The 175,900-nt window shown below is 56.7% G+C and carries 111 protein-coding genes, 3 tRNA genes, 1 other RNA gene and 1 pseudogene (1 of these 116 only partly in view); 63 read left to right on the top strand and 53 right to left on the bottom strand.

Annotated features, from left to right (window positions below; translation table 11 throughout):
* The first annotated feature begins 244 nt into the window (after positions 1–244).
* From M3089_RS05165 to M3089_RS05095, 15 genes are all read left to right on the top strand, one after another.
* Entirely contained in the window at positions 245–2,527 is a 2,283-nt protein-coding gene (locus M3089_RS05165) for a pectate lyase family protein (protein ID WP_249082193.1), read from the top strand.
* A 173-nt stretch (positions 2,528–2,700) separates the two neighbouring features.
* Positions 2,701–6,054, top strand: a complete 3,354-nt coding sequence (locus tag M3089_RS05160) for a pectinesterase family protein (RefSeq protein WP_249082191.1) — start codon at positions 2,701–2,703, stop codon at positions 6,052–6,054.
* A gap of 697 nt (positions 6,055–6,751) precedes the next feature.
* Positions 6,752–9,121: a fasciclin domain-containing protein gene (locus tag M3089_RS05155; protein ID WP_249082188.1), complete on the top strand. Its 2,370-nt coding sequence runs from the start codon at positions 6,752–6,754 to the stop codon at positions 9,119–9,121.
* Between the two features lie 51 nt (positions 9,122–9,172).
* Complete coding sequence (locus M3089_RS05150) at positions 9,173–12,451, top strand: SusC/RagA family TonB-linked outer membrane protein (RefSeq protein ID WP_249082186.1); 3,279 nt, start codon at positions 9,173–9,175, stop codon at positions 12,449–12,451.
* 12 nt (positions 12,452–12,463) lie between these two features.
* Entirely contained in the window at positions 12,464–14,026 is a 1,563-nt protein-coding gene (locus M3089_RS05145) for a RagB/SusD family nutrient uptake outer membrane protein (RefSeq protein WP_249082184.1), read from the top strand.
* 18 nt (positions 14,027–14,044) lie between these two features.
* Entirely contained in the window at positions 14,045–15,847 is a 1,803-nt protein-coding gene (locus M3089_RS05140) for a fasciclin domain-containing protein (protein WP_249082182.1), read from the top strand.
* A 49-nt stretch (positions 15,848–15,896) separates the two neighbouring features.
* Positions 15,897–17,729 carry a hypothetical protein gene (locus M3089_RS05135; protein WP_249082180.1) on the top strand — a complete coding sequence of 611 codons (1,833 nt, stop codon included), beginning with the start codon at positions 15,897–15,899 and terminating at the stop codon, positions 17,727–17,729.
* 11 nt (positions 17,730–17,740) lie between these two features.
* Positions 17,741–20,890, top strand: a complete 3,150-nt coding sequence (locus M3089_RS05130) for a SusC/RagA family TonB-linked outer membrane protein (protein WP_249082179.1) — start codon at positions 17,741–17,743, stop codon at positions 20,888–20,890.
* Between the two features lie 25 nt (positions 20,891–20,915).
* Positions 20,916–22,769 (top strand): hypothetical protein, encoded by a 1,854-nt coding sequence (locus M3089_RS05125; RefSeq protein WP_249082177.1) that lies wholly within the window; start codon positions 20,916–20,918, stop codon positions 22,767–22,769.
* A gap of 104 nt (positions 22,770–22,873) precedes the next feature.
* Positions 22,874–25,120: a hypothetical protein gene (locus M3089_RS05120; RefSeq protein ID WP_249082174.1), complete on the top strand. Its 2,247-nt coding sequence runs from the start codon at positions 22,874–22,876 to the stop codon at positions 25,118–25,120.
* Between the two features lie 308 nt (positions 25,121–25,428).
* Positions 25,429–27,144 (top strand): pectate lyase family protein, encoded by a 1,716-nt coding sequence (locus tag M3089_RS05115; protein WP_249082171.1) that lies wholly within the window; start codon positions 25,429–25,431, stop codon positions 27,142–27,144.
* A gap of 721 nt (positions 27,145–27,865) precedes the next feature.
* Positions 27,866–29,542 (top strand): glycoside hydrolase family 43 protein, encoded by a 1,677-nt coding sequence (locus tag M3089_RS05110; protein ID WP_249082168.1) that lies wholly within the window; start codon positions 27,866–27,868, stop codon positions 29,540–29,542.
* Positions 29,543–29,730: 188 nt separating this feature from the next.
* A complete protein-coding gene (locus M3089_RS05105; protein ID WP_249082166.1) occupies positions 29,731–32,478 on the top strand; it encodes a glycoside hydrolase family 3 C-terminal domain-containing protein in 2,748 nt (915 codons plus the stop codon).
* 34 nt (positions 32,479–32,512) lie between these two features.
* The gene (gene xyl3A / locus M3089_RS05100; protein ID WP_249082163.1) at positions 32,513–35,089 is read left to right on the top strand and encodes a xylan 1,4-beta-xylosidase; all 2,577 of its coding nucleotides are present in this window, start codon (positions 32,513–32,515) and stop codon (positions 35,087–35,089) included.
* Between the two features lie 350 nt (positions 35,090–35,439).
* Positions 35,440–36,984: a glycoside hydrolase family 28 protein gene (locus M3089_RS05095; RefSeq protein ID WP_249082160.1), complete on the top strand. Its 1,545-nt coding sequence runs from the start codon at positions 35,440–35,442 to the stop codon at positions 36,982–36,984.
* Between the two features lie 318 nt (positions 36,985–37,302).
* Here M3089_RS05095 and M3089_RS05090 read toward each other — a convergent pair whose 3' ends face one another.
* The gene (locus tag M3089_RS05090; RefSeq protein ID WP_249082159.1) at positions 37,303–38,301 is read right to left on the bottom strand and encodes an immunoglobulin-like domain-containing protein; all 999 of its coding nucleotides are present in this window, start codon (positions 38,299–38,301) and stop codon (positions 37,303–37,305) included.
* Between the two features lie 69 nt (positions 38,302–38,370).
* On the bottom strand, positions 38,371–42,177 hold the full coding sequence (locus M3089_RS05085; protein WP_249082155.1) for a hybrid sensor histidine kinase/response regulator transcription factor: 3,807 nt from the start codon (positions 42,175–42,177) through the stop codon (positions 38,371–38,373).
* 111 nt (positions 42,178–42,288) lie between these two features.
* On the opposite strand from M3089_RS05085, the gene M3089_RS05080 reads away from it, so the two are divergent.
* The 3 genes from M3089_RS05080 (at position 42,289) to M3089_RS05070 (ending at position 44,135) form a co-directional block, all read left to right on the top strand.
* Positions 42,289–42,498 (top strand): hypothetical protein, encoded by a 210-nt coding sequence (locus M3089_RS05080; protein WP_249082152.1) that lies wholly within the window; start codon positions 42,289–42,291, stop codon positions 42,496–42,498.
* 450 nt (positions 42,499–42,948) lie between these two features.
* Complete coding sequence (locus M3089_RS05075; protein WP_249082149.1) at positions 42,949–43,530, top strand: DUF4274 domain-containing protein; 582 nt, start codon at positions 42,949–42,951, stop codon at positions 43,528–43,530.
* Positions 43,530–44,135, top strand: a complete 606-nt coding sequence (locus M3089_RS05070; RefSeq protein ID WP_249082147.1) for a hypothetical protein — start codon at positions 43,530–43,532, stop codon at positions 44,133–44,135. The genes M3089_RS05075 and M3089_RS05070 overlap by 1 nt, the downstream gene beginning before the upstream one ends.
* Positions 44,136–44,249: 114 nt before the next feature.
* Here the strand turns inward: M3089_RS05070 and M3089_RS05065 are convergent, their stop codons facing one another.
* From M3089_RS05065 to M3089_RS05055, 3 genes are all read right to left on the bottom strand, one after another.
* Positions 44,250–45,656 carry a glycoside hydrolase family 57 protein gene (locus M3089_RS05065; RefSeq protein WP_205110757.1) on the bottom strand — a complete coding sequence of 469 codons (1,407 nt, stop codon included), beginning with the start codon at positions 45,654–45,656 and terminating at the stop codon, positions 44,250–44,252.
* Between the two features lie 90 nt (positions 45,657–45,746).
* Positions 45,747–47,015, bottom strand: coding sequence for a glycosyltransferase family 4 protein (locus M3089_RS05060; RefSeq protein ID WP_205110756.1), 1,269 nt, complete (start codon positions 47,013–47,015; stop codon positions 45,747–45,749).
* An 18-nt stretch (positions 47,016–47,033) separates the two neighbouring features.
* Positions 47,034–48,986 (bottom strand): glycogen debranching enzyme N-terminal domain-containing protein, encoded by a 1,953-nt coding sequence (locus tag M3089_RS05055; RefSeq protein ID WP_205110755.1) that lies wholly within the window; start codon positions 48,984–48,986, stop codon positions 47,034–47,036.
* Positions 48,987–49,230: 244 nt separating this feature from the next.
* On the opposite strand from M3089_RS05055, the gene M3089_RS05050 reads away from it, so the two are divergent.
* The gene (locus M3089_RS05050) at positions 49,231–49,935 is read left to right on the top strand and encodes a Crp/Fnr family transcriptional regulator (protein WP_394802242.1); all 705 of its coding nucleotides are present in this window, start codon (positions 49,231–49,233) and stop codon (positions 49,933–49,935) included.
* A gap of 37 nt (positions 49,936–49,972) precedes the next feature.
* Here the strand turns inward: M3089_RS05050 and M3089_RS05045 are convergent, their stop codons facing one another.
* The 3 genes from M3089_RS05045 to gap form a co-directional block, all read right to left on the bottom strand.
* On the bottom strand, positions 49,973–50,914 hold the full coding sequence (locus M3089_RS05045; RefSeq protein WP_249082143.1) for a diacylglycerol/lipid kinase family protein: 942 nt from the start codon (positions 50,912–50,914) through the stop codon (positions 49,973–49,975).
* Positions 50,915–50,984: 70 nt separating this feature from the next.
* On the bottom strand, positions 50,985–51,905 hold the full coding sequence (gene miaA / locus M3089_RS05040; RefSeq protein WP_249082139.1) for a tRNA (adenosine(37)-N6)-dimethylallyltransferase MiaA: 921 nt from the start codon (positions 51,903–51,905) through the stop codon (positions 50,985–50,987).
* Between the two features lie 79 nt (positions 51,906–51,984).
* The gene (gap, locus tag M3089_RS05035) at positions 51,985–52,995 is read right to left on the bottom strand and encodes a type I glyceraldehyde-3-phosphate dehydrogenase (protein ID WP_205110751.1); all 1,011 of its coding nucleotides are present in this window, start codon (positions 52,993–52,995) and stop codon (positions 51,985–51,987) included.
* 203 nt (positions 52,996–53,198) lie between these two features.
* Here gap and mscL point away from each other — a divergent pair, with 203 nt between their 5' ends.
* The 6 genes from mscL (at position 53,199) to M3089_RS05005 (ending at position 59,342) form a co-directional block, all read left to right on the top strand.
* Entirely contained in the window at positions 53,199–53,627 is a 429-nt protein-coding gene (mscL, locus tag M3089_RS05030) for a large-conductance mechanosensitive channel protein MscL (protein ID WP_249082136.1), read from the top strand.
* An 822-nt stretch (positions 53,628–54,449) separates the two neighbouring features.
* The gene (locus M3089_RS05025; protein ID WP_249082135.1) at positions 54,450–56,648 is read left to right on the top strand and encodes a helix-turn-helix domain-containing protein; all 2,199 of its coding nucleotides are present in this window, start codon (positions 54,450–54,452) and stop codon (positions 56,646–56,648) included.
* Positions 56,649–56,682: 34 nt separating this feature from the next.
* The gene (locus M3089_RS05020) at positions 56,683–57,513 is read left to right on the top strand and encodes a carboxylesterase family protein (RefSeq protein WP_249082133.1); all 831 of its coding nucleotides are present in this window, start codon (positions 56,683–56,685) and stop codon (positions 57,511–57,513) included.
* 215 nt (positions 57,514–57,728) lie between these two features.
* On the top strand, positions 57,729–58,061 hold the full coding sequence (locus M3089_RS05015; protein ID WP_249082130.1) for a TIGR04076 family protein: 333 nt from the start codon (positions 57,729–57,731) through the stop codon (positions 58,059–58,061).
* A 460-nt stretch (positions 58,062–58,521) separates the two neighbouring features.
* Entirely contained in the window at positions 58,522–59,094 is a 573-nt protein-coding gene (locus M3089_RS05010) for a DapH/DapD/GlmU-related protein (RefSeq protein ID WP_249082127.1), read from the top strand.
* 92 nt (positions 59,095–59,186) lie between these two features.
* Entirely contained in the window at positions 59,187–59,342 is a 156-nt protein-coding gene (locus M3089_RS05005) for a hypothetical protein (protein ID WP_249082125.1), read from the top strand.
* Positions 59,343–59,685: 343 nt separating this feature from the next.
* Here the strand turns inward: M3089_RS05005 and M3089_RS05000 are convergent, their stop codons facing one another.
* The 7 genes from M3089_RS05000 to M3089_RS04970 form a co-directional block, all read right to left on the bottom strand.
* Entirely contained in the window at positions 59,686–60,999 is a 1,314-nt protein-coding gene (locus M3089_RS05000) for a glycosyl hydrolase 53 family protein (protein WP_249082123.1), read from the bottom strand.
* Positions 61,000–61,020: 21 nt separating this feature from the next.
* Positions 61,021–63,039, bottom strand: coding sequence for a chitobiase/beta-hexosaminidase C-terminal domain-containing protein (locus M3089_RS04995; protein ID WP_249082120.1), 2,019 nt, complete (start codon positions 63,037–63,039; stop codon positions 61,021–61,023).
* A 99-nt stretch (positions 63,040–63,138) separates the two neighbouring features.
* The gene (locus tag M3089_RS04990) at positions 63,139–64,230 is read right to left on the bottom strand and encodes a glycosyl hydrolase 53 family protein (protein ID WP_249082117.1); all 1,092 of its coding nucleotides are present in this window, start codon (positions 64,228–64,230) and stop codon (positions 63,139–63,141) included.
* A 96-nt stretch (positions 64,231–64,326) separates the two neighbouring features.
* Positions 64,327–65,649 carry an Outer membrane protein SusF domain-containing protein gene (locus M3089_RS04985; RefSeq protein WP_249082115.1) on the bottom strand — a complete coding sequence of 441 codons (1,323 nt, stop codon included), beginning with the start codon at positions 65,647–65,649 and terminating at the stop codon, positions 64,327–64,329.
* A 71-nt stretch (positions 65,650–65,720) separates the two neighbouring features.
* Positions 65,721–66,878, bottom strand: coding sequence for a SusF/SusE family outer membrane protein (locus tag M3089_RS04980; protein WP_205110735.1), 1,158 nt, complete (start codon positions 66,876–66,878; stop codon positions 65,721–65,723).
* 42 nt (positions 66,879–66,920) lie between these two features.
* Positions 66,921–68,543 carry a RagB/SusD family nutrient uptake outer membrane protein gene (locus tag M3089_RS04975; RefSeq protein ID WP_249082113.1) on the bottom strand — a complete coding sequence of 541 codons (1,623 nt, stop codon included), beginning with the start codon at positions 68,541–68,543 and terminating at the stop codon, positions 66,921–66,923.
* 13 nt (positions 68,544–68,556) lie between these two features.
* On the bottom strand, positions 68,557–71,658 hold the full coding sequence (locus M3089_RS04970; protein WP_249082111.1) for a SusC/RagA family TonB-linked outer membrane protein: 3,102 nt from the start codon (positions 71,656–71,658) through the stop codon (positions 68,557–68,559).
* A gap of 262 nt (positions 71,659–71,920) precedes the next feature.
* Here M3089_RS04970 and M3089_RS04965 point away from each other — a divergent pair, with 262 nt between their 5' ends.
* From M3089_RS04965 to M3089_RS04940, 6 genes are all read left to right on the top strand, one after another.
* Positions 71,921–72,949 (top strand): LacI family DNA-binding transcriptional regulator, encoded by a 1,029-nt coding sequence (locus M3089_RS04965; RefSeq protein WP_249082109.1) that lies wholly within the window; start codon positions 71,921–71,923, stop codon positions 72,947–72,949.
* A gap of 147 nt (positions 72,950–73,096) precedes the next feature.
* Positions 73,097–74,401 (top strand): MFS transporter, encoded by a 1,305-nt coding sequence (locus tag M3089_RS04960; RefSeq protein WP_249082107.1) that lies wholly within the window; start codon positions 73,097–73,099, stop codon positions 74,399–74,401.
* A 683-nt stretch (positions 74,402–75,084) separates the two neighbouring features.
* On the top strand, positions 75,085–77,769 hold the full coding sequence (locus M3089_RS04955; RefSeq protein ID WP_249082105.1) for a 4-alpha-glucanotransferase: 2,685 nt from the start codon (positions 75,085–75,087) through the stop codon (positions 77,767–77,769).
* A 290-nt stretch (positions 77,770–78,059) separates the two neighbouring features.
* On the top strand, positions 78,060–80,183 hold the full coding sequence (locus M3089_RS04950) for a glycoside hydrolase family 97 protein (RefSeq protein ID WP_249082103.1): 2,124 nt from the start codon (positions 78,060–78,062) through the stop codon (positions 80,181–80,183).
* 17 nt (positions 80,184–80,200) lie between these two features.
* Complete coding sequence (pulA, locus tag M3089_RS04945) at positions 80,201–82,114, top strand: type I pullulanase (RefSeq protein ID WP_249082099.1); 1,914 nt, start codon at positions 80,201–80,203, stop codon at positions 82,112–82,114.
* Positions 82,115–82,281: 167 nt separating this feature from the next.
* Positions 82,282–84,156 carry a glycoside hydrolase family 13 protein gene (locus M3089_RS04940; protein WP_249082095.1) on the top strand — a complete coding sequence of 625 codons (1,875 nt, stop codon included), beginning with the start codon at positions 82,282–82,284 and terminating at the stop codon, positions 84,154–84,156.
* Positions 84,157–84,467: 311 nt separating this feature from the next.
* Here M3089_RS04940 and M3089_RS04935 read toward each other — a convergent pair whose 3' ends face one another.
* The 11 genes from M3089_RS04935 to M3089_RS04885 all read right to left on the bottom strand — a co-directional run bounded on the left by M3089_RS04935 (position 84,468) and on the right by M3089_RS04885 (position 101,135).
* Complete coding sequence (locus M3089_RS04935) at positions 84,468–85,565, bottom strand: GmrSD restriction endonuclease domain-containing protein (RefSeq protein ID WP_249082091.1); 1,098 nt, start codon at positions 85,563–85,565, stop codon at positions 84,468–84,470.
* Positions 85,566–85,567: 2 nt separating this feature from the next.
* Positions 85,568–86,725: an adenine-specific methyltransferase EcoRI family protein gene (locus M3089_RS04930; protein ID WP_249082087.1), complete on the bottom strand. Its 1,158-nt coding sequence runs from the start codon at positions 86,723–86,725 to the stop codon at positions 85,568–85,570.
* Between the two features lie 727 nt (positions 86,726–87,452).
* Entirely contained in the window at positions 87,453–88,742 is a 1,290-nt protein-coding gene (locus M3089_RS04925) for a DUF1593 domain-containing protein (protein WP_249082084.1), read from the bottom strand.
* A gap of 551 nt (positions 88,743–89,293) precedes the next feature.
* The gene (gene guaA / locus M3089_RS04920; protein WP_205108893.1) at positions 89,294–90,838 is read right to left on the bottom strand and encodes a glutamine-hydrolyzing GMP synthase; all 1,545 of its coding nucleotides are present in this window, start codon (positions 90,836–90,838) and stop codon (positions 89,294–89,296) included.
* 302 nt (positions 90,839–91,140) lie between these two features.
* Positions 91,141–91,899: a sugar phosphate nucleotidyltransferase gene (locus M3089_RS04915; protein WP_205108894.1), complete on the bottom strand. Its 759-nt coding sequence runs from the start codon at positions 91,897–91,899 to the stop codon at positions 91,141–91,143.
* Between the two features lie 14 nt (positions 91,900–91,913).
* The gene (locus M3089_RS04910; protein ID WP_205108896.1) at positions 91,914–93,476 is read right to left on the bottom strand and encodes a RapZ C-terminal domain-containing protein; all 1,563 of its coding nucleotides are present in this window, start codon (positions 93,474–93,476) and stop codon (positions 91,914–91,916) included.
* 483 nt (positions 93,477–93,959) lie between these two features.
* Positions 93,960–94,547: an aminotransferase class IV family protein gene (locus M3089_RS04905; RefSeq protein ID WP_249082083.1), complete on the bottom strand. Its 588-nt coding sequence runs from the start codon at positions 94,545–94,547 to the stop codon at positions 93,960–93,962.
* Positions 94,531–95,517, bottom strand: a complete 987-nt coding sequence (locus M3089_RS04900) for an aminodeoxychorismate synthase component I (protein WP_249082202.1) — start codon at positions 95,515–95,517, stop codon at positions 94,531–94,533. The genes M3089_RS04905 and M3089_RS04900 overlap by 17 nt, the downstream gene beginning before the upstream one ends.
* A gap of 321 nt (positions 95,518–95,838) precedes the next feature.
* Positions 95,839–98,808: a DUF4450 domain-containing protein gene (locus M3089_RS04895; RefSeq protein ID WP_249082080.1), complete on the bottom strand. Its 2,970-nt coding sequence runs from the start codon at positions 98,806–98,808 to the stop codon at positions 95,839–95,841.
* Between the two features lie 386 nt (positions 98,809–99,194).
* Positions 99,195–100,826: a chaperonin GroEL gene (gene groL, locus M3089_RS04890; RefSeq protein WP_205108902.1), complete on the bottom strand. Its 1,632-nt coding sequence runs from the start codon at positions 100,824–100,826 to the stop codon at positions 99,195–99,197.
* A gap of 36 nt (positions 100,827–100,862) precedes the next feature.
* A complete protein-coding gene (locus M3089_RS04885; RefSeq protein WP_249082077.1) occupies positions 100,863–101,135 on the bottom strand; it encodes a co-chaperone GroES in 273 nt (90 codons plus the stop codon).
* Positions 101,136–101,854: 719 nt separating this feature from the next.
* Here M3089_RS04885 and M3089_RS04880 point away from each other — a divergent pair.
* On the top strand, positions 101,855–103,153 hold the full coding sequence (locus M3089_RS04880; RefSeq protein ID WP_205108906.1) for a threonine/serine exporter family protein: 1,299 nt from the start codon (positions 101,855–101,857) through the stop codon (positions 103,151–103,153).
* Positions 103,154–103,483: 330 nt separating this feature from the next.
* The gene (locus M3089_RS04875) at positions 103,484–104,884 is read left to right on the top strand and encodes an undecaprenyl-phosphate glucose phosphotransferase (RefSeq protein WP_249082074.1); all 1,401 of its coding nucleotides are present in this window, start codon (positions 103,484–103,486) and stop codon (positions 104,882–104,884) included.
* Between the two features lie 142 nt (positions 104,885–105,026).
* Here the strand turns inward: M3089_RS04875 and M3089_RS04870 are convergent, their stop codons facing one another.
* The 3 genes from M3089_RS04870 to M3089_RS04860 form a co-directional block, all read right to left on the bottom strand.
* A complete protein-coding gene (locus M3089_RS04870) occupies positions 105,027–107,066 on the bottom strand; it encodes a TonB-dependent receptor (RefSeq protein WP_249082072.1) in 2,040 nt (679 codons plus the stop codon).
* Positions 107,021–107,605 (bottom strand): hypothetical protein, encoded by a 585-nt coding sequence (locus tag M3089_RS04865; protein WP_249082069.1) that lies wholly within the window; start codon positions 107,603–107,605, stop codon positions 107,021–107,023. Before M3089_RS04865 ends, M3089_RS04870 begins: the two co-directional genes overlap by 46 nt.
* A gap of 123 nt (positions 107,606–107,728) precedes the next feature.
* On the bottom strand, positions 107,729–108,595 hold the full coding sequence (locus M3089_RS04860) for a winged helix-turn-helix domain-containing protein (RefSeq protein WP_249082068.1): 867 nt from the start codon (positions 108,593–108,595) through the stop codon (positions 107,729–107,731).
* 532 nt (positions 108,596–109,127) lie between these two features.
* On the opposite strand from M3089_RS04860, the gene araJ reads away from it, so the two are divergent.
* Positions 109,128–110,309 (top strand): MFS transporter AraJ, encoded by a 1,182-nt coding sequence (araJ, locus tag M3089_RS04855; protein ID WP_249082065.1) that lies wholly within the window; start codon positions 109,128–109,130, stop codon positions 110,307–110,309.
* Between the two features lie 25 nt (positions 110,310–110,334).
* Here araJ and M3089_RS04850 read toward each other — a convergent pair.
* The 3 genes and pseudogenes from M3089_RS04850 to M3089_RS04840 form a co-directional block, all read right to left on the bottom strand.
* Positions 110,335–111,018: pseudogene (locus M3089_RS04850) on the bottom strand (DUF6250 domain-containing protein); the annotation flags it as partial.
* A gap of 58 nt (positions 111,019–111,076) precedes the next feature.
* A complete protein-coding gene (locus M3089_RS04845; RefSeq protein WP_249082063.1) occupies positions 111,077–112,927 on the bottom strand; it encodes a rhamnogalacturonan lyase in 1,851 nt (616 codons plus the stop codon).
* Positions 112,928–113,049: 122 nt separating this feature from the next.
* Positions 113,050–114,378, bottom strand: a complete 1,329-nt coding sequence (locus M3089_RS04840) for a rhamnogalacturonidase (RefSeq protein ID WP_249082062.1) — start codon at positions 114,376–114,378, stop codon at positions 113,050–113,052.
* A gap of 940 nt (positions 114,379–115,318) precedes the next feature.
* On the opposite strand from M3089_RS04840, the gene sppA reads away from it, so the two are divergent.
* The 4 genes from sppA to thiL are packed head-to-tail and all read left to right on the top strand — an operon-like array spanning position 115,319 to position 120,044.
* Entirely contained in the window at positions 115,319–117,094 is a 1,776-nt protein-coding gene (gene sppA / locus M3089_RS04835; protein WP_249082060.1) for a signal peptide peptidase SppA, read from the top strand.
* Positions 117,095–118,267 (top strand): tetraacyldisaccharide 4'-kinase, encoded by a 1,173-nt coding sequence (lpxK, locus tag M3089_RS04830; RefSeq protein WP_249082058.1) that lies wholly within the window; start codon positions 117,095–117,097, stop codon positions 118,265–118,267.
* Positions 118,152–118,961 carry a purine-nucleoside phosphorylase gene (locus tag M3089_RS04825; RefSeq protein WP_249082056.1) on the top strand — a complete coding sequence of 270 codons (810 nt, stop codon included), beginning with the start codon at positions 118,152–118,154 and terminating at the stop codon, positions 118,959–118,961. Before lpxK ends, M3089_RS04825 begins: the two co-directional genes overlap by 116 nt.
* Positions 118,962–118,976: 15 nt before the next feature.
* Positions 118,977–120,044: a thiamine-phosphate kinase gene (gene thiL / locus M3089_RS04820; protein ID WP_205108927.1), complete on the top strand. Its 1,068-nt coding sequence runs from the start codon at positions 118,977–118,979 to the stop codon at positions 120,042–120,044.
* Between the two features lie 296 nt (positions 120,045–120,340).
* Here thiL and M3089_RS04815 read toward each other — a convergent pair whose 3' ends face one another.
* On the bottom strand, positions 120,341–120,661 hold the full coding sequence (locus M3089_RS04815) for a DMT family transporter (protein WP_249082054.1): 321 nt from the start codon (positions 120,659–120,661) through the stop codon (positions 120,341–120,343).
* 394 nt (positions 120,662–121,055) lie between these two features.
* On the opposite strand from M3089_RS04815, the gene M3089_RS04810 reads away from it, so the two are divergent.
* Entirely contained in the window at positions 121,056–121,619 is a 564-nt protein-coding gene (locus M3089_RS04810) for a Crp/Fnr family transcriptional regulator (protein WP_249082052.1), read from the top strand.
* Between the two features lie 282 nt (positions 121,620–121,901).
* On the opposite strand, the gene M3089_RS04805 is transcribed toward M3089_RS04810, so the two are convergent.
* On the bottom strand, positions 121,902–122,420 hold the full coding sequence (locus M3089_RS04805; RefSeq protein WP_249082050.1) for a hypothetical protein: 519 nt from the start codon (positions 122,418–122,420) through the stop codon (positions 121,902–121,904).
* Between the two features lie 602 nt (positions 122,421–123,022).
* Complete coding sequence (locus tag M3089_RS04800; RefSeq protein WP_249082046.1) at positions 123,023–124,417, bottom strand: hypothetical protein; 1,395 nt, start codon at positions 124,415–124,417, stop codon at positions 123,023–123,025.
* 769 nt (positions 124,418–125,186) lie between these two features.
* Here M3089_RS04800 and M3089_RS04795 point away from each other — a divergent pair.
* Positions 125,187–125,259 (top strand) — tRNA-Phe (locus M3089_RS04795).
* A 346-nt stretch (positions 125,260–125,605) separates the two neighbouring features.
* Here M3089_RS04795 and M3089_RS04790 read toward each other — a convergent pair.
* Complete coding sequence (locus M3089_RS04790; RefSeq protein WP_249082200.1) at positions 125,606–127,990, bottom strand: TonB-dependent receptor; 2,385 nt, start codon at positions 127,988–127,990, stop codon at positions 125,606–125,608.
* Between the two features lie 342 nt (positions 127,991–128,332).
* Here M3089_RS04790 and M3089_RS04785 point away from each other — a divergent pair, with 342 nt between their 5' ends.
* Positions 128,333–128,836, top strand: a complete 504-nt coding sequence (locus M3089_RS04785; protein WP_249082042.1) for a GNAT family N-acetyltransferase — start codon at positions 128,333–128,335, stop codon at positions 128,834–128,836.
* Positions 128,837–128,913: 77 nt separating this feature from the next.
* Here the strand turns inward: M3089_RS04785 and M3089_RS04780 are convergent, their stop codons facing one another.
* Positions 128,914–129,378 (bottom strand): GNAT family N-acetyltransferase, encoded by a 465-nt coding sequence (locus tag M3089_RS04780; protein WP_249082040.1) that lies wholly within the window; start codon positions 129,376–129,378, stop codon positions 128,914–128,916.
* A 428-nt stretch (positions 129,379–129,806) separates the two neighbouring features.
* Complete coding sequence (locus M3089_RS04775; RefSeq protein WP_249082038.1) at positions 129,807–130,121, bottom strand: hypothetical protein; 315 nt, start codon at positions 130,119–130,121, stop codon at positions 129,807–129,809.
* Positions 130,122–130,328: 207 nt separating this feature from the next.
* On the opposite strand from M3089_RS04775, the gene M3089_RS04770 reads away from it, so the two are divergent.
* Genes M3089_RS04770 through M3089_RS04760 form a run of 3 tightly spaced genes read left to right on the top strand, consistent with a single transcriptional unit; the run spans position 130,329 to position 132,684 of the window.
* Positions 130,329–131,438: a hypothetical protein gene (locus tag M3089_RS04770; RefSeq protein WP_249082036.1), complete on the top strand. Its 1,110-nt coding sequence runs from the start codon at positions 130,329–130,331 to the stop codon at positions 131,436–131,438.
* A gap of 59 nt (positions 131,439–131,497) precedes the next feature.
* Positions 131,498–132,064: a GNAT family N-acetyltransferase gene (locus tag M3089_RS04765; protein ID WP_249082034.1), complete on the top strand. Its 567-nt coding sequence runs from the start codon at positions 131,498–131,500 to the stop codon at positions 132,062–132,064.
* Positions 132,061–132,684 (top strand): CatA-like O-acetyltransferase, family 2, encoded by a 624-nt coding sequence (locus M3089_RS04760; RefSeq protein ID WP_249082032.1) that lies wholly within the window; start codon positions 132,061–132,063, stop codon positions 132,682–132,684. The genes M3089_RS04765 and M3089_RS04760 overlap by 4 nt, the downstream gene beginning before the upstream one ends.
* Positions 132,685–133,549: 865 nt before the next feature.
* Here the strand turns inward: M3089_RS04760 and M3089_RS04755 are convergent.
* The 3 genes from M3089_RS04755 to M3089_RS04745 form a co-directional block, all read right to left on the bottom strand.
* A complete protein-coding gene (locus M3089_RS04755; RefSeq protein ID WP_249082030.1) occupies positions 133,550–134,002 on the bottom strand; it encodes a GNAT family N-acetyltransferase in 453 nt (150 codons plus the stop codon).
* Positions 134,003–134,101: 99 nt separating this feature from the next.
* Positions 134,102–134,186: transfer RNA gene (locus tag M3089_RS04750), tRNA-Ser, on the bottom strand.
* A 123-nt stretch (positions 134,187–134,309) separates the two neighbouring features.
* The gene (locus tag M3089_RS04745; RefSeq protein ID WP_249082027.1) at positions 134,310–134,498 is read right to left on the bottom strand and encodes a hypothetical protein; all 189 of its coding nucleotides are present in this window, start codon (positions 134,496–134,498) and stop codon (positions 134,310–134,312) included.
* Positions 134,499–134,518: 20 nt separating this feature from the next.
* Here M3089_RS04745 and M3089_RS04740 point away from each other — a divergent pair, with 20 nt between their 5' ends.
* The 3 genes from M3089_RS04740 to M3089_RS04730 all read left to right on the top strand — a co-directional run bounded on the left by M3089_RS04740 (position 134,519) and on the right by M3089_RS04730 (position 140,324).
* The gene (locus M3089_RS04740) at positions 134,519–134,896 is read left to right on the top strand and encodes a hypothetical protein (RefSeq protein WP_249082026.1); all 378 of its coding nucleotides are present in this window, start codon (positions 134,519–134,521) and stop codon (positions 134,894–134,896) included.
* Positions 134,897–134,944: 48 nt separating this feature from the next.
* Complete coding sequence (locus tag M3089_RS04735) at positions 134,945–137,485, top strand: leucine-rich repeat domain-containing protein (RefSeq protein ID WP_249082024.1); 2,541 nt, start codon at positions 134,945–134,947, stop codon at positions 137,483–137,485.
* 289 nt (positions 137,486–137,774) lie between these two features.
* A complete protein-coding gene (locus tag M3089_RS04730; RefSeq protein WP_249082022.1) occupies positions 137,775–140,324 on the top strand; it encodes an endonuclease MutS2 in 2,550 nt (849 codons plus the stop codon).
* A gap of 133 nt (positions 140,325–140,457) precedes the next feature.
* Here M3089_RS04730 and M3089_RS04725 read toward each other — a convergent pair whose 3' ends face one another.
* The 4 genes from M3089_RS04725 to ffs form a co-directional block, all read right to left on the bottom strand.
* Complete coding sequence (locus M3089_RS04725) at positions 140,458–141,216, bottom strand: YaaA family protein (protein ID WP_205108632.1); 759 nt, start codon at positions 141,214–141,216, stop codon at positions 140,458–140,460.
* A gap of 10 nt (positions 141,217–141,226) precedes the next feature.
* Positions 141,227–142,489 carry a DUF362 domain-containing protein gene (locus M3089_RS04720; RefSeq protein WP_249082020.1) on the bottom strand — a complete coding sequence of 421 codons (1,263 nt, stop codon included), beginning with the start codon at positions 142,487–142,489 and terminating at the stop codon, positions 141,227–141,229.
* Positions 142,490–142,825: 336 nt separating this feature from the next.
* Positions 142,826–142,899, bottom strand: a tRNA-Thr gene (locus M3089_RS04715).
* 1 nt (position 142,900) lies between these two features.
* An RNA gene (gene ffs / locus M3089_RS04710) (signal recognition particle sRNA small type) lies at positions 142,901–142,999 on the bottom strand.
* Between the two features lie 144 nt (positions 143,000–143,143).
* On the opposite strand from ffs, the gene M3089_RS04705 reads away from it, so the two are divergent.
* From M3089_RS04705 to M3089_RS04660, 10 genes are all read left to right on the top strand, one after another.
* Entirely contained in the window at positions 143,144–143,707 is a 564-nt protein-coding gene (locus M3089_RS04705; protein ID WP_249082019.1) for a DUF4199 domain-containing protein, read from the top strand.
* Positions 143,708–143,719: 12 nt separating this feature from the next.
* Positions 143,720–144,697: a glycosyltransferase family 2 protein gene (locus M3089_RS04700; RefSeq protein WP_205108626.1), complete on the top strand. Its 978-nt coding sequence runs from the start codon at positions 143,720–143,722 to the stop codon at positions 144,695–144,697.
* A gap of 5 nt (positions 144,698–144,702) precedes the next feature.
* Positions 144,703–145,230: a DUF6452 family protein gene (locus M3089_RS04695; protein ID WP_249082018.1), complete on the top strand. Its 528-nt coding sequence runs from the start codon at positions 144,703–144,705 to the stop codon at positions 145,228–145,230.
* A complete protein-coding gene (locus tag M3089_RS04690) occupies positions 145,181–145,870 on the top strand; it encodes a DUF6048 family protein (RefSeq protein WP_205108624.1) in 690 nt (229 codons plus the stop codon). Before M3089_RS04695 ends, M3089_RS04690 begins: the two co-directional genes overlap by 50 nt.
* 8 nt (positions 145,871–145,878) lie before the next feature.
* Positions 145,879–146,925 carry an FAD:protein FMN transferase gene (locus M3089_RS04685; RefSeq protein ID WP_249082017.1) on the top strand — a complete coding sequence of 349 codons (1,047 nt, stop codon included), beginning with the start codon at positions 145,879–145,881 and terminating at the stop codon, positions 146,923–146,925.
* A gap of 4 nt (positions 146,926–146,929) precedes the next feature.
* Complete coding sequence (locus tag M3089_RS04680) at positions 146,930–147,622, top strand: Crp/Fnr family transcriptional regulator (protein WP_249082015.1); 693 nt, start codon at positions 146,930–146,932, stop codon at positions 147,620–147,622.
* A 323-nt stretch (positions 147,623–147,945) separates the two neighbouring features.
* Positions 147,946–150,033, top strand: a complete 2,088-nt coding sequence (locus M3089_RS04675) for a M3 family metallopeptidase (RefSeq protein ID WP_249082013.1) — start codon at positions 147,946–147,948, stop codon at positions 150,031–150,033.
* Positions 150,034–150,035: 2 nt separating this feature from the next.
* Positions 150,036–150,485 (top strand): dCMP deaminase family protein, encoded by a 450-nt coding sequence (locus M3089_RS04670; RefSeq protein ID WP_205108617.1) that lies wholly within the window; start codon positions 150,036–150,038, stop codon positions 150,483–150,485.
* Positions 150,466–152,178, top strand: coding sequence for a S41 family peptidase (locus M3089_RS04665; RefSeq protein WP_249082010.1), 1,713 nt, complete (start codon positions 150,466–150,468; stop codon positions 152,176–152,178). Before M3089_RS04670 ends, M3089_RS04665 begins: the two co-directional genes overlap by 20 nt.
* Positions 152,171–152,701: a 5-formyltetrahydrofolate cyclo-ligase gene (locus M3089_RS04660; RefSeq protein ID WP_249082008.1), complete on the top strand. Its 531-nt coding sequence runs from the start codon at positions 152,171–152,173 to the stop codon at positions 152,699–152,701. Before M3089_RS04665 ends, M3089_RS04660 begins: the two co-directional genes overlap by 8 nt.
* A gap of 255 nt (positions 152,702–152,956) precedes the next feature.
* Here M3089_RS04660 and M3089_RS04655 read toward each other — a convergent pair whose 3' ends face one another.
* Together M3089_RS04655 and recF are read right to left on the bottom strand one after the other, a co-directional pair.
* Positions 152,957–153,247 carry a DciA family protein gene (locus M3089_RS04655; protein ID WP_205108612.1) on the bottom strand — a complete coding sequence of 97 codons (291 nt, stop codon included), beginning with the start codon at positions 153,245–153,247 and terminating at the stop codon, positions 152,957–152,959.
* Positions 153,240–154,349, bottom strand: a complete 1,110-nt coding sequence (gene recF, locus M3089_RS04650; protein WP_249082006.1) for a DNA replication/repair protein RecF — start codon at positions 154,347–154,349, stop codon at positions 153,240–153,242. Before recF ends, M3089_RS04655 begins: the two co-directional genes overlap by 8 nt.
* Positions 154,350–154,490: 141 nt before the next feature.
* Between recF and M3089_RS04645 the strand changes: the two genes are divergently transcribed.
* The 3 genes from M3089_RS04645 to M3089_RS04635 all read left to right on the top strand — a co-directional run bounded on the left by M3089_RS04645 (position 154,491) and on the right by M3089_RS04635 (position 156,573).
* Positions 154,491–155,171: a tetratricopeptide repeat protein gene (locus tag M3089_RS04645; protein ID WP_249082004.1), complete on the top strand. Its 681-nt coding sequence runs from the start codon at positions 154,491–154,493 to the stop codon at positions 155,169–155,171.
* A 2-nt stretch (positions 155,172–155,173) separates the two neighbouring features.
* Complete coding sequence (gene ribH, locus M3089_RS04640; protein ID WP_205108606.1) at positions 155,174–155,650, top strand: 6,7-dimethyl-8-ribityllumazine synthase; 477 nt, start codon at positions 155,174–155,176, stop codon at positions 155,648–155,650.
* A gap of 167 nt (positions 155,651–155,817) precedes the next feature.
* Positions 155,818–156,573, top strand: coding sequence for an exodeoxyribonuclease III (locus M3089_RS04635; protein WP_249082003.1), 756 nt, complete (start codon positions 155,818–155,820; stop codon positions 156,571–156,573).
* A 670-nt stretch (positions 156,574–157,243) separates the two neighbouring features.
* On the opposite strand, the gene M3089_RS04630 is transcribed toward M3089_RS04635, so the two are convergent.
* Positions 157,244–159,706, bottom strand: coding sequence for a glycoside hydrolase family 31 protein (locus M3089_RS04630; protein ID WP_249082001.1), 2,463 nt, complete (start codon positions 159,704–159,706; stop codon positions 157,244–157,246).
* 126 nt (positions 159,707–159,832) lie between these two features.
* On the bottom strand, positions 159,833–161,863 hold the full coding sequence (locus M3089_RS04625; RefSeq protein ID WP_249081999.1) for a helix-turn-helix domain-containing protein: 2,031 nt from the start codon (positions 161,861–161,863) through the stop codon (positions 159,833–159,835).
* Positions 161,864–162,403: 540 nt separating this feature from the next.
* Here M3089_RS04625 and M3089_RS04620 point away from each other — a divergent pair.
* The 3 genes from M3089_RS04620 to aldA all read left to right on the top strand — a co-directional run bounded on the left by M3089_RS04620 (position 162,404) and on the right by aldA (position 167,289).
* Positions 162,404–164,428 carry a protein-disulfide reductase DsbD family protein gene (locus M3089_RS04620; RefSeq protein ID WP_205108598.1) on the top strand — a complete coding sequence of 675 codons (2,025 nt, stop codon included), beginning with the start codon at positions 162,404–162,406 and terminating at the stop codon, positions 164,426–164,428.
* A 6-nt stretch (positions 164,429–164,434) separates the two neighbouring features.
* Positions 164,435–165,721 carry an L-cysteine desulfidase family protein gene (locus M3089_RS04615; protein ID WP_205108596.1) on the top strand — a complete coding sequence of 429 codons (1,287 nt, stop codon included), beginning with the start codon at positions 164,435–164,437 and terminating at the stop codon, positions 165,719–165,721.
* Positions 165,722–165,849: 128 nt separating this feature from the next.
* Entirely contained in the window at positions 165,850–167,289 is a 1,440-nt protein-coding gene (gene aldA / locus M3089_RS04610) for an aldehyde dehydrogenase (protein WP_249081997.1), read from the top strand.
* Between the two features lie 148 nt (positions 167,290–167,437).
* Here the strand turns inward: aldA and M3089_RS04605 are convergent, their stop codons facing one another.
* From M3089_RS04605 to M3089_RS04590, 4 genes are all read right to left on the bottom strand, one after another.
* Positions 167,438–168,088, bottom strand: a complete 651-nt coding sequence (locus M3089_RS04605; RefSeq protein ID WP_249081995.1) for a porin family protein — start codon at positions 168,086–168,088, stop codon at positions 167,438–167,440.
* A gap of 473 nt (positions 168,089–168,561) precedes the next feature.
* Positions 168,562–171,417: a sugar-binding domain-containing protein gene (locus M3089_RS04600; protein WP_249081993.1), complete on the bottom strand. Its 2,856-nt coding sequence runs from the start codon at positions 171,415–171,417 to the stop codon at positions 168,562–168,564.
* 53 nt (positions 171,418–171,470) lie between these two features.
* The gene (locus M3089_RS04595; protein ID WP_249081991.1) at positions 171,471–173,510 is read right to left on the bottom strand and encodes a beta-galactosidase; all 2,040 of its coding nucleotides are present in this window, start codon (positions 173,508–173,510) and stop codon (positions 171,471–171,473) included.
* A 652-nt stretch (positions 173,511–174,162) separates the two neighbouring features.
* On the bottom strand, positions 174,163–175,900 hold the 3' portion of the coding sequence (locus tag M3089_RS04590) for a glycoside hydrolase family 2 protein (RefSeq protein WP_249081989.1). It continues 1,004 nt past the right edge of the window; 1,738 of the gene's 2,742 nt are visible here — the last part of the coding sequence; its start codon lies beyond the right edge, outside the window; the stop codon is at positions 174,163–174,165.

Genomic DNA, 175,900 nt, shown 5'->3' with positions numbered 1-175,900 from the left:
AATGGCGCAAAACCATGCGCAAACGGCGCAAGACGAGAAAAACAGCCCGAAAAAAAGCCATTGTTGCAAAAAAAGCATTATCTTTGCACCAAGACATTTTGTGTGCTTAAAATACACCTGTCTACCAACAATCCACAGGCAAACCTAAGGCCCCGAGCCTAAAGGCGGGCCCCGACAGCCGCAAGCCGCTGCCAAGGGCAGGCCATACGTAAAGTTATCGATAACTAAAACTATCTATAAGGAAATGAAAAAAACAAGACTTGCGCTGACATTGGCCGCTTCGGCCATTGCCGGCATCAGCATGGCGCAGGCACCGGCTTTCCCCGGAGCCGAGGGCCATGGGCGCTACACCACCGGTGGGCGCGGCGGAAAAGTGATACACGTGACCAACCTCAACGACTCCGGCGAGGGCAGCCTGCGCGAGGCGGTCAGCGGAAACGACAAGAAGATTGTGGTGTTCGACGTGGGCGGAGTGATAGAACTGGAACGCAACCTAAACATCGGCGGCAACACGACAATACTCGGTCAGACAGCCCCCGGGCAGGGCATAACCCTGCGCTACTACACCGTTGAATACAACGGCGACAACATCATAGTGCGGTTTGTGCGATTCCGCCGGGGGCAGGAGCGCGACGTCAACGACGGAGCCGACGCCACCTGGACGCGCCACCACCGCAACATAATGCTCGACCACTGCTCGTTCAGCTGGAGCATCGACGAGGTGGCATCGTTCTACGACAACCGCGACTTCACCATGCAGTGGTGCACGGTGGCCGAGGCGCTCAACAACGCCGGCCACAACAAGGGCGCCCACGGCTACGGAGGCATCTGGGGCGGCAAGGGGGCATCGTTTCACCACAACTTCCTGGCCCACCTCAACAACCGCTCGCCGCGCTTCAACGGCGCACGCTACGCATGGGACGGATACGACCAGGACGAATACGACAACACGGTGATGGCCGAGCGCGTAGACTTCCGCAACTGCCTCATCTACAACTGGGGCACGGGCGGATGCTACGGCGGTCCCGGGGGCGGCTTTGTCAACATGGTAAACAACTACTACAAGGCCGGGCCAGGCACGTCGCACAAAGACCGTGTGACCGAATGCTCTACGGCCAGCTCGGGCAACAGCGAAGGGGCGCCCGACGAACTGATAGGCATGAAGTCGAGATATTACATCGACGGCAACTACGTAGACGGCTATGGGGCCAACTACGACTGGCAGGGCGTGACCTATGATGATGGGCGCCAGACATTCACCGACAAGGCAGGCATGTATGGCATGGGTGCCGGTGCCACCGTCAGCGTGCGCCTCGACGCCCCCATAGAGGCCGGCACCGTGACCACCCACAGCGCCGAGACGGCCTACGAGAAGGTGCGCCTCTACGCCGGGGCGTCGCTCAGCCGCGACATGCAGGACGCACGCTATGCCGAAGAGGCCTACGCCGGCACGGCCACCTACAGCGGCTCGGTGACAAAACGCGCCGGCATGCTCGACCTCGTGGCCGACCAGGGAGGCTATTCGCTCGACCGAGCCTCGCGGCCTGAGGCTTTCGACGAAGACAACGACGGAATACCCGACACTTGGGAGCGGGCCAACGGGCTTGACCCGGCCAACCCCGACGACGCCACGGCCACCACTCTCGACCCTGCGAAATACTATACCAACATAGAGGTCTATGCCAACAGCATCGTGCAAGACATAATGCTGGCCGGCAACGCCGACGCCATAGAGGCCGTCGAGGAGTATTACCCGCAATACACCAAGACCGACGGCACTGTGGTAGAGGCCATCAACCTGCCCGATGACCTGCCCGCCAACCCCGACGACCTTGAGGAGCTGGGCTCGGGAACAATAACATGGGCCCTCTCTTCTGGCTCGACGGAAGAGGCTACCGTGTCGGGCGGACTGGCTGAATACATAGAATCGACATCAATGGAGATTGGCTCTAACCTCACGCCCGACGGCACCCGCAACATCAACGGCACGACAATGACCGAGCTGACGTCGGCCGAGAAGCAGTCGACAGCCTCGTCGGCCAACCGCATCAGGTTCTCGGTGACACCGGCCAACGGCATCTACTTCACGCCGACAGCCGTCAGGGTGATGCTGTCGCGCATAGGCACAGACAGCGGAGTGTTCGACCTTGCATGGCAATGCAACGACACCGAGACGGCCATAGTGACCGGAGGCGACATCAACCGCAACAAGCAGGAGTCGGGATGGTATACCGACTTCTCGCAGCCAACCACCGACATGACGGCCGGCACCGGCGAAAGCTCTTTGCTGCTGTATATATATAATGTGAATGCGGGCAAGCAAACGGCCATAGCCAACGTTGTCATCGAGGGCAAGGTGGCACAGTTGAGCAGCGGCATCGACGACATTGCGCTCGGCCAACCGGCATCGGTAAGCTACTACAACCTGCAGGGCGTGCAGACCGCAACCCCTGGCAAGGGCGTTTACATAATGGTAACCAAATATGCCGACGGCAGGCAGAGCGTGCGCAAAGTGACGCGCAGGTGACACCCGGCACTGCCACCGGCTCGACAACGGCAACGGTGGGGGCGGACAAAGACGGCCGCCCCCACCCCGCCCGTCGCCGCCCGCAACGGCTGCCGCATAGCGCCGGCAACAGCCGGCAACAGCAAGCAATGCCACACCAAACCAAAATAACAATAACTAAAAACTAAAGAAACATGAGAAAAAGACTACTAAGGCTCACCGTAGCTGTGCTATGCGTGGCAGGGTTGCTGCCGTCGCAGGCTCAGACCTACGACAAGGAACCGGCCACAGTGGCCTGGGACTTCAACACACAGGCCGACTACGACAAAGTGACAACACTCATCCCGGCCGACGGCTTCTCGCTGGCTACAGTCGACCTTGGCGACATCGAGGTGACAGGCACAAGCACGGGCCAAGCCACCAACGACGCCGGCGAGAAGGTGAACTTCCTGAAGCTGCGCCCATCGGGAACGACGCAGGCCGCCCAATGGAAGGTGACACCAGCGCGCGGACTGTCGTTCACGCCAACGAAAGTGAGCGCATACATACAGCGCTTCGGCACCGACGCCGAGAACGGAGTGACCGTCAGCGCGCTGCTGCCCGACGGAACGAAGGAAGACTTGGGCAACTTCACCGCCCCACGCAACAACAAGTCGCAGGCCGACGACAAGTTTGGGGGCAACGCCAACTACACCAACCGCTTTGAAATAGAGCTCACCGAGGCACAGCAACAGAAGCTCACCACAGCCGAGGGCTTCACCCTGCAGGCCACCGTGGGCGTGGGGGCAGCCAAGGAGGGCGGCTTCAGCGACGTGCGCATCGAGGGCACGCTGAGCGGCACTATAGAGAACGTGGCCAAGTACACCCTTACGGCCACGGCAAACCCGGCCGAGGGCGGCACGGTGACGCTAAACCCGGCCTCCGACGAGTATGACGACGGCACCGAAGTGAAGGTGACCGCCACCCGAAACTTTGGCTACAAGTTTGTAAACTGGACCGACGCTTCGGGCAATGTGGTGTCTACCGAAACCGAATTCAGCCTCACCGTGACAGAAAACACCACGCTCGAAGCCAACTTCGAGCCCGTGAAGACCTACGCGCTGACGTGCAACATCGAGGGAGGCGGCAACGACTACATGGTGACAATGGCACCAGAGCCAACCGTAATAGACGGCAAGAACATGTATGAAGACGGCACCGACGTGATGCTTACAGCCTCGTCAAACAAGATAGTGACCTTCACCAACTGGAGCAACGGCGAGACATCGGCCTCGATAACGCTCACCATGGACCAAGACCGGGAGCTCACGGCCAACTTCTCGGCCACCGACTACATTGCGGCATGGGACTTCATCACCCCGGGCAGCGACAGCCGCAAGGCCGACTTCGCGTCGGCCGACAACGACGCGGCAACGCTCGTGATGCGCAACGCCGCCGGCGAGACCAGCGGATGGCTCGACAAGAGCTGGCAGGCGGCAGGCGGCTACGAGGGCCGCAACGCCGCAGTGAACTGGCGCACCACGGGGCTTGGCGACTACTACTGGCAGACCGTGGTCAACGCCGAGGCCTTCACAGACATCAAGGTGCAGAGCGCCATGGCCTACAACTACAACGCATACACCAAGCAAGACCTGCAATACTCGCTCGACGGCGAGCAATGGACCACCGTGGGCAGCTTCAACATCGAGGGAGCCAAACACTGGCTGGACAAGGAGTTCAGCCTGCCGGCCGATGCAAACAACCAGAAGACGGTATACCTGCGCTGGATTTCAGACAAGAGCTCGGCCATAAGCGGAACGACATCCGACAACGACGGCATTGCACTCTCCGACATATTCATCACCGGGACAGAGAAACTGGTAGACGACGGCACTGCACCAAGGCTGATGTCGACCGTGCCCGAAGAGGGCAACACCAACGCTTCGGCCAACGGCAAGATAATACTCACGTTCGACGAGAAGGTAAAGGTGGCCGACGGGGCCACGGCCACGCTCGGCCTGACGGAACTGCAGCCCAGCGTATCGGGCCGTACTGTGATATTTGAATACAAGGGCCTGGAATACTCTACGCCCTACACGTTCACCCTGCCGGCCGGAAGCGTTGCCGACCTTACGGGCAACGCCGTCGACGAAGCCATCACCATCAACTTCAGCACCAAGACCCGCCCGGCCATATCCAAGGCACTCTACGACTTCATAGTGCCCGACGACGGCACGTTTACCGAGGCCATAGCGGCAGCCGAGAAGCGCGAAGACACCTCGGTGCGCTTCAGGATATTCATCAAACAGGGCCATTACGTGATACCGGCCAGCGAGACAGAGACCATCATGGGTTCCGACGGGGTGGCCTACCCAAGCCCGATAACCCACATAACCACGCCAAACGTGTCGATAATAGGCGAGGACATGGACAACACATCCATCGTAAACACACTGCCCGAAACAGAGGTTGAAGGACAGTACGGCCCGGCGTGCCCCATCGAAGGCCTGCACAAGAACCAGACGATAGACCTCGGCAAGAACGCCACGGCCACCTACATACAGGACCTGACCATAAAGAGCGGGATGAAAGACGACCGCGGGCGCAACGGGGCACTCGAAGACGCATCAGACAAGACGGTTTGCAAAGACGTGAGCCTTGTGGGCTACCAAGACACTTACCTGTCTAACAACGACCGCGGACGCTTCTACTTTGAGGGCGGACGCCTGCGCGGGCGCACTGACTTCCTGTGCGGCAAGGGCGACGTATTCTACAACGAAGTGGAGCTGATGGTTTGCGGCTCGGGCTACATCTGCGCCCCGTCGAACCCCAAGCAGTATGGCTATGTGTTCAACAGCTGCACCATCAAGGGCGAGACCGGCGGCATAGACGGCAACTACACGCTCGGGCGCCCATGGGGCGACGGCACTCCGATAGCCCTCTACATCAACACGCGCATGGAGGCACAGCCGTCGGCCATAGGCTGGAACGAGATGAGCGGCGGCTGGCCGGCACGCTTTGCCGAATACAACTCGACCACGGTCAGCGGAACGGTGATAAACCTCGACAACCGAAAGAAGACTTTCGGCGACGGCCACGCCAACAACCCCGTGCTCACTGCGGCCGAGGCGGCACAGCTGACGATTGAGAACGTGATGGGCGGCGACGACGACTGGGATCCGACATCGGCCACCGAACAGGCATCGGCACCCAAGAACGTAACCATAGACGGCACCACCCTGACATGGGAACCGAGCGACTATGTGCTCTGCTGGGCTGTATGCAAGGACGGAAAGGTGGTTGACTTCACCACACAACCCACATACACCGTCGATGATACCGACGCCACCTACTCTGTGCGCGCGGCCAACGAAATGGGCGGACTGGGCGAAGCTGCCGCAGCCCAAATAGCCGACGGCATAAGCAACGCCACCGGCGAGACGGCCATAGGCGAGACGACGTATTACACCATAGGCGGAATAAAGACCGGAAAGACAGCCAAGGGCGTAAGCATACGCATAGACAGGATGGACAACGGTAAGACAAAAGCCACCAAAGTGGCCAGGTGACGCTTCGGCGGACATGCCGGGCAAGCACAGCCCGCATTGAGGTGAACGCCCCTGATGAACCACAGGGGCTGTCACCATACAAGACGAAAGCCCCCTCCAGGATACTACAGCCATCCCGGAGGGGGCCGTCTTGTCATCACCATCGGCCAAAACCACCGCGCCGCCATGTGCCCGGCACCCTACGGCACTGCCGCCAAACCAACCCGCCGGCTTTCCGGCAGCCACACCTCGCAGCAAGCGGCCCGCAACACGCGCCCGCAGGAAGCAGACGCACGGAGGGCGTGTTTTTCATGGTTTTTATGGCTCAAAAAGAATTATTTACCCCAAACAAACAAAATTTCCACCATAAATTTCACCATAATACATAAATTTGCAGCAAGAAAAATAACTAAAAACAAAAACAAAAATGCGCAAAACATGACTAACAGACCAAATTGCATGCCATAAGCATGCCGTGTTGCCGACTTACGAAAAGCCGTAAGCAAAGGCAAATCGACGAAAGGAAAGTGTTGTTAAGAAAGCATAAATCAAGACCACACCTAACCTTTATATTGAAAATTTAGCTATATTTGCATTAACACAAATGCCAAGCTAACCCATACTTCGACATCTGTCAACCATAAAAACAGAACTAACGGCAGTCTGATCACACTCACTGTGTGCAACTAACCAAATACTAAATAATTAAAAACCGTATATGAAACAACTAAAACTCATCAGAAAGTCAATATGGATATTATTGCTTTCATGCTTGATGTTACCTTCATGCTCGGATTTGGACGAGTACTTCGAGACGCCCGAATGGATAGGAGGCTCGATATACAAGACGCTGCAAGACGAAGGCAACTACAGCATATTCCTCAAAGGTGTGGACATATCCGAGTATCAGCCGATACTCGACGGTAAGTCGATACTAACCGTCATGGCCCCCGACGACGACGCCATGACGCAATACCTGCAGGAAAACTATGGCACAACCGACATCAGCCAGATAGACAAGGATGAAGTGAAGAAGCTCATAGGATTCCACATACTGTACTACTCTTTCGACAAAAACAAACTCGTGAACTTCCGTCCCAACGAGGGCGACGGAGCCACCGACGACGAGCTAAACCTGAACGCCGGACTGTATTACAAGTTCCGCACGCGCAGCCAGGACGCCATCTCGACAGCCTACGACAACACCCGCAAGCGCAACGTTCAGGTATACCACAACGAGCGCTTGCTGCCGGTGTTCTCATACCGCATGTTCCAGACGAAGCAAATCGACGCAAAGGAAAACTACGAATACTTCTACCCTGAGACAGGGTGGACAGGCGACGGCGGCTTCAACGTGGCCAACGCCAACGTGACCGAATATGAGCGCATAGCGCGCAACGGCTACATCTACAAGATAGACCGCGTGCTCAAACCACTCGAAACCATCTACGACGAGCTGCAGAACGCGGGCAAGTACAGCCGCATACTGAGCCTCTACGACAAAAGCGAGGTATATTCGTATGACAGCATACAGACACGCGAGCTCCAGACGTCGGACTCGCTGTTCCACCACTACCACCAAAGCCCTCTGGTAAACATAGACAGCGAGTGGGGAGACGTGATGGACTATACGATGATGAGCGAACTGTCGTCGATGGGCTACACCATCTTCGCCCCTACAGACGAAGCATTCCAGAACTTCTTCAACGAATACTGGGGTGAGGGCGGCTACTCTTCGATAGAGGAAATAGACTCGGTGACAATGCAGGAAATCATGCGCAGCTGCGTCTATCCGCTATCAATCATCTTCCCGGGTGAGATAAAGAACGGTACGGCAGAGAACATCGACGGCGAAGTAATCACCGTCAACACAGACGAAGTGAGGCCCGAAGACCGCGTGGTATGCTCAAACGGACTGCTCTACGGCTGCTCCGTGCTCACCCCGCCGGCCAAGTTCCGCGCCGTGACCGGCCCGGCATTCCAATACAAGAAGTTCAGCAACTTCAACGAAATGCTCAACAACTCCGGCATGTCGTCGACACTTGTGGCCGACGCCGTGAGCTACATCATGCTCTACCCCGACAACGACCAGCTGTACAACAACGCCGGAATACAGCGCACCGGCGGCCGGCTGGTATCAACAGCGCAGCCCGACGGCATGAGCACAAGCGCAATGACGGCATACATCAACGGCCACGTGGCCAGCCCGATAGACGGCAACTCTGTGCTGCCCGAGAGCGGCACGAAGGTGATACCGGCACTCACATCCGACTTCAAGCTCTACTGGTATGTCAAAGACGGCAAGATTACCAATAGCATCATGCACAACAACTGCCTGAAGTATGCCGGCAACACCGTCACCGACGACCAGATATGGACTACATTCGAGCCGCTGGCATACCGCGGCGACGTGAACGGCTGGACCAACGGACACGCCTATTCATACGACAGGCTGCTCATGCCAGGCGACTACTCAAACGAGAACAACAGACAGATGGTGAGGCTCATGATAAACAACCGCACCGACGAAACCACTGAGTTCTACGGATGGATAAACCTGCTCAACAAGGCAGGCCTTGTAAACACGAGCTCCGGCTCGCTGCAAACGACATTCACGCAGGAAGACTGCATGATGCTCATACCTACGACCAACGTGATAGAGCAGGCCATCGTCGACGGGAAACTGCCCGGAGTGAGCGCCGGGGCCGGTGCAACGGTAGGCTCGTCGACATTCTTCGACAACATCGAGATAACCGATGCCAGCTCCCTGACCGAATACCTGAAGCTGTATTTCGTGCCACTGTCAACGGCACCGTTCAGCAATTACCCATACATAGGCTGGGGTGAGAACACCGCCGACTACGGCGGACTGCCTACGCTGCAGCAAGAAGTGGTGTCGGAAGGCGGCTCGACAAGCATCATCTCTACCAACATGAACATCTACGACGACGGCACGGCACTCTATTGCGCCATCATCGACCGCAATACCGGGGCCGACGGCCACAGGGTGAAGGTTTCAGGGGCATACGACTACTTCCCGTTCGTATTCGAAGACGGGCCTGCCCACTTCATTGAAGACGTGTTCTGATGAAGCGGAAACCCAACGAGACACTATAATCACATATCTAATGGAGACAACATGGACAAGATAAGAAACATATTTGCAGTGGTGCTGTTATGCTTGGTCCAGCAGGCACTGGCACAAAAAACGGTTTCGGGAACGGTGACCGAAGACTTCGGGGGAAGTTCAGAACCATGCATAGGCGTTAATGTGACTTTCCAAAATGCACAGAAACGTATAATCACCGGTACGGTTACCGACTTCAACGGAAAATACTCTATAAAGGTGCCCGAGGAAGAGAAGGGGCAGCTGACGCTCGTATTCTCGTACATTGGAATGAAGTCGCAATCGTACAAATACACCGGGCAGACCACGCTCAACGTGAAGATGAGCGGCAACGCCACGGAAATAAAAGAGGTGACCGTGCAGGGCAAGCGCGGCAGCCGCAACGAGATGGGTGTGACGGAGCGCCAGATGGCCTTTGCAACCCAGAAAATCAACATGAGCGACATCACGGCCGTATCGCCGGTGACGTCGATAGAGGAAGCCCTGCAGGGACAGCTCGGAGGCGTTGACATCCTCGCCGCCGGCGACCCCGGTGCAAAGAGCACCATCCGCATACGCGGTACGGCCACACTGAACTCAAACGCCGACCCGCTCATCGTCATCAACGGTGTGCCCTACTCTACCGACATCGACGACTCGTTCGACTTCAACACGGCCAATCAGGAAGACTTCGCACAGATGCTCAGCCTCAACCCGAACGACATTGAGAGCATCGAGGTGCTGAAAGATGCCGCATCCACCGCCGTTTACGGTACGGGTGGTGCCAACGGAGTGTTGCTCATAACTACAAAGAAAGGTGCAATGGGCAAGACGCGCTTCTCGTTCTCAACCAAGAACTCATTCAAGTTTGAACCGGAATCAATGCCGATGCTCAGCGGAAACGACTACGTGGCCTACATCCAGGACGCCATCTGGAACTCGGCAAACGCACAGGGCCTGAGCGGGCAGAGCGGACTTCTGGAATACCTTTACGACACGCCAGAGATAGGCTACAACCCCGACTGGCGCTACTTCGACGAATACAACCAGAACACCGACTGGCTTTCGTACATCACCCAGAACGCATTCACCACCGACAACAGCTTCTCGATGTCGGGAGGAGGCGAGAAAGCCACATACCGCTACTCGCTGTCGTACCTGAGCGAAGGCGGAACGACCAAGGGCACGGGCCTGACCCGACTGAACACCAGCCTCGACATAGGCTACCGATTCTCGGAGAAGATCACAGTGAACGCCGAATACACTTACTCTGACTCAAAGAAGAAGGCGCCCTGGAGCGAAAACCTGCGTGCAGAGGCCATGCGCAAGATGCCTAACAAGAGCCCCTACTATATCGACGACGAGACGGGGGCCATGACCGGAACATACTTCACCCGGCAGAACGACGAGGAGTTCCAAGGTGCATTCAGCAGCAAAGACGACGGCAGCAACGCTAAGAACTTCCACCCGATAATAATGGCCGAGGACAGCTACAGCAACCTGCGCACCCGCGAACAGAAGATAAACGTGAGGGGAAACTACTACCCCATGGAGCACTTGCAGTTCAACGGATATGTGTCTATGAAGTACAAGACACAGCGCACGGAGTCGTTCCTGCCGCAAACAGCCACGGGCGTGACAATAGAGAACACCTTTGCCAACCGCGCCACAAACTCATACACCAACAACTTCTCGCTGCAAACAGAGCTCAAGGGAATGTACAACAACTCGTGGAACGACAACAAGCACCAGTTCACCGCAACAGCTATATGGCGCACATCGCAGAGCCGCAGCTCAACGTCGTCGGCTTCTCGCTACAACGTGGCATCGGCCAGCCTGGCCGATCCGGCCTCGGGCAGCGGCATACTGCTAAGCCAAGGCTCTGGTACCTCGGAGGTGCGCAAGCTCTCTGGAATTGGAAGCGTGGTGTACACACTGCTCGACCGATACACCATCAACGGAACGGTAAACTATGAAGGCAACTCAAGCATAAGCCGCGCACACAGGTGGGGAATATTTCCCGCAGTGGGTGTGTCATGGCAGTTTGCCGACGAACCATTCATGAAGTGGTCGAAAGACGTGCTGACAGAATGGAAGTGGCGCTTGAGCTACGGAGAGAGCGGCAACACGCCGAGCGGCACATCGCCATACGTGGGCACTTATGTCTCGGAAGGAATGTATATGGAAGGCAATGCCGTAACGGCAAGCACAATGCAGCTCAACAACCTGAAATGGGAGCGTTCGGCCGAGTGGAATTTCGGCTTTGACTTCAACCTGTGGAACGGCAAGCTCACCGGCTCGTTCGACTACTACAACAAAAAGACCAATGACCTGCTGCAGAAAGACTATGTTGTGTCGAGCTACCTCGGCTACACAAACCACGAACTGAAATACTACAATGCCGGTTCGCTGCGCAACAAAGGAGTTGAGTTCCGCGCCGACTGGCAGGCACTGGACACCAAAGACTGGAAACTGAAAGTGAACTTCAACATCAGCCACAACGAAAACGAGATACTGAGCATGCCTGGCTACTCAGAAGAGAACTATTCGTTTGAAAACGGTGAATACGCCATGCGCATAGTGAGAGGCACCTCTGTAGGCTCTTTCTTCGGCTACAAATACCTGGGCGTTTACCAGAACACTGAAGACACCTATGCAAAAGATGCCGAGGGCAACGTGATGCACGACCTGCAGGGCAACCCGATAATAATGTCTAACGGCACATACCGCTGCTACCCCGGCGACGCTAAGTATGAAGACCTCAACAAGGATGGCAAGATAGACAAGAACGACATCACATACATCGGCAACAGCAACCCGCAGCTGCAAGGCGGAGGCGGTTTCAACCTGCGCTACAAGAACTGGAGCCTGACGGTGTTCATGCACTACCGACTCGGGCAGAAGATAGTGAACCGCGCAAGGATGAACGCCGAGTCGATGATTGGCAGCGACAACCAGTCGACAGCTGTGCTACGCCGCTGGCGCAACGAAGGTGACGATACTGACATACCACGCGCCCTGTGGGACTACGGCCTCAACTACCTCGGCTCAGACCGATTTGTGGAAGACTGCTCGTTCCTGCGCCTGAAGACCCTGTCGCTGAGCTACAACCTGCCCAAGACATTCTGCCAGAACCTGGGACTGACATCTGCCAACGTGTACATAACAGGCTACGACCTGTTTACCATAACAAACTACACAGGCCAAGACCCTGAAGTAAACCTGCCCTCAAATGTCACCGACCTTGCTGAGGACAATTCGCAGACACCGCGCAGCCGCCGCGTGGCAATGGGCGTTACCATCAACTTCTAAACAGTCACAATCATGAAAGGTTTAAAGACTATAATCATAATAGCTACAGCTGCCATGACATTGACAGCCTGCAACGACTATCTCGACATAATGCCGGAGAACGCTCTTCCGACAGAAAAAATGTGGAAATCGAAAAGCGACGTTGAGTCGGCCCTGTTCGCCGGATACTACAACCTGCGCTCTTCGATACAGACCCACCTCATACCGCTTGGGGAACTGAGGGCCGGATGCGTGAAAAGACGCTCGGCAAACGACCTCGACAAACTGGACATCAAGCCGACAAGCGGCGACTTCACCGACTGGAACATATTCTACAAGGTGATTGCCGACGCCAACGGTGTGATTGCCAACGCAGGAAAGGCACAGAGCAACGACGCCACATATACCACTGAAGAGATGAACTCACACCTGTGCGAAGCCTATTTCCTCAGGGCACTGGGATACTTCTACATTGTGCGCAACTGGCGCGACGCCCCACTGATACTGCAACCGGTGGAAAGCGATGACATGGAACTGTATGTAACGCAAAGCAAAGAGAGCGAAATAATAGCGCAAATAAAGAAAGACCTGCTCACTGCCATCGACTTGGGCGCCGCCAAGGAGACTTTCGACACAACCTGGGAAACCAAGGGCCGAGCCACAATATGGGCCATCTACGCCCTCATGACAGACGTTTGCATGTGGAACCAAGACTTCGACGAGGCCATAACATACGCAGACTTGATACTCGAAAGCAAGTCGCCCTATGCGCCGAGATTCATGTCGACAGCCTCACACTCGAGCTGGTTTACAATATTCAACCCCGGCAACAGCGAGGAGTCGATATTCGAACTGCAGTTCTCGAGCATAATGCCCGACGGCTCAGGGTACCAGACAAACGACCTGCCCACACTGTTCTACAACGACAACACCACCACATACATGCTCTCGCAGACACTCACACAAGAGCTCAACCAGGACGCAAGCCAGATACTGACACGCTTCAACGGGGACATTGACATGTACGGACGCACAAGGTATGGCAGCTATGTTGCACAGGAGAACTCGCTAACCGGCTATGTATGGAAATACCTCGGGGGTACCACCATCACCGAGCCGCGCACAACAGAATATTATGACCCTAATTTCATAATATACCGCGTGGCCGAGATAATGCTCATGAAAGCAGAGGCGCTGGTGATGCGCAACATGGGAGAGAACACCGAAGACAATACCGCGGCAATAGAACTGGTTAACCAGATTCGCCAACGCACCAACCTGCAAGATGCCACGGTAAGCCCGTCGTCAGGCCTGTCGGCTATAATGAACGCCATTATCCACGAGAACATAATGGAGTTCATAGGCGAAGGCAGGACATGGTATGACCTGCTGCGGGTAGGGCGATACAAAGACCCGTCGGGCACAGTGGACTTCACCAGCGAATTCTTCATCAACAACGTTTCCACATACAACGAGACGGCCGGCGGAAGCAAGATACGCTCGGTGCTGCTCGATGAAAACGCGTGGTACCTGCCCGTGAACGACGAAGAAATACTACACAACGACAAGCTAGTGCAGAATCCATATTACGAATAACATTTAGACCATACAGATATGAAAAAGATATTATTCACAATGACTGTCGTCGCATCTCTCATCGTGGGCTGCCAAGACCCCAATGAGGACACGCTGTTTGTTCAGCCGACGAACATTGAAAGTGAAATGTCGACGACAACCATACTGGAAAAGTCGCCCGAGACATACTCACTGTGGATAGAGATGCTGAAGTACACCGACTACTACAACGCTCTAAAGGATGCCAACGCCAGCGCAACGGTATTCTCGCCAAACAACGAGGCCATAAAGAGGTTCCTGGCCGACAGGGGCGTGTCAACAATAGAAGAACTAGACCTTGACTATGCCCGCAAGGTGGTGCAGAACCACATAATAGACTGGGAAGGCGGACAGCCGGAAGTGTCGGACTCATCGCTGGTCAACGACGCCACCGCCGGTGAGTACATACACACGAGAAACCTGTTCAACCAATACATCACGCTGAGCTATGGATACACCATAACCGACGTGGACGACGACCAACGCACAGACATTGTGTACAGCCCAGACAGCATATTCCTCAATAACCAGGCAAAGCTGGGACGTTTCGTAGGACAGTCGGGCTCAAACGGAAACATTTACATGATGGACGATGTAATAGTGCCCAACGCAGAGAACATTGTGGAAAGGCTTGACAACCTGGACGGAGACAACAATACGTTCAGGATATTTACCGACGCAATCATGTCTGACCCCGAAATACTACACATGGCCACAACTGAGCGTGACACAACCACAGGCCAGGGGGGCGTACAGGTTATCAACACGTACAGCTATACATGCTTTGCCGTTCCTGACCATATAATGAACGAATCGGGCATAACAGACGTTGAGTCGCTCAAGCAATGGCTGGTAAACAACAGCGACGGCGAAGAGACCAACCCGGACAGCGCGCTCAACCATTACTTAAAGTACCACTTCATGCCATCACAATATACCATGGACGAGGTGTACAACTTAAACGACTCGAGCGAAACGCTCATATACGACACAAAGTACACCGGACAGGCCTTCACGGTGCAGCTCGTTGACAACAAGCGCACCATAAACACCGGCATACCCATCCTTCGCAGCGACATACAGGCAAGCAACGGACTCATCACAAAGATTGGGGGCATCATGCCCGTATACCATCCTACTCCGGTAAACGTGAGATGGGACTTCCTGAACAGCGCCGACATCATATCGTTTGTCAACAACTGGGGAGCAGCCAACAGAGAAGGCGACTTCTTCTCAAGCGCGCTGACAAACAGCTACCATCAGGTTGACCTCAGCGAAGAAAGATATGACGGCGAGTATGGCGAGATAACATCATTCACAGCCAACCTCACCGAGACATCAACCTCATCGGGCAGCTACAGAAGGATTGCGTTCATGAAGGAAAGAGCTGCAACTGGCCAGCCCAACACACCTGAGCATGGCGCTTACATGAACAATTATCTCATCCTTAACCTGGGATTCGCCGGTTGGATAGAGTTCAACACTCCTACGATAATTGCAGGCAAGTACAAGGTGGTGCTGCACTACATCAAAGACCCATTGCTGGCAACCCTATACACATCGGGCACGCTGACGCAGTTCAACATCGATGATGAAGACTACCAGACTCTGGCTTACCTGTATCGCGGACAAAGCATGACAATGCCATTCTTCGCTTCAATAGAAGAGACATTGTGGAACTCCGTGGAATTCGACGGTTCTTCTCAGCATAAGTTCAGAATAACCATGCGCGACATCAACGCAAAGAACCTGAGCAGTTACCACCAGCGCCTCGACTATGTGGAATTCATTCCTATAGAATAATGTAACGACCAACGAATCATAATTAAAATACCCGGATATGAACATATATATGAAAGCAATCCCACTGGTAATGATAGGTTGCCTCTTCATGGCATCCTGCTCATCTGACTGGGACGACCATTATGACGAATCAAGCATAACACTGGCCAACGGCAGTGAGGTGACCATATTCAACGGAAGTGTCACCGATTACATCAAGTCTGCATCAGACTTGACGAAGGTCAACGAACTGTTCAACCGCAACGACATATTCGCCGAAACGCGCAGCGACGGTCAATACACATTCATTGTATGCGCCGACGACCTGTACGATGAAAGCAAAATAAACGACGAGGCTACCTTCGCAGAGCAAAGCGTGGCCAACATGAGCATCAACCCGTCTAAGCTTGTAGACGGCTGGAACATCAACATGCGCTCCGGAAAAAGCGTATGGGTGTATGACGGAGGCAAGCGTTTGGACGACTGCAACATAATAAAGGCCGTGAAAGCAGACAACGGCTACGTGTATTATGTCGACGGCATGCTGCCGGTAAGGCAGTCGGCTTACGAACTGCTGATGTCGCTCGGCGACGAGTACTCACGTTTCAAGGAGCTGGTCACCAATTACAACTATGAGTATTTCGACCGCGAAAACAGTCTTCCCATAGGCGTTACCGATGACGGACGCGTCATCTACGACTCTGTCAAGGTGACCAAGAACACGCTCATGGATCGCTACGACTCCGACGGCACACCAACATGGAACATGAGAAGCGAAAGCTATACCACTACCATGTTCATACCAAACAACACGCTGATTGACAAAGCCATCAACTCGGCAATGGACAGCATACCGCTGTGGCTTAACCGTCAAGCAACCGACGACGACAGGGCGAAATTTGAAGAGTGGATTGTCAAGGCGTGCTTCTCGGACAAGCGCCTCGAAGTGGCCGACGTAAGCAGCTCGGCTCCCGACTTCAAGTGTGTGGAGGGATACCAGGAAAGCATTGACGAAACGTCAGACCTGACAACCTACAAGAACCTTGAAGGCGCATGGTGGCGCCCGTCGGTGCAGACTGTAGACACAAGCAACCCTGTAACTCTCAGCAATGGCATGGCATACTACTGCACAAACCTGAAGATACCAAACCATGTGGTTATTTATCGCGTAAAGTCAAGGTTCTACGAACTGTGGAACAACATGACGGCCAGCCAACAAAGCCAGTACTTCAGATGGGAGAACTGGGTAGCCCCGATGGTCATCAACGACTGCCAAGGCCAGTTCGACCTCATTGCATCGGGGTCGACCACGACGACCAACGCACAGTGGCCCTCCATATTCTATCATGAGCTCTGCGCCATACCAAGCGAAGAGGCCATGGCCGAAGGCTTGCCTTGCAGCGTTGAATATGACGGACTGACATGGAATGAAGACGAACAGAAAATATACGAATGCCATCTGCCTGCAGGAGAGTATTACCTGCGCATGGGCTTCAAGCACTCGTTGCTCTACTCTCTCAGCATTGCATTCAACGACACTTGGCTCGTGGAAGACATGAACATGCACGCCACTGGCTCCAATTACCACTTCGACCGTGGTGCAGCCAGCGCTGTGCCCCACTATGGCGAAGAGTTTGGCATTGCATACCCGGAGGGATTCGACGTCGACTATTGGCAGAAACAAAACGAAAAAGCCATTGCCTACGACACCGACGGATATACCGTAGGGGTTGTCACCTTGCCTCACTCGGGCAATTTCCGCATCCGCGTCACTTCCAACGACATGGCAAGCATTTACAAAGCTGCATTGGACAGCGGCACCGTACTCAACCGCGACAAGAACAACGTAAACCAGCTGATGATGTATCACTGGTGCCTACGCCCCACTCACAATAACTATTAATACCCACGAACATGAAGAGAATCAATATACTGGTAGCAGCCTGCCTCATGGCGGCAGCGGCAACGGCACAGCAATCAACAGTGCGCTCGCAAATCAAAAGCACTGACGGGCAGCCTGTGAGCGGAGCCATCATCTCGATTGTAGGCGACAGCACCACTGCGCTATCTGACGAGCGAGGGCAGTTCTCAATAGCCACGGCCATCAAAAATGCCATCGTCACGATAAAGGCTGAAGGATATTATCCCAAAGAAATGCCACTTAGCTTTCTCAGGCAACTATCCGCCAAGAAGCATGGCACGATAACACTGGTGCCGGAAAATGAAGTGCTGTACTCTGAGAAAGCCAACTCTTTCTTCGGAAGCCTCAGCAATGACAGCCGTTCGGCAACAATATCATCAATAGAAAGCAAAGACTTCACGGAGAAACAAAACCTCGGGGCGGCGTTGCGTGACGGACTGGCCGGACTGCAGGTGATTGAGAAAAGTGGCATGCCGGACGAGGGCTCATACATGAACATACGCGGCATACACAGTTTCGTTGCCGAGAACAATCCGCTAATTGTAATTAACGGTGTACCCTATTTCGGCAATCAAGACGTGTCGAGCGTTATCAACGGGTACTCACGCGACTTGCTTTTCGGCTACGACCCCAAAGACATACGCAGCGTGACGGTTCTCAAAGGAGCCGACGCTGCCATGTACGGATCGCTGGGAAGCAACGGAGTGATTGTTATCGAGACGCAACAGGCCACATCCAACAACCTTGAGACACGGATGACTTTCTCTGGGTCGTATGGCTTCAACATTCGCCAGTCGAACCTCCCCGTGCTCAACTCGTCGCAATACAAAGAATACCTGAACGACATCGGACTCACGCGATATCCGTCAATGGAGTCTCTCATAGGCGATTACCCTTTCCTGCAGAACGGTACATATCCGCAGGCCTACCTCTTCAACGAGAACACCGACTGGATGAAAGACATACAGCATACAGGGTTTACGACCGAGAATCTGTTCAGGGTTGAGGGAGGAGACGAGATTGCCAAGTATAACATTTCGTTTGGATATACAGGCAACCAGGGCACGTTGCGCAACACAAACACGGATCGTTACCATACGCTGATAAGCGCAGACGTGCTGGCAAGCCGTAAGGTCGACATCTTTACAAACATCGGCCTGGCATACATCACGAGCAACCTGCAGAACATGGGAATGCAGTTGGAGACGAACCCGATGCTGGCGGCCTACAACTCGATGCCCCTCATCAATGCTTACCAGAAACAAACAGACGGTTCTGTTCTCAGCAACCTTGCTCCTTATGACTTCTGGAATACGTCATCCAACCCTATGTACGCCTACGACAATGTGAGCAACCCGCTCGCCATTGTCAACACCGTCGAAGGGAAAGACAAGATATATGATGTAAACACACAGATTGGACTGAACTTCAAATGGAATGACTACCTTACGCTGAGCGCAATAGCCAACCTCTACTATAATTATATTGAGGAAACTCTGTTTGTGCCGGGCATGACCAGTCAGACCATCATGCCTCAGCTTTACGGGGCCGGACGCAACAAGGTGGCCAACGGGGTTTACACCCAAGACGTTACCACCCTAACGCTACAAGGCACTTACGACCGCATCTTCAACCGCGTACACAAGCTCAATGTGTTTGCTTCGGCACGCATGATAATGAAAGACTTTGAGTCTGACATATCCGAAGGCTACAACACAGCGAGCGACGACTACCAGACAATGGACAACACCAATGATGAGCAACTCACCTTTGGCTCGCTCGTTGAATGGAACTATGTGGGCTTCAACATACACGGAGCCTATACATACAACAACATAATACGCGGCTCGCTCGGCCTCGCCGTCGACGGTACCAGCGCCTCTGGCGTCGATGCACCTCGATGGGGTTTCTTCCCTTCGGCCGGAGTGACGATGATGGTGGCAAACCTCGGCGTTCTACCGTCGTGGGTCAACCGCCTCAACGTGTCTGTCGAAGGAAGCCTGACTGGCAACAGCCGGTTCTCGTCAAACTACGGCAAGAACTACTACACTGGCGACAACTTCTTCGACATTGGTTCTATCAACCGCTCAAACGTTCCCAACACCAAGCTGGAATGGGAAAAGAAGACGCAGCTTGACCTCGGGCTCGACATGGCGCTGTTCGCCAACCGCGTCAACATTGGCTTCACCTACTTCACCAACCATGCCTACGACCTGCTGCTCAACAGCAATGTGTCGGCCGTGTACGGTTCGTACGACTATTACGAAAACTGCGGTACAATCAATACCAACGGCATAGAGGCTTCGCTGCGCGTCAATGCATTCCACACCAAAGACTGGGATGTCGTGATAGGAGCCAACATCGCCACTGCCAACAGCACAATCAAGTCGCTTGGCGATGCCAATAGCATGACTATTGAATACACTGGCTACAACAACGACGATGCGGAATTGATAATGGCCGTGGGCTCCGACCCATACGAGTTTTACGGATACCAGACCAACGGCATCTTCTCAACAACAGACCAGGCTCAGCAAGCTGCGCTCAAAAACAGCAATGGCGATGAGTACCAGGCAGGAGATGTGTGGTTTGTAGACCAGAACAACGACGGTGTCATCGACGAGAGCGACAAGGTCAGCCTTGGCAGCAACATGCCCGACTTCTATGGCGGCATCAACCTGTCGGTGCGCTATCGCCGCTTCGTGCTCGACGCAAACTTTGCCTACTCCGTCGGCGCAAAGGTATACAACGCCACACGCCGCGAACTCGAGTCAATGGACAACTTCTACAACCAATCCGCTGCCGTGCTGAACCGCTGGCAGGTAGAAGGGCAGCAAACCAACATGCCACGCGCCAACTATGGCGACCCCATGGGCAACAACCTATTCTCCGACCGCTGGATTGAGGATGGCGACTTCCTGAAACTGCGCAGCCTGAAGCTGTCTTACAACTTCGACATGCTGTTCAACTTCATACGCTCAGGCAATGTCTACGTCGCAGCAGAGAACCTGTTCTCACTGACCAACTATCTCGGCCACGACCCGGAGTTCGCCTACTCTTACGCCGAGCAGCTAAGAGGATTCGACTATTCCAAGATGCCGCTGCCCATAACAGTAAGGCTCGGCTTCAACATCAACTTCTAATTATAGCACACTAAAGAATAAAGACATGAAGATTAGGAACATCATACCGGCAGTAGGACTGTTAGCAATGTCTGTCTGCTTACACTCGTGCGAGGATTTCTTCGATACCGACCCGAAGAACATAATCAACGAGGGAGACTACATTGCAGAAGAGGACGAGATATACAAAGGCTTTCTCGGAATATTCAACCGCATGCAGGAAGCCGGCGACCAGGCCATCTTCCTCACCGACACCCGTGGGGCTTTGCTCGAGACAACCGACAACGCACCGGCCGAGCTGAAAGCCATATACAATTACAACGAGACCAATGGCAACTCATACGCCGACCCAACTTGCTACTATTCCATCATAGTGGCCTGCAACGACTACTTCAACAAGATGGAGGAATATCACAAAGAAGTCGGCGGCATGACCGAGGTAGCCGAAGAAAACTTCCCTGCCCTCATCAGCAGTGCCATGAGGATTAAGGCTTGGGCCTACCTCATGCTTGGCAAGATATACGGCGAAGCCTATTGGTTTGACGACCCTCTTACCGAGAAGAAGGAGCTGAGCGACGCCTCGGTATTCACCCATTGCAACATGAAGGAGCTGGCCGACCGCGCCATCAACCTGCTTGAGAACGGAATGACCATCGACGGCGTACACATCTCTGCCGACCTTGAGGTCAGCTGGTACAAATGGATAGACGAAGAAAACCAAAACGCCACGCTGTACCGCGAATGGGAATACCTTACCCCGCCGGCAATAGTGCTCAACGCCGAATTCCGCTCATGGCGCGCCAGCTACGTTGATGAAGAAGCTGCACAAGCCGACTGGCAGTGGATTCACGACAACTTGCTACAGTACATGTACGACTACCAGATGGGATACAACGAAAAGGCTACGGAGCGCATCACCGGCGACCAGGGAGTGTCTGACATCTTCCAGCTCAACATGAAGTTGCAGAGCGACAGCCAGACGGCCTACTTCCTCATTTTCTACAACAACCGCCAGGGCTTGATGACTCAGTTGCTCAGCAGCATCATGTACGACTATGATAACCATCAGCGCAACAGGCTCGTGCAATATTTCTGCCCGGAATACCCGTCGGACGAGTCATTCTACCTGCAACCGTCCGACTACGGAGTGAGCCTGTACAACGAAAACGACATACGAGGCTACACGCAGGGGTGGATAATGAGAACCCTTTCGGGCAAGCGTTGCGTGTCTAAGTATTATTATGGCTACGACTTCGTGACAAGAACCTACCGCTATCTTGACGACGAGGACATATACAAGATTCAGCCTGCCATACCTACGTTCCGTGCCCACGACCTTCACTTCCTGTTGGCCGAGGCCGAAACTCACCTTGGACATTTCGACCAGGCTTACGTGATACTCAACCACGGTGCCAGCGCCGAATTCCCCGACAAGAAGCTGCCTTGGCAAACCGACCCGGCATGGGATCAGAGATATGACCCGTGGGTGAGCGCTCCTTCCGGCGGATACGGCAACTTGGGAATAGCCGGCTCGGCCAACGGAACCATGCACGACCTGCCACGCCCGGGCGATGACGACTGGGACAACTACACTGAAGACCAGCTCAAAGAAATGTACGACTGGGCGCTGGCCGACGAGCACATGAAGGAATACATTGCCGAAGGCAAGTCGTACAGCTATATGTGCAAGATTGCCGAACGCTATGCAAACAGCGCATACCGCAACGGCAACGAAGAGAAAGCCCGCGACAGCGTGGCCGTCAGAATTGGCCCGAAGTATGCCGTCACCGGCCGCCAGGGCACTGTCGAAGGCCGCATCAGAAGCAACGGCTACTTCATCAACTGGCAACTGCAGGAAATAAACAACCCGCAAGACCAGGACGAGGAAGAGCAGCAGTGAATGCAAGCTAAGGCCCCCTGCCCTGCCAACATGGCGTGGGGGCCCATGTACCGACAAATAAAAGACAATCAACATTATTAACAACCAACTAAAAAATCAAAGCGATGAAAAAACTTACTTTATTAGCTCTGGCTGCCATGACCATGGCACCGGCTACATCGTTTGCCGAAAGCTGGACGAAAGAGGTGACCAACTCCTCTGAATTTAAGGACGCGTTCAATCTCATTGGCTCCGGCATGGAAGGCGACACTTACGAAATCGTCTGCAACTGGGACGCTGGCACTCTTGTCAACGTTGGCAAGCTGAAGCCAACCATGACCAAAGGAAAGCTCGTCATCCGCAGCAACGAGACCGATTTCGACAATATGCCTCAACTGCAGTTGGCATTTGAGTGGTCTGCCGATGCACCATCGGCAGAGGAAGGCAAGCGCATGTCTGTCTTCTTCAGCAATCTCAACCTTGTAGGAACCGGCAGCTACCTCATCGACAACCGACGCGACCTCTTTGCCGACACCATATCGCTGACACGGTGCGACATCCACGGCCAGGCCCGCTCTATACTCCGCTTCGACGGCGACAAGAGCGAGACAGGGCTCACCGGGGCCGACATGGCTATCGCATGCATCGAAGTAAAGGAATGCAAGATACACCAGACAGCCCAGAGCAGCGGCGACAACTGGTCGGTATTCCGTACCTTCATGCCCGTAAAAGCGTTCAACATCACCGACAACATGTTCTACGACATGCCGTATACCAAAGGTCTGTGGGAGACACGAAACAGGACGGAGACAGCCACGACCGTTACATTCGCCAACAACTTTGTATTGTTGGGCGAGAACAAGGTGATGCACCCGCAAGGATTCACGGTGCTGGGCGCAGCCGGAAACATTGGCACAGGCTCTTCGCTTAACATTTACAACAACCTGTTCGTAGGCCCGTCTGAAGGCTACACCCTCCTCAAAGACGAGAACAGCTTCTACACAGACACGAAGATAACCAACATCGAGGACGGTTATGTCATTACAAACAACAACGTCATTGACAATGAGACGTACAGGTCACTGACAGACCTTTCCACCTATCTTCTCAACGAATGCAGAAGTGCAGCCATGCCTTTGGGCGGCGACATGACCCTTGCCGACTTCGCTGACTTCACATGGACAACGGGCGGCACATTCCAGGACGCTTCAAAGAACATGTACTACATCCTGAACAGCAATCCTTGGAAGACGGCCGGCTACGATTACAAAAACAATGGCGGCACTTATTACATAGGCCCGTCTATTGCTTACGTCGACGAGTTCCCGACACCGGCTTCAGTAAATGTCAACATTGACGGCCCGTCGTACATCACTTACTCTATCTCGCCCGAGAAAGATGTATACTATGTAGGCGACGAAATCACCGTTACGGTTGACCCGCAGACCTCTCACTACATCGACAACCTCAACACGTTTGAAGGCTGGGAAGACGGAACGAAAGAGCTCACGCGCACATTCACGCTCGACGGAGACCTCAACCTCACGGCCAAGTTCACCGAGAACAGCGAAGTGCTGTCAGCCTTCACCCTGAAGGACATCACATCAAACGGCAAGCCTGAGTCATACTCTGCCGACGTTTACCTCAACATGGATCCCGCTTACCAGAGCACCGTATATGCCATCGTCAACGATACTACCGAGGCTACAGGCAGCAAGGAAGCTCCATTCACCTATGTAAACGGATTCTTCGAGTCGCGCCCGGGCAAGTTTGGCGAGGACGATGCCGAACTCCAGATGCCTATCCTCTCTCGCCGCACATGGTCTGGTGCAAAGGAGACACAGCGCAACTACGCTCTGTTCGTCATCCCGACAAAGGGCATAAAGGACATCACCTTCTCTTGCTACGTTGGAACAGACAACAACGCTGCCAAGATTCAGAAGCTTGAGTTCTCTACCGACAGCACCACATGGACTGAGGTTGGCAGAATAGAGATTGAGAACCTCGTATGGGGCAACCTCAAGGCCACCCTGCCTGCCGAGGCCAACGACAAGGACAAGGTATACGTACGCGTCATTGGCGACATTGCCGGAGGCCCCGTTGTAACTCCCGACGAGAGCATTGGCATGTGGAATCCTGAGACCGGCGAGGTTATCTGGGATGTTTACATCACCCAAGACGCATTCGAGTACATGGGTAGCATACTCATCACCGGCGACACCAGCTCAGTGAGCGACGGCATCGAGGAAGTGACTGCCGACGAACAGCAGTTCGACGAGAACGCTCCGATGTACAATGTGATGGGCATGAAGGTTGCCAAGGGCACCAAGGGCCTCATCATCCAGAATGGCAAGAAATTCATGGTGAAGTAACAAACCTGCAGGCGGGTTACCCGCCACGCGCCAAACCCAAGGGGCGCACCGCTCGGCCGGTGCGCCCCTTTTCTCGTTTTCTTGCCGCAAGCCGATACCGGCGGCTTCTTTACCGGTTTGGTTTCAACGCCCTGTTGGTGGCGAAGCAACGATGGAAGTACTGTTGGCAAAAGCGCAAAAACTGGCATTAACGCTTACAAAAGAACATTTTCCACCTTTTAAGTGAAAAAATTCCCCCTTCGAACGGATAAAGTAAGTAACTTTGTAGGCAAAAGCAACACATATCAATAACAACTAAAACATCAAATATGAAATTCAGACTACTCACTTTGGGCGCTCTGTCGCTCATGCTCGGCACATCATTCTCGACAGATGCCATGGCCGAAAGCAAAGAGAAGCAGCTGGCTTTTCCCGGCGCCGAGGGCTTCGGCCGCTATACTACAGGTGGGCGCGGCGGCACTGTCTACCATGTCACCACACTCGAGGATACCGGCGAGGAGGGCTCGTTCCGCTGGGCATGCAACCAGAAAGGGCCGCGCACCATCATCTTCGATGTGTCGGGCACCATCTACCTGACATCTCCACTTAGGCTCAACAACGGCGACGTGACCATTGCCGGCCAGACCTCGCCCGGTGGCGGAATATGCATTGCCGACTATCCTTTCTCCATCGGTGCCGACAATGTCATAATACGCTACATGCGCTTCCGCTGCGGCAACCGCCATGTCGACGAGCATGAGGGCGACGGCCTCGGAGGCATGGACCTCAACGATGTCATCATCGACCACTGCTCCGTAAGCTGGAGTGTCGACGAGTGCCTGTCGGTATACGGCAGCCGAAATCTCACCGTACAATGGTGCATTGCCGCCCAGAGCATGGTCAATGCCGGCCACTCCAAGGGTAGCCACGGCTACGGAGGCAACTGGGGAGGCAGCGGGGCGTCTTACCACCACAACCTGATAATACACCACACCTCGCGCACACCGCGTCTCGGCCCGCGCCCGAGCACACAGACCGACGAGCGCATGGACATGCGCAACAACGTGATTTACAACTGGGGTGGCAACGGCTGCTACGGTGGCGAGGGCATGAACGTGAACATAGTCAACAACTACTACAAGCCGGGGCCCGCAACCGAGAACAGAAGCGAAACCATACAGCGCAGGATTGCCGGCATAGGCATCAGGACGTCAGAGTACACCGGCCACAACACCGACAGCCCCAACGAGTGGGACAAGATGTGGCATGTATGGGGAAAGTTCTATGTCGACGGCAACGTCAACTCCAAATATGACGACGTGACCAACGACAACTGGACCTACGGCATGTACAACCAGATAACCAACGGCAGCGGGGTTGACAACACTTACACCCAAGCCACTCGCGACACCATGCGCATCAACGAGCCCATCGACTTTGTTGTCGTGACCACCCACTCTGCCGAGGATGCCTTCGACCGTGTGCTCAAGTATGCGGGATGCAGGCGCACGGAAAGCTCGCGCGACGCCCTCGACATCATTCTCGTCAACGATGCAAGAGAGGGTCTGGCCACGTTTACTGGGCGCAACTGCGACCAGGGGTTCATCAACAGCCAGGATGACTGCGGCGGATGGCCCGTGCTCGCCACGGCCAACGCACCGGCCGACCTCGACAACGACGGCATCAGCGACCAGTGGGAAGACTTCAACGGCCTCGACCCGTCGAACCCTGACGATGGAAACGAGGTCGGTGCCGACGGTTACACCAACCTTGAACGCTACCTCAACAGCCTTGTCAACATTACCACCATCAACCAGAATGCCGGCGGAACGCAGATGGGCTACATCATCTATGAAGACGGCACGACAAGCATCACCGGCATTGAGGACACAAACGCAAGCCAGTATGGGGCAAACGCCACTGCCGACAACAACATCTACTTCCTAAACGGCACCATAGCCAAGCAAAATGCCACAATGGAAGACTATGACGGCCTGGCAAAGGGCATATATATCCACAAAGGCAAGAAGGTTGTGGTGAAATAGTCTGGATGTCGCATTGCCGCAATCACTCTTGGCAATGCCACCGGATGCATGCAAAATAGATTTCGCGGAAGTTTCTGTCTTCCGCGAAATCTTTGTCAACCACAATGTGGCTGCCTTTTCAACAGCCGGTGGCACACATGCCCCCGTCTATTCACGGCAAAGCCATAAAGCCCATGCCTTCACATGACAAACATGGAAAAAGCATCGGCATGCCTATTGCCGATGGCTGTCTGCACTATCGCCTTTCCGGCCAACGGCATCCCTTATGCAGGATCCTGCATCAGCAGGCCAGCCAAGGCATGAGACAAAAAGTGAAATGCAGGCAACTGCACGATGCCCACCATGTGAGGCACCACCACCATCTGGCGAGATGGTGGTAACCAATCGCCAACGGCCTGTCCGTCTCGCCACGCAGACATTCTGCCTACTGTCCGCCCTACCCTGTTGCAAATGCCGGAGCAAACGGCACGGACAACAACTTCTCACCCTATCCGAATGCACCCAAAAACTGTCTACATACGTGAAAGAAACAAATTTAACCCCAAAATAGCCAAATAATCGCCGACAGGTTAACGGCATTTCACTAACTTTGCATCAAGCAATAGTAAACATGGCCGCAAGCCAACGCCATGTTGCATGCGGGCAACCCATGCATCATGTTGTGGCTGAAAATGATATCAGGCATGCCACAGGCCATAAATAATTATTAACGCGAGAATACATGATAAGAAAACTTCTCATAGCCAACATGCTGCTGATGGCAGTCTCTGTCGGTGCCAGCGGAAGCGGCGAAGGGGCAAAAGCCTCGTTCGACTACTTCACTTACACCGGCGACGACGATTATTACCGACAGAATCCGCTGACCGACAAGGCATCGTTCTACAATCCCATAATCCCCGGCTTCCACCCCGACCCTGCCATTTGCCGTGTCGGCGACGACTACTGGCTTGTCAATTCCACGTTCGGCTACTTTCCCGGGGTGCCGCTCTACCACAGCCGCGACCTTGTCAACTGGACGCTCGTGGGCAATGTGCTCAACCGCCCGTCACAACTGCCTGCGCTTGCCGGACAAGACGTGGGCAAGGGGGGCATCTATGCACCCAACATAAGTTTCGACCCGCAGACTGGCACTTACTACATGCTTACCACCGATGTGGGGCGCGGCCACTTCTACGTCACAACCAAAAAACCAATGAACAACGACTGGAGCGACCCCGTATGGCTGCCTGCCATCGACGGCATCGACCCAGCGTTCTTCTTCGACGACGACGGCAAGGCTTATATCATATACAAGGAGTCTACCGAAGGGCAGCCCAAGTGGAGCAACCACCGCTGCCTGCGCATAGCCCGGTTTGACCGCGCTACGGGCCAGACCACGGGTGCACCGGTCAAGTTCCGCGAAGCGGGTGTGGGCCCCGAGGAGCGCCTGGCCCGCAACGAAGGCCCGCACATATATAAAATCGACGGCAAGTACTACATCATCTGCGCCGAAGGAGGCACCGGCATATTCCACTCGGAAGTGGCCTACAGGGCCGACTCTGTGTTTGGCCCTTACACCCGCTGGAGCCGCAACCCGATGCTCACGCAGCGCGAACTGAAAGCGGGGCGCACCAACCCGGTTACCTGCACGGGCCATGCCGACATAGTGCAGACGCCCAACGGCGAATGGTGGGCCGTGTTCCTGGGTTGCCGTCCGGGCCCCGGCGGCGTTGAGCAACTGGGCCGCGAAACGTTCTTGATGCCCGTGAACTGGAGCCTCGACGGCTTCCCTTACATCACCCAAGAGAAAGACACCGTGCCGCTGACGCTGCGCCGCAACGGCACAGAGCGCCGCGAAGGCGCAACGTTCGGCAACTTCACATGGCGCGACGATTTCGACGGCCGGCACACCGGCCCCGAATGGCTCTCGCTGCTGGGCCCTGCCGACGCTTACGCGAGCATGGCCGGGGGAAGGCTGGACATAGTGCCCGACGAAGTGTTGCCTCAAGACAGGCGCACGCCGCCCATGCTCCTTAGGCGCATACAGCACCACAAGTTCACCGCCGAGACCAAGCTCGACTTCCTGCCCTACCCCGGTGCCCAGGCGGGCATGGCTGTATTCAAGAACGAACAGCGCTACTACCGCTTTGGACTGCGCCGCGGCATGATTGTGGTTGAGCGCAGCGACAAGGGACGGAGCACCTCGACCATAGCCTCGGTCAGCGTGGACAGTGAAACGAAAAGCGTCATGCTGCGCACCAAATGCCTGGGCGACAACTATGAGTTCAGTTTCTCGACCGACGGAGGCGCAACGTGGCAGACGGCAGCCAAGGGTGTCGACGCGCCGTTTGTAAGCCAGCGTGCAGGCGGGTTTACAGGCACCATGATAGGCCTCTATGCCTACAGGCAGTATCTCTGAGTCGCCGGCCGGCGTTCATCGCCCGGATGTGGCTGGGCCGCGGCCGGCGTTACAAGCCTCATCACCGTCACTATACCAACCACGGGGCTTGGCTTGGCCAACAGCGAAGGGTCTTGAAGCCACCCCGGCGCTGGCAGCACGACAATCCTGAAAAGAGTGGAATAAAATCCTAAAACAAAATAACGGCAATGAAAAAGAACCATGTCATATTTGCAATCGTCACGGCGGCATCGGCCATGATAGCCGCCCCGGTAGCATCACAAGTATATGAATACCCGTTTCAAAACCCGGAGCTGAGCTTCCACGAGCGTGCCAAGAACCTTGTGTCGCTGCTCACCCTCGACGAGAAAATCAACCAGGTTGGCCACCAGACGCTCGACATCACCCGCCTGGGGGTGAAGGGCTACAACTACTGGAACGAGGCCCTGCACGGCGTGGCGCGCTCGGGCAAAGCCACGTCTTTCCCGTCGTCGAAGGCCATGTCGAGCACATGGGACCTGCCCCTCATCTTCGACTGCGCCTCAGCCACGTCGGACGAGGCACGGATATATTACAACACAAAGCAGAAAGGGCTCATCTACTGGTGCCCAACGATAAACATGAGCCGTGACCCGCGGTGGGGGCGCGACGAAGAGAACTACGGTGAAGACCCCTACCTCACAGGCCGCATCGCAGTGGAATACATACGCGGCATGCAGGGCGACCACCCCAAATACTACAAGACCGTGGCCACGGCAAAGCACTTCGCCGCCAACAACTATGAAAAAGGGCGGCACAGCACCTCGTCGGACGTCGACGCGCGCAACCTGCGCGAATACTACCTGCCGGCATTCGAGACGGCGGTGAAAGAAGGCAACGTGCGCTCGGTGATGAGCGCATACAACGCCCTCAACGGCATACCGTGCGGAGCCAACCACGAACTGCTCATCGACATACTCCGGGGCGAATGGGGATTCGACGGATTCGTGACGAGCGACTGCGGCGCGGTGGAGGATGTGTACAACAAGCACCACTATGTGGCCACCCCGGCCGAAGCCTCCGGCGTGTCGATGCGCAATGGCGAAGACCTCAACTGCGGCACCACGTTCCAGGATTACTGCAAAGAGGCAATAGAAAAAGGCTACATGACCGAGGCCGACCTCGACTCGGCACTCACCCGGGTGTTTGAAGCAAGGTTCTCGGTGGGCGAGTTTGACGATGCCGCGCTGCTGCCGTGGAGCAGCATTTCGGAAAGCGAGCTCGAGTGCCAGGAGCACATCGACCTGGCCCACCGGGCAGCACGCGAGTCGATAGTGCTGCTGAAAAACGACAACTCGTTTCTGCCGCTCGCCAAAGACAAGAACATTGCCGTCATCGGGCCGCTCGGCAACACCGTCAGCCTGGGCGGTTACAGCGGCTCGCCGGTTGAAGTGACAAGCCCGCTGGAGGGCATTGCAGAGAAGATAGGCTACACCATAAGCGACGGAACGATACAGTGTGAAGACTTCACGGGTAGCAGCGTGCCCAGCTCTTCAAAGCGGCTGAGCATAGAGGCCAACGGCAGTTCGGGCAACGTGGGATACATATATGCCGGCGACTGGATTTCGTTTGACGACGTCAACTTCGGCGACGGCTGCTCGAAGGTCGACATTTACTCGGGGGCAGAAAACGACCTTGCCACCACGGTAGAGCTCTACCTCGACCGCATCGATGGCGAACCGGCTGCCACTGTGACGCTTGCCACCACGGGCGACTGGGCGAAATACGCCACAACGACGGCCGATGTCGACCCCGAACTGTTCAACGGAACCCACAAACTGTACCTCGTCTTCGGCGGAGGCGACAAGTATTGCGCCAACATGGACTGGGTTAAGTTCTACAACGAGGGCGACGACAACCCGCTCGAGACCCAAGGCCCGCTATACTTCTACAAAGGCTGCGCCGTCACGGGGAAGGCGGAAACCAACATAGAGCGCGCCGTCGAGATAGCACGCAAAGCCGACGTGGTTGTGTTTGCGGCCGGCACCAACCTCGAAGTGTCCGACGAGAGCAACGACCGCACCTCGCTGTCGCTGCCAGGCGACCAGCAACAGTTGCTCGAAGCCGTCTACGAGGCCAACCCCAACGTGGTGCTCCTGCTGCAGACGTGCTCGTCGGTGACGGTAAACTGGGCGCAAGAGCATGTGCCGGCCATAGTCGAGGCTTGGTACGGTGGCCAGGCGCAGGGCAAGGCCATTGCCGATGTGCTCTTCGGCGACTACAACCCGGGCGGCAAGCTGACATCGACATGGTATGCATCTGAAGCCGACCTGCCTGCGGACATGCTGCAATACGACATCAGGAAAGCCAAGTATACATATATGTACCACGACAAAGAACCTCTCTACCCGTTTGGTTTCGGACTGAGCTACACCACGTTCGGCTACAGCGACATGGCGCTCAGCACCAACAGCCTCGACGCGGGCGACAGCGTGGTCGTCACGGCCAACATCACAAACACGGGCAAAGTGGCCGGCACCGAGATAGTGCAGCTCTACACCCACGCGCAATCGGAGATAGAGAGGCCGCTGAAGGAGCTCAAGGGGTTTGCCCGGGTTGAGCTCGAACCGGGGGAGACCAAGCCTGTGAGGTTTGTGCTGCACCACGACCAGCTGGCCTATTTCAACGACCTCACCAACACGTTTGACGTGGAAGACGGCACTGTCGACGTGCTCATAGGTGCAAGTTCGGCCGACATAAGGCTCAAAGACAAGATCACAACCGAGGGCGCCACGGTGAAGACCACATACAAAAGCACTACCAGCGGCATAGAGAACGCCATGCGCAACCCTTCGCTCAAGGGCGACAGGGTGTACACGCTGCAAGGCACCTGCCTCGGCACAGCCGACAACTTAGGCGCACTTCCGGCCGGTATATATGTGATAAACGGCGAGAAAGTGGCCGTAAACAACAAATAAACGAACCATAGAACAACTCTAAAACTACAACAACATGAAAAGAAGCAATCTGCTCTTATCCATCATCGTGATGTGCTCTGCGGGGGCGGCAGCACAAAACTTGCCTTACCAGAATCCCGACCTGCCGGCCGAGCAGCGCGCCGAAGACCTGCTGGGCAGGCTAACCCTCGACGAGAAGGCCAAGCTGATGATGAACGGCTCGCCTGCCATACCACGCTTGGGCATACCGCAGTTCGACTGGTGGAGCGAGGCTTTGCACGGCGTAGGGCGCAACGGCCTGTCGACAACGTTCCCCTCGTGCATCGGCATGGCAGCATCGTTCGACGACGAACTGCTCGAACGCATCTACTCGGCCATAAGCGACGAGGCCCGGGCAAAGAACACCGCACAGAAGCGCAAAGGCAAGGTGGGCAAATACCAGGGCCTTTCGTTCTGGACCCCGACAATAAACATATTCCGCGACCCGCGCTGGGGGCGCGGCCAAGAGTCGTATGGCGAAGACCCATACATGAACTCAAGGATGGGCCAGGCCGTGGTGCGCGGACTGCAAGGGCCCGAGGGCCACAAATACCGCAAGCTGCTTGCCTGCGCCAAACACTTCGCTGTGCACAGCGGCCCGGAAAAGACCAGGCACAGCCTCGACATTGAGTCGCTATCGCCGCGCGACCTCTGGGAGACCTACCTGCCCGCGTTCAAAGACCTTGTGCAGAAAGCCGGGGTGCAGGAAGTGATGTGCGCCTACCAGAGATTTGAGGGAGAGCCGTGCTGCGGCAGCAACAGGCTGCTGCAACAGATACTGCGCGACCAGTGGGGATTCGACGGACTGGTGGTCAGCGACTGCGGGGCCATAGGCGACTTCTGGCGCCCCGGACGCCACGGTGTGTCGAAAGACGCGGCGGCGGCGTCGGCCAAAGCCGTGATCAGCGGCACCGACGTGGAGTGCGGCAGCAACTACAAGAGCCTGCCCGAGGCCGTCAGGGCCGGCGAGATAAGCGAGGAGCAAATCAACGTGAGCGTGAAGCGGTTGCTGAAGGCGCGCTTTGAGCTCGGCGAACTCGACCCCGACTCGCTCGTGGAGTGGACAAAGATACCCGAAAGCGTGGTGAACTGCGACGCCCACAAGCAACTGGCGCTGCAGATGGCCCGCGAGCAGATGGTGCTGCTGCAAAACCGCGGCAATCTGCTGCCGCTCGACAAAGACGCCGGCCGAATAATGGTGATGGGCCCCAACGCCGCCGACTCGGTGATGATGTGGGGTATTTACTTCGGGCAGCCGGCCCACACTGTGACGGTGATGGAGGGCATCGAGGCCAAGCTCGGCACCAAGGTGAAATATGCCAAGGGATGCGAGATTACCGAGATAACCGACACCCGGAGCCTGTTCGGCGACTTTGTCACACCCGACGGGAAGCCGGGCATGGAGGCGCGATTCTGGAACAACACCCGCATGGAGGGCAAGCCTGTGGTGGAAACACGCTACACAAGCGCGCTGCAATTCGACAACGGGGGCAACACGGCTTTTGCTCCGGGCGTTGAGCTCACCAACTTCACGGCCAGCTTCCGCGGTTCGTTCACGGCAAGGCAAGACGGACGGGTGTTCATCAACTATGTAAACGACGACGGCATACGCCTGATTGTCAACGGCGACACCGTGGCCAACCGATGGATGGCCGAGGAGATGAGGAACAACAAGAGGGAGTTGAAAGTGAAGGCCGGGCAGAAGTATGACATACAACTCGACTACATGCAACTGGCCGACGGCGCCACGCTGCAGTTTAACGTAGAGACCATAGAGCCGACTACGCCGGCAGAGGTGGTGGCAAAGGCCGCCGACGCCGACGTGGTGATATTCGTAGGCGGCATCTCGCCCGACCTGGAACGCGAGGAAGCCAAGGTCAACAAGCCCGGCTTTGACAACGGCGACCGCACGAGCATTGAACTGCCGCAGGCACAACGCGACATACTGAAGGCGCTGCACGAGGCCGGCAAGAAGATTGTGCTGGTGAACTGCAGCGGCAGCGCGGTGGCTCTGACTCCCGAGACCGAGACGTGCGACGCCATACTGCAGGCCTGGTATGCCGGCGAACAGGGCGGACACGCCGTGGCCGACGTGCTCTTTGGCGACTACAACCCGGGCGGGAAGCTGCCTGTGACCTTCTACCGCGACGACAGCCAGCTGCCGCCGTTCGACGACTACTCGATGAAGGGCCGCACATACAGGTATTTCGGCGGCGAGCCGCTATTCCCCTTCGGCTTCGGCATGAGCTACACCGAGTTTGAACTGGGCAAGCCCGAATACGACAAGAAGGCGGGCAAGATAACGGTGAGCGTCACCAACACCGGCCGGCGCGACGGCACCGAAGTGGTGCAGGCTTACATGCGCAACACGGCCGACACCGAAGGGCCGGCCAAGACGCTGCGCGGATTCTGCCGGGTGGAGCTGAAAGCCGGCGAGACCAAGGCCGTGGCCATAGACTTCCCGCGCGAGAGCTTTGAAGGATGGGACGCCGCCACCAACACCATGAGGGTGGTTCCGGGCAACTACGAACTGATGGTTGGCACGTCGAGCGCTGACAAAGACTTGCAGAAGATACAGGTAACCATCGACTGAGACAGACGCTTGGCAACGGGCCCCGGCGCCGGACTGAGGCAAACGGCACAAGGGCCGCAGCCGGCCGGACGCTGCAATATTTACTGACAAAAGTGACATCAGGCCGCGCCAAGGCCCGTACTGCCATGCCAAACGGCCCGAACGGCCACGCCAAACGGGCCATACGGCCGGGCAGTACAGGCCCTTTGGCAGGCCGATATGCCGGCTAGCGCAAACCCGTGGGGCTCAAGACGTTAGTAGAACGTACCCTGATTTGGAAAAAAGCATACATGACCTGTGCACCCGACAGGCCGTTGACATCAATGAATTAACGACTGCTGAAAACATAACAAACAAAAAAACAAAAAACAATGATGAACAGAATAACGAGAATGGTGGCTATGGCCACCGTGGGGCTGGCATCGCTGCTGACCGCCACGGCACAAAAGGCCGACGGCGCAGCCACCGCCTACAACGACTTGCCCTTTGAGATGAGGGCCGTTGCTGAACCGAAAATACCCGACTATGAAGTAAGGCTCACCGACTTCGGAGGAGTGGCCGACGGAACCACAATGAACACCGAGGCTTTCAGGAAGGCCATTGCCGCCCTGGCACAACGCGGCGGCGGACGGCTGACGGTGGCCCGAGGGGTGTGGCTCACCGGGCCCATAGAACTGAAAAGCAACACCGAGCTGCACCTTGAGGAGGGTGCCTTGGTGCTCTTCTCGCCCAACAGGGCCGACTACCCGCTCGTAGACTCTTACTTTGAAGGGGTGAGGATGCGCCGCTGCATGTCGCCGCTGACGGCCGTAAACGCAGAGAACATAGCCATCACCGGCACAGGCGTGTTCAACGGCAACGGACAGAGTTGGCGACCGGTGAAGCGCGGCAAGATGACCGATGGGCAGTGGAAGGCACTGTGCAAAGGCGGGGCACTCAACAAGAAAGGCGACGTGTGGTATCCAACGGAACAAATACGCGACATAGACGCCGACAGGGACAAATACTACCAACGGGCCTACAGCGAGAACACCGACGAGGCATGGCAGGAGCTGCACGACTATCTGAGGCCTGCCCTGCTCTCGTTCATAGGCTGCAAGAGGGTGCTGCTGGAAGACGCAACGTTTGAGAACTCACCGGCATGGAACGTACACCCGCTGATGTGCGAAGACCTGACTGTGCGCAACGTGACCATACGCAACCCGTGGTACTCGCAAAACGGCGACGGGCTCGACATCGAGTCGTGCAGCAACGTGGTGGTGACGGGCTGCTCGTTTGACGTGGGCGACGACGCCATGTGCATAAAGTCGGGACGCGACGAAGAGGGCCGCAAGCGCGCAATGCCAACCCAGAACGTGGTGATACGCGACTGCCGGGTGTACCACGGCCACGGCGGCTTCGTGATAGGCAGCGAGATGTCGGGCGGCGCACGCAACATAATGGTAGACAACTGCCTGTTCATCGGCACCGACACCGGCCTGAGATTCAAGTCGACACGAGGCCGCGGGGGCACCGTCGAGGATATATTCATACGCAACATCGGCATGGCCGACATACCCGGCGACGCCATCACCTTCGACCTGTACTACGGCGGCAAGGCCCCGCTCGAGGTTGCCAGCAAGGGCGGCAACCAGACGGCGGCACCCATACAGGCTGTCGACGAGACCACACCGAGCTTCCGCAACATAAGCGTTGAGGGAGTGACGTGCAACGGGGCCAAGCGAGCCATCTACATGAACGGGCTGCCAGAGATGCCCATCAAGGACATAAAGATAAGCCGCTCTACGTTCAAGGCGCAGGAGGGTGCAATACTCAACTATACCGACGGGCTGACTCTCGACGGCGTGAAGATAACCGCCGCCGACGGCAAGGCCATAAAGAAGTATAACAACGTGACCAACCTGACAGTAAAATAAGCGCCGGCCCGGGCATAAACAACCGCACCGGCATATAAGCAGCTGTTGAAAATCATTTATCTCTGGTATCGGTTAAGTATCAACAGCTACTTGCATAAAGAAAGCTCCTACGCGCAAGATGCCACCATTGTGGTTGCCTTTGCGCGTAGGAGCTTTCTTTATTTGTGCCATCATTTTAACCCGCACCTTACGTTAGAGGCCGAATAGATTTGGCTCGGTTGGCATGAAGAGTTGCTGCCGACAAGGAGGCTGAAGCGCCCTGGAGCATGATTGACAACCGAAAAACAACATACGGCGGCCTGACGGGCGGTTAGGAGTTCATTTGCCAGACAGAAAGAAGTCGCACATAAGCACCACCTTGTGCCCGTCGATGCTTACCTCCTTGAAGAAACGGTAGCGCCCCGGCCGGTTATTGTTGACCGTAGGATATAGTTGCCCGTAAAAAGTGTGGCTGCCGCCCGGGCCTACATTGATGCCAATGCTGTTGACCACACCGGCAGTAGGCAGCCAGTACCACCGCCCGCCGCGCTCGACGGCCATCCTGTAATCCTCGCCCGTGCCAACCGTCAGGCTGCCATGGTTGCGCAATACAAACGCAGCCCTCCGGGCATCTGCCGGGAAGCTGTCGCTCTCCGGCCGTATGCTGACGCCCAGCGTGTCGGCCACGCCGGTCACAGAGCATGGTTCACGCCCCGTGGAACCACTGAAGCGGAGCGCCGGCGAGTCATATACGTGTTTTCTGAACGCCAGTCGCGCCGCTTCGGTGTTGAGCCTCATGTGCACGTCTATGGCATGTAGCCCGACACCCCACATGTAAACATTGTCACTGACTTCGGCCGGAGCCGTTGCCATACGCTTGTTTATCGTGTCAAGCATGACGCCGAGCTCTTTTTCCGAATACACCTTTCCGCCCACCTTCTCAATGGAGAAATGGTTGCTGCCGGCCGCCTGCGAAATCTCGCGGCGCGCCCTGGCCGTGTCGCCACGCACCTGGAACACAAGCCGCTCGCCGCTAAAATGCCACCCCTCAATATAGCCGGGGCAGCGGCTGCTGCCAATGATGGCACCCACGGGTGCCCCCGCTTCGCCATAAACGCGCGTGAGCCTCTCGATGATGAGCATGCCTTCCGACTGGTCGACAGCCCCCGAGGCATTGCCATCGGATGAAGGTGGCGGCGGAACAGTCTCGCCGTAGGCCACAGCGGTGGCAGTGGTGTCGCCACGGTCTGCCGTTGCGGGCCTCACTTTTCCGGGCCTGCCACACGCAGCCACCACGACACCCAAAGCCAGCAAGGGCGATAAAATAAACTTTTTCATACCACAAAACATTTTAGTCAGGGCCATGCAACCCGGGCAGCACAGCGGCCGAGGCATGCAAGCATACCGCTACGTGTTGTCGCCCGACTCGGCCCTGTCGCGATATTCAGACGGAGTCATACCGGTTTCCTTCTTGAAGCATTTGCTGAAATACTTAGGGTCGGAGAATCCCACGGCATAAGCAATCTGCGAGAACGAATAATCGCTCTTTACAATCATCTCTTCGGCACGCAGAATCCTGATGTGCTTCACAAAGTCGACAGGTGCCATGCCTACAATGCTCTTTATCTTTCCATAGAACACCGAGCGGCTCAGATTGACGGAAGAGGCCAGGTCTTCAATCCTTATCTCCGGGTTGCTGATGTTCTCTTCGAGGTAAACCATGAGTTGCTTCATCATCTCCTTGTCGGCATCGACAATCTGCGGCGACTCCAACCTGTATGTGTCCTTGTTCTTAGGATCAAGCTGCTCTACGTATAGTTGCTGCAGCATGCGCCGCTGACTGATGATGTTCTGCACACGCATCTTGAGGTATGTGGCACTGAAAGGCTTGGTTATGTAGTCGTCGATGCCCTCGCGCAATCCCTGCAAGCGGTCGTCGAGCGACGCCTTGGCCGACAGAACAATGATTGGTATGTGGCAAATATCCTTGTTCTGCTTTATCTTGTGCACCATGGTCAGCCCGTCCATGACCGGCATCATGACGTCGGTGACAATGAAGTCGGGCATCTGCGCCTCGGCGGCCTCGAGTCCGCTCTGCCCGTTGTCGGCCTGTATCACGGTATAGTCGCTGCTGAGTATGCCCACGAGGAAAGCCCGTAGGTCGTCGTTGTCCTCGACAACGAGCAGCCTCAACGACTTCTTTGCGCTACCGGCGGCGGCATGGGGCACGGCTGTCTCGCCGCCGCTGCCGGCCATCATCACCCCGGCGTTGGTGTCGCTGATATATACGTGGTGGTCGAGATTGTAACGAAGCATCTTGTTGACCAGCTCCAGCATGCGCGAGGCATTGCGCTGCACCATCTCGAGATGCCGCCGTGCGGTGTCGGTAAGACCGCCGCCGCCCAGCACCTCGGCCACCGGGCCGCCGATAAGCGTGAGCGGCGTGCGCAGCTTATGGCCTATCTCGGTGAAGAACTTGGTCTTCATGTCGTTGAGGTCGCGCTCGAGCACGGCCTTGGCCCGCAACTTATAGATGTAGATGGCGACATATATCACCAGGCATGCCAGCACTATGTAAAGCAGCCAGGCCCACCCGGTCTCCCAGAAGGTGGGGTGAGAGTAGATAACCAGTTCGGCCACATTGTCGCTCCACACCCCATCGGCGTTGGTGCTCTTGACAAGCAGCCGGAACTTGCCTGCGGGCAACCTGTTGAACGAAGCGCTGTTGGCCGGGCCCACAAAGTTCCAGTTCTCGTCGATGCCTTCAATCTTGTAGGCATACCTCACGAGGTATTTGTCGGAGTATTCGAGCGCGGCGAAGTAGATGGTGAGGTTGCGGCTGTCGGCAGGCACGTCGAGAACGTCTTTGTTGAGGATGGAAACCATGCGGTTGGTGCTGTGGTAATGCACCCTGGTAAAGATGATGTTCGGGCAATACGAACTCTTTTTCAGGTCGGCGGAGTTGAAGCTCACGAAGCCCCCGCGGGCCGCAACGGATATGAAGTCGGTCTTTGCGTAGTGGGCGGGCTTGGCCTCTGACAGCTCCACACCGTCGCCGATGTTGCCCGGCCCGTAGCGCAACAGTTCGCCTGTGTCGAGCTTGTATCGGTCGATGCTGCTCTCGCGCATTATCCACAGGTTGCCTTTGTTGTCTTCGGCCACCGACTGCACCACGCCCTCGTCGGGCCTGGCTCCGCTCATGTCGCAGAACTTAAGGCCGTCGGCCAGCAGCTTGGGCGAAGCCACGAGCTGCAAGCCTCCGCCCATGGTGACCACAACCACCCGGCCGGAGCGCGTGATGAGCGTCTGCAGCACGTCGGGGGCCATCAGCGACGTGGTGTCGCCAACCACCTGTGGCGTGGTATAGAAGCGTATGCCCTCGGGGTGGCTGAAGCGGTCGGAGAACGTGACGAGGCCGTTGGTGGTAGAGAGTAGCATCTCGCCGCGGCCGGTGTGGGATATGCGGCGCACGCGGGCAAACTGCTGCATGGGGTATTGGGCCAGACGGTTGCGGTGGTTGATGAAGCGTATGCGGCCCTGGCTCTTGTCTACAAGGTTGATGCCACCCTCATAAGTGGCCACCCATATACGCCCCTTGCTGTCGGCATCGATGTCGTAAACGTCGTTATAGCTTATGGAATACTTGTCGGCGGCATTGGCAGTGAAATGCTCCACGTGGCCAAGGCTGTCAATGACATAGAGCCCGGTGCCCTTGGTGCCAACCCACACGCCACCGTGGCTGTCTTCGAAAAGCGAGTAGATGCGGTTGGCGAAAGCCACCGGCTCGCTGACAAGGCGGCCACCGCGCGACATGTAGCCCACAAGGCGGCGGTCGGCATCGAACAATGCCAGCTGGCCATTGTACGTGCCTGCCCATATACGCCCCTTGCTGTCGTACATCAGCGAGCGCACCTCCTGCCCCGGGAGCACGGGCGTAAGCTTGAAGTGATGATAGCGGAAGTTGACAAGGTTGACGTCGCGCGTGCCCGTGAACCACAGGTTTCCCTCTTTGTCAAACATGAACTTGTTTATCTCCGGCAAGTAGGAGTCGGTGCGGTCGGACGTCTTCAGCATATACGGCACGAGCTCGCCGGCGGCCTCATCGTAATAGCTGAATGTGCCTTCGGCCGGAACCACCCACACCGTGCCGTAGGCATCCTCGTGAACAAAAGGCTTCACGCTGGTAGTGCGGTGCAAGGGGCGGTCGGCGTCGGCCATGAGCCAGCGTGGCGACAAGTTGCGGCCGGGGAGCAACACCACGCCTCGCGATGGTGTGAAAGCCCAGATGCGGTGCTTGCGGTCGACGTAGATGGAGGTGACCTCGGACGACGGTTGCGACGGCGTCTGCACATTGAGCACCCTCATGCCGCCCCGCCTCACGTCGTAGGCCACTATGCCCACGTTGGTGGCCAGCAGCAGGTTGCCGCCGTCGAGCTGCTCGACGGCATTGATGCGCACCACGCCGTGGGGCATGGCCACAGGCTGCATGGCCCTATGCCGCGGGTCGAAGAGGAACAGACGGCCGTCGGTCGAGGCGAAATAGAGGTTGTTGCCGGCCTGTGCCATATACTCTGCCGAGAAGTACGAACGCATCCTGGCACCGGCCATGGCCACGCCGCGGTCGGAAAAAATCCACTCGCGCCCCTGCCCGTCGAGCTCAACCTTGCTCAGGAGGTTGCTCGGCAGGGTGCCGTTGTCGACGCTGAACTGCTCTATGCCGGCCCCGGTTGAGATGAGACTGTCGCTCACACGGTAGCACGCCGAGGCGTCGTTGCTAATAAGCCACGTATGGCCATTGGCCAAAGGATAGATGCTGCGCACGGGCACATCATGGCCGAAACGCTCGCGTATCATGGCCGTCACGTCGATGAAACGGTTGGCCTGGGTGTCGAACAGGTAAACATGGCGGTCGGACGTGCCGCACCATATATCGCCCTTCGCCCCCGGCTTGATGAGCATAATCCTGTTGGTGGACAGCACCATGCCTTGCTCGGCCGAATTACGGAACGTGGCAAAGCGATAGCCATCGTAATAACAAAGCCCGTTCCACGTAGACATCCACATAAGACCGTCGGGAGTCTGCATGAAACCGGATATGATATTGGCAGCAAGCCCGTCGCGGATGGTAAACGTGCGCACATCGCAATACGGCTGTGCAATGGCGCGGATGGAACACAGCACAGCTGCCATAATGATTATGAAACGGTATCTCATCTTTTAAAACAAATTCATAGCAACATTGCAAAATTACGAAAAAAGCATCAGAATACGCAAGCACACGCCGTCAAATTTACCAAAACAACGAAACAACAGACGACACAATGCATGAAGGCAAAAGACCGACGGAGCGGCATGAAACCCATGGACGGCCACGGAAAGCAACAGCCGGGGCTGCAACACAGACGGAGAAAAACACGAGAAACAGACCGGCAAGCAACGGCTAACGGCACCGGCAACGGCACAAGACTGCAAACAGTAGAAAAAAATCCCATGGCAATCGATGAAATAAATGCTCACAATGGCATTGGGAAATGAAAATTAATACGTATCTTTGCCAAATGCAACATTCAAGCAAGACAGACGGCCAAAGGCCGCTGACGACCAAATGCCTGCCGGCAACGGGCACCGGAAAAAAGGAAGCTACGGGCAGCCGGCCTTGGATGAACTGCACATAGGAATGGCCATGGGCTGTGTTGGCCAAAACCGCAATAGGCGGAACAAGTGATGACAATATGCAGACGGCGGCGCGGAAACGCTGACCGCCCCCGGCACCTGCGGTTTTCTGCAGGCCGTGGGCGGGCTGGATGAGACTGCAAGAGCCGCACGGGCAATGGCCGGCACCGCGCTTCGGAGGCCACTGCAAGAAACGACGCAGGATTTAATGATATTGACGGGAAGCCTGACAACAAGGCATGAAACCACAAGCAGCCTGGCCAACGAAAGGGCACAAGGCGCTGCATGAACTAACCAAAGAGAAAGAGACCTATGACTTTATTGAAGAAAATCTTAGACAAAAACTACGTGTGGGGCGACGAGCGCATAGGGGAAGACGCATACGAAGAGCTGCTGGCCGACATCATCATCGACTATCTTAAGCGGCACGGGCCCGAATGCAGGGAGATGCTGGCACGGGGTTGGCGCCTTGACAACCCGCCCAAAGTGATAAAATGGATTGCACAACAGCCAGACACCGACCGCGGAACGATACTGAGGCTGTACTGGATGATGGACCCCGGATACGGAAAGCAATTCGCCACCATAGATGAATGTGCCGAAGGACACAGGTGGTATGTGGAAGAATATGACATAATTAAGACCATTGAACGCAACTATGCTGAAGGGTTCTACCGCAACGAGAGATATGCCTTCGACCCGGGCAACGACGGCTGCAAGCAGGGATACGACTGGACAAAGACGCTCGAAGGATATACGATGAAGGATGACATACCTCAGGAAATGTTCATACCGACCAATGGAACGGTGGCAGACACCAAGGGATGGGCCGACGGAGTGCCGCCTGAACTGAAAGAAACCATATCACGACTTGAAGAACTTATTGACGACTGATGGACAAAGAAAACATTATCAAGCACTATTGCGCCAAGGCCGAAAGGGCAGTGAGGCGCATGAGCCGGAAAGGGATTGGCGACATTTACGCCATTTCGTTCTGGAAAGACAACGTGGATGACGACCCGCGACGCCCTGTGGTGACAATCGGATACAACACGGTTTCGCACGCGGAAGCCCAAAAACAAAACGCAAGCAACGCCATGGAGGCTAAGTGGAACTACGCTTACTGGATGCAAGACGACACGGGCACGCTGGGTGGAAACGACACTATGCTCAGGCTTTACTTTAAAGACGAGGGCTTGTTCTACACCCTGCACGAACTGAACAAGGCCGAAAAGCAGGAAGAAAACGGCAACCCGGAGGGATACAGGATGATTGAAGAGAAAGACAGACGAATGCAGGAGGCATTCATGGACATTGTCATCGAGGTGGCCAACAGGCTGCACCGCAACGAAACGATAACCCGGGCCTTGGGCAGGGACCTGCCGGTAATAATCCACGAACTGGAATACTACGACCAGCCTGTGGGATGGACAGCCAAGGCCAACCCCACCCCGCTGGTGGCAGAGTTCATGGAATGGTACAGAAGCTTTGCCAAATGAGGGCTGAAGGCTTGGCGCAAGCCTATATGAAAGAGAGGCGATGGCATGATGCCCATCGCCTCTCTGCATGTAGATACCGACGCAACGGCCTAAACACAACGGCCAAGCGCCATGTCACTTGGATTCAGTCTTTGCATCGGCAGCCTTTGCCGTGGCCTTGCGCGTTGTGGCTTTCTTGGCGGCGGCAGCCTTCTCTACCTTTGCCTTGAGCTTGTCTTCGGTTGCCTGCATCTTCTCAATCTTGGCCTTGAGACGTATGATTTCCTTGTCTTTCATCTCAATCTCGTCGCCTTGGTTCTTGATGGTGGTGAGCAGACCGTTGAGTTCCTCGTTGTCTATATCCTCGGGATAAAGACTGTTGACACGGTTGAGGAAGTCGCCGAGGATGTTCATGTAATTGGTAAACGCGTCGAACGCGCTGCTGTAAATGCCGCGGTCAAGCCCCACACTGGCCGGTTTCGTGGTCATGAAACGGAAGTTGTTGCTTGCCTGCAGGTAATCCCAGTCTTGGCAGATGCGCGGGTTGTTGGCTATGCGCACACGGTCGGCCACACTGTACAGCTTGTTGAATGCGTCACGCTGCATGGCGTTGCCGAGCCAACAGCTTACGTCGCGCTCCTCGTCAACCCACGAAAGCGTGTCAGGCACGTCAAGGCTGCCCACGCTCTTCACCGACGAGCATATCTCCGACGGCGTTGAGAACGTGATGTCCTTGGCCCGGGCGCAAGCCGGCAGGGCCTTGATGAACTCAAGGATGTTTGACGACAGCGGCTGGGCAATGCCCAGGGCAGACAGCTCCATGAATATGTTGATGATGCGCTCTTCCTCCGGGAAAGCCGCAATGCGGTTGATATAGTTGTCGGCAAACAGCGGATAGCGATCCCACTCACTGTTGTTGAAGCGCAACGAAATGTCGTCGCTCAGCTCTACGTCACGAAGCAATAGCTTGAGGTTTGGGGCTATATTGCAATTGTAGACATAATGGGGCGACTTCCAGCCAAGCACGTGCTTGGCACCCTCGGTGAGCATTCCCTTGAATCCCATGGCGGCCACCTGGCCTCCGATGTCGTCGCTGTAGATTAGCGAAGAGTTGCGCAACACCGTCGGTTTCTTGCCGAAATACTCTTCAATCTTCACGCACTGCTTCTTTACATCGTTGGCAAACGTATCTTCGTTGGCCAGTGATGAAAGTCCGTGAGAATATGGCTCGGCAAGGAATTCCACGCACCCTGTGTCGTTCAACTCCTGCAACTTCTCGAGCACTTGGGGCGCATGCATCTCAAGTTGCTCCATGCCGACACCCGAAAGCGAGAACGCCACCTTGAAATAATTGCCGTTGCTCTTTATCATGTCGAGCAACGTGTTGAGCGCAGGCATGTACGAGCGGTTGGCAATGTCGTTTATGCTGCGCTCGTTTTCAAAGTCATCGTAATAATAATGGTCTACACCTATGTCAAAGAAACGATACCTCTTGAGGTGGATTATCTGGTGAATCTCAAAATAAAGACATATTGTTTTCATAATGCTTTTGTTTGTTTTGGTGGGCCGTCATCACTCCACCGTAAGTTGATTATGTGTTGTTTAAGCTCTATAGTTACTTGGTAGTGGCCGTTAGCGCCATCCGAGCGTACGCTCGTAGAGTTCCCTTATCCACGCTCCGACCTTAATCCATGTTATCTGGTCAACCTCCTTCTTGCCCTCATCCTGCAGATAATGGAACAGGCTGTCGTTGGAGCATATAGAGTAAATGGCGTCGGCCAGGGCATGAATATCCCAATAGTCCACCTTGATGCAGTTGTGAAGGATTTCAGCGCAGCCGCTCTGCCATGATATTATAGACGGAGTGCCGCACTGCATGGCCTCAAGCGGCGATATGCCGAAGGGCTCGCTGACAGACGGCATGACATAGACGTCAGACCCCTTAAGGCATTCATACACTTCCTTGCCGCGCATGAAGCCCGGGAAATGGAACCTGTCTGATATGCCCCTTTCGGCCGCAAGGTAAATCATAGAGTCCATCATGTCGCCCGACCCGGCCATGCAGAAGCGCACGTTGTGGGTTCGGTGGAGCACCATGTTGGCAGCCTCGACGAAATATTCGGGCCCCTTCTGCATTGTGATTCTCCCGAGGAACGTCACCACGCGCTCGCCACCGCTATGGTCCGGGCGCGGTATGTCGGCATATTCTGGCTTCAAGGGATAAACGGCATTGTGCACCGTGAAACACTTGCGCGGGTCTTGGTGATACTGGTTGATGACTGTCTGGCGTGTCAGTTCGCTCACGCACATAATGCAGTCGGCCCAGTCCATGCCGTTCTTCTCGATGGAATAAACAGTGGGATTCACCTTTCCGCGGCTGCGGTCGAAGTCAGTGGCGTGCACATGTATGCACAGAGGCTTGCCGCTAACCTGCTTGGCGTGGATGCCGGCAGGGTAAGTCAGCCAGTCGTGCGCATGTATAATGTCAAACTCCTCGGCCCTGGCCACCACTCCGGCGATGATGGAATAGTTGTTGATTTCCTCATGGAGGTTGCCGGGATAGCCCCCTGCAAACTCCATGCAGCCCAGGTCGTTGACGTTCATATAGTTGAAGTCAGCGTATATATGGTCGCGCAGCTTATAGTAAAGGTCGGGCGACATAATGTTGCCCACGCGGTTTTTAACATAGTCATAGTCTACATCACGCCAAGCAATGGGCACCGCATTCATAGCAATGATGCGCGCCGCGTGCTGCGACTCATCACCAAAAGGATGTGGCAGGCACAGGGTTATGTCCACATCGCCCTGAGCATGCAAGCCTTCAGATATCCCAAAGTTAGCAGTGGCAAGCCCACCGAACACATGAGGGGGATATTCCCATCCAAACATTAACACTTTCATAGTCTTAGCTCTCCCCTGTTATTTCTGATAGGTATAATTCTCCAATAACTTCAATGTGCGCAGTATCTCGGCCACGTTCATGGCGAACGACATTCCGCCACGGCCATGGAAAGGCGGGTTTCCATCGAACAACTCGGATATGGTGCCCAGTGTATGGTAGTTCATCTCATCCTCATAGCCAACCATCTGGCGCTCGATGAAACTGAGACGCGTGCGCTTGTACAGCTTCAGGCTGGCCTCCATGTAAAATCCTCCGAGCCATGGCCATGCCGTACCCTGATGGTAAGCATAGTCGCGCTGTGCCTGTGGGCCGACATACATCGGGTTGTATCCGCCGCTCTTGGGCGACAGAGAGCGCAGCCCCTTCGGCGTCAGCAGTTCGCGTGTGCACATGTCAAGCACGCTCTTCTTCTGGTCAAGGGACAACGGCGAGAAGTCGAGCGCCACAGCAAATATCATGTTTGGCCTGACACTCCAATCCATGTTGCCTCCATCGACATAATCCAACAGATAGCCATATTCGTTGAGGAAGGTGTCGACGAACGACTTGCGGCACAGTTCCGCCCGTGCTTCCAGCCTCTGTGCAGCATCTTGCTCACCGCACTCTGAAGCCATGACGGCACAGAACTTAAGCGCATTGAACCACAGGGCATTGAACTCAACGATGTAACCCGTGCGTGGCACCACCGGACGACCGTTGGCAGTGGAGTTCATCCATGTCACCGGCTTCTCTCTGCCGTCACTGTAAACGAGCCCGTTGTCGTCGAGCCTGAGGTTCGGGTGCTTGTTGCCTATGATGTAATCGACAATCTTCTTGAGCAGCTTGCCGTACATCTGCCAGCACTTGGCGTTACCCACTTGCTTGGCGTACTGCTGTATCGACCACACAGCCCAGAGCAGCACGTCGGGCTGGTCTATCTCATATATGCTTACGGATAGCGGTTTGCCGTCCATAAACTCGCACAGGCCACGCTCTGCGGTCTTCATCACCATCTCGAAATAATCCTGCTCGTCGATGGCAAGGGTGAGCCCGGGCAACGATATGAACGTATCGCGTGCGCGGCACTTGAACCACGGGTAGCCGGCCAGGATGTATCTGTCTTTGCCGTCTTTCTCCCTCTTGTGGAACTGATGCGCGGCATTGACCAGGCAATGGAAGAAGTTGTCGCGCGGCGTGCGCTCCTCCACCTCTTTTTCGAACAACGACTTCAGCCCGCTGGTATGTATGGGTGAAGTCGATCCGGAGAACACGATGCTCTCGCCTTTCTTGATGTTCATCTCGAAGTAACCTGGCACGTAGAGGTCTTCATTCGAGGCGTAGCCGCGCTCTTGCTCCTTGGTATACTCCACACCGCGGTACCAGTCGGGGCAGAACACAAACTCGTTTTTCTTGCTGAACTGCATGTACAGATCCGGATAACCGGCATACATGCAGGTACGTATGCCATTGTCCACCTCGTGGTATTCGCGGCTGGCCACAGAGTTCTCGTGCGTAAACTGCCGCACGCTGCGGAAAGCCAGGAACGGGCGGAAGCGCAATGTCGTCTCCGAATGCGCATCAAGCAACGTATAACGGATAAGGATGCGGTCCTCGTAATGCTGGAACACAACCTCCTTCTTCAGCAACACCCCTCCGACTCGGTAGACCGTGGTTGGCACTTTATCGCAGTAGAACTCACGGATGTACTTATGCCCTGTCGGACTGTAGTTGTTGCCTTGATACTTATGGAGGCCGAGGTTGAACTCTGCGCCGTGTTGCATCACCGTGGCATCCAAAGATGAAAGAAGCACATGGTTGTCATCATCCAGCTCTGGCACCGGAACGACAAGCAACCCGTGATACTTCCGCGTATTGCAGTCCACGATGGTAGAGCACGAATATGCTCCCGAGCGATTCGTCCGTAGCAGCTCTTTGCGGAGAGACTCCTCCAGGTTAGTCATTACAGTTTTTTCAAATCGTAAATAACTCATAGTCCATGTATTAAGGTTTTTAATTATCGTTAGTATCCATAGCAGCGCCACCGGTGGCCGGACAACGCCACTAATCACTTTCAAAGTTAGCCATTTTTACCGTCACGGCAAAGAAAAAATCGATTTTTTTGATAAAAATAGAGTATTTTTGTCCTACAGTATACAATTCACAGTTGGCCGAAACACATATTAAATCAAAATGTTGTAATTTTGCAGCAGCAAAAAATGGTATGCCAGGATAATGATTGTAAAAGAGGATTTCGACAAGGAGAAGATTGCGGAGTCAATGACTGTGCTATGGGAGCCACTTACGCCAGATCAACGAAAATACCTCGTTGACCATATCAAGGTGCACTTATTCGAGAAGAATGAGACCATCTACAAACAGAACGAGCAGCCCACTTACCTCATGTGCCTGCTCAAAGGCAAGATAAAAGTATACATGAACGGTGTAGGCGGGCGCACACAAATAATCCGCGTCATTGAGCAGATGGGCATTTTCAGCTACCGTGCCGCGTTTGTAAACGAGAACTACAAGACATCGGCGTCGGCCTTCGAGGCGTCGACGGTATGCATGATACCCATCAACGTCATCAGGAGCATAATCGAAGAAAACAACGAACTGGCTGTTTTCTTCATCCGCCAGCTGTGCAAGATGCTTGGCGAAGCCGATGCGCTGACGGTCAACCTGACCCAGAAGCACATGCGCGGGAGGCTGGCCGAATCGCTCATCATACTAAAGAACAAGTATGGCTATGAAGACGACGGCTCGACACTGAGCATTTACCTCAGCCGCGAAGAGCTGGCCAACATGTCGAACATGACCACGAGCAACGCCATACGCATACTCTCCTCGCTCGCCTCAGAGAACATCATCATTACCGACGGCAGGAAAATAAAGATAATCGACGAACACAGGCTCTGCCTCATCTCTGAGAACGGTGGCTGACGCCGCCCATCCACAATGGCTGCCTGCCACCGCCCGTTCATTCGGGTATGAGGAAGTTTACCACCTCCTGCTCCACGCTGACCTTGTAGGAGCCCACCGGGGTGCTCATCATTCGCCCGTCGATGCCAACCATCGCGCGCCGCGTCTCTACAATCTCGACCTCCCGCGTGCGGTAAGGGTGCACGCTCCTGTGATTGAGGAAGCGCCCCGTGAGCAGCAGCCAGATGCCGGCAATGAGCTGTGTCACCTCCGGATGGTAAACCACCGACACGTCGAGCAGTCCGTTGTAAGGCACGGCATTGGGCGTCTGCCCGTATCCATAGGCATTGCCTATGCACACCGTCATAACCTTCCGCTTCACCTCGTCGGCATTTATCTTTATGTCCATGAAGTATTCCAGCCGGTGGAACAGCATCAGCACGAAAGACACTACAAACGAAAGCGTCTGCGAACCGAACAGCCGGTGGGTCTGCCTTCTAAGGTTCATCATGTCGGCAATAAGCCCGATGTTAACGCAGTTGAGGAAATACCTGTGGCAGTTTTCGCCTTTCTTGTTGGTATACCTGATGCATCCGAGGTCTATCTTCCTCACGCGCCGCTTCATCAACCAGTCCACGGTCTGTGCCACATCGCTCTCCTTGAAGTTCCAGAAACGTGCGAAGTCATTTATCAGCCCGTTGGGTATCACCCCCAGCACAACGCCCTCCCTCACCTCGCGCCCGGCCTCCATGAGACAGTTGACGGCATCGTTGAGGGCCGAGTCGCCGCCGACTATGATTATAGTCTTGTATCCGTTGTTAATCAGCATGCGTGTGAGCCGCTCCACGCTATCGGTGTTTTCGCTCTGCACGAAATCGTATTCAACGCCGCGCTCATCAAGCACTCGCTGTATCTTCTTCCACTGGGCAGCCCCCTTGCCCAGCCCTCCCTTGGGGCAGTAGAGCACTCCCCAGCGGCTGTCGTTGATATTGTTGTCCATTGTCTACCTTCTACTTTTGTCGCCGCGCGGGCCACCCAGCGGTCATGGCCGCCACTGTCCGCGCATGCCGTTACATCATCCTAATAATCTCGTCAACCTTTTCGGCCACAGGCCTCATGGCGTCTATCCAGTGTATGTGCAGCCCGCGGCGCTCCATTCCGCGAAACCACGTCATCTGCCTCTTGGCAAACTGGTGTATGGCTATCTCGAGCTGCGCAAACATCTCGTCGTAGCCTATGCGGCCGATGGCATATTCCGTGACATACTTATACTCAAGGCCATAATATATAAGGTCGTCGGCAGCGACCCCGCTTTCGAGCAGTGACCTAACCTCGTCTACCATACCGCTGTCCAGCCTCTGCCTGAGCCGCTCCGTTATCCTGCGCCTGCGCTCCTCCCTGCCGATGTCCAGCCCGACTATGAGCGAGTCTATTGGCGGCAGTTCGGCCCCGGCCGTAGGGTTTTCGCCGTTGAATGTCTCTATCTCTATGGCCCTTATGGCCCTCTTTGCCGTGTCCACGTCGGTGGTGTTGTGCATCACCGAGCCGTTGCGCCGCTTCAGCTCGGCCAGCATTTCGGTCAGTTCGGCCAGCGACTTGCCTTCGAGGCGCTCCCTTAGCTTCTTGTTCTCGGGCACTGCCGCGAGCCGGTAGCCCCGCAGCACGGCCTCTACGTAAAGCCCGGTGCCGCCGCACAGTATGGGCTGTGCGCCCCGGGCCAGGATGCTTTCGTATGCCTTGAGGAAGTCGTGCTGGTATTGGAAGAGGTTGTACTTCGTTCCCGGCTCGGCAATGTCAATCAGATGGTAAGGCACGTGCCGCCCGCCAACCTCATAGTCGGCCAGGTCTTTGCCCGTGCCGATGTCCATCCGGCGGTACACTTGCCGCGAGTCGGCGCTTATCACCTCGCCGCCCACCCTCACGGCCAGCTGCGTGGCCACAGCCGTCTTGCCGCAAGCCGTAGGGCCTATTATGGTTATCATCTTTGCCATAGTTGCCGCAAAAGTACTAAAAAAAAGCCGTCCGGCAATGCCGGGCGGCTTTATTTTATCGTCAAATCATTGAAAATGATTAGCCGTTAACCTTCTTCATGTGGGCGATGAGCTCGAGCACCTTGTTAGAGTAGCCAATCTCGTTGTCATACCAAGACACAACCTTTACGAAGGTGTCTGTGAGATAAACACCTGCGTTGGCGTCGAAGATAGATGTGAGCGTGCAGCCGAGGAAGTCGGAAGAAACGACAGCGTCCTCAGTGTAGCCCAGAACACCCTTCAGCTCGCCCTCGGCAGCCTCCTTCATGGCAGCACAGATAGCCTCTTTGCTTGCGGGCTTAGCCAGGTTCACGGTCAGGTCAACTACAGAAACGTCCAGAGTAGGAACGCGCATAGAGATACCTGTCAGCTTGCCGTTGAGCTCGGGGATAACCTTGCCCACAGCCTTGGCGGCACCGGTAGAAGACGGGATGATGTTGCCAGAAGCGGCACGGCCACCACGCCAGTCCTTCATTGACGGACCGTCAACGGTCTTCTGTGTGGCAGTTGTAGAGTGAACGGTTGTCATCAAGCCGTTAACGATGCCGAACTTGTCGTTCAGAACCTTAGCGATAGGAGCCAAGCAGTTGGTTGTGCAAGATGCGTTTGAAACGAACTGTGTGCCCTTCTCGTACTTGTCGAAGTTAACGCCGCATACGAACATGGGGGTGTCGTCCTTTGAAGGAGCAGACATTACAACATATTTGGCACCAGCCTCGATGTGAGCCTGAGCCTTCTCCTTTGTCAGGAACAGACCGGTAGACTCGACAACATACTCAGCCTCAACTTCGTTCCACTTCAGGTCAGCGGGATTGCGCTCTGCAGTCACGCGAATCTTCTTGCCGTTCACGATGAGCTGGCTGTTCTCAACGTCAGCCTCGATTGTGCCCTGGAATGCGCCGTGCATGGTGTCATACTTCAGCATATAGGCCAGGTAGTCAACCGGGCAAAGGTCATTGATTCCTACAACCTCAATGTCGTCGCGAGTCTGAGCTGCGCGGAAAACGAAGCGGCCGATGCGGCCAAATCCGTTAATACCAATTTTAGTCATCTTACTTTTATATTTTAAAGTGGTTCAAAAATATCCTGTTTACTTTCTTTTCAAGCCGTGCCGGTAACGCCCACAACTGAGCAATGAACACCAAAAGCGACATACCGACCAGCCTTTTCTTCTTTTTTCGCCCGCAAAGTTACTAAATATTTTCTATATTTGCAGCACCATTCCGTATTAAATAATATAAAAAGTAAATAAGCATGAGTAAATTTATGAGAGAGTTCCGCGAGTTTGCAGTAAAGGGCAACGCCGTGGACATGGCAGTGGGTGTCATCATCGGAGGCGCCTTCGGCAAAATAGTCACGTCTATTGTCAACGACATAATAATGCCGCCGATAGGCTGGCTCATCGGGGGAGTTAACTTCACAGAGCTGAAACTGACGCTGCCTGCAATGGCAATCGGGCCGGAGACCACGGCGCCGGCCACCATCAACTATGGCAACTTCATACAGACGATGATCGACTTCACCATCATCGCGCTATGTGTGTTCATGCTTGTCAAGGGCATCAACAAGCTGTCGCGCAAGAAACAGGCCGCCCCGGCTGCGCCGCCAGCACCACCTGCCCCGTCGGCAGAAGAGAAGCTGCTGGCCGAGATACGCGACCTGCTCAAGCAGAAAGACCGCTGAGCCGGCGGCCGGGGGCCGCGCCATGGGGCCGTGAGCGATTGATTGCCGAGGCCTATGCGCCCGTTGGCTGACGGGCATTGCCCGCCATTGCACTAAGTGGCGGGCTGCCTTGGCCGTGGATGCGGCCGGGCAGGCAGAGCCACAAGGCCACCCTGCCATGGCAACAACAGCCTATTGATATATAAAATATGTGTGTCTGCGGATGCCAACGCCAACGGATGCTGAATGCCCGTGGCATCCCGGCAACCAAAGGGCAAGAGAATAATTTATCACAATTGCGCTCCGGCAAGGCCAACGGCCCGCAACGGGCGGGCAATATGTGCCGTTTCGCACTGCAAGATGCACCGTCTTGCAACGCGAAACGGCACTTTTTGACTGGTCATACGGCCTCTATGGCAATGTTCTGTGGGTCAGTGGAATACGGAAGCCTGGCGCCGTTGCGAAATATCATTACCAAAACCGGGCTGCGGCACCCCATGCCCTTGTGCCACAACCGCGGGCAACCTGCCAGCGGGGCAACGCGCCACAGTGCACCAAAGTCAAAATAGGAGCCGGCCGTTTGGCTGTCTTGCATTTTTGTTATACCTTTGCATAAGGCAAGCTGCGCCCGGTGATGTACAAGCAAACTTGCATCATGCTCGCTTGCATTGCCTTGGGATAGCGCGGGAATCAGCATATCAAGCCTGACGATGAACCGCCCCCCTCTTGGCTCGGCACAGCATGTCAGAGGCATGGATGCCACCAACCGAGGCCTGAAGCCGAGGCGCCGCGGTGGGCATGGCGCAAGCGAAACTTGAAAAAAGACACAAACACAAACGACGAATGGAAAAGAACGAAGAACTTGACATGGCATGGCAACTGGTTGAGAACACCGGAGCCAACGTGTTTCTAACCGGCAAGGCCGGAACGGGAAAGACCACTTTCCTGCGCGAACTGCGCCGGCAGTCGCCCAAGCGCATGGTGGTGCTGGCGCCAACGGGCATTGCCGCCATCAACGCCGGGGGCTCAACCATCCACTCGTTCTTCCAGCTGCCGCTGTCGCCCTACGTGCCCGGAGCGTCATTCGGGGCAAAAGAGAAGCGCCGCTACCAGTTTGGCAAGGTGAAACGCAACATACTGCGCACGCTCGACTTGCTCGTGATTGACGAGATAAGCATGGTGCGCGCCGACCTGCTCGACGCCGTCGACTCTGTCATGCGCCGCTACCGACGCCACGACCGCCCCTTCGGCGGGGTGCAGCTGCTGCTCATTGGCGACCTGCAGCAGCTGGCCCCGGTGGTGAAAGACGACGAATGGGAGATGATGAAGCAATACTACGACACGCCTTACTTCTTCTCGAGCAAGGCCCTGGCCATGGCCCCCTGCCAGACTATTGAGCTGCAGAAGGTGTACAGGCAGCAGGACTCGCGGTTTCTGGCGCTGCTCAACAAAATCAGGGAGAACCGCGCCGACGAGTCGACGCTGGCCGAGCTCAACCGCCGTTGCGTGCCCGGCTTCGTGCCGCCACCCGACAGCGACTACATCAGGCTGACCACCCACAACTACCAGGCGCAGGCCGTCAACGACCGCGAGCTGGCCCTACTGCCGGGCCAGGCCGTGACCTACCGGGCCACCGTCGAGGGCACGTTTCCCGAAAACAGCTATCCGGCCGACGAACGGCTCACCATAAAAGAAGGCGCACAGGTGATGTTTATAAAGAACGCGCCCGACCACTCGTACTACAACGGCATGATAGGCACCGTGGTGTGCGCCGAAGACGACTGCCTGAGGGTGAGAAGCCGCGACTCGGGCGAGGTCATCGAACTGGAGCCGGCCGAATGGGAGAACACGCGCTACACCCTCGACGAAAGCACAAAAGAGATAACCGAGGCTGTGGAGGGCGTGTTCCGCCAATACCCGCTGCGCCTGGCATGGGCCATCACCATACACAAGAGCCAGGGACTGACGTTTGAGCATGCCATCATCGACGCCTCGCGCTCGTTTGCCCACGGCCAGACGTATGTGGCGCTGAGCCGGTGCAAGTCGCTCGAGGGCCTGGTGCTCGACGCCCCGCTAAGCCGCGAGGCAGTGATAAGCGACGCCACCGTCGACACGTTCATCAGCTGCGCCGAAGCCAACCGCCCCACCCCGCAGACGCTGAACGCGCTGCAGCGCGAATATGTGGCGCAGACGCTCGACGAGCTGTTTGGCTTCGGAGCGCTGGCGCAGGCCGTAGAGCAGATGACGCGAACGCTCTCTGAGCATTTCTACAACAGATGCCACGCGCTGCTAACCGAATACACCCGGGCTCAGCAGTCGGTGGCCGACATGGCCGGGGTGGCCGAAAAGTTCGGGGCGCAATACCGGGCCATACTCGCCAAAGAGCCCTCGGCAGGCAGCGGCCTGCTGCAAGAGCGTGTGCACAAGGCGGCTGCCTACTTTGCCGGGCAACTCAAGCCGCTCGCCGCCTTGCTGGCCAAGACGCGCGTGGAGACCGGCAACAAGACGGTAAGGAAACAGTTTGACGACCGCCGGGCCACGCTTGCCGACGAGCTGTCGCTGAAGTCGAGGCTGCTCGACTATGAGGGCCGGGCCGATACGGAGTTCACTACCAACGACTACCTGCGCCGCAAGGCGGCCATAGTGCTGGGCGACGAACCTGCAGAGACGGCGACAAAAACGGCACGCACCAAGGGCGCGGCCGCAACCAAAGGCAAAGCCGGGCCAAAGGCGCCAAAGCTGTCGACACGCGAGGTGACCCACGCCATGTTTACCGCAGGCATGACTGTGGAGCAGATTGCGGCCGAGCGCCACCTGACCACCGACACTGTGTTTGGCCACCTGGCTCAATATGTGACCGAAGACCGGTTGCCCATCGACCAGCTGGTGACACAAGAGCACATAGACACCATTCGCAACTACGCCCGGATGCACCCCGACAACACTCGCACGGCAGACATCAGGGAGGCACTGGGCGACGAAATATCATACAAGGAAATAATGCTCGTAAAGCGCATCTATGGCATTGACAACCCCCAGTAGTGATGCGCCGGGCAACAACAAACCGCACAACGACATGAAACGACTGTTGACAACCATCATCATAGCCCTCGCCACACTGGCGGCCCACGCCCAACACGGACAGCTGGCAGCCATGCGCAATGTGGTGGAAGGAGGCTACAACTTCTGGCTCTACGCCCCAAGCGAATACGTGACCGACCACCGCCGTGTGCCGGTGATAATCTTCTTGCACGGGGCAAGCCTATGCGGCAACAACATGCAGCGGGTGCGCCGCTACGGCCTGCTGCACGCCATAGCCAAAGGCCGCTACTATCCTTGCATGGTGATTGCCCCGCAAAACCCCGGCGGAGCATGGCGCCCCGACAAGATTGCGCGCGTGCTCGACTGGGTGGAGGCGCGCCACGACATAGACACCACGCGTGTTTATGTTATTGGCATGAGCCTCGGCGGATACGGCACGCTCGACTTCGCCGGCACTTACCCCGACCGTGTGGCCGCAGCCATGGCCCTGTGCGGGGGCAGCACGCTCAAAGACTTCGGCGGGCTCGGACGCATACCGCTGTGGATTCTGCACGGCACAGCCGACAGGGCCGTGCCCGTAAGCCAGTCGAAGGCTGTGGTAGAGGCCATAAAGGAGTCGGGCAACGACGGGCTGCTGCGCTACGACTGGGTGCCGGGGGCATCGCACGGCGACCTGGCCCGATTGCTCTACCTTAAGCAGACTTACGACTGGCTGTTCTTCCACACTACGCTCGACAACCCGCGCGAGGTTGACCGCGATGTCACCATAACAAAAGATGACCTGAGAAACGCTTACTCTGACCTCGACCCAAAGGCCACCGAGTTTGACATTGTGGACGAAATAAAACCTACGAAACAGCCCTGAGGCGAAACAAGCGAGGCTTGACGTGAATATCAGTAATAATGGTATGTTTGACGGCAATGCGTATACAGACTTTTTAGCGCCTTGTCATTAACTTTGCAGCCGGCATGGGCCTACTGCCACAACGCTCCGCGCCGCAACGGCCGCACGGGGCCATGGCTTAGCCACGTGATGGGCCCTGGCCAATAAAAACAAAACTAAACAAAATCTATAAAACAATGAAGAAAGTAAAGATTACGGTATTGAAGAGGGAGTTCAAGGCCGACATCGCTGCCGAATACGGATGCGACGGGCTCGGCCCTTGCGGCAGGCTGAAAGACGGCCAGGTGTTCTATGCAGGCATCGACTGCCCGCCCGGACTGTGCAATACGGCTTGGAAGTGTATGCACCAATACATTTTCGCTCTGCAAAACGGGGTCGAGAGTTTCTTCTTCGACAACTGGTGCCGCCAGCCACACACTGCCATTGCTTGCTGCAACGACGGGTTCCGCCCTGTATATTTCAAGCTTGAAACAACCGACGAGGACATCCCCAACCCGGAAAAGAAGTGAATGCGATGTTTGGGGAGTTGGAATGAGACAGACGGAGTTATCGCTGCGTTGCACTTCGAACAAGAAGTTAAATTGCAACGTAAGGCAATATAAAGTTTGATTTGCCGATGGTTGGGCCGTCACTTCAGTGAACCACATCCTCATGACTTATACGCAAGGAGAGCGGCGACACCGCTGTCAGGGAAGCACGCTGCAAATGTATTGACATAAGTAGCTGTTCAAAATTAACCGACACAATAGACCTTGCAGGTGTCCTCCATATCTTTGCCACTATCTTGTGTGCTCTTTCGGGCCGCATACCAAAGTCTCATCGGTCGCGTAGCCCGCTACGCTCTCTCTTCGGACTTTGGCATGCATCTCCGAAATAGCGCACAATTTGATGGCAATTAATTTTGAACACCTACTTACATACGGCGGCACGACAGCCTACAGGTAACTGAACCAACAAACAGGAAAAACAATGACAATAGAGAAATTCCAACAATTGATAGCCGAAGGCAAACCGCTCGAAGGCACCGAGATGATTACATTCATGCGCGAACAAACCGCACAGACAAGGAAGGTGCTCATGGACTTGAACACCAACTATCACACAGACGAGGAGATTGTGGGGCTGTTCTGCAAAATAACCGGTAGCAACGTCGACCCGACATTCCGCATGTTTCCGCCGTTCTACACCGATTTCGGAAAGAACATCCACCTTGGCAAGAATGTGTTTATCAACTCGTGCTGCCAGTTTCAAGACCAAGGCGGCATCTTCATCGGCGACGGTTGCCTGATAGGCCCGGGCACAATGATGGCCACGCTGAACCACGGCTTCCAACCGGAAGACAGGCAGAACATGACGCACGCGCCGATAGTGATTGGCAAGGGGGTGTGGATAGGCGCCCACGTTACCATACTTCCCGGCGTGACCGTGGGCGACAACGCCATCATTGCCGCCGGAGCTGTGGTGACAAAAGACGTGGCTGCCGACACGATTGTAGGCGGAGTGCCGGCAAAGGCCATCAGGAGCATACATGACAACGCCTGACGGGAGCGGGCCGCAACCCCGAGGGAACGCAGGAGCTACGGCATGCCTGCTGCGGGCAATGAGCTGCCCGACGCGAAACAGATGATGCTTCAATGATTTTGATACTACTTGAACAATGCCTGGCCTACATACCGGCAAGGGGCAGCATCCACACTGTCAGCGTGCTGAACAACCGCTACGCATCATTTGCAGATGACATGTCGGGCCGCTATTCATGGCGCCATGCGCTACGTTTCCGACAATGTTGAAAAACAAGCGGCACGCCTACATGGCGAAACCGCTTGTAAACCAAAATGGCAGATTGGGCTAAAGGAGAGCCAAGGGGTTGTGACTTTGGCTTTACATGAGGCTGTAGGGCAACGACAGCCTTACGGCATGCACTGCCGGCGGCTGTATGGCTAAAGACTGCTATGCCGGCATGCATAAATACACAAGCCATCTTCCCAACTGCCCGGCTCTCCTTTTTTTTCTTAGCCTGCGGCCTTGTCATGATACCGTTTGGCATCCACACTAATGTCATCGACAGCCTCTCGCGCCTCCCAAGCCACACGGCAGTAGCCCCGGCCGTAGGCGGCCCGGTGTGCCTACAGCTTATTCGGCCACACCGCCGTGGCCACGGCCAATGCTAAACTTCCGGCCGTCGGAGGTTACATATATGCCCGGCGGCAACTGGCCGGCACCATTGCCTGAAGCCACACGCACACCGCCCAAGGTGTAAACCGGGCCACCGCCGCCGACACCGCCGCCGACAGCATGGCCCGCCATGCCTGCAGTCACATTAAAACGGGCCAGCGACGACAATGCCGGCATGGCCCTCCCGGTCTGGTTGTCAAACAGTCCGGCGTTATACCAATTGTCGGTAACGCGGTTGGTAGACCAATCGAGTCCACACTCGTTGGCCTCCATAAACCACCAGAACAGTCCGGTAACATTGCCGTGACGGCTGAGCATGTCCACCAAGTCGTCGGCAAACGCCTTCTGGCCGGCCTCGCTAATGGGGTAGACAGAAGAGTAGTCGAAGTAAACATCCGACGGTTGCCACGCATGGTAATAGCCCGTTTCGACTATCATCACCTCTTTGTCGGCGAAGCGCTCCGCCAACGTTGTGAGCGCAGCATCAAGCGATTGGAGCGGGCCGTGGTGGTAAGGGTAATAGCTCAAGCCTATGATGTCGTAGTCGAGCCCGGCCGCATCCATGTCATCATAAAAGGCGGTGAGATACGACGGTTGGGCCACGCGCTCGGTGTGAAGCACGATGCGGGCCTTAGGGCATATCTCGCGGCACGCCCTGATGGCAGAGGCAAGAAGGGAGGTGAAGCGTTTTTCGGTTGCCTCGGTGCCGCCAACGGCATAATAACGCTGCAACGAGCCTTCATCATAACGCGGCCCCCACAGCATGCCGTAGCTTATCTCGTTGCCGGTCTGTATGAGGTCGGGGGCTGCCCCGGCCGCAACCATCTCCTCAAGCACGTTGCGCGTGTAATCATATAGACGCTCGTTGAGGGCGTCGCCGCTGAGCCCACGCCATGCGTCGGGGGTGAACTGCTTGGCAGGGTCGGCCCAGGTGTCGCTGTAATGGAAATCGAGCAACAGTGAAAAACCGGCATCCTTTATGCGCCGACCGAGGGATTTCACGTAGTCAAGGTCTTGCTTCACGCCCTCGCCTTTCTCGGCATCTGTGGCCTTGGATGGGTCGACGAAAAGCCTGAGGCGCATGGCGTTCAACCCCTGACGGCCGAAGAACGGCAGCAACCGGGCAATGGGCTGCCCCGAGGCGTCGTAATACTGGGCGCCATGAGCCTCGTAGTCGGCAAGCAACGAAATGTCGCCTCCTACATATTTATGTGCCGACGCCGGCATCAGGAGTACTGACGCCAGCGCCGCAACGATGATTTTGATTCTCATAAAAAGCAGGGTTGGGTTGGTTTACCTTACCACTTTCTTTCCGCCTACGATATAGATGCCCTTGCCAAGGCCGTCAACGGCATTTGCGACAGAGGTGCCGGCAGGGGCCACACGCAGCAACTGGCCGCCCACGGTGTAGACTTTCACAGGGCCTTGCGAGGCAAGGTCGCCGGCCACGACACCGCTTATGGCCGAGTAATTGCCGGTGACATCGGTAACGGTATACTTGCCGTTGGTCATCCCTTCGGATATGACGTAATACTTGTCTTCGGATATCGGGCCTATGTCTACTGTCTGGCCGGAACTGCTGCCTTGGTCGAATATCACGTTAAACGAATAATCGGACGTGGCAACATCAAACGATTGGTAATACCAACGCTCGCCGTTGATGTCACAGGTGGCCGTAACCCTGCTGCCGGGCCATGCGCCGTTGAGTTGTGTCGAGGCGGCATCGTTTGCCCAGGCATAAAGATATAGCGAGCTCCACCCCGGGTCTTTCACATAGACCGTGGCCTTGTGGGCCTCGAAAGGCTCGATGGCGTAATGCCGCGTGATAACGTTGCTCACCACGCCGCCGCTGAGCAAGCCAGCCTTGAGCGTGGTTGTGGCGGTTATCCTGACATTGCCGCCATCGGGCAGCGATGCCGACGAGGCCGTTGGCTCGGTGCCGTCGGTGGTATAGACAATGCGTGCCGAGGCATCGGCGCTGATTGCCGACAGGATGACACTGAAAGCACCATCATACGTGCCCGACGGTGCACTAACCCAAGGCGACTCGGCCGAACCTGACACATATACCTTGTAACCGTTGCCTGACGCCGTGAGCTTGTAGCCAGCAGGCGCTGTATATGCCCCTGTGCCATAGACCCCAATGACGCCGGCCTTGTTGCCGGTAACCTCGACAGCAAAAAGTGAAGAGGAGTTGTTGAGCACCCGGGTGGTGCTTTGGTTGGTTATGCCGGCCATCTTGCGCACCGTCACAAGCTGCTTTATGGCATTCTTGTAACCCTTCCAGTGAGAAAGAAACACGCATGGCGTGCCGGGCATGGTCAGTATGTAGGCATTGGCAGCCTCGACATACGAGCGCACGGGGTCGCCGGGGCTGGAGGCATCGCGGTATTGCGTATCGTGGTTTTCGACAAACGTGACGGCGTAGCGCCTGTAGTCACGATAAGAAGCCAGTCCTATGCCCGAGAGCTTGCTCCAGTTACCGCCGTTGCAGGCATCGCGGATGGCATATCGGGTGGCGAAATCAAACGTAGCCGACTGAGGCTTGCCGTCAACCATGGTGCCGTCGACCCAGTTGCGCAGCAATGTGGCGTTGCCATCCCAATACTCGCCGACCGAGAATTGGGGTGCAACGGTAGAGTTGTAGAGGCCCGTATACTTGGCAGCATAGCCCTTGGTCATGTCGTAACGGAAGCCGGCATAACCAAGCTCGTCTTTCAGGAAACGCAAGTAGGCAATGACATTGTCCTGCACATTCTTAGACGTATGGTCAAGGTCGCGCATCCCGCTCCAGTCTTCGCCCGTGTCTGCCGCCCCGGTGACGTTGTACAGACGGGCCGTAGCTCCGCCATCATCATCACGGCAAATGTCGGCAAGACCCATCTGGTATGTCACGCCGTTGTGGGTCTCGGCCGGGAAGTCAACCCACGAACCGCCCACACCGAGCGAGCCACGGTGGTTGACAACGACATCGGCAATGACGCCAACGCCGCGTTTGCCGAGCGCCGAAATCATAGAGCGCAACTGCGACTCGGTTCCGAAACTGCTGTTCTGGTCGTAATAGAACACCGGGGTGTAGCCCATCACGTTGTAGGTTGTGTTGCAGTTGCCGCTCTGGGGCACCCAAACGAGGTCGAAAAACTCGGACAGTTCGTCGGCCTGCGACTCGATGTTGCTCCATTGTGTGTCTACAAACGAGTCCCAGTAGAACCCTTGCAGCATCACGCCACCATAGTTGGCCGGCCAGCCTTGTGCATTCAAGCAAGCCGGAAAGAGCAGCATCGAAGCCAAAAGAGAATTGAATATTTTCATAAAAGGTTTTGTTTTTAGTAATTGAATTGCTATTTGTACATCTCTTAAAAGAGTCTACCATAAAACCGATGTGCAACGGAAAGCGACGGAGACACGGGCCTACTCACCGATGAACCCCATGAAATCATACACCGCCGGCAGCAGCCTGCCGGTGCGGTTGTCAAAGAGTCCGCGGTTGATCCAATTGCCCATCATACTGCCGCAGCTGCCGTTCTCCTCGGGAAACCACCAGAACAGTCCGGTGACATTGGCATGGCGGCGCAATTCGGCCACCAGTTCGCGTGTGAACATGCGCTGCCCGTCGATGCTGATGGGATAAAACTCGGCATATTGGTCGGGCGAGGCTGCCCAACGGTCGTTGGCGTGAGAGTAGTAGGCAGCCGTCTCGACAATCATGACGGGCTTGTCGGGATAACGCACCGCAAGCGAATCGAGTGTTGCCGACAGCACTCCCACGGCCTTGTGCCACATCGGATAGTAGCTCAGGCCAATGACATCATAGTCGAGCGTGGCCAGACGGTCATAGAACGCCTTGGTGAATGCCCAGTCGCCGGCCTTCTCTGTGTGGATGATAACCTTTGCTTCAGGGCACACATCGCGGCAGGCACGGCAACCGGCGGCAAGCAGGCTGCCGAAGAGTTGCTGGTTGGCATCGTCGAATGGCGATGTCTTTGCCTCGGGCCACATCATGCCGTTGCTTATCTCGTTGCCCACCTGTATGAGGTCGGGGGCTGCACCTGCACCGACCAATGCTTCAAGGCTTGCTCGGGTATAGGCATAGACGCTGTCGGGAAGAGCCGTCCGAGGCACTCCCGACCAACGTGCTGGCATGAACTGCTTGCCCGGGTCGGCCCATGTATCGCTGTAATGGAAGTCGAGCATAAACCGGAAACCGGCTCGCTTTATCATTGCGCCCAGACGCTTGACGTAGCCGATGTCCTGGCACACTCCTTCATCCTTGTGGTCGGCGGGGGCCAGCCCGGGGTCGACAAACAGCCTTACGCGCATGGCATTCCAACCAAGTTGGCTGAACATTTCAAGCGGTTTGACAGCCTTGCCTTCCGAATCACGGTAGACAGCCTTGCTCTCTTCGTATGACGGCAACATAGATATGTCGCCACCGAGCAGCCGTTGCTGGGCAACCGCACAGACAGAAGCAGCCAGGGCCAAAAGAAGTAATGGTTTTCGCATGTGGTCGTTTTAGGTTATAAATTTAAAAAGATGCAATTGAAAAAAGGGAGACTCCGCCGGTTACAACGGAGCTCCCCTCTATTCTTAACAAAGAAATCAATTCTTTGTCATGGTGCAATGGTTCATGCCTTCGCACGACAGATACAGCTTGATGGTGTAATTGCCGGCAGACACACTGATGTCACTGCCACCGGAAGTAAGGTTGTCTGTGCTTCCGCCCCAGTTGATGTCCCAGCCTTTGTTGGCACGGAACTTGAACTTGCCGTCAACAAGCGACGTGGTGACAGTCCAGCATCCCTCGCTTACATCGTACGTCATCTCTGTGTCAGTGTCCCATCCGCCAGACGTAGCATCGCCGATGAGGCCGATGGTGTTGATGCGGGTGAGGTTGTATGTCATCGAAACGATGTTCACATCCATCATATAGAAGCCTGTCTCAGGCGCGTCGATGTTGCTGCTTCCGTTCTCGGTGAGAGTTCCAGAGTAAGCGTCGCCCGAAGCCTTCTCCCAGTCGCCGGTCCAGTTGTCGGCAGGGTTGGGCTTGAACTTGAATTCACCGTTGAGGTAAGCAAAGCCACGGTAGGTGCCGTCGTAGTTCACACCGGCAAGCGGAATGGTCGACGACCAACTGGTGTTGTTGCCAATCTCGTATATGTATGGGGCAAAGTTCAATGCCTCGATGGCATAAGTGCGCTCCCACATGTTGATGGTTATGCGGTAGTGACCTGCCTTCCCGAGCACGCCTTTGCCGGCGTTCTCAGACACGAGCTTGCCACTGAGCTCGGTGCTGCCATCCTTTTCGGGGCCGAAATACAATCCTACATCGTTGGTAGCAGCGTTCGACACTATCTGCCAAGTGGCGTTGTCCTCGGTTGTCTTCACCGTAACGGTGAACACCGGGTCGTCGTAGACATCGGCACTGCTGTGGGTAAACTCAGCAGTGTTGTTATCGCCATACTGGAAATAATACCCATCGTCGATGCGATACGGAGCTGAAGGAGACACCTTTGCCTCAAAAGAACGGGCATCAACAAACACAGCCTCGCCATTCTTCGTGGCATTGGCATATATATGCACGGTAAAAGGACGTGCCGTGGGACGCTTGCCATAAGACGTGACCACAGCGTCTTGGAGCTCGGCTGTTGCCACCCTGCCGTTGACATCACCGTTAAGCACCTGCTTGGACTGGTTGCCATCAAGCAATTCAGCACGCACGTTCTCAACCGAGTAACCCTCTGGAAGAGCCGGAACGGCCAATGAAAACAGTTTAACGCTGTCTGACTCGCTTGCCGACAAGTCTACGACATAACTTGCATCACCTACGTATGATGAAGAAAAACCAGGTATTGTGATAGCCGGTTCTTGCGCACTCGACTGCGGATTGGCCCAATCAGTATAATCATCAGAACATGATGCCATACTTAACAGTACTAAACCTGTCAGCGCATATAATGATTTCCTTTTCATAATTCGTCAATATAAAGTTGTTATTACTTAATTTCGCCGGTGCCGGTAGCGAAGTTCAGATACATCTTCTGGCCGACAGAACCTGCCACACGCTGCTGGTCGCCACCTGTGCCGCGGTAAACTATCTTGCCTGAAATAACGATAAACTCAGACTTCCACCAATCATATCCGGGCACTTTGACGTAAACGCGCACTCCGTCACCATCGCCACCGGGCACTGCTCCCGTGAAGGCGGGCGACTCAAACGAACCCTTGGCGTCTGCAGGAACACTGAAAAGACCTGCAGGATTCTGCTCCTTCCAGTCCTTGTCGCCGATGCACGGGCCCATAAGCCATACCTCGGGCTTCAAGAACTGAACGTCGTAAAGGATTGTACGGCCCGACACTGACGCAGAGACAACCATGAGTGTCCATTGTGGTTTGTCTGATGCTATCTTGCCGCCATTATCCTTTATCTGGCTTGCAAGGTCTCCGGACACTGAGTTCAATCCTGCATATCCAACCTCATTGCCATCGTAAGCCATGGCCGAGTTGAACATGATGCCGTCAGCATCAACATATACCATGGCCCAGAACACATTGGTAGTGCCATTAACCATGACCATCTCGACGGCCTTGTCCCACTTACCATCGGTGAAGTTGCCCATGACATAAAGTTTCTCTGGCACAGTAACAGGGGGCAGAGAGAACTCGAACATGACCTTGTCCAAGCTAATCACGTTTGAGAGAATCTCCGTGCCAGGCACAGGAGAGTTGGTGCTGGTAAGCATCTGTGCCTTCAGGCGCAAATAAACCTTGCTCACAAGCGGGAAGTCCTGCTCGGTCTTTCCTTCAGAAAGCTCAAGCTGTGTGAGGGCGCTTGCCAATGTGTAAGCATCCAGATTGATGTTCACCGACGAAAAAACCTGTGCTATCTCGATAGAGTCGCTCATGTCGGACTTTAAAGACACCTGCACTGTATAACCTGTACTTGCCGGGAAACCGTAGTCTGGCTGTGAACAAGTCAGGTTCACCGTTGTTGAGTTGGTGAGGTCGATGGGCTGGTTCGCAGCCGCCGGTGTATTCAGGACAAACTTTGTTGGTGTAACAACAGTCGGGTTAGAGTCCGTATCGTCGGAGCAGGCTGTAAGCAAGCCAAGCCCCACCACCATCATCAACATTGACTTTATTATCTTATTCATCGCTATTATCTTTAATTAAATTAATCATACTCAAATGCTGAATCAATACTCAGGATTCTGCTTCAGATTACTGTTAGCGGTCAACTCTTCTGTTGGAATGGCAAAGATATTCAGATGTGAGTCGAAGTTGCGGCCAGCCTTGTCGCCGCCCTTCCATTGCCAATTGTAGTTGTTGTTGCCACCGTAACGTCCGAAACGAATCAGGTCAGTGCGCCTGCGGCCCTCAAAGTAGAACTCGCGGCTCCATTCGTCACATATCTCAGACAACGAATAAGAGGCTGATTCGCTTCGGGTTGAGGCGTGAGCTCTGTTGCGAATGTCATTGATAGCCTTGGTTCCGTCGATAGATGTCTTGCCTCCATTCAAGCGAGCATCGGCCTCGGCGTATGTCAGGTAAGCCTCGGCGACGCGCATCAAGAAGAAGTCTGCATCGGGGAATGTAGCATCGCTTCCTGCAGCACCATTGGTCTTGAAGTTCGTAAACTTGGCAACGGCATATCCACTGGTGAATGTCGAAACGTCGTCGTTGTCCAAAGTGCGTCCGATTCCGTCAAAGAGAGCACGGTCGTCGCCTGCTGCCACATACATATCATACGACGCTACCTGCGGCACATCGGCAGACTTGTCGGGGAAGAACTTCCTGATCAAGTCGGGACGCGCGCGGTTTCCACCCCAGTTTTGGTCGGTTCCGTTTGTCGCATTGAGGTTTTTGGGGTTTGCATGCATCTTGTTGTCGAAGCATCCAGCCATCAGGAAAAGCGACGTACCCCAGCTTGTGGTCTTCAGACCGTCGCACAGCAACGGGAAAATGCCCTCATAAGCAGCGTCGGTCTCGCCGTTATCGCCCATGAAAAGCATCTGGTATGCAGTCCATCCACCCACTCCCTGAGTGTTCAGCCTATATGATGATGTCATCACCTTGTTGGCATAAGTCTTAGCCTGCGACCACTGAGCGGTGCCAGTGTAAACCTCTGCATTGAGAGCCATGCGGGCCTGCAGCAGCCAGCAAGCGGCCCTGTCTACGCGGCCATATCCCTGGTCTGAGGATTTCTTAGCCTTCGGTTCAGACAAGTCAGGCTCTATCTCGGCGAGCTCATTGTTAATCCATTCAAACATCTGGGCCCTTGAATACTGCACCGGCTTGTCCAGCGACTTTGTGGTGAAAGGCACATTTCCCCACCCGTCCATGAGCAGATAGTACTGGAATGCACGCAAGAACCTCACCTCGGCACGCTTTGTCGGCTCGGCGTCGCCTATCAGCTCAAGGTATCTGTTGCAATAAGATATGCCTGTTGTAAGCCTGTAATAGAATCCCTTCAGCATAGGGTGCGAGGCATTGTATGAGTTATAGCAGAAGCTTGCCACGCCGTCGTCGCCCCAGCCACAAATAGCCTCGTCGGTTGTCAGCTCGTTTGAGTTGAACAATTGGCGCACAAATCCCGTCGTTCCGCCATCCAGACCGTCGATGTCGCAGTCGCCGTTGGCGCCGCCATTGCCGGCAAGGGCAAAGTTGGCATAGCACTTGTTGAACAGTCCGTCAGCATTTAATTCAGTATCAATGTTGGGGCTTATTGGTGTTACATCCAGGTCGCCCGTGCAAGATACGATTCCAAACACAAGGCCGATGGCCGCTGTTGAAACCAAGTTCTTCATATATCTTTTCATGATTGTAGTCTATTTAAAAATTCAAGTTCAGGCCCAGGATATACGAAATAGGACGCGGATAGAGGTTGTTGTCGTATCCGTTGTTTATTTCCGGGTCAATTCCATTGTACTTTGATATAGTGAACACGTTCGAAACGGTTGCGTAAATACGTCCAGAGAGACCTTTGTAAGAACCAATCTTGAACAGGTTCTCAAAGCTGTAGCCGAGAGTAATGTTGTCACACTTCAGGAAAGAAGCGTTCTTAACATAGTAGTCAGACATCTTGGCTGTCATCTCATAAGTCTGCCAGTTGCGTGCCAAAGCGTCAACGGGTCGGTTGGACAGATACTTGAGCGAGTTGGAGAACACCTCTCCCTTGTTCATGTTGCTCCATCCGGCGAGTATTCCGTCATACACATAGTTGCCGAAGCTGGCCCTGAGCGAGAAGCCGAAGTCCCAGTTCTTCCACTCCATACGTGAAGACAGACCCATCGTCACGTCGGGTGCCGGGCTCTTGTAGAGGTAGCGGTCGTCTTCGCTTATCTTGCCGTCGCCGTTGCGGTCGACAACCAAATTCTCTATAGGATTGCCGTTGCTGTCGTACACCTGCTGGTAAACATAGAACGAGTTGCAAGGATAGCCCACCTGGTTGTACTGCAGGTACGAGCCTGTTCCCTGTCCCACCTTGATGTCGGTGTTGGCCACCGGGGCCCCGTTTTCCGACACACCCGTAAGGTCAGTGATCTCGTTCTTGTTGAATGTGAGGTTGTAGTTGATGTTCCAATAGAAGTCCTTGGTTGTTATGGCCTTCCAGTCTGCCGATATTTCCAAGCCCTTGTTCTCGAGCGTACCGATGTTCTGCCAAGCCTGGTTTCTGAATCCGGCCATTGCGGCAAGCGGGGCATAGTTGAGCAAGTCTTTCGTCTTGCGATAATATCCATCGATGCTCAGCGTGAGCTTCTGGTCGAGAATGCCGAAGTCCACCCCGACGTTGTATGTCGTGGTTGTCTCCCACTTCAGTTCTGGTGTATAGTTGTTCGGCCTGTAGAGCACGCCGGTGCCTGTCACGGGATAGAATCCGTTGGTGCCGGTGCTTATAGAGTACGACGGGATCCAGTTGTAGTTGTCAATTTTCTCTCCGGCCTGCTGTCCGGTCATACCCCATCCCAGGCGCAGCTTCAAGTCAGACAGCCAGTTGACGTCTTTGAGGAACGACTCCTCGTTGACCTTCCATGCAAAGGCAAACGACGGGAATGTAGACCAGTGCTCCTTAAAGCGTGAGGTACCGTCGCGGCGCACAGTGGCAGTGAGATAATAGCGGTTGAGCAGAATATAGTTTGCTCGCCCGAAGAACGACACCAGGTAGCTCTCCGTCTTGTCGTTGTACGGAGTGTGGGGGCGTGCTGTTCCGCGCAGTGTAAGGTCGTCGTTAGTCATCCGGTAATACCCTACGTAGTCGTTGCTGGTGCTCTTCCAGAAGTGCTGCCACTCGTAACCGGCCATGACGTCGAAGTGATGCTCCTCGTTGAAGTCCTTGTAGTATTGCACGTATGCGCTGAGAGAGAGGTTGCGCTTGAGTATTTCCTCGGCGCCATAACTTCCGTAATACATTGTGCGCGGGCAAGCCGGGCTCGAAGCCAACGACTGGCGTCCCTTTGATATGTCGGCACCAAGCGTCAGGTGCAGGCGCAAGTCCTCGAAGCCGTGCACCTTGTAGTCAATGTCTGCGCTGCCCACGAACGCGCGGCTGTGGGCAATGTCCTCGCGCTCATACAACAGCGCCATCGGGTTTGGTATCTCGGCCGTGCTGTTGTAAGTGTTCTTCCACGAAGAGTCGCCGTACGAAGCGGTGGTTGTCCACTCAAAATACCCACCGAAATTCTTGAGAGTATATGGAACCAACGAGATGTCATTCGTGCTGTCATACAGCAAATCCTGGTGATACTTGGATGTAAACCTATAGGGGTCTTGCGTCGGGTCCATCTTGACAGCAGCCGCCACGGCGCCACCGTCGGCATACTGCGTGCGCGCATACATGCCCTTGGCGTTGAGGTTCATTGTCAGGTGGTCGTCAAGCAATGACGGGTTGAGGTTGATCGATGCCGTCACGCGCTCAAAGTCTGATGTCTTCAGGATACCCTCCTGGTTGGTATAGCCCACAGAAACGCGGTAAGGCAGGTTCTTGAGCGCGCCAGACAACGTAACGTTGTGGTCGTGGCTCCACGCCGTGCGGTAGATAAGGTCCTGCCAGTCGGTGTTGGCGGTGCCCAAGGCGCTGTATGCCTCGCTGTCCACGCCATAGATATCCTCTATGAGCGACCTGTACCCATCGGCGTCAAGCACGTCGACAGTCTTCTTCTTTGTGCTTATTGTCATGCTTCCCGAGTAAGACACAGTGGGCTTCTGGCCCTTGCGCCCCTTCTTGGTCGTGATGATGATTACGCCGTTAGAACCGCGCGAACCGTAGATGGCTGTGGCCGAAGCATCCTTCAATACGTTGAACGACTCGATGTCTTGGGGGTTAATCATCGACAGCTTGTTCGACAGTCCTTTCACTCCGTCGTTGTCCATAGCCATACCGTCAATCACGATAAGGGGGTCGTTGCTGGCGTTGAGCGACGAACCGCCGCGTATGCGTATCTGCGCGCCGCCACCGGGAGTACCGTCGTTGGATATGACATTGACGCCGGCCACCTTGCCCTGGATCATGTCTTGGGCATTGACCACGAGGCCCTTGTTCTTTGAATCGGGCTTCAAGGCCGTCACCGACCCTGTCAAGTCGCTCTTCTTCACCGTGCCGTAGCCGATCACCACCACGTTGTCGAGCACCTGCGCGTCGCTTTTCAGCACCACAAGCACCGAGGGCGCTGCCTTGACCGTTGCCGGCTGGTAGCCTACATAAGTGATGTTGATGTTAGCTCCCTCACGGGCCTTGATAGTAAAATTACCTTCGTAGTCGGTAACCGTGCCGCCTTGGGCACCTTCCACGCGCACCGTCGCGCCGATGACCGACTCGCCGGTGTCGTCATTCACATGGCCCTTGACAGTAATCTGTGCAAAGGCACCTACCGATAGGAATATGCTGACCAATAATGCAGCAAACCTAAACGGGCATCTAATGCTCACCTGTTTCATTTTGCATTAATTAAAAGTTAATATTTATGTACTTATTAGTTATTGGTTCGTCCTTGGTCTTAGGGCTGTCGCGGGTTCTTCGCAGATCCTCAACGACATTGCAAAGATAGGTTTATTCGTGTTTGTTCATGTTTTTTATGATATAAAACTGCCCATTGTCCTTGCGCAATCGATTGCGCTACATAAATTTCAATATTTAATAATGTGTTACCCTCCACTTAGGGAGTTTTGAATAATTTTGTCGTCGCAAGCAAAGAAGACGATGGGCAAGAGGTCGACACAACTGACAATGAAGGACATTGCGCGCCAGATGGGCACTTCAGTATCCACAGTATCAAGGGCACTGAAAGACTCGCCGCGCATAAGTCCCGAGCGTAGGGCTGAGATTCAGGCCTTCGCGCGGGAGCACAACTTCATTCCCAACGCCCTGGCTGGCACGTTGCGCCATAGCAAGGTGGAGCCGCAGAAGACCATAGGCGTGGTCGTTCCCGAGATTGTGCACTACTATTTCGCCTCAATCATCTCCGGCATCGTAGAGAAAGCTTCGGCCGAGGGCTTCCTCGTGATGGTCAACCAGAGTTGCGAGAGCTACGAGCGCGAGGTGACCCTGTGCAACAATTTCTATAAATATAAGGTGTGCGGACTGATTGTCGTCCAGGCCAAAGACACGAAGAAGTATGCCCACTTCACCCAGTATGTGGAGAACGACATGCCCATAGTATTCTGCGACCGCATCTGCACGGGCGTCGATGCCAGCCGCGTGGTGGTCGACGACTACATTGGCGCCTACAACGCCGTGTCGCATCTCATCGAGACGGGCTGCAAGCGCATAGCCTTCTTCGGCTCGCAGCAGTCGCTCGAGATATTCAAGAACCGCTTCAACGGATGGAAAGACGCCATGCTCCGCCACGGCCTGAAGGCCGACAGCAACCTTGTCTACGAATGCGACACGATGGAGGAAGCCGAGCGAATAACCCCGATGATACTTGAAGGCGACGACCATCCCGACGCCATCTTCGCCGTCAACGACGACACTGCCATAGGAGCTCTCTACGCAACCAAGCAAAAAGGGTTCAGGGTGCCCGACGACATTGCCATCTGCGGGTTTACCAACAGCAACCGCAGCACGGCCTGCGACCCCATGCTGACCACCGTAGAGCAGCGCGGCCACGTCATGGGCATGGAGGCAGCCGACATACTGATAAGCCAGGTGAAGGGCACGCTGTCGATAGAAAAGGTAGAGAAGCGCGTTGTCCGCACCCAGCTCATAGTGAGAGGCTCAACGCTGTAACCGCCCCCCGGCGGTGGACGAGAGCCTGCGGCGCCCTGCGACAGGGCGCCGGCATATCCCGGGGCACGCTGCGGCCCGGCCCCGCGGGCGAAAGCCGACGAAGGCCCGTACGGGCAAACGACAAAGCCAATAACTTAAAACATAAATATGAAGACAAAACCGGATTTATCGTTCTGGAAACTATGGAACATTAGTTTCGGATTCTTTGGGGTGCAGATAGCCTACGCACTCCAGAGCGCCAACATCGCGCGCATATTCGCCACGCTCGGCGCCGACCCCCATTCACTGAGTTACTTCTGGATTCTGCCGCCACTGATGGGCATCATAGTGCAGCCCATCGTGGGCACCCTGAGCGACAAGACATGGTGCCGCTTCGGCAGGCGCATACCCTACCTGTTCGTGGGCGCCGCCGCGGCTGTCGTCGTGATGTGCCTGCTGCCCAACGCAGGGTCGCTGGGCATGACAGTATCCACCGCAATGATATTCGGGCTGTGCGCCCTGATGTTCCTCGACACGAGCATCAACATGGCCATGCAGCCATTCAAGATGCTCGTGGGCGACATGGTCAACGAGAAGCAGAAGACGCTGGCCTACTCCATACAGAGCTTCCTTTGCAACGCCGGCTCGCTGGTGGGCTATGTGTTCCCGTTCTTCTTCACAGTGCTCGGCATTAGCAACGTGGCCCCCAAGGGCGTGGTGCCCGACTCGGTCATCTATTCGTTCTACATCGGCGCTGCCATACTGATACTCTGCGTCATCTACACCACTGCAAAGGTGAAAGAGATGCCCCCGGCCGAATATGCCGAGTATCACGGGCTCGACAAGCCGCTAAACGAAGAGAAGGTGAACATCATGCGGCTGCTGCGCAATGCTCCGTCGACATTCTGGACCGTGGGCCTCGTACAGTTTTTCTGCTGGGCGGCGTTCATGTACATGTGGACTTACACCAACGGCACCATAGCCGAGACTTGCTGGCAAACCACCGACGTGGCATCCGAAGGCTACCAGGCAGCCGGCAACTGGGTGGGCGTGCTCTTCGCCGTGCAGGCCGTGGGCAGCGTTGTATGGGCCGTGGTGCTCTCGGTCATACCCGGCCGCAAGCTGGCCTACAGCCTCAGCCTCATCCTGGGCGGCGCCGGCTTCTGCATGGTGCCGTTCATCCACAACCAATACGTGCTCTTCGTCCCCTACCTGCTCATAGGCTGCGCATGGGCCGCCATGCTGGCCATGCCCTTCGCCCTGGTCACCAACGCGCTCGAAGGCCACGGCCACATGGGTGTGTACCTGGGCTTGTTCAACGGCACCATTTGCATACCGCAGATAGTGGCGGCCGCATTCGGCGGCACCATACTGTCGATGGTGGGCAGCTCGCAGAGCAACATGCTCCTGGTGGCTGGCATCTGCCTCATAGTCGGGGCGGCATGCGTGGCGGTCATCAAAGACAGGCAGTGAGGCCGGGGCGGCACGAATGCAGCATAAATGAATATGCCGGGGTGGTTCCCGGCATATTTTTTTCCAAACAGGCTACCATGCCGCCGGATGCCGGTCTGTGCCTTTATACACTACCGTTCATCAGTGCCCAAAGCGCCCCTGCGCTGCTGCCGCGAATATTGGCCGGCGCCCTTGCCGAAAGAGCGGTGGGCCAAGCCACGGCAAAAGCGGCCGTTTGAGAATGAGGAACGGGCCGTTTTGGCATGCAATACGGGCCGTTCGGCAACGCAAAACGGCACATACCGCAAAACAGGCTGCCAACGCCACGCTTTCCTGGGCGGTAAGCCGGCCATGAAACGCCGCCCGGCAACCAACCCAAAGTGGCCCTGGCGGCCCGCCAACCGGCTGTGCCGACTGCCCTCGGCCGCTTTCTTTTGGCGAAGCAACCTGGCCGACTCAGGGCCTGACAGGATATTGCCGCACGGGAAACCTACATGCCGGATGGCAAGGCATTGGCAAAAGCCACTGGATTAGGGAGCCCAGATGCCAGGCGGGGGATAGGGCCCCGACGCAATGAAACGGGCATTGACCGCGGGGCAATGCGCAACCGATTGCACAAACAATCAACCTTTTCGATGGTCAACACGTAACTGCCTATCAGCTAAATTCGTAACTTTACACTCGTAAACTAAAAACCACCATATATGAATTTACATTTTAACATTAACTACAACACCCGCTATGGTGAAGAGCTGGCGTTGAACATAATAGCCTTCAACGACGATGGGAGCGACAAGACCATCGCCATGGACACCGACGAGGGGAGCCAATGGTCTTGCAACGTAGCCGTTGACAAGAAGCTGCCTGAAACAATTGACTACTACTACAGCGTGATGAAAAACGGCTGCCGGGCCAGGCACGAGTGGATGGTGAGCCCGCACAGGCTTGAGCTCGACGGCAGCCAGACTTACCATATCTACGACAACTGGACCGACCTGCCCGACGATGCCCACCTCTACAGCTCGGCGATAACCGAATGTGTGGCTGCCCGCAGCCACACAAACACGCAGGCCGGGCAAAGGCCGCGCCACGCGGTGGTGCTGAAAGTGAAGGCCCCGCAGCTGGCAGGTAACCAGAAACTCGTCATGGTGGGCAACGACTCGCTGCTCGGCGAATGGAACGCTGCCAAGGGATACCCCATGGCCGAGCACAAGCCAAACGAATGGATGGCCGTGATAGACACCGACAGGCTGTTTGCAAAAAACATAGAATTCAAGTTTGTGGCTGCCGACAGCGAGAGCCCCTTGGCCTACAAGTGGGAATGGGGCGACAACCGAAGGATGAGCATACCGGCGCTCGGGGCCGGCGAGACCATGGTGTGCGAACTGCAGCAGGCACGCCTCGAAGCCCCAGCCTGGCGCATGGCAGGCACTGTGATACCGGTGTTCTCGCTGCGCTCTGAAGGCAGCTTCGGCGTGGGCGACTTCGGCGACCTGCGCCTGATGACCGACTGGGCGGCACAGACCGGGCAGCGCGCCCTGCAGCTGCTGCCCATCAACGACACGGGCATCACCCACACCTGGACCGACTCATACCCTTACAACAGCATAAGCATCTATGCCCTGCACCCGCAGTACACCGACCTGAGGCAGCTGCCGCCGCTCGCCGACGAGGCAAGGCGCAAGCACTATGAGCAACTGCGCACCGAGCTCAACGCCCTGCCGCAGATTGACTACGAACGGGTGAACAACGCCAAGCTGGCCTATCTGCGCGAACTCTATGCCGAACAGGGCGAGGCAATGATGCAGCGGGGCTCGTTTGCACAATTCTTCGAGGCCAACAAGCAGTGGCTCGTGCCTTACGCCGCCTTCTGCCACTACCGCGACATGTATGGCACGGCCTCGTTCGGGTCGTGGCCCGACCACCGCCGCTTCGACGAGGGCGAACGCCTGTTGATGGCCAACCCGGCATCCGAGAGCTACCGCGAGGTGGCGTTCTGGTATTTCGTGCAATACAACCTGTACACCCAGATGCGCGGAGCCCACGAATACGCACGCTCGCGCAACATCATACTGAAGGGCGACATACCCATAGGCATCAGCCGCGACGGCGTCGAGGCATGGGTAGAGCCAAGGTATTTCAACCTCAACGGACAGGCGGGGGCACCGCCCGACGCATTCACTACCAAAGGACAGAACTGGGGATTACCCACATACAACTGGGACGCCATGCTGGCCGACGGATGCTCTTGGTGGGTGCGCAGGTTCCGCAACATGGCCGAATTCTTCGACGCTTTCCGCATTGACCATGTGCTCGGCTTCTTCCGCATCTGGGAAATACCCATCGACGCGGTGCACGGGCTGCTGGGGCAGTTCTCGCCGTCGCTCGGACTGTCGCGCGAAGAGATTGAGGCCTACGGCCTGCACTTCCAGGAAGAGTTCTACACCACGCCGTTCATCACCGACTGGGTGCTCGACCGCATATTCCGCGAAAGGGCCGGCGAGGTGAAGGACAACTACCTTGAGCGATGCGGCGACCGCTACCGCATGCTGCCGCAATACGACACGCAGCGCAAGGTCGAGGCTGCTTTCAGCGGAAAGACGTCCGACAGCGACACATGGCTGCGCGACGGTCTATACGCCCTCATAAGCGACGTGCTCTTTGTGCGCGACCGCAAGCGCCACGACTTGTTCCATCCGCGCATCGGTGTGCAGCTCGACTTCATCTACGAGGCGCTGTGGGACTGCGACAAAGAGGCCTTCAACCGCATTTACAACGACTATTTCTACCACCGCAACAATCAGTTCTGGTATGAGGAGGCCATGAAGAAGCTGCCCATACTGACCGAGGCCACACGCATGCTGCCCTGTGCCGAAGACCTGGGCATGGTGCCCGACTGCGTGCCATGGGTGATGAGGCAGCTGCACATACTGAGCCTCGAAATCCAGTCGATGCCAAAAGACAACCACCTGAGGTTCGGGGCGCTCGAAAAGAACCCGTACCTGTCGGTGTGCACCATATCAACCCACGACATGCCCACGCTGAGGCAGTGGTGGGACGAAGACTGGCCACAAACGCAAGACTTCTTCAACAACACGCTCAACCACCAGGGACCGGCACCCCACCCGCTGCCCGGGTGGCTCGCCAAAGACATTGTGTGGCGCAACCTGTCGAGCCCGTCGATGCTCTGCTTGCTATCGCTGCAAGACTGGATGGCCACCGACGAAGACCTGAGGCTGGCCGACGCCGACGCCGAACGCATCAACATACCGGCCAACCCGCGGCACTACTGGAGGTACCGTATGCACATAACCATAGAGAACCTGATGAAGGCCGAAGGCTTCAACAGGCAGATCGGCGACATGATTGCCGCCAGCGGAAGGAAATGACCGGCAGCCGGCCGCGCCCGAAGTGGCTGCGGCCGACGCCCCGCACGCTCATATCGCATCGCTAAGGTAGCGGGAGTGGTTGCCCACTTATTGTCAAGTCAAGGCAGCAACACTGCTGTACTAAACACGTAGCGGCCATCGCAGTTAGTTTGGTTTCATCGGGCAATCACCCCGCTACCACTTGCCGGAACAAGGAAACGCCACACAACGGCACACATAGGGCCACAAACCGGCAACAACGACAGACAGTCATTATAATCAATTATTAACTGATAACTAAAGACAACATAATGAAACGCAACATCATGCTATCAATCCTGGCTGCACCTCTCATGGTGGCAGCACAGACAGTAACATCACCCAACGGCAACGTGGAAGTGAAGTTCTCGCTCGACGGAGGCCGCCCAGTCTACGAAATGTCATACAAAGGCAAGGCGGTGGTAAAGCCGAGCCACCTCGGGCTGGAGCTGGCCAAGAGCAAACACGCCAGCAAAGGCATGGAGGAAACCGACCTGATGGACGGATTCACGGTCAAGTCGACCGACACGTCTTCGTTCGACGAGACATGGAAACCGGTGTGGGGCGAAACGGCCACCATACGCAACCACTACAACGAGATGGCCGTCACGCTGTCGCAGGCGGCCACCAAGCGCGACATGACCATACGCTTCCGCGTCTACGACGACGGCATGGGACTGCGCTACGAGTTCCCCCAGCAGGAACAACTCAACTATTTCGTCATCAAGGAGGAGCGCACGGAGTTTGCAATGGCCGGCGACCACACGGCCTACTGGATTCCGGGCGACTACGACACGCAGGAGTATGAGACGGTAATCTCGCGACTGTCGGAGATAAGGGGCAAGATGAAGGAGGCCATAACGCCCAACTCGTCGCAGACACCATTCTCAGACACGGGCGTGCAGACGTCGCTGCAGCTCAAGACCGACGACGGGCTGTACATCAACATCCACGAGGCTGCATGCGTAAACTATGCCACCATGCACCTGAACCTTGACGACAAGACCATGACTTTCACCTCTTGGCTCACCCCCGACGGCCAAGGCATGAAGGGATACATACAGACTCCGTTCAACACTCCGTGGCGAACGGTGATGGTGAGCGACGACGCGCGCGACATGCTTGCCTCAAACCTCATTCTCAACCTCAACGAACCATGCAAGATTGAAGACACCTCGTGGATAAAGCCGGTGAAGTATTGCGGCGTGTGGTGGGAGATGATTGTGGGCAAAGGCACGTGGAGCTACACCAACGACCTGCCGTCGGTGCACCTCGGACAGACCGACTACGCCAAGTGCAAGCCCAACGGCACTCACTCGGCAAACAACGAGAAGGTGAAGAGATACATCGATTTCGCCGCCAAGAACGGGCTCGACCAGGTGCTCGTCGAGGGCTGGAACGAAGGCTGGGAAGACTGGTTCGGCCACTCTAAGCTCGATGTGTTCGACTTCATCACGCCCTACCCCGACTTCGACATCAAGATGCTCAACGACTACGCACACTCAAAGGGAGTGAAACTGATGATGCACCACGAGACGTCTTCGTCGGTTTGGAACTACGAGAGATGGATGGAGCAGGCCTACTCGCTGATGAACAAGTATGGCTACAACGCCGTGAAGAGCGGCTACGTGGGCGACATCATACCCCGCGGCGAGCACCACTACAGCCAGCTGATGAACAACCACTACCTGCGCGCGGTGACCGAGGCCGCCAAGCACAAGATAATGGTCAACGCACACGAGGCCACCCGCCCCACCGGCCTGTGCCGCACATGGCCAAACCTGATAGGCAACGAGAGCGCCCGCGGCACTGAATACGAGGCCTTCGGGGGCAGCGCACCCTACCACACGGTAATCCTGCCGTTCACACGCCTGCAGGGCGGCCCGATGGACTATACGCCGGGAATATTCGAGACGCAGCTCTCGACATGGAGCGACAACCCGTCGTTCGTGCACACCACGCTCTGCGGACAGCTCTCGCTCTACCTCGTCATGTACAGTCCGCTGCAGATGGCGGCCGACCTGCCGGAGCATTACGAGAAGTACGACGACGCTTTCCAGTTCATCCGCGACGTGGCTGTCGACTGGGACGACTCGAAATACCTTGAGGCCGAACCGGCCAAGTATATCACCGTGGCCCGCAAGGCCAAGGGAACCGACAACTGGTTCGTTGGCGGAAAGTGTGGCGAAGAGGGACACACGGCCGTGGTGAAGCTCGACTTCCTGGACAAAGGGCGCAAGTATGAGTGCTCGATATACCAAGACGCAAAGGATGCCGACTACGAGAAGAACCCTAAAGCCTATACCATCACCCACAAGACGGTTAAGAAAGGCGACGTGCTGAAAATCAAGGAAGCACGCGGCGGCGGATTCGCCATGTCGCTCTTTGCCAAATAAACAAACTGCATCATGAAATGAAAACTCAAAAGACGATATTGACCGGGCTGCTGGCAGCAATGCTGCCGGCGGCCGCCGGGGCACAGACTTTCAACGAAGCCGACTACACCCCGGAGCAGACAACATTCAGGCTGTTTGCACCCGACAATGCAAAAACCGTGAAACTGAGGATTTACAAGGCCGGGCACAAAGGACGACCTGATCGCACGGTGAAGATGGAACGCACGGCCGCCGACACATGGACGGCCACCGTGACGGGCAACCTGATGGGCCGCTTCTACACATTCGACACCGGGAGGGGCGAATGCGCCGGCGTTTTTGCCAAGGCCGTGGGTGTGAACGGGCAGAGGGCGGCCATCATAGACATGGACAAGACCGACCCTGCCGGCTGGAACGACGACCGCAGGCCTGTGGTGAAGTCGCCGGCCGACCTCGTCATCTACGAGATGCACCACCGCGACTACTCCATCGACGCTTCGTCGGGGATAGCCAACGGTGGCAAGTTCCTGGCGCTGACCGACCCCAAGGCCATCGCCCACCTCAAGGAACTCGGTGTCAACGCCGTGCACATACTGCCGTCGTTCGACTATGCGTCTGTCGACGAGACGCGCCTTTCGACGCCACAATACAACTGGGGATACGACCCGGTAAACTATAATGTGCCCGACGGCTCTTACTCTACCGACCCGTATAAGCCCGAAACACGCATCCGTGAGTTCAAGCAGATGGTGCAGGCGTTGCACAAGGCTGGCATCCGCGTCATTCTCGACGTGGTCTACAACCACACCTTCAACATCGACGGCAGCAACTTCCAGCGCACATATCCCGATTACTTCTACCGCAAGACGGCCGACGGCAAATACTCCGACGGCTCGGGGTGCGGCAACGAAACAGCATCGGAGCGCGAAATGATGCGCCGCTTCATGGTTGAGTCGGTGCTCTACTGGATTGACGAATACCACATCGACGGCTTTAGGTTCGACCTCATGGGCTGCCACGACATAGAGACAATGAACGCCATCCGCAAGGCCGTCGACGAGGTTGACCCCACCATTTTCATCTATGGCGAGGGATGGAGCGCAGGCAGCTGCGCCCTGCCCACTGAGCAACTGGGCCTCAAAGCCAACATGAAGGCCATGCCGGGCATTGCCGCCTTCAGCGACGAACTGCGCGATGCGCTGCGCGGCCCGTTCAGCGACGACACCAAAGGGGCGTTCCTTGCAGGCAAGCCTGGCGAGGAGGAGAGCATTAAGTTTGGCATTGCAGGGGCCATCGAGCACCCGCAGGTAGACATGTCGAAGGTGAATTACTCGACAGAGGCATGGGCATCGCAGCCCACACAGATGATAAGCTACGTGAGTTGTCACGACGACATGTGCCTCACCGACCGCCTGAGGGCGAGCATACCGGGCATAACGACCGACGAACTGATACGCCTCGACATGCTGGCACAGACGGCGGTGCTCACCTCGCAGGGCGTTCCGTTCATACTGAGCGGCGAGGAAATGCTGCGCGACAAGAAGGGTGTGCACAACAGCTACAACTCTCCCGACAGCATCAACCGCCTCGACTGGAACAACATGGATCGCTATCCGCAGGTGATGGACTACTACAAGAACCTGACAAGGCTGCGCCGCAACCACCCGGCATTCCGCCTGGGCTCGGCCGATTTGGTGCGCCGCCACCTCGAGTTCCTGCCCACGCAGCCCGGGCTGGTGGCCTTCCGCCTGAAAGACTACGCCGGCCGCGACGACTGGCGCAACATCATCGTCATACTCAATGCCGCCAAGCAACAGCGCAAGGTGGCCATCCCGCAGGGCAACTACACCATTGTATGCCACGAGGGAAAGATAGACGAGAATGGCCTTTCTACCTTCAGCGGCAGCGAAGCCACCGTAAGCGCGCAGTCGGCACTGATACTCCACGACTAATGAAAACCCGCCTGAAATCACGCCGCAGCTAAAATGCCTCATAGTTCTGATTGCTGCCCGCAAACGGCAAGTGGCGCCATGCATTGCCAACAACGCAGCAAAAGACTGTAACGGAGGTACGCAGTAAGTGAACAAGGCAAGACAATAAGGCATAACACAATAAAAACATGAAACGGAAGTTATTGACAATAGCTATGCTAACAACAGCAATGGCTATGAACGCAGCATTGAAAATCGACCGAATCGACCCCACCGACTGGTATGTGGGGATGAAAAACCCGTCGCTGCAACTTATGGTTTACGGCAAAGACGTAAGCAAAGCCGAGGTAAAGACCGACTATCCCGGGGTGAGGATAGACAGCATCGTGAGGCTCGACTCGCCCAACTACCTGCTCGTTTACCTCAACCTCAGCGGCGCGCAACCCGGAGAGATGACGCTCAATTTCTCGGGGAAGAAAGTGAAGTACCAGCTGAAGAGACGCGACAAGCGCGGCGACGAGCGCATGGGATTCACCAACGCCGACGTGCTCTACATGCTTATGCCCGACCGGTTTGCATCGGGCAAGACTGACAACGACCAGATTAAAGGCATGATGCCCTACAAGAACGACCGCTCGCAACCCAGCCTGCGCCACGGCGGCGACCTGGAAGGCATACGCCAACACCTCGACTACTTCAAGCAACTCGGAGTAACCGCGCTGTGGTTTACGCCGGTGCTCGAAAACAACAGCCCCGACAACGGCGGCAACAGCACCTACCACGGGTATGCCACAACGGACTACTACAAGGTTGACCCGCGCTTCGGCACCAACGAGGAATACCGCCGGCTGACCGACGAAGCCCACGGCAAAGGGCTCAAAGTGGTGATGGACATGATATTCAACCACTGCGGTTTCGACCATCCGTGGATAAAAGACATGCCCAGCCACGACTGGCTCAACCAGCCGCAGTGGCTCGAGAAGTCGGGCGGAACACCGAAACCGAACGAAGACTACCTGCAGACGAGCTACAAGCTAACGCCGGTGGTAGACCCATACGCTTCGAAGATAGACACGAAAGAGACCGTAGAGGGATGGTTTGTGCCCACAATGCCCGACCTGAACCAGCACAACCCGCACGTGATGACCTACCTCATACAGAACAGCATCTGGTGGATTGAGACGGTGGGAATAGACGGAATACGCATGGACACCTATCCCTACGCCTTTGCCGACGGCATGGCCCGCTGGATGAAAGAGCTCAACGACGAGTATCCCAACTTCAACACCGTGGGCGAAACGTGGGTGACGGAGCCTGCATACACGGCTGCCTGGCAGAAAGACTCGAAGGTGGCCAAGGCCAACAGCCACTTGAAGACCGTGATGGACTTCAGCTTCTACGACAAGATAAACCAGGCAAAGAACGAGGAAACCGACGACTGGTGGCAGGGGATGAACCGAATATACAACAACTTTGTATACGACTACCTCTACCCCAACCCCGAGAGCGTGATGGCATTCATAGACAACCACGACACCGACCGATTCCTGGGCAACGGCCGCGACACCCTCGCGCTGAAGCAGGCACTGGCGCTGCTGCTCACCGTGAAGCGCATTCCGCAGATATACTACGGCACGGAGATACTGATGAACGGCACCAAGCAGGTGACCGACGGCAACGTGCGCAAGGACTTCCCCGGCGGTTTCCCGGGCGACAAGCGCAACGCCTTCACTGCCGAAGGGCGCACACAGGCAGAGAACGCCATGTTCAACTGGCTGAGCCGACTGCTGCATTGGCGCCAAGGCAACGAGGTGGTGACCAAAGGAACGATGACGCAGTTTATACCGATAAAGGGCGTTTACGCCATCAACCGCTCGTACAATGGCAAGAACGTGCTCGTGGTCATCAACGGAAAGAAGTCTGACAACACGTTCTCTGCCGCCCGCTACGCCGAGGTTGTGCCGCAAGGCACCGTGGCACGCGACGTCACTTCGGGCCGCAAATACGACATAAGCAACGACTTCAAGCTCCGTCCGCGCCAGACGCTAGTGCTGGAGTATTGACAAGCACCTTGGCTCTCATGGCCTTCGACGGCAGATGGCGCAAAACCGGCGTAACGCCCAGCAGCCATCGCAACCGGCCATCAACAGGCCCAACTTATTTCAAACAGCCACTATCGGGAGTGCCGGCGTATGCCATGGCGCTCCCGATTTGCTTATCCCCAGCGGCTTCATTCACCCCAACAGGCACGGATTACCCTGCCGACGGCCCTGCCAGCACATTCCGGCCACACGCAAAGCCACACAATCAATCAGCCCGGCGGCACACTGCAGCCCGCAGCCTCGCACCAACACTTTACACAAGCCGAAGCACCTCAACGCCCTCCCTTTCGGCGGTTGCAGTCGCGGCAGAGCATCTGGCAGTTGTCGGCCACGGTGCGCCCGCCGTCGTGCCACGGCGTGATATAGTCGCCCTCCATGCCCGACAGGTCGAAATGCAGGCCGCACGAGGGGCAGATGCCGTGCTGACGCTCGTAGGCCTCGCGCTTCATGCGGGGCGTAAAGGCGCGTATGCTCAGCTGTCGCTCGTCGCCGGAGAGCACGTAAGGGTAGACGCCGGCCTTGCGGCTTACGTCCTCATCCTCCATCAGCGCGGCCACGCGGGCCTCAAGTTCGGTTGCGCTGAAGTCGCGTTCCTTGTATTTATCGTATAATACGCCCCAGCCAACGTCTTTCATTTCGCGGCGCACACGGGGAAAAACCGACTTTATCCACGCCACCACGCGCTGGAAATACTGCCACTCGCGGTCGGCGTTCGTGTCGCGCTGATGCCGCGCCATGTATGCCGCCACGTCGCCGCCGCTTATCCATCCGAGCACCGTGTGGAGCACGTCCTGGCGTATTGGCGAACCTTTCACGTAGTCGCCGCCCAGTTTCATGGCCACGCAACCCGTCTTGCTGAACTTGCGTTTCAGCTCCGTGACCCACTCGCCGCAATAAATAGCGTTCAATATCTCCTGCCCGGTGAGCTTCTCCCCGGCTATGTTGATGGTTTGAAACCACTCTATGCGCTCAGAGTCTGTGCCGCCCGTGCAGATGTAAACCATCAGATTGTATCCGAGAAAACGCTCGCGCTCATCGCTGGTCAGGTTGTCGTAGCCTTTCAGGTTGCCGTCGAGGTCAACAAAAAACTCCCCGGCAAAGTAAGAGCAGATGCTCATCGTGCGCTGCTGCCCGTCGAGAAGCTCGTAGGCCTCATCCCCGGTCTCAACCCAATACATCACGTTCAGCGGGTAGCCCTTGAACACAGTGTCTATCACCGCCATCTTTTGCTTGTCGTCATAAACAAACTCCCGCTGGTACTTCGGGCGGATATTCAGTCGCCCGCCATATCCCGTCACGCCCTCCTCGTCGTTGTTTGTGAACCCCTCAACGAGCTGACGGATGGTTATTCTTTGCAACTTTATTTCCATTTCTATATGCCGTTTTTCTTCCTGCGTATCAATATCCGCTTATATTCCGAGTGCACCGTGCGCCCTTCGGCGTTTCGGTAGAAAGTCTTTTTAGTGCCTTCACCTGCCATAACAGCGTTCTCATTTGTTTTCCGCCCCGATGCCCCAGTGGCTCTTCCGCTGCTTCTGTTCACCTCGACGTAGTCGTCATAGCGGCGCATGTCGGGCACAAGGTCGTGGCATCCTATCTGGGTCAGGCCGAGAATCTCAAACTGTTCAGGGTTATATTTGTCGATAAACGTTATCGGAACGCCCATTATCCCGTAGTAATCACACGGAATGTCGGCCGTCTTGTCTACGTTTATTGCATCGTAATTATCATAAAATGGATATTCATCAGCATTGTATTTCTTGTAGAGGTCGAGCGTTTCGTGCCGCTTTTTATGGTCGATGTTGGTATACCAGACAACGCCCGAGACGCGAATCATGCCTTTGCGGTGGTCACCAGAAGTGGCCGTGTCTTCATAGCAAGAGTAAAAATGGGTGGCCCCACCCTTAAACCCGAAGCCCAACCACACTTTCCCGGCCTGTATCAGCGGGAAGAAATCTTTGTTGGTAATGGCATTCTGGCTGCCTATTATCAAAAACTTCTTGCCATACTTTATAAGTTGTGCGAGGTATTCGCGAAAGAGCGAGAACGGCGGGTTGGTCACTACTACATCCGCCTCGCGCAGCATCGCCACGCATTCAGGCGAGCGGAAGTCGCCGTTGCCATTGAGGCGGGTTAGCACGTTGGCCCGGTTGCGTATCAGCATGTCTACGTCTGCCATGTCGGTTGCCCCGTCGCCGTTGAGGTCGGGCACCTCGGTTATCACTATCTTGTAGGCCGTGCGCAGCCTCACCGGCTCCGGGTAGTCATCGAAGGGCAGCCGCAGCTCGCTGCCGGCCACAGGCGAACCGTCGTAGCAAGTGGCCACGAGACGGCGCAGCCCCCACGAGTTGAAGTTGAGGGCGAAAAACTTGAAGAAGTTGCTTTCGTAAGGATCGTCGCAGTTGCACAGCACCGACTTGCCCCTGAAAAAGTCGCGATAGTGGCGCAACTCGTTGCTTATGTCTTCGATGCTGGTGTAAAACTCATCCTTCTTTGCCGCCTTTGCGTCATGAAGATTGTTGTTTGCCATTGTCATTGATAGCCTTTGCGCACCGTGCTATCAATCACTTGGCAAGGGGAAACAAAAAAGGTGCAGACCTTTCTCTCGCGTTCACGGGAAGCCTGAGAAACAAACCCGACGTATACCAAGAATAGCCTGCACCCTATATGGGCGCAAACATCAACTTCAATGGTATACGTAGGGAAAGCCTCCCGGACTCTCCGTGAACATCGGCACTAATTTCCCGTTGCTTCAGAAATCAGTTTCTCAGGCTTTTTCTTGAACGCGAATAATAGCCAATGCTGTTGTTTATAAATGTCATTTCTGCCCTCGCCGCGCCGACGGCGGCCTCTCGCGGTCGCCCATTGTGGCCCTTGGCTCCGGGCTTCATTGCGCTGTGCGCCGGCCGCCCCGTGCTTGCCGCACGCTGCAACCGCTGCATTTGCGAGTGCAAATATACTAAATAAATGGCAAACGCGAAAGCCGCGAGGCCACAAAAAGCCCCGACCCGCACAATGTTTCACGCCCGCTTGCGAGCGGACGGAAGCGCGTCAAAAACCAACGGTGGGCAGCTTTGCACTCTGAAACGTGCCGTATTGTAAGCAACAGAGCACGGCATCAAGTCAAAGGAACAACAGGTGCATGGCGCGCAGCGGCCCAACAACAAAACGGCGGCGGCGCATCAGCCTATAGACAGATGCGCCGCCGCATTGCCCTGCCATGCCCCGGAGATGGAGAATGGCCGGCCGCCGACCGCTCACTTAAGCCACGACCAGCGCTCGCCCCAGTCGTCCATCACCTCGGTGCGCCATTTATATATTGTTGCCCCGCCCTGCAGGTAAGAGTGAAACAGCTCTGGCGAGCTCTTGTCTGTCCACCAATTGCGGCCCAGACTGTAGTCGGTGGGCCTACGTCGGCCGGGCCATGAGTTCGCTATAGTCACCGCGCCGCTCTGCACCGGGAATCCATCGACATCAGAAACGATGGTGTAAGGCAGCGTACCGAGGGTGTAAGTGGAGTATCTCACCATATAGTCACCACCGCCCACGTAGTAGCCCGGCCAGCTCTGGCGCGCAATGTTGAGCGTCACGCAGGGCCGCCCAACCATTGAGTCGGGCAGTTCAGGGCCGGCCACGTGAAACTCGATGATGGCGTAGTTCTGCACCGTGTCGGCAGCAGTAGCCGCACGTCGGAACACCACCCTCGGGCTCCTGTCACACGGTTCGAAGCTCCCGCCCCACGACTCACGGGCAGGGTCGGCCGGGTCGCCGTCCATCATGTAGAGCAATGCCGGCGTGTCGCCCATCTTGGGCCGCCCGCCCAGATACGAGCCGAAGTCGGCCCCGAGCGCCCCTGCCCTCTTGGCAAAGTAGTCATAGAAGCCCTTGTTATACTTGTCGTCCTTCTTCCCGTCGGCAATGAAAGCGCGATAGGCCACGTTGTTCTCAATGAACCACAGGTCGGGGAAGTTCTCAACGATGTACACGTAGCTGTTTATGCTCCACTTCTTGTTAGGCCCTCCAATCCAATAGACGCGTATCTTCCGGGCTATGTCTGGCGCGTCGTGCAGGGCTTGCGCCAGGTCGTCGAGGCCGCCCCACACCAGCACATACAGCGGTTTGGCGCTTTCCTTGCGGGCGCATCTCACAATCCAGTCAGAGCCTTCGGTCGCCGTGGAGTATCCGCAGAGCGGGGCAGCACCCTTGCGCCCCTGTTTCGTCACCGCGCGCAGGCTGTCGGGGTGGGCCAGCCCCGGCGCATGCTGCCTCAGCCGGGGCAGGTCGCGCTCATAGACGCCTATCATGCGGAGTATCTCATCGGTGCTGCCATCGCCGTAAGACGGCGACGACACGATGCCCTCGGTTGCGAACTCGTCGTTGTACATAAGGAAATGCGCCATCGATTGGTTGTCGTCCGGGTCGGTGCCTCCTATGTCGGTGCTTATCAGTATGCGCGGCTTCTCTGTCGGCTTCACCCTTGCCTGCACGCCTGAGCATACGCCCATCAGCAATGCGGCCATTGCCGTTAGTATGGTCTTTGTCTGCATTTTAATATAGTTTTAGTGTGTATATAATATCTGTTATCAAGCATTGATACGGCCACGCTGAGTCTTCCACAAGCTGCTATGTATGCTGCTGCACTATGAGTGCAGGCGCATGGGGCCGATTAGGCATTTGCAAGAATAGCAAAAACCAACGTAACGGCCAACTGCCCGCACATAATTTTCACATCATACGACACTATTCCGAAACTTCACAAAATCTAATTATAATGCTAAATGCAAAAGAGTTGGCCGGAATAAGCATGAGTTATCACTCAATGCCCTCGCTCTTGTAGGTAGCAGACAGCACCCCCAAAAGCTGTTGTCCGCCAAATTCGGGCTACCACAATGAATCCCAACTCCCGCCAACTCAATATAACCACCTGGCAACTTGCGGGCATTCATAATTGTTCTTGTTGCAAAACAGCATTCTCTACACAGGAACGCAAAGACCGGCAACGCCGCACGCAGCCGCGGCATAAAAAAATCCCCATGATGTGGCGGGCATAGCCCTACCGCACCATGGGGATTTTGTAAAAGCGGAAGCAGGCCGGAGGTCACTCCCACTCTATTGTCGAAGGTGGTTTTGAAGAGATGTCATAGCAAACGCGGTTGACCCCTTTCACCTTATTTATAATCTCGTTTGACACCTTTGCAAGGAAGTCGTAGGGCAGCCTCGCCCAGTCGGCCGTCATGGCATCGGTGCTGGTCACGGCGCGCAAAGCCACGGGATGCTCATACGTGCGCTCGTCGCCCATAACGCCTACGCTGCGTATGTTTGACAGCAACACGGCCCCGGCCTGCCATACCTTGTCGTAAAGCGGCTCGCCGTCTTCGCAGATATAGCTCACCAGATTGTTCAGATAGATGTCGTCGGCCTCCTGAAGGATGCTCACCCTCTCGCGAGTTATGTCGCCAAGTATGCGCACGGCCAGTCCCGGTCCGGGGAAGGGGTGGCGCTTGATGAGCCGTTCGGGCATGCCGAGCTCGTAGCCCACGCGGCGCACCTCGTCTTTGAAGAGCCACTTCAGCGGCTCGCACAGCTTCAGGTGCATGTCCTTGGGCAGTCCGCCAACGTTGTGGTGGCTCTTTATCACCATGCCCGTGATGCTGAGGCTCTCTATCCTGTCGGGGTAGATGGTGCCCTGGGCGAGCCACTTGGCATCGGTTATCTTCTTGGCTTCGGCGTTGAACACCTCGACGAAGTCGCGCCCTATTATCTTTCGTTTCTGCTCGGGGTCGGTCACACCGGCAAGGTCGGCAAAGAACTTCTCGCTCGCGTCGATGCCTATCACGTTGAGCCCAAGGCCCTGGTATGCGTCCATCACCTTGTTAAACTCGTTCTTGCGGAGCATTCCGTGGTCTACGAATATGCAGGTGAGGTTGTGGCCTATGGCCTTGTTAAGCAGCACAGCACACACCGAAGAGTCTACCCCGCCCGACAGGCCGAGTATCACCCGGTCGTTGCCAAGCTGCTCCTTGAGCTCTGCCACGGTGGTCTCTACAAACGAGGCCGGGCTCCACTCCTGGCGGCTGCCGCAGATGTCGACCACGAAGTTGCGCAGAAGCTGCTTGCCCTGGGTGGTATGGAACACCTCGGGATGGAACTGCACGGCCCACAGCGGATTTGTGTCGCTGGCGTAAGCGGCATACTTCACGCTGCCCGTAGAAGCTATTACGCGACAGTCGGAGGGTATGGCCGTGATGGTGTCGCCATGGCTCATCCACACCTGCGAGTTGGCGTCGAACCCCTTGAAGAGCGGGTTCCCGGCTTCAAACCACTGCAGATGGGCACGCCCATACTCGCGGGTATCGGTCTTTTCGACCTTGCCGCCACCCGAGTTGGCAATGAACTGCGCCCCGTAACAGATGCCAAGTACCGGCAGGCGGCCCACAAACTGGCTGAGGTCGGCCTTAAACGCCTCGGGGTCGTGCACCGAATAGGGTGAGCCGCTGAGGATGACGCCAATCACAGACGGGTCGTCTTTAGGGAACTTGTTGTACGGAAGAACCTCACAGAATGTGTCGAGCTCCCTCACGCGGCGCCCGATGAGCTGCGTGGTTTGTGAGCCAAAGTCGAGGATAATGATCTTCTGTTGCATACTATGTAATTAAAGTTATTAGCCCAACACCCGACATCGACAAGACATCAGGTTTTTAAATGCAAAGTTACAACAAAAATGCAATACCGCCAAACGGGCCGCTGTGTATTTTAGGCAGAAGCAAACGGAAATGGCACGGCAAGCCCGGGAGACGCCCGTTTGGCCCGGAAAACATGCACGCTGGCGGCTGACGCCAACCATGGCCTAACGCCCTCGAGCCCGAACGGAGCCCGCGGCCACCATGCAGCCGGCGTGAATGCTGCCTTGGCGCCATGCTGGCGGGGCGCCAAGGCCTACGGGCTTCACCCCACCGGCGCGGCCCCGGCACCGCCACCGGCGCCGGCCACAAACTCTTCGGCGGCAGCAAGCGTGTCGAGCTTGCCCACGTCGAGCAGCCTGAGTCGGGGCATCAGGCATCCGCGTATGTCGGCCTGGGCACAGGCACGGAGATAGAAATCGATGATGCCAAACTTGTCGGGAAACGGCTGCATGAGCGGAAACAGGCGGGGCGAGAACACGTGTATGCCCGAGAAGGCGTACATGCGGCACGACCGCGGGTCAAGACCTGGATAAGGACTGCGCACCTCGCCCGTCTCAATGTTTGTCCACCCTACGAGCCTCATGTCGGCCGAGAAGAGCAGATAGCGCTTGGTCTGTCGCTCGCTGACAAGCAGCGTGGCATCGGGCCCGGCCGCCGAGGCATAGAATGAAGCCAGCTGCACGTTGCTCATAATGTCGACATTGTGTATCAGTATTGGCGCATCGCCGCAGAAGAGCGGCGCCGCCTTCTTCAGTCCGCCGCCCGTATCGAGCAGCCTGTCGGTCTCGTCGGATATGCGTATGTCCATCCCGAAGTTGTCGTTGTCGGCCAGGTAGCGGGTTATCTGGCCTGAAAAATGGTGCACATTGACCACCACCCGCCCCACCCCGGCGTCGCGAAGCCCCATCAGCACCCGCCACAGCAGCGGGCGGCCGCCAACGCTCACCATGGCCTTGGGCATGGTGTCGGTGAGCGGCTTGAGCCGCGTGCCGAGCCCGGCGGCAAATACCATTGCCTGCATCCTGGCGCCGGCGCTCATGGCTGTGGGCCCTCCTTGCCCTTGCTGCGTGCCTCGAGCACAGTGGATATGCCTTGCTCGCGGTGCACTATGCGCACCTCTACGCCAAACTTGCCGTTGATGTGCTCGGCCAGATGCTGCGCGCTGTAGACGCTGCGGTGCTGTCCGCCGGTACACCCGAAGCAGAACATCAGGTCGGTGAAGCCCCGCTGCATGTAGCGGCGCACGTGGGCGTCGGCCAACTTATATACGCTCTCGAGGAAAACCAGTATCTCGCCGTCGTCTTCGAGGAAGCGTATCACCGGCTCGTCGAGCCCCGTCAGCTTCTTGTAGGGCTCATAGCGGCCGGGGTTGTGGGTGCTGCGGCAGTCGAACACATAGCCGCCTCCGTTGCCCGACTCGTCGGCCGGTATGCCGTTGCGGTAGGCAAAGCTGAACACCCTGACCACGAGCGGCCCGCGCCCGTCGTACTTTGAAAACGTGGCCGGGCCGTCTTGCGGGTGCGCCTTGTAAACGTTGGTGTGGGCCGTGCGGTAGCCGTCGGCCCTGTTGAGGGCGGGCTGCTCTATCGTGGCAAACCGGGGCAGGGCCGTGAGCCGCCTCAACATGTCCATCATATACGGGTATGGGAAGCACTTCAGGCCGAGCATCTCGCGCAGGTTTTGTATGGCCGGCGGTATGGAGTCGATGAAGTGGCGCTTCTGTTCGAAGTATCCGCGGAAGCCGTATGCACCGAGCACCTGCAGCGTGCGGAACAAGACGAAGCGGCTGAGCTGCTCTACGAAGTGGCGCACCGAGGGCACCTCGGTGTAGTTCTTCAGCGACTCGTAGTACTCGTACACCAGTTCGCGGCGCAGCTTATGCGAGTAGCGGGCCGACGCCTGCCACAGAAACGAGGCCACGTCGTAGTAATACGGGCCGCGCCGCCCGCCCTGGAAGTCGATGAACCACGGGTTGCCGCGCCCGTCGAGCATAACGTTGCGCGCCTGGAAGTCGCGGTACATGAAACTGTCGGCGCGCTCTGCCGTGAGGTCTTTGGCAAAGAGCCGGAAGTCGGCCTCGAGCTTCAGCTCGTGGAAATCGAGCTCGGTGGGCTTGAGGAAGCAATACTTGAAATAGTTGAGGTCGAACAGAACGCTGTCCATGTTGAACTCGGGCTGCGGGTAGCAGTGGCTGAAGTCGAGCCCGCGGGCGCCCCTTATCTGTATGTCGGGCAGCTCCCTGATGGTGCGCACGAGCAGCTCTTTCTCGTTGACATTGTAGCGCCCTCCGGCCTCCCTGCCACCGGCAATGGCGTCGAAGAGCGACACCGAGCCGAGGTCGGTCTGCAGGTAGCACAGCTCGTCGTCGCTCACGGCGAGCACACGCGGCACGGGCAGGCGCCTCTTGTTGAAGTGATTGCTGAGGTAAACGAACGCATGGTCTTCGTCGCGGCTCGTGCCCACCACGCCGACCACGGTGGCCCCGTCGGCATCGGCCATGCGGTAATACTCGCGGTTGCTGCCTGCCTGGGGCAGCTTCTGCACGTTGGCCGGGGCCTCTCCGGCCCACTGCCGGTATAAATCTATCAGTCTTTGCATATCTCAAAATATGTTGTGGCATTGCTGTCCATGGCAACCGCCGCCCACCTACGGCGGCGGGCGGCACAGGCCCGGGCCGGCATGGCCCGCCGGCGGCTTGCCGCCAATGCTTTGCCAATGCAAAGTTAATGCAAAATTACAGAAAAAACAAGTGGTAGGCCCTATTTTTGCGACCGTCGAAAACCATGCAGACACACCGATGGCTACAGGCATCCCGACTTGGTGCTTGCATCTTATCGCGTGTAAACAAAAGCGATTGTTTCAGGCAAATACAGCAACAACGGGCAAACGCCTGGCATCCAACGGGTTGCCAAAGCCGCCAAACAGCATTGCAAAACGGCCCTTTCGGATTGGCGAAACGGGCCATGCGGCCATGCAAAAAGGCCCGTAACGGAAAGCCGTACGGGGCGTAGGGTTGTGAGAGAAGGGGTGTTGTAAAACAAATTCAATGCCCGGCCTGCCAACCGCATGGGCACGGGCGGATCAGCGTATGCTGCCCGACGGCAGGCAACATGCGCCCCAGGGTATCATGGCATTGAAGAGCATGATGTGCGAGAAACGCGGTATGTCGGCCACTCTGATGTCGAGCTCGCCCACCACTCCGTCGCGCAGCAATGCCGCCCGCCGCGTGCCTGGCAGCAACGGATGGCGCGGCGTGAACCACTCGCGGCCGTCGCCGAAGGCCACGTTGGCTATCGACGTGTCGGCCACCATGCCGCGCCTCACGATGAGCACATCGTCGCAACCGCCCCGCAAAGCGAATGCACGGTCTATCTGCCGGCGGTCTTCAAACTTGTAGCCATAGTCTATGTCGGCCTCTACGAGGCGCAGCGTGGCCACAGGGCGCATGGCATACGGCGCATAAGTTACGCTCTCGGCACCACCGCGCCCGTAAACCACGCGGCACTTCACCCCATCCCACACGGGGTCGAGGCTCAGGATGCCGGCCAGGCTCACCCCCGGGCTGCCGGGAAAGAAGCGGGCCATGGTGGCATCTACGCGGGCCTGGTGCAGCTGCAGGTTGCACGCCTGTCCGCGCTCAACCCTTATCGTCTCAATAAACCGGCACATACACTTTTTGCTTCATCTCTTCATACTCTGAGAGCAGGTCGCTCTTGGCTGTTATGCCGCCACCGGCCTTGAAGCAGAGCTCGCCGCCGGCACCCTGCTCCACATAGCGTATCATGACCGCGCTGTCTACCATCCGCCCGTCGGAATAGCCCATCACGCCGGTGTAGAAGCCACGCTCGTAGGTCTCGGCACGGCTTATTATCTCCATGGTCTTGCGCTTTGGCGCCCCCGTTATCGACCCGGCGGGCAACAGCGAAAACAGTATCTGCCCCATGCGCCGGCCGTAGCCCGGCAGCAGGTCGCCGCATATCTCTGAACTGGTCTGGCATATCGGGCCGCGGTTGGTGTCTATGCGCTCGCAATAACGGTAGCGGGCCACACGCACATTGCCGGCCACCATTGACAGGTCGTTGCGTATCAGGTCGACAATGGTGGCGTGCTCGGCGGCCTCTTTCACATTGTCCATCAGCTCGCGCTCGGCTCCCGGCTTCGACAGGCTGGCTGTGCCCTTCATGGGATACGACCGTATGACGCCGCCGTCGATGCGCACAAACGACTCAGGCGAGAAACATACGAAACGGTCTTTGAGCCAAAGCCTGTAGCGGGCATCGGCGCAAAGGAACATCTCGAGCAGGGTCATGTCGGTCTCTAACGGCACGCGGCAGGTGTAGTTGACAAGGTAGCTGTTGCCTGCCTTGATATTGCTCACAACGGTGTCGAAGCCACGCCGGTAGTCGTCGAGGCTCTCGGGGGTGTAGCCCCACTGCGGCGCCGACGGCCTGCGGCGGCGCTTGCCGGCGCCATTGCCCGTGCCGCCGAAGTCAAACATGCACTCGGCGGCATCCACGTCGGCCACGGGCTCTACGTAGGCGCGGCTCCCGTCGTAGTCTATGATGAAAAGGAATGGCGTGCGCTCAGCGTAGAGCGCATCGATGCGACTGATGGCATCTTGCCTGCAAAGCTGCTGCATCATGACGCCCTGTGTGTGGTTTTGTTACTGTACATATAGTGCAAAGATACGAATTTTCCACGATGCACAGACAGCATCCGGCGGCCATTGTATGTACAACACACTCATTTTAACCCAAAAAAATTCATTTTCCACCAAAACAACAGGCACAGGGCGCAACGTAAACAGGAATGGGCCAGCCTGAGAAAGGCCAAGCCTATGCACATCGGGCAAATGACCCGACAAAACGGCACCGCCCCCACGCACAAACAAAAACAACCGGGCCGCCCCCCGCCTTGCAGGGTGCAGCCCGGTTGTTGCATTGCGGCCCGCAGGCCGTTGTCACTGTAGCGTCACGCCCATCAGCCCTACCACCACGTCGTTGGACAACGTGCGGAGCTTTATCGACTTGAGTTTTTTCTGCCCGTCGAGCGGCATACGCAGCATCTGCGCAGCCCCACCGGGTATGGGACGGCCGTAGACTTCCTTTATGTTGAGCTCTGCACCGAAGTCGCGGCTAACCATGCCTGTGCCAAGGGCAACGCGGTACGGACGCGGGGCGGTGGTGTAGAAGGCCTTGCCGTCTACAAAATAGTCTTGCTCAATGGGGCACCAGTTGTCGGGGTTTACCAGGTGCAGCGTGTCAGAAGTGCCGTCCTTGTACTCGGCTATTACCAATGCGTTGTCTATGCGGCTCTGCATGTGGTTGGTGGAACCGGCCATCAGCAGGTAGGCCGAGGCGGCCTTGCCCTTCAACGGTATCTCTATGCTGTCGGGATAGTTGTCCCATAGCGACGTGTAGGCAATGTTGTGGCCTTCGGCCGGGGTGCGGAAGGGCACGCCGGCAACGCTGAACTCACCGTCGGCAATGAGCGTGCGGAACACCGAGTCGTTGACGTCGGCAGTCATGTCGGGATGGCACCACTCGCCCACACCCTGCGTTGGCAGTTCAAGTGAGGTGTATGGCGGGCGCGGGGAAAGATATTTGTTCTTGTAAATGTCGTCGACCTCGGAGTTGAAAAACTTGTCGATATTCACCTTCCTGAACTTGCCCGAGGTGTCGGGCTCGGCCAACCCGTATGCCACGGGGTCGACAGTGTGCTGCACGTTCTCGTCGATGGCCGGCTCGATGAGCATGGCCGGGATGGGGGTCTTTATCACCTGGTGCTTCTCGGCAGTGCCCGTTATCTCCTTGTATTTTCCCCCTCCAATGTTCTGGCGGATGACAATGCGCAACGGACGGGTGAAGTTCTGGGTGATGTCGTAAACCAACGAGTCGCCCGAACGCTTGAAACTGTATTCCATGTAGGGCGTGCGCACCGAAGCGCTGTCCCACGACTGCGGGAAGCCCGGGCGTATGAAGCAACGCCCGTTGAGCGCATCGGGCACGATGCCGAACAGGCCTTGCAGCAACGTACGGGCCGATATGCCTATGCAATCGCCGAAGTCGCGGTAGCATTCGCCACGGGCAGCATCGTAAAAGCTAACCTGGCCGAAGTTGGCCGGGCTCTGCCCGATGTACATCTGGTCCATGATATTGGCCTTCATAAGCATGAAGGCAGCTTCGTTGCGGCCGGCCTCATAATATGCGAGGGCCGTGTGCATCACCTCGGCAGCCGCAACATTGTTGATGCTCCAGGAGTAAGGAAGCCAGTTGGAGGTTGATATGGTGGAGCCATACAGCTTTCCGTCGGCAATGACTGGTATGTGGGGGATGTTGCGGTCGACGTAGCGCGTGGCCCTGTAGAACTGCTCAGGCGACCCGGCACCGCAATCGATGGGGGTGTATATCGACCATACGGCAGCGCTCTCATGCTTGCGCCCGAGACCCATGCGGTCTTCATACTCCACCCAATGCCCCTTGTCGGCAAGCCAAAGCCGCTCGTTCATTGCCTTGAGTATGCGCTCGGACTCGGCCCGGTAGGGCTCCGCGTCCTCACCGATTATCTCTGCTATGCGTGCCGCAAGCAGGTTGCCGCGATAATTGTAGGCCGACGAATGCGTGGCAGAGCCGCCGTTGTAGTACAGTGCATCGCTCGCCCAGATGCAGCAGTAGGCATCGTAGAGACCGTCGTTGTCGGGATCGAAGTTCCTCTTCTCCCACTCGAGGTGAAGCTTTATGACCGGCCACATCTTGCGCATGTAGGCAGTGTCCGCGTCATAAGAGAAGTGCCAGAGCAGCTCATCGATGTAGTTTAGGTTCATGTCGTAATGGTGCATTTGGTCGTTACGCTCCGGATTGCGGCATATATAGCCGTTGCTGTACATCTGGGTTCCCCACTTCTTCTCTGCCCTGGCAAGGTTCTTGCCCGGGTCTTGCGACGGGTGCGGGATGGTGGGAGGCACGTTTGTCACCTGGCTTTTTGCGTAGGCGTCGAAATGCGAGACAGCCCTGTCGTTCCAGCCAAGCACATCTCCAAGGTAACCGGCGCGCCAACCGGCAAGCGGCATGCGCCAACCTATGCAGCCATGGAGCCAGGTCTGGCCGTCCCAATCGCCGTCGGCTGCCATCACGAGCGCCCCGCCCAAGGTGTTGATAAACGGGTCGGGGGTGTTGAACTCAACCCTTGCGGCCATCAGTCTGTTGCGTTCCTTGGTCGCCCCGAACTGCGCCGCTGCCTCTGCCGCGGGCGTGTTGGCTATCTCAACGCCGCTTACAGTGAAATAGCTCTCGCCGCTTGCATCCCACTCGGCGGTGACAAGGCCGTCGTCATTGGGGGCGGGGGCAAAGCATCCGGGCTTGTCGGCGCCCATGTCGCCGTTGCGCCTGAGGCGCCTGTCGGCTATGTTGCACACCAAGGCCTTTACCTTCAGCGGCTTTGCAAAGCCCTCGGCACGGAACTGCCACACCGCTCCCTCGCTGTCGACTAGCGCCACCACATCTATATAAAGGGCCGCATTGCCCCACGACTTGTCTTTTACCACATATCGGCGCGAGCCCTCCGAATAGCGTGCCTCACACCATTCGGTGGCCTCGAGCGGGTATTCACGGCCATCATAGATGGCGCGGAAACGCACATTGCGGTAGTTGCGCTTCTTGTATATGGCGAATATGGGTCGGTCGCTTGTCTCGATGCGATAGTCGGTGTAGCCCCCGTAGAGAGCCCGTGTGTACTCGTTCTTGCCGTTGACGCTCACGAAGTCGCGCCCGTCGGGGCGGTATTGGAGCGAACGCTCGGTGCCCCGCTTGTCATCATTGTACGAACGTGACTCGATGAAATCGCCTATGCGCTTTTGCGCAGGCACCCCAACCGCAGCAAGAAACAATGCGGCCAATGTTGCTGTTCTCAGTGTTCTGTTGTTAGCTATCATTTTTACGGTGATTAGTTGTTAAGTCAATTCCACGCCCGCCATTACCCTCCTGCCGGGCGGACAAGGGCCGGGCGCACGCCAATGGCTTGCCATCTGCAAAGGTAACCAATAAATCCAACAAATGCAAACGAATGGGCAAAAAAGAAACCGACTGTCGTCCCGACACTCGGTTTCGAAAAACAAACTACTTAAAAACTAATCTACTAAAACAAATCAAAAAATATCCTTAATCATTTAATTACGTATTTGACAACACAAAGGTAAGCACTTTATCAATCACTTCAAAACAAAATACTGAAAAAAATGCATAAAAACGCAGATTAAAAAGAAGTGGAGGACATTTTAACCAAAACGCCCTCCACTTTGATATCTGCAGTTTGCAAATATTACATCATTCCGCCCATGCCGGCACCGCCGCCCATCGGCATTGCGGGCTTCTCTTCGGGCTTGTCAACAATGAGGCATTCGGTGGTAAGGAACATGCCTGCTATCGATGCGGCATTCTCAAGGGCGACGCGCGAAACCTTTGCCGGGTCAATCACGCCAGCCTTGCGCATGTCTTCGTAAACGCCTGTGCGGGCATTGTAACCGAAGTCGCCTTCACCCTCGCGAACCTTCTGTACCACCACGGCTCCCTCGCCGCCAGCGTTTGCAACAATCTGGCGGAGCGGCTCCTCGATGGCGCGCTCAACGATGTTGATACCCGTCTGCTCGTCGGCATTGTCGCCCTTGAGGTCCTTGACGGCATCGAGTGCGCGGATGTATGTAGTGCCACCGCCGGCCACTACGCCCTCCTCGATTGCAGCGCGTGTGGCGCAGAGAGCATCGTCGACGCGGTCTTTCTTCTCCTTCATCTCAACTTCGCTGTTGGCTCCGACATAGAGCACTGCCACGCCGCCGGATATCTTGGCCAGGCGCTCCTGCAGTTTCTCCTTGTCGTAAGAGCTTGTCGTGTTGGCAATCTCGTTCTTTATCTGGGCCACACGGTCGGCAATGCACTGCTTGTCGCCTGCTCCGTTGACGATGGTGGTGTTGTCCTTGGTTACAGTCACCTTGTCGCAGGTGCCGAGCATCTCGAGAGTGGCCTGCTCAAGCTTCAATCCCTTCTCCTCGCTTATAACGACTCCGCCTGTCAGGATGGCTATGTCCTCAAGCATTGCCTTGCGGCGGTCGCCGAAACCGGGAGCCTTCACGGCGCAAATCTTGAGCCCGCCACGCAGACGATTGACCACGAGAGTGGTCAGTGCCTCCGAATCAACGTCCTCGGCGATGACGAGCAGCGGGCGTCCGCTCTCGGCGGCAGGCTGCAGGATTGGCAGGAAGTCCTTGATGTTGCTTATCTTCTTGTCGTAGATGAGGATGTAAGGATTCTCCATCACGCACTCCATCTTGTCGGCGTCGGTGACGAAGTAGCCGCTCAGGTAGCCGCGGTCAAACTGCATTCCCTCGACCACATTGATGTAAGTGTCGCGGCTCTTGCTCTCCTCGATGGTGATCACGCCGTCCTTGCTCACCTTGCGCATGGCATCGGCAACGAGCTTTCCAATCTCTGGGTCGTTGTTGGCAGACACCGTGGCCACCTGCTCAATCTTGTCATAGTTGTCGTCAACCTTCTCGGCGTGCTCCTTGATGTAAGCCACCACAGCGCCCACGGCCTTGTCGATGCCTCGCTTGAGGTCCATCGGGTTGGCGCCTGCAGTGACGTTCTTAAGCCCGACGTTGACAATGCTCTGCGCGAGTATGGTTGCAGTTGTCGTTCCGTCGCCGGCATCGTCGCCGGTCTTGCTGGCCACGCTCTTTACGAGCTGCGCGCCGGTGTTTGCGAAACGGTCTTCGAGCTCCACCTCCTTTGCAACGGTCACGCCGTCCTTGGTAATCTGGGGAGCGCCAAACTTCTTCTCGATGATCACGTTGCGGCCTTTCGGTCCAAGCGTCACCTTCACTGCGTTTGCCAACTGGTCAACGCCCTGCTTCAACATCTCGCGGGCTTCTACGTCGAATTTTATCTCTTTTGCCATGATATTTCAAGTTTAAAAATGTCGTTTGCTGTTATGTTATTTCTCTATGACTGCGAGCACATCGCTCTGGCGCATCATCAAGTACTTCGTGCCGTCGTACTCCAACTCTGTGCCGGAATACTTGCCGTAAAGCACTTCGTCGCCCTCCTTCAGAACCATCTCTTCGTCTTTCGTACCCTTGCCTGTGGCAACGATTGTGCCATGCAAAGGTTTCTCTTTTGCCGTATCAGGGATGATGATACCGCCAATCTTCTCTTCAGCTGGTGCAGGGAGTACAAGCACTCTGTCTGCCAATGGTCTAATGTTCATAGTTCGTTTATTTTTAAATTGTTGTTTCTACCTTTTGCCTGCGCCGCATGCCATCGGCGCCGGTCACCCTTTATGTTGCCAAAACCGTGCCAAAGGTTGCGCACTGACAATCTGTCACATGTCAGCTGGCAGAAACATGACATCCGGGCTGCCGCGCCCATGGCGCCATTGGCAACAAACGGCGCACGCCACGCCCCTTTTTCCGAAACCGGCACGGCTGTAGCCACCCGCGAGCGATACATATATATAATGTATGTATGCGCCATCGGCGATGGCCGCCATTGCAAGGCGACATGAAAATAACGCCTGGCACATTTTGCGTTTTGGCCGGAATTGTATAATTTTGCAGCCGCTCTGCCCACGGGGGCGCCCGCGGCGGCAGGCCGTGGGCATGGGCGCAAGGCACTGAAACGCAACGTCCGGCCCGGTGAGCCAGCCGGCCCGGTGGCGCGACGAGGCATAGATTATTTTTTACAAACGCTGCGCCGACACCACCCCCGGCGCCGGTCGCGACCGCAATACGGCCCGTCCGGGCCTGCCGAAAAGGCCGTTTCAGGGCATGAAAACGGCCGTTTGGCAACACGAAACGGGCCGGAACGCAACCCACTGGCGCACAGGCCGTAAGTCAGGCAAGGCCATAGCGGCCAAAAAGAATTACACAACGGGCCGACAGCCCCTACGAGAGTAAACGACATAATATAAAAAATTGTATCAGGACAATGCAACAGACAACAGACCAAGACACCCACAGGCAACTGAAAGAAGCCACGCTATTCCTTGCCGAATACGCATCGACACTGATGGCCGTGGGCGCACAGACATCGCGCATACAGCTCAACACTGTGCGCATGGCACGCTCGATGGGCTACCACGTGAGCCTGCTCATCTTCCCGAAGACGATAAGCATCACCCTGCAGGACCAGGAGCGGAACCACACTTACACATACATCAAGAAGACTCCGGGCATACCGCTCAACTTCAAAGTGAACATGAAGCTGTCGCAACTGTCGTGGAACGCTTTCGACGACCGCCTGCCGCTCAATGAGCTGTGGGCCAGGCTGAAGTCGATAGCCACCGAAAAGCGAGAGAGCCCGTGGCTGGTGCTCGTGCTGGTATCGCTGGCCAACGCCTGCTTCTGCCGCCTTTTTGACGGCAACACCTTGTCAATGGCCATAGTGTTCGTGGCCACCTTCGTGGGCTTCTTGCTCCGCCAGCAGCTCACCAAGCGCGGGGTCAACCACCTGGCGGTGTTCGTCACCTGCGCCTTTGTGTCGACCATGATAGGCGTCACCGACTACATCTACTTCCACGGAGGCACCGAAGACATGTCGCTTGGCACGTCGATGCTTTACCTCGTGCCCGGCGTGCCGCTGATAAACGGCGTGATGGACATCGTTGACAACCACGTGCTCGACGGCCTGTCGAGGCTCACCAACGCCCTGCTGCTCATAATCTGCATAGCGATAGGCCTTTCGGGCACGGTGATTCTGTTCGGCATAGACCCCACTACGTTCACTTCGGTGACACGGCCCGACATAGTGTCGGCCACCATAGCCGACGGACTGTTTGCCGCCGTGGCCGCCATAGGCTTCGCAATCATCAGCAACCCACCGCGCAAGGCACTGCTCATCTGCGCCCTGCTGGCCTGCGTAGGCCACGGCGTGCGCTACTTCCTAATGCACAACGGCACCATGCCGCTCGACCAAGTGACGGCATCCACCGTGGCGGGCTTCACCATCGGACTGCTTGCCGTGCCGTTTGCCATGCGCATACATTGCCCGGCAGAGTGCTTCGCCTTCCCGTCGCTGCTGCCTATGGTGCCGGGCATGTTTGCATACAAGGCCATACGCGACCTGATTAACATCGTAAGGCTGCCCGACACCTACACGGCTGAATATGTGGCACGCTTCTTCCACAACGGATCGCTCACCGTGCTGGTGATGTTCGGCATGGTGGTTGGGTGCATAATACCTATATTCATATTCCACAGACAGTCGTTCTCGGTGACGAGAAACTGACGCCCGGCATGGGCAAGCCACCCGTGGCCGGCAACGCGACGGCGCTGCCCACACCACTGCAACAGCACAGGCAAAGAGGACAATTGCCACGGCCGACATCCGGCTTCGGCCATGGAAGAGACCGCGACAACTGTCCTCTTGTTCGCCAATAGTCACCAATACAACGCAAAAAGGCAACAACAACCTACTGAATGACTCAAAAACAATTCAAAAAGGCTACATTCTTTTGAAATTGTTTCCACTTTTTTAAATTTCAATATTGAAAATTCTTTTTTGCGGATAATCATGTTTATATTTGCCACCGATTAGGTTGAAAGAGCAAACTACATTATGAATGACAAGGTATTGAACATTCACCACAATCTCATCTTATCGGCTTTCACCGTCATGGGGGATGTGCTGATATGCATTGCCCTCTATTGCATGTTCTGCAAAGTAAGTGGTCACATCCTTGAAGACGACTTTATGCAGTCGGTTGTAGTCGTGGCCGCCATCTATTTCTCATGCGTCATCAACGGAGGAGTAATCCTCTACAAACGCAACGTCAAGGACTTCCAGGTGCCATTGCTCGTGCTCCGCAACATCATTGTGTTCACCATAGCAAGCGTCATACTGCTCAAAATAGGCGGATTCTACCTGCTTCCGCTCAACCTGTCTGTCCTTTTCCTGCTCTCGCAGCTCATCGTAGCTTCAACATTCCGCCTCACCATACGCCGAATTGTAAAGGCTTACCGCACCAAGGAGGAGCATAAGCACCACGCGGTGCTGCTGGGAAGCAAAGAGAACATACGCGCGCTGTACGACGAGATGGTTAGCGTGCCTTACTTCGGATACGCCGTCGAGGGCTACTTCGACTACGAGCGGGCATCCAACATGCCCGAGTCTTGCCCTTACCTCGGAACGCCCGACGACGTGGTGGGCTACCTGCAGAAACACAGCGAGGTGCATGAGCTTTACTGTTGCCTTACGTCTCGGCACAAAGACGACATCATTCCGATAATACATTACTGCGTCAACCACCTCGTACACTTCTACAGTGTGCCCAACGTAAGCAACTACCTGCACCACCGCATGTACTTCAACATGCTGGGCAACGTGCCTTACCTCAGCCTTTACCGCGACCCGCTGGAGAAAGTGGAGAACCGTGCCATCAAGCGAACGTTCGACATCCTGTTCTCACTGGCGTTCCTTTGCACCATCTTCCCGATAGTGTTTGTCATCGTGTTCATCATTACCAAGCTCACCATGCCCGGCCCGGTGTTCTTCAGGCAGAAGCGTAACGGAATCAACGGCGAGGAGTTTTACTGCATAAAGTTCCGCTCGATGCGCGTCAACGCGCAGGCCGACACGCTCCAGGCCACCAAGGACGACCCGCGGAAGACCAAATGGGGCAACATAATGCGCAAGACAAACATCGACGAACTGCCGCAGTTCATCAACGTGCTCAAGGGCGACATGAGCATCGTGGGGCCCAGGCCGCACATGCTGAAGCACACCGAAGAATACTCGAAGCTGATAGACAAGTACATGATGCGCCACTTTGTGAAGCCCGGGATTACCGGCTGGAGCCAGGTGACGGGCTACCGCGGCGAGACGAAAGAGCTCTGCCAGATGGAAGGACGCGTCAAGGGCGACATCTATTACATAGAGCATTGGAGCATCTGGCTCGACATTTACATCATCTACAAGACCGTCGCCAATGCGATAAAAGGCGACGAAGAAGCATATTGAAGGCAAAAAGGCCCACGTAAAGGCATAAAGGCAAAATGGTGGAAAGGCAGCAAAGCCGCGCCAAAGGCGGCTTTGCTTTATCACTTCACCTTGCCTCTATGCCTTTACTTGTGCCTTTTCCTCCCTTTACCCTTCCACAGTTTTACCTTTCATTTTGTTCGTTCCCCATTGTCCAGCTTACGCTGATGCCGAGCAGGTTTCCAAGGTTGCCATTGCGCCTCGTGGTGCTTTTGCCGACGAAACGGTTCACAAGCTCCGTTCGTTCAGACATTATGGTGTTGCGAAACGGGTTCTGCCAATATGCTGCCAAAGTGAAACGGCCCAGCCGGCAAGATGCCGTCATGCTGACCGAACCGCCCTGCTGGCCGCGCCTTTCGCCCTCCATAAACCTCCATCCGTTGTCGGCAGCAGCCGTGAGCGTCAGTTTGCCGAAGTGTGCGGCCAGCGACACCCCTCCGTTGAAGGCCGTATAGAAGTGGCGGTAGTCGGCCCCGATGTTGATGAAGCGGTAAACCCCGCCGTTGGCCGCAACCGAAAGGCGCCGCTCAATGATGTCGGCCCGGCAATAGCCCGACACAGACAGCATGCTGCAATGGCCGTCGTTGACCTGCGTCTTTACAAAAACCGCGTTGCCCGCGGCATACGCATGGCGTGAGTAACGCTCCATGTTGCAATCGTGGTTTACCCTGAGAGAACCCTGCAACGAAGCAGACAACCGCACGCCGTCGTACGAAAGGCGCAGCGACTGCTCCACCCTGCGGTATGGACGGAGCCCCGGGTTGCCCGCCTCGACCTCCATGCTGTTTACTCTCACGACAGCGCTGCCGGTGGCGGCCATGCGCGACATATACTCCGACAGCTCTATGTCGTAGCTCAGCTTCAGCCCCATGGTCAACGGGCACTGCACCGTCAGCTTAGGCCTGAGCAGCGTGAAACGGTGCGCCGAGGCGTTGCGGCGGAAGTAATATGTGCTCAGGCCTATGCCGGCAACATAGTCGACACGCCACAGGCTGCCCTTCAGTTGGGCGAAACCATAAATGTCTGACACGCGCGAACGGTCGGCGGCATCCACGTCGCCGCCATAGTCAATGGCGTCATAATGCTGCGAGCATACCATGCCCGCCGTCACAACGAACGGCCCAGGCCGGCTCTCGGCCACCGCCTCGGCGTCGAGCCGGTAGCTGCGCCCGTGCAGATGGTAAGCGTATGGCGAGCCCTCGTCGTAAGAATAGTCGCGCCGGCTGTCGGCCATTGAGACGGCCGCGCTCACCGTAAGCCGTGTCTTGCTGCCAAGGCTTGCATCGAGAAACACGTCGGCCACGGGCGTGGCACGGCGCTCGGCCGACAGCATCGACGCCCCGGATGCCACGTTACCGTCGGCCACAACGCGGCGGCTGTCGTTGTGGGGCGTGCGCTCAATGTCGGTGCGAAGCCTCGCCTGAAAGGCCAGCACACTGTCGCGGCGCATGCTGTAAGCGAGCCCCACGCTGTGTGAAAGTGTTGTCATCAGTCCGTCGGCGTCGCTCCTGACAATCGTCCGCAGCGTGTTGCCGGGCATCAGGTAGCGGGCCGTCTCCTCGGTGCGCGCCCCGTCGAACCTCGTGTAGCCCATGCCATAGTCTACGCTCACCCGGCTCGTGCCCCGGCTGGCCCTCGCATACACGCTGTTGCGGCCCACCGCGGCAGTCACGGCATTGGAAAGGCGCGCCCCGGCGCCATATCCTGCCACCGGCACGCGCACAATGAAATTGACCACCCGCCCCACCTCGCGCCCGTGGCGCACGCCCGGCGAATCGGTATACTCTATGCGCAGCAGGTCGGTCGGGGCAACCTGAAGCAGGTCGTAGGCCGAAGCCTTGACGCCATTTATCCTCAACTCCACTCCGCCACGGTTGTCGAGCGGCGTTATTGTGTTGCCAACCTCGTCCACCCTGATGCCGTTCAGGCCCGCCCTGGCCAGCACTGCATAGAGCGATGCCGACGCCTCTTTCTGCCACTGCGCCGGGTATATCGCCACGCCGCCGGCCCTGCTCACCACCCGCGCCCCCTCGACCACTACCTCGCGCAGCCATAGCGAGTCGGCCTCTTGTGCCCCGGCCGCCACTACCGGCGCCAGAGCCATTGCCAACGCAAGCCTCACCCCCATGCCCTGCCTCCTCTCTGCACTGCCGGCTTGGCCCATGGCTGCCAGCGGTCTATCATTGCAAAGAGTCGCCCGAGGCTGTCGCGGTATTCCTCGGGATAGCTCAGGGCATAGCAAAACCACAGCTTGCCCGAGCGCACACACTTGGTGTAATGGCGGTAACCGCTTATCCTTGCGCTCCCCTCATAGAGCGGGCCGCTCAGTATGTAGGCCCCGCCACCGACCGGCCTGGGCCTCGAATGCAGCAGGCGGCCCATTCGCCGAATGTCGCACACGGCGGTATTGTCGGGCCCGACGGCCCTCGTCACGTAACACTCAAGGCTGATGTTGGTCCAGCTCTCATGGCAGAAGCGGGCATAGCCCTTGCCTGACGACGGCGCATTGCGGTCGGGCCTGAAGCAGGCGGGATAGGCCACGGTATACCCAAACAGCCCGTCGGTGTAGGTGAGCAGGTCGGCCTTGTACATCTGCTCGCGCAAAACGTCGGCAAACGGCCTCAACCTTGTGCGCGGCCTCACTATGTCTATGCACGAGGCAGCCGCCACTACGGAAAGAACAATGATAAAAAATGCCTTCATATCTTCACAACGATAGTCTATTGCAAAGATAGCAAGCAAAGGAAAAAGAAAAGAAACATGGCGCCGACATCTGCCTGACAACGCACAGGCAGAAATCTGACACAAGTCTGACAATGGGGCCAACTACCTGTCGGTCAGCCTGTAAGCCCTGCCGCGGTCGCTCTCTATGCGCAGGCTGCTGCGCTGTTCGACCACACAGCGCAACCGCCTTATCAGCGTGTAAAGCGTGTCGGAGGCATCGGGTTTCTTAGGCCAGAGCGCGTCGCATATCTCGCGGTGCGACAGGCTGTGGCCCTCGGCAGCGAAGAACATGGCCAGCAGACGGTGCTGCATGGGCGTGAGCCGCACGGGCTCGCCGGCAGCGTCGACAAACAGGGCGCCGTCGGCCGAGAGCTCAAGCCCGCCATAAGCCACGGCACGCGCCCGGCTTAAAGAGGCGCGCCTGCGGCCGGCCGCACAACCAAAAGCCCACAGCAGGGCCGCGGCAAACAGCGCCAGGGGCAGCCGCTGGTCGGACATGGCCAGCACCGACGCCGCCGAGCAACCGGCACAACCGCGCAGCGCCACGGCAGAAGCTCCGTCGGCCGAGCGCAACACCACCGCATCGGTGGCTATGCCGCCACCGCCGGCCACCGCCGGCCCGACGCCGCTGCCCGGCCCGCCCACAACGCTCACCTGCAGGTAGGCACTCTCGCGCAAGCGCCCCGAGGCAATGTTGCGGCGGAAGGTGGCATCGTCGACCCTCATCACCACATTGCCCCCGGCAGCGGCCTGCAGCCCCCGGAATGTCCTAATCGTGTCGTTGGCTGCATAGTAAGCGCCCTTGGCGGCTATGGTGTCGGCCAAAGCCCGGCGCAAGTCGCCCTCAACAAGGTCGGCTGTGGCGCAATAACTGCCCACGCTGGCCATGGCCGACGACCCCACGAGGACAATAAACACAATGACGGGCACTCCGTGTGCCAATGCTTTCTTGATACGGCTCAGTCTCATCTTGTGGTAGTTCTTAATGCACAGCCTTTGCCATTGCGCATCTCCCTGGCGCACAGCACATTGCAAAACGGGCCGAATCGCTATGCCAAACGGGCCGTATTGGCCGCCCAAACAGGCCGTTTGGCAATGCAATATGGCCCGTTTGGCCCGACGCCAAGGCCGGGGCCTCATTGCGACACGGAGCGCATGCCATTGGCAAAAGGCTGATACAAAGATACGAAAAAAGCCCCTCCGCCATGTCTTCGGCCATTATTTTAACTCGATTTAACCCGACACCGATGCCTGTAATAGGCGAAAAAGATATAATTTTGCAGCCAAAACAAACCAATATATGCCCAACCCCACGGCCCGGCACAGCGCGGCCCGCGGGCAAAAGGGCCAAGAACCGGCATTCAGGATACAACTACACAAAAACAAAACCAAGCCAAACCATCCGGCCTGCAGCCCACAGGCACGGGTTGCCCGCGCCACGCCGTCAAGGCCACGCGGCACCCGCGTCACCGCCGGGACGGATGTGGCAAACATAAAAATCATGAAAAAAGGACTCATAGCACTGGCCTTCGGCACCTTAGCCCTGGGCATGACGGAATTTGTAATGATGGGCATCCTGCCCGATATAGCGCGCGGACTGGGCATAACAATCATCCAGGCAGGCCACCTTATCTCGGCTTACGCCATCGGAGTGTGCTGCGGCGCCCCGCTGCTGACGGTGGCCCACAAGTACAGTCCGAAGCGCATACTGCTCGTACTGGCCGCCATGATGCTGCTGGGAGCGGTGCTCTGCGCCGTCTCGCCAACCTACGGGATGATGCTTGCCGCCCGTTTCATAGCCGGATTGCCCCACGGGGCCTACTTCGGCGTGGCCTCGATAGCGGCCATCAGGCTGGCCGACGAGCGCCACAAGACGGGCGCCGTGTCGATAATGGTGGCCGGGATGACCATTGCCAACCTGTTTGGCGTGCCGCTGAGCACGGCCCTGAGCGGCAACATATCGTGGCGGGTGCCGTTTGTGCTGGTGGCATTGCTCAGCCTGCTCGTGCTGTATTACATCTGGAAATGGGTGCCCCACATCGACCCTCTGCCCGACAACGGGTACAAGGGGCAGTTCCGCTTCCTGCGCAGCAGCGCCCCTTGGCTCATCCTCGCAGCCACGATGCTTGGCAACGGGGGCATATTCTGCTGGTACAGCTACGTCACTCCGCTAATGACAACCGAAGGCGGCTTCCCGCCGGAAACGATGTCGCTGCTGATGGTGGCTGCCGGTTTCGGCATGGTGGTGGGCAACCTGACGAGCGGACGGCTGTCTGACCGCTACTCGCCAGGGCGCGTGGCGGCGTGCACCCAGGCCGTGGTAGTGGCTGCCCTGCTGCTCATCTTCGCCCTGGCACAATACGGATGGCTCACGGCGGGGCTCATGGTGGTGTGCACGGCCGGGCTCTTCGCGGTGAGCAGCCCGCTGCAATTCCTCATACTGAAGCATGCCCCGGGAGGCGAGATGCTTGGCGGGGCGGCCATACAGGTGGCCTTCAACCTCGGCAATGCGCTCGGGGCATTCTGCGGCGGACTGCCCATGGACCACGGACTGCCCTACCGGTATGCCGCCCTGGTGGGCGCGCCGGTGGTGCTGCTGGGCTACATCGCGATGGCAATATTCATACATCGCCACGAAAACAGGCCGCAGGCGGCTGCCGCAAGCGCCAGCCAGGGGGCATGAGGGGCTAAGGCCGATGGCTCTCGGTGTACCTGAAATTGGCCATGCGCGTGCGCGACAGCGTTGTGCGGAAGCCAAACCAGCCCTCGCGCAACGGCTGCGGGTCGGCATAGTCTACCAGCAGTTGCCCGTCGATGTAATACCTGACGCGGCCGCCATGGGCCTCGAGCCTCACGTGATACCAGTGGTTGGGGCGCAGCAGGTGGGCCGTGTCGGTGTACTCTTTGAGTATGGCCGGACGGGCAGCCTTGTCGGTCACCCCTGCCTCGTTGCCGTCGTAACGGCGGAAGCGGGTAGTCCTGTTGTGGTTGCCGCCGTATCCCACGTAGTAGAGCTGCAGCGTATAGCACCGCGCAAAGATGCCTCTGCGCCACCCGGCACGCGCCGAGATGTCGGCGGGCTGCTTGGGGTCGGACGCCATCCAGAAGCAATTCAGGTCGCTGAGCCGGTCGGTTGCGCGCTCAACCACCACGCAGGCGTCATACTCAATGGTCACGTCGCCGCTCATCTTTGCCTTTCGCCACAACGTAAGGCCCTTTGGGGCGACAATCTCTATGGTGTCGCCGGAAAACGAAACCTTGCTGTCCGGCGACTCCGACTCTACCATCCAATACTTTTCAAACTCGCCGGGTGTAAGCCCGGACACGCTGTCTTGCCCGGCATGCAGCATGCAAGCCGGCAACAGCATCATCAGGATTGAAATCAGTCTCATGTTGTTTTAAGCATTAATCAGGGCTTTCCAAAAAAACATGCCGGGCCCAGCGGCACCGTCACTTCAACTCAAAGCTAAGGTGAGGGGGCTGGTTGTAGCCCACATTCTGCCATGCCACAGACAGCCGGTACTGGCGGTCGGTCATGAGCGAAGGGCGCCGGCTGTAGGCAGGTATGGCCGTGCTGTATATGCGGAGCTCCTTTTGGTCGGCCGAGGGCCACACCACCTCCTCGCGCCAGTCGCCCAGTATGTCGGCCGAAAGGCACGGATTGCCCTTTGACCCGTTTATCCATACACAACCGTCGGCCTCAAGCAGCGGGCGCACCCGCTCCTGCTGCCAGTCCCACTTGCTGATGGTGGTGCGGTCGAGCAGCTCAGACAGCGGGTCGGCATCCCAATAGATGATGAAGCTGCAGGGCCCCGGCTTGCTACGGCTGATGGCCTGTCCGGTGTCGCCGCGGCGCAAACCGCCCACCGAGCACCAGCATTCGGCACCGGGATAGCGCGGGTCTATGTCGGCTGCCACGCCACGGCCGGCGTCGAGTCCGGCCCCGTCTTGCCAGATAACCCGGCCCGTCGCCCCGTCGAACATGGCCACGGCGGGGGTCTGAAGATAAGCCACGCGCCTGCCTTCGTTCTCATGCACGCCAAACACCTGAAGCCCGCTGCGGCCTGCAACGAGCCTGCCCACATGCATGGCGTCGCCATGGCGCAGCCCCGTAGAGTAGAGACCGGTGCCGTCATTGTCGACCGTCATGGCCCCGACGCACACCTCATCGCAGCCGTCGCCGTCGAAGTCGGCCACCGACAGATTGTGGTTGCCCATGCCGGAGAAGCGTTGCAGCCCCGGCACGGAGCTGTCGAACGTCCACAGGCTGCGCAGCGAGTCGCCATCGAAAGTCCATGCCGCCACCACCGTTCGCCCGTACCAGCCGCGCACCATCACCGGCGAGGGGCGCTTGCCGTCAAGGAACGCCACGCAGGCCGTGAACCTGTCGGAGCGCCCCCCGGTGCTGTCGTTGCCCCCGTTGCCGCCAATCCCGCCCCAGCCATCGAGCGGATAGCGCGTAGGTATGTATGCCGCTGTCGACAGCGCGCGCCCTGTGAGCCCCTCGAACACCGTGAGGTACTCAGGCCCTCGCACAATCTTGCCGTATGTCGGGCTTTGTTCGTCGTGCGTGCGCCAGTCGGCCAGCGGGTCGCCGATGGCCCTGCCGGTGCCGTCGACGGTGCCGTCGGCAGTCTTGCAGCACAGTTCGGCGCGCCCGTCGCCGTCGAAATCAAACACGAGGAAGTTGGTTGTGCACTCGCCCGAGCGTATGTTCACGCCGAGGTCTATGCGCCACAGCCGCCTGCCGTCGAGCTTGTAAGCGTCGAGGATGGTGTTTCCGGTGAATCCCCGCTGGGGCGGACGCTTTGAGTTTGAGGGGCTCCACTTCAGCACTATCTCATATTCGCCGTCGCCGTCAAGGTCGCCCACGCTGCAGTCGTTGGCCGAATAGGTGTAGCTCTCGCCTGCCACCGTTCCGCCCCGTGGCCTGGATATGGGCACACTGATGTAGGGCCGGGGCTGCTCGCCGGCGCCGACAGCCCACTCGGCCAGTGTACGTCCGCCGCTCACCAGGCGCCAGCGGGCAGGGCCGCATGCCCCTGCCGAAGAGTCGGCAAAACACGATGAGGCGACAATGGGCTCACTGTTGAGCCTCACCTCGCGCCCGCCGGCACTCCTGTATACGTCGAACGCCATCGTGTCGGGGTCGGTGGGGAGCATGCGCCAGCTCAGGAACATGGCCGACCCCGACCATATACCAACCATGCCACGGCCGAGCCGTTCGCCAAGATACGGCTGCGCCACAGCCCGGACGGCAGCGGCAGCCATCAACAAAGCAATCAACAAAAGTCTCATCATAGTCATACCATTTTGCGAGCCACAGGCCCTTGGCCTCCCGCCATCATGCAAGCAAGCGTACGCAAGGCAACAGCCGGCCAAACGTACGCTTGCCACAACATGCGCGGGCGGGCGCATCAGAATCACTTTACCTCCTCTCCGTTGACCTTGAGCCCATCGACCACGCAGTTCTCTATGAGCGTCTTGTCAAACGCCTTCTTCTGGTCGGTGATGTCACAGTCCTCAAACGTGAAGTCCTTCAGGCGGTACTTGTCCGACTTGCCCACGTCGAAGAAGTTCTTGCAATCCATCTTTATGTTCCTTATCGTGATGTTGTTGCATGTAGACAGGGGCATGTCGTCGCGCTTCTCGGGCTTGAAGAACTGTGTCCAGGGGCGCACAACGAGGAAGCTCGAGCAGTTTCCGGTCAGGTCTTCCACCGTCACATACTCGTAATGCTGGGGCGTATCGGGCCTCATCTTGAGCCACAGCACACGGTTGGCATCGGTAATCTTGCAGCGGCGGAGTATCACGTTGCGGTCGTGCAGCGACTCGCTTCCAAGCGTAAGGCAGCCATGCACCTTGCCGTAAGTGCAGTCTTCGATGATTATGTTCGAGCACGGGCCGTTGTCGGGGTCTTTGTCTGCCCACGTGCCCTTGCCGCCCTTGAGCACCACCGCGTCGTCGTTTACGCTCATGTAGCAGCCGCGTATGAGCACGTTCTTGCACACATCGAGGTCGATGGCGTCGCTGCTCGGGGCCTTTATGCCGCTTGTCGGCGCATAGATATGGCAGTCGAGATAGCGAATGTTCTCGCTTTTGTACAGATGGTTGGTCCAGAACGGGCTGTTGATGAGGTGAACGTCCTGCACGGTGACGTTCTTCGCGTTTGATATGTAGACCAGCCTTGGGCGCATGGCCTCAAGGTTTGTGCACTGGCGGTTGTACTGCCGGCGAATCCAGAACTCCTCCCAGTAGTTCCGTCCGTTGCCGTTTATCGTGCCATGCCCGGCTATTGTAAACCCGTCGACACCGTCGGCATTGACCAATGCGGCAAAATAATTGAGCGTCTGCCCCTCCATCCGGGTCTTCACGAGCTTGAAGTTGCGTATGCGGTCGCTGCCTTTCAGGGTGGCGCCGGAGCGAAGATAGAGGTGGGTTCCCTGCTTGAAGAAGAGCGAACCGCTCAGGAACGTGCCCTGCGGAATCACTATCACACCGCCACCCGAGGCGGCTGCCTTGTCGATGACGGCCTGTATCTGCTCTGTCTGGATGATGGTCGAATCGGGCTTCACCCCATAGTCGGTGATGACATACTGCTTTCCGAGCTTGGCCACGTCGACCTTGGTGGTGTCGCTGAACCATTCCGGTATCGGCGTACCGTCGGGAAAGAGCTGCACTGCCTTCTTCTTGGCGTTCGACGCAACGCACGCAAGCGCCAACGTCATTGTCATTGCGAGTCTGAATTTCATAACTGTTGTTTATTAGTTGTTGATTAGTTTCCTTGCACCGGTGCCACTGCCACCCTGCCGGCGGCCCTCACCACGCAACCAGCCGGACTGTGGCTTATGCGCCACAAAGTTAATAATTAATCGCGACTTAAACAAAAAAAGAAGCGAACTTCACAGCCCGCTTCCTACTTTACCATAAAAAATTACTAACTAAAACTATATTATTAACTATTCTGAAAACATGATCAGTGTTGTTTTGTCGGTGCAAAGATACAACACTTTCTCCAATCTGCATACATACAACGGCAGAAAATCGCTTGATTTTGTACATTTATCAATTTTTTTAGGGATTTTCTATACATTTCGGCGAGGTTTAAACCACATTTCAATACGGCAGACACCACAAAGCACGGTCGAACGGGTTGCGCCCCGGCAAGGGCGGCACCAACGGCCGCGACAGCCCCGCCCCGGCGCCATCTTTCCACGGCAGCAGGCCTACGGATGTAAGAACTTATCGCCAAAGCTTCGGCAGCACGCAACCATCTGGGCCACAGCGCGTTGCAATTAAGCCCGTTTGACATCGCAAAACGGGCCGTACGGGAGGGTAAAACGGGCCGTCCTGAAGGGCAAGACGGGCCGTACCGGCAAACGAAACATGGCGGAATGGCGTGGGAAAGCCCCGGTGTAAACAAAAAATACCGGCCGCCACGTTCCGCCTGCCGCTGCCTGTGGCCGCGCCGACACATTGGCACGACAGGCCGGCCTACAAGTAACAAAAAACAGGAAACAGCATATTTTCATGCATTTATTACACGAAACGAAGGAAAATTTGCTATCTTTGCAAAAGTTATGCTGCTCAGACGCCAACCCACCCAACCGCCCCCGGGATAACTCTTGCGGGCGGGGAACGGACCTCAATGCACGCTATGATTTTCTAACTGTATAAAAACAACGATTGATTATGAAGGACTTTCTGAAGTACACCCTTGCCACTGTGACCGGCATAATAGCAGTCTCGGCTGTAATGATGTTCCTCGGCATCATATCGCTCATAGGCATGCTGGCCTCTGAGCAGAGCAAGCCGAAGGTAAAAGACAACTCCGTTTTCGTCTTGTCGCTCTCCGGCGCCATGCAGGAGCGCTCCGAAGACGACGTGTTCAGCCAGATAACGGGCAACGCCCCGGCTGTGGTGGGGCTGGAGGATGTGCTCAACTCCATACGCAAGGCCAAGGACGACGACAACATAAAGGGCATATACATCGAGGCGGGCATGTTCGTTCCCGACTCGCCGGCATCGACGCAAGCCATACGCAAGCAGCTGGCCGACTTCAAGGAAAGCGGCAAATGGATAGTGGCATACGCCGACGCATACACGCAGTCTACCTACTATATATGCTCGGTGGCCGACAAGGTGCTGCTCAACCCGCAGGGCGTGGTCGACTGGCGGGGCCTGGCCGCGCAGCCGATATTCCTCAAAGACCTCATGGCCAAGTTCGGGGTGAAGATGCAGCTGGCCAAGGTGGGCAAGTACAAAAGCGCCCCCGAGATGTTCACGGCCGACAAGATGAGCGGCCCCAACCGCGAGCAGGTGGCCGCATACATCAACGGCATCTGGGACACCATGCTCACCGACGTGGCACAAAGCCGCAAGCTGAGCAAGCAACGGCTTGACGCCTATGCCGACAGCATGGTCACGCTGGCTGCCGCCGAGGAGCTGGTGAAGATGAAGATGGTTGACAAGCTGGTATACGCAAGCGACGTCAAGGGCGAGATAAAGCGCCTGCTCGGCATCGACGCCGACCGGAAGATAAACCAGCTGACGCTGGCCGACATGAAAAACCTGCCCGGAGCCGACAATGGCAAGGGCGGCGAAGTGGCCGTATACTACGCCTACGGCGATGTGGTGGACACCAACCCCGGGGGCATCAACACCGAGGCATGCATAGCAGGCGACAAGGTTTGCAGCGACCTGGAGGAGCTGGCCGACGACGATGACGTAAAGGCCGTGGTGCTGAGAGTAAACTCGGGGGGCGGCAGCGCGTACGCCTCGGAGCAAATATGGCACGCCGTGACGAAGCTAAGGGAACGCAAGCCCGTGGTGGTGTCGATGGGCGGCATGGCCGCTTCGGGTGGCTACTACCTCAGCTGCGCCGCCAACTACATATACGCCGAGCCCACCACGCTGACCGGCTCGATAGGCATCTTCGGCATGTTCCCCGACTTCAGCGGGCTGCTCACCGACAAGCTGGGCATCAAGTTCGACGAGGTAACGACCAACAAGCACAGTGCCTTCGGCACCATGGCGCGCCCGTTCAATGCCGAGGAAATGGCTTACCTCAACGCATACATAGACCGCGGCTACCGGCTCTTCATCAAGCGAGTGGCCGAAGGCCGCAAGATGAGCACCGCCAACGTTGACAGCATAGCGCAGGGAAGGGTGTGGCTCGGTTCAGACGCCCTGAAGGCCAAGCTCGTCGACGGGCTCGGAGGGATTGACGACGCCGTGGCCAAAGCTGCCGAACTGGCCAAGCTGACCGACTACAACACTGCCGCCTACCCTGCACAACCCACATGGATGGAGCAGATAATGGCCGTTTCGTCGGCCAACGGCAACTATCTCGACGAGCAACTGCGCCAGACCCTGGGCGAATACTACGCCCCGTTCAAACTGATAAAAGACATCAACAGGCACAACGCGATACAGGCCCGGATGCCATACATGATAACAATAAAGTAAATGGAAGGCGACTTCATCAGGATAAACAAATGGCTGCTGCCGCTGAGCTGGCTCTACGGACTGGCCGTAAGGGTGCGCAACGCGCTCTTCGACCTGGGTGTGCTCAAGTCGGAAAGCTTCGACGTGCCAGTCATCTCGGTAGGCAACATAACCGTGGGAGGCACCGGCAAGACGCCACACGTGGAATACCTGATAGACCTGCTGCGCCATAAGTGCCGCGTGGCAGTGCTCAGCAGGGGCTACAAACGGAAGACAAGGGGCTATGTGGTGGCCGACAGCACGGCGACAGCAAGCACCATCGGCGACGAGCCTTACCAGATGAAGCACAAGTTTCCCGACGTCACCGTGGCCGTAGACCGCGACCGGCGCCACGGCATACGCCGCCTGACAGAAGACAAGTCGGCCGACGGCATCGACGTGGTGCTGCTCGACGACGCCTTCCAGCACCGGTATGTCAAGCCGGGCATCAACATCCTGCTCGTCGACTACCACCGCCTGATCATCTACGACAAGCTGTTGCCGGCCGGCAGGTTGCGCGAACAGCTGTCTGGCAAGAACAGGGCCGACATCGTGATCATCACGAAATGCCCGGCCGACCTGAAGCCGATGGAGTTCAGGGTGATAACAAAGGCCATGGACCTGTACCCATACCAGCACCTGTACTTCACCAGGCTCGACTACGGCGACCTGCACCCGCTGGCCGGAGGGCGCCCCTTGGGCATAGAGACATTGAGGAAACAGAAGCACATAGTGCTGCTGACGGGCATCGCATCGCCCAAGCAAATGATGCTCGACCTGGCGCCGCTGTGCCCCGACATACGCCCGCTGACGTTTGCCGACCACCACAACTTCACCGCCGAAGACGCCAACCGGATAAACCGCACCTTCGAGGCCACACCCGCACCGAGGCTCATCGTAACGACGGAAAAGGACGCGGCAAGGCTGGCCGGGCTGAAAGAGCTGACCGACGAGGTGAGAAAGGCCATATATGTGCTGCCGGTTCACATCAGGTTCATGCTCGAACAAGAAGACAATTTCAACGAAAACATAATAGGATATGTACGCAAAAATTCAAGAAACAGCATCCTGGCTAAAGCAAAGGATGACAACAAGCCCAAAGACAGCGATAATACTGGGCACCGGACTGGGACAATTAGCTTCAGAAATAACTGACTCTTACGAGTTCAACTACAAGGACATACCCAACTTCCCCGTATCTACAGTAGAGGGACATGCCGGGAAACTCATCTTCGGAAAGCTCGGAGGGAAAGACATCATGGCCATGGAGGGGCGCTTCCATTACTACGAAGGCTACTCGATGAAGGAGGTTACGTTCCCCATCAGGGTGATGTATGAGCTCGGCATCAGCACGCTGTTCGTGAGCAACGCCTCGGGCGGCATGAACCCGGAGTTCAAGATAGGCGACCTGATGATAATCACCGACCACATAAACTTCTTCCCCGAGCACCCGCTCAGGGGCAAGAACTTCCCCACCGGGCCCAGATTCCCCGACATGCACGAGACATACGACAAGGCTCTCATAGCCGAAGCCGACGCCATTGCGACCGAAAAGGGCATACGGGTGGTTCACGGAGTGTATGTAGGAGTGCAGGGCCCGACGTTCGAGACGCCCGCGGAGTATAAGATGTACCACCGGCTCGGCGGCGACGCCGTGGGCATGAGCACCGTGCCCGAGGTCATCGTTGCCCACCACTGCGGCATCCGTACCTTTGGCATAAGCATCATCACCGACCTCGGACTCGAAGACACGCCGGTAGAGGTGAGCCACGAAGAGGTGCAGGAAGCGGCCAACAAGGCTCAGCCGCTCATGACCGAGATTATGCGCGAGATGATAAACAGGGCTTGAGGGGAGGCACAGAGGATGACCGAAATTGCCAAGCTTGGTGAGTTTGGGCTTATCCGCCACCTCACCGAAGGCATCAAGCCGAAGAACGCATCGACACTGCGCGGCGTCGGCGACGACTGCGCGGTGATGCACTACCCCGACAAGGAGGTGCTCGTAACGACCGACCTGCTGATGGAGGGGGTGCATTTTGACCTCACATACACCGACCTGCGCCACCTGGGATACAAGGCCGCACAGGTGAACATCAGCGACGTGTTTGCCATGAACGGCACACCGAGGCAGCTCACGGTGAGCCTGGCGCTAAGCAAGAGGTTTACCGTGGAAGACATGGACGAGCTGTATGCCGGACTGAGAGCAGCCTGCGACCGCTGGGGAGTGGACATAGTGGGTGGCGACACCACGTCGTCGTTCACCGGACTGGCCATAAGCATAACGTGCATCGGCGAGGCCGACGCGGCCGACATCGTCTACCGCGACGGGGCAAGAGACACCGACCTGGTGTGCGTATCGGGCGACCTCGGGGCCGCGTACATGGGACTGCAACTGCTCGAACGCGAGAAATCGGTGTACTACCAGCAGGTGGACGAGGCCAAGAAGCGAGGCGACAAGCGGGCCCTGGAGCAGCTGGCACACTTCCAGCCCGACTTTGCCGGCCGCGAATACCTGCTGCAGCGGCAGCTCGAAGGCATGGCCCGAGGCGACATCATTGCCCGCCTGCGCGAGGCGGGGGTGCGCCCCACGGCCATGATGGACATAAGCGACGGGCTGTCGAGCGAGCTCACCCACATCTGCACACAGAGCCATGTGGGGTGCCGGATTTACGAGAAGAACCTGCCGATAGACTACCAGACGGCTGTGATGGCCGAGGAACTGAACATGAACGTGACCACATGCGCCCTGAACGGGGGCGAAGACTACGAACTGCTGTTCACCGTACCAATAGGCGACCACGAGAAGATTGAGGCCATGGACGACGTGAAGCTCATCGGCCACATCACGAAAGAGAGTCTCGGCCGGGTGCTCGTCTCACGCGACGGCAACGAGTTTGACCTGAAAGCGCAGGGCTGGAACCCACTCAAATGAACACCGGCCGGGCGGCAGTGCCATAAAGGCAGGCCGCCCGGCCCTTTCGTTTTCAAGCCGCCACAGCCTCGCACACGGTTGCCATATTTGCAATGTTTTTTCACCGTCAGGCGCCTGAGTGGCAACCGCCTGACTGGCAACATGTTGCAACATGGGCCGTTTGGCATGGCAAAACAGCCCGTATCAGCAGTCAAAACGGGCCATGCCAGACTGCCAAACGGGCCAAATGGCAATGCCGGACAAGGGCACACGGCCGGTTGCCCGGACATTGTAAGAAAATGTTACCTGCCGTGACGTCAGCTCATCTTCAACCCGACAACCGACCCAATGAGGGTGACGATGAAGAAAATGCGCGCCGCCGAAACGGGCTCGTGAAGGAAGGCTATGCCGAGAACTACCGTACCGACCGCACCAATGCCTGTCCAAACGGGATAGGCCGTGCCAATGGGCAGCGTGTGGACAGCCTTGGCCAGAAGCAGCATGCTCATGACAAGGCTTACGATGAAGCCGGCTCCCCACATATAATACTCAATGCCCGCCTGCCCCTTCATCTTGCCGAGACAGAAGGCAAAGGCCGACTCAAAAAGACCGGCCACGATAAGAATAATCCAACTCATTTGTCTTGCTATTTTTTACCAATGCTTGTTTTCGGCTGCAAAGGTAATGAAAAATGCCGTCGCGACACTTTACATTTGATAAGAAGCTGCCTGCGGAGCATCCGGGCTACCTACCCTGCCTGCCACTATGCCATCTTGCTTTGCTACACCGCGCGCCATGTCACGCAAAAAACGGTCAGGCAGGCATTGGAAAAAGACAAAAGCCGGATGCTCATACAACAAGACCATGCTTCAGGGAAACGGGATCCAGACAAACGAAAACAGAGCCGACCACGCCTGCCCGGCACACACCACAGCTTAAACCTCACCAAAGGCGGGCAGCAAGGACGGCCGCAACACGCCACAACCAGACAACACCGCAACCGAAGGAAACGACAAACGACAAACTGAGACAATGGACAAGAGCGACATCATAAACGCCATCCACCCGCTGCCTGCCGACTCGATGGAGCGCATGGCGGCCTGCATGGAAGAAGTGGCATACGCCAAAGGCACGCGAATACTGCGCGCGGGCAAGACCGAGCGCAATGTGTTTTTCATCAAGAAGGGCATAGTGAGGGCCTTTGTGAGCACACAAGGCCGCGAGATAACTTTCTGGCTCGGCGCCGAGGGCACACCGGTGGTGTCGATGAAAAGCTACGTCAGCGGGCTGCCGGGCTACGAGAGCGTTGAGTGCATCGAAGACACGGTGCTCTACGTGCTGCGCCATGCCACGCTGACATCCCTGTTTGCCGACGACGTCAACATTGCCAACTGGGGACGGCGGTTTGCCGAAAAGGAGATGCTGCGCACCGAAGAAAGGCTCATTCCGCAACTGTTTACCACTGCGGCCGAGCGCTACCGCTCACTTATGGCCAACCACCCGGAACTGCTGCGCCGCGTTCCGCTGGAGCACCTGGCTTCTTATCTCGGCGTAACGCCGGTGAGCCTGAGCCGCATCAGGGCGTCACTGAAATGAAGCGGCTGCACCGTCACCACGCCCCCTTACCGCAAGCGTAGGCCCGTAAGCAAAAAGAGCCAACCCCAATTTAAGCCAGGGCTTACGCCAACAAGCATGTGTGCAGCACGCATACGCACGTCAATGCGATGGAAAAGCATGGCCTGCGATGACCAAGAAGCCAATAAAAGCAATGCGCCATCGGCGACACCATGTCACCGATGGCAGCAGAGGCTGAACCTGCAACAAGGCAATTGCCTTACAGGCCGGGTAGGCTCAGGGCAAACAACGCCCTATGCCATCTTATCGCAACGTTATCGAGAGATAGAGGGCATTCAGGTTTCGTATGCCATCCGTACGGGAGTCTACATTGCGATAACCGATTGTGAAGTACGGAATGCGCTTATGGCGTTTATTATAAAAAAGGAGACCAGCGTCGTATAGGTTGTATTCAAGGTCGCATCGCCCACCCAAGCTGTGGGCATAGCGCACACGCAGCTCAACGACAAAGTCTTTTTTGAATAAATACCTGTCGTGGTTGGCCTGGAACAGACGGTAACCCAAGCTGCCGCCAATGCCGTGGGAAGTAAGGTAGCGCTTCTCGCCTTCAGGATGGTACAACCCGAGGAAAAACACGTAAGACGCCCCAACAGTAAGCCGCCCTACGGGGTTTACAGTGATACCTGAAAAGAAAAACCACGGTGTAAGGTTGTGTTGGGGATAAGTGAACGATGCCTCTACCTCACTTTCCCACCTGTCATACACTCTATAATACCATTTAGTCAACTTGTCATAATGCACGGTTCCGGTCGAATCAACCATCGATGAATCTGGTGCCAACCCTTCGCCAAAGACAAAGACCGGCATACATAGCATCAAAAATAAAAATATCTGTTTCATGACTACATACTTATATCGTTATATTTCTATAAATAGACCTCTTAATAATAAAGTAAACAAATAGGCAGTTTCACAAACATGGACAGCGGATATTCACCTTGCCTTTATCCAAAACCCCGACTTTGAATGTTAAATATATAACAGGCCGACTAACAGTGCGGCCGGCCTTATGCCATGCCACCTTTTCAACCATGGGCAATTCGGCGGTGAACAAAGTGAAACTACGGTTAAAGCCCCAACCGACCGAAGGCAACTTGCCACCCAAACTGCATGTTTGCCTTACAGAATCGGCATACGTCAAAACATCCGTGGCTTGGTTGCACGTAGGCGTAAAGCCAATGAAGCGATGGGAAATATACATTAAGCGGTTGCTCATAAACTAAACCTTTTGTTAAACATAGTTGGTGGCGTCGATGCAAAAATATATTATTGCCGCTACACCGGCGAAAAATCTTGTTCACAAAAAGTTCACTTTTGCCTTCAAACGTTCACATGCGGCTCAGCAATCTGTATAGTAACCTCATTTACAACGACTTAATCAAATCATCAAAATCAGAAGCGGTGCCGTCACGTCCGGTAAGTTTCTTATACAATCGCTTGCGCGCCAGCGAAACAGCATTTGCCGCACGACAAATAAGTATACCTATTTCCTTGTTTGAGAACCCCATTTTTACCAGCAGGCAAATGCGGTATTCATGCTCACTGATGTTATGGGCACTGCATAAAGCCTCCTTAAACCCAACCAGTATACACCCGAGTTCTTCTTCTGCCTGCAACCATTCGGCTTGTGACAAAGGCTTTGACACTGCCACACGGCTCTTGGCCAAGGCAAACGCTTCGGAGCCGACAAGCCGGGAGTCGCGTACGTTTCTCATTACTGCCTCACTGCTACTTGCCTCCTTTGACGCCTGCAATCGGCCTTTATGTTGGGCCACCTCTGCCTCAAGCTCTTCACGTATGCAAGCGGACTCGTGCAATTTCTGCATCAAATGCCTAATTTCAGCTGAGGCTTCAATCATCTTATCACCGCTTTGAACAATGAAATCTGTTTCTTTATTTTGCAATTTGGCAATCCCTAAGCCATGCTTTTGCCGCATGGCCCCGTATCTGGCATTGGCAAAAAAAAGAAACAACGTCACAACACCCTGCAACGAAGAAACGTCAAGCAAAACCACACGACTGTCGTGGAGGTCGGCTTTCAGTAATGAAATCTCATCATCCACCACCCAACGCTCAGTTGTTGGCAATGCATCGGACATATCAAGACAGCTTTCAAGCATATCTACAGAATCGGAAGACAAGACATAAGAATCAATATATTTGGCGGCACTGCCATGTTGGTCGCTCATGCCTGAAATCTTGACCAAGGCATTTGCAGCATACCGGCGTGCGTAGGCAGAGTTGCTCTGCATCAACTGCTTGCATAAAACGCGGGCAGAGTCAATCCTGCCTGTATGCACGCAGATGTCCATGGCCGTTGCGCATACAGCATCGCGGTCGCCGTAATCAGCCAAACGCAAGGGGTATTGAACATAGCGCCAAGCCTGATTGTAATCACCACTATCACACAGCAACAGGCTCAGCCGATGGTAAGCATCATACCGCAAGCCCAATTTTGCTTTCTCACCCAAAGCCACAGCCCGATAAAGACAACTTACGCCATCATCAAACCTGCCTTCCCTCTGGTAAGACATAGACATATACAGCAAAGAATGCACCATGGCCGTGGTGTCTCTCCGGGCCGAATCGGTTTGGTAAGACAAACAATAATACCGGGCTGCCATATTGCAATCAGACTGAAGCATCATCAACCTTCCAATCTGAGAATACGCATTGCTCTTCAGCCCAAAGTCTCTGTCATCGACTATCTCTTCGGCTGCCTTGCGATAAAATGCAACTGCACGCTTTATATCATCCATGTCCCGGCAAATGCTCCCGACATAGTAATACGCCCTGGAAAGCAGACTGTAAACACCCTTTCCGGCCATGTTGCAAATAAACCCACATAATCCAGCCGCCACCCCATGGCCAAGTTTAGACACGCCGGCATTCTTGCCAACCGACAATCCTTGTAAAATGAACTCGGGAACTGAAGATACATGTAGCATGTCATGAACAGGACTAACATCAGACGCCCACCCCCGGGATAGCCTACGGCAAGAACGTAGCTCGTAACAGGCCCACGGGGAGACTTTCCCGAGACACACGATAGTGCCGAAAAAGCCAAACGAACCATATAAATATAATGCAAAAGATTGCTTCGGACATCTAACATAACTCATTCGTAAAAGTAACACTAAACAAACGATCCACCAAGAAAGATGGCAAGAAACATCCGCCCACCATTGCAATTACCCCCATATCAACCATTGCAGGTACAATTTTGCCCAATCAGCGATCATGCTGCAAGATGCCTGTTTCTACATTCATATAGCCTTCACTGAGCCTAAAAGCCGCCCGAAGGCATCCGTTATGCAACATAGCCTCAAGCTAAGGCCGATTCCAATCAGGCAATGCCGCTGTACAATCAGCCCAAAGAGAGTGTGGAACAGTTTTGGAATTAAACGATCGACAGAGGCAAAACGGGCTGCAAACATTTAAAAGAAGTTAACCGAATGAAATTCTTTTAGCAATTCTTGCGGGTCTCGGAAATTATGACTACCTTTGCACCCGCAAACGAAAAACAATGGTGCCATAGCTCAGTTGGTAGAGCAAAGGACTGAAAATCCTTGTGTCCCCGGTTCGATTCCTGGTGGTACCACTCCTCCTTTCATTAGCCCTGTTCGCGCAAGCGGCAGGGTTTTATTTTTTCATAGATGCCATTGAGCATCATACAAACAGCACTAATAGAATTACCCCCCGCCGCAATCAGCACGTCATCGTAGCTGATGGGTGAAGCGACTGTGGCCGCGCCAATGGCAAATTCGCGCGTAACACCATGGCGGACGCAGCCCGCCACCCCTACAACGCATCGAGACATAAACGGCAGAAAGCAAAAAAAACGCCACCCACAAAGGCAACACAGCCCACAGGCTGCGGGCTATGGGCACCCCCGGACATGTAATGACAGAGAGACACAAACACCGGCGGACAGATTCGGGCGCCCGTCAGAACTCAACTGTTAGGCCGATGGTAGGCAGCAGTGTGCCGCTCTCCTGCGGCAGATACTTCATGCGGTAGCGTTGCTCAGCTACCGGTGCACCTGGGTTTTCAACAATCCCCGTGCTCATAAGCACGTCGGGCTGGCGCAACACACTCTTGGTAACATTCTGCAAATCGACATATATGCCGAGCCGCCAACTGCGGAAGTAGTAGTTCTTGTCGACCCTGACGTCCAGCTGGCAGAACGCATCGAGGCGCCCGGTGTTGTAGCGCGAATAGTCAAGATAGGGCCTGCCTTGCGCATCCCAAGCCTCAACCAGCGAAGACTTATCGACATCATACGGCGTGAACGGGCCACCGCCAATGGCACTCAGCTTTGCACCAACGCTCCAGTTGCGCGGCAACTCGTAGGTACCGCTAACGTTGGCGATGAAACGGTTGTCCCATGCCGACGCCACATACGCCCCACCCTTGCTTCCATCACGAAACTCGCTGCGATACAGCGTGACAGAAGCCACCGACACAAATCGGCCCGGCTTCTGCCAGCGCAACGACGCCTCAAGCCCGAAAGCCCTGCCTTCGGCCGTAGACGTGAGCAGTTCGTTGCCAACAATGCCGTAATCGTTGCCTTTGCACGACAACGGAATGCCGTCGGCAACCGACAGCGGCAAGCGCGAATACTGCTTGTAAAACCCCTCAAGCGAAACCACCATGGCTTGTGAAACATTCCACTCTGCCCCGACGTTGGCATTGGCCACGCGCATATACCGCAACCCCTTGTTGGCATAGCTGCCGTCGGAGGCTTTGTAGCCGAGCGCAGTGTAAGGCGGCAACTGGTGGTATAGGCCCACTGCCGCATTGAGCGCCACCGACGGAACGAAACGCCACGACACCGACAGCGTTGGCGACACATTGTCCCAAACGCGGGCCATGGGCAACGAATAGCCGCATCCGTCGAAACGCAAACCGGCCGAAGCCGTCAGCCGTTCGTCGCTGCTCTTGTAGCGGGCGGAGGCATACGCCCCCCAGCCGACCATCCCAATGGCAGCCGACTGGCTGCGGTCTGTCCGCCCGCCGGCGGCATAAAGCCGCTGAAAGGAATTGTCGTCATACCGCGCATAATAGACGTCGGCCCCCTCGGCCACAGTCCAACGTTCGCCGTACGTGCGGTTTTCGGCCCTGAGCGAAACCTTCCGCTCGTGCGAAGAGATGTCGAGCGTAAGGTTGTCGGGCGAAGAGTCGTCGTTGTCGCGATATTTAAGGTTGCTGTTATACAGATAGTTGTAGCCCAATGACACCGTGGTGACGTTGCGGCCCGAGTAATGCTTATACGCAGCCCCTACGGTAAACGTGTTCTGCTTGATGCGCGGCAGGTAGCTGAGCAGGTATTCCGCGTCCTCACCCTCTTCGTCGGTGTTCAGCTTCATGTCGTCTATGCCGGCCAGCCCGAGCACCGTCAGTTCGTCGTGCTCGGAAAACCGTGTCTTAACCTTGAACTGCCCGTCGATGAAATTGGGCAGAAACGGCAGGCCGATCATCTTGAACAGCAACTGCAGATACGACTGGCGGACGGAGAAGAGATAGGTGGTGCGCCGCCCCACATGCCCCGACGCGCTCAGCGACACCTCCGAAGCACCGAGGGTTGCCTTGAAATTGTTGCCCTCGGCATTGCCGTCGCGCAGCCTTATGTCGAGCACAGAGCTGAGCGCCCCGCCCTTGTCGGCAGGGAAAGCGCCGGTATAGAACAGCACTTCGCGTATGAAGTCGGCATTGAGTATGCTCACCGGGCCTCCCGTGGCCCCCTGCGTGGCAAAGTGATTGATGTTGGGTATCTCGATGCCGTCGAGGAAAAAGCGGTTCTCCGACGGCGAACCGCCGCGCACGATGAGGTCGTTGCGATAGCCGATGGGCGAAAACGACACACCGGGGTAAGAGCGGACAATGCGCGATATGTCGCGGTTGCCGCCCGGGCTCTTCTCTATCTCGCCCATGCCGATGAGATGAAGGCTCACAGGGCTTACCTTGTCTATGCGCAACGGCGTGGCACTGACGGTGACACCGGCCAGAACCGATGCGTCTTCCTCTAACTCAAGAACCACAGGCGGGAGGGTTGCAGAGACAAGAAACTCGTCGGACACAATGTCTTTATACCCCATGCAACTGGCAGAAAGGCGGTGCATGCCTGGCGTGACGCCACTGATGGCAAACACGCCAAGGCTGTCGGCCGAGGCACCATGGCCCGACTCGCCGTAGACCGAGACCACGGCGAACGGCACCGGCCTGCGCGAAAGCGCATCGACCACTCGGCCACGAACGGTGAATCCACCCTGCCGGGCAGTGCACGGCAAGGCGAAACATACAAGGAGCGCAACGACCGGAAGCATCGGCATCAAGCGTGCGACAAAGCCAGACCACACGCATTTGGCCTCATTTTCCCAAAAACCCAAATCCATCTTCTTATAGTACATCACTTATTTCTTGCCGTCCCGACCTGTGAAACGCCCAAAAACGCAAGGCACAATGGCCGGAACGGTGCAAAGGTAACAATTTTACAGTAGAATCGGGATAGTCAAACAAAGAATCAGCCCACGAGGCATCATTAAGCCCGAAGGGCACAACAAGGCGCCCACACAAAAGCCGCCACACACGAACCGACGCGCATTCACTTTTATTAACCGGCCATGAGCAGGGCATTATACATGGAATTGGTAACTTTGCCCGAAACAAAACAAATGGACAGACAAGGAGAACAGCAAAACGGCAACGCCACGGCAATGCACACAAAAGAAACAGACAAGGCCGAATGCACCGACGAACTGACAGGCAAACTGCTTGACATCTGGGAGGCTTCGCTGCGAACCACCCACCACTTTCTGGCCGAGACGGACATAGAGCACATAAGGCCGCAGGCAGAAACGGCACTGCGCACAATCGAGACGTTGGTTGTTGCGTATTGCGAAACCATGCCGGCAGGATTCATCGGCATACAGAATCGCAAGATTGAAGCGTTGTTTGTAGCCCCGCCTCACATAGGGAAAGGGCTCGGCAAGCAACTGATAAGCACTGCCACCGACAGGTATGGTGCCATCTACATTGACGTAAACGAACAAAACCGCACGGCCGAGGCCATTTACCGGCACCTCGGATTTGAAACATTCGGCCGCGATGAGACCGACGGCGAGGGCAACCCGTTTCCGATATTGCACATGAAACTGTGCGGCAAACTGCACAAATGAAGCATCCTGCGCCACATGGCACCATCTGCGCCACGGCGCGCATTGATGCCGGCATGCGGTTTCCAGCCCAGGTAACGTCAACAGTCGAGCGCGCGGCCGTACATGCGTATCAGGCCATCGCTGCCGGTTTCCTTCACCCACCCAATGAATTTCCAGCCATAGCGCTCATAAAACGAGTAGTGCTCGGTGACAAGATAAAGCGCCGCAAAGCCCACCCGCTTCATATCGCGGCACACGCGCTCCAACAGCAACCCGGCCAAGCCACGGCGCCGCCATTGCCGCTCTACATAAAGGGCGCAGACATTCGGGGCGAGGTCTGTGCGCTCATGAAAGTCGTTGTCTATCACGCCAACGCCGCCAACGATGTCGCCTCCGGCCAACACCACATACCATTGAGGCACACCAACAGACCCGCCAAGGCTCTCGTCGATGCTGTCAAGGTATTCGTCCTCGGGTATGTCCCATTTCCGATGAAACCATGCGGCGGCAGCCTTGCGCAACTCCGGCCGTTCGCTTATGCTGACAATACGGTAGTTTTCCATCTCGATTGCATTTTATAACATATAGTCCGACAACGCGCAAAAACAACAACGCTGACTACACAGCCATGCCCGCACCAGGAATTACGGATGCAGGCATTGCCTTGTCGGCACAGCACAAAGTTAATGATTTTCCGCGACAGCCACATGCCTAACGCCATTTATTTACTCAAAACCGGCCGCCGGAGGCCAAGCAGACTTAGCCATGTTGCCGTGCAGACCGGCATATTACTCAGCATAAGGCGTGGCTGGCCACTCCGAGGCAAAGCTGCCGGCAAGACGCCGCGGTGGGGATGGGGGCGCTTGGCAAGCACGGCACGAACATCTAACCAAGCATAAGGCGGCCCGACAGCCTATTGCGCTTTGTTTATTTTCGGCAATGTGACATTACTTGCAAATATGCAACTAAAAACAGCGTAAGCCACACTGATTTACCGCATGCGCCATTTCGCGCCATAAAACAGCCCATACCAGGCTGCAATACGGCTCGTTCGGCACCGCAAAACGGCACGTTTAGCAGCCTCATACAGCGCTTTTGGCAACTCGCTGTATGCCAGTCTGTTATCAAGCCCAACCGCTGGCGCCGCATTTAAACATAAAATGTTAACGGCAATGGACGGATGACGGATGCCGAAGGGCGCTTTCACACCGTTGCACAACAGGCTGCCATGCGCCTTTGCCGAAAGCGCGGCGAGGCACACCAACGCAAAGCCGCGGCACGGGTGCAGGCCGGATGACGGAATCATCTGGCAAGCATCATTTTAACCAGTCAACACAATCGCGGCTAAACACCGGCCCCATGGTGGCGAAGCAAGCACAGGCAAACGCATGAAAAACCGAAACGCAACTCAATAAAGACAGCACAAGCCCACAAATAAGCCCAAACTCTTGGCCAACCGCAAATTTGTTGTTATATTTGCAACATTATAATATAACCCTACAACACCAAACTTATGGAACACCATTGCCCCAAATGCGGACGAGAGCAACCGCACGACCAATTGTGCTATTTCTGCCGCGAGCAGGAAAGACTGGCAAAAGCCATCGCCCTGACGGATGAGGAAATGAAAGAAAAGGCGGACAACCTGAAACGGCACGTGAAAAGGCTCGACGCCTTCGAGGAGTCCGAGACGTATGACTTTGCTTCGCTTTTCTATGTGCACGGCCGGACAGACGAAGAACTGCAAAGGGCAGCCCTGAAAGCAGAAGTATACGGCCATAATGAAATATACTACCATGCCCCGGCCGACGTTCGCGACGAACTGATACGCCGGCTCATGGCCTCGACCAACAGCAACGAGGCCGGCCAACTGTTGGCGTGCGTGGCAATGCAAGGCGACGACGTTTCGCTAAAAGCGCTTGTCGAACTGGAAAACAACCCGCGCCCATGGCGCAAGGGCCTCTGTGTTGACCCGTCGGTGTATGCCTGGGACGGAGGCTTCACGTTCGACAAGCAAGGAAACAGGCTGGAGGTGGCCCACCCGGAGTGCTTCGCCATAGAAACAGGCAACCCCGACGAAGACCACGCCATACGCCTGGGGCAACCCCACGAGGGCCGCTGCCGCCACTGCGGATGCCAGCTGATGGACATCATCACCATCGACGGGCACGACCCGCGGCTGGCATTCCTTGGCTTGGACGGCAAGACAAGCATAAGCTGTTGCCCCAACTGCGTGCAATTCGCCTACCCCGTGGCCTATGCCAAGGCTGTGCCAAACGGCGAGAGCCACCCGATATTCCCATACAAAGGTGTGGAAGACGACGCGGAGAACTATTGGACAGACGAGATGAACGACGCGGCCCGGGCCAACAGGCTTGTGCTCAGCAAAGAACGCAAGCCTCCTTTCTACGGGCTTTTCTTCGACGACGGCAATACCGTGGGCGGATTCGGCAACTGGATTCAAGACTGCGAAGTGCCTACATGCCCTGAGTGCGGCCAACCGATGAAACTGATTGCCCAGATTGGATGGAGCACACTGTGCAACGACTTCATGGAAGGCACGCTCTACATATCTTACTGCAACAATTGCCACATGGCAGCCTTGCAACACCAGCAGACCTGAACAGCCGACCACAGGCACCGGACAAAACCGACACAACATTCAACACACGACAAAACAAAATGCAAACCAACGCACAACAACTGACTACACAGAGGCTCATATTGCGCCCATGGAACGATGGCGACGCCGAAGCCCTGTACAAATATGCTTCCGACCCGGCCATCGGCCCCATCGCAGGATGGGAGCCGCATGCGTCGGTGGAACACAGCCTGGAGATTATACGCACTGTGTTCGCGGCCCCCGAGACCTATGCCATGGTGCTTCGCGAAACCGGCGAGCCTGTTGGCAGCGCCGGCATAATGACTGCCGACAGCCGGCACTCTGCGCCGGCGGCCGGCAGCGAAGCCGAAATAGGCTACTGGATAGGCAAGCCCTACTGGGGCATGGGCCTCACACCCGAAGCCGTTAGTTGCCTCGTCAGCCGCTGCTTCACCACCCTCGGATGCGAAAGGGTGTGGTGCGTCCACTACGACGGCAACATGCAGTCGCGCAGGGTGATGGAGAAATGCGGCTTCCGCTTCCACCACTCCGAAACCGACAAGCCCACGCCGCTTGGCGACCGGCGCACCGAGCACATGTTCGTAATAACACGCAACGACTACAACAACCTTCACAAGGCGCAATGAAAGAGGTTGACCCAAAGCAGACCACCCGGGCCTTCGCATTTGAAATGTGGATGAAAGCGCCCATGCCAATGGTGACATTCATCAAGACGCTCGATGTGACAAGGCTCGTAAGGGCAAGCCGCAGGCACCACATGAAGTTCAACATGCTGATGTGCTGGTGCGTAGGCAAGGCGGCATCAGGCATCAGAGAGTTCTACATGCTGCCCGTAGGCGGCAGGCTCTACGCATACGACACCATAGCCGTAAACACCATTGTGGCCAACAGCGAGGGCGAAGTAAGCTCATGCGACATTCCTTTCACCGACGACCTGCAGCGCTTCGGCAGAGACTACACGCAACTGACTCAGCAAGTTGCCCGTACGTGCCAGAACCACGACTTGCAGGAAAGCATGGTGATTGGCACCTCGGCCCTCGCCCGATACGACATCGACGGGGCCGTGGGCATGTACAGCGGCGTTTTCAACAATCCGTTCATGATATGGGGCAGATACCGCAAACGACTCTTCAAGACAAAGCTCACGGTGTCTTTCCAGTTTCACCACACACAAATGGACGGGGCGCAAGCAGCGCGGTTTTTGGACAACCTGCAAAGAGAGATCGACCGTTTGCGGGTGGAATAAGTAGGTGTTCAAAATTAATTGCCATCAAATTGTGCGCTATTTCGGATATGCATGCCAAATTCCGAAGAGAGAGCGTAGCGGGCTACGCGACCGATGAGACTTTGGTCTGCGTCCCGAAAGAGCACACAAGATGGTGGCAAAGATATAGAGGACACCTGCAAGGTCTATTGTATCGGTTAATTTTGAACAGCTACTTAACGGATTAAGCATCACATTAGTGCCGTCAAGTTGCCCAGCGGCAAAGGGTCGTCAACGTGAGTTTGGCTTCCTTATTCGCGCCCGGAGTTGGCTGGCAACAGCTTTGGTGGGCAATGCCGGCCAACCATGTGAACGAGCGCAGCGTGTGTTAAATCCTGCAAACTCATTCAAACTTCCCCCATTGGGCAGCATGAGGACATTCATCAAAGAACTCATTGAAACTTTATTCGACTTCAGTCTGAGTGATGTTTTCGTGGCTGTTTCCTTGCCTGAAAGAGGAGTGTAGCGGGCTAAGCGGCGAACGACGGCAAAAGAACAAACCGAAAAGCCCCCCCGGAATGAAGCAAAAAAAGACCTTTCGGAAAAAGTTTAAACAGGTCCAGACATTGGTATTGCAACATCAACACAACCGAGACAACAAGTCAAACGACTTGAAATGGCAAGTGGGCATATAGCCCAACAAGGCCGGTAAACATATTCCGCCCCCGCATAGATGCTCACCAAACGTGGGCCCGGCATACCTTATCCGCAGCCGGACGAGGGCGGCGCATCATCAACCTATGCACATTTTCCACAACCAATAGCGCGCCGTGACAGCGCTTGGCCCACAAACGCCAAGCACCACGAAGCCCGGACGATGGCTGCGCAGGGTGCCGCGTAGTCGGCGTCAGCAAAGGCTCTTACGGAAATAAAGCATGTCTGTAAGCACCTTTCCGTCTTCAACGATGGTGTGATCGTAGTTGTCGGTGAAGAAACCTGCCACCGAATGGGAGTACTCAAAACCGCAACTCCTGTAGAACGAAACCGTGGTCACACTGTCGCCGGTGCCAACCATCATTGTGCCAAAGCGGCAAGCATACAGCCGGCAAAGGTACCCTACCATATACTTGCCGTAGCCGCGCCTCTGGAAACACGGGGCTACGGCCAAGTTTTTCAGCTCGCACACACCGCCGCCCTCGTCGGTCACTACAGCCACACACACCACACGGCCGTCATCTGCACGCATCACAAACAGGTCGCCACGCGTCAAATAGCGGGCAATCATCGACTCCTGTTCGTCTGCCAGCAAAAGAAGCCCCATGTATCTGGCCTTGTCCTGCGTTTCAACTTCAATCTTCATGTCCTGCCGGTTTACATCCTTAAACATCCTTTCCAGCACTTTCATCATAAAAAAAGCCCTCAAGTGCTTGCGCACTCAAGGGCTTCCGATACTCTATTGCGGAGAGAGAGGGATTCGAACCCCCGGTACCTCTCGGTACGGTAGTTTTCAAGACTACTGTAATCGACCACTCTACCATCTCTCCAATTGTCACCTTTAACACTTTCCTCTGAAAGCGAGTGCAAAGGTACGGCATTTTTTTGAAACGGCCAAATTTTTCGTTGTGTTTTTTAATTTGCCCAAACAAAAAGACAAATATCGCCGCTTCTTAAATCACGATTGCGAGACTGCAGAGTTTGGGCAGTGCCCAGCCATTCTGCAAGATTAACAAATCAAGCCCCCAAACCCATGTTTTTGGCAAACGGCAAACGCAGCATTCATCGTCATAAATTATATCAAAACCACTTGTTTTATATTGTTTTTTAGTATCTTTATCGCAATTTTCAAGACTATTCATTACAATTTTAATATTTTTATATGAAAAAGATTTTATCATTACTAAGCCTTTTGCTTCCCGCAGTCGGCACCATAGCGCAAGACAGTTGGGTCAAGATTGGCACAAACATGCAGTACGGAGAGTCGTTCACTTTCAGTGCCGAGCCATGCGTAGGAGACACGTTGCTGGTAGACTTCGGCGATGGCAACCAAGTGAAAAAGGGCAGTAAAACCTATTGGGGCGCCAACGCAAACATCCAGGGCAAGCTCCTCGGCGACACAGTGCGCATCTACGGGGCGCTGAAAAGCCTTGAGGTAAACGAAGACGCAGCCAATTCGATGGCTTTCTACGGCCAGAAAACACTGAAAAGACTGAACGCCTCAAAAAACGAACTCACCTATGAGGGCACCGACCTCTGAGGCCTTGACAGCCTGACGCACCTCGACCTGAGCGACAACCAGATAAGCATGCTCAACCTGATGGCCTTCGAACAGCTTGAGAGTTTTTCCATAAACAACAACCCCACCCTGTCTACGGTGGTCTTTGCCGACAATAATGTGCTCAGCTCAATACACATGGACAACTGCGACATTGTGCATTTCTACGAGAAGAGCATGCCAAAGCTAAACTACCTGAGCATACAGAACGGCGACATGATGGACATAAACATAGGCGACTACTACCCGAAGCTCAACAACCTTGACCTCAGCGGGAACACCGGCATAGCCGAAATAGATGTATCGGGATGCCCCGAACTCGAAGAGTTGCACATGTCTTACACTATGGTGGAAAGCCTGAACCTCGTCAAAAACCCACGGCTGCGCTCTCTGTCGGTTGACCACACACGGCTCACAAAGCTGTCGCTTGAGAACAACACCGCCCTGCAAAACGTCAATGTGAGCAACACGGCAATAAAGAAACTCGACGTTAGCAAAATAAAAATGCTGAGAAACATCACCATAGACAGCACTGACATAGCCCGCCTTGACTTGACAGGCAAGATTTACCTTGCCAACGTGAGCGCCAAGAACACCCAAATAGAGTTCCTCGACATGCACGACGAGATAGGCTACAACGGCCTGAAAAGACTCGACCTGCGCAACAACGCAAGGATGACCGCACAGACTCTGAACTTCACCTTTGCCGCAATGCCGTCGCATGTGGGCGGTTCGCGCTGGACAAACGTGTTCATAGAGGGCATACCCGGAGCCGAAACATCAAACACGGCATTAATAACAGAAGACACTGACAACAATTACATGGTCGACGTAACGGGCGACAACACAGCCTCTATGGCGCCGGTAGCACTCACGATTGCCACGGCCGACAATGGCAGCGTGGCCCTTAAGCAAATGGGCGAAGACTTCCAGACATGGAATACTGTCACAACGACGGCCAAACCCGGCTACCCCATCTCTGTAGCAGCAACCCCGGCTGCCGGCTACAAGCTCGGCGGAATTGAGGTGAACGGCACACTTGTAGAAGACACCATCTTCGTTGTGTCAGCCGCATCAACCGTCAGGCCGGTGTTTGTTAGGGCATCCGCCCCCACCATCACACTCGAAGTTCTATGGGGCGAGCCTCAGCAGTATTTCCTGGCGGCCGACGAAGACGACACGCAAATTACCATAGACTGGGGCGACTGGCAACCCGTTGCATATACAATAGGAAAGAGTGCGACGTCGATAGCCAACGAAGACGGCACTTCGGGGGAAACAGTGACCATCAGCGGCAACGTGACTTATGCCGACTTCTCAAGCTATCCGTTTGTTGGAAACGAAAACGGAATCACAGGAATAGACGTCAGCAACAATGGCTCCCTGCGCACTCTAAAGACCTACATGAACGAGATTGGCACGCTTGACGTGAGCAACCAGCCCGACTTGGAGTTCCTCGACTGCTCCTATTGCGACCTCGAAGAGCTCAACGTGGCCGATTGCCCAAAGCTGACTACCCTCAACGCCTACGGCAACTATATCTGGTCCGTCGACCTCTCAAACCAGAAAGACCTTGTAAACATAGACCTCAAGGGCAACATGATTTCGGAAATGCACCTCGGCGCATGCGACAAAGTGGAGAAACTGAGCCTGCAAGGCAACAGCTTCACGGCAATAGACGTGACGGGCATGCCGCTACTGAAAGAGCTAAACGTGGCCCTCAACCAGCTTACCGAGCTCAACACCAGCAACAACAGCCAGCTTGAAGTTCTGTCGGCAAACGGCAACCAACTCACCAAACTCGACCTTAGCAACAACCCCAAGCTGCGTTCGCTGCTATTGAACGGCAACAAACTGGCAGGCCTCGACCTGAGAAACCAGAAAGAACTGTCGCTTATCTATGTCAGCGACAACGGTTGGGACGCATGCACCCTCAACGATTTCTACTATTCTCTCAACGAATGGAAAGAGGTGCAGAGCAGCTATGGCACTGGCAACACGCTATGGGTGGCCGACAACAATGCAACCAACAACAACGACGCCGAGCATTCTGAGACAACCATTGCCACGGCAAAGGGATGGCGAGTGAACAGCGACGGCGACGGAAGCGGCTGCAACCAGGCTTACGTAACCATACTCGACACCGAAAACGGAACTGTAAGGCTGTTCACGAACGACAACAACGAGGTGAGAAGCGGCGACAAGGTAGAGAAGAACAGCGTGCTTACGCTCCAGGCAACTCCCGACGAAGGATATGAGCTGTCGGCTGCAAAGGCCAACGGCAGAAGCATTGCCGACAACAAGTTCATTGTAATCAGGGCCACCGACGTGATGGTAAAATTCACCGTTACCACCTCTGTCAGCGGAGTGGCCGGCGGCAATGTCACGGTAGAGAGCGGCAACCATGAACTGATATTCACCGCCGCCACCGAGACCGAGGCAGCCATCTACACCCTCGACGGCTCACAAGTGTTCAGCGGCAAGGTAGCCGGAAAGTATGCGGTCAGCCTGCCTGCAGGCATCTACGCCGTGAGGATAGGCTCTACGACCAAGAAGATAATGGTCAAGTAACAGCTTGACTGCACCGGCTCATGCAATCCCTGCGGATGCAAATCGTTAATCCGCAGGGATTGTCCTTAACCATAAAACGATCATCAAAGCCGTGTCCAACCTTAATGTCACTGGCTCACAGCCCTACGGTAACGATGCAATGCCGAAAGCAACTACCGTTTTATCGGCAAATATATAGCCCACTGCCACATGCGTCACCCCCGTGCGGAGCAGGCTTGAACAGCAGTCCAAACACAAAAAACCGACAAGTTTGTTTTGCAGTGTCTGTCGTTTGCACTACCTTTGCACCATGATTTACCCCAAGAACTTTGAAACGAAGATAGGCTTCGACGAAATAAGGACGCTGCTAAAACAGCGTTGCCTCTGCCAGCTCGGACGCGAAATGGTAGACAACATGCAAGCCACCGACGACGCTGCCACCATAAACAAGTGGCTGCTGCAGGTGAAAGAGTTCAGGCGAATACAGGCCGGAGCCGAACAGATGCCACTGCAATATTTCTTTGACGTAAGGGAATGCGTGGCCCGCTTGCGGCTCGAAGGCACACACATCGAAGAAGACGAACTGTTCGACCTGCGCCGGTCGTTAGAGACTATCTGCGCCATTGTGAGTTTCCTCAACCGCCCCGATGGAACCGACGGCGACGGAGAGCCTGCATACGCCTACCCCGCCCTGCACCGGCTGGCCGACGGTGTGGCCACGTTTCCGCAACTAGTGCAGCGCATCGACCAGATTCTCGACAAGTTCGGGAAGATAAAAGACAGCGCATCGCCGGCGCTTCTCGAGATACGCCGCGAACTGGTCAGGACCGAAGGCAGCATTTCGCGCACACTCAACAGCATCCTGCGGGCAGCCCAGAGCGAGGGCCTCGTCGACCGCGACGCCAGCGCCACCATGCGCGACGGACGCCTGGTCATACCTGTTGCGCCCGGCCTGAAACGCAAGATACGCGGTATTGTGCACGACGAGTCGGCCACCGGAAAGACAGTCTACATCGAACCGGCCGAAGTGGTGGAGGCCAACAACCGAGTGAGGGAGCTCGAAGCCGAAGAGAGACGCGAGATAATACGCATCCTTACCGACTTCGCCAAGCTTGTCAGGCCCCATGTACCCGAGCTCATCGACTCCTACATGTTTCTTGCGGCCATCGACCTCATCAACGCCAAGGCCGCACTGGCCGACATGACCAACGCCATCGAGCCTGAAGCCGGCAGCCAACCTCACATCGACTGGATAAGGGCCATACACCCGTTGCTGGCGCTATCGCTGGCCAAACAGGGCAAACAGGTGGTTCCACTCGACATCATGCTCACCCACGACAAGCGCATACTGCTCATATCGGGCCCCAACGCAGGCGGAAAGTCGGTGTGCCTTAAGACTGTAGGCCTGTTGCAGTACATGCTGCAATGCGGCCTGCCAATACCTGTCGACGGCCGTTCCAAGGTCGGACTGTTCCAAAACATCATGATAGACATTGGCGACGAACAGAGCATAGAGAACGACCTCAGCACCTATTCGAGCCACCTCACCAACATGAAGCACATGATGCGCCAGGCCAACGAGCGCACGCTGCTGCTCATCGACGAGTTCGGCAGCGGCACGGAGCCACAAATCGGCGGGGCGATAGCCGAAGCCGTGCTCAAGCAATTCTGCGCAAAAGGAGCCTACGGGGTGATAACCACCCACTACCAGAACCTGAAGCACTTTGCCGACTCTCACGAAGGGGTGGCCAACGGGGCCATGCTCTACGACCGCCACGAGATGCGCGCCCTGTTCCAACTGGCCATAGGGCAACCCGGAAGCTCGTTTGCCATAGAGATAGCTCGCAAGACGGGCATACCCGAAGAGGTGATACGCGACGCCTCCGAGATAGTGGGCTCCGACTACATCCAGAGCGACAAGTACCTGCAAGACATCGTTCGCGACAAGCGTTACTGGGAAGGCAAGCGCCAGACCATACACCAGCACGAGAAGACACTCGAGCAACGCATTGCCCGCTACGAAGCCGACATAAAGGAACTTGAGCAAAGCCGCAAGGACATACTGCGCCGGGCAAAGGAGCAGGCCGAGGAGTTGCTGCGCGAAAGCAACAAGAAGATTGAGAACACCATACGCGAAATACGCGAGAGCCAGGCCGAGAAGGAGGAGACGAAACGCATACGCGAAGAGCTGAATGCGTTTAAACAGGAAGTGAACGACATAGACACCAAGGCCAACGACGAGCTGATAGCCAAGAAGATACGCCAGATACAGGAGCGGAAGGAGCGAAAGGAAAAGCGCAAACGCGACAAGGCGGCCGGCGAGGAGCAGCGCAAGAAAGACGCCGAGGCTGCCAAGGCTGCCGCTGCCAAGGCTGCCGCGGGTGCGGCAACCATATCGAAAGGCGACACGGTAAGGATAAAAGGGCTCACGTCTGTGGGCAAGGTCGAGGCAGTCGACGGCAAGATGGCCACTGTGATATTCGGCGACATGCGCACCAAGATGCGTGCCGACAGGCTTGAGCACGCCGATGCGCCAAAGCAAGACAGCGCCCAGTACACCCCGGCGGCCAACGCCAGCCGCAGCACGCGCGAAGCCATCGACCAGCGTAAGCTCAACTTCAGGCAAGACCTTGACGTGAGAGGGATGCGCGGCGACGAGGCCCTCAACGCCGTGACCTACTTCATCGACGACGCGATACTTGTGGGCATGAGCCGCGTAAGGATTCTCCACGGCACCGGGTCGGGCATATTGAGGCAACTCATACGCCAGTATCTGGCCACCGTGCCCAACGTCACCGCCTTCAGGGATGAGCACGTACAGTTTGGCGGAGCCGGCATAACAGTGGTCGACATAGGTTGAACGGTCTACGGAAATGCAACAAAGCCGCCGCCTGGGGCACACCCCTCACGCAATGCAAGAGCGCATACCGTGGGTGAGTGAACCTCGGGCGGCGGCTTTGTTGTCCTACAAACGCCGGTCTTGGCGGGCGCGTCTAAGCCAAGGCGAAAACCGGGCTGCCTGGCGTGCTTTCCGACTCAAGCCAACCGAACCCCTCGAAATCAAATCCACGAAGCCCTTCGGCGCCGTCCAGGCGGTTGCATAAGGCATAGCGGGTCATGGCTCCGCGGCACATCTTGGCATACACCACCACCGTCTTGAGCCGCCCCTCGCGCTGCACAAAAAACTCCGGGCGCACCACAGTGAGCTCGCGAGCCACCCTGCGCCAGTCGAAAAGGCGGCGCATCTCGCTGCTCGCCAAGTCGACCAACACACCGTCGTCGGCCTTTACCGAGTCGATGAGCACATCGGTGAGCACCGGTTTCCAATAGTCAAACATGCTCACCCCGTTGGCCGGCAGCACCACCCCGCCCTCCAACCTGTATGGCTTTATCACGTCCATGGGCCTCAGCAGCCCGTAGAGAAACGACGTTATCCACAGGTGTCGCTGCGCAAAGTCGCAGTCGGCCGGGCTGAAGCTGCCGGCATCGAGATACTTGAAGACAATGCCCGAGTATGCCATCACAGCCTGCAGACCGCCGTCGCCATCGGCAAACCTAACATAGCGCAGTCGGTTTTCGCGCGCTATCTGCGCGTTGCATCCCAACACTCCACACAGTTCTTCCTCTGTATACCCCATCAGCTGCATCACGTTGGCGGCGGCCCTGTCGGCAAACAGCGGCTCGGAGCGCAACGGGAGCTCCGTCGGGCATGTGCTGCGCATATCCTTGGCGCATCCTATCATTATCTGCATGTCAGTAGCGTCAAAGTTTCTTATACACCAGGTCGAGCTTCGTGTACTTGCGCTCCTGGGGGTTATTCCAGTGCTCCATCAGCCCCAGGGGGCCGTCGAGCGGCTTGCCGTCTTGCTCCGGGTCATACTTGGTGCCGCTCACCGGTGCCGGTATGGTGGCCGCCTCGCGCAGGTATTCGTCGCAGTAGTTGAAGCTGCCGAACTCCGGCCACTCGCCGATTAGCATGTCCATGCCCACGGCGTCACACGCCAGCGGGTCTTGCGAGGCTATGATAGAGCAGCACCAGTCGCCGTTGAACGGTGGCTTCTGCCACTTCGGGTTGGGCTTCCCGTTCACGTCGCGCGAGCCGTAAGTGCCATCTATGATGTAGAGCAGGCACTTCTGGCCCAGGTCCTTGTGCCCTATGAAGTCTACAAACGTCTTGTATCCCGGCTTGCCATGCTTCTTGTCGGCACTGAAATTGTTGTGAGCGTTCTTCCGCCACTGCAGGTTTATGTCGGTGGCCCCATACCAGTTCTTGGCCGTCAGCGTCACGCCCGGGCCCTTGTGGGTCTTCAGCAGCGCGCTGTTGATGAGGTAGTCGGCGTCAACGATGCACTTGGCCAATCCCCGGGCCAGCCGCCCGTTGTCTGCCGAATACCTTATCCTGTCGCTGTAATACTCGCACTTCACGCGGCCGTCGCCCCCGATGTTGTCGACGAAAGCCACGCCGGGAAACTCCCTGTGGCACTTGTCGTAAATGCTGTCGGTGATGGCCCGGCTCGGCTCGCACACCGTTATGTCCGACGGCCTGACGCCGGCGTCGCCCACAAGGCTGCGCAACAGGGCGAGCGTGACAAAGGGCGACGAGTTGAGCTCGATGGTGTCACGGTGGCCGGTGGCGTTGTTCATGTTAAGCTTTATGGCTATCTTCTCGCCCTCGCGGTAGCCGTGAGCCCCGCGCCCTCGGGTTTTGTTGAAGTTTGAAAACAGGGCCTGCCACGCTTTCTTGGCAGACTTCTCGCCTGTGAGCTGCACCAGGGCCTCGCGCACCATGGCGTCGGCCTTGGCCTGGTCGTTCCACCGGTCTTCCACCCACAGCCCTGTCTCGCCGTCCCACGAGGCCACTCCGGGGCTGTGAATCCATGCCACGCGCCCCGGATGGATGCCAACGCCACGGCCAAGCGGCTCGTTGGGGCCTACGAAAAGCCGTGGCTGCGACGCTACCTGTGGGCACGCCACTGCCGTGAAAAGCAGAAAAGCTGCAATACGAAAATAATTTCCAAATATCATTTTATTATAAATAATGTATAAAACATGCACATAAACACTTAGCCGTCACTGCTGCCCCAATGCCATCAAACAATGGTAGCCGGCAACAGCCGCCCCCGGCGCAACAGCACGACCGGCAAGGGCCATCTGCAAAGGTACGAAATATCCGGATAACAACGGCAACCTCCATGCACAAAAAGTGTGAAAGGCTTTCGCCGACATAGCCATCCGCGGCAACTGCCTGGCTGCCGACACATTGCGTCGGCGGTAGTTTTGCGACTCAAAAACAGGCACAAAAAAACCACCCGCAACTGTGGCAGGCTGCCACAAAGCTGCGGGTGGGATAAAAAACGGTTGAGCCTCTTGTCGGATTCGAACCAACGACCCCGAGATTACAAATCACGTGCTCTGGCCAACTGAGCTAAAGAGGCGGGTGGGCAAGCTACTTGCATCGCGCCGCTACAACCAACTACCTTTGCTACGTTCCCGTCCTGGAGGATTCGAAGGGAGCTGGCCGTGCAAGACTTGCCCATTTAAAAGCGGGTACAAAGGTACGCATTTTTTGGCATTACACAAACTTTTATCACAAAAAAAATCAAAAAAGGCCTCACCACACCGTCTTATCTGTGATAAAATGAGTACTTTTGCACCCGATAAAGATTAAGGACCAAGAATATGACTCCCGAAGAATACACACAGCTGAAGGCATTCGCCCGCGTCGACGGGGCCTACCTCGGCGTGGCATGGATAATCAGTTTCGCATTTTACATCTGCGGGCTCTCGTCGCCATTGCTCGGGCTCCTCGGCACGCTCATTGCCGTGCTGTCGCCCGTGTTCGCGGCCATACGCCTCGGAAAATTCCGCGACAACGCCCGCGACGGCATCATATCGTTCCGCAGGGCCATGGCTTACTACATACTGATGTTCCTCTATGCCTCGCTGCTGCTTGCCCTGGCGCAGTTTGTCTACTTCGCCTACATCGACGGCGGCTACCTCGTAAGCACATACTCGGCCGTCATGGCCACGCCCGAAGCCGAGGCAATGCTCAAGGCTTACGGCATAAGCACGCAGCAAATGCAGGAAAGCATCAGCGCGCTCGCACAAACAGAACCCATCTACATAGTGCTCAACATACTCAGCATGAACGTGACAGTGGGCATCATTCTGAGCCTGCCGGCCGCAGCCATCATGAAAAGGGCCGCGCGCCCGGGCAGCCACGGGCAACAAACAAACAGCTAACAACGAAACAACATGGACATATCTGTCGTAGTACCATTATTCAACGAGGAAGAATCGCTTCCTGAACTCTTCGCCTGGATTGAGAGGGTGATGAAGGCAAACAACTTCACCTACGAGGTGATATTTGTCAACGACGGCTCCACCGACCATTCATGGGAGGTGATAGAACGGCTCAGCCGCCAGTCGGAATGCGTCAAGGGAATCAAATTCAGGCGCAACTACGGCAAGAGCCCGGCACTGCACTGCGGGTTCGCACAGGCCCAGGGAGACGTGGTCATCACCATGGACGCCGACATGCAAGACTCGCCCGACGAGATACCCGGGCTGTACAAGATGATCAAGACCGACGGCTACGACCTCGTGTCGGGGTACAAGAAGAAACGCTACGACCCGCTGTCGAAGACCATCCCCACAAAGCTGTTCAACGCAACGGCGCGCAAGATAAGCGGCATAAAGAACCTTCACGACTTCAACTGCGGGCTCAAGGCTTACAGGAAAGACGTGGTCAAGAACATCGAGGTGTACGGCGAGATGCACCGTTACATACCCTATCTGGCCAAGAACGCCGGGTTCAACAAGATTGGAGAGAAGGTGGTGAAGCACAGGGCCCGCAAGTACGGCAAGACAAAGTTCGGCCTCAACCGCTTCTTCAACGGCTATCTCGACCTCATCACGCTGTGGTTCCTGAGCAGCTTCGGCCGCAAGCCCATGCACGTGTTCGGGTTTCTCGGCTCGATAATGTTCATGATAGGCTTTGTCTCGGCCGCAATACTCGGCATCGACAAGCTATGCGCCCTGGCCAACGGCGTGCAGCAGCGCCTGGTGACCGACTCGCCGTATTTCTACATCTCACTGACAATGATGATGATTGGCACCCAACTGTTTCTTGCGGGATTTCTCGGCGACCTCATCAGCCGCAACTCAACCAACCGAAACGAATACCAGATTGAAGAGGAAATAAGGTGCGAAGACAACAGGAAAAACAACTAAGCCACATGAAACGCCACAAAGCCAACGGCCACAAGCCTGGGGCGGCACGGCTGCAGGCTGCCGCCATGGCCGCGATGACGCTCGCGGCAGCCGCCTGCTCGTCGGTAGACTGCCCCGTGCAGAACACGGTCTACACGTCATACGGCCTTTACAAGGCAGGCGGCGAGCGCGACACGCTGCGCGACACGCTGACAATAGCCACCACAAGGCGCGACGGCACCGACAGCGTGCTGCTCAACCGAAGCGTAAACACCACAGCCTTCGAACTGCCCATCAGCTATACCGACCCGGAAGACACGCTTTTCTTCACCGTAGGCGACACGCTGGGCAATGTGCGCATCGACACGGTTTACATCAAGAAAGACAACTACCCGCACTTCGAGTCGGTAGACTGCAACATCTCGTTCTTCCACAACATCACGGCCGTGAGGTGGACCCGCCAATCCATCGACTCCATAGTGGTAAACAAACAACACGTTGACTATGACGCTTCGACAGAACATTTCCACATCTATTTCAAGGCTCGCCGTTAGCGCAGTGCTCTTGGTGGCGGCCCTGTCGGCGCATGGCCAGGGCAAGCTGTTCGCCATAGCGAAAGACTCGGTGCCGCTGCTCAACGGCTTCGCCGTGTCGTTCGACGTTGCCGGGCCGGTGGTGCTGGCCCTCAGCGACTACGGCGAATATGAGGCGGCTGTGCGTCTCAACCTGCACAACCAGTACTTCCCCATAGTCGAGGTGGGCTACGGAATGGCCGAACACGACGACGAGGTGACGTCGATGTACTACAAGACGGAAGCCCCCTACTTCCGCGTAGGCTGCGACCTCAACCTGCTCAAGAACAAGCATTCGGCCAACAGGCTGTACGCAGGGGTCAGATATGCCTTCACATACTACAAGGTCGACATATCAAGGCCAACCTTCCAAGACCCCGTATGGGGATGGGACACGGGCTTCAGCGTCAGCGGCGACCAGTGCAACCAGCACTGGGCCGAAGTGGTGCTGGGCCTCGACACACGCCTGTGGGGGCCGCTCCACCTCGGCTGGAGCGTCAGGTACAAGCTCCGGCTGGCCCATAAGGACAGCAGCGCAGGCAACACGTGGTATGTGCCGGGATACGGAAAATACGGCGACACGCGCATCGGCGCAAACTTCAACGTTATAATAGACATCTGACAACGACCATGCCCAACAACCATACATCAGGCAACGACAGAGGCAAGCGCCGCATGGCATGGAGGCTCGCGGTGCTGGCCGTGCTCGTTGTAGGCATAATGCTGATAGTGAGAAACCAGACCCCGACACCCTACATGCACAACTCAGGCGTGGTGTTCGGCACGGTTTACAACATCACCTACCAATGCGACTCCGACCTGCACGCCGGCATCAGGGCGCAGCTGCAACGCGTCGACGCATCGCTGTCGGTCTTCAACGAGAATTCAACCATCTCGGCAGTCAACAGGAACGCCCCCCACAAGCCCGACGCCATGTTCACCGAGGTGTTCAACATGGCGCAGGACGTGGCACGCGAGACGGGCGGCGCCTTCGACATAACGGTGGCACCGCTGGTCAACGCCTGGGGCTTCGGCTTCAAGAAAGGCACATTCCCCACGGCGCACACCATCGACAGCCTGCGCCGGCTCATAGGCTACGGCAAGGTGAAGATGGTGGAAGGCAGGGTGGTCAAGGCCGACCCGCGGCTGATGCTCGACTGCAGCGCCATAGCCAAGGGCTACGGCAGCGATGTGGTGGCCGGCTACCTGCGCAGCCGTGGGGTCGAAAACTTCATGGTCGAGATAGGCGGAGAAATCGTCACGAGCGGCATCAGCGAGCGCAGGGTGCCATGGCGCATTGGCGTGACCAAGCCCACCGACGACTCGCTGAGCACCAACGAAGAGATACAGACCATCATCAACGTCACCGACAAGGCCATGGCCACAAGCGGCAACTACCGCAACTTCTACTACAAAAACGGGCGGAAGTATGCCCACACCATCGACCCGCACACTGGATACCCCGTGCAGCACAACATACTGTCGTCGACGGTGCTCGCCGACAAGTGCGCCATTGCCGACGCCTATGCCACGGCATTCATGGTGATGGGCCTCGACGGGGCAAAGCAAATACTGGAGAAACACCCCGAACTGATGGCATACTTCATCTGGGCCGACGCCGAAGGCAACAACCACGTGTGGTACTCGCCATCGATGAGAGACAAGATTCAAAAGTAAGCCAATGCCTGCCCTGCAACTGTACGACACGCTGCTGCGCTTCACGCTCTTCCAAGGCATGGGCCACGACGAGCTCGAACAGCTTGTGGCCGGCACGAGGCTCGACTTCATTAAGCTGCCACGGGCCGCAACGCTGCTGCACGAAGGCGACCCCGTGGGGCGGCTCCTGCTGCTGACCAACGGCACGCTGAGGGCCGTGACGCGCTCGGCCGACCGGGGCTATGCCGTGGCCGAACAGATAAGGCCGCCGTTCACCATAGAGCCCGAGCGCATTTTCGGACTGCACCAGGCATCGGCCAGGACGTTCGAGGCCACTACCGACGCCAACCTGATAGCCATCGACAAGGCCGAGGTGGCTGCGCTGTGCGGGCGGTTCATGGCCTTCAGGCTCAACATGGCCAACATGCTGGCAACCCAAACGCAGCGCTCGGCCGACAGCCTGTGGCTGCCGCCGGCCGCCGACCTGGCCGGCCGCATAGTCAGGTTCATTGCCGAACGATGCCTCACGGCACGCGGGCCAAAGGAAATACACATAATGATGGAACGCCTGGCCTACGAAGTGAACGACAGCAGGCTCAATGTGTCGCGCGCGCTGAGAGGCTTGCGCGAAGCGGGAATGATAAAGACAACGCGCGGAAAGATAACCGTCGACGCCCTGGAGAGGCTTGCCGAAGCGCCATTGCGCAACCCTCTGTAACCCACTGGCCTACAGCCACTTGGCAAAACGTGCCGTCCGGGGATGCAAAACGGCCCGTTTTACACCCCAAAAACAGCCGTACGGGCGCCCGGAACGGCCCGAACGGCAACGCCATCCCACCACAGCATCCTTGACGCCATGGCCGGCCACACCGGCCACGCCACAACGGCTGGTGCGCCGAACGCCATGACCCGGCAAGGCAACAGGGCGACAGCATGCCGCGACATGCCCGCAACAGGTCTATTCTCCGTTAATCTTCGTGAAATATTCGTTACTTTGCACGATAATAACTAAATTTGCATTTCCAAAGAAACCAACGACTTATGTGCGAAAACAACAACGGAAATACACCACACAAAAACCCCTTCTTTGAACCCTACGGCACACCACACGACACTGTTCCATTCGACAAAATAAGGCTGGAGGACTTCGAAGAAGCGTTCATGGAGGGAATAAGACGCGACAACGAACAGATTGAGAAGACCGTCAACAACCCGGAAAAGCCAACATTCGACAACACCATAATCAACAGCGACGACGACAAAGAGGGATATTACGACCTGCTCTCACGCGTCTCCGCCGTATTCTTCAACCTGCTAAGCGCCGAGACCAACGACGAAATGGACGCCCTGGCGCAGAAGATGCAGCCCATCCTAACCAAGCACGCCAACGACGTAAGGCTCAACCCCCGCCTCTTCGAAAGGGTGAGGCACGTATACCGCCACCACCGCAAGCTGACACAGGAAGAGAAAATGCTACTCGACAGCAGCTACGACGGCTTTGTCAGGAGCGGAGCGCTGCTCGACGATGAAGGGAAAGAGAAGCTCAGAAAGCTAACCGAGGAGGCCGGCATGCTCTCGCTGCAGTTCTCGCAGAACCTGCTGAAGGAAAACAAGGCCTTCAAACTGCACATCACCGACAGCCAACAGCTTGACGGACTGCCCGAAACGGCCATCGAGGCCGCTGCCGCCGAGGCCAGTGAAGAAGGCAAGGAGGGCTGGGTCTTCACGCTTGACTACCCAAGCTACAGCCCCTTCATGACCTACTCGACGCAAAGGGAGCTGCGCGAGCGGATGTACATGGCCAAGAACACGGAGTGCACACACGACAACCCGGAAAACAACATCGACATTTGCAAGCGGCTCGTAAACCTGAGGCTGGAAATAGCAAGGCTGCTCGGCTACAAGAGCTACGCCGACTATGTGCTCAAGCACCGCATGGCCGGCAACACAAAGAATGTATACAAGCTGCTCGACGACCTCATAGAAGCCTACAAGCCCACCGCCGAAAAGGAGATGAAAGACCTTACACTCTATGCGAAAAAGCAAGAAGGCATACGCTTCTGGCCGCAGCCGTGGGACTTCAGCTACTATTCACACAAGCTGCAGCTTAAGAAATACAACATCGACTCAGAGATGCTGCGCCCATACCTCGAACTGTCTAACGTCATCAAGGGCGTGTTCGGGCTGGCCACGAGGCTCTACGGCATCACCTTCAGGGAAAACGCCGACATCCCGGTTTACCATCCCGACGTGAAGGCATACGAGGTGTTCGACGCCGACGGCTCGTACCTCGCCGTGCTCTACGCCGACTTCTTCCCGAGGAAAGGCAAGCAGGGAGGCGCGTGGATGACGCAATACCAAGGCCAATGGATCGACCGCAAGGGTACAAACGTGAGGCCCCAAGTCAGCATAGTGATGAACCTGACAAAGCCTACGGCAGAAAAGCCGGCGCTGCTCACCCTCGGCGAGGTGGAGACGTTCCTCCATGAGTTCGGCCACGCGCTGCACGGCATGTTCGCAAACACACGCTTTGAGAGCCTGAGCGGCACCAACGTGTGGTGGGACTTCGTCGAGTTGCCGTCGCAATTCATGGAAAACTATGCGGTACAAAAAGACTTCCTCAACACCTTCGCGCTGCATTACAAGACTGGCGAACCTATGCCCGAAGAGCTCATCACGCGCATCGTGAAGAGCCGAAACTTCATGGCTGCCTATGCCTGCCTGCGCCAGGTGAGCTTCGGCCTGCTCGACATGGCATACTACACAAGGCGCAAACCGTTTGACGGCGACCTCATACAGTACGAGAAGAAAGCATGGGAGAAAGCCTTGGTGCAGCCCCAACTGCCCGACACTTGCATGACGGTGCAGTTCAGCCACATCATGGCCGGAGGCTATGCCGCAGGCTACTACAGCTACAAATGGGCCGAGGTGCTCGATGCCGACGCCTTCAGCGTGTTCAGGAGAGAAGGCATCTTCAACCAGGAAACGGCCAGGCGCTTCCGCGACGAGGTGCTGTCGAAAGGCGGCACCGACCACCCCATGGAGCTCTACAAGCGCTTCCGCGGAGGCGAACCTACCATCGACGCATTGCTAAAGCGCAACGGAATAAGGCGAAACAAGCATAAATGACAATGACACAGGAGGAAAAGCAACGCAAACTCGACCTGAGATACCTGCGTATGGCAAGGATATGGGCCGAAAACAGCTACTGCAAACGGCGGCAGGTGGGGGCGCTTGTGGTCAAGGACAAGATGATCATAAGCGACGGCTACAACGGTACGCCAAGCGGCTTTGAGAACGTTTGCGAAGACGAAAGCAACATAACAAAGCCTTACGTGCTGCATGCCGAGGCCAACGCCATTACGAAACTCGCCCGCAGCTCGAACAACAGCGACGGCTCAACGCTCTATGTCACGGCCTCGCCGTGCATAGAATGCTCAAAGCTGATAATACAGGCGGGCATCAAAAGGGTGGTCTATGCTGAGCATTACCGCCTGGAAGACGGCATAGACCTGCTTAAGAAAGCGAACATCGAAGTAACATACCTAAATCCGGACGACAATGAACCAGAACAAGTCTAACCGCTTCATGCCCCTCATCATGGCTGCATGCGTGGTGGTGGGAATACTCATCGGTACGTTCTACGCCAACCTTTTCTCGGGCAACAGGCTCAGCATCATCAACTCGAGCAGCAACAAGCTCAACAACCTGCTGCACATCATCGACGACCAATACGTTGACACGGTCAACATCAACGGGCTGGTCGAGAAGGCCATGCCGCAAATACTGGCCGAGCTCGACCCCCACTCGGTCTACATAAGCGCCAAAGACGTGCAGGCGGCCAACGACGAGCTGAAGGGCTCTTTCTCCGGTGTGGGCATTGAGTTTACCATCCGCAAGGACACCATCCACGTGCAGAACGTGGTAAAGAACGGCCCCGCCGAGCGTGCCGGCATAGTGGCCGGCGACAAGATAGTGAGCGTCGACGGCAAGCCTTTCGTCGGGAAGGTGGTCACCAACGACGAAGCCATGCGCCGGCTGAAAGGCCCCAAGGACACGAAAGTGAAGATTGGCGTGGTGCGCTACGGCGAGAAAAGCGTGAAATACTTCACCGTCACCCGCGGCGACATACCGCAGAAGAGCATCAGCGCAACCTATATGCTCGACGAAAACACGGGATACATAAAAGTGAAAAACTTCGGTGAGAACACCTATCCCGAGCTGCTCATCGCCTTGGCGCGCCTTTCCCAGGAGCGGTTCAGCAACCTCGTGATAGACCTCAGGGGCAACACCGGGGGCTACCTGGCATCGGCCGTGCAGATGATTAACGAGTTCCTGCCCAAAGACAGGCTCATTGTCTACACCCAGGGCCGCAAGTCGCCACGGCAGGAATACCGCAGCGACGGACGGGGCAGCTACCAGCACATACCTCTCGTGGTGCTTATCGACGAGGGCTCGGCATCGGCTTCCGAGATATTCGCAGGGGCAATACAAGACAACGACCGCGGCACTATCATCGGAAGGCGCTCGTTTGGCAAGGGGCTCGTACAGCAACCCATAGCCTTCAACGACGGTTCGATGATAAGACTGACCGTGGCACGCTACTACACTCCGTCGGGGCGCTGCATACAGAAGCCTTACACGGCGGGCGACGAGCAGAGCTATGAGGCCGACTTGCTGAGCCGCTACAAGCACGGCGAATTCTTCTCGCAAGACAGCATCAAGCACTCAGGGCCGGCCTACCATACGTCCATCGGACGGACGGTGTACGGCGGAGGCGGCATCACGCCCGACCTCTTCGTGCCGGAAGACACCACCGGCATGACGTCTTACTACAAAGAGGCGAGCATGAGCGGACTGATAATACAGTTTGCATACAACTACACCGACGACAACAGGCCTAAGCTGAGCGAATACAAAGACATCGACGAGCTGTCGGCTTACCTCAACAAGCAGAACACGGTGGAGAAGTTCGTGCGCTTTGCCGCCGACAACGGCCTGCGGAGGCGCAACCTCATGATACGGAAATCACACAAGCTGCTCGAGCGATTCATCAACAGCCGCATCATTTACAACATGCTCGACGAGGAAGACTGGATTGAATACCTCAACCAAGACGACCCGACGATAGACGCAACGCTCAAGGTTTTCAGCGAGGGAAAGGCTTTCCCGGAACCATCGGCAGACAAAAAGGGCAAGCAGACGGCCAAGGCCGACATTGCCTACAGCTATGGCGACACTCACAAGACATACACTATGGTGGCCTATGCATAAGTCAGAACTAAGGCAGGCCATACGCAACAGCAAGCGGCAGCACACTGCCGGAGAGTTGGGAGCCATGTCGATAGCAGCCGCAAACAGGGTGGCAGCGCACCCGAGGTTCCTGTCGGCCAAGACTGTAATGCTCTACTGCTCGCTTGCCGACGAGGTTGACACGGCACTGCTGATGGCCGCCGGCACCGGCAAGACAATAGTCCTGCCGCGCGTCACAGGCCCGGCAACCATGGAGCTGCGCCTGTTCACAGGGCCGCAGAGCCTGGCCGAAGGCGCATTCCACATAATGGAGCCCACCGGGCCGGCATTCGCCGATTACGGAAAGATAGACCTTGCCATCATCCCGGGCATGGCTTTCGACCGCGAAGGCCACCGGCTCGGGCGCGGACGCGGCTACTACGACCGCTTCCTGCCGCTAATGCCGCAGGCCTACAAGATAGGTATATGCTTCCCGTTCCAACTGGTGGACAGCGTGCCCACTGAGCCAACGGACATAGCCATGGACGAGGTGATATGGGAATGACAACCAGGGCAACCGCCTGCAACAGCCGGCCGCCTGCGGCAGACACGGCATGAAGGAATGCCATACATACGATATTGCAACGCAAAACGGCCCGTTTGACATCCTCAAACGGGCCGTTTTGCACCCTGATTCGGGCCGTTTTGCAAACAGGCTGAGCACCAAGCTGTTGGCAAAGCCGCCCGGACGGCGGCAGGCAATCCATCCGATGAAGGCCCGAAAAGCACAAAGCGCAGCTTTGCCAGGGCCACTGCAAGCTCAGCAAAACCTTATGTCGGCAATGACCTGGCTGCCCACCTGGGCATTAAGCCGCGCCACAAAGTCGCGCCTCCTCATGCTCAGGTCGGCACGGAGGGCTGGGCTCGACAGCCTGACAAAGAGCGTCTGGTTCATAATGTAGGCAGAGATGGTGTACCGGGCAATCACCGGGCCGGCCACCACGGGCCACGCATCGACGAGCCGCTTCTGCAGCAACGGCGTCTCAAGTCCCTGCTGCCGCAAGTTGCGCAGTATCAGGTCGCGTATCGATTGCACATCGCGTCTAAACATGTTCCTCCTCCTTTACCTCGCCATCGTCAACGTGGAATATCTTATAGTCGTGCGAACAGAGACGCAGTATGCGGTCAAGGTGCTCGCGGTTGGTGTCGGTCATGAATATCTGGCCAAAGCCGCTGCCCGACACAATGCCCACGATGCGCTCCACACGGGTGGCGTCGAGCTTGTCGAACACGTCGTCGAGCAACAGCAGGGGGGTGGTTTGCGAGGCTGTGCGGCGCAAAAAGCCAAACTGCGCGAGCTTCAGGGCAATGACGAAAGTCTTGCTCTGGCCCTGGCTCCCCTCGCGTTTCATCGGATGGCCCGACAGCGTGAACACCAAGTCGTCGCGGTGCACGCCGTGCAGCGAATAGCCCATGATGCGGTCCTTCGCCCTGTTACGGCGTATCACGTCGAGCAGCGGGCCGCGCCGGCAATGCGACTCGTAGGCCAGACCTACGCTCTCGTGGCCGGCCGAGATGTCGTCGTAAAACTCGCGGAACACCGGCTCGAGCTCGCTGACAAAAGCTTCGCGGCGTGCGAAGATGGCCTCGCCCTCAACAGCCATCTGCTCTTCGAGTATGCCGATTAGCTCAGGGTCGGGCTCGGCATCGGCGCGGAGCATGGCGTTGCGCTGCGCCAAAGCCTTGTTGTAACGGCCGAGCGAGTCGAGGTAAGCACGGTCGTACTGCGATATCACGATGTCCATCAGACGGCGGCGCTCCTCGCTCCCGCCGTCGATGAGCAGCGAGTCGGCCGGCGACACCGACACGAGCGGCACCAGCCCTATATGCTCTGACAGCCGCCTGTACTCCTTGCCGTCACGCTTCATGTGCTTCTTTGTGCCACGCTTCATGCCACAGTAAACCGAAAGAGGGTCGCCGCCGTCTGTCTGGTAACTGCCTTCGAGCATGAAAAAAGCCTCGCCGTGGCGCATCACCTGGGAGTCGACGGCACACAAGGCACTGCGGCAGAAGGAGAGATAATACACCGCATCGATGACGTTTGTCTTGCCGGCGCCGTTGCTCCCGATAAAACAGTTCATGCCGGGAGACAGACTCAGCTCCGCCGCCTTTATGTTCTTATAATTCAGTATGGAAAGTTTCTGCAGAATCATCAGCTGCCTTTTTGCTATTTAACTGCAAAGTTAAGCCATTTATTAGTCATAAACGAAAAAAGTCAACGATAAATTTCAGTATCTGCAATAAATTCCGTAATTTTGCCACGCAATTGAAACTGAATTTAAAACAACAAAATAATGGCAAGCAATAACAACCAGAACGAAGCCCCCAATACCGGGAGCACCATCCACATCTCGGAGACTTTCTTCGACAAGTACAAAAAAGCTATCATCTACGGCGTGGTTGCCGTAATCGTAATCGTGGCAGGAGCAATAATCTACAACAACTATGTTGCCGCCCCGCGAGCCGAAAAAGCCAGCACAGCACTGGCCAAAGGACAGGAATATTTCGGCATGGAAGAATACACTAAAGCACTCAACGGCGACAGCATTGGCTACGCCGGATTCATCAAGATAGCCGCCGACTACAGCAGCACAGACGCAGGCAACCTTGCCAACCTATACGCCGGACTTTGCTATGCGCAGCTTGGCAAATGGACGGAAGCCGCAAGCTACCTCGAGAAATTCGACACGCAGGGCGACCACATGATTAGCCCCGCAGCCGAAGCAGCGCTTGGCAACGCCTACGCTCACCTGAAACAGCCCGACAAGGCCGTAGAGCACTTGAAGCGGGCAGCCAAGAACGCCGACAACAACAGCCTCTCGCCGACGTTCCTCATACAGGCCGGTGAGATACTGGAAAGCCAGGGCAAGAAGCAGGAGGCACTGCAACTGTACCAGGAGGTGAAGCAGAAGTACTTCAACTCCATGCAGTACCAGACGATAGACAAGTACATTGAACGCGCCACAGTAGAATAACCATGGCCACAGCACTGCACAACCTGTCGGATTACGACACAGAGAAGGTGCCCGATGCCAGCAACATGTGCTTCGGCATCGTGGTGGCCGAATGGAACAAGGAGATAACGGGGGCGCTGCTCAACGGTGCTGTCTCCACGCTCGAGAAGCACGGGGCACTGCCCGAAAACATACACGTCAAGACCGTGCCGGGCAGCTTCGAGCTGATATACGGGGCACGGCAGATGTCACTCAACGGCAATTACGACGCCGTGATAATACTCGGTTGCGTGATACGCGGCGAGACCCCGCACTTCGACTATATATGCGAAGGTGTGACATACGGCATTGCACGACTCAACACCACGAGCGAGATACCTATCATCTTCGGCCTGCTCACCACTGAAGACCTGCAGCAAGCCAAGGACAGAAGCGGCGGACGGCTCGGCAACAAAGGTGACGAGTGCGCCGTAGACGCTATAAAGATGGCGAAATTCTGACCATCGACAAACTTAAACCACACAGTGGCGACCTTGCCTCGGCAGGGCCGCCACTGTCGATTAAAAAGCCCAAGGAAACGCCTTGCCGCCCGCATGCCCCGCCAACAGGGCTCCGGGCTAAAGGGCGAAGCACAAGGGCCATTGTAAAACATCAACATCATCAAACAATGACAAAACTTATTTCATGGAACGTCAACGGCTTGCGAGCCTGCGAGGGGAAGGGCTTCAGCGAGTCGTTCCGCCAACTTGACGCCGACTTCTTCTGCCTGCAGGAGACCAAAATGCAGCAAGGACAGCTCGACTTGAGCTTCGATGGATATGAATCCTACTGGAACTATGCCGACAAGAAAGGCTATTCGGGCACCGCGATATTCACGCGCCGGAAACCAATCAACGTGACTTACGGCATCGGCATTGACGAGCACGACCACGAAGGAAGGGTTATCACGCTCGAGACCGAGGACTTCTTCCTTGTGGATGTATACACCCCAAATTCGCAAGACGGACTGAAACGGCTTGACTACCGGATGAAATGGGAAGACGACTTCCGCGCTTACCTGATGCGGCTCGACGGGTCGAAGCCTGTGGTAGTGTGCGGAGACATGAACGTGGCACACCAGGAGATAGACCTGAAAAACCCGAAAAGCAACCGCCGCAACGCCGGATTCACTGACGAGGAGCGCCAGAAGTTCAGCCAACTGCTGGCCAGCGGCTTCACCGACACGTTCAGGCTGTTGCACCCCGAGCAGGTTACCTACTCATGGTGGTCGTACCGTTTCAAGGCAAGGGAGAAGAACGCAGGGTGGCGCATCGACTACTTCGTCACCTCGCAACGCCTCGACAGCCATGTCAAGGAGGCGGGCATACACAACGAGATATACGGAAGCGACCACTGCCCTGTTGAGCTTGTGCTCGACATTTAGCCGGCAACGGCCGACAACAATGGCCAAACGCCACACTGCACCTAACTCAGCAAGGCTGAAAAACGCAGACACCAGAACCGCCACGCAGCCACAGCCGGCAAGTCCGGCAAGCCGCGTGGCGGCTCTTTTTCGCCATGAACAATGCAATATGAAATGCGTTACGAAAGGCATTCGCAACGAAAGCCCCACTCTACCCTGACACTGACAAAGTGCAATGGAGCTGCCGGCGCCAGACGGCGGATTAGCCCACAGCTAACATTGTCTTATCCACCCCTGCCTCTGCGAAATAAAATAGCAGGAGGAAACAGGGAACTTAAAACAACAAAACGCATGTTGACACATCTTCCAAAGGGCTAACACAGCAATATACAAACATGCATTTGGCCAACGCATCGCCTTGAACCGTCTTTAACACTGCAATGTTAAAATGGGCGGCATGAGCCTTGCCACCTAACAACGTGGCTGTCAGCAAGTTGCAAAAGGGCCTTTTTTAGCATCCAAAACGGCACGTATTGCACTATGAAATGTGCCGTATTGCAATGCGAAACGCCTCGTTTTGCACTGCAATACGGCACAGCCCCATGCCCAAGGCCGCACAGGCCGTTTTCAGTTGCATATATGCAAGCACGGCACGACGGCATGCAACCTACGGCCAGAGGGCCGCAGCGGCTCAGAGACTCACGGTCAGCGCCCTGCCGTCATAGCGCACAGTGCGCCCCTTGGCGGGCACGTCGCCGGCCGGGGTCGACCCGCCTACGAGCACGATGTTGAACTTGCGCGACTTGAGCATGCCCTTGAACTTGCCCTTGCGCTCACCTATCGTCAACGTGCGGGCGGCCTCATCCCACTCAAACTCGATGGTGGTGTAGGCGCCATCCTCATAGTTGTAATTGTCGTTTTCATCCTCATAGAGGGTAAACCGGCCATCGGCACCGGGATAGACGCGCACCTCCAAGTTGTCCCAACGCTTCTCGGTGGCATACTGCACGTCGGGGCCGAAGGGCACAATCGAGCCGGCGCGCACATAAACGGGCATTATGTCGATGGGCACCTCGCGCATTACAGTCTGCCCGCCGCTGTGTTTACTGCCCGTCCAGAAGTCGAGCCAGTCGGCCCCCGCGGGCAGATACACATCCACCGATGCCACGTCAGCCATGTCCTTCTGGTGGCCGTTGCGCCTTGCATCCTGCCATGTGTACAGCGAATCGGTGACGGGCCGCACAAGGAAACTGCGTCCGAACATATACTCCGAGCCCAATTCCAGCACCCGGCTGTCGCCGGCAAAGTCCATCACAAGGGGCCGGATGATGCTCCCGCTGCCGCTCGTCACCTCCCACGCAGTGCTGTAAAGGTAAGGCAGCAAGCGGCAACGCAGCCTCGTATATTTCTCGATGGCATCATAAGCCCAATACCCTTTCTTGCCAAACTGGTATATCTCGACCGCCACCGGGCTTGAGTTATGGGAGCGCATGATGGGCTGGAAGACTCCCCACTCATACCAACGGACATGCAGTTCGTGGTAAGCCACGTTGTTGATGTCGTTGTTATATCTACTTGCAAAGAACCCGCCGAGGTCTGTCCCCCAGTAAGGTATGCCGCAAAGGCTATAGTTCAGCCCGGCCGCAATCTGCCTCCGCATGTTGTCCCAGGTGGAAGTGACGTCGCCGCTCCATGAATGCGAGGCGTAATGCTGCTGCCCCAGGAACGACGAACGCGTGAGCAGAAACACCCGTTTGTCGCTCGTGGCCTGCCGTTGGTGCTCGTATACGCCACGGTTCGTCACGAGCGGAAATGCATTATGCACACTGCGGAAGCTGCCCAGGTATGTCTTGACATCGAAATCGCTGTCTTTGATGTCGAAATGGTCGGGTTCTGTCGAGTCAAGCCACCACGCATCCATGCCCAAGTCGAACATGTTGCGCTTCATCTCAGCCCAGTACATGTCGCGGGCTACGGGGTTGAACGGGTCGTAAGGCTTGACCCCGGCGTGCCGTGGCCACGTCTCGAAGTCGTAAAGGGCCCCAATGCTGTCCATCCTGTGGTACATGTCGGTCCACGGGCCGAACGAAGCCCACACCGAAATCATTATGTGCGCGTTCCGCTTGTGCACATAGTCAATCATCTCCTTGGCTGTCTTGATGCGCGGCTCCGCCCCCGTGGCGTCTGCCTTCTCGCCTTTGGGCAGGAAACGCATATAGTCCGGGTCGCCCATCTTGTTGATGTAACGCGGGTTTTCAAAGCGCATAGAGTTCCAGTTTGAGTCGCATCCCCAGTACTGCCAGTCCTGGATGATGCCGTCGAGCGGCACTTTCAGTTCACGGTACTTGTCTACCACCTCGCACAACTCGTCGGGACTCTTGTACCGTTCGCGGCTCTGCCAGAAGCCGAGCGTCCATAGCGGGTACATCGGAGCCTGCCCCGTGAGAGCCCTGACGCCGGCTATGACACCGTCGGCCGTGCCTCCGTATATGAAATAATAGTCGGCGCAATCGCCCACTTCGGAATCAAACGACATCTCCTGTGGGTTGTCCGTGAACGTGGTAGGCGAGTAATTGTCCCAGTAAAGACCGTATCCCTTGGCCGAATGCACAAACGGTATGCAGATGCTCATGTTCTGGTTGCGCAGCAACAAGCGCTGGTTGCGTTGCGACACGAGCCCAGTTTGCTGCTGGCCCAGGCCGTAGATCACTTCTGCCGAGTCGAGCAAGAACGCCTGCCTCACCTCGAACGACGGCCGTCCGGCGTCGTCTCTCGGCGTAAACTGCGTGCCGTAGTCCTTGTCGCGCAGCATTATGTTGCCCTGTTTGTCGGCGAACACGATGCCGCCCGTCTCGGTGTCAACGCTGACGGCAACCCTCTCGCTGGCCACCGTGGCCATGCCGCCACCGCCACCGAAACTCAGCTCCACTCTACCGGGCTTCATTATTACCGGTATGCTCACCTTTTTGCAAGGCCTGGACACGGGTTCCTTATATACCCTGACAATGTCGGGAGAGTAAAACTCGACCCGCACGTTGAGCCCCTGGGCCTGAAACGCCAGTCCGCCCTCCGTGCGGCTGGCCTGCCCGGCCGTGGCCGATGCGGCGCAGCAGATGGCCGCCGCCGCAACAAAGAAGATTTTTCTGAATGTCATAACAATGTATATGTCTGTATGTGCAACAATGTTTTTGGTGCTGCAAAGATAGCCAAAAATCATCCACACGGCGGCAAACAAATGTTGACACGAAGCGCGCAAATGTTGAAAACCCGCCAAAAGGCGTCAGTCACGCCGCCTTCCGGCCGCCTGATAGTCTGACGGACGACACCCGAACTCGGTCTGGAAACACTTGCTGAAGTATCCCGTGGAACCAAAGCCCGTGGCCTCGGCCACCTCGGCAACGCTCATGCCACCGCCGGCCAGCATCTCTGCGGCGCGCCTGAGGCGTATGCTCCGTATGAAGGCCACGGGCGACTTGTCGAGCAAGGCCGTCAGCTTGCGGTATAGCCCCGTGCGCTCCATGCACAAGTCGCTTGCCAGTTGCTCGACCGAATAGCCCTGGGTAGAGATGTTACGCTCTACAACGGCGGTCACACGGCTGACAAACTCTGCCTCGGCCGGCGTCAGGCGCTGCCGGCAGTCAGACAGTCCGCTGCCCTCGCCCAGCACCACCCGCCCGTCGCCCTCGTAGGCGCTGAGGCGCTCGGCCAGCGTCTTGACACGCTGCATAAGCTCGTCTTCACGGGCCCGGCGGGCAGTCTTGCGCCTTACCGCGCGCCCGTAAGCCACAAAGGCGGCAGCCAACAGCGCAACGGCCAGTACTGCATAGGCGGATAGAGCCACAGGAGTGGCCCACCACGAGGGCAGCACCCTAACCCCCAGACGCCGCACATCGGCCCCCTGCCATTGCCCGGTGCCGGTGGAAGCCATCACCTCAAGCACATAGTTTCCGGGCGGAAGGCCCACAAATGGCAGGTAGAGAGCACCACGGTCGTCTACAAGCCCGAGGGCAGAGTCGGCCGTCAGCGTGTGCCACCGGCCGCCGTCGCCCGAAAAGCGGTATCGGTAACATGTGCTGCGCGGGCGCACATAATTCATTGTCGAGAAACGGAAGGCAACCGAGTTCTGGCCATACGACAGGGTTATATCGTCGACATAAGGCGGGGTGACGTCGAGCACCACCCTGCCACCATAGCTCCGCCCCGGCACCACCTCGCGGCCGTTGAGGTAGACCGAGGCCAGAATCGGGGTAAGGCGTATGTCGACGGGCGACGTGTCGAACAATCCGCTGTAGGGCGAAGTGTACAGAAGGCCGCTGGCATACGTGCCAAGCCACACCCCACCCTCGCGGTCAAGGCACACTGTGTTGATGCCCGTGGCAAGCATCGACCCGTCGGGCAGCCTGAGCTCACGGTGCTGCCTGCACTCGCCCGTCGACGGGTCGATGCGCAAGAAGCCGTTGGGACAGGTGGCATAGATTATCCCCTGCGGAGTGACTGTGAGCGTATGAAGCAGTGTAGGCACCTTCATCACCGTGCGCCACGCCCTGGAACCCAGCATGTAAGCCAGCAACACCGAACCCCGGCCGCCCGTGCGCACCTGGTAAAACACCGAGTCGCGCCATGCGGCCAAGAGCGACGTGCGACGGTAACCGCGCCAATCGTCGCCCGCGAATGGCGTGCACTCATGCACCATCCTGCCGTCTTCGCTGTATTCAACAACCCGTCCGGTGTCAAAAAACGCATATACCATCCCTCCCACGGCATCCATGTCCTGCAGCCGGCCGGCACCTGCCGGGAGCCCCAGGGCAAGCCTTCCGCCGTCTAAGCACAGGCTGTCGGCCCTCACCACCCACCGCCTGCGCCGGGAGTCCACAAAGAAGTCGGCGACATCATCGCCAAGCCTTCGGGCCAAATCGCGGCATTGGCGCATGCGCCTCAAGTCAACGCACGTCATGCGCCTGTGCTCCTTTATCCACAACATGTCGCCTGAGTCGACGTAAAGGTGGGTGTGTCCGCCATAGGCCGGCAGGCCAACCCATCCCGAGTCGGCCACCGGCGCACGGGTGAACCGCTGTCCGTCGTAGACATCTATGCCACTGCCGGAATACACCACGATGCGCCCGTCGTCCAGCTGAGCCATCTGCAACACCCTGTTGCTGCTCAACCCGTTTGCCGTGTTGAGCGTGTAATATGTGGCATCGGTGGCATCCCGCGCACCATGCGCAGCCTGAAATGGCGCCAAGGCAAGCACCACGGCCGACAATATACCAAACAAGTTGTTGCGCACAAGCGCTGCCCTGCATCTATACATAAATTAATATACAAATCAACCTGCCCGGAGTGGTGTTTTTGCACTCATTCCGCCACGACGGAACGACATGCCGACAACATCCCAAACAGAATAATCCTGTAGCACACGAAAACGGCTGCCGAGGGCCGGTTTCTGCTACAATAAATGTTTACATCAGCCGTTCTGCACCACCAATCGGGCCTAATCGCGTTCCAACATGGGCCGTTTGACAGGCCCGAACGGGCCATTTGAGAATGCAAGACAGGCCGTTTGGCGAGGCAAAATGGCCGCGACAGAAACCCATTGCTGCCCAATCCGTTAGCAGCGGCCGCCTTGACATGAATCAAATTTCACAAAAGTCGGCAACCGCCACTGCCCTATCAAAACATGCGACAGGCCCGACGGCCGGCCCGGCCAACGGGCGTCGCAATGCAGACCGACGCAGACAGCCGCCAGACAACCGCATTCTTTATCTGCAAAAATAAAATAAATTATCTACTGTTGCAATTAATTGAGAGTATTTTTATTAATTTTGCACCGTAATAAATCAACACTACAGAAATGAAGAAGCTCATATCACTGATGATCATGCTGGGAGTCGCCATAGCCATCAAGGCCCAGATGGTAGACCCAGTTCACTTCACCTCGCAGTTGAAAATGCTCGGTGGCGACGAAGCCGAGATAGTATTCTCGGCAAAGATAGACAAGGGTTGGCACCTCTATTCAACCGAGCTGGGCAGCGACGGCCCCATCTCGGCATCGTTCAACGCCAACAAGATGGACGGAGCCGAGACCGTAGGAAAGCTGCAACCGCGCGGGAAGGAAGTGAAACAGTTTGACAACATGTTCGGCATGGAGCTGCGCTTCTTTGAAGGCAGCGCCACGTTTGTGCAAAAGATACGCTTCACCAAACCAACATACGACATCGACTGCTACCTGGAATACGGCGCGTGCAACGACGAGATGTGCCTGCCCCCGTCGCAGGTGGCACTTGTAAAGAAGGGCAAGTCGCCCGCAGTGGCAGCCGCCGCGCAAGCCAAGGAGCCAGAGGAAAAGGCAGGCCAGGAGACTGCCACGGACACAGCTGAGGCCGCTCCGGCCGACACCGCCAAGGCCGACACCGCTGCCGCAGCCCCCGCAATGTCGCAAACGGAAGGCAAGGAGCTGTGGGCGCCGGTGATCGACGAGCTCAACGCCTTTGACGAAGGCGCCCAGAACAACTCCCTGATATACATCTTCCTGGCCGGAATAGTGGGCGGCTTCCTCGCACTGCTCACCCCGTGCGTGTGGCCAATCATCCCCATGACGGTAAGTTTCTTCCTCAAACGCAACAAAGACCGCTCTAAAGCCATACGCGAAGCCGTCACCTACGGCATCTCGATAGTGGTCATCTACGTGCTGCTGGGCCTTGTGGTGACGCTGCTCTTCGGCGCAAGCGCGCTCAACGCCCTGTCTACCAACGCCGTGTTCAACATATTCTTCTGCCTGCTCCTCATAGTGTTTGCCGCCTCGTTCTTCGGAGCGTTCGAGATAACGCTGCCGTCGTCGTGGAGCAACAAGATTGACCAGAAGTCGGAAAACACGAGCGGCATGCTCAGCATCTTCCTCATGGCGTTCACGCTCACGCTCGTATCATTCTCTTGCACAGGCCCCATCATCGGCTTCCTGCTCGTGGCCGTGTCTACCCAAGGCAGCATTGTAGGCCCCACCCTTGGCATGCTCGGCTTCGCAATCGCCCTTGCCATACCCTTCACACTGTTCGCAATGTTCCCCAGCCTGCTCAAGTCGGCACCGAAGTCTGGCGGGTGGATGAACGTGGTCAAGGTGGTGCTGGGCTTCATCGAACTGGCTTTCGCCCTGAAGTTCCTCTCGGTTGCCGACCTTGCCTACGGCTGGCACATACTCGACCGCGAAGTGTTCGTGGCCCTGTGGATAGTCATCTTCGGCCTGATGGGCATCTACCTGCTGGGCTGGCTGAAGTTTCCGCACGACGACCCGGAGCACCGCACCAACGTGCCGCAGTTCTTCCTGGCCATGATTTCGCTTGCTTTCGCCATCTACATGGTGCCCGGACTGTGGGGCGCGCCGCTGAAAGCCATCAGTGCCTTCGCCCCTCCGATGAACACGCAAGACTTCAACCTGCACGAAGAATCGGTTGAAGCCAAATACACCGACTACGATGAAGGCATGGCAGCAGCACGCTCGCAGGGCAAGCCGGTAATGGTAGACTTCACCGGTTTCGGCTGTGTCAACTGCCGAAAGATGGAGGCTGCCGTATGGACAGACCCCAAAGTGGCCGACATGCTCAACAACGACTACGTGCTGATATCGCTATACGTCGACGACAAGACACCACTGCCGGAGCCCATCCAGGTCGAGGAGAACGGACAGAAGCGCACGCTTCGCACCGTGGGCGACAAATGGAGCTACCTGCAACGCACCAAAGTGGGCGCCAACACGCAGCCCTTCTATGTGCTGCTCGACAACAACGGCAAGCCGCTGGCAGGCAGCCGGTCGTACGACGAGAACCTGCAGGAGTACATAGACTTCCTGAAGAAAGGCCTTGAAAACTACTCAAAACGATGAAACGCCATGCTTGACAAGGACACGAGAAACCGGATTATCAGGCTGATACACAAAGAAGTGGTACCGGCCATAGGCTGCACCGAACCAATGGCGGTGGCATTGTGCACAGCCAAGGCAGCCGAGACACTGGGGCGCACGCCCGAAACAATCAACGTGCTGCTTAGTGCCAACATCCTGAAAAATGCCATGGGGGTAGGCATACCGGGCACGGGCATGATAGGACTGCCCATAGCCATAGCCCTCGGGGCGCTGATAGGCAAGTCCGACTACAAGCTCGAAGTGCTCAAAGATCTCACGCCCGAAGCCCTCGAGGCAGGCAAGCAATACATTGCCGGCAAGCATATCGACATCAAGCTCAAGGAAGGCATCACCGAGAAACTGTACATCGAGGTATGCTGCAAGGCCGCCGGGAGCGAGTCGACGGCCATCATCGCGGGCGGCCACACGTCGTTTGTCTACCTCGGCAAAGACGGCAAGGCACTGCTCGACAACCGCACCGACACCACCGCGGGCGAGGAAGAGGAAGACATAAGGCTCAACATGCGCCTCGTATACGACTTTGCCACCACCGCCCCGGTGGAAGAGATAAGCTTCATAACCGAAACCAAGGACTACAACATGAAGGCTGCCAGCGAGGCCATAAAGGGCAATTACGGCCACAACCTGGGCAAGACCATCGACCGCCCGCTGAGCCAGGGCATCTTCGGCCGGAGCATATTCTCGAAGATAATAGCCCGCACGGCCTCGGCATGCGACGCTCGCATGGGCGGCGCCATGATACCGGTGATGAGCAACAGCGGCAGCGGCAACCAGGGGATATGCGCCACCAACCCGGTAGCGGTGTACGCGACAGAGAACGAAAACACCGAGGAGGAACTCATCCGGGCGCTGACCATGAGCCACCTCACGGCCATATACATCAAGCAAAGCTTAGGAAAGCTGTCGGCACTGTGCGGTTGCGTGGTTGCCTCGATAGGCAGCAGCTGCGGCATAACCTACCTCATGGGCGGCAACTATGAGCACGTATGCCACTCGGTGAAGAACATGATAGCCAACATCACGGGCATGATTTGCGACGGGGCAAAGCCAAGCTGCTCGCTGAAGATATCGTCGGGCGTGTCTACCGCCGTGCTTTCCGCCCTGCTATCGATGGAGGGCAAGTGCGTCAGCAGCGCCGAAGGGATAATCGACGACGACGTCGACAGGAGCATACGCAACCTGACTTCCATCGGTGCCGACGCCATGGCGACCACCGACAACATGGTGCTCGACATCATGACGCACAAATGCTAACAAGCGGAACGATTCGCAAAATTATCATAAAAAACGAGAACGGCACTGCCATTCTCGTTTTTTTTATTTATTTTTGCTACGCATTCATAAGATGCATCTAATAAAGATCTACCTAAAACAGAATAGAAATGAAAGATTTGAAAATGTACATCAACGGCAAGTTCGTTGAGAGTCGGTCCGGCAAATGGATCGAAGTGTTGAACCCCTCGACCGAAGAGGTGATAAGCCGCCAGCCGGAAGGCACAGTGGAAGACGTGAACGAAGCCCTCGACGCCGCACGTGCTGCACAGAAAGCATGGGCAGCCACACCTGCAATCGAGCGGGCCGCGTATCTGCGCAAGCTGGCTGACGGCATACGCAAACGCAAAGACCTGTTCGTCGACATCATCATGCGCGAGCAAGGGAAAACGCTCAGCTGGGCAACGACCGAGGTTAATGTGACAGCCGACTACTTCGACTACATGGCCTCGTTTGCGCGCCACATCGAGGGCGAAGTGATACCGAGCGACCGCCGGGGCGAAACCATCATACTGACAAAGCGCCCCATCGGCGTAGTGGCAGGCATCCTGCCGTGGAACTTCCCGTTCTTCCTCATCGCCCGCAAAGCCGGCGCCGCCCTCATAGCGGGGTGCACCATAGTAATCAAGCCGTCGCAGATAACACCCGAGAACTGCACCGAATTCGCCCACGTGGTTGAAGAGTCAGGCCTGCCCGCAGGCGTCATCAACATCGTGACCGGCCGCGGCAGCGTGATAGGCAACGAAATGGCAGGAAGCCCCAAGGTCGACATCGTGAGCGTGACTGGCAGCGTGAGCGCAGGCGAGAGCATCATGAAAGCCGCCGCCAACAACATAACCAAAGTGTCGCTCGAGCTTGGCGGCAAGGCCCCGGCCATAGTATTCCCCGACGCCGACCTCGAAGCCTCGGCACAATGGATACTCGACAGCCGCATTGGCAACAACGGACAGATATGCAACAATGCCGAGCGAGTATACGTGCACAAGGACATCAAGAAGGAGTTTACCGACATACTGCTGCGCAAGTTTGAGGCCGTGAAGGTGGGCGACCCCTGCAAAGACCACACCGTAGACATGGGCCCGCTGGTAGAGAAGCGCGCCCTGGAGAGCGTTGAGGCCAAGGTTGAAAATGCAATAAAGCAAGGGGCTAAGGTGCTTTGCGGCGGCCATCGCGTGGGCGACAAGGGATATTTCTATGCCGCCACGCTGCTTGACAACTGCACCCAGGACATGGACATCATACACGAAGAGACGTTCGGCCCGGTGCTGCCCATCGTTGAGTTTGAAGATACCGACCAGGTGATAGCATGGGCCAACGACGTTGAGTACGGACTGGCATCGTCGGTGTTCACCAAAGACATCGACACGGCTGCCAAGGTGACGCGCGGGCTTGAGTTCGGCGAGACCTACATCAACCGCGAGCACTTCGAGGCCATGCAGGGATTCCACGCCGGCGTGAAGAAGAGCGGCATCGGAGGGGCCGACGGAAAGCACGGCGTAGAGGAATATCTCGTTACCCACGTGACCTATCTCGACACTCACTACGAGTAAGCCGAAGGCACAACCGGCACGGCAAAGGCCGCAACACTCACCTCAAAGCGAGTGTTGCGGCCTTTTTGGTTGCAGTCGACAGACGTGGCGGCGGCGCCTTAAAAGCCGGTGGCTGGCAGCCCGTCAGTGCAAACGGCGGGCCCCGCCGTCAGAAGTTGACGCCGAAGTTAAGGTAGAAGCACCCTGTGTGCGACGTGTCGAAGTCGCTGTGGCAAATGTTGGCCAGGCCGAAGTCGTAGGCCATCTCGGCATAAATCATCTGGTATTCGGCACCGCAACCTATGCGCAGACCGCCATCGAAGCGCTTGAAAAAGCCGCTCGAAAACGACGAGTAGACAGCCCTGTCGTCGGGGGTGAGCCCGTAGTCCTTCACCTTTCCGCCCACACCGCAAGCTATGTAGCCTCCGGCAAAAGGCTGTATGCTGAAGTTGCCGTCAACATCATACTTGTATTTGGCCAGGATGGGCAGCTCGAGATAGTTCAGGTCGTAGGTAAACTTGGCTCCGTCGACCTTTCCGTTGCCTCCCTTCTCGGTATAAAACAAGCCTGTCTCAAGGTATACCGGAGCCGCGGGCGACAGCTGGAAGCCTATGATGGCACCGATGTTGAGCCCCGAGCGCACACTGCCGCCGTCGAGCACATCGTCGTCTGAGTTTACGGTGGCAAGCGCGAGGCCCAGCCTCAGGCCGTAATATATGTTGTGCTCTTCGGTGTATGCCGAGTTGAACGGATAGCCATACTGGGCTACCGAGGGCAATGCCATGATGAAGGCAATGGCCGACAGGAGTATCTTTTTCATATTTTTGGTTGGTCGTTAAATGATTATAGGGTGCAAAGGTAGACGTTATTTCGCTAACAACAAAATGATTTGTATTAAAAAGTCTTGCAGGCTGCCCAACTGAAAGGCGCTGGATTACAGCGCACAATGCCGCATGCAGCGCCCGGCCACAGCCGGCGTTGACCTCGCGCCGAGCTATCTGCGCAAGTGACTGTGGCCCAACCACTTCGGAAAACGGCCCGTTTTGCAGGCTGAAACGGGCCGTTCGGCATTGCAATATCGGCCGTATTGCAACGCCGAACGGCCCATATCGCAGTGGTGGGCCGCCGGAATGACGTTGGCTGAAGACTGCCGACGCCGCCACGAGCGGCTCGCGGCCCTACGCCGCCACGCCAGCAACAGCCGGCCGGGAGGCACAAAAAAGGCTGCGCCATGCGGTATGGCGCAGCCTCGAAAGCCGTTTGGGCAGCCGCAGGGGCAGCCACGGCAAGCGGTCACTTGAGCTTGGGCTTAAGCTCGTCGGGCGAGTCGTTGGTGAACATATTCACCGCCGGGGCCTCATTTTCAAACAAGTTTGTTATCACCTCCGGCTCAAGCGTGATTGACGGACGGAAGTCGTCGCTCTCCATATAGCTGATGATGGCCTTGCGCATCTGGCGCGCCACCGGCCTCGAGTCGAGGTTGCTGTCGATGTCCATCGTGGTCATGAGCAGTCGGCCGCCAAGCACATTGGCCTCTACAAGCATACCGAGCTTGCGGCTTATGTGCCATGTGTCGATGGGCTGGATGGGCGGCTGGTAGGCAGCGGGGAAGTCGCGGAGGTTCATCACCTGCGCCTTGTTGAGCAATTCCCACCAGTTCAGGTTGCTCCAGTCGTCGGTGGGGAACTCGCCGAAGAGCGGATGCGACGTGTCGATGGCCGCCCCCGTGGTGTGTGGCGGGCGCATCTTAAACCAGCTCGTGTTCCAGAACACGGGCAGGTAGGTCTGCTTCACGTCGTTGCCAAAGCGCACCTTTCCGGCCGCCGTTATCAAAACGCGCCCCCCTTTCCGCAATGCGGCCACGGCCTGGGCGTCGAGCGTGTCGGTCACAAGTATGCCCTCGGCCTCGGGCATGGCCTGCTCGGCCGGATAAACCCAAAACTCCCAGCTGTTCTCTATGCGCTGCCCAACATTGTTGGTAGGCGTTGTTGTTACGGTGAGCTTCAGCTTCGACGGTTCGGCAATGGCCGACAGCGGCATCGACACCGTGCCCAGAGCCCTGTTCTTGCCCACGGTTATGTCGCCGGCATACAGCTGCCCGCCGGCCACCTTGTTGCCGTTGGCATCGGTGACGGTATACTTCGTAGTGGCGTCGCGCAGCGTCTCGCGGTATGCGTTGTACATCTCGACGTCCACGCTAAGCGTCTCGTCGTTGGTATAAACAAACTTCGGGAACTTTGCCAGCGGCACTATGGGCGAGCAGAACTGCGTCCACTGGTCGGCAGTGCAGTAGCCCTTTTCGCGCCAGAACACATTGAGCACACCCACGAGCGCCGTGCCCTGGCCGCTGTAGTCGTTGAGGGCAAGCATCTGGAAGCCCGCGTAGTCGGGCGTGCGGAGGTTGCGCTCCACGTCATACTTGTAAGCCAGAGTCTGCAACTTGCCGCTGGCCATCAGGAATTTCCCGGCTTGCGAGGCCATGCCGTTGTCTCGCAGCAGGTCGGCAAATATCTCGAAGTTGCGCGCTTTGTACGCCCCGGTGTACTGCGAGGTCTCTTTCAGGTCGGGAAATGCGCACCACTGGCCCAGCTCATGGCTCAGGTAAGGCTCGTTGACGTCGAACACGATAGGCTTGCGGCCCTTCTGCGTCACCTGCATTATGTTCTTCAGGAAGTCGTCGGTCGACTGTGGGGCACGCCTGTCCCAGTCGAGCCCGCGTGCACCGCCCTTGACGTGAAACTCGCTCTTGGGGTCCCAGGCCCATCCGCCGCCCACCGACGCGCCGCAATACACGCGCCGGCGGTCGCCCGTCTGCTTCCAGTGGTCTACAAAGTCGCCCACCCAGGGCACCCAGTCGCCTGCCGGCTCATTGCCGGCGGCCAGCATGCAGAACGACGGGTGGTTGCCGTAATGCTCCACCATGCGCTCCGTCTCCTGAAGCAAGTAGTGGTCTATGTTCATGCCGCGGCGCAGGCGCACACCGTGGTTTGGCCACGACGGCCCCTCGGGCTGCAGGTAGAAGCCAACCTTGTCGGCCGCCTTGAACGCCGCCTCGGGCGGACAGAACGAGTGGAAGCGCATCATGTTGAGCCCGTACTCCTTGCATTTGCGGAACACCCTGAGCCACGAAGCCTCGTCGGTTGGCGGATATCCCGTCAGCGGGAAGCAGCAGTTCTCTACCGTTCCGCGCATCCAGATGGGGCGGCCGTTAAGGTAGAACTGCCTGCCGCGAACCTCAATCTTGCGCATTCCGAAGTCGGTCTGCACGGTGTCGGCGCCGAGCACCGACGTCAGCGTGTACAGGTTGGGCTCAAACTCGTCCCACAGCTTTACATCGTCTCCCATGGGCAGCGTCACCCTGACGGCCCCGTCGGCCCCGGCCACAAGCCTCTTGTGCTCAAAGTCGCGCCCGGCCACGTTGAACTTAACGTCGTATTTGCCTTTGCCGCCCACAACCTTAAGCACCACGTCGATGGTCTTGGCGTCGATGTCGGGGTAAACCTGTACGTTGCCGATGTACACCTCGGGCCGCGCCTGCAGCTCCATGCGGCCCACAATGCCGTTCCAGTCGCCCTGCGTCTGGTCGGTCACACTGTGCGAGTCTTGCCCCACGCACACATTCTCGATGCCGTTGTACACCTTGATGGCAATCTCGTTGTCGCGCCCCGGGGCCACGTAGTCGGTCACATCGAACACGTGCGGCACGCTGAGCGACGAGTCGCGGCCCACCTGCCTGCCATTGATGAACACCGTGGTCTCTATGTGCGGGCGCTCAAGATAGAGCAGCAGGCGCTTCTTGCCCCACGCCTTTGGCACGCTGACCCTACGGCTGTACCACGCATTGCCCACGTAGTGCTTGTCCGGAGTGAGGAAAAAGGGGAACTTCATCTTGCCCGGCTGGCGGTATTTGGCCATGTACGGGTTGAAGAAAAACGACGAATCGTAGAGGCTGCTCACCCATTTCGTCTCGACGGCCACCTCGTTTCCCTTGCCATTGGTGAGCATAGAGCCGGGCAATGTCACCCGGTCGTTGTAGTCGGGGGTATCGCCCTGCACGAAATTCCATTCTCCCGCCAGGTCGATTTTGTCCTGCGCATGGGCCGACATGGCCGCAAGCACAAGCAAGATTGATAATAGTCTCTTATTCATATAAATAAAATGATGTTGCTTAAAACTTGTTGTTGGCTGCCTGGCAGCCCTGTTCAATACTCTGTGAGGGTGAGTGTGGTCACACCGTAAACCTGCTCGCCCGGCTCGCTGACGTTGGCCTCACGCGGGAAATACACCGGCATGTCTTTCTGCAACGGCAGTATGCGCAGCTCCAGCCGGCTGCATCCGGCCGGCAGCCGCCATAGTCCGAACAGGAAGGGGCGGCCGTTGTAGAAGTTGTCGGCCACGAGTTTGCCGTCGGCATAAAGCCGTGCCACGTCGCCCCGGTAGTCAATACGCAGCAGGCGGTCGGCTCGCAGGCTGTCGGCCGGCAGGCCTATGGTGTATACAGCTGCCGCATTGAAGTCGTCGTCGGTTGGCTCTTCGGCCACTTTCTGCACGCCGATGGTTATCTTGCGCGGCTCGCCTGCCTCGCGCACCTTGGCAAGCTCGACGCCCACCTTCATGCCAGGGCGGGCCTCATCAGGCAAGAAAAGCCTTCCGGCCGTCTCAGAGTCGACGAGGTAAATGTTGCGGTAAACGGGCTTGCCTATGCCCTTTGGCTTGACGTTTCTGAGCGTCTTGCCGTCGACGCATATCTCTGTGGGCACGCCTTTTATCTGCTCCAAGTATATCTTTCCGTCGCGCTTGGCTATGATTTGCGCCGTTGCATACCTGATGCCGTCGATGTTTACCGGGAAGATGCAGGCCGTGCCGGCCGGTATGGTCATAGGCTTGCGGGGGAAGGTGACGCCGCATACGCTGAACTGCACGCCCCGCTTGTCGGTCAGGTTCTGCAGTCTCTCGTAGTTGTTGACAAAGACGAAGCCGCTGTCGCCCTGCGAACGGTAAGCCCACCTGAGGTGGCTGTCGTCGCCTTTCTTTATGTCTTGCGGGCACGGAAACGAGGCATCCATCGGTGCCAGCGTCTCGGCATAGTCGTGCATAAACATGTGCAGCTTGCGCAGAGTGTAGAAATGAGGGTTGCGCTGGCCAAATTCGCCGAGCGGAGCCTGGAAGTCATACGTCTTCACAGGCAGGTCGTTGTGGTTTGTCGCGGGCGTGCGCTGGTTTTCGTTTAGGTATGTCAGCTTGCCGTCGGGGTTGGTGCCGCCGTGGTACATATAGTATCCGAGCAGGTTGCTGCCGCTGCCCAGCTTGACAATGGCCAGCGAATAGGCGTCTTCGGGATATACGTAGACGCGGCGATGGTATGAAGTCATCATGCCGCCCCCAAGCTCGCAAGTGAAGTACGGATACTGCTCGTCGCCCTTGCTGAGCCTCTCTTTCTGCTCGCCGAGCTGCTCGCTGGCTATCGCCGTCGAGCTGCGGAAGGCCTTGAAGTTGAACGCCTTGTAATAGTTTCCGGCCGTTTCCTTGGTAGAGCGGTCCCAGAAGCCGTCGGCATAGTCGCCATACAGCGGCAGCATCTCGCCGTAAGGCACGGGCCGCGTAAGCTCTGGCCACCCCGTGCGGGTGTAGAACGGCAGGTCGAAGCCTATCGACAGGGCCAGCTTCTTGAGTGCCATGAGATAGTTGCCGTTGCGCTGCTCGTTGTCAAACTGCACGGCCACTACCGGCCCTCCGTCCTTCCACTGCAAGCCAATCACCTGAGAATAGATTTGCCTGTAGAGCTTGTCGACAAACGACATGAACGTCTTGTTGGTGTCGCGCGTGCGGCATCCCTTTGTAAAAACCCAGTCGGGGATGCCACCGCAGCGTGCCTCGCCATGGCAGAACGGGCCTATGCGCAGCACCACAGGCATGCCTTCGGCCTTGCAAACCTCAAGGAAGCGGCGCAGGTCGCGCTGTCCGCTCCAGTCGAATATGCCCTCCTGCTCCTCGACATGGTTCCAAAACACATAGTTGGCGATGATTGTCACGCCGCCATCCTTCATCTTCCGCACCTCGCGCTGCCACTCGTCGGCGGGTATTCGGGAGTAATGCACCTCGCCCATCACGGGCACCACGCGCTTGCCGCCTATGATAAGGCTGCGCGAATCCCACTTTACTTCGGGCACTTGCGCCACAAGGCAGTGTGCTGAAAGCACCATGGCCCCTGCCAGCAAGAATCCTTTCATTAGCTGTTTCATATCAGATTCAGATTTTGATTTATTTTTTATTAAACATTATATTGACATAACTGAAAAAACAAAAGAGTATTGCGTGCATACAATCAAATCTTAAAACAAAGTTGCCGGAACAGCCACAGGGGCTGCACAACGCCATACTGCCGCAGCCACGGCGGCCTGCCACGGCAAGCCCCCGGCCTTTGCCGCCCTTCGGGGGGCCACCCGTATGCCCTCCGGGCCGTACATTGGGCCGGGCATCAGGGCTGCATGCATGACACGCAGCAGACCATCTGCATGTTTCATACTGCACATTACGTTTGTTGATTCATGTAGTTTGCCATCATCATTATCTTAAAATAGCGCATTCGACGCACTCGCACAGACATCAAGCAATGCCCCGGGCAAAACATCGCCATGCCGCCATGCACCACTGCCCCCACCGGGCCTGTCGGGCCTACGCACGCCTTCTGCCAAACGCCATTGACCGGACAGGTTTTCAACATCGGCCGTATTGCATTGCGAAACAACGCTTTTCGGCACTCAGAACGGGCCGTTTTGCAGCAGGAAACGGCCCGTTCTGCAACGCGCTGGATGCCAAACAGTTGCACCGCAGCCCACAGGCAGCTTAAGCAAGTGGCACGAAACGGCTTGCTGGCTGAGCCGCATACCGGTGTCAGTAGATAGACTCGGCACCGGTCTTAATGCTGTTGTCGGTAGCCGAGATAAACGAACGCAGCTCGCCTACGGTCATTTCTGCGGCAGGGGCAAAGTCGGCCGAGTTCATGTAACGCAACAGACTGACCGCCATCTGGCGCGCCTCTGGGCACGAATCCATCTTCTCGATGAGGTTCATCGACGTGAACAGCAGCCTGCCACCGCCGCAACGCGCCTCGATGGCAGCAGCAAGACGGCGGTTGTTGGCAAAGTTGTCTATCACGCTCACTATCGGAACGACATTGCGCAGCGAATCCGTCACCAGCACCTTTGAGTTCTTCATCAGCCCCCACCACTGCCAGTCGGAATGCGACTCTGTGGGGAACGACGCCAGCGCGGGATGGCTCGGGTTGCAGAGCACGCCCATGGTGCCGGCTTGCTTGGGGAAGTGGACAGGGCTCCAGAACACAGGCACAAACTTGCCTTCAAGCCCCTCGAGGTGCTTTTCGGCGGGCGAGAAGAGCACCTTACGGCCTTTGGCCAGCGCCCTGGCAGCCTCGTCGCAGTCGGCCGTCAGCACCACGTCGCCACAATCAACCCCCGCGGTGGGCGGATACACCCAGATGTGCCAGCTGTTGCGCCACGGAGTGCCGTCCAAAGCCACGCGCAACGTTAGCCGGCAAGGCCCGGCCACGCCGCCCAAATCCACCTTGACGCGCCCCAGGGCAGTAAGGCCGCCCTGAGCGATGGTGCCGCAGTCTGTCGCGCCGCTGCCCACGGTGCGCCCCAAGTCGTCGGCCAGCGTCCACACGAGGCGGCCGCCAGCAATGGCTTCACGCCCGTAGTTGGCCACCTCGACGGCCGCATCAAACGTCTCGTCGGTTGTGTAAACCGCCTTGCCATACCGCGCCAACGGAACAACGGGGGCGCAGAAACAGCGGAAATCGGCGGGAGACATAAAACCCTTGTTGTCCCAAAAAGCATCTACAAGACCCACGAGGGCCGTGCTCTGGCCCGGGAAGTCCTGAAGGCCGAGCAGTTGGAAGCCACTGAACCCAGGCGTCTTCAACGCACGCTCCACCTCCTCTTTATACAGAATGGCGGCAAAACGCCCCGAGGCATCAAAGAAATCGTCGGCCAACTTGAGCAGTCCCTTGTCGCGCAAGTCGTCGCGCACGGCCTTGAAGTTGAGCGGGTCGAGCACCCCGGTGTACTTCTCAATCTCACGGACATTAGGATATACGGCATACTGGCCTATCTCGTGAGAAATCAAAGGGACGGAAGGCGTGCCCACGGATGCGGCATAGTCTTTTTCAAACGACGGGCGCTCGGCATCGAACACGCCCTGGCCGCGCACCCAGCCACTGTCGGTACGCTGGGTGACAAAGAACTGGTCTTCGGGCTCGGGATGCCCTCCGTGGCCGCGCTCAAAGGTGTATGTGGTTGTGGAATAAAGGTGGCGGGGGTCTTTCTGCTTCATGTCGCGCACCATGGAATTGAGCACCGTGAAGTCACTCTGCAGCTCATTGCCACAGCTTACGAGGCACAGCGACGGATGGTTGCCATAGTTTGCCACAATGTTGTCGAACTCACGGCGCAAGAAAAGCTCCACCGCCTTGTCGCGCCCGATGTTGAGCGACCAGCAGGGCAGCTCAACCTGCAGGTAGAACCCCATGCGGTCGGCCACCCTGAAGGCTGCCTCGGGAGGGCAGTAGGAGTGGAAGCGCAGGTGGTTGAGGCCCCAGTCGCGCGCAGTG

The organism is Marseilla massiliensis (assembly GCF_023336985.1).
Taxonomy (GTDB): Bacteria; Bacteroidota; Bacteroidia; order Bacteroidales; family Bacteroidaceae; genus Prevotella; species Prevotella intestinigallinarum.
The sequence above is the reverse complement of the archived record's forward strand: the minus strand, read 5'-3'. Positions and strand labels throughout refer to the sequence as shown.

Excerpts from the sequence above, each read along its gene's own strand:
- M3089_RS05130 (WP_249082179.1), top strand. The coding sequence starts at position 17,741 with ATGAAGAGAATCAATATACTGGTAGCAGCCTGCCTCATGGCGGCAGCG.
- M3089_RS05160 (WP_249082191.1), top strand. The coding sequence starts at position 2,701 with ATGAGAAAAAGACTACTAAGGCTCACCGTAGCTGTGCTATGCGTGGCA.
- M3089_RS04660 (WP_249082008.1), top strand. The coding sequence starts at position 152,171 with ATGCATAAGTCAGAACTAAGGCAGGCCATACGCAACAGCAAGCGGCAG.
- M3089_RS04670 (WP_205108617.1), top strand. The coding sequence starts at position 150,036 with ATGACACAGGAGGAAAAGCAACGCAAACTCGACCTGAGATACCTGCGT.
- M3089_RS05055 (WP_205110755.1), bottom strand. The coding sequence starts at position 48,986 with ATGAGTTATTTACGATTTGAAAAAACTGTAATGACTAACCTGGAGGAG.
- M3089_RS04840 (WP_249082062.1), bottom strand. The coding sequence starts at position 114,378 with ATGAAATTCAGACTCGCAATGACAATGACGTTGGCGCTTGCGTGCGTT.
- M3089_RS04735 (WP_249082024.1), top strand. The coding sequence starts at position 134,945 with ATGCTCAACCTGATGGCCTTCGAACAGCTTGAGAGTTTTTCCATAAAC.
- M3089_RS05095 (WP_249082160.1), top strand. The coding sequence starts at position 35,440 with ATGATGAACAGAATAACGAGAATGGTGGCTATGGCCACCGTGGGGCTG.
- M3089_RS04895 (WP_249082080.1), bottom strand. The coding sequence starts at position 98,808 with ATGATAGCTAACAACAGAACACTGAGAACAGCAACATTGGCCGCATTG.
- M3089_RS04790 (WP_249082200.1), bottom strand. The coding sequence starts at position 127,990 with ATGCCGATGCTTCCGGTCGTTGCGCTCCTTGTATGTTTCGCCTTGCCG.
- M3089_RS05015 (WP_249082130.1), top strand. The coding sequence starts at position 57,729 with ATGAAGAAAGTAAAGATTACGGTATTGAAGAGGGAGTTCAAGGCCGAC.
- xyl3A (WP_249082163.1), top strand. The coding sequence starts at position 32,513 with ATGAAAAGAAGCAATCTGCTCTTATCCATCATCGTGATGTGCTCTGCG.
- M3089_RS04620 (WP_205108598.1), top strand. The coding sequence starts at position 162,404 with ATGAAGAAGCTCATATCACTGATGATCATGCTGGGAGTCGCCATAGCC.
- M3089_RS04805 (WP_249082050.1), bottom strand. The coding sequence starts at position 122,420 with ATGGTTGATTCGACCGGAACCGTGCATTATGACAAGTTGACTAAATGG.
- M3089_RS05125 (WP_249082177.1), top strand. The coding sequence starts at position 20,916 with ATGAAGATTAGGAACATCATACCGGCAGTAGGACTGTTAGCAATGTCT.
- M3089_RS04960 (WP_249082107.1), top strand. The coding sequence starts at position 73,097 with ATGAAGACAAAACCGGATTTATCGTTCTGGAAACTATGGAACATTAGT.
- pulA (WP_249082099.1), top strand. The coding sequence starts at position 80,201 with ATGAAAACTCAAAAGACGATATTGACCGGGCTGCTGGCAGCAATGCTG.
- M3089_RS04900 (WP_249082202.1), bottom strand. The coding sequence starts at position 95,517 with ATGCAGCAGCTTTGCAGGCAAGATGCCATCAGTCGCATCGATGCGCTC.
- M3089_RS05155 (WP_249082188.1), top strand. The coding sequence starts at position 6,752 with ATGAAACAACTAAAACTCATCAGAAAGTCAATATGGATATTATTGCTT.
- M3089_RS04925 (WP_249082084.1), bottom strand. The coding sequence starts at position 88,742 with ATGCAGACAAAGACCATACTAACGGCAATGGCCGCATTGCTGATGGGC.
- M3089_RS04965 (WP_249082109.1), top strand. The coding sequence starts at position 71,921 with ATGGGCAAGAGGTCGACACAACTGACAATGAAGGACATTGCGCGCCAG.
- M3089_RS05070 (WP_249082147.1), top strand. The coding sequence starts at position 43,530 with ATGGACAAAGAAAACATTATCAAGCACTATTGCGCCAAGGCCGAAAGG.
- M3089_RS04975 (WP_249082113.1), bottom strand. The coding sequence starts at position 68,543 with ATGAAAAGATATATGAAGAACTTGGTTTCAACAGCGGCCATCGGCCTT.
- M3089_RS04680 (WP_249082015.1), top strand. The coding sequence starts at position 146,930 with ATGCCTGCCCTGCAACTGTACGACACGCTGCTGCGCTTCACGCTCTTC.
- M3089_RS04815 (WP_249082054.1), bottom strand. The coding sequence starts at position 120,661 with ATGAGTTGGATTATTCTTATCGTGGCCGGTCTTTTTGAGTCGGCCTTT.
- M3089_RS05150 (WP_249082186.1), top strand. The coding sequence starts at position 9,173 with ATGGACAAGATAAGAAACATATTTGCAGTGGTGCTGTTATGCTTGGTC.
- M3089_RS05085 (WP_249082155.1), bottom strand. The coding sequence starts at position 42,177 with ATGAGATACCGTTTCATAATCATTATGGCAGCTGTGCTGTGTTCCATC.
- M3089_RS04905 (WP_249082083.1), bottom strand. The coding sequence starts at position 94,547 with ATGTGCCGGTTTATTGAGACGATAAGGGTTGAGCGCGGACAGGCGTGC.
- M3089_RS04780 (WP_249082040.1), bottom strand. The coding sequence starts at position 129,378 with ATGGAAAACTACCGTATTGTCAGCATAAGCGAACGGCCGGAGTTGCGC.
- M3089_RS05075 (WP_249082149.1), top strand. The coding sequence starts at position 42,949 with ATGACTTTATTGAAGAAAATCTTAGACAAAAACTACGTGTGGGGCGAC.
- M3089_RS04675 (WP_249082013.1), top strand. The coding sequence starts at position 147,946 with ATGTGCGAAAACAACAACGGAAATACACCACACAAAAACCCCTTCTTT.
- M3089_RS05065 (WP_205110757.1), bottom strand. The coding sequence starts at position 45,656 with ATGAAAACAATATGTCTTTATTTTGAGATTCACCAGATAATCCACCTC.
- M3089_RS04700 (WP_205108626.1), top strand. The coding sequence starts at position 143,720 with ATGGACATATCTGTCGTAGTACCATTATTCAACGAGGAAGAATCGCTT.
- M3089_RS04685 (WP_249082017.1), top strand. The coding sequence starts at position 145,879 with ATGCCCAACAACCATACATCAGGCAACGACAGAGGCAAGCGCCGCATG.
- miaA (WP_249082139.1), bottom strand. The coding sequence starts at position 51,905 with ATGGCAAAGATGATAACCATAATAGGCCCTACGGCTTGCGGCAAGACG.
- M3089_RS04595 (WP_249081991.1), bottom strand. The coding sequence starts at position 173,510 with ATGAAACAGCTAATGAAAGGATTCTTGCTGGCAGGGGCCATGGTGCTT.
- M3089_RS04865 (WP_249082069.1), bottom strand. The coding sequence starts at position 107,605 with ATGAAGGCATTTTTTATCATTGTTCTTTCCGTAGTGGCGGCTGCCTCG.
- M3089_RS04860 (WP_249082068.1), bottom strand. The coding sequence starts at position 108,595 with ATGAGACTGAGCCGTATCAAGAAAGCATTGGCACACGGAGTGCCCGTC.
- M3089_RS04760 (WP_249082032.1), top strand. The coding sequence starts at position 132,061 with ATGAAAGAGGTTGACCCAAAGCAGACCACCCGGGCCTTCGCATTTGAA.
- M3089_RS04800 (WP_249082046.1), bottom strand. The coding sequence starts at position 124,417 with ATGGATGATATAAAGCGTGCAGTTGCATTTTATCGCAAGGCAGCCGAA.
- M3089_RS04615 (WP_205108596.1), top strand. The coding sequence starts at position 164,435 with ATGCTTGACAAGGACACGAGAAACCGGATTATCAGGCTGATACACAAA.
- M3089_RS04810 (WP_249082052.1), top strand. The coding sequence starts at position 121,056 with ATGGACAAGAGCGACATCATAAACGCCATCCACCCGCTGCCTGCCGAC.
- M3089_RS04990 (WP_249082117.1), bottom strand. The coding sequence starts at position 64,230 with ATGCGAAAACCATTACTTCTTTTGGCCCTGGCTGCTTCTGTCTGTGCG.
- M3089_RS04935 (WP_249082091.1), bottom strand. The coding sequence starts at position 85,565 with ATGGAAATAAAGTTGCAAAGAATAACCATCCGTCAGCTCGTTGAGGGG.
- M3089_RS05145 (WP_249082184.1), top strand. The coding sequence starts at position 12,464 with ATGAAAGGTTTAAAGACTATAATCATAATAGCTACAGCTGCCATGACA.
- M3089_RS04955 (WP_249082105.1), top strand. The coding sequence starts at position 75,085 with ATGAATTTACATTTTAACATTAACTACAACACCCGCTATGGTGAAGAG.
- M3089_RS04725 (WP_205108632.1), bottom strand. The coding sequence starts at position 141,216 with ATGCAGATAATGATAGGATGCGCCAAGGATATGCGCAGCACATGCCCG.
- sppA (WP_249082060.1), top strand. The coding sequence starts at position 115,319 with ATGAAGGACTTTCTGAAGTACACCCTTGCCACTGTGACCGGCATAATA.
- M3089_RS04770 (WP_249082036.1), top strand. The coding sequence starts at position 130,329 with ATGGAACACCATTGCCCCAAATGCGGACGAGAGCAACCGCACGACCAA.
- M3089_RS05005 (WP_249082125.1), top strand. The coding sequence starts at position 59,187 with ATGATTTTGATACTACTTGAACAATGCCTGGCCTACATACCGGCAAGG.
- M3089_RS04765 (WP_249082034.1), top strand. The coding sequence starts at position 131,498 with ATGCAAACCAACGCACAACAACTGACTACACAGAGGCTCATATTGCGC.
- M3089_RS05120 (WP_249082174.1), top strand. The coding sequence starts at position 22,874 with ATGAAAAAACTTACTTTATTAGCTCTGGCTGCCATGACCATGGCACCG.
- lpxK (WP_249082058.1), top strand. The coding sequence starts at position 117,095 with ATGGAAGGCGACTTCATCAGGATAAACAAATGGCTGCTGCCGCTGAGC.
- M3089_RS04745 (WP_249082027.1), bottom strand. The coding sequence starts at position 134,498 with ATGAATAGTCTTGAAAATTGCGATAAAGATACTAAAAAACAATATAAA.
- thiL (WP_205108927.1), top strand. The coding sequence starts at position 118,977 with ATGACCGAAATTGCCAAGCTTGGTGAGTTTGGGCTTATCCGCCACCTC.
- M3089_RS05105 (WP_249082166.1), top strand. The coding sequence starts at position 29,731 with ATGAAAAAGAACCATGTCATATTTGCAATCGTCACGGCGGCATCGGCC.
- M3089_RS04940 (WP_249082095.1), top strand. The coding sequence starts at position 82,282 with ATGAAACGGAAGTTATTGACAATAGCTATGCTAACAACAGCAATGGCT.
- guaA (WP_205108893.1), bottom strand. The coding sequence starts at position 90,838 with ATGCAACAGAAGATCATTATCCTCGACTTTGGCTCACAAACCACGCAG.
- M3089_RS05140 (WP_249082182.1), top strand. The coding sequence starts at position 14,045 with ATGAAAAAGATATTATTCACAATGACTGTCGTCGCATCTCTCATCGTG.
- M3089_RS04605 (WP_249081995.1), bottom strand. The coding sequence starts at position 168,088 with ATGAAAAAGATACTCCTGTCGGCCATTGCCTTCATCATGGCATTGCCC.
- M3089_RS04635 (WP_249082003.1), top strand. The coding sequence starts at position 155,818 with ATGACAAAACTTATTTCATGGAACGTCAACGGCTTGCGAGCCTGCGAG.
- M3089_RS04915 (WP_205108894.1), bottom strand. The coding sequence starts at position 91,899 with ATGCAGGCAATGGTATTTGCCGCCGGGCTCGGCACGCGGCTCAAGCCG.
- M3089_RS04755 (WP_249082030.1), bottom strand. The coding sequence starts at position 134,002 with ATGAAGATTGAAGTTGAAACGCAGGACAAGGCCAGATACATGGGGCTT.
- M3089_RS05025 (WP_249082135.1), top strand. The coding sequence starts at position 54,450 with ATGGAAAAGAACGAAGAACTTGACATGGCATGGCAACTGGTTGAGAAC.
- M3089_RS04985 (WP_249082115.1), bottom strand. The coding sequence starts at position 65,649 with ATGGCATCATGTTCTGATGATTATACTGATTGGGCCAATCCGCAGTCG.
- M3089_RS04980 (WP_205110735.1), bottom strand. The coding sequence starts at position 66,878 with ATGAATAAGATAATAAAGTCAATGTTGATGATGGTGGTGGGGCTTGGC.
- araJ (WP_249082065.1), top strand. The coding sequence starts at position 109,128 with ATGAAAAAAGGACTCATAGCACTGGCCTTCGGCACCTTAGCCCTGGGC.
- M3089_RS04740 (WP_249082026.1), top strand. The coding sequence starts at position 134,519 with ATGAAAAAGATTTTATCATTACTAAGCCTTTTGCTTCCCGCAGTCGGC.
- M3089_RS04720 (WP_249082020.1), bottom strand. The coding sequence starts at position 142,489 with ATGATATTTGGAAATTATTTTCGTATTGCAGCTTTTCTGCTTTTCACG.
- M3089_RS04775 (WP_249082038.1), bottom strand. The coding sequence starts at position 130,121 with ATGATTCCGTCATCCGGCCTGCACCCGTGCCGCGGCTTTGCGTTGGTG.
- M3089_RS05060 (WP_205110756.1), bottom strand. The coding sequence starts at position 47,015 with ATGAAAGTGTTAATGTTTGGATGGGAATATCCCCCTCATGTGTTCGGT.
- M3089_RS04870 (WP_249082072.1), bottom strand. The coding sequence starts at position 107,066 with ATGGGCCAAGCCGGCAGTGCAGAGAGGAGGCAGGGCATGGGGGTGAGG.
- M3089_RS04600 (WP_249081993.1), bottom strand. The coding sequence starts at position 171,417 with ATGAATAAGAGACTATTATCAATCTTGCTTGTGCTTGCGGCCATGTCG.
- M3089_RS05165 (WP_249082193.1), top strand. The coding sequence starts at position 245 with ATGAAAAAAACAAGACTTGCGCTGACATTGGCCGCTTCGGCCATTGCC.
- M3089_RS04885 (WP_249082077.1), bottom strand. The coding sequence starts at position 101,135 with ATGAACATTAGACCATTGGCAGACAGAGTGCTTGTACTCCCTGCACCA.
- M3089_RS04825 (WP_249082056.1), top strand. The coding sequence starts at position 118,152 with ATGTACGCAAAAATTCAAGAAACAGCATCCTGGCTAAAGCAAAGGATG.
- aldA (WP_249081997.1), top strand. The coding sequence starts at position 165,850 with ATGAAAGATTTGAAAATGTACATCAACGGCAAGTTCGTTGAGAGTCGG.
- M3089_RS05135 (WP_249082180.1), top strand. The coding sequence starts at position 15,897 with ATGAAAGCAATCCCACTGGTAATGATAGGTTGCCTCTTCATGGCATCC.
- ribH (WP_205108606.1), top strand. The coding sequence starts at position 155,174 with ATGGCCACAGCACTGCACAACCTGTCGGATTACGACACAGAGAAGGTG.
- mscL (WP_249082136.1), top strand. The coding sequence starts at position 53,199 with ATGAGTAAATTTATGAGAGAGTTCCGCGAGTTTGCAGTAAAGGGCAAC.
- gap (WP_205110751.1), bottom strand. The coding sequence starts at position 52,995 with ATGACTAAAATTGGTATTAACGGATTTGGCCGCATCGGCCGCTTCGTT.
- M3089_RS04845 (WP_249082063.1), bottom strand. The coding sequence starts at position 112,927 with ATGATGAGACTTTTGTTGATTGCTTTGTTGATGGCTGCCGCTGCCGTC.
- M3089_RS05090 (WP_249082159.1), bottom strand. The coding sequence starts at position 38,301 with ATGAAAAAGTTTATTTTATCGCCCTTGCTGGCTTTGGGTGTCGTGGTG.
- recF (WP_249082006.1), bottom strand. The coding sequence starts at position 154,349 with ATGATTCTGCAGAAACTTTCCATACTGAATTATAAGAACATAAAGGCG.
- M3089_RS04665 (WP_249082010.1), top strand. The coding sequence starts at position 150,466 with ATGAACCAGAACAAGTCTAACCGCTTCATGCCCCTCATCATGGCTGCA.
- M3089_RS04785 (WP_249082042.1), top strand. The coding sequence starts at position 128,333 with ATGGACAGACAAGGAGAACAGCAAAACGGCAACGCCACGGCAATGCAC.
- M3089_RS05010 (WP_249082127.1), top strand. The coding sequence starts at position 58,522 with ATGACAATAGAGAAATTCCAACAATTGATAGCCGAAGGCAAACCGCTC.
- M3089_RS05110 (WP_249082168.1), top strand. The coding sequence starts at position 27,866 with ATGATAAGAAAACTTCTCATAGCCAACATGCTGCTGATGGCAGTCTCT.
- groL (WP_205108902.1), bottom strand. The coding sequence starts at position 100,826 with ATGGCAAAAGAGATAAAATTCGACGTAGAAGCCCGCGAGATGTTGAAG.
- M3089_RS05020 (WP_249082133.1), top strand. The coding sequence starts at position 56,683 with ATGAAACGACTGTTGACAACCATCATCATAGCCCTCGCCACACTGGCG.
- M3089_RS04970 (WP_249082111.1), bottom strand. The coding sequence starts at position 71,658 with ATGAAACAGGTGAGCATTAGATGCCCGTTTAGGTTTGCTGCATTATTG.
- M3089_RS05045 (WP_249082143.1), bottom strand. The coding sequence starts at position 50,914 with ATGGACAACAATATCAACGACAGCCGCTGGGGAGTGCTCTACTGCCCC.
- M3089_RS04695 (WP_249082018.1), top strand. The coding sequence starts at position 144,703 with ATGAAACGCCACAAAGCCAACGGCCACAAGCCTGGGGCGGCACGGCTG.
- M3089_RS04880 (WP_205108906.1), top strand. The coding sequence starts at position 101,855 with ATGCAACAGACAACAGACCAAGACACCCACAGGCAACTGAAAGAAGCC.
- M3089_RS05115 (WP_249082171.1), top strand. The coding sequence starts at position 25,429 with ATGAAATTCAGACTACTCACTTTGGGCGCTCTGTCGCTCATGCTCGGC.
- M3089_RS04655 (WP_205108612.1), bottom strand. The coding sequence starts at position 153,247 with ATGTTTAGACGCGATGTGCAATCGATACGCGACCTGATACTGCGCAAC.
- M3089_RS05080 (WP_249082152.1), top strand. The coding sequence starts at position 42,289 with ATGAAGGCAAAAGACCGACGGAGCGGCATGAAACCCATGGACGGCCAC.
- M3089_RS04875 (WP_249082074.1), top strand. The coding sequence starts at position 103,484 with ATGAATGACAAGGTATTGAACATTCACCACAATCTCATCTTATCGGCT.
- M3089_RS04910 (WP_205108896.1), bottom strand. The coding sequence starts at position 93,476 with ATGCAAAGACTGATAGATTTATACCGGCAGTGGGCCGGAGAGGCCCCG.
- M3089_RS04645 (WP_249082004.1), top strand. The coding sequence starts at position 154,491 with ATGGCAAGCAATAACAACCAGAACGAAGCCCCCAATACCGGGAGCACC.
- M3089_RS05000 (WP_249082123.1), bottom strand. The coding sequence starts at position 60,999 with ATGAGAATCAAAATCATCGTTGCGGCGCTGGCGTCAGTACTCCTGATG.
- M3089_RS04995 (WP_249082120.1), bottom strand. The coding sequence starts at position 63,039 with ATGAAAATATTCAATTCTCTTTTGGCTTCGATGCTGCTCTTTCCGGCT.
- M3089_RS04705 (WP_249082019.1), top strand. The coding sequence starts at position 143,144 with ATGACTCCCGAAGAATACACACAGCTGAAGGCATTCGCCCGCGTCGAC.
- M3089_RS04625 (WP_249081999.1), bottom strand. The coding sequence starts at position 161,863 with ATGTATAGATGCAGGGCAGCGCTTGTGCGCAACAACTTGTTTGGTATA.
- M3089_RS04630 (WP_249082001.1), bottom strand. The coding sequence starts at position 159,706 with ATGACATTCAGAAAAATCTTCTTTGTTGCGGCGGCGGCCATCTGCTGC.
- M3089_RS04730 (WP_249082022.1), top strand. The coding sequence starts at position 137,775 with ATGATTTACCCCAAGAACTTTGAAACGAAGATAGGCTTCGACGAAATA.
- M3089_RS04950 (WP_249082103.1), top strand. The coding sequence starts at position 78,060 with ATGAAACGCAACATCATGCTATCAATCCTGGCTGCACCTCTCATGGTG.
- M3089_RS04930 (WP_249082087.1), bottom strand. The coding sequence starts at position 86,725 with ATGGCAAACAACAATCTTCATGACGCAAAGGCGGCAAAGAAGGATGAG.
- M3089_RS04690 (WP_205108624.1), top strand. The coding sequence starts at position 145,181 with ATGACGCTTCGACAGAACATTTCCACATCTATTTCAAGGCTCGCCGTT.